Here is a 190,998-nt window from a genome sequence, read left to right as displayed (position 1 = left end):
TTCACGCCAGCCTCATGCTCCCGCAGCACCCCAATGATCTGATCCTCGGTAAATCGGCTTCGCCGCATCGCTCGTCTCCATCTGACGAGCTAACTTACCAATGGCATGAATTCTGGGGAGCAGGTCAGGATGTTTTTGCAGTTGGCGCAAAAGCGATGAGCGCCTGTGAAGAACCATGCGGCAACGCCTGCATCGTCTTTCTGCCCATTCGGACCAACTTTGAGCAGACGCCCTTCCTGCTTACCGCGGTACGTTGATTTGAGACGGGGAGTAGGTGAAGCTAGATCAAGCCAGTCCTCCGGATAGTCTTCTGGATCACCGGAGAAATTAGGCCCTTCGCCGATGACCGGCACGATATAGCCATATCTGGTTCCATCATCTTCAACTGCCTCCTTCGGCAGATCGTCGATCTCGCGCGGAATAATCGCGCCATCCGGAAGCATGGTAACGGGGTGATGTTCTTGCCCGCATTCTCGGCAAAAGTAGGTTGAGAACAGCCGCGCATCGGGATCATCGGGGTGGTATTTGTCGCCAGTGATCGACACGAGCCGGTTCGGCGCCGGACGCAACGTCGCGTAGGCGGTACCGGCGCCGGAAATGAATCGGTGCAGTTTGAAGGTGAGGAACGAGCGCTCACCGGTGCCGCCGCGCTCACATTCGGGAAGCCCGATGATGGCCAGCATCCTGGTGAGTCGATCCCTGCATAGCGCCTCGTCAAGGTTAGTGTCCGACGCGAGCAGCTTCGCCGCATCCGTCAACGTGATAGGCGGCCGGCGCTTGCATTTCAGGCCTTCTTCCAAGCCGATTCGCGTTTCAATCCAAACAGCGAGCGGATTGTTGAACAAGTCATCATCGGTAAGTTGGTCTGGGACTTCTTGTTGCAGGAAGCGTGCGAGTTCCGATCCTAGGCCGTCGGCAGTTCGTGACGGATTTGTCGCCCGCTCGAAATCCTCGTTGATGATATCGTGTTCGCTTACGGGAACGCCGAACAGTCGACTGCCTACCTCGGCGACAGCACGGTTCCGTTCGCCGTCATCATCAGCTGACGACATCGTTGCCGAAGTCCCGATACAAATGAGGCTGCCGCCGGAGGAAAGGCGCTGACGGACGCGCCGCACAAGCATGGCAACATCAGCGCCTTGTCGACCGCGATAGGTGTGCAGTTCGTCCAAAGCGAGGAAGCGTAGGCCCTTCGCGTTGTTCATCATCGCTTGATCGATATCGTCCTGCCTCGTCATTAGCAGTTCGAGCATCATGAAGTTCGTGAGGATGATGTCTGGATTTTCCTCAACGATCTGATGGCGACGCGAATCTTTTTCCTGCCCGGTGAATCGTGCAAACGTCGGCTTAAGATGATCGGGCAGGTCGCAATCTCGAATGTAGCCCTGCAACTCCTCCAGCTGGCTGTTGGCCAGGGCATTCATCGGGTAAATGATGATCGCCTTGGTTCCGCGTGCTGCACCTGCTCGTCGTCTCCGCACGATCTCATCGATAATGGGGATGAAAAAGCACAGTGATTTGCCCGAGCCTGTTCCGCTCGTAACCACGTAGCTCTGGCCGGTCTTCGCTTTAGCAATGGCCTGTGCCTGGTGCCGATACAGGCGAATTGGTTCGCGAGGCGTGCCTTTAGCGAAGATAGTCGCAAGTGCAGGATCGAGATCGCCACTAGCAACAAGATCCGTCACCTTCGGCCCGGAAAGGTACCGAGGATTAACTCCGAGCAGGGGCTCCGGCCAGAAAATTCCCTCTTCGTAGATCTTTGACACCTGTGCGAGCAGATCAGGCGCCCTTATGTTTGCGAACGATCGCGAAAAAGATTCGTAGGTTTTAACAACCTCTCTATCTAGATCGAAAACGTTCATTGCTTTCCCCCGTTTTAATCACTCTAAAGCGAAAATATTGAAAACTGCGCTTTATTCAAAATGGTTATAGGACTGCCGAAACTATCTGCCAAATGGCCAGCTATGTATGTATATTGATCTTATTGTACTCATCGTAACCTAAGCACGCCCCGTGGCCGACCACGCCCCAACTGGCGTAACATCAATCTTTGATTCGTGTGATAGAACTTGCGTTCGATGTGCGAGCAGCACGCCCACGGGCAACGGCATCGGTAAGGAAGTCGCTGAGCTCAGCTACGGGCTCCGTTTCCGCCCGATATGTCACGGTACGCCCAACCTTTTCCGATGAAACTAGCCCTGCAGCGGACAAGATCGCGAAGTGCGGGGTCATGCCATTTGGCGACATGCCGACCGCCCGAGCGATATCCCCTGCAGTCATGCCTTCAGGAAGTTTTGCGACCAGCTCCTGATAGACCTTCCAGCGCGTCGCCTGCGAAAGCGCGCTCATCACTCGCATGGCCTGCATCTTTTCCACTCCTATGCCTTACGCGCAGCGCTTCAACGGTCCAAGTCACCAGCACCAATTCCCTTACGCGCCGATAACCATACATTAATTCCGGAACTATTGAAATATGCTTTTGCGTTTTCAATATCGGGGTTGTCCGGAGGCCGTCGCCACTCAGGACATGGCGAACAGGCGACTTGGGAGCGAATTGTGGCCACGATGTTCAGCGAGGACGTTTCGACCAGTTCATCACAAGACGAGACAATATCTCCGGATATTTGCATTCTCGACCCACTGACCGAGGATCAGCCCGACGATGAGATCGTCGTCACAACGCGCCGTGCGATCGGCCGAGTTGCTTATGTGGCGGCTGAAACCGCGGCACGTTTTCAGCGCGATGCTGTGCCTTACGACCCGATGGCGTGGATGTTTGCGCCACGTGAGGTGTTCGATGGGGCGGCTGCGCTCGATGCGTGCCTGCATCGGGACGCATGCATTCGGGGCGTGGTGCTGCACGGCATCGGCCTTGGCCTCGACGTCGACAGAGCGTCTCTCGATATCCTGATGGCCGATGACGACGAGGGTGATGTGCCGCCGTACACTCACTACTATGAGGGGCGATCTCGAGGAGAGCATCGCCCGAAACCACGAAGCACGGGATCGAACGCCCGCTTGAGACTGTATACGGCGACAATCGTGGACACGCGCAACAATGTCATGTTGCAAGCCTTCCATGCTTCGCTAGCGCACAACGTACACGAGGTCCATGCACGCCTCGTTGGGCGCTTCGGACCCGATCTCGCGGATGTCGCTGACATCCGGTTGGGCCTTCATCCATCCTCGCCGCTCGTCATTTCTCTGGTGCCTCGCGCCACGGCGGAGGTGATCGTTCGAATGGGTGATGACGCATCGTCGCCTGCTGCCCGGACCTTTGCGGTCGACATTCAGCAATGCATTCAGGCCTGATGCGACCGCGCCCCTGAAGGGGTGCCTGAAACGTCGAGCCGCGAACGCGAATGCTGCGCGGCTTCAATCTGCCACTACATCGCGGGGACAAACGTCATGACTGCTATCACGGCAGCCGGTCGCGAAGGCGACGCCGGCGCTGAAGTCGTGCGCATCCTGCATCCACTCCGGATACCGGAGGGGGCAACAGGGGAAGGCACAGAACGCGGCCCATATATCGGTGTCGCTGTCGACACCGAAACGACGGGGCTCGATTGGCGCTCGGGGAGGGTAATCGAACTCGCGCTGAGGAGGTTTCGCTACGACCGGAGTGGCGTGATTACGCATATCGATCGCGCGTACGAGTGGCGCGAAGATCCTGGCGAGCCGCTATCACCGGAGGTCTCAGCACTAACTGGGCTCACCGATTCCGACCTAGCCGGCCAGGAAATCGACGTCGACGCCGCCACCCGCTTGCTGAACTCGGCCAGTTTTGTCGTTGCCCATAACAGTGCATTCGATCGGCCCTGGATCGAAGCGCGCCTGGACCGGGTACAAGATCTAGCCTGGGTCTGTTCGATGTCCCAGGTCGACTGGCGAAGCCGGGGCTTCGATGGACGTGTGTTGGGCTATCTGCTGGTCCAGAATGGCTTCTACCACTGCGGCCATAGGGCATCGGCCGACGTCGATGCACTCATCCAGCTGCTAAGACATCGGGATCGTGATGGTCGTACGGCCCTCAACGAACTAATTTCGACGGGTTCGAAACCCGGTTGGATCGTTCGGGCCTGTGGTGCCCACTTCGATTCGAAGGACCTTTTGCGCACGCGTGGGTACCGGTGGGCAGCAGACGCGAAGGTCTGGTGGCGAGAAGTTTCGGATGAAGAACTGCCAGCAGAGCGAAGCTGGCTTGCAGCGAATGTCTATTCCGCAGCGGCTCGGCCCGCAGCGCTCGGGCCCGACCTTGAGCGGGTGACAGCGAATACCCGGTTCCGTTGACCGCCCGCACCTCGATCTTGGAGATGACGATGAAGAAGAATCCTGCGCGCAATCTGCCCGTGTTGAAGGGAAATCCGTCCACCAAAGGTTTGCCTGCTCCGAAGACCGCGGGTGCTGTTGCGAACGCCAAAATCTCAACCAGTCCAGAGACAGAGGTAGTTTTTGAAGGACCCGTGACTCTGATTTCAGCCGCTACGTACCATGCGGACAACGAGTACATAGACAATGTGGACGTCTACTTCGTCGAGGGCACCACTCCACACAGCGACGGCCCTTGGCTTGGCGAAGCGGATAAATTGGCCTGGCGCGATCCCGCGACCGGTTTCGAATGCATCATGCTGCGCGATACGCACGGCGGACACCTCGGCGGTTATGTGGGGATCCCTACGACACACCCGCTTCATGGCTTCGATCACCGGGCTATTCCGGCGTCGTTGGGCATCTCGACGCATGGCGGCCTTTGCTACTCGGCAATCTGCGATGAAGGACCGACGCCAGCCAGACGCCCACTCGCCCGCGAGGCCCGAAGGATCTGTCATGCGCCGCGCACGGCTGAATACGCCAAAACCCGCCACGCGACCTCGTATCGCGTTCAGGATGCTCATGCGTGGTGGTTCGGCTTTGCCTGTAACCAAATCTACGACATCAGCCCCAACGACCAGCGTAGCCGCCGGCAGTTCCTCAAAGAGGAAACCAGAGCCGAATACCGCGACGATGCCTATGTCTTGCGCGAGATCCAGCATCTGGCTGCCCAGCTGAAGGCCATCGCAGACGGTGCTCCTATGCCGCAGCGAACCGGGCCTCCGCTTCCACCGATCGGGCTAAATCCGGCTGGGGGAGATTCATGATGCGAAAATCGCGACGGGATCGGCAGAATCTGCCTTGGGGATGGTGGCTGCGGGCGACCGATTCGGCATTCGAGGACCAAGATGGTCGCCATTGGAAAAGCGTCAGGCAGGCCTTCTGGGGAGGCCGCCTGAACTTTCCTTCTTCGCAGTTTGTACCCGAGCAGCTCGAGCTGCTGCTCCGTGTGCTGCTGCACCTAGATTGCGAGGCGAGCAGTTGGACCGAAGCCGGTTACGACCTGTTTGCCGGAGACTTCATATCTTGGCGATTTTACTGTTGCTGGCTTGCGTCCATCGGCCTCACGAGCACGGTTGATGGTACCGCGCCAACGGAAGCTTCCTTGACGGAAGAAGGGTTCTCTGTGCTCCTGATGCTCCAGGCTACTCGAGATCCCGATTGGGTCGATCTCCCGTTTTCGGAGATCGCCGAACTCGTCCAGGCATCCACGACGATTGGTGCGCCGGACGCACTGATGGCAGCACTTGCTGAATTTGAGCGTGGGGTCGGTCTTCGGCGCAACGTTTTCGCCCGAGAAGTGATAAACGAGGAATATCTCGTGACCCTTACCGGCTTCGAATCGACCGGCCGGATGCCGACCCGTCGGATCATTTGGTCGGCATCGTTTAGCAGCGCGGGACCTCGAGATGCCTTATTCGTCTGGCTGGCGAAGCGTGTTCATCGCTGGGATGATTGGGCCACCGTCGCGTTCGAGCGTGGGGCAGCTGCCCTCACGCAGCATATGTTCACCCTATTCCTGGCTGCAGATTCGCCGACAGCGGCGTGACGCGTAGATTCGAATCGCATTAAACGGTCGAGGTTACCGGCGGCGCCTGGGTACCAGAAGGTAGCTGAGGCGCCAGTAGCTTGCGTGCGAGGGACAAACCGCAATCTTGCGGTGCCTGCGCTTTCGGCAGGAAACCGTCGCTCAATGCAATTTTGAGCGGCTTTTTGTGAAAGCTGACAGCTGTTTGGATGCCCCGTGAGGATTCGAACCTCAATTGACGGAGTCAGAGTCCGTAGTCTTACCTTTAGACGACGGGGCACCGGAGCGCCCCCAATAACGGCGGAAATCTGCGGGTCAAGAGCATTTTCGCGACGCCGTGCGACAAAAGTTTTGTCGCACATGCGACATAGCTCAGCGAATCGCGGCATTCAGAAGCTCCAGCGCCTCGCTCCCACCGATCGCGAGGGCCGCGCCTTCGAAGGCGGCGCTCCAGCGTTTCGCGGTGGTTCCACAGCAGCTGTGGCTGCGCGTACCGACGCGATATTCGGGCACCACCCGATCGGCGATCTGGCAGCACCGACGATTGAGCGCGAGCACATCAGGCGATGCCGATGCTTGCTCGCGCTTGGCGATCTCAGCGGCGGCTGCATCATTCAGGCTCTGCAGGAACATCTCTTCCGCAACCTTGTCCATTCTACTCGTTCCCATTATGTTCCGAAACATGCGCCGAAGAATCGACCATCCCGAATTGCGTTTCCTGGTGAAGCGCGCCCTGCAGACCTTCCGGCCCTCGCTGCTGCGCGACCTGAGCCGGGGCACCCATGTGCGCGAGCGCGCGCTGGACGAAGCCACCGACATCATTCTGGAGCGGCTCGACCATCTGGAATACACCGCGCCGCCGCCGCTGCCGAACCATGGATAGAGTTTCCTAGGACGTCCTCCTCGGCGCGTGTGTTCCATGCTTCGATCGCCTTCCGCTGGGTATACTCGATGCGGTCTGGCATCTTGCTTTCGATGTGGAACCTGGGGCCGGAACAGGCGCACGTAGCGCATTCGATGAAATAGCCGGCGGGGAGATTCGGGCTGGCCATCATGGTGAAGAAGGCTATTTCGCCCTCGCCGCCACAAAACGGGCAGGGCTTAAGCGCAGTCATATCAGACCCTCCCGCCGCGCTCGCGGGCGCGCCACTGGCCGGGCATGCGCACCTCGACGCCGACGACGTTCGCGCACCATTCGGGGTCATCGTTGCGGCCCAAAGCGGGATAGGTCTGCACCAGCTCGCCCGGCGACATCGCCCGGAACTTCATGCCGTCGTCGTAATCTGCGACCTCGATCGATTTCGGCGGCTTGAGCCCGAGCCGGATAAAGGACCGGCGCAGCCGGTGGACCGAGTTGCACAGATCGAGGAAAGCCTCGTCCTTTTCGTTGCTGGTCATCCCAATGCCTCCTGTTCCCTGATGCGCTCCATGTGGCGGAGCCCGGTGGCGACGCATGCGATGGCGGCCGGCGTATTGCCGGGCATGTACACGTCCAGAATCGTCTTCTTGCCGATGACCGCGTGGCCGCTGAGCGCCGTCACCCATTCGGTTTGCGCGCCGGCGTCGCGATAGAACACCATGCCGGTGCGGCGGAGGTCGCGATATTGCACCTCGTCGATCGCCTCGGCCAGCTCGGGCTGCTCGCGCATGATCGCCACGGCCGAGGCCGCGTCCCGGGCCGCGCGGAAGCGGCGCTGGAACATCCATGTGGGCATGGGCTGCTCGGGCTTCTCGGGATGCGGGAAGACCCACCCGAACCCGCCGCGCCGCATCGCTGCTGTCACCTCGGCGTGGAGCATCGGCGGCATCGGCGCGTCGATTTCTGTCCCGGTTTTTTGCTGTATCAGACGGAAGCCCATCATGCGCCCGCGCGCGTCCACCAGCTGGGCAACGTGGCGCGGATCCGCGTCGGGGGGTGGGGTAATCTGCCGCCAGGCCATGCGGCCCATTCCCATCACGTCGCCCTGGCGCTGCAACGTCCAGAAGGCGAGGTCGATCGCCAGCGCAACGTCGAACAGGTCAAGTTCAACCGCAGCCTCGCGGATCGCTTCCCGGATATGCGGCCCCATCATCGTCCGGCGTGCCGGCGGTTCCGGGATGGTGACTTTCGCGGTGGCATTTTGGCTGACGATATTTTCGCTCATCGCCCAATTGAGCAACATGCGGAGAACGCGCAGCACGGCGCCGGTCTTGTAGGTGCTCTGCTTCATCAGTGCGGCGCGCAAATCGCGGACCAGCGCCTTGTCGATGCTGCGAACAGCCAGCATCCCGTCCTGCGCCCAATGCTCCAGCTGGCGCAGCCGGGTGCCGTATTCACGCTGCGTATTCTTCTTGAGGTTCGCCCATTCCTCGCTGCGCTGGTAGCGATCGACCAGCTCGCCGAAGCGGACGATGCGCGGCGGCGCGATCCGGGGCGCCAGCGTGTTCGGCCGATCGTCGCCGCTGCCCTGCCATGCTGCGACCTGGGCATTGAGCTGCACCGCCTGGGCGACCGCCTGCGCGTGATCGTTGCCGAGCTTCTGGTTGGTGAACCCGGCGACGCGGAGCCGCTTCGACGGCTTCCAGTGCCAGACCGAGCGACCGTCGGCGAGCTTCTGCTCGAACAGGAACGGGATTTGGCGCTTCTTAGGCATCGGCCCCGACCTCCGCCGGCTGCGCCGCGGCGCGCAGGTCGATCGCCAGCTGCTTCATGTTGGGCGGCAGCATCGCGGTGGTGTCACCCACATCGATCCAGCCCGCCATTTCCTCCAGCAGCCGGGGCGGTGGCGGCTGCTTCCCACCGAAGATCCGCTGGAGCGTGCGCGGGTTGACGCCGGTTATCTCGGCGGCCTCGGCGATGCCGCCGACTTCGTTGATCCAGATGCGGGCCAGTTTGCAGCGCAGCTTGTCTTTCGGGGTAGCCATGGATTCGGCCTCCTTTTGCCGTTGGGCGCGCGCAGGCTATTCCTGCGCGGGCTGGTTGTCGATTTCAGCGAAGGTGCGGGCGCCATCGAACGCTTCGCGTGACCATCGCCGGATATGATCGCCGTCGAACTGGACGTGGAGCATCTCCGGGGCGCCGCAAATCTCGACGGCCTGCGCCATCACGAAATTGATTGCGGCGGCGAGCGCCTTGGCGAGCGCGCCCGGGGCGATCTTTCGATCGGGATTGCCGCCGAGCAGGAGCTCCAAGATATCGGACGGGATCCGATCCGCCACCAGCGACAGCATCGCCACCGCGAAGACGTCGCGGGCAACGTCGTCCCGCGCCCGCTGGTTCGTATCGTCGTTCATGACTGCACCTCGAACGGCATGAAGGATTGATGGCCAGCGACGTAAAGCGGGTGCCGCGGATGGCCGAGCTTGGTCATGCCGAGGCAAACCAACCGCGCTCCGATGCCGCGAGCCGACGACATGACAGCCCTATCCCGTCCCAAGTGCGAACCGTGCGCGCCCCAGGCCGCCAGAACCGGGAGGCTATATTGCCGTGCATAGTCGATCATGCCGATAAGGTTGCTGTAGCAATCCGGGCCAATCGGGTCGCGGGCGGCAATCATGTCGGCCGGCGACGTGGCGCGGAAGGCGAACAGGTTCATGACCTTGATGCCTCCAAACCCGTCCCGCCGGGCAAAGCCGATGCACCGGCGGATAGTGGGATCGTCAATGCTGGCGTCCGCCGTGCTGGGGTTCAGCATGATGATCGGCAAAAACGGGGCACTCGCATCCCACTGGCGCAACAGCCAATAGCGATACAGGCCGCAATCTGAGATCAGGGCATCCTTCCGCATCGTCGGGGCGGCTTGATCGATTGCATCGAACAACGTCATGACTGCACACTCCGGAGGGCTGCGAGCAGGTGCAACTCGACCGCGTTGGCGATCCGATGGCAATAGAGCTTGCCGCTCTCGCATTCGTCCGCCCATGTCGTTGTAATAGGCCCGTTGAAGCGAGCGTTGTGGATCGCTTCGGCTAAGGCGCCCTTGTTCTCCAGCGCCTCCACCAGCGGCTTTACTGCTTCTGTGCGATGGCGGGCGGCATACAGCGGCGTTTCGGTCCAATCGCGGCCGGGTGCGGTGTTCCACGGCTGGCGTTCGATCTGCAAAGAGCGTCGGCCATTCTTTTCATACAACCATGCCACCGGTTGTAGATCGGCCTGTGTAACTTCAGCCATTGCTTTGCTCCTGATGGGTGGGGAAGAACTGGGCGCGATCAGCCTCGAACTGCGCGTCGTTCTCAGCGCGTTCCTTCGCGCCGATTGATGGGCAACCAGAAGGGTATCCGATCGCCCGGTCGTGCATGCGTTCATGGCGGAATACGCCATCTTCGATCAGCCCGGTCGAGGAGTAACGTTCGCCTGGGGTGATCTCGCCGCCGCAAAGATCGCAGTGGTAATACTTCCGCGCCGTCGATGCTCGATTCCACAACACGCGGATATCCGGGGCATCGCCCCGTTCGTTAGACATCGCTTCATACCAAGCGTCGAAGCGGCTCACCGGCTTTGCTCCTGATGGGTGGAGAGGGTGACGGGCGCGTTTGGGCAGACCGGGCCGAGCGCCAATGCAATTTCCAAGTCTGTCGCATGGCAGTAGACGCACTGCGCATTGCCGTGGTTTACCCGGCTGGGGCCCATCTTGTGGGTGGGTTTTGCGTTCTCGCCCATCACTTACCTCCCGCAATCTGCATGATCCGATCAATCATCGACGAATTCATAGGTTACGCTCCGCCCAGCAGTCGGCGCATTCTTCGCCAGCGTCGGGCCCGAGGTGTGGACACCCGATCGCGCGGCAGGCCCAAGCCTTGCGGCGCTTCTGCGCGCGGCGGCGGATACGGTGCGCCTGCACCTGAATGGTGACGAAAACCGCGACCAGCGCGACGCTGAGCGCGAGGCACAAAAGCATGAGAATTTCCATCGGGCTTCTCTCCGGGTCCGCGACCGGCAGCGCGGTGCTATTCGGCCGGCTCGATCTCTGCCCGCTCACCCATCATGGCGGCGGTGCGGTAATAGGCGGCGCGGGCATCGCCGGCGGCGCGTGCAGGCTTGCGGCCGAGCGACTTGACGATGTTCTGGCCTATCTGCCGCGCCAGCGCGGGCAGGCCGCGTTCCCGCGCCTGGCGCAATCCGTCGCGCAGGGTTTGCGGCACCTCCTGCCAGCAGCCGCTGCAGACGTCCTGCCAGCGTTCGCGCGCCCGATCGCAGCCGCGACGCTTGCAGACGTAGCGGCGCGCGGCCATCAGTTCAGCCGCGCGAGGCGCTGGGATACAATCCGGTCCAGCCGCTCGAACTCGATCCGCTCGGCGACGCCGAGGTGCTTGGCGTGCGGGCGCTTCGCATCCAGCTCGCGATAGCGCTTCATGATATCGGGGCGTGGCGTGGGCATCAGCTGCGCTCCCGTGCCAGCTGATCGGCGATTGCGTCGACGCTGTAGGCATGCAGCAACGCCTGGATGAGCGCCGGAACGTCGCGCAGTGGGACGTCCAGGCTGTGCAAGTGGGTGCCGGTGTCCTGCAGGACGCGAACGTCCCCCATGCCGCGGCGATAGGTGGCGTTGTAGACGGGCTTGCTCATCGGAACAGCTCCCGACGAAGGCGCCGGACAATGGGCGCATAGCTGTGGGCGAGGCTGGGCAGCACGAAAGCCGCCGCCACGACGAAGGGCAGGTGCTGCCACGTCATCGGCCGTAGCCCATGCCGGAGAGCGCCTTGCTCACGAGGTTCCACACGTGTTCGCGAAGGCGGGCATGGCCGATGACCTTGCCCTCGCGCTGGGTGCCGGTGGTGTCCATCCTGAGCAGCGCGCGATCAAGCGCGTCCTCGGACCGACCGCGCAGCGTGCGGCATCGATAGTCGCCCACCTGTTCGGTGCCGCCGACATTGTCGATGACCATGCGAGCCAACTCGGTACGGCGCCCGGTGAGGGCGGACCACAGCTCGACCTTGACGACGATCATGCTGCACCGCCTTCCTGGCGCGCGAGCACCATCGCGTCGGCGACCTGATAGGCATAGGCTGCTGCGGCGGCGACGTGCATCGCACGGGCCGGTGCGCTGAGCGCATCGACGATCGGGAGGCCGTCCATGCCGCGGAACGATTTGCCCAGCGCGGTCGCGATCACCTGGCCGGCAAAATAGTCGCGCGGGCCGAGCGGCTGGGCAGCGGGCGGGGCGGGCTGCTCCGGCGCCGATTCCGGCGGGCTTTCCGGCTCGTCGCTCATGCCACCCTCGCCAGTTGCTCGGCGCGGCGGCGCATATCGTCGCGGATCGGCTGCGGAAGCATGGCGGGTGCGCCCGCCGGGCCGGAGGGCAGGCGCCCATCCAGCCAAGCGTCGATCTCGCCCGCGTCCCAGCGGCTTCGCACCGTGATGGAGAGCGGCCCGGTGACGTGCCTTTCGCCCAGGAAGCGCGGCGTGCGCGGCAGTGGCATCCGCTGGGTGCGCGCGAGCAGCCGCAGGCGGGCGATGATGGTGCGGGCGGAAAAGTGGGACATGCCCAGCTCGCGGGCGATGTCTCCCACCGCATATTCGCCGCGCCGACCGCCGGTGGCGGGGGGGGCCTTGGCGGCCGGCGCGGCTGCAACGGCGATCCTGGGGGGCTGGATCGCCGTTGCCGGGGGGACGGTAGAACGCGGGAAGAGGGTTACGGAACCCATTTGCTTGCCTCCATGGGTAAACTGGATGGCGAGCAAAATACCCATAACGGGTAGTTCAGGCAAGCGCGAAAATCTCCGCTGTGGATATCTTCATTTCAGCGCCATTCGCAAACGCAAAAAAAGGCCACCCGGCACGCCGCCGGATGGCCCTGAAATCTTCGCGCGGGAGGGGAGCCGATCAGGCGCTCTTACGCTGATCGGAATCCTGATCGTTCTCCCTGGCGTGGCCAATCAGCCCTTCCGCCACGCGCCGCAGCACGGGGGCGGTGGTATCGTTGCCGACGCGCATCGCCTCCAGCACGGCGCGCTCGTCCTCCGTGCGCGCAGCAAGGGGCACATCTTCCGGGTTGAGCAGCTCGCCGATGCTGACGGATAGCACCCCCCCGATCCGGCGGAGCCAAGCCAGATCCACTTCACGCTCGCCAATCTCGAAACGCGAAATCTGAGCCTGTGTCGTGTTCAGTGCATTCGCCACCTGCAGCAGCGTCATGCGCCGGCGCTTGCGCCACTCGCGGATGCGATTGGGAGGATTTTCGAGCCGTTTCACCATGCCGGTGATGTCAATCAACTTGCCCATTGTTGGCTATACCCTGTTTTGGAGAGATTTTGCGCGACCCGGCTTGCCATAAACTACCCGTTATGGGTAGAACTTTATTCATGACCACGATGGCAGGCAGAAAGCTCCGCACCTATCGGGAGGAGCAGATACCGAAATTGACCCGGCGCGCTTTCGCTGCGTGGCTTACCCGCGTCTCAGCGCGGAAGGTTTCGTCATCCACCGTGCAAGGGTGGGAGGAAGACGGAAAGCGGCCCGACCAAGCTCCCGTCGTCAACGTGCTGGCCGCTGCCCGCATCGTCGATCATGCCGACTGGTATCGCCCCGCCCTGTGCAGCTTGTGCGAGAGGCCCAGCGACGATCCCTGCGTACCCGAATGTGCGCGTCATCAATGCCCCCTCGCGGTCCGCATCCACGGACCGCTCCAAACTGCGGAAACCGCCCCGGCCCCCCGGCCGGTCGAGTCTCCGCATTAATCATACCCAAAATGGTTTTAATTCCGAACGCAACAGGAATCCCCCGTCATGGCCGATATTTGTGACGAAGCCGCCACGATCGAGCAGGAGCATCTTGACCGCGCTGTCAGCGCGGCACGCAATGCGCCGTTCGATCCCGGCGTGCCTGGTGTGTGTGGCGACTGCGGCGACGAATCGCCGCGGCTGGTGAAGGGTAGCTGCGCGCGCTGCCGCGACCTGGCCGAGCGCGAGCCGAGGCGGTGGTGATGGCGACGCCGGAGCAGCTTGCCGCCTTGAAGCGCCTGGACGCGGCCCGCCGCCAGTTCGAGCGCGAGCAGGGACTGGAAGCGGCGCGCGCCTGGCGGCAGCGGCTGTTGCGCGGCGCCGGCCGATCGGGCGGGAGCCCGCGCACGTGAGTGATGCACCCGGACCCGACGCCCGCGAAATCGCGGCGGCGCTGAACGCGCAGGCGGCGCAGCTCGGGCGGCTGATCTTCCCCGCGGCCAAGGAATATGGTGGTTTCCTCCATATCGGATCTATCGAAGGTGAGGCCGGGCGCAGCCTGAAGATCCGCACCAAAGGCAACAAGATCGGCGCCTGGGCGGACTATTCGCGCGATCGGGGCGACCCGGCGGGCACCGGCGACATGCTCAAGCTGGTGCAACTCACCGTCGGGCGCGGCGACATCAAGGAAGCGATCCGCTGGGCGAAGGGCTATTTAGGCCTCGACACCATGGACAGCGCCGCGATCGGCCGCATGCGGGATCGCGCGCGGCTGGCGACCGAGCGCGCCGAACGGGCGGCGGCGACCGAGGGCGAGAAGAAGCGGCTGAACGCTGTGGGTATCTGGAACCATGCGGCGCGCGGGCAAGGATCCCCGGCGCAATCCTATCTGGAAGGGCGCGGCATCGACTTCGCGCGGCTGGGCAAGTTCCCCGGCGCGATCCGCTATCGGCCGGACGTGTGGTGCAGCGAGCTGAGGCGCCCGGTGCCGGCGATGGTGTCGCTGTTCGTGGGCGTGGATGCCAAGCCCAAGGCGGTGCACGTCACCTATCTGGAGCGCGGGCCGCGCGGATGGGTGAAGGCGAAGCTGGAGACGGCCAAGCTGATCCGATCGCCGCTCTATTGGGGCGCGCATATCCCGCTCGCCAAGGGTGCGGTGGGCGACATGCCGCTGCGCGACGTGCCGACCGGCACCATGGTGCATGTGGCCGAGGGCATCGAAGACGGCTTGACGATCGCCATGGTGAAGCCCGCCGAGCGCGTGGTTGCCGCCGGCACCCTGGGCAATATCGGCGCGATGCAGCTGCCGGATGCGGTGGCGGGGCTGGTGATCATCGGCCAGCACGATCGCCCGGGAAGCCCCGCAGATCAGTCGCTGGAGAAGCAGATTGCCGCCCAGCAGAAGCTGGGCCGGCGGGTGGCGTGCCTGTGGCCCGAGCCCGGTTTCAAGGACTTCAACGATCAATTGCGCGGTGTGCGCAAGGAGGGGGTTTAATGGCCGAGAACACGAAAATCGAGTGGGCGCACCACACCTTCAATCCGTGGATCGGATGCACGAAGGTCGGTCCGGGCTGCGACCACTGCTATGCGGAGGCACTGGCAACCGCGCGTCTCGGTGTCATTTGGGGAAATGAGGGCGAGCGCCGCCGGACTGCGCCGTCGACTTGGAAGCAGCCGCGTCGCTGGAATAATCGGGCAGCCGCGCGCGGCGTGCGGGAGCGCGTCTTTTGCGCCAGCCTGGCGGACGTGTTCGACAATCGGGCAGATCCGGCGGTACGCGCCGAGCTGTTCCAGCTGATCCGCGAGACGCCGCAGCTCGACTGGCTGCTGGTGACGAAGCGCATCGGCAACGCCGCGGCGATGGCCGAGGCCGCCGGCGGCATGCCGGAGAACGTCTGGCTGGGCGCGACGATCGTGAACCAGGAGGAGGCGAACCGCGATATCCCGAAGCTCCTGGCGACGCCGGCCAGCGTGCGCTTCCTGTCGATGGAGCCACTGCTCGGGCCGGTCGACCTGCGCATGATCGTTCTTCGCCCGTTCGGTTCTATGCCAACAACCCTTTCGTCAAAGCTGGGCGACTACGTGCAGCCGTTGAGAGGGAATTTCACGGACTCCCCTCGTATCGACTGGATCATCGTCGGCGGCGAGAGCGGGCCGGGCGCACGGCCGATGCATCCGGATTGGGCGCGGAGCCTGCGCGACCAGTGCGCCGGTGCTGGCGTTCCGTTCCTGTTCAAGCAATGGGGGGAATGGAGAGATCGCGGCGGCCATGTCCCGATCGCAAGGCGCAACTTTCGGACGCACATCGCGTACCTTGATGTGGATACCGGCAAGGGAAAGCCGCATCCCAATCGCTGCAGCGATGAGACCATGATCAAGATGGGTAAGGCAGCGGCGGGCCGCTTGCTCGATGGTGTCGAGCACAACGGCTTCCCGCTGATCGTTCAAGGATAACCATGAACGGGGGGAACCTTGAAAGCGTGGCGGCCTCGGCCGCACGCGCGGCGCCGGCGCCGGATCTGCGCTCGCACGACACGCCCGGCGACCTGTTCGACGAACCGGCGCTGCCCAAGCCATGCCCGGTGACGCCGCTGGGCATCCATGGCCTCAAGCTGTGGGTGCTCGATTCCAGCAATCAGCTCCAGTGCATCACGACGGACTGCCGCAAGGGCGAAATGCTGCTGCTGTTCGGCGGCGACACCTATCTGCGCGACAGCTTCCCGCGCTTCTCTCCGCCGAAGAGGGACAAGCCGCCCGAAATCGTGGGCTGGGACCAGACCGAGGCGCAGACGGCGCTGATCCGCGAATGCCATGCGCGCGGGATCTTCGATCCGCAGGGGCGCATCTTCGGGCGCGGCGCGCACCGTGTGGGCGACGACGAGGAAGCGTTGGTGCTCCACATGGGGCGCGAGGTGCTGGCCGTAAACACCACGGACAAAAAGGGCAAGTTGGTCGCCGAGCCCAAGGCGCACCCGGCCGGGCCGATCGGCGATCGGTTCTTTCCGGCGCTGCCGCCGCTGCCCCAACCCGCCAAGAAGGCCAGCACCAAGGCCGACGCGGACCTGCTGCTGGACCTGTTCCGCCAGTGGAATTTCAAGGAAGCGGGCGTCGCGCCGCTGCTGCTGCTCGGCATGTCCGGGCAGATGCATATCTGCGGGGCGCTGAGCTGGCGCTCGCATATGTGGCTGAGCGCCCCGACCGCCGCCGGCAAATCCTCGCTGCAGCGCCTGTTCCGCGCGATCCATGGCGGGTGGTGCCTGCATACCGAGGACGCCAGCGAGGCGGCGATCCGCCAGAAGCTGGGCGACGACACGCTGCCGGTGCTGATCGACGAAGCCGAGGCCGACGACAACCCGGAACGGCAGCGCGCCATCCTGAACCTGCTCAAGAAAAGCTCGAGCGGCGCCAAGATGCACCGCGGCTCCGCCGACCATAAGGCGCAGGAGTTCACGGCGCAGAGCTGCTTCATGCTGTCGTCGGTGCTGCACGGGCTGCAGAAGGGCGAGGAATGGAACCGCGTCGCCATCATCGAGCTGATGCCGGTCGAGAAGTCCGCGACCATGTGGGAGGAACCGGACTATCAGCAATGGCGGATGATCGGCCGCAAGATGCACCGGCGGATGATCGAGCAATGGCCCCGATTCCGGCGGACGCTGACCGACTATAAGCGCGAGATCCACGAGCGCGGCCTGGGCGGGCGCTGGCAGGACACGTTCGGCACGCTGCTCGCCTGCGCGGATTGCCTGCTGTTCGATTGCGCGCCGAGCATGGAGAGCCACGCGAACCCGGAGTTCGGCCGGGAACGCGCGTGGGTGGACATGATCATGCCCATGATGCGGCGCGGGCAAATCCAGGCGCGCAGCGATATCGATCGCTGCCTCTCGTGGCTGATATCCAAGATGCTGCCCGGCGCGCATGGCCAGCCGGCCGAGCCGATCGGCCGCTGGATCGATCGCGCGATGGAAATCGTGATCAACGAACAGGACGGGCCTACCGGCGGGCTCAACACGACCGCGCGGAAGCGGCTGGAATCGTGGGGCCTGCGGCTGCTCAAGCTGAAGGAGAACGGCCGAGGCGGATGGGTGCAGGACGGCGAGCCGCTGCCCGATGCCAGCGGCTGGGAACAGGGCTGGCTGGTGGTCGCCTATCCGAGCTGGGAGCCGCTGCGCGAGCTGTTCCGCGGTTCGGAATGGGCCTCGGGCGCGTGGATCCAGTCCCTCGGCAAGATCGAGGGCGCGATTACCAGCGGCCTCAAGGTGCGGTTCGGCGGCCCGGCGCAGAACGCCATCGCGATCCCGCTGCGCGCGGTGAAGGGGGAGGGGTGAGCATGGCCGTGACAGCCGACGATATCTTGCGGGCACTGGCGGAAACCTGCGACCGATCGATGATCTGGGCAAGCGAGCTGGCCTTGTCGAGCGGTGCGCGCCGGTGCGACTTCTGGACCCTCGCGCCGTGCCAATCGAAGGGATACGCCGCGACGGCATACGAGATCAAAGTCTCGCGAGCGGACTTCCGCCGAGACACCCCGGCGAAGCAGCGCGAGGCCCGGCTGTTCAGCGATCGATTTTACTATGCGACGCCGCCCGGCCTGCTGAAACCCGACGAGGTGCCGGATTGGGCCGGCCTGATCGAAGTCGATCCCGAAGCGGAGCAGTTCAAGCGCCGTCGGATCATCGTGCAGGCGCCGCTGCGCGACAAGGATGCCCCTAGCTGGGAGTTGATCGTCTCGCTGCTTCGATGCAGCGGCACGATTGAGCGCGACAGCGACATGATCCGCGAGCAGCGCAACGCATATCGGCGCATGCTCACCGTCGCGGCTGACAGGCTCAAGGCGGATGGGAAATCGCCGTGGGATTTCGGCATTCACCTGTCATGACCTTCGACCTGTTCGAGGGCGCGCAGCTGGCGCCCGATGCGCCCAAGGGCCTGGGCATCGCCATGGCTGGCGCCGGCGAGAAGTCGGCCCGGCACGCGCTCGACTTCTACCCCACACCCGCCGAGGGCATCGCGCCGTTGCTGATCGCCGAGCGGGCCGCGCTCGATCGCTATCGTGGGCGCTCGCCGGCTTTCTGGGAGCCGTGCGGCCGAGGCGGGGCGATCCAGCGCGTGGGCGCTGCGCTTGGCCTGGCGAGCGTGGGGACGGACATCGTCGCGGATTCGGCCAACGCGGTCGCGCAGCTCGACCTGCGGACGGCCGATCGCGCGCTCGCGCCGTGCGTGCTGTCGAATTTCCCGTGGGCGATCGGGCGCGAGCTGGTGACGCACCTATGGGGCCGGCTGGGCGTGGAATATATGGCGCTGCTGTTCAAGGCGCAGTGGATGCACTGCGACAAGGGCGCCGAGCTCGCCCGCGCGGGGCTGGCGCCGAATCGTCGGTGGGAAATGACGTTCCGGCTCGACTTCGCCGCGAAGGGCAACCCGACGATGAATTGCACCTGGTTCGTTTGGGACCGCATCGACCAGCGCCGCGGCTGGGGCCTGATCGATCGCGCGGGGCCGGTCGATGGAGCGGGCGAGCTGTTCTAGCGCTGCCGTTGCCGTCGCGGGCGGAGCATGGCACGCTTCGCCCATGCGCATCCTGACCGCCCTCACCTCGACCATGATCGCCGCCAGCGCGCCGCCGGCCGCTGCCGCGCCGATCGCCAACAGCCCCGACCCGCCTTGCCGAACAAGCGACGTCACCTGCGGCTATGACCGCGATCCGGCATCGCTGCCGCTGATGCAGGGTCCAGAAGACATGCCAGCGAGGCCCGCCACCTGGCCCTATTGGGCTGGCGGCGGGCTCATTGTAGCGGGCTTGCTGCTTACAGTAGCCTGGGCTCGTCGGCGGCGCTGAATAGCGGGCATTCGCTGGCATCGTGCTGGCGTTCCCGCGACCGCAGCGGCGCGTTCGCGCGCAGCTGCATCCGCTGGCGCATTTCGGCCATGTCCAGACCGAAGGTGCGGATTGCCGCCATGCGTCCGGCCTGTTCGTCTCGCGACCCGTCGACAGGCCCGAACCACTTGCCGATTTCGGCCTCATACCCGCGCATGAACGCGCGCTGTGCCGGCGCGCTCTTGGTGTAGCGGCGGGCCTGTTCGCGCATGCTGCCATGGGTGAAGATCGCCGCCAGGATTGCGTTGGCCTTTTCGGTGCCCAACTGCTCGCCGGATGCGGATAGGTCGGCGCGGGTGAGCTGGATGGTCACAGCGGCAGCTCTTCGGCAGTGGTGAGCATCCAGCCGCGCACCGTGAGAGTCTCGCCGCTGTCCATGCAGGTCGCGCGAAACTCGCCATCGAGATCGGCTCCATCGTCGACCAAGGCGTCAAGGTCGGTGGTGCCATCGCTGAGATAATAGCGCTTCATCGGTTCGGCCTCCTTTTGCCGGTGCGATGCCCTGGCGGCATCCTGAGCGGGCCGAGGCAGTCGCCCCGACCCGCTGGGGATGCGGTCAGCCTCGGCCGGCCATCATGGCCATGATGCTTTGCGGGCCGGTTGCTGGTCGCTCCGGCGCGCCCCACTCGGCCGCGTCGTAGCCGGGAAGCGAGTGGATCGCCTCGGCGCGGATGCTGCGGATGATGTGCGCCGCGTCCGACTGCTCGTAGTCGTCGGTTTCGCAGGCCTGATAGTCGAAGTTGTTGCAGGCCTTCAGAACCTGTACGGCGAGCGCGAGCTTATCGGACGAGTAGGCGCCCTTGTGCTCCTTCCAGCGGTATGCCGGCGCCTCGCTCTCCTCGCGATACCGATGGTTCACGCTGCGGTAGTTCTCGCGCAGCAGCATCGCACCATGCTGGTCGAGCCAGGTTTCGCGCGTGGCGGCGTTCACGATGTCGAGCGAGCAAGGAAATTGGCTGCGCTTGGACGGAACGCACACGGTAGCGCGGCGGCTGAACATGAAGGTCAGCAGGTAGTGGATCAGGTCCTCTTCAACGATGTATGCGGACATGGTTTCGGCCTCCTTTTGCCGGGGTGACGCCGTGGCGGCATCCTGAGCGGGCCGAGCTGGAGCCCGGACCCGCTGGGGATGCAGTCACTTAAGGATGTCGGCGCAGCCTAGGAGGCGGACCAGCTCGCGCGCCCATTGGGCGGCTTCGGCATCCTTGCCGCACTGCTTGTAGGCGATGGCCTTGGCTTGAGCGCGGGCGAGGGCGGAACGGTCGATTTGCATGATGTGCGGCCTCCTTTTGCCGGGGTTGGCGAGCGGGATCCGCTTGCCTATAAATACCCATAACGGGTAGTTTCTAAGTTCGTCAAGCAGAAAAATATCCAGCCTTTTCAGTGTCAATAGAAAATATCTCGCCGCGCAGCGTCGCAACGCGACGCGACCGCGCGCGGCGGCATTATCGCGCCCTCGGGCGCGCAACTCCGCGCCTCGCCTGCAACCCGGACCCGTTTCTATCTAACAAGGTTTCAGCCGAGTTGAGGGCAGGATGCGGGTCGGGGGGAGTGTTCCAGACGTTCGCGACGCGGAACGGCTAAGATATTGATATTGCGTGTGTTCTATCTGTTCCGGGATCGGCGGCGGGTTCGTCGGTGCGCGCCCATGCGCCCGCGCTTCGTATGCGGATGCGTGGAACGCTGGAACATTTGGAACACGGCATAAATCCGTCGACTTTCTGTTCTACGGAAAGAACATTTGGAACGCCATCAAAGGACTCTTGCGGCAAACTGCCCGATATGGGTATTTCTCGCGGCCATGGATTTGCTTCGGCTCGCCATCTCGAATTGTTTAGGGGGCGGATATGCCGCCCACGCTGCCGGACGGGTGTTCGGTGGGCGCGGGTGCGCGGAGCTGGGGGATTTTTTCGGCCTGGCGCTGGCGGCGATCCGCCGGCGGCTCGATGTTGGCGCTGAGGGCGACCAGGCCGAGGCCGCCGGGGGCTGCTTGCCCAGCTCCCGGCGGTTTCGCGAAAGTGACGGTTTTCCGCCGTTTTTCGCGGGTGCCTCGGGCGATGTCGCACGGCGCGATGTCGCACGGCATGGGCAAGGGCCTGTTTCGGCATGGTTTTTTCGTCGTCGTCGTCAGATTGCCAATCTGACGACGCGCGCCGCCGGGCGGATCGCCGAGGCCCCCCGGGGGTCGATCGGCGTCGCCGCCGGCCACCCCCCGTTCCCCCTTCCGGGCCGCGCGCCTCGTCCCCAGCCGGGTAGCGTCCGCGCCGACCGGGGGCGGGAAATCTTTTCAGGCGAGCAGCCGCAAGGCTGCGCACTTGAGCGCCTCCCCTCGGCTGCCAAGGGCCGCGAAATTTCGGTCCCGCAAATGGGGTCGGGGGTGACACCCTCCACGCGGCACGAGGGATCAGTCGCGAAGGGCGCGGAATCCAGTCGGCAGGCAGTGGGTCAGGGTGAAGTGCGGGCGCATGAACCGCTCGATGTTGGCAAGGCGGTGATGCTGCGCCTTCTCGGGAATCCTGTCAACGGGCTGCGCGCATGAGCGCCGCGCCGTGGGATCGCAACGCTGGTCGCTTCGATCGGCCCAGCTCGTCGGTGCCGGCGAAGGCGAGCCCTTCCGATTTCGATCGCGCCGCGCCTCGGGGGTTAAACCTTTCGCGTTCCCGCCCGGCCGGGCTTGACCAGCGTGTCGCCGATGCGCGGCGGCAAGGTGTCAGCCCGGTCAACGCCGACACGATCCTGCAGCGGATCGACGATGCGCTGCAGGCGGCCCGCGCGAAGGGCTATGGTGAAATGCGCTCGGTCTACCTGACCGACGCCGACTTGGTCGCGTTCCGCAAAGCCAGCCCTGGCGCATCCGAGTATCGCGACATGCCGGTGCACAGCGGGGCGGAATCGTTCGTCTATGGCGGGCGCGGCCGGGTGCGGATCTGCAAGCGGCCGAAGGCGGCGGCATGACCGTAAGGCTGGACCAAATTCCCGCCGGCATGCTCGGGAACGCACGGGTGCTCCCGCCGCCCTCGTCGGACATAGCATCGCTCGCACAAGCACAGTGGCCATGTGTCGAGCCTAAAAATAGGCTCACCCCAATTGCCGAGAAGGCCAAGCGCATCCGCCTGCTGCAGAGCGTTGGCGAGATGATCGGCCAGGCAGCGCTTGCGGAGGCGCTCGGGATCGAGCCGCGTTCGCTGCGGGCGAAGCTCGGCGCCGATCGCGGGATCACGGACGCCGAGCTTGCCCTGGCGGCGGCGGCGCTCGATGCGCACGCGCGCGATATGAAAATTCTCGCAGCGCGGATGCGGGGACTGGTCGATGGCGACTGAAACCTCCGCCCTCATGCGCGCCATGGAGGCCGAGGCTGGCACGATTACCGGCGTGAATGCCGATGCCGAGCAGCTGGATCTGCTGCGCGATCCCGATAGCGGGCGGCTCCCCTCCGATATCTTCCGTCGCATGCGGTCGCGCGCTGAGGGGCCTGGTCGCCCGAAGGGCAGCGGGAACAAGCGCACCGAGCAGCTTGCGAAGCTGATCGTCCAGAAGTTCGGCGATCCGGTGGAGGCGATGGCGTCGATCTACGCCATGCCGCTCGACCAGTTGTGTGAGCTGCTGATGATCGCGGACGGCTCGCGGGAGCGCGAGCAGGCGCTGGCGGAAGACCTGGAGAAGTTCCGCCACCATATCCAAGTTTCGCTTACCGAGGGCGTCCGCGCGGGCACGCTGAGCGAGGAGAAGATCGAGCGGCTGGAAAAGCTCCTGATCAAGATCGAGGACGATTTTCGCGTGCTCAAGGCCAAGCCGGGTGAGCTGGCCTTGAAGGCGCTGACCGTGCAGCGCGACGCGGCGCGCGAGGTTGCGCAGTACGTTCACAGCAAGAAGCCGGTCGCCGTCGACCTGACGATGCGCCCCGACGTGATCCTGAACATCCCGGGCCTGACCGATGCCGGCGCGCTGCAGGAGTTCGTCAACGGTGGCGAGTTGACCGCCGAATCGCTGGAAGCGCTGGAATATACGCCGTTCGAGCCGGTCGAGGATGGCGCCAGCGCCGATGATGATGATGGCGAGGGCGGCCAGTGAGGATTCCCGCGCGTCGGCCGCTATCGTCACCCCGGCACGCCGCTGGGCGGGTGGTCGGGCGTGATCGGCGACATGAACGCGCCGGCGGAAGACAACTGGACCTATGACTTCCTGGTCAACAAGAATATCGGGCTGACCCCCGAGCAGATGCGCGGCTACCAGCGCGAGTATGGCGAGAATTTCCGCGTCAACTTCCACGTCCAGCCCGGCGGGCTCGATGCCGGCGCCGAGAACCTCGCGAACCTCCCCAAGGGCTATTACGACCGCATCCAGATCGGCATGTCCGAACCGGACAAGCGCCGGTTCATTCACAACAAGTTCGGCGCCGTGCGCGACGGCAACCCGGTCTACACGCAATATTCCGATCAGCGGCACTGCATCGCAGGCTTGAAGGCCGATCCGCGCGCGGCGATCCACTTCGCGGTCGATGGCGGCAACACGCCCGCCGCGGTGTTCGGCCAGAAGGTCGACGGCCAGGTGCGCGTCGTGGACGAGCTGGTGATTTTCGAGACGAACACCAAGGCGACGCTCAAGAAGCTGGGCGCGAAGGAGTTCGGCAAGGAACTCGGCACCTATTGGAACGAGCACTATGCCGCCACCTTCCAGCTGGGCGACAAGCATTGGGGCGATCCATCGGCCTGGTTCGGCGACAGCGACGACAATGCCGAGGACCGCGCCTGGATCCACAAGTTCGTCGCCGGCTTCAAGGAAGTTACCGGCATCACGTTGAAGATGAAGCCGGCGCCGGTGAAGCGGAACCTGATCGGCCCGCGCCTCGATGCCGTGCGCGACCTGCTTTCGGGCGCGAACGACAACCAGCCCGCCTATGTGATTTCCGACGCCTGCAAGCGCCTGCGCGAAGGGTTCAACCGGGGCTATGTGATCGTCCGCGTCTCCTATTCCACCGGGGGCGGCCGGTGGAAGGATGATCCGCTCAAGAACGACTTTTCCCACGTCCATGATGCCAACCAGTATCTCGTCCTGGGCCTGACCAAATACGAGGGCTGGGAGGATCATTCCGGCAGGAGTGCGCCGAAGCGCCAGCGCGGCAAGGTCAACTATGGCAGCGGATATTTCGCCCATCGGCCCGCCGGTGGCCTTCGCGCCGCGAACGACAATCCGATTCCAGCTGAATACCGGGAGGCGTGCTGATGTCCGGCGTTGCGAAAATCCTTCTGTCTCCGATCGCGGCGGTTGCGGGCGCACTAATGCCCAAGCCGAAGGCGGCGGCGCAACCGCTGCCGCTGCCGACCGTCACGCCGCGCAGCAGCTCGACCGTGAGCGACGCGCTGATGTCTCGCCGGGGCAGCGCCGCCAATCAGGTCACCGGCACCCGAGGGGCCGAATCCACCACCACCGCGAAGAAGACCCTGTTGGGCCAATAGGAGCATCCCATGCCGGATACCGAATATGACATCGCGACGCTGCAGGAAGGCACCGTCGATAGCATCCTCGAAAAGCTGGGCGACCTCTCGCTGCCGCAACTGCGATCGCTCGACCAGTTGGAGCGCGAGCGCAAGGGCGACAAGGCGCGCTCGACCCTGCTCGATCCCATCGCCGACGAAATCACCAAGCGCGAAGCGGCCGGTGAAGGTGCCGGTTTGGCCGGCGACGCGGCCACGGGATCCGCATCGGCGCCGGGTGCCGACGACGCCCGCTCCCAGCCCGCGCCCGACTCTGCCGTCCGAAGCTATTCCCAGGACGAGCTCGACGCGATCGTCTCGGAGAAGGAGCGGCAGTGGGCGGCCGATCGAGCTTCCTTGGAGGCCCGCCTGGCCAGTGCGGCCGAGGAAGTCGCCCGCATCGATGGTGCGCCCACCGATGTGGTGGCCGCTGTCTCGGCTCAGCCGCTCGCGCTCCATGAGATCGGCTTCGACTGGATCGACGACGTTACCAAGCACGGTGCGTTCATCGTGTTCGTCGATGATGCAGACCGCGCGCTGCCCGAAACCGTCCTTCCGATGATGGCTGTTGCCGGGAGCGCGTTCGAGACGATCAGCGGATCGATGATCTACCTCGGCGACATCGAGTTCCCGGTGCATGGCGTGCAGACGGAAGTCGCCGGCGCCTTCCTGCTCGACGACGATGGCGATCCGCTGGCCAAGGCCGAGCTGGCGCCCGTGGTGCGCGTGGGCGGCGGCACGCCGCACAAGCTGCCGGGGCGCTCGCTCTACTTCTCCCGGCCCGCGGGCTGAACCCTTGGGGCGTCGGCCAGACCGGCGCCCCGCATTTTCTTGAGCGGGGTGGGATATGTTCGATCCGAAGCAGATTGAGGCGGCGCAGTCGCGGATGGAAAGCGCGCGCTCGCTTGTCGATGCCGAGTGCCAGGAGGCCGCGGCGATCCTGCTGGATGAAAGCCCCGACTTCAACGTCCGCTATACGCAGGAGGGGCGGAACAACACCCGGTTCGTCTATGACGAATATGGCGCGCAGGCGCTGCAGGACGGGGTGAGCGTTTTCGAGGGCTTCACCATGCCGCGCGGGCAGAAGTGGCAGAAGCTGTCGCTGGTCGATCGCGAGCTGTCCGCCGTGGTGGAGAATGCGCAGTGGCTGGAGAAGGTGGAGGATCGCCTTTTCGCCCTGCGCAACGATCCCGAGAGCGGGTTCGTCACCAACATTCATTCCTTTTCCGAAATGCTGCTCTCGATGTGGGGTGGCTCGATCTATGTCGACAAGCGCTATGACGATTATGGCCGCTTCGCCGGCATCAGCTATCAGGCCGAGGACCCGGCGGGTGTGTGGGTGGAGCGCACCAAAGAGGGCACGATCAAGCGCCTGCATCGGCTGCTGATCCTCACCGCCGAACAGGTGGTGGACACCTGGGGCGACGATGCGCCCAAGTCGGCGCGCGAGGCTATGCAGGGGATGACGCCCCGCCCCGACAAGGAAATCGAGATCCTGCACGTGATCGAGCGCAACGGCCGGCGGATCGAGGGGCGGCTGGACATGGCCGGCAAGCCGTGGATCGGCTGCTATTATTCCCGCCCCGACAAGGCTGTGTTCAAGACCGGCGGCTATGACGCGTTGCCGCGGATCGTGGCGGTGTTCGCGCGGAAAGCGAGCAAGAATTACGGGCGGAGCCCCGGCCTCCGGGTGCTCCCCGCACTGCGCGCCAGCCAGATCATGATGCAGGACCGCGTGTTGGGCGTGGAATATCAGCTCAAGCGGCCGATGCTCGCCGAGGATGACGATCTTGACCAGGGCGTCATCGACCTGGGCCCGTTCGGCATCACCTATGGCGGGATGGAGAATGGGCGGCCGAAGCTGCAGCCGCTGATGGACGCGCCGAACCTGCAGGATGCGGCGGGGCTGCACGCGGAGGTGCACCAGGTGCTCGATCGCGCGTTCTGGCGCGACCTGCTGCAGCTCAATCGCGAGTTGAAGACCCACATTTCCGCCTATCGCACCAAGGCGGAGGAAGGCGAGAAAGGCGTGCTGCTCGCCCCGCTGGCGCGGCAGGAACAGGAGCTGTTCGCACCGATGACCGCGCGCGAGCTGCATATCATGTGGGACGAGGGCATGCTCGAAGACATGCCGCCCCGCCTTCGCGACTATTTCGGGCGCGGCGGCAAGCTCAAGCTGGGCTATGACAACCCGCTAAACCAGATGATGCTCGCCAATGAAGCCGCCGCCTATCTGCAGACGGCCGAGCAGGTGGCGACCATCGCGCCGTTCGACCCTTCGGCCGTGGGCGAGTTCACCCGCGAATATCCGCTGGCGAAGGTGATCCCGGGCCTCGGCCGCGCCAACGGCATCCCGGCGAAGTGGCAGGCAACCGACGACGAAAAGGCGCAGTCCGATGCGCAGGCGGCGCAGCAGCAGCAGCTGCAGCAGCTGATCCAGGTCGCGCCGGCCATCGCCGACGCCAGCAAGAGCGCAGCGGAAGCGGGGGCGATCAGTGGCATTGGAGCATGACATCGAGGCGATGGCCCGCCGTGCCGAGGCGCATGCTCGCGATCGCAGCCTGCCGGCGCGGATGGCGCGACGGATCAAGCTGGTGTTCAAGGCCAAGACGATACGCGCCTATCGCGCGGTGTTCCTTGGCGCTGACGGCCGGATTACGTCGCATGCGGCGCGCGTGATCGCCGATCTTGGCGCGGTGGCCAAGCTGGGCCTGGCCGCAACCCCGGACATGCCCGAGGCCGTGCTGCGCGATCGTGCGGGGCGGCAGACCGTGGTGCTGCACCTTCTAGCGCGGATGGACCTGGACGGCGCCGCGCTCGACGACATCAACAAGAAAATCAGGGAGCTTGACCAATGACGACGGTTACCGAAGCGCTTTCCGGCGGCACGCCTGCCCCGAGCCCGACGCCCACGCCGAGCCCGGCGCCTACGCCAGCCCCGTCCCCCACGGGCGACGGCGGGACACCCGCGCCGATGCCGACCCCGGCACCTTCGGGCGAGAGCTGGCGCGACAAGTTCCTGACCGATGCAGAGCTGCGCGGGAGCGAGCATCTGTCTCGCTATCAGTCGATCGACGATTTGGCGAAGGCGCATATCCAGACCGTCACCTGGGCGCGCGGCCGGGTCGCCATCCCGAAGGCCGACGATGCCGAGGGCTTCGCCGAGTTCGTGGCGAAGGTGCGCCCGGAGAAGGCGGAAGACTATGTGATCGCCGGGCCGGATGGGAAGCCGAGCGAGACGGGCGAAATGTTCCGCCCGATCTTCCATGAGGCCGGGCTCCACCCCCAGCAGGCAAAGGTGCTGACCGATAAGTGGAACCAGCTGCAGGCGGACCTGGCCAGCCGGCAAGTGCAGGCCGGCAAGGACGAGCTGACCGCGATCGAGCTGGAGCTGGGCCCGTCCGCCTATAACCAGCGGCTTGCGGCGACCGAGAATCTGCTCAAGTCCGTAGGGATCGATATCCCCAATGTGGCGAATGCGCTGGAGCAGGTGGCGGGCGCCGGCGCGACCATGCGCGCGCTGTTCGCGCTGGCCGAGAAGACGGGAGAGCTGGCGAAGGTGGACGGCGTGAGCACGTCGATCCGTGGCGGCGCGATGACGGCGGAGCAGGCGAAAGCTGAGCTGGACCGGCAGAACAGCAGCACCGACAAGGCATTCATTGCCAAGCTGGGCGACAAGAGCACGCCAGAATATGCGCAGCGCCAGCAGCTGATCGAAATCGTTGCGAAGGCATCCGCCGGCGCTTGACAAAATATCCACAGTGGATACTTGATGCCGCTGCGCGGTGTCTCGGGGCGGCACCCTCCCAAGGGGTGTCGCCCTAACCGCATCCGGCCTCCCCGCCATCCGGCGGCCCCGGACGCTCCTGGCGAAAGAAGCCACGCCTAGCGGGCGCGTCAGCCCGTCAGACAGCCCGGCGCCCTGCGCGCTGCCTCCCTGTCGCGAGAAACCGAACCCTTTCGATTTTTTGCCGGAGGCCATCATGGCACAGTGGGAACAGACCGCACGCGACATCGCCTATCAACAGAATGTCGAAATGGAGCTTAAGCAGGAGCCTGGCATCCTGTACATGCTCGCCGGAGTCCAGCTCAGCGGCGCCGGCGCGTCCGAAGTCAAGGTAACCGATCGCTTCGGGAACCTGAAGCTCAACAAAAAGACCGTGATGAACGGCGACACCAACTATACCGACGTGAGCAACACCCGCCGTTTCGCTAAGAAGCCGGGTAGCAGCAACGTTGCGACCCTGATCGATCGTGACGCGGCGAATTCTACCTCGGTGGATCCCAAGTCGCCGCTAGTGATGGGCACCGCGGATGCGGTGAAGCAGTATCACGACGACGTGTTCCTCTCGGGCTTCTGGGGCACCGCCTGGGAAGGCGACCAGAGCGCGACCACGGCGGTATCGTTCGCCGCGGGCAACAAGATCGCCGCGAACTTCGGCGGATCGGTGTCGGGGCTGACCCTGCCCAAGCTGATCGAGCTGAAGCGCCAGCTGCGCAAGGCGAACGTCAATTTCAAGAAGGAAGCTCCGATCATCCTGCTGGATGCCGACGGGGAATCGGACCTGTTCAACATCGATAAGTACGTCAACTTCGACTATCAGGGCAACAAGCCGCTGGTCGATGGCGAACTCAAGCCATGGATGGGCTTCCGCTTCCTGCCGGCCAATCTGGGCGATCCGGAAGCATATCCGACCAGCGCCGGCCTCTTCAAGCCGGGCAGCTACAATCGCCTTCCCGTCATCGTGCCTTCGGGCCTCGCGCGCGTCACCTGGGTGGAGTTCTGGGGCAAGGCCGGGGAGCCCATGCCGGACAAGCAATATTCCGAGCAGATCTATGCCGAGGCGGAATCGGCGGTGGTCCGCACCGACGAAAAGAAGTGCTGGTACATCGAAACCAACCCCGTCTCGTGATCGCGGCGGGGCGGCCTGCGCTGCCCCGCTTCCCCTTCCGGCGGACCAGCCCCGCAATTCTGGCTGAGAAGATGGAGTGCAGAAGATGGCGAACAGCCTTGGTACGCTCAACCCGAACGGCCGCCTCTACAAGCATGCGTCGGGCACCGACACGGACGCGGCGGTGCGTCGATTTCGCAATCGCTTCAACCTCGCCACCGACGCGGATGCGGCCGGCGGCACGACGAACGGCCTGTTCGTGGGCACGCTGCAGACCGGCCAGGTGCTTACCGGCGCCGAGATCGCGTCCAGCGTCAGCCTCGCCGCCGTCAACTTCACCCTCGGCACGATCGCCAACCCGACGCTGTACGGCGCCGCCCAGGCCGGGCCGGCGGCGAACGCGGTGGTGCGGTTGACGCTGACCATTGCTGCCTATGCCATGGACGCGGCGACGGCGCCGCAGGACCTGTACCTGTTCCCGAGCGCCAATCTTCCGGCGACGGGCCAGATCGTGGCCGCCTTCCAGGCGAGCCACCGCTAAGCGCGGCGCCCCGGCAACGGGGCGCTTCGTGGGCGGCGGGGGGATTGGCCGGCATGGCCAATACGGAGTGGGAGCACCGATCCCCCCGCCGCTTTCTTCGCTCCCGCCAAGGATCGCGATGGGAACGCCAGCAAGCCAGACGGACATCGTCAACGCCGTGCTCGCGCGCATCGGCTCGACCGAGCGCCTCACCTCGATCGACGATCCCAACAGCAATTCGGGCCGCCGTATCGCCGTGTTGTGGGACATGGCGCGGCGACTGTTGACCGGCATGCATCCGTGGAACCATGCGGTGACGCGCGCGATGCTGAACGCCTCGGCGGAAGCACCGGCTTTCGGCTGGAGCTACAAGTTTCGGCTGCCCAACGACTGCCTCCGCTGGTTGCCCGCGGCGCATGTCGATCCCGATTATTTCGATGCTGAGCGCGAAGGTGCCTTCCTGCTCGCCAACATGCCGGGGCCGCTGCCCATCCGATACATCGCCGATGTGGAGACGGTTCCGGCCTGGTCGCCCGGCTTCGTGGAGGCCATGACGACGTGCCTGGCTGCATGGGTTTCGCTGGGTGTGAGCGAGAGCCTGGGAATTTCCGATCGCATGGCGGACGCGGCCGAGCGAGCGGTGCGCCGCGGAAAGCGAATGGACGGGCTGGAAACTGGCCAGCGCCGCCGCGGCGCCGTCGTATCGCAATCCGCGTGGCTGGGCGGCCGGGGCCGCCCTTATGGCTGGATGGGGCGCTGAAGGATGGCGTTCGAGCCGATCCAGGCCAACTTCAACGCGGGCGAGCTGAGCCGCCGGCTGCATGCGCGGCGCGACCTGAATATCTATGACATCGCCTGCGCCGAAATGACCGGCTGGTTGCCGATGGTGGAGGGCGGCATGGACGCGGCGCCGGGCACGATCCGTGTCGCCGCCGCGCGCGGGCCGCACCGGCTGGTGCCGTTCGTCTATAACCAGACCCAGAGCTACATCGTGGAAATGAGCGCCGGCACCGCGCGCTTTTACACAAACGACGCGCGGATCGAGCCCGGCGGCAACCCGATCGAGCTTGGCCTGCCGTGGTCGATCGAGGAAATCCGCGCGCTTACCTGGGAACAGAGCTATGACGTGCTTTACCTGTTCCATCCCGACCACCAGACGCGACAGCTGGTGCGCACCGCTGCCGACAGCTTCGATCTTCGCCTGCTGGATCTGATCGGTGGACCGTTCGAACCGCGAAATTCGGATGAGGCGGTCAAGGTTCAGGCAAGCGGCGTGACCGGGACGGTGACGCTTACCGCCGGCAAGGATGGTGCCGCCTTCGCGCTGTTCGATGCGGGTGACGTGGGCGGCCTTTTCCAGATGGAAGCGGCCGACTTCGGCGACATCTCCTCGTGGGAACCGGGCATCACTGTGACGCTGGGCCAGCTGCTGACATGGGGCGGCAAGGTGTATCGCGTCGTGGGTGGAAGCGGGAAGACCGGCACCGTGGCGCCGGTGCACGGCAGCGGGGTCGAGTGGGACGGTATCGGCCGGGGCACGGACATCAACACCAAGCCCGCTGGGGGCGCGCAGCTCGAGTATCTGCACGATCGCTACGGCGTGCTTCGGATTACCGGATACACCGACAGTTCCACGGTGACGGCCGAGGTGCTGCGGCGCCTGCCCTTCTCCGCCGCGAATGCCGGCGGCGGTTACGGAGCCTGAGCCATGCCTACCGCCTATCCCACCCTGCCGGACTATTATGATCCCGATTGGGATCCGTACACCCCGCCTTCCGGGGGTGTAAGCTATAGCTACGGCACCTGGCGCTGGCGGTTCGGATCGTTTTCGCCCCGTCGCGGCTGGCCAAGTTGCGGGCGGATCTGGAACGAGCGGCTTGCGCTGTTCAAGGATTCCAGCGCGTACCTGAGCGTCGTCGGCTCGCTGAATGATTTTAGCGAGCGCAACGAGCTTGGCGAAATCACCGCAGACCAGGCATTCAGCTTCACCATCAAGGACGCCAATCCGATTCGGGGCGCGATCGCCGACAAGGATCTGCTGATTGTGACCTCGGCCGGCATGTGGGCGCTGCGCCCGAGTAACGCCGCGCAGGGGGTTGGCCCGAACAACTACAAGGTGGACCCGCAATCGAACGAAGGCATGGCGGACGGCCTGCCGGCGGAAATCGACGGGAGGTTCCTTTATATCGGCAAGAGCCGCCGGAAAGTGGTGGAGGCTGCGCTGGACGTGCAGCGCGATCGGCAAGCGCCGCTGGATCTGAGCCGGTATGCCCGCCACATCGGTTCCAAGAAGGCCAGTTTCCAGGAGCTGGTGCCGCAGAAAGATCCAGCCCGCCTTGTCTGGGCACGTCGCAAGGATGGTAGCCTAGCCGTTGCCGCCTATGTGCCCGAGGAGCAGGTGCTGGGCTGGGCAACCCGGCCTATGGCGCAAGGCGTTTCCGTGCAGACGATCGCCGGCATCGTCGATCCTGCCGGGGAGCAGGACCAGATATGGCTGGGCGTGACCTATGGCGGTCAGTGGCACGTGCTGCGCATGGCGATGGTACGGCAGGAGGGCGACGAAGAAGACCCCGTAATGCTGGACATGGCCGCCGAGTTTGAAGGCGAGCCCGCTGCGACCTGGGGGCCGGTTCCCTGGCTGGCTGGAAAGAGGGTGCAGGTGCAGGCGGGCGGCACCGACGGCATGCCGAGCGTCGCCTATGGCGATATCGAGGTGAACGGCGCCGGGTATTTCACCTTGCCCAATCCCCATGCCCGTGGCGCGGTGGGGCTCGCCTATCCATGCCGGTTCGTGCCGCTGCCGCTGGGCACTGGAGAGGGCAATGTGCCGTTGCTTTCGCAGAAGCGGCGCATCGGGCGTGTGTCGCTGGACGTGCTGGAAGCGCGCGGCCTGTGGCTGGTGCTTTCCGGCCGAACCGAAACGGCGGTGGAGCAGATGCAGGGCGACAGCCCTACCGAGCAAGGATTCCGCCCCGATGTGGGGGTGCGGATCAAGGAAGACTGTGGCGACTATAGCCGCGCGAGCGATATCGCGATCGAGCGCCGCCTGCCCTTCGCGACAACCATCCGCGCGATCCAGACGCGGGTGAGCCCATGATCAACGTCGCGCCCTTCAACCCCCATGATCTGGGGGCGATGGTGCCGCAGCCGGCGCAGGTGGAGCTTGCCCATCTTTCGGCGGACCAGCGCGTTGCCTTTGGCGCCGGGCTTGCCGCCCGTGGGCAGTGCTTCACCATTCGCGAGTGGGCGGAAGGGCCGGTGCTGTTCTGCGGCGGCGTTGCCGAGGTGCATGCGCGCTATGCCTCGCTGTGGAGCGTGTTCGATCAGGATGCAGGCCGCCACTTGCTGGCGATCGAGCGCCGCACGGTGCGCTTTCTGCGCATGCTGCACTATCGCCGGATCGACACGCTGGTGCGCGCCGAGTTCGAGGCCGGGCATCGCTGGGTGCTGCGGCTGGGCTTTGAATTGGAGGGCCATGTGCTGCAGGACTATTTCGAGGATGGCGGCGCGGCCTGCCTGTATCGCATGCGGCCCGCCCGATGACCGCGGCGCTTCCTTTCATCGCAATGGCGGTGACCGCTGGCGGCAAGATCGTCGAAGGCATTGGCGCGCGCGACGCCGCCTATGCGCAGGGGCAGGCGCTGGACGAGAATGCCCGGCTGAGCGTGCTGGCCGGCGAACAGCAAGGTTGGCAGACCCGGCTGCAGGAACGGCGCCAGACCGGCGAGATGCTGTCCGCACAGGGCGGCAGCGGCGTGCAGATGGGCACCGGCACCGCCGCCGACCTGATCGCCGAGAACAGCTACCAGCGCGAGCTGGAAATCCTGGGCATTCGGCAGAAGGCGGTGCGGCAGGCCAACAACTACACGACACAGGCCAACGACACGCGCGCCGCCGGCCGCGCCGCGTTGACCGGCAGCATCTTCAGTGCCGTTTCCGGCGCGCTGAACAGCGTATCCGCCATGCGCGAGCAGCGGAGCGTATCAGCGAGCAACGCCAGCGTGCGGGCCGCGCAGGCCGATCGCGCGCCGCCCATGACGATCGGAGGCTGATAGATGGAGCCGTTTCGTTCGCGGGTAGACACGACCGTCGTTCCCGTCGCCGATCGCAATCCGGGCGCGTTCGGCGGCGGTATCGGGCAGGGCCTGCAGATGCTGGGGCAGGCGGGCGAGCAGGCGATCGCGCGGAACGCTGCCGCGCAGGAGCAAATCGCCGAGGATCAGCACCGGATCGCTATGCTGCAGCGGCAGCGCGCGCTGCAGCAGCAGACCACCGAGGGCTTGAAGGATTTCGAGGCGGTCGAGAGCGACATCAACCAGTACGACCTGCAGCTGCGCAACGGCGCCGGTGGCACGGCTGCACCGGATTACGAGTCCAAGCTCGCCGAGTATCGGACCAAGAAAACCGATGAGTTCCTGGGGAAGTATGGCACCGACCCGGATCTGCGCGAACGCTTCGTGCCGATGGTGGCACGGCTGCGGGCGAACAGCGGCGACCGCGCCGCCGTAGCCGCCATGCAGGGCCGGGTGACCCAGAGCGTGGACGATTCGCAGCAGCTCGCAGACAATTTCTACAATAGCGCCCGAACCGATCGCTCGGCCGGCAATATCGATTTGTTGATCGACAAGGCGGACGCCTTCGTAGCAGCCCTGCCGCCGATGCCGCCCGAGCAGCGCAAGGCGATTGCGCGCAACTTCCACCAGCGCATCGCGCTGGGCGCCGCAGAAAAGGCGATCGACGAGGACCCGAGCGCGACCTTGAAGACGATCGAGGAGGGCGCGTTCAACGACGTGCTGGCGCCGCAGCAGTTGGAAACGCTGCGGACCCATGCCGAAACGGAAATCCGTCGCCGCGAGGCGGACGCGCGGGCCACGGCTGCACTGCAGATGAAGGCAGCGCGCGAGGCACTCGCGACGCGCGAGGCCGAGCTGGAGACGGGCGCCGGTGCACCGGCTGACCTGACCACGCTGGCAAACCAATATGCCGCGATCGGCGACACCTCCAAGGCGGTGCAGCTGCGCGCGAAGGCGGCGCAGCGCCTGGCGGTGGAGGGGAGCCGCGACTGGACGCCCGGCCAGATGCAGCAGAAGATCAGCGAGCTGCAGGCAAAGCAGGTGCGCACCCCGGCGGAGGCTTCGTTGCTGACGGGCCTGCAGGAGCAGTTCCGCCAGACCAGCGAGCGCCTGAACGGAAGCGGCGGCGCCCTGGCGCAATATGCCTATGCCACACGGAAGACGATCGATCCGATCGATCCGGGCAAACCGGAGACGCTGCGCGCGCGGGCGCAACTCGCCGTTGCCGCCTCGGCGCAATATGGGCGGCCCAACGTGGAACCGCTGCTTCCCAGCGAGGTAGATGGATTCCGCCAGCTGGCGCAGGGCGGGCCGGAGCAGCGACTGCAGGCACTGCAGACACTGGCGGCGCTGGGCGACGCGCGTGCCGTGTATGGCGCCGCGCGGCAGATCAGCAACAAGGAAGACGGCGCGTTCCGTATCGCTGCCATGCGCTTCGGCATCCCTGGCGGAAAGCAGCTGGCGAGCGATATTCTTCGTGGGCCAGACGCACAGAAGGTAATCGGCAAGGGTTGGAATCAGGCCGGCGCGCTGCAGGCCTATCAGCAATATGTCGGCGGCTCGCTCGCCGGGCTTGGCCCCGAGTTCGCGGGCGACACCTTCGAGGCCGCGAAGGCCATCTATGCTTCGACCATGCAGGCACAGGGGAAAAGCGAGTGGGATCCGGCGGCGTTCCAGACTTCGATCGAGCGCGCGCTGGGCAGCTATAGCGACGGGCGGTTCAACAAGGGCGGCTCGACCGTGTGGAAGGGCTTCCGTGTCGTCGTGCCGACCGGCTGGACGGCGGATGGAGTGTTCGGCCGCCTTTCCCGCCTCAACGGCGAGGCGCTGGGCAGCGCGCGCGTGAGCGGATCGGGTGTGTGGCCGGATGGTAGCCCGCTTTATACCGGCCAATTGCGCGACGGTTCGCTCGTGCCGGTGCTGATGACAGGCACGACCTATGGGTTCCGCAGTGCCCGCACGGGGCGCCTGCTGGCGTCCCAGGGTGGCGGGCCCTTCCTCCTCGATATGGCAAAGGTCCCCTGGTAATGGGCATCGCACCCAAGCCGCGCGCGCCGCAACAGGACGTTACCAGCCTCTACAGCAACGACCTGTCCGCCCTGCCGCTGATGAAGGGGCCGGAGGATATGCCCCAGCCCGATTGGGGCGACACCTTCAATGCCGGATTCCGCACCGCGCGCGACGACTGGATCGGGCAGGGCGAGCAGGACGTGAACGGGGCATATGCCGCGACGATCGACGCGCTGGCAGCGCGCACGGGCAAGTCGGTAAGCCGCTATATGGTGCTGGGCGGCGGCAACAACCCGCTTGTGCTGGAAGATGCCGTGTTCCGCGACCTGGCCGAGATCCGGCGAACCGACCCAGGTTTTCTTCCTGACGTGGCGCAGGATGCGCAGACCTTCCGCCAGCGCGTTGCCGAGCAGCAGGCGGCCCGGCGCAAGGCGGACCGGCTTACCATCCAGCGTGACAAGGGCTGGGGATCGACCCTAGGCGGCTTCGCCGGCGCCGCGGCGGACCCGGTGAACCTTGCCACGCTGCCGCTGGGTGGTGGTGGTGCGACGGTCGCGCGGCGCGTGCTGAGCGCGGCGCTGGTCAATGCCGCAGTGGAAGGCATCGAGCAGCCGATCATCGCCACCGAGCGCGCGCGGCGCGGCGAGAGTCTGAGCCTGGAAAAATCGGCGATGTACGTCGGTAGCGCCTTTCTGTTGGGCGGCGCGATGCAGGGCGCCATCGTGGAGCCGCTGCACGTGCTGGCCAAGCGCCTGTTGCCCGCCGACCGCATGACGGATGCCGAGCGAGGCGCGGCGGCGCTACTGGAACGCGAGGACGAGATCGCCGCAACCAGCCCGTTCCGCGGCGGCGGCGGCACCGAGGCGCATATGGAGCGGCTGGATGCCGCCATGCGCGCGCTGGACGAGGCGGTGGAGACGGGAACGCCGATGCGGATGGGCGGCCCGGATACCGCCGTCGCACCCGTCGCCACGGCGGGCGATGTCGCGCCGGTTGCCGCGTCGCGCGAGACGGTGAAGGGGCATATCCGGCAGGCGGAAAGCGGCGGCAACGACCTGGCGGCCAACAGCCGATCCAGCGCGTTCGGCCGCTACCAATTCACCGCTCCGACCTGGCTGCGCTATTATCGGCGCCGGTTCGGGGATCAGGGGTTAAGCGAGGAGGCTATCCTCGCCAAGCGGCGCGACCCCGAGCTGCAAGAGCAGCTGATGGACGATATGACCGGCGACCATGCCAAGGCGCTGGCCAAGCTGGGTGAGCGCGAGACGGCGGGTAACCTGTACCTCATGCACTTCCTGGGCGAGGGCGGTGGCAGCGCGGTGCTGCGGGCCGATCGCGGCACGCCCATCGAGCGCATCGTGGGTGAAGGCGTTGTGGAGGCCAACCCGTTCCTGCGCGGCAAGACGGCCGGCGACGTGGTGGAATGGGCGCACGCCAAGATGGGCAGCAAGGTGCCCGGCGGACCGGCGGTGCGGCGCGACCTATTCCCCGACGATGCCGAGGGCGACGCGCTATGGCGCGAAGCGCAGCGCGTGGCAGACGAGGCCGAGGCGCAGGCCGCCGCGGCGCGCAGCGAGGTGGCGGATACGCTGGGCGACAGTGCCGTGCCCGAGGCGCCGCCGGCGATCGATCCGGGCGCTCCTGCGCGGCCGGTGGATATCGCCCCGCTGGTGCCGATCGGCAATCGTGCCTGGAGCATGCCGCAGGTGCTGCCCAAGCGCAGCCGCCCAAGCGACGTGATCGAGTTCCTCGCCGATCGCGGCGGCATTCGGGACAGTGAGGGGCATGCGCTTGTCGGCCGATCGGGCGTTAGTCGTGACATGGGCAAGGTGTTCGTGCCGCGCGCGGGCCCGCTGGTGCGCAAGGCCGGGATGACGATCGACCAGGCCGGCGAGCTGCTGCACGAAGGCGGCTTTTTCCTGAATCGTCCGACCACGGCCGAGGTGCTCGACATGATCGAGCGGGCAGTGAACGGCGACAAGAAAATCTACGCGCTGCGCGATCAGGCCCCGATGGAAGAGCGCGCGCGCACCGCGCAGCAGGACGAGCAGCTAGCGCAGGCGCGCGACCAGCTGGAAGAGACGCTGGGAGGCGTGCTGACGCGCGATGCCGACCCGGAAATGTTCGACGATATCCTGCAGGCGCAGGCGGGCGGCGCAGACCCGTGGGAAGCGTTCGCCCGGCTGGTGAACGAGCGTGTCCAGAACGCAATTGACAGGGCCGCCGAGGAGGCAAAGGATAGCCGCTATGGTTGGGCAGACGACATCACCGACACCGGGCCAGCTGGAGCAGCTCCAGCGGATGGCGCAGGACGATCGGCTGAACCCGGCGCTGCAGCAGGAGGCGAATCAGCTCCTGGCCTGGAGCGACCAGCTGGCCCGCCGGAAGCCTTCGACGCCGATCCCGCCAGCCCCGACGCCCTAGCCCGGTTCGACGATCCTCGGGGCGAAGGCGCGCGCGAACAGGCCGAGAGCCTGGAGCATGATCTGCGCATGCTGGCCGATGCGGCGCCCGACAAGACGTTCCGCGTCGAGGGCGAGGCCGAGCCCCAGACCATCAAGAACATCTTCGCCGATCTGGACGACGACGGCGCCGCGCTGGCGGCGGCGCGGCGCTGCATGATCCCGCCCACCGGAGAATGATCAATGTCGCTAGGTGAATGCATTCCCGGCATGGTGGAGCGCGGCGAGCTGTCCGAGGCTCGCGCGCGCATCATGCAGGCTAAGTATGACAAGCTGCTGGCCTATTATCGCGGCCAGATGGGGGAGGGCGCGGCCAAGGCCGCCGCCTCCTATCGCACGATCGAGCAGCTGGAAGCCGAGGCGGCGCTGCGCAAGCGGCAGACGCTGCTGCAGGTGGCCGCCCAGCAGGGTGCCCAGACCAACATGGAGACGTTCGAGAAGCAGGCCCGCGGCAAGTGGCGATCGGCAGCGCTGGCGCTGTTCGATCACGACTGGCAGGGCCGCGCCCCGTTCGACAACGTCACGGCGCGGCGCCGCGCGATCCTGGGGCAGGCGCATGCCCGCATGAACGACGTGCTGGACAAGCATTCGCGCGGGTTCGTTTCCGGCATGGTGCGCGCCAAGGCTGAGCTGCAGGATCTGGCGCGCGAGGCGTTCGGCGAGGGCAGCGGCAACGCGCTGGCGAAGCAGCTGGCCGATGCCTGGACCGACACGGCCGAATGGCTGCGCCAGCGGTTCAACGCCGCCGGCGGGGACATCGGCAAGCTCGAAAATTGGGGCTTCCCCCAGCATCATGACAGCGCGGCGGTGCGCGCGGTGGCAGATGGCTTGCCGGAATATGCGGCGATGGAGGCGCGGCTGAAAGCCGCCCGCACGGCAGGCGACGCGGCGGAGGAAACGCGCGTCGGCAACGCCATGATGGACATGGCATCCAAGGCGTGGCGCGACTACATCACGCCGTTGCTCGATCGCGACCGGATGATCGACCGCGAGACGGGTTTGCCCTTCACCGACCAGTCGCTGCAAGCGGCACTCGACGGCGTGTTCCGCACCATCCGCAGCGACGGCTGGGAGGGGCGCACGCTGGGCGTGATGGGCGGGGCCAAGATGGCGAACCGCCATGCCGATGCGCGCTTCCTGCACTTCAAGGATGCGGCGAGCTGGCTGGCCTATCACGATCGCTTCGGCACCGGGACGGTGTTCGACGTGATGATCCACCATATCGAGCAGATGAGCCGCGACATCGCGCATCTGGAAATCCTCGGGCCGAACCCGACTGCCACGGTGAAGTGGCTGACCGACTTCGTGGAACAGAAGCGGGCGGAGACGCCGGATACCAAATCGTTCGGCGAGCGCGCCGGCGGGGCGCTGCTGTCGATCGAGCGCATGTACGAGACGACGTCGGGCGCCGTATCGGCCCCGGTCAACCGCGAGCTGGCGCGGACGCTGGGTTCGGTGCGATCGGTGCTGACCGCGGCGCAGCTGGGCAGTGCCGCGATATCGGCGATCACGGACGTGGGCTGGCAGACGATGGCGCGGTTTCATCGCGGCATGCCGATCACGCGAACGGCGCTAGACCTGGCAAAGCAGTTCAGCAAGGGAGAGCGGGCGGAATCGGTGCGTACCGGCCTGATCGCGGAGGAGGCGAGCCGCCTGCTTTCGGCACAGAACCGCTATATCACCGACGAGGTGATCGGCCGCAAGGCAACTTGGCTGGCCGAGCGGGTGCTCAACTTCTCCCTGCTGTCCCCCTGGACGCAGGCGGGCAAATGGTCGTTCGGCCGCGCGATGCAGTCCAGCCTGGGCGGGTTCGCCGATCTCCGGCTGGATGCAGTGCCCTACAAGTTCCAGCGGATGCTGCGCGAATATGGCATCGACGGAGACGCGTGGGACAATATCCGGACGACGCCACTCGACCAGCATGGCTATCTCGATCCGCTCGACATCGCCGACCCCAAGCTGCGCGACCGGGTGCTGGGCATGATCCTCACCGAAACCGACGCGGCAATCCCGAGCGCGACGGCATCGGCGCGGGCGATGGGGAACATGAGCCTGCGGCCGGGGACGTTGGGCGGCGAGCTGATCCGCAGCATGGGGCAATATAAAAGCTTCGGCATTTCGCTGATGCTGACACAGGGCGGGCGGATGATGTCGATCAAGGGCGGGGGCGAACGCCTTGCCTATTTCGCAGGCGTCAATGCCGTGCTCGGCTCGCTGGGGCTGCTGGTGGTGTGGCTGCGCGACGTGCGCAGCGGCGACGAGCCGCGCCCGATATCGCCCACCTCGATCGGGCAGGCGTGGTTACAGGGCGTGGGCTTCGGCCCGTTCGGCGACTTCCTCAATTCGGTCACCAGTGAACGCACCGGCGGCTTCGCCGAGACGGTGGCCGGCCCGACGGTCGGCGCGCTGGATGACTTCGGCAGCTTCACGCTGGGAAATGCGGCCGAAACGGTGAAGTGGGCCAACAATCCGAAGATGAATCGCGACGGCACGCCCAAGAGCTGGAACGAACAGACCAAGGCGGGCCGCGAGGCGGTGAACCTGCTCAAGCGCTACACGCCGGGTTCCAATCTCTGGTACGCGCGTCTCGCGGCCGAGCGGATGATGTTCGACAAGATGCAGATGCTGTTCGATCCCGGCTATGCCGAGAGCTGGCGCGCGATCGAGCGCAAGCATGCCGAGGAAGGCCACCCGACATGGTGGCACCATGGCCAGAACCTGCCCGACTTCGCGCAGGATACGGCGAACGGCACCACGCAATGAAAGACGGTGGAAGCGTGTGCGCGCTTCCACCGTCTATGTCCGTCGCATTTTTTGATTTCTAGCCTCTAGGGCGACGATCATGGCCAAGGCGGGGCGCGAGGTCAATATCCTATAACTGCTTGTCAAATACCCATAGCGGATATATTGGCCATCAAAAGGCCCGGAAGCCTCCCACTCCCCCGGCGCCGATGCACCCCCGCACAGCGGGAGCATCGCGCCGTCTGAACGAGGTGGGACGTGGCGCTAGAAACCCTGATCAGCTCCCACGAATATTTCCCCGGCGCGGCCATGGCGCCGGAGCCGATTCCCTTTCCATTCCTGGCGCCCGATGAGCTGATCATCACCAATGTATCAGCCACAGGGATCGAAACGCCGGCGGTGGCGGCAACCGATTATGTGCTGGGCGGCAACGGTGCCACGGGTGCAGGCACCATCACGGCGCTGCGGGCATTCCCCGCCGGCGCGCGCCTGCTGATCGAGCGGGCGACCATTCCGCGCCAGAAGGCAGTGATCAAGCCGCAGGAGCCCCTGCCCGCCAAGGCGCTTGAAGAGCAGCTGGACCGGCAGGCAATGGTGGTGCAGGACGCGCTGCGCGAGCTGCAGCGTTTGAGCGATCGCGCCTTCACCGTGCCACGCTACGGCGAAGCGGCGGGCCTTTTCCCCGTGGTGCTGCCCGGCGGCATCCCCGGCTTTTCAAGCGGAACCGGCGCGGATGCCGGGCTGCGAACGGATCTCGCAAGCGAGAACGGCATCGCCCATGTGAACGGGCTGCAGGACGCGCTCGATCGCGTGGTCACCCCGATCGACCGGGCGTTCGGCGCCGTGGGTGACGGCGTCACCAACGACCGGCTCGCGCTGAAGGCGGCGCTGGAAAGCGGCAAGAAGGTGGACGGCCTTAACCGTACCTACGCTATCGACGGCACGCTCACCCCGACCAGCCTGGCAGGGCTGCGCAATGCCCGGTTGGTGCAGATCGGCAACCGCACGACGGCCAACGTGCAGACGCTGCGGATCATCGGCCTTTCCGACTGGACGCTGGAGAACGTCGTCATCGACATGGGCGCGACGATCGAGACGCTGTTTTCCGATGACGGCACCTCGGGGCTGTATGTTGGCGGTGTCGATGCCACGAGCTATGTCGAGCGCTTCCAGATTTCGAACGTTCGCGTGACCGGCAACGGATGCGGTGCCGGCATCCAGGTGCGGCATGCAAAGCGGTTCGTCGTCGACAGCTGTATCGTGCACGATCGCATCGCGGGATCCACGCCGGACCCCAACAACGATAGCCAGAACGGCATCGAGCTGGTGAATTGCGCCAATTTCGCGCTCGCCAACTGCGAGATCAACAACCTGCGCACGCGGCTGGGCGGCACGCCGACATCGAAGTGGACGCGGGGCTTCACTTTCGTCGAATGCCGCGACGGCGCGATTACCGGATGCGTGGCGGTAGGCTGCGATCAGAATTATGATTTCTCCGGCGCCTATGTCTCGTCGCTTGGCTGGACCGGCAACCAGCGGCTGGTGGTGAGTGGTTGCGTTTCCGCCAATGCGGGAACCTATGGGTTCAAGTTCGCGAACGTCACCCGCGACTGCCTTGTCACGGGATGCCTGGCGGCCAATTCGGGCAGGATCGGGTTCGTCTTTTCTCCCAGCAACGTCGCGCTGCCTTCGGGCCTGGAGAAGCTGAATACCCAGAACATCGACGTTGTCGGCTGCAAGGTGGTCAACGTGTTGGGAACGAGCTGGGCGGGTGCAGGCGCGGAGGGCTTTCGGCTCATGTCGAACCCCACCTATCCCAACTGGCCGCAGGGCATCCGCCTGAAGGCGTGCCATGTCGCGGATTCGCAGGACGTGGCAACCACCCTAACCGCCTACAGCAGCGACGTCGTGCCGCTGGAATATCCAGCCGCATATGTTCCAAGCTACATCACCGAGTGCACGGCCGATGCCTCGGTGGCCAATTTCACGACCAGCGATTTCGGGAAGAATGCCGCGGTCGCCACGGGATCGGGCGCATTGACGATCGCGAACAGTGCCTGGGCCGATGTGACCTTCGACCTGGACGTCATCGATCCCCAGGCGCTGCACAGTGTGACCAGCAACACCCAACGAATCTATGTGCGGGATACGGGCTGGTACGACGTGCAGGCGCTGATCCGCTTCGCGATGAACGGCACGGGGCTCCGCCAAGCGCGGATAAAGAAAAACAACGTCGTCATTGATCGTACTGCGGTGTCGGTGGCCGGTTCTGCCGTCTCGCCGTCTTCGCTGATCCTTTCCGCTTATGAGTTCGCGCGGATGGGCGACTATTTCTCGGTCGAGGTATTCCAGAATAGCGGCGGCGATTTGAGCCTGCAGGCCAATGAAAGCCGCTTCACGGTGCGTGCGGCATGATGAAGGGAATTCTTGGCATTCCCGGCCTGACGCCTGGCGCCGCGGGTGTGTGGGCGATCTTCGGCATGCTGGCGGCGGCGCTGCTGCGGCACCGCTGGCGCATGCGGCAGCTGGATATCGACGCCGACAAGCTGCAGATCGAGGCCAACAGCGGCCTCCGGCGCGAGTTCATCGACGAGATGCACGCCCTGCGCAGCGAGGTGAAGGCCCTGCGCGAGGAGAACGGGCTGCTGCGGCGCGAGATCAGCGAGCTGCACCGCATCATCGACGGCATGCGGCGGGAAAACCTGTCGGCGCAGATCAGCGGCCAGCGGGTGATCCAGCGAACGCTGATGGACCAGCTGGACGCCCTTCCCGGATCCGGCGCGGACGCGCCGCCCCTTGCAAGCGGAGACTGACATGGCGACGGTGCATATCACCCTGGGCACAGTGACGGCGCGGGCCGGCAACGACGCGCCCCTCTCGATCTTCGATTCCGCCGAGCAGTCCGCGCAGACGATGGACAGCACCGGAGCCAGCGCGCCGTCGACGCTGATCGGCGCGAAGGGGCAGGTTTGGAGCGTCACGGCGCTGGACGCCATCTGGGTCAAATTCGGTGAAAACCCCAGCGCGGCCAGCAACACGGGGCATCTGGTCGGCCCCGGACAGACGCGCAGCTGGAAGGTAATGAAGGACGGCGAGAAGGTCGCCATCAAGGCGGCAAGCTGATGGACGGCGCGCTAACCCTTTCGGGCGCCGGCGGCGGCGGGCAGGGTGTCCGCGTCCGCAACGTGACCGTGCCGGCGGGCGCGACGGGGCGGCAGGTGAACCTGCAGCGCCAGTTCGGCAGCGCCTCGACCTTTTCGCTGCTCTCGGGCACGAACGCCAATCTCCAGCTCGACAACGGCGACGGGCTGGCATTGGTCGCCGGACTTGCTGCCGGTGCCACGCAAACGGCGATCGTACAGGAAACGGTCGGCAGCGCCGCCACCCTTCGGCAGATGGCCTATGCGCTCAACTGCACGGGCGCGGCCCCAACGCCGTCGCCTACCCCCACATTCACGCTGTCCGCGCTCCAGGCCAAGAAGGACGCGAACCAGCGGCAGATCGCCGTCTACCTGGGCGACAGCCTGACGGCCGGATGGGGCAGTGGGGCGCTGGTAGGCACTGCCTCCGGCACTGGTGCGGGATCGGGCGGTAACTTCCTTCGCGCCAATGCGTACCCGCAGCAGGTAGCAGATAAGCTCAACGCCCGCGGCATCCTGGCGCGAGCGGATGCCTTCTGCTCTTCGATGATCAACAACGTCGTTGCGGATCTGTCTGCTTCCAATCCGAACATCACGATGGGCACAGGGTGGACGCTCAAGAACCTGTCGTTCGGTGGCTTCATGGTGTGGTTCACCGGCTCGACGTTCGGCAGCTTCGGCTACACGCCGCAATATCCGGCGGATAAGTTCGACATCGTCTATGCCACGTTCGGCAGCCTTGCCTCCGCGATGACGGTGAGCGACGCGAACGGCCCGCTTTCCCCCAGCCCCGTGGATTGTCGGGCGGTCACCGGATCGAACGTCACCCTCAACGGCAATTCGGGTATGCGCCGTACCACCTTCACCCGATCGGGCGGGCCCTCTCTCGACCCGATCAGCATCGCCTCTGCGGGCGGGGATATCTATATCGCGCTGATCGTGCCGCACGACACGACCAGCCCGCGCCTGGAGATCATCAATATCGGCTGGCCTGGTTCGAAGGCCTATGACACGGCCGGAAACTGGTCCCCCAACACAACGCCAAGCGCGGCAAATGCGTGGGCGGCCTTCTATGCAATCGGTGCGATCGATGCGGATGCCTGGTTCGTGGAGTTGGGGGCCAACGACAAGAACTTGGGCGTGGCGGCAGGCGACTATCAGGCCGCACTGACCAACATCATCAACCGCATCAAAGCGATCACGCCCTCTGCCAACATCGTGCCCGTCAAAACGAACACGGGGGTCTCAGGCAGCAACTATACGCTGACTTCTGACTTCCTGACGGCAATCGACACCGTGGCGGCCTCGCTAAGCCTGTCTCCGGTGTTAGACTATACCACACTATCTCTCGTCACCGCCGACCGATACGATACGATCCATCTGGCCCGGCCCGGGTATGGCAAAAAGGCTGACAAGAACGTCACTTACCTGGTGGGCTCCTGATGGAACGCGCTGCCTTCTTCGATCGCCTTCGGCCGCTGAAGCCCAAGGGCGAGTTCCAGCCCGCCGACGTGGCATTGCTCGACAAGCTGGCGGACGAGCTGGGCATCGCCCGGCCGGCGCCGGCCAAGCCTGCGCCGCCCACCGTACCGTGCACCATGCTGACGCTTCCGATCGTGTTGGAAGTCGCCGAGCATGAAGCGCTGGTGTTGGAATGGTACAAGGACAGCGTCGGCGTGGGCACCTGGGCGATGGGCGTCACCGACGCCAGCGGGCACCGCGTCGGCCGCTACAAGGACAATCCGCAGTCGATCCGCCGCTGCCTGGAGGTGTCGATATGGCTGATGCGCCGCGGCTACCTTCCCGACGTGCTCAAGGCGTTCACCGTGCCGCTGAGCGAGGCGCAGCTCGCCGCGGCGCTGAGCTGGCACTGGAACACCGGCGCTATCCTCAAGAGCGATTGGCCCAAGCTGGTCAACCAGGGGCGGCATGCCGAGGCGCGCGCCTTCCTCGAAAGCCATTACCTCAACGGCGGCGACCTCGCGAAGCGGCGCAAGGCCGAGGCGGCGCTGTTCTGGGATGGCGCCTGGTCTAACGATGGCAAGACGACGATCTACGATGTCGCCAAGCCTTCCTACACCCCGAAATGGTCCAGCGCGCGCCGCGTCGATATCTCGGCCGACGTGGCGGCGGTGCTGGCGCAGGAGGTAGCATGAAGATCCTCGACAGGCTGCATTGCGCGCCCGATCGTTTTTGGCTGTTCACCATCGCGGCCGGCGCGCTGATCGTGCTGGCGGCCATCGTGCTGCCCGTCGTGCTGCGCGGGCACATGCCTGCAGGGGCGGGAGAAATGCTGTCGTCGGCCGTCACGGGCCTGTTGCTGATCGTGCAGAAGGTGGTCGACGCACAGCAGGCGCGCAGGATGGCGGACCAGCTATATCGCTCGGCCCCGCCAGCGGAGCCCGAAGCATGATGGCGCCGCTGATCGCGCTGGCGGCGCGCTGGGGCGTCGTGGAGCGCCTTCGGAAGCCTGTGGCATGGTTGATGGCCCTCGGCCTCACCCTTGCGCTCCTGGCCCTGTTCTGGGGCGGCTGGCGCGCATTCGACTGGTTCAACGATCGGCAGGCGGTGGCGCGCGACGTCGACCACAGCAATGCCGAGGTGCGCGGCCGGCAGGTGCAAGCCGAGCGCAGCGCCGGCGCCGCCCAGCAGCAGCGCGACGACGGGATCCGCAACGAACAGTTCCAGCAAGAGGAAAAGGCACATGAAGCACGTCGCGCTAATCGCTCTGCTCTCGATGCTCTGCACAACGAGCTGTAGCAATCTCTCCCGCTCGATCGCCGTCACGCCCGATCCGGCCAAACTCGATGCTTGCCCGGCGGCCGATTCGCAGTTCCCGGCGCTGCCGCCGCTGGTGCCGATCGTACTGCCCGCGGGCACGGTGGTGACCGCGATGGATGGCACCCGCCGAACGATCGCGGCCCCCTTGGAGGTGGTCGATTACAGCTTGGTGCTCGATCGCGACGAGGCCACGGCGGTGTTCGTCGTGCGCGAGCGCGCCGACAAGAAGCTGTGCCGATCGGCCGTGCAATATGTGCGGGACTGGTCGGCGGGAATGGCGAAAAAGCCCTGATCCGCGCCGTGCGACAAAACCGCCGCTAGACGACTATGTCGCACAAGTTTTTCAGGCTAAGTGCTTGAAAAGCCTATATCGTCTAGAAACTTACCTTTAGACGACGGGGCACCGGACAGGTCGCGCCAGATAGGGGGATGCAGCGGCCCTGTCAACGCGCAATCGCGCGCTCGCCTTGCGCTGCCATCGTTGCTCGTCTAGCCTCGCATCCAAGCACCGGCCGGACCGTTTTGGTTTGGTGACGGAAGAAGATAAGCGAGTTGATGTGATGGGGGATGGCTCCGCCAGAATGCCCCGCGGGAGGCGTGTTTCCGCCGCCCGCCCTGCGCCGCCGCCGGCCGCGAAAGGTCCGGCACCGCGTTGGCCGGAAGCGCGCCATTATGCCGCGCTGGATCTGGGTACCAATAATTGCCGGCTGCTGATCGCCCGTCCGCAAGGTGCGGGCTTCGCGGTGATCGATGCGTTTTCGCGAATCGTCCGGCTCGGCGAGGGGCTGGCGACGACCGGTCGCCTGTCCGATGCCGCGATCGAGCGCACGCTCGCGGCGCTGCGCATCTGTGCCGACAAGCTCAAGCGCCGCAACGTGGCACTCGCCCGCTCGGTCGCGACCCAGGCGTGCCGCCAGGCCGAGAACGGCGCCGAATTCATCGAACGCGCCTATCGCGAGACGGGAATCGCGCTCGACATCATCACCGCCGAGGAAGAGGCGCGGCTGGCGGTGCTCGGCTGCCACGCGCTGCTCGAGCCCGGCGATGGCCCGGCCCTGGTGTTCGACATCGGCGGCGGATCGACCGAGCTGGTGCTGGTCGATTCGCATGCCCCGATCCCGCGCATTCTCGACTGGCACAGCGCGCCCTGGGGCGTCGTGTCGCTCAGCGAGGCGACCGGGCAGAGCAAGGCGGTGGGCGCCGACGCGCGCGCCGCTGCCTATGCCGATATGCGCGCCCGGGTGCGCGAAAGCTTCGCGCCGTTCGTCGCGCGGCTGCGCCCGCCCAAGGGCACGCCGCGGCTGCTCGGCACCAGCGGAACGGTGACGACGCTCGCCAGCGTCCATCTCGGCCTCGCGTCCTATGACCGTTCCGCCGTGGACGGGCTGATCGTGCCAAGTGCGGCGATGCGCGATGTGAGCGCACGAATCGCCGCGATGAGCGTCCAGGAGCGCGCCCAGGTGCCGTGCATCGGCAACGAGCGCGCCGATCTCGTCTCGGCCGGCTGTGCGATCCTCGAGACGATCCTCGACATCTGGCCCGCCGAGCGGCTAGGCATCGCCGATCGCGGCATTCGCGAGGGCATCTTGCGGCGGCTGATCGGCGGCGCGCCCTTATAAGGTTGTGAGGAACTAGCGATGAGCAGGGGCGGTGGCCGCGGCCATGTCCGCGTGCGCACGGCGCGCGGCCGTACGGCACAATCGACGCGCTGGCTGGAGCGCCAGCTGAACGACCCCTATGTCCGGCGCGCCAAGGCCGAGGGCTATCGCAGCCGCGCGGCCTACAAGCTGACCGAACTGAACGAGAAGTTCGGGTTTCTGAAGGGCGCCAAGCGCGTGGTCGATCTCGGCGTGGCGCCGGGCGGCTGGACGCAGGTGGTGCGGCGCGTGCTGCCCAAGGCGGCGGTGGTGGGCATCGACCTGCTGCCCGTCGACCCGATCGAGGGCGCGACCCTGCTCCAGATGGATTTCATGGACGATGCCGCGCCCGATCGGCTGATCGAGGAACTCGGCGGCGCGCCGGACCTGATCCTGTCCGACATGGCGGCGAACACCGTCGGCCACCCGCAGACCGATGCACTGCGCACCATGGCACTGGTCGAGACCGCGTTCGACTTCGCGCTCAAGACGCTGGCGCCGGGCGGCGATTTCGTCGCCAAGGTGTTTGCCGGAGGTGCCGATTCGGCGCTGATCGCGGAGATGAAGCGCGCCTTCGCTACCGTGAAGCACGCCAAGCCGCCGGCCAGCCGCAAAGGCTCGGTGGAATGGTATGTCGTGGCGCAAGGGTTCAAGGGCCGGGCGGAACCGGCGTCCGAGCCAGAGCCCGAGCAGGAACAGCAATAGCGTTTCCTCTCTCCGGCGCGCATGGCAATCGCAGACGCCCAAAATACGTCGTCATCCCCGCGGAGGCGGGGATCCATTGGCGCTGATGCCGAGGTTCTATCTCCGAGCGTTCAGGGCAATGGATTCCCGCCTTCGCGGGAATGACGATGGCTTTTTTACGCCGCCGACCCTTGGCCTCTTATGCGATAGCCCAGGAGGATATAATTGAGGGCAAAATGACGAGGCCAGCGTACATGGAAGCGCTCGTCCAAAGCAGGGCGCTGACCCGGCTCGCCGCATTCGACCCCCACGTCGCAGGCACGCCGCCGCTCGGTCTCGACCTGCCCGACAGCGACATCGACATCCTTTGCCATGCCCCAGACCCGTCCGCCTTCGCGGCGGCGGTGTGGGAATCCTATCGCCACCTGCCCGGTTTCGCGATGTGGCAGTGGCGGGGCAGCGACCGCCCCGTGGTCGCGCGCTTCCATTGCGCGGGCTGGCTGTTCGAGCTGTTCGGCCAAGCCCGCCCGGTCGCCGAGCAGCTCGGCTGGCGGCATTTCGCCCTTGAGCGACGGTTGCTGGGGCTGGGCGGGGAAGCGCTTCGCGCCGCCGTGATGGCGCGCCGGCTTGCGGGCGCCAAGACCGAGCCCGCCTTCGCGCAGGTGCTGGGGCTGGCGGGCGACCCCTATGCCGCGCTGCTCACGCTGGAGGCGCTCGACGACGCTACCCTCCGCGCCCGGATCGGGCCCTAAACAAAAAGGGCCGGCGTCGCCGCCGGCCCCTTGGTCGTTCGTCCGATACGAAGGCCGATCAGCCCTCGTAGTCGCCACCCAGATTCTGGTTGCGCGGCGGGGCCGCCGCGGTGAGGCGGAGCGCCTCGGCCTGGGCCTGGATCGAACCGACTTCGTCCGGCGCATCCTCGTCGTCGACGCGAACGCGCTGCAGGCTCGACACCACGGCCTCCTGCAGATGATCCGGGCGCACGGTCTCTTCCGCGATCTCGCGAAGGGCCACGACCGGGTTCTTGTCGCGATCGCGATCGATCGTCAGATCGGCACCGCCCGAAATCTGCCGCGCGCGCTGGGCTGCGAACAGCACCAGGTCGAACCGGTTGGGAACCTTGTCGACGCAATCCTCGACTGTGACGCGCGCCATATACGCTTCCTTGGGATAGGGGGTGTCCGGGAAAGACCGGCCAGTTAGAGGCCGGCTGCCGAAATGTCAAGGAAATCGGCCCGGGTGGGGGAGCGAACCCATTGCCCGCTCGCTCGTTGTCTGCGCGTCCCAGCAGGAGAACCGAGCCCCATGGCGCCCTATGCCGATGCCGAACCGCTTGTCGCGGGCGCCGAATTGGCCGATGCAACGGCCATGCCGCCGCTCGCCCAGCCCAGCTTCACCGTCGAGGGCAACCGCCTGACGCTGCTGCCCGATGGGCCCGAGCGGATGCGCGCGCTGCTCGCGCTGATCGCCGGTGCCGAGCGGACGCTGCGAGTGCTCTATTACATCTATCTCGACGACGAGGCCGGCGCGGCGGTGCGTGAGGCGCTGATCGACGCGGCCGCGCGCGGCGTCAAAGTCTATCTGATCGTCGACGGGCTCGGCAGCGAACATGCCGAGAGCAACGATTTCTTCGATCCGCTGCACGCCGCCGGCGTCGAGGTCTGCCGCTTCGTGCCGCGCTGGGGGCGGCGCTATCTGCTGCGCAACCACCAGAAGCTGGCGCTGGCCGACGAGGCGCGGGTGATCGTCGGCGGGTTCAACATCGAATCGAGCTATTTCGGCACCATCGCCGAACAGGCCTGGCGCGACATGGGGCTGCTGGTGGAAGGGCCGGCCGCCGAGCGGCTCACCGGCTATTTCGACGCGCTCGCCGCCTGGGCCAAGCGCCCGCGCGCGACGCTGCGGTCGCTGGGACGTACGCTCAAGGCGTGGAGCGAGCCCGACGGCGCCACCCGCTGGCTGCTCGGCGGGCCGATGCGGCGGCTGTCGCCCTGGGCGCGGGTGGTGAAGCACGACATGGAGCGGGCGAACCGGCTGGACCTGATCGCCGCCTATTTCGCGCCGAACCCGGCGATGCTGCGCCGGCTCGACAAGGCGGGGCGGCGCGGGCGGGTGCGGCTGGTGCTGCCGTCGAAGCTCGACCATACCGCCGCGATCTGGGCGGCGCGGTTCACCTATGCGGGGCTGCTGCGCAAGAAGGTGGAGATCTACGAGTATCAGCCGACCAAGCTGCACACGAAGCTCTACGTGATCGACGACGTCGTCCATATCGGCTCGGCCAATTTCGACATCCGCAGCATGTTCCTGAATCTCGAGCTGATGCTGCGCGTGGCGGACCCGGCCTTCGCGGCGCATGTCCGCGGCTATGTCGATGGCGAGGTGGCGCAGTCCGAGCGGATCACCCCCGAACTCTACAAGGCGCGGACCGGCTGGTGGACGCGGGTGAAGCAGTTCGGCGCGTATTTCGTGATGGCGGTGCTCGATTATCGCGTCACCCGGCGGCTGAACTTCGGCGACAGCGGCCCGGTGGAGCCTTAGGTCGCCACCTCGAGCGGCTCCACATCCACCGATACATGCATCGCCTGCGCCCCCGAGCCGAGCACGATGCCATCGATCGGCGCGATATCGGCATAGTCGCGGCCGATCGCCATCACGATATGATCCTCGGCCATCCAGATACCGTTGGTGGGATCGACACCCACCCAGCCGAGATCGGGCCCGCACCACAGAAGCACCCAGGCATGGGTGGCATCCGCCCCCACCAGGCGCGGCTGGCCCGGCGGCGGCAGGGTGCGCAGATAGCCCGAGACATAGGCGGCGGGCAGCCCGGCGGCGCGCAGGCCGGAGAGCATGATCTGCGCGAAATCCTGGCAGACGCCCCCCCGCTTCGCGAACGCTTCGTGGGGTGGCGTGTCGACCAGGGTGGCGGTGGGATCGAAGGCGAACTCGCGCTGGATCCGCCGGGCGAGGGCGATGCCCGCGTCCAGGATGCCGCGATCGGGGTCAAGTTCCTCGGCGCACCACGCGGCAATGTCGCGATCAAGCGGGATCAGTGGCGAGGGAAACAGATAGGCGGCGGGCCCGGCCGGCGTGGGATCGCGGCTGTCGCGCGCCCAGGCGGCGATCTGGACCAGCGAGGGGTCGCCGGGCGCGGGGATCGGGATCTGGCGGTCGACGCGGACCTGCGCGTTGCTCTCGATCGTCAGGCTGCTGGCGGCATGCTCCACCACCAGCCGCACGACATTGGCGAGCCCCGCTTCCGCCCGCGCCGGATAGGTGCGCCCGCCGGGCTGGATGCGCAGCGCATATTCCTCAATCCGCTGGCCCGACCACAGGATCGGCTTCAGCCGCAGGTTGCAGCGCGCGAAGGCGACCGGCTGGGCATAGTCGAACCGTGTCACGTGGCGGATGCGGTACAGCATCATGCGAGGACGAGCCCCGCCGCGCGCAACGGCTCGGCGCCGTGGAGAAAATAGCGGCGCGCGACGGCCTCGGACAGGCTCCACAGTCGCGCCTGGAGATCGGCGAGCCAGCCATCGTCGATCGCGGTGGCGCGCGCGGTCACCAGGGCCGCGGCGATGCTGCGCGCCTGTTCCTGCTGTGCCTCGGCCAGGCCGTCGTCGGAGAGCACGGGCAGCGCGTTGAGGTGCGACGAGATCGCCGCGGCCTGGAACGCCAGCCCGCGCGGGTTGCCGGGATCGAGCGCCAGCAGGTCCAGCACCGGCACGCGGGCGATTCCGGTCAGATAGCGCTGGCGATAGCTGATTTGGCTGTCGGCAAGGTCGAGCAGCGTCGAGAGGTCGTCGGCGGTCGCCTGGGGGCCACCCAGCGCCCGGAGAAAGCCGATCGTCGCCAGCGCGCGCTCCGTGCGGCGGCCGAGATCGTGGAAGCGCCATGCATCGGTGCGCCCCATATGCTCGCCGGCCTGACCCGCCAGCGCCGAATAGCGCCGCTGCAGCGAGCCGGCGCGATCGAGCAGCACGCCGCGTTCGGGAAACGGCGCGTCGAGCAGCCGGATCATGTCGGCCGAGAGCCGATCGCGCGAGACGGCGCCGATCGAGCGCGCCTGGCGGTTGATCGCGCGGACGCTGGTCCAGCCCTCGGTCGATTCGAGCGCGGTTCGGGCGAGCGCGGCCAGATCCTGCCGCTTGAGGCCGCGGGGCGCGGGGGCGGCGTTCGCACCCACCACCAGCTGTGCGAGCCGGTCGACCGTGTCCGCCGCCAGCGCCGCGCCGGTATCCGCGCTGATCGAATGGCCGAGCAGCACGCGCAGCACCGAGAGCAGCGCCTCGCCCCGCTCGAGATAGCGGCCGAGCCAGAACATGTTGTCCGCCACCCGGCTGGGCAGCGTGCCAGGATTGCGGCGCAGCTGGGTCGAATCGCCCGATGGGAGCAGCGACACCGGCGCCACCGGATCGGGACCATGGATGCACACGTCCGCCGACCAGCTGCCCTCGCCCATCACCGCGGCGCGCGTGTCGGCATGTTCGCCGATCCGCGCGAAACCGCCGGGGAGTACCGTCCAGCACCCCGCCGCATCGCGCGCAGCGAAGACGCGCAGCGTAAAGGGGCGGGGCGCCAGCCGGTCCTCGGCGACGAAGGGCATGGTCGAGAGGCAGACGACTTCCTGCCCTACATAATCCTGCGGGCGGCGGGTGAGATCGTTCCGCAGCACCGCGCGCGCGGCGTCATCCAGATGCGCGCCGAGCACTGCCTTGCCCTCGGGCAGGCCGAGCGGCGGGGTGCCGAAGGCGGGCGCGACGACCATCTGGTCGAGATTGGCCGAGACATGCGCCGCCTCGGCGGCCTGGCCGCACCACCAGGTCGCGATATTGGGCAGGCGCAGCGGCTCGCCGAGGAGGATTTCGCTCAGCCGCGGCAGGAAGGCGGCGAAGGCAGGCGCCTCGAGCAGCCCGGCGCCCGGGGCATTGGCGATCACGACATTGCCCGCCACAGTCGCGTCGATCAGCCCGGCAACGCCGATCTTCGAGTGCGAATCGAGCGCCAGCGGATCGAGAAAGCGCGGGTCGAAACGATGCCACAGGGCATCCACCCGCTTGAGCCCGGCAATGGTACGGACATAGACGCGGTCGTCGAGCACGGCGAGATCGGCGCCCTCCACCATCAGGAAGCCGAGATAGCGGGCGAGATGCGCCTGCTCGGCATAGCTGGCGGTGAAGCGGCCGGGGGTGAGCAGCGCCATGCGCGGCTCGGCGCGGCGGCAGGCGGCAGCGATGCCGTCGCGAAAGGCGGCGAAGAAGGGGGCGTGGCGCTCGATGTTGAGCCGGCCTTGCAAGCCCCCCAGCGTGCGCGCCATCGCTAGCCGGTTTTCCAGTGCATAGCCGGCGCCGGCGGGTGCGCGGAGATGGTCGGCGAGGACGCGCCAGTGCCCGTCGGGGCTGCGGCACAGATCGAAGGCGACGAAGTGCAGGTGATGCTCGCCAGGCGGGGTCAAATGGGTCAGCGGGCGAAGGAAGAAGGGGCTGCCGGTGAGCAGCGCCGCGGGGAGATGGCCGTCTGCGATCAGCCGGGTCGGGCCATATAGGTCCTGGAGCAGCCGCTCCATCAGCTCGGCGCGCTGGGCGATGCCCGCCTCGACCCCGCGCCACTCGCGCTGGTCGATCAGCAGCGGTACGGGGGAGAGCGGCCAAGGGCGCTCGTCGCCCTCCTCGCCGATGCGATAGCCGGTGCCGATATCTTCGGCATGGCGATGTGCGCGTTCGCGGGCGAGCGTCAGCCCGTCGCCGGAAAGCCCGGCCAGCTCCTCGAACAGCGCCGACCAGGCATCGCCGGTGCGCGCGCAGAGCACGTCCCCGGCGGGAGCATGGCCGCAATAGTCGGTGATCCAACGATCGGCGATCGTGCCCGCGTCGAACAATCCGGCGTCGGCAAGGCTGGCCACGGCTGCGTTCCCTTCTCGGCCGCGGTGATGGGCGAAACCATGGTGCCATGCAACACGGGAGATGGGCGGGACCTGCTCAGCCGAGCCGGGCGATCGCCTCCTCCAGGGTACATAACCCGGCAACGCCGCGCGCGTTGCAGCCGGGGACCGAAAGGTTTTGATCGTGCGGTCCCTTCGGCCCGAACGGCGCGGCGCGGCGGAGCTGCGCCAGCGTCTGGGCGCGGTAGCGGAGGCGGACGTAGCGCTTGCCCGTACGGTCGTGCAGCCGCTCCAGCACCAGCGCGCCGCCCGGCACGGGATCGTCGGCGGCGAAGCCGGGAACACGCCAGTGCACGTCGAACAGCCCGCCCAGATTGGCGATATTGGTGTCGTGGCCGGAGATCATCGTCACCTGCGGGCCGCTATCGGCCAGTCCTTCGCGAACGATGTCGGCCAGCGCCGCAAAGTTCGCCGCGGCAACCGCGCGCGGGCGGGCGAGGATGCGGAATTCGAGCGCGTGGAATGCACCGAGTGCGGTCACGTCGGCGAGCGTCGCGCGGCCCCAGCCGATCTGCGCCATCGGCATGCCCTCGGCCGTCTCCAGCAGCAGGATCTGCGCGGCGGTGGAGGCGCGGTCGATCGCCCCGGTCAGCTTGGGGCGCTTGTCGGCGCGGGCGGGAGCGAGGCCGGTCGGCGTGGCGGAGACGCCGCAGCCCGGGCGAGGGGTGCCGCACAGGATGGCGTCGAGCCGAGCCAGCAGCGGCTTGTAGCGCGCGTCGAGCGCGGCGAACCCGCCGGGGCCGACGTCCGCCATCACCGCCGCGTCCGCCTTGGCGGGATCGAGGGGAGCCCTGCCCGATTCGATCGCGTTGAAGCGCGGATCGGCCACGTCTTGCGGGCGATGATCGATGGCAAGCGTGCAGCCCGGTGCCAGCGTCGCCGCCCAGGCCCTGGCAGTTGCGATCGTACGCTGGTCGCTATCCGCGACGATGCGGATCGCGGCAGGTGCCGGGCAGCCCCGGGCGGGCAGCAGCCGGTGGCGGCGCAGCGCGGCGCCGTCCGCCGTGCCGAGCCGCGCCACCGCGGTCGCGCCGTGCGGGGTGAGCCAGCCCGGCTGCACCGGCCAGTCCGGCCAGCGCTCGGGCGTCACCTCGGGCGGCATGGCCGGTGCCTTGGTGGGCGGCCGCACGCCGTGCCGCATCAGCAGCACCACCCGGTCCACCACCAGGGGATCGGCGGGGCGGGTGCCGGCGACCGCCGGGGAACCGATGGCGAGGGCCAGCCCCAGACCGATCCGCAGTTTCATCGTAGCGTCTTCCTTCAGAAGTGGATCTGCACGCCGCCGCGCAGCTGGGTGCCATAGCGCTCGCGCTCCACGAGCAGGTTCTTCGTGCCGATGTACCGCCGCCACGGCGCGTCGGTGAGGTTGATCGCGTCCCCGAACAGCGTGAACTGCGGCGTCACCTGATAGCCGAGATGCACGTCGAGCTGGCCGTTGCCGTCGGTATACTGGTCGGCAGCCGCAATCGCTGCGATCGTGTCGAGGTAGGACGAGCGGTAGTTGAACGCGACGCGCGCATTCACCCCATATTTCTCGAAGAAGATCTGCGCATTGCCGACATTGTTCGACTGATAGGCGAGCGGCACGTCCCCGGCGCGGATCACGCTTGCACTGGCATGGCCCCAGACATGGGTGAAGTTGGCCGAGACGCCGAAGCCGCTCAGCACGCCGGGCAGGAAGGTGAACTGCACCTGCACATTGCCCTCGACGCCCGTGACCTGCTCGGAATCGGCGTTGAGCAGGCTGGTGACGTTGGCCGCCGCATAGGTGACGCCCGCGGCGGTGACGTTGGTCTGGCGGTTGGTGTTGCTGTAGATCGGGTTGTCGATCTGCTTGTGGAAGAAGCCTGCCGACAGGATCGAGCCCGGCGCTGGGTAATATTCCAGCGCCGCGTCATAGTTCACCGCGCGATAGGGCTTGAGGCCGGGATTGCCGAGCGAGAGCGCTGCCACCGCCGGATCGCTGGTGTCCACCAGCACATAGGGCGCGAGATTGGCGTAGTTGGGCCGGCCGATCGAGGTGGTCACCGCGCCGCGCAGCATCAGGGTGGGGGTGATCGCGAACTTGGCGTTCACGCCGGGGAAGACATCGGTATAGCGGGTGTGGCCGAAGCTGTTGTAGCCGTCGGCCAGCGTCGAGGCGGCGTTGACCAGCTTCGCCTTTACGTCATCCTCGGTATGTTCGACGCGTACGCCGGGCACCAGGGTGAGGCCGCCGAAGTTCAGCGTCGCCATCACATAGCCCGCGGCGATCTTTTCCTTGACGCCGAAGTCGTTGGCCAGCGTGTCGCTGATCGTGCCGCTCTTGTCGATGGCCACCGCATTGGGATTGGCGTCGAAATAGGCCTTGGCCACGTCATAGTTGATGCGGGTGCCGAAGCCGAACATGCCGTCGTAGAAATCGCTCTCGCCCGGATAGCCGACCGGGTTGGCCAGCGTCCATTTCGCGCTGCCGGTCTTGTAATTGGTCTTGTTCTGATCGTTGACCTTCTCGCGGCTGAGATATTTGCCGCCGAGCTTGATGGTGGAGCCGTCACCGATCGCCACGTCGTGGCTATAGTCGAACCGGCCCTGCCACAGTTCCTCATAGGTGCTACGCTGGTCGAAATTGACCTTGCTGTAGGTGAACAGCGACGGCGTCGCGAAGGCCGGCGTCGTCGGTGCCAGCGTGTAGGGATAGGTCGACGGATCGTAGGCGAGCGTCAGCGCGCCCTTGGCGGTGGTGAAGGTGAATTCGCTGCGTAGCGGATCGTCCTTTTCGGCGCGGGTCCAGTTGCCCGAAGCCTCCAGCGTGCCGCCCGCCACCTCGCCGAATTCGCCGCCCAGCGTCACCGACTTGGTGTTGTCGTTCTCGTTGCGGCGGCGGACGAGGATCGTGCCGGTGCCCTTCAGCGTCGTGCCGAAGCTGGTGATCGCGATCCGGTTCTGGTCACGGGTCTCGTGGTCCTCGAACTTCGAATAGCTGGATCGCAGGTACAGCTTCACCGTGTCACTCGCGTGCCAGTCGAAATTGCCGACCACGCCCAGCCGCTTGCGGGTGAGGTTGTACTCGCGCAGGCCATTGCCGTCGGGCACGCCGGCGGCATTGAAGGCGGTCGAGCCCTGATAATTCTCGCTCTGGATCGGCCGCTCGGAATAATTGACCGAGACCACCGCGCCGAACTGTTCCTGCGCGCCGAAGCGGCCGCCCAGGGTGGCGTCGAGCTCATACGGCACCTTGTGGTTGAGCGAATACCAGCCCTGCGCGGCGCGGGCGTCGAGGAAGAAGGGCTTCGCGCTGTCGAATGCGGTGCGGGTACGGATCGCGACTTCGCCGGCGATCGCATTGGCATCCTGGTTCGGCAGCAGCGACTTGGTGACTGAGACCGACTGGATCATCGCCGAGGGCAGATCGTCCAGCTTCACCTGGCGGCCGGCGGGCTCGGGCGCGGGCAGCGTCTGGCCATTGAGCGTCACGTTGAGCAGGCTTGGGTCGATGCCGCGGACGATCGCATAGCGACCCTCGCCCTGATCATTGGCGACCGACAGGCCCGGCAGGCGCTTGATCGCCTCGGCGACATTCTGGTCGGGCAGCTTGCCCACATCATTGGCATGGAGCGTCTCAACGACGTTGTCGGCGGCGCGCTTCTCGGCCACCGCCTCGCGCTGCGAGGCGCGGAAACCGGTGACGACGATGTCGGCCGGGCCCTCGACCGTGTCCGGCTCGGCCTGGCTGGTCTGGGTGGGCCGCTCTTCCGCGACGATCACGTAGCGGCCGGGGCCGGTGCTGCGCGCGGCGAGGCCGGTATGCGCGAGCATCCGCTGCAGTGCCTCGCCAACCGGCATCTTGCCCGAAACCGCGTTGATCCGCCTGCCCCCGCCGACGCTCCCCGCGACGAGGATCTGCACGCCGCCCTGGCGCGCGAACAGCCGCACCGCGTGCGTCACGTCCTGCGCGGGAATGTTGAAGCTCTGCACCTGCGCCAGCGCCGGCTGGGCGAGCGTGCTCATCGCCACGACAGCCGTCGCGCCGAGCCAGCGATTCTTCGAGATCATGTCTTCCACCCCATCGCGCCGGAATGGCGCGGTTCTCATGGGCCTGACGGTAGGCGCCGCGATTTCCTTAACCGCGGGCTATTTTTTTTCCGGATTGCCGATGAGAATCGCGTCGCTGCCGATCCGCGCGCGGGTGTCGAGGCCAATGGCGACGCTCTGGGCGAAGCCGGCGGGATCGTCGATGCGGAAGGCGCCGTACAGCTTCTCGCCCGCCAGCGCCGGATTGGCGAGGCGGATCTGCAGCTGGTTGTGGCGGTTGAGCTCGGCCACCGCCTCGCCCAATGTCTCGCCGTCGAGATCGAGCCGGCCACTGGTCCAGCCGAGCGCGCGGTCGATGCCGGGCGCATCGACGCGCTCGATCGTCGCCGCCGCGGCACCGTTGAGCGCGAAGCGCGCCCGCTGGCCGGCGCTCAGGCGGAAGCTGCCACCCGGCGCGGCGACGTCGACCACGCCTTCGCTCACCAGCACGTCCACCGTCTCGGCGGCGCGATCGGCATCGACCTGGAACACGGTGCCGATATCGGTGATGGTGACGTCGCCCACCGTCACGCGGAACGGCGCGGCGGCATCGTGGCGGACGCGGAACAGCGCCTTGCCGTCGTGGAGCGCGACGGTGCGCGCCGTGCTGCCGATGCGGGTGACAAGATCGCTGCGCGCATCGACGGCGATCGAGGAACCGTCCTGCAGCGCCACCGATCGCACGTCGCCGATGCCGGTGCGGATCGCCTCGCCGCGCGAGGGCAGCAGCAGCGCGGCGGCGGCCAGCGAGGCGGCGAGCGCCGCGCCCGCGCTGCCGATCCACCAAAGTCGGGCACGCGGCCTGGCGGGCGGTTCCGTGTCGAGCGCCAACGCCTCGGGGGCGGTGCCGCCCAGCATCACCAGCGTCGCCTGCGCGCGCAGCAGCGCGCCGGCATGCGCCGGGTCCGCGCCCAGCCAGCGATCAAGGCCGGGCGGCGCGGTGTCGGGCGATGCATCGATGCGGGCCGCCCAGCGGGCAGCCTCGTCGTCAAGCCGGGATGCGGTGTCGCCGCGGTTCGCCAACGCCCAATTCTTCCTTCTCGAACCCCTCGGTTCGTATCGCGCGCTGGATGCTCCGGAGCGCCTTCTGCACATCGTTCTCGACGATGCTTTCACTTACCCCGAGCCGCCGCGCAATCTCTCTTTGCGGCAGCCCCTCGATCCGCTTGAGCGTGAAGATGGTGCGGCACCGTTCGGGCAGGTTGGCGAGCAGCTTCTCCACCATCCGCACCTGCTCGCGCGCCGCTACCGCCGCTTCCACGCCCAGTTCCTCTGCTTCGACGAGCCACTGGGCGATTTCCGTAACTTCCTCGAACCGCACGACCTGCGAACGGCGCAGCTGATCCCGCCAGAGGTTCTTCACCATCTGCATGAAATAGGCGCCGGGCCGATCGACATGCGCCACGCTGTCCATCGCGGCGAAGCGGCAATAGGCTTCCTGGATCAGGTCGTCGATATCCGCTTCGGTCACGCGGGCGCGGCGCAGCGCCGCCCGTATTTGCGGCTCCTGCGGCACCACGTGCAGCGCCACCCAGCGAATGATCTCGGACGAAGCTGTGCGCACGGACCTGCCTTCCCGTACGCTCCGCTAGGCGGCGCGTGCGAAAGTCTCGTGACGAAGCGGTTACAAATCGGGGATCGTCTGGTCGGCGGTACCCCAACCGCGCAGCGCGCGGCTGGCAGCGCGCTCGATCAGCACGGCAGCGTCGTTGATGGTGAAGGCAGCCGCGCTACTGATGGTCCTGAGCTCGGTCCAGGTAACGGGGGCAGCGACCGGCGCGTTGGCGCGAGCGCGTGCCACATAGGGGAGCACAGCGGTCGATCCGCGCTGGTTGCGCAGATAGTCGATGAAGATGCGCCCCGTCCGGCTCGCCTTCTTCAGGTTGGCCGTGAAGCGCTCGGGCTCGGCCTGGGCGAGCGCGCGGGCGAAGCGTTCGCAGAAGCTCTTGGCGGCCGGCCACTCGGCCTGCGGGACCAGCGGCACGACGACGTGCACGCCCTTGCCGCCCGAGAGCATCGGCCAGCTGGTCAGCCCGATCTCGGCGAGCTGTTCCTTCAGATGCTCGGCTGCTTTCTTGACCACGTCGAAGTCCAGGCCCTCGTCGGGATCGAGATCGAACACCAGGCGATCGGGCTTTTCGACATCGGCGACGCGCGATCCCCAGCCATGGAACTCGATCGTGCCCATCTGCACGCAGGCGAGCATGCCGTCGGCATCGGAGACGTAGAGATAGGGCTCGGTCGAACCGTCCTTCTCGCGGATCTCGACATGATGGACCTGCTCGCCGAAGCTGCCTGCGTCGTGCTTCTGGAAGAAGCACTGCTTTGCGCGGCCCTGCGGGCAGCGGACCAGGCTGATCGGGCGTTCGGCGAGCCAGGGCAGCGCGATCGGCGCGACGGCGGCATAATAGTCGGCGAGGTCGCCCTTGGTGAGCTTCGATTCGGGGAAGATCACCCGGTCGCGGCTGCTGATCTTGATCGAGGAGGGCGCAGTTTCGGGAAGTGCTGCCGGCTCTTCGGCGACCACCGCATCGGCCGGCTTGTCTTCGCGCAAGCCGAGGAAGCTGGCGTGGCGGACGACCTTTTCCGCCGTGAACTCGGCGAACGCGACTTCCGCGACCAGTTCGGGCTTCACCCAATGCGCGCCGCGTGCCTCCGGGCGCGGGACCTTGGCGGCGGGCTTATCGGCGGCGAGCTTGTCGAGGCGCTCGCGTAGCGAGAGCAGCGTCTCGGTATTGAACCCCGTCCCCACCTTGCCGGCATAGACCAGCCCCTCGGGTCCGTTCAGCCCGAGCAGCAGCGACTTGAAGCCGCGGCCCTTGGCGCTGGAGGCGCTCCATCCCAGGATCACGAATTCCTGCCGCTGCGTGCACTTGATCTTGAGCCACGCCTTGCTGCGCGCGCCGCGATAGGGCGCATCGGCGCGCTTCGAGACGACGCCCTCAAAGCCTTCGCGGCACATGCTCTCGAACAGCTTCTCGCCCTGGCCGATGATGTGCTCGGAGAAGCGAATGCGATCGTCGGCGTCGCCCAGCAGCGCGCGCAGCCGTTCCTTGCGCTCGATCTGAGGCTGGGCGGTCATGTCCTCGCCGCGCTCGGCGAGCAGGTCGAAGGCGAAGCAGAGCAGCCCCTCGCCGCCGGCGGAAATCGCGTCTTGCAGCGTGGAGAAATCGGGCTTGTCGCCCTTCATCGCGACGATCTCGCCGTCGATCAGCGCGCCGGGGGGCAGGGTGGCGGCGGCTTCGGCGATGCCGGGGAATTTGTGCGTCCAGTCGAGGCCGGAGCGGGTGTAGATCTTGGGCCCGCCGCTGCCGGTCGCGATCAGCGCGCGATAGCCGTCATATTTGATCTCGTGGAGCCATTGGTTGCCGGTGGGGACGGTGTCGACCAGCGTGGCGAGCTGGGGGGATTGGAAGGGCAGCGCCTTCGATCCTCCCCGGGACGGGGAGGGGGACCGCCGCGAAGCGGTGGTGGAGGGGGGCTTCGGCTGGGCGGTGCCCTTTCCGGACCGGCCTCCCTTGCCGGGCTCCCCCTCCACCAAGCGGCTGCGCGCCTTGGTCCCCCTCCCCGTTCCGGGGAGGATCTTGGGTTTGGCGCCCTCGGCAATCTCCTGCATCGTTCGGCCGGTGGTGACGCTCGTCAGCCCCGTCTCGACCAACTCGTCCGTGGCGCCGGCATGCTCGTCGTTGATCTTGCGGAGCAGCCAGTTCTCGGCCTTCTCCTTGCCCCTGGGTTTTAGCCGGATCAGCAGCCATTCGCCCTGCATCCGCTCGCCGTGCAGCACGAAATGGAGATGGCCCTTCGCCAGATCCTTGGCGCTCTTGCCCGGGATCGGCGCCCAGGTGCCGGTGTCCCACAGCATCACCGTGCCGCCGCCATATTCGCCCTTGGGAATCGTCCCCTCGAAATCGGCATAGGAGAGCGGATGGTCCTCGGTACGAACCGCCAGCCGTTTCTCGTCGGGATCGAGACTGGGCCCGCGCGTCACCGCCCAGCTCTTGAGCACGCCGTCCACTTCCAGCCGGAAGTCCCAATGAAGCCGCGTCGCATCATGCTTCTGGACGATGAAGCGGTTGCCGCCGCTCTTCGCCAGCTTGCCGGCGGGCTCCGCCGTCCTGGCGAAGTCGCGCTTGGCGTTGTAGCGGGCGAGGCTGTCGGCGTCAGGCACGCTTCTTCGCCGCCGGCTTCTTGGGCGCTGCCTTCTTCGCCGGCGCCTTGGCCTTTGCGGCGGGCTTGGCGTCGCCCGTATTCAGCGACTTCTTCAGCGCCGCCATCAGGTCCACCACGTTCGATCCGCGGCTCTCCGGCTTGTCCGGATCCTCCAGGATCTTGGCGCCCTTCGCCTTTTTCTTCTTCTCGATCAGGTCGCGCAGCGCGTCGACATAGCGGTCGTGAAAGCCCTTGGGATCGAACTTGCGCGACTTCTTCGCGATCAGCGTCTCGGCGAGATCGAGCAATTCGGGATCGGGCTCGCTGTCCGGGATCTCGCGAAAATAGCCCTGCGCCTTCTGCACCTCGTCGGCATAGCGCAGCGTTTCCAGGATCATGCCACGCCCGCAGGGCTTGAGGCTGACGATATATTCGCGGCCCCGCATCGCCAGCTGGCCCAGCCCCACCTTGCGGGCGCGCCGGAGGGCCTCGCGCAGCACGATGAACGCCTCCTCGGCGAGATCGTCGGCGGGCACGACGAAATAGGGGCGCTCGTAATACAGCACGTCGATCTCGTCGGCGTCGACGAACTGGGTGAGCTCCAGCGTCTTGCGCGATTCGAGCTTCACCGCGTCGATTTCGTCCTGTTCGAGGAGGACATATTCGCCCTTCTCGACCTCATAGCCCTTCACGATCTCGTCCGGCTCGACCGCGCCGACGCCGGGTGCGACCTTCTCATATTTGATCCGCTGGCCGCTCGGCTCGTGGATCTGGTGGAACGCGATCTGCGCGCCGGATTTGGTCGCGGTGTAGATCTCGACCGGAATCGAAACGAGGGCCAGCCGGATCTGTCCCTGCCAATAGGCGCGCGCGGCCATGCGGAAGTCTCCTCGTTGCAGGCCCGATTCAATTCCCCAAAGTCCGTCCTGTTCCGCCCATCGCAACGGCGGCGTTTAGGCTGTAGAGGCAGACCCCATGAGCACCGATCCCTTCGCGCTATTCCACGACTGGTACTCCGAGGCGCGTACCACCGAGATCAACGATTCCAATGCGGTGGCGTTGGCGACCGCGGACGCGCAGGGGCACCCCTCGGTGCGGATGGTGCTGCTCAAAGGCTATGACGAACGCGGCTTCGTCTTCTACACCAATCGCGAGAGCCGCAAGGCCGGCGATCTCGCCGCCAACCCCCATGTCGCGTTGCTCTTCCACTGGAAGTCGCTGCGCCGCCAGATCCGCATCGAAGGGCCGGTTGCCTTCGCCAGCGACGCGGAATCGGATGCTTATTTCGCCAGCCGCGGCCGCGATTCGCAGCTCGGCGCCTGGGCCTCGGACCAGTCGCGCCCGCTCGACAGCCGCGGGACCTTCGAAGCACGCTTCGCCGAGGTGCAGGCGCGGTTCGAGGGCCAGCCGGTGCCGCGCCCGCCCCATTGGGGCGGCTATCGCGTGACGCCCGAGCGGATCGAATTCTGGCTCGACCGCGAGCATCGCCTGCACGAGCGCCGCATCTTCACCCGGGCGGGCGACGGCTGGCAAGAAGGCATGCTTTACCCGTGAGCAATCTCGCCCGCCGTGCGGCGATCGCCAGCGTGTGCAGCGCGCTCTTCCTGGGCGCGCTCAAATCCTATGCGGCGGTGGAGACGGGGTCGGTGGCGGTGCTCGCCAGCCTCGCCGATTCGGGGCTCGATCTCGTCGCCTCGCTGGTGACGCTGGGCGGGGTCCACTGGGCCTCCCAGCCGGCCGACGACGAACATCGCTTCGGCCATGGCAAGGCCGAGGCGCTGGCGGCGTTGTTCCAGGTGGTGATCATCGCCATTTCCGGCTTCGCCATCCTGCTGCGCGCCGTCCAGCGGCTGCTCGAGAACCAGGTCAGCGCCGATCCCGAAGCGGGCATCGCGGTATCGGTGATCGCGATTCTGGTGACGCTCGCGCTCACCCAATATCAGCGCTGGGTGGTCCGGCAGACCGGCTCGCTCGCGATCACCACCGACAGCATCCATTACAGCTCGGACCTGTTCCTGAACGCCGCGGTGATCGGCGCGCTGGTGCTGGAAAGCTATGCCGGGATTGCCGGGGCGGACCCGGTGTTCGGCATCGCGATCGCGCTCTGGCTGCTCTGGGGGGCGTGGCGCGCCTCGGTGGCCGCGATCGACCAGCTGATGGACCGCGAATGGCCCGAGGAGAAGCGCCGTCGCTTCGTCGAGATCGCGGCGGAGCATCCCGAGCTAAAAAGCCTGCACGATCTGCGCACCCGCACCAGCGGCAACCGCGACTTCGTCCAGTTCCATGTCAGCATGCGCTCCTGCATGACCATCGCCGAGGCGCATGACGTGGTCGAGCGGCTGGAAGGCGCGCTGGGCCAGGCGTTTCCGGATACCGAGATCCTGATCCATGTCGATCCGGACGGCCATGTCGACGAGCCCGACAACGCCATGGCCGAGACCAACCTGCTCGACGAAAGCGGGCCCTAAAGCATCGGCCCCCAAACCATCGGACAGTAACGGCCATACGGTGCGTTCCCCATCTGGGCGCCCGAACGCCCGAGGAGTCGACGCTTTGCACGCACCCCAACCCACCGTCCGGCTTGGCCGCGGCCTGACCTTCGCCATGGCGGCAGCGGCGGGCATCGCGGTCGCCAACATCTATTACAACCAGCCGATGCTGGGCATCATCGAGCGCGACCTGCCCGGCCAGCCCGCCGGGCTGGTGCCGACCGCAACCCAGCTGGGCTATGCCGCGGGGCTGTTCCTGCTCGTGCCGCTCGGGGACCTGCACGAGCGCAAGCGGCTGATCGTGCTCCAGTTCCTGGTGCTGGCGGCGGCGCTTGTCGCCGCGGCGCTGGCGCCCAATGCCTGGATGCTGATCGGCGCCTCGCTGCTGGTGGGGGCGGCGGCGAGCGTCGCGCAGCAGATCGTGCCCTTCGCCGCGCACCTCGCCGATCCGGCGCGGCGCGGGCAGACGGTGGGCACGGTAATGGCCGGGCTGCTCTGCGGCATCCTGCTCAGCCGCACGCTGTCGGGCTTCGTGGGCACGCATCTCGGGTGGCGCGAGATGTTCTGGCTGGGCGTGCCGCTGGCGCTCGGCACCGCGGCGGTGATGGCGTGGCGGCTGCCGCGCAGCGCGCCCGAGGCGACGCTCGGCTATGGTGCGCTGCTCGGCTCGCTCGCGCAACTCTGGCGCGAATTCCCGGCGTTGCGGCTGGCGGCGATCACCCAGGCGCTGCTGTTCGCCGGATTCACCGCCTTCTGGACGATCCTCGCGCTGTACCTGGAGACGCCGCGCTTCCGCCTCGGCGCGGACGTGGCGGGGCTGTTCGGCGTGGTGGGTGCGGCCGGCATTCTCGGCGCCCCGCTGGCCGGTCGAATCGCGGACAGAAGCGGGCCGCACCGCGTCGTGCTGCTCGGTGCGCTGCTGGCGGTGGCGAGCTGGCTGTTGTTCGGGCTGTGGGCCAGCATGGCCGCGCTGGTGATCGGCGTCGTCGTGCTCGATTTCGCGGTGCAGAGCGCGCTCGTCTCCAACCAGCACATCATCTTCGCGCTACGGCCGGAGGCCCGGGCGCGGCTCAACACCGTGCTGATGGGCGCGATGTTCCTCGGCGCTTCGGCCGGATCCGCCACCGCGACGCTCGCCTGGGAAATGGGCGGCTGGACCGGCGTGGCACTCCTCGGCGGCGGTCTGTCGCTGGTCGCGGCGCTGCTGCAGCTGGCGAATTGGCGAAAGCGGTAATCGGGTCGATTTCGCGGGAACGGCGGCGCGCCCGCGTCGTTGGCGGCGCAGGAGGCGCGCTGTTCCATGGAAGAACCCGACCTGGGCACCACCGCGCCTGCGCCACTTTGCCCGGGCACGACGCTGGGGACTCGCGGTGCGCGTCTGCTCCCGCTGCTGCTGCTGCTCGGCGGGTGCAGCGGCGCGAGCATCCTGCGCCCGGGCGGGCCGATCGGCGCGAACAACCGCACGATCCTGCTCGACTCGCTGGCGATCATGCTGGCGATCGTGGTGCCGACCATGGTCGCCATCCTCGCCTTCGCCTGGTGGTTCCGCGCCGGCAACGCCAAGGCGAAATACCGGCCGGGATTCGTCTATTCGGGGCGGATCGAGCTGATCGTCTGGTCGATCCCGCTGCTGACCATCCTGTTCCTCAGCGGGCTGATCTGGATCGGCAGCCACCAGCTCGATCCCGCCAAGCCGATCGCATCCAGGACGCCGCCGCTCGAGGTGCAGGTGGTGTCGCTCGATTGGAAATGGCTGTTCGTCTATCCCGCGCAGGGCATCGCCTCGCTGAACGGAGCGGTGGTGCCGGCGGGCGTCCCGATCCGGTTCCGGCTCACCTCGGCGAGCGTGATGAACAGCTTCTTCGTGCCGCGACTGGGCAGCCAGATCTACACGATGAACGGTATGGCGACGACGCTGCACCTGCAGGCCGACCGGCCCGGCAGCTATTACGGCCAGAGCGCGCATTATAGCGGCGACGGCTTCTCGGACATGCACTTCCGGCTGCAGGCGGTGCCGATGGCGGACTTCACCCGCTGGGTGGCAGGCGTGAAGGCCGCCGGGGGGCTGCTGGACGCCCGCGCCTATCGCGTGCTCGCCCGCCAGAGCCAGCACGCGCCGCCCAAGCATTGGGGCGCGGTGCAGCCTGGGCTTTTCGACATGGTGGTGGCGCAGCATTTGCCCCCGGCCCCTGGCCCCGAACAGGGTCGTGGCGGCCAGCCTGAAGTTTCCCCCGGAACGGCGGAGTGACGATGCTCGGTAAGCTTTCCTGGTCCGCCATACCGTTCAGCCAGCCTATCCCCTTGATTGCCGCGGGGGGCGTCGCGCTGGCGCTGCTTGCCGTGCTCGGCTGGATCACGGTGAAGGGGCATTGGCCCTATCTGTGGAAGGAATGGATCACCTCGGTCGATCACAAGCGGATCGGAGTGATGTATGTGCTGCTCGGCCTCGTCATGCTGCTGCGCGGCTTTGTCGACGCGATCATGATGCGCACCCAGCAGGCGAGCGCGATCGGCCATGCTCAGGGCTATCTGCCACCCGAGCATTACGACCAGATCTTCTCCGCCCACGGCACGATAATGATCTTCTTCGGCGCGATGCCGGTGGTGATCGGGCTGATGAACTTTGTCGTGCCGCTCCAGCTCGGGGTGCGCGACGTCGCCTTCCCGACGCTCAACTCGACCAGCTTCTGGCTCACCGCCTCGGGCGCGCTGCTCGTCAACATGAGCCTCGTCATCGGCGAGTTCGCGCGCACCGGCTGGCTGCCCTATGCGCCCTTGAGCGAGACGACCTACTCTCCGGGCGTCGGTGTCGACTATTATGTCTGGGCGATCCAGATCTCGGGGGTCGGCACGCTGATGTCCGGCATCAACCTCGTGACGACGATCCTCAAGATGCGCGCGCCGGGCATGGGCTATCTGCGGATGCCGATGTTCTGCTGGACGGCGCTCGGCGCCAACATGCTGATCGTCGCGGCCTTCCCGATCCTCACCGCCACGCTCGCGATGCTGACGCTGGACCGCTATCTCGGCTTTCACTTCTTCACCAACGAAGCCGGCGGCAACATGATGATGTTCGTGAACCTCATCTGGGCCTGGGGGCATCCGGAGGTGTACATCCTCATCCTGCCCGCGTTCGGCATCTTCTCGGAAATCTTCTCCACCTTCTCGTCCAAGCCGCTGTTCGGCTATCGTTCGATGGTGGCGGCGACGCTGTTCATCGTCGTGGTGTCGTTCACGGTGTGGCTGCACCATTTCTTCACCATGGGGGCGGGGGCGGACGTCAATGCCGCCTTCGGCATCGCGACGAGCATCATCGCGGTCGGCACCGGCGTGAAGATCTACAACTGGCTGTTCACCATGTATGGCGGCCGCCTGCGCTTCCCCACGCCGATGCTGTGGTCGCTGGCCTTCCTGATGACCTTCATCATCGGCGGCATGACCGGGGTGCTGCTCGCGGTGCCGCCGGCCGACTTCATGCTGCACAATTCGATGTTCCTGGTCGCGCACTTCCACAACGTCATCAACTCGGGCGTGATCTTCGGCGCCTTCGCCGGCATCACCTACTGGTTCCCCAAGGCGTTCGGCTTCCGGCTCGATGAATTCTGGGGGAAGATGGCGTTCTGGTTCACGCTGGCCGGCTTCCTGATCGTGTTCGGCGCGCTCTATGTGCTGGGGCTGGAGGGCATGACCCGGCGGCTGCAGCATATCGATTTCACCGAATGGGCGCCCTGGCTCTATGTTTCGGTGGCGGGGATCGGCGTGATGATTCTCGGCGTCGCCTCGCAGATCCTGCAGATCGTGGTCAGCATCCGCAACCGTGAGGCGCTCCGGGACGAGACCGGCGATCCCTGGGACGGCCGCTCGCTCGAATGGGCGACGACATCGCCGCCGCCCGCCTTCAACTTCGCCGTGCTCCCCAAGGTGCATGGCGAGGAGCCCTATTGGACGATCAAGCGCCAGGCGATCGAAAGCCAGGGCCTCGCCGACGAGCCGAAGTACGAAGCGATCGAGATGCCCCGCAACAGCGCCACCGGCGTCGTCACCGCCTTCTTCGCCACGCTGATCGGCTTCGCGATGATCTGGATGATCTGGTGGCTGGCGGCGCTCGGCTTTGTCGGCGCCTATGCCACCTTCGTGGTCTTCGCCTGGCGCGACGAAGAGGAGAAGGAAATCCCGGCCGAAGAGGTCGCGCGGATCGACCGCGCCCGCCGCGCGGCCCGCCGGAAATGGCTCGAGGCAAACCGGGAGCAGCCGGCATGACTGCCCAGGCGCAGGATCCCTATCGCATCGGTCGCGACGGTGGCGGGGACCAGAATACCGGCCGCGGCGAGGGCGGCCCCGCGAGCAAGCGCACCACCGTGGGCTATGGCTTCTGGATCTACCTGCTCAGCGACATCATCCTCTTCTCGGGCTTCTTCGCCGCCTATGCGGTGCTCGCCAAGCAGACCGCCGGCGGGCCTTCCCCGCACGAGCTGTTCGGCCAGGAGCGCGTTGCGCTGGAAACCGCCGCGCTGCTTCTCTCCAGCTTCACCTGCGGGCTCGCCGGTGTCGCGGCGGAGAAGCGGAAGTTGGTGTCCGCGCAGCTCTGGCTGCTCGCCACAGGGCTGCTCGGCGCGGTGTTCCTCGGCCTGGAGGTGACCGAGTTCGCCGAGATGATCGGCGAGGGCGCCGGGCCGCAGCGCAGCGCGTTCCTCTCCGCCTTTTACGGGCTGGTCGGGCTGCACGGGCTGCATATCGCGGTGGGGCTGCTCTGGCTCGGCACGATGATGGCGCAGCTCTGGGTGAAGGGCTTCCGGCCGCAGATCCAGCGCCGCCTGATGTGCTTCAACCTGTTCTGGCACGCGCTCGACATCGTCTGGGTCGGCATCTTCACCATGGTCTATCTGATGGGAGTGGCGCCATGAGCGAGCGCGAAACCGATCGCGGCGATACCGCGCCGGGCGACGAAGCGGCGGAAGGCGAGGAATTCGCCGGCGGCACCAGCGGTTATATGGTGGGGCTGGGCCTCGCCGCGCTGCTCACTGCCGCGGCGTTCGCGGTGGTCAACCTGCCGCTCGTCTGGCGGCCGGCGGTGCCGATGGCGCTGGTGGTGCTCGCCATCGCGCAGATGGGCGTCCACCTCGTCTTCTTCCTCCACGTCACCACCGGGCCGGACAACACCAACAACGTGCTGGCGCTCGCCTTCGGGACGCTGGTCGTGCTGTTGCTGATCGGCGGATCGGTATGGATCCTGGGCCATCTCGACCACAACATGATGCCGATGGGCCGGCAGATGCATGGTTTCCCGTGATGCTGCCCGATCAGCCCATGATGCCGAGCAGCGCGAGGATCAGCAGGAACAGCGTGGCGATGATGGCGATGAACCACAACAGCACGATCGTGCGCAGGATCGCCGAGCGCCAGCGCAGCTGATACGCCTGTTTCAGCTGCCGGCACAGGTGCACCGGCGGCACCACGAAGGCCAGCGTGCCGAGAACCTCGCCGGGCACCCGCACCGCGCTCGCCAGCGTGATGGCGATGAACAGCAGCGACATCGCCGCGATCGAATAGGTGACGAACACCGCGTGATCGTAGAGCTTGTACTGCCGTTTCCAGAAGAACAGCAGCCACACGAAGGGCAGCGACAGCGGGATCAGCAGCCACGAGAATTTGTAGATGCTCGATTGCAGCTTGTAGAGCATCAGCGCCGGGTTCTTCTGCCACTTCTCGATGCCGTGATCGAGCATGTGCCAGCCGGTGTGGGCGGTGAACCCCTCGTCCTTGTCGACGCCATGGGAAAGATTCGCGGCGGCGGCGTTGAGGCGGGCGAGCTCGCTATTGGCATCGGCAATATCGCGTTGCAATTCGGCACGATCCGGATCGTCCGCCGCTAGCCTGGCAAGCCTGGCCACGTCCTTGTCGCGGCTCTCCGTCTGCTTCTTGATTGATAGCTGGACCGCAGCCGCCGGCTTCGTCAGTGCACTGTCCAGATCGGTCGGCGTCGAGATGCCGAGGATCTGGAAGATTGCGAACATCGTGAAGATCGAGAACAGGAACATCGCCATCGGCGAGACGAATCGCGCGCGCTCGCCGGCGATGTAGCGGCGGGTCAGGTCGCCCGGCCCCCAGGCGAGCAGCGGCAGCGTGCGCCACATCTTGCCCTCGAAATGCGCGACGCCGTGGAGCAGCTCGTGCCCGATCGCCCCCAGCGATCGGTGGACATGGCCCGATTGCCCGCATTCGTGGCAATGCGGGCCGATCAGCGCGGTTCCGCAATTCAGGCAGATCGTGCCGTGCCCGTGGCCACCATGCCCATGGCTCTCCCCGGCATGCGGCTCCACCGCACGGCCGAGCATGCCCCCCATCACCAGTTCGCCGGCTGCGTCGATTTCCCCCATGGCGCCCGAGGCTATCAGCTTCGCGACGCCCATGCTAGCATCTGCGGCATGGCCGATATCGACACGCCCGACACCCAGATGCTGATCGCCGACATGGGCCGCCGCGCCCGTGCCGCCGCCACGGTGCTGGCGGCGCTGCCAAGCCCGGCCAAGGCGGAGGGCTTGCGGTCCGCCGCCGCAGCGATCCGCGCGTCGCAGGACGCGATCCTCGCCGCCAATGCCGAGGACATGGCCGCCGGCAAGGCGAATGGCCTGTCCGATGCGATGCTCGACCGGCTGCTGCTCGATGCCAAACGGATCGAGGGCATGGCGGCCGGCGTCGAGGCCGTCGCCGGGCTGGAGGATCCGGTCGGCAGCGTGCTCGACGAGCGGACCCGCCCCAACGGGCTGGTGCTCAAGCGCGTGCGCGTGCCGATCGGGGTGATCGGCATCATCTACGAGAGCCGCCCCAACGTCACCGCCGACGCCGGCGCGCTGTGCCTGATGTCTGGCAACGCGGCGATCCTGCGCGGCGGATCGGAAGCGATCCGCAGCAACTGCGCGATCCATGCCGCGCTGGTCCAAGGGCTGGTCCAGGCGGGCCTGCCCGCCGATGCGATCCAGCTGGTGCCGGTGACCGATCGCACAGCAGTGGGCGCCATGCTCACGGCCGAGGGGCTGATCGACATGGTCGTGCCGCGCGGCGGCAAGAGCCTGGTCGCGCGGGTGCAGGCGGAGGCGCGCGTGCCGGTGCTCGCCCATCTCGACGGGATCAACCATAGCTATGTCGACCGCGCCGCTGATCCGGCGATGGCGCAGGCGCTGGTGGTCAACGCCAAGATGCGCCGCACCGGCATTTGCGGCGCAACCGAGACGCTGCTGATCGATCGCGGTTTCGCCGATCCCAGGCCGATCCTGGCCGCGCTGGCCGAAGCGGGCTGTGAACTGCGCGGCGATGCCGAGGTGCAGGCGCTCGACGTGCGCGTGCAGCCCGCGAGCGACGAAGACTGGGATACCGAATATCTCGAGGCGATCCTCTCGGTGAAGCTGGTCGACGGGGTGGAAGGTGCAATGGCGCACATCGCTGCGCACAGCTCGCACCATACCGACGCGATCATTACCGAGGATGCCGATGCGGCCGCGCGCTTCCTGAACGGCGTCGACAGCGCGATCGTGATGTGGAACGCCTCGACCCAGTTCGCCGATGGCGGCGAGTTCGGGCTGGGCGCGGAGATCGGCATCTCCACCGGCCGCCTGCATGCGCGGGGACCGGTGGCGCTGGAAGGCCTCACCACTTATAAATGGCTGGTGCTCGGCACGGGCCAGGCGCGGCCTTGAAGGCCGGTGGGGCGGAGCGTAGATTGATCGCATGAACAAGCCGGCGCGCATCACCGCAGAACTCTCCGCCGAGACGCTGGCGATGGTGGAAGAACTCGCCGCCTGGCAGGGCCGTAGCGCCGCCGAGTTCGCCGCCGAGGCGATCCAGCGCGTCGCGGAATCGGAGGCGGATTACCGTGCCTTCATCCAGGAAGGTCTCGACGCGATCGAACGCGGCGACGTGGTCCCACATGCCGAAGTAATGGCAGAACTCGATGCGATGATCGAGCAGCACCGGCAGCGATGCCAGGGCTGATCTGGTCGGCGCCTGCGCGTCAGGATCTGCGGACGATCAATGGCTGGCTTCGTGAAAATCGATCTCCGGACGTCGCCCAGCGTCGACTGGTGTCACTGCGCGCGCGTGCCGATCTCCTGACGCGTTTCCCGCATGCCGGGCGCCCAGTTGGCGATGGGTTCCGCGTCCTGAAAATCTATGACACGCCCTATCTGCTCGTCTATCAGCTCGGCGAACAGGATGTGGAGATCGTTCGCATTCGCCACGAACGGGAAGATTGGCTCGTCACCCCTTGAAACGCATCGGACTTCTCGGGGGCTCGTTCAATCCGGCGCATCGCGGGCATCGGCGGCTGTCGCTGCATGCCCTGCGCGCGCTCGATCTCGACGAAGTGTGGTGGATGGTCTCGCCCGGCAACCCGTTGAAGGACAAGGCCGGCATGGCGCCCTTCCAGGCGCGGATGGCCTCGGCGCGGGCGATGGCACGGCATGCGCCGATCCGGCCGACTGCGATCGAGAAGCGGATGAAGACCCGCTATACCGCCGACACGCTCACCAAACTGCCCCGGCTCTACCCGAATCACCGCTTCATCTGGCTGATGGGCGCGGACAATCTCGCGCAGTTCCACCGCTGGGAACGGTGGCGGCACATCGCCCGTCAGGTTCCGATTGCGGTGATCGCGCGTCCAGGGTATGACAGGGGCGCCCATGCAAGTCCTGCAATGGGTTGGCTGCGGCGCGCTGTGCGGCCCGCAGGCCAGGCGAAACATTGGACGCGATGGAGATTGCCGGCACTTGTGCTGTTGCGCTTCCGCCCCGATCCGACGTCGGCAACAAGCCTTCGGGCTGCCGATCCCGCCTGGCACCGGCGATTCCTCGGCACTTCTCCGAACATGGAAAAGGAAGGGCCGACGCCGTCTCCACTCACATTGCACAGACAGTCGCTAGACTAGGAGCAACCTTGGCCACTTCCCCCAATATGCAGCGTTCGAACGACGCCGACAGCGTCGAAGCGCTGCATAGGCTCGTGCTCACCTCGCTGGAGGACGATCAGGCGGTGGAAACCGTCTCGATCCCGCTCGCCGGCAAGAGCAGCATCGCCGACTATATGGTGATCGCATCGGGCCGCTCGACCCGACAGGTCGCCTCGATGGCGATGAAGCTGGCCGACAAGCTCAAGGCCGAGCAGGGCCGCACGCCCCGCGTCGAAGGCTTGCCGGCCGCCGACTGGGTGCTGATCGACGCGGGCGACGTGATCGTCCACCTGTTCCGCCCGGAAGTGCGCAGCTTCTACAATCTCGAGCGGATGTGGTCGTTCGAGGGCCAGGCCTGATCTGATCCCGAAGGCCCGCGCGCAATGCTGCTGCACATCGTCGCGCGCGGCCGGATCGGACGCAGCCCCGAGGCCGAACTGGTCGACCGCTATCTGAAGCGAGTGACCTGGGGCACGCGCGTCACCGAACTGCCCGATACCGGCGGCAAGATGCCGGTGCTGGCGCCGGGCACCCGCGTGGTGATGCTCGACGAACTCGGCGAAAACCTGCCGTCGAAGACGCTGGCGAGTCGGCTCGGCACCTGGCGCGACGACGGGGTGCGCGAAACGCGCTTTCTGATCGGCGCGGCAGACGGGTTCGACGATGCCGCGCGTGCCGAGGCCGACATGCTGCTCAGCTTCGGCAAGGCGACCTGGCCGCACATGATGGCCCGCGCGATGCTGGCCGAGCAGCTGTGGCGCGCGGTCTCGATCCTCGCCAACCATCCCTATCACCGCGAAGGCTGATGAGTCCGCCCCGCAGCCTTGGCATTGCTGTGGCGCTGGTCGCGATCGCCATGACCGGGGTGCGCGCAAAGCCCGAGCCCGATGCGGCCCAGCAGATTGCCCGCACCGCCACCGAAGCGGGCCAAGCCGCAAAAGCCGCGGAGGCGCGTGCGGCCGAACTCGACAAGGCCGCGGCCTTGGAGCGTGACGGCGAAGCCCGGGCCCGCGCCGAACAGGCGGCGGCGGCACAGCGCATCAAGGCAGCGGAGGCCGAGCAGGCAGCAGCCGAGGCACGGGTGGCGCTGCTCGACCGGTTGCTCGCACGCCAGCGCACCGCCTTCGCCGAGCGGCAGCGGCCGGCCCTCGAGCTGGTCGCGGCACTGCAGGCGATGGCGCGGCGACCGGCGGTGCTGGCGCTCGCCCAGCCGGGCTCGGCGCAGGATCTGGTCCATGTCCGTGCGACGCTCGCGAGCCTGTTGCCTGCGCTCGAAGCGCGCAGTGCCGAGGTGCGCGCCGACCTCGTCCGGTCGCGCGCGCTGCGCATCGCCACCGCGCGGGCCGTGGCCGAGCTGAAGCAGCACCGCTTGGCGCTCGAATCACGGCGTCTGGCGGCGCTCCAGCTCGAATCCGAGCATCGGCTGCGGGCGATGACGCTCGGCCGGGAGGCATTGGTGGAATCGGATCGTGCGCTGGTGCTGGGCGAGAAAGCGCGCGACCTTGTTGCCGATCAGGCGCGGCGCGAAAGCGCGGCGCAGGTCCGATCGGATCTGCTGGGCCTCGCTGGTCCGCTGCCGCGCCCGGGCGCGCGCGCCGAACGGGCGAGCGGCCCGAGCCCCTATCGTCTCCCCGTCACCGGCCGGCTGGTCACCGGCTTCGGCGAAATTTCCCCCGCCGGCGTCCGCGCGCGCGGTCCAGCATTCGCCGTGCAGCAGGGCACCGCCGTTCTTGCGCCCGCGGCCGGCGCCATCGTCTATGCAGCGCCGTTCGCCGGCTATGGGCAGGTGGTGATCGTAGACCATGGCAAGGGCTGGACCAGCCTTCTCTCCGGCCTCGCCATGCTGGCGGTGCGGCCCGGCTCGCGCGTTGCCCGAGGGGAGCGGCTCGGGACTGCCGGCCCGCGTGTCACGGTCGAACTGCGCCGCCGGGGCCAGCCGCTGGACCTGACCCAATTGCTCGACTGACACAGCGTGCAAATCCCGTTATCCTCGCCTACATTGATAAGGTCGCCCTTCCGGAAAGTCTCTTGATGCTGCGTTCGTTTCTTCAGGTTTCCGCCGCCGTTGGCGCACTCGCGATCATTCCCATCACATCCGGTGCCATGGCGGGGGTCGATACCAGCAGCTATCGCGAGCTCGATACCTTCATGGAAGTGTACAACACCGTGAAGGCCAATTACGTCGACAAGGTTGACGACAAGACGCTGGTGAAGGGCGCGATCGAGGGCATGCTGGCGGCGCTGGATCCGCACAGCAGCTATGCCGACGGGCTCGATTTCGACAATCTGAAGATCCAGACCGAGGGCAATTACGGCGGGCTGGGCCTTACCGTCACCCAGCAGGACGGCGCGGTGAAGGTGATCGCGCCGACAGAGGATGGCCCCGCCGCCAAGGCCGGGATCAAGTCGGGCGACTTCATCACGCATCTGGACGGCAAGTTCATCGTCGGCGGCAGCCTGGACGAGGCGATCACCCAGATGCGCGGCAAGCCGGGCACCAAGATCGCGCTGACCATCGTGCGCCCCGGCGCCGACAAGCCGCTGCAGTTCACGCTCATCCGCGAGATCATCACCCAGAAGCCGGTGAAGTGGGAGATCAAGGACGGCGTCGGCATCGTCAACATCAACACCTTCACCGCGCATACCGGCGGCGACACCGCGCTCGCAATCCAGGCGATCGAGAAGAAGCTGGGCCACAAGCCGCTCGGCTATATCGTCGATTTGCGCGAGAATGGCGGCGGCCTGCTGACCGAGGCGATCGCGGTCGCCGACGTGTTCCTGACGCATGGCGAGATCGTCTCCCAGCGCGGCCGCGAGAAGACCGATATCGAGCGCTATTATGCCGAAAGCGTGTTCCCGGGCGATCTCGCCAAGGGTCTGCCGGTGATCGTGCTGACCGACTCCGGCACCGCTTCTGCCTCGGAGATCGTCGCCGGCGCGCTGCAGGACCATCACCGCGCGGTCGTGATGGGCGTGCGCAGCTTCGGCAAGGGATCGGTGCAGACGATCATGCCGATGGGCCAGCGCGCCGCGCTGCGGCTCACCACCGCGCGCTATTTCACGCCATCGGGCCATTCGGTGCAGGAAGGCGGCATCAAGCCCGACATCGTCGTGCCGCAGCTCTCCGACCCCGATTACAAGTCGCGGCCGGTGCTGCGCGAAGCCGATCTGCGCCGCCACCTGATCAACCAGGAGAAGGTGGACGACAGCGTGCTCGAGGAAGATACCGCCACCGATCCCCGCTTCACTGCTACCGCGGACGAGTTGAAGAAGAAGGGCGTCGAGGACTTCCAGCTGAACTATGCGGTGCAGACCATCGCGCGGCTGGGCAAGACCGCAACCGCGAGCACGGGCAAATGAGCCGCATGCCGCGCAACGTGCCGGTGCTGGCGCGCTGGATCGCGCTGCTGCTCCCGCTCACCCTGCTTGGCGGCGCGCTGGGATCGCAATTCATCGGCGGCCTGGTGCCGTGCGAGATGTGCGTGTGGCAGCGCTGGCCGCACCTCGCGGCGATCGTCGTCGCGGCGCTTGCCTTCTTCGCGCGCGGGCGGCGCCAAGTCGCGGCGCTGGTACTGCTCGCCGCGCTGCTGATCGCGCTGAGCGGGGTGATCGGCGTCTATCATGCCGGCACCGAATATCAGTGGTGGCAGGGAATCACCGCCTGCACCGCCGCGCCTACGCACGGCTCGGCGATGGACATGCTCACCGAGGCGCTGCGCCGCCCGATCGTCCGCTGCGACGTGCCCCAATGGACGATGTTCGGAATCAGCCTGGCAGGCTATAACGCGATCGTCTCCCTGGGCGGCGCGGTGCTGATCGCGCTGCTCGCAACGCGGAAGTCGGTACGATGAGTTGGAAGCCGGGCGATCGGCGCGAGTCCCATGACGCGATGGTCCGGGTGGACCAGGCGGGCGAATATGGCGCGACGCGCATCTATGCGGGCCAGCTGGCGGTGATGGGCGATCGCTCGCCGACCGCGCGGCTGATCGCCGGGATGGCCGGCCAGGAAGAGCATCACCGCGCCTTTTTTGACGCGCTGATCGCGAAGCGCGGCGTGCGGCCGACATTGCTTCAGCCCTTCTGGGACGTGGCAGGGTTCGGCCTAGGCGTGGTCACGGCCGCACTGGGGCCGCAGGCGGCCATGGCATGCACCGCGGCGGTCGAAACCGAGATCGATCTCCATTATCAGCAGCAGCTCGCGCAATTGGGCGACGAGGATCCGGAACTGCGCGACGCCGTCGCGCGATTCCGCGATGAGGAGATCGAGCATCGGGATACCGCGATCGCCTCGGGCGCGGAAAGCACGCCTGGCTATCCGGTACTCTCGGCGCTGATCCGCGCCGGATGCCGGTTTGCGATCGGCGTGTCGAAGCGGATCTGACAGCGGCTATTCAGGCGCGCCCCGGCAGGATGGCGCGCACAACAGGAGAAACGCAGGTGCTCAAGAGGATCGCCATCATCACCGCGGCCGCCGCGGCGCCGCTGCTCGCCGCCGCTCCGGCGCAGGCGCAGAATGCCGTGCAGAACGGCGTGCTGATCATCTACGGCAACGACAAGTGCCCGACCAACAAGAACGGCGAGGAAATCGTCGTCTGCCAGCGGCTGGACGAGGGCGAGCGCTTCCGGATCCCGAAGAACATCCGCGAGACCACGCCGACCACGCCGCAGAAGGGCGAGGCCTGGGCGGTCCGCTCGCAGGATTCGCTGACCACCGGCAATTTCGGTACCGGCAGCTGCACCGCAGTGGGCGCGGGCGGCGGTACCGGCTGCTTCGTGCAGCGCGCGACGGCGGCACGTGCCGAGCGCCGGGCGCAGAAGAAGGCCGAGACCGACCTGCCGCTCCCCTGATCGTGGCTCAGCCGCGCGCCCGGGTGATCCACCCGGGCGCCGGCAGGCGAACGGCATCGGCGATCAGCCACAGCATCGCCACGCCGCGCACGCTTGCCGCCAGCAGGATGTCGTGCGTGGTGGCATAAGGCCAGGCATTGGACATGCCGGCGAACCACCAGAATTCGGCAAAATAGGCGGCCACGTCGCCGATCGCGAACAGGGCCAGCGGCCGTAGGCGGGGGCTGGTCATTACCAGCAGCGGATAGAGCCACAGGTCGAACTGGGGCGACCAGACCTTGTTGGTGAGCAGGAACCACGCGAGGATCGGCGTGAACAGCACCCACAGCCGCGCGCGATGCCGTTTCCAGCCCAGTCCCGTAATGGCGGCAGCGCCCAGCAGGAAGGCAAGCGACGCGTAGAAGTTGCGTTCGGCGATTCCGGTTACCCACAGGTTCTGGTTCGACAGGATTTCCCAGGTCGACCCTGCGGTGCCCGCGCGCTGCTGCGAGAAGCGATAGAATTCGGACCAGTTTTCCGGTGCGGCAAGCGCCACCGGCAGGTTCACCGCCGTCCATGTGCCGATCGCGACCAGCGTGCACGCCGCGGCCGTGCGAAACCGCGTCGGCCAGGCCTGGTCCGGCGCGAACAGCGCGGTGAGGCCGATCAGCGGCAGCAGCAGCACCGGGAACAGCTTCGCGGCTGCCCCCAGCGCCGCCAGCGCCGCCGCAAGCACCAGCCGCTGGCGGTGCGCCGCGAGCATCGCCGCCACCGCCAGCGCGGTCGCCCCGAGATCCCAGTTATGGCCGAGATACAGGACCAGCGGCGGCGCCAGCGCCCATAGCCACAGCCGCTGCCGGTCCATGCCAGCCCGCGCGCACATCCACAGGATCAGCCCGGCGAGCAGCGCGTTGACCAGTGTGACGGCGCCCAGGAAGGTCGCAGCGGACGCATCGGTACCGAACAGCCCCCGCGCCAGCGCACCTTCGATCCAGATCTGCAGCCCGGTGAGCACCGGATACTCCATCGGTGTCTCAAGATAGGGAATCAGCCCCTGATCGACGTGCCGCATCCCCCAGAAAGGCACCGCATCGCTGTAGCAGCCGGTGGTGTATTGGATCGCGGCGACCCAGCCATCGGCCATGCAATGCGCCTTGAAGGCCCAGCCGAGCAGGCAGGTGCATGCCATGCCGATTGCCAGCGCCACCACGCGCCCGTCGATCCGCCGAACCATTCTAATTCCCTCCGCTGGCCGCTCGTACAGGGCGGATGGCCCAGCGTCCATCTGGACAACAAGCGGTTGAGAACATAGAAAGAACGGAAATGGCGCAACTCGATACCCGTGCAAAGCTGGCGATCCTCGCCGATGCCGCGAAATATGACGCTTCCTGCGCGTCGTCGGGGACGGCGAAGCGCACCTCGAAGGACGGCAAGGGGCTGGGCTCCACCACCGGCATGGGTATCTGCCACGCCTATGCGCCGGACGGGCGCTGCATCAGCCTGCTCAAGATCCTGCTGACCAACAGCTGTATTTTCGACTGCCATTATTGCATCAACCGCAAGAGCTCGAACGTTCGCCGCGCGCGGTTCACGCCGGCCGAGGTAGTCGAGCTCACGCTCAACTTCTATCGCCGCAATTATATCGAGGGGCTGTTCCTCTCCTCGGGCATCATCCGCTCGTCCGACTATACGATGGAGCAGATGGTCGAGGTGGCGCGGTCCTTGCGCGAAGACCATCACTTCCGCGGCTATATCCACCTCAAGACGATTCCCGATGCCGATCCGGCGCTGATCCACCAGGCCGGGCTTCATGCCGATCGCCTGTCGATCAATGTCGAACTGCCGACGGTGGCCGGGCTCAAGCGGCTCGCGCCCGAGAAGTCCGCGCCGCAGATCGAGGGCGCGATGCTCGGCATGCGCAGCGCGATACTGGACGGGGCGGACGCGCGGAAGCGCTATCGCTCGGCGCCAAAATTCGCACCCGCCGGCCAGTCGACCCAGATGATCGTCGGCGCCGATGCCGCGACCGATGGCGACATCATCGATCGCGCGGCCGGCCTCTATGGCCGCTTCGGCCTGCGCCGCGTCTATTATTCGGCGTTCAGTCCGATCCCCGATGCCAGCGCGGTGCTGCCGCTCCAGCGTCCGCCGCTGATGCGCGAACACCGCCTGTACCAGTCGGACTGGCTGATGCGCTTCTACGAATTCCGGCCCGACGAGGTCGCGCAGGCAGTCGATCCCGCCACCGGCATGCTGCCGCTCGACATGGATCCCAAGCTTGCTTGGGCACTGCGATTTCGGGACCGCTTTCCCGTCGATCTCAACCGTGCCCCGCGCGAGATGCTGCTGCGCGTGCCGGGGCTCGGCACCAAGGCGGTCGCCTCGATTCTCGCCGCGCGCAAGTGGCGGCGGCTGCGGCTGGAGGATGTCGCGCGGCTCACCGTCTCGCTGGCCAAGATCCGTCCGTTCATCGTCACCGCCGATTGGCGCCCGGTGATGCTGACGGACAAGGCCGATCTGCGGGCCTGGGTGGCGCCCAAGAAGGAACAGCTGGAGCTGTTTGCCGCGTGAGCCAAGGCTTGCGAACGACTCGCGGGAGCAACCTAGGGAAGGCCCGCCGGTTGGGGCTGGGAAACCAGGGAGTACCCCATATGGCCGACCAGCCCCGTATCTTCGCCGACCTCATCGCCGATCACGACCGCCAGCGCGACCTGATCGCCAAGATCGACGCCACGTCGGGCGACAGCCCCGAGCGCCGCGACCTGTTCGAGCAGCTTCGCCTCGAACTCCAGTCGCACGCCGCGGCGGAAGAGGAATCGCTCTACGCGACGATGCTCGCCAATCCGGAGCTGCGCGAGGATGCGCGGCATTCGGTGTCCGAGCACAAGGAAGTCGACGACCTGCTCGGCGAGCTGATGGACATCGAGATGTCCTCGTCGTCCTGGCTCTCCAAGTTCCGCGCGATGAAGGATCGCTACCTCCACCATATCGACGAGGAGGAGGAAGAGATGTTCCCGACCGCCGAGAAGCAACTCTCGTCGGAGGAGGAAGAGCGGCTCGGCAAGATCTTCGAGGCGCGCAAGCCCAAGGAACTGGAGCGCGCCGAGGCCCATCCGCCGGGCGACGAGCGCGAGTAAGCGTTGCGCGCCGTAACGCTTGCCGCCGAGGATGATTTCGAGGGCTGGCGCGATGCGGCGCGGGCGCTGGCCCAGGCGCATGTCGCGCCGCCCGAGGTGGTCTGGCGCGTAGGTGACGGCGGCGGCGATCTGTTCGGCGCCGTTGCCGATCCGCCACCGCCACCCGCCGGCGGCGCGCAGCTGCGTGTGCCGAAGGCATTTGTCGAGCTGGCGCAGGCCGTCGTCCTTCATTCGGACCCGCAGCGCTTCTCGCTGCTCTACACCCTGCTCGCGACCGATCCGCACCGGATCGAAGACCGCGCCGATCCACTGGTGCGCCGACTGGAGCTGATGGCCAAGGCGGTGCGCCGCGACATCCACAAGATGCGCGCCTTTGTCCGCTTCCGCGAGCTGGTCGACGAGGGCGGCTCGCGCTTCGTCGCGTGGTTCGAACCCGAGCATCACATCGTCCGCGCCAATGCCCGTTTCTTCGTCGAGCGGTTCGCCAGCATGCGCTGGTCGATCCTCACGCCCGACGTTTCGCTGCATTGGGACGGCACCACGCTCTCCGAAGGCCCTGCCGCCGCCCGCGGCGATGCCCCCGCCGATGATCCGGTCGAGGCGGTGTGGAAAACCTATTATGCCTCCATCTTCAATCCCGCCCGCCTCAAGACCGGCGCGATGCTGAAGGAAATGCCGCGCAAATACTGGAAAAACATGCCCGAAACCGCGTTGGTCAAGGAGCTCGTGGCGGGTGCGCGGGCGCGGGAGACGGCAATGGTGGAAACGTCGCGCAGCGCGGTCGGCGGTAATGTCGAGGGTGCCTGGGAGGCGCTCCGCGACGAGGCGGCGGCGTGCACCCGCTGCCCGCTCTACAGGCCCGCCACCCAGACGGTGTTCGGCGAGGGGCCGCTCGATGCCGACATGATGCTGGTCGGCGAGCAGCCGGGCGACCAGGAGGATCTCGCCGGCCGCGCCTTTGTGGGGCCCGCCGGCCAGATGCTCAACAAGGCGCTGGACGAGGCGGGGATCGATCGCGCCCGCGTCTACGTCACCAACGCGGTCAAGCACTTCAAGTTCGAGCCGCGCGGCAAGCGGCGCATCCACGCCAAGCCCGATGCCGGCGAGATCACCGCCTGCCGCTGGTGGTACGAGCAGGAACTCGCGCTGGTCCGCCCCAAGCTGGTCGTGGCGCTCGGCGCCACCGCCGCCCGCCAGATCACCGGCAAGGCGGCGACCATCTCCAGGCTGCGCGGCCAGCAGCTCGCGCTGCCCGAGGGCGGTACGGGTTGGGTGACGGTGCACCCCAGCTACCTGCTTCGCTTGCCAGATGCCGATGCGGCAGCGCAGGCGTACAGGGACTTCGTCGCCGATCTGCGCGGCGCCTGGGCCCTGCTTCCCTGATCGCGCCCCTTGCGCGAAACGATCCGCACGCCGATGTTTGGGCTTTAACCCCCGTCCTGTAAGGGACGGGCGATCGGCATTGGACGCATTGGGGATTTTGGTGGCAGATCCATACGTAACGCTCGGGGTGGCGCGCAGCGCGAGCGAGGACGAGATCAAGAAGGCCTATCGCAAGCTCGCCAAGGAGCTGCACCCCGATCGCAACAAGGACAATCCCAAGGCATCGGAAAAGTTCAGCCAGGTCACGCAAGCCTATGACCTGCTGACCGACAAGGACAAGCGCGCGCGCTTCGACCGCGGCGAGATCGACGGCGACGGCAATCCGATTGCGCCCTTCGGCTTCGGCGCAGGGGCCGGCACTGCCGGCGGTGCCGGCGGTTTCCGCCCTGGTGGTGGCCAGTTCGATTTCGGGGGCGGCGGCGAGGCCGATATCGGCGACATCTTCGAAGGGCTGTTCGGCGGCGGCAAGCGCGGCGGCGGTGGCGGCTTCAGCGGCGGCTTCGGCGGCTTCGGTCGGCGTCCCCAGCCCAAGGGCGCCAACATCGCCTATCGCCTCGCGGTCTCGTTCGAGGATGCGGCCAGGCTTGCGCCGCAGCGCATCACGCTCAAGGACGGCAAGACGATCGACCTCAAGCTGCCTGCCGGCGTCGAGGAAGGCACCCAGATGCGCCTGGCCGGCAAGGGCGAGGAAGGCCCGGGCGGCGCCGGCGACGCGATCGTCACGATCGAGATCCAGCCGCACCGTTTCTATGTGCGCGACGGCGACGACATCAAGCTGGACCTGCCGATCACGTTGGCCGAGGCAGTGCTGGGCGCGCAGGTCCGCGTGCCGACGCCCGATGGCCCGGTGATGCTGACGGTGCCGAAGGGTTCCAGTTCGGGCAAGGTGCTGCGCCTGAAGAACCGCGGATTCCACAAGCGGGGTGGGGCGCGCGGCGACCTGTTCGTCACGCTGATGGTCGATCTGCCGGTCGACGACGACGCGCTGATCGAATTTGCGCAAGGCTGGAAGACCAAGGGGAACCCGCGGGGACGCATGGGCGTCTGACGCCAGTGGACGATCCGACGCACGCCTCGATCTCGCCCCAGTCTCCCGAAGGTCGGCGGCTGGGAGTCGGCGGGAAGGTTCCGCGTCGGCTCGCCGAGCTGGGCGTGACCGAGCGGATGCTGGAGATCGCCAAGCGCGTCGCGATCGGCACGTTCAACGACGGCTTCACCTATGCCGGCAATCTTGCCTATCTGTCGCTGGTAACGCTGTTCCCTTTCTTCATCGTCGCGACTGCGCTGGCGAGCCTGGTCGGCCGCACCGGCACCGGCGTTCACGCGCTCGAGGCATTTCTCCAGACCGTGCCGCCGGACGTCGCCAAGCTGCTGCGCGATCCGGTGATCGAGGTGCTGCACACCCGCAGCACCGGCGGCCTGCTGTGGTTCGGCGCGCTGGTCGGGCTGTGGACCACGGCGGGTTTCATCGAGACGATCCGCGGCATCGTCCGCCAGGCCTACGGGGTCTCCTCCGACAAGCCCTTCTGGCGCTACCGGCTGGGTGCGATCGGGATGATCGTGGCGGCGGTGCTGATGGTGATGCTGGCGTTCGCCTTCCAGGTGATCCTCACCGGGGTGGAGCAGTTCCTCTACCGAATCCTGCCTTGGGCGACCGAGGCGCAGCGCTTCGCCTCGGCCAGCAAGGCGGTGCCCGGCTTCGCGCTGTTCGGCGCGCTCTATGTGCTGTTCTTCGCGCTCACCCCCTCGCGTTATCGCTCGCGCCGCTACCCCAAATGGCCGGGCGCGCTGTGCACCACCCTTTGGTGGCTGAGCGTGACCGGCGGGCTGCCCTGGGTACTCTCGACGCTGGGCGGTTACGGCGCCACCTATGGCAGCCTCGCGGGCGTGATGGTCTCGCTGATCTTCTTCTTCCTGGTGGGCCTCGGCGTTGTCTTGGGGGCCGAACTCAACGCCGCTCTGGCGGAAGTGCCCGAAGCCGGTCTAGAGGGGGAGCAAGGACAGGAGATTCAGAAGACGTGACCGGATTGATGCAAGGGAAGCGCGGGCTCATCATGGGCCTCGCCAACGACAAGTCGCTGGCATGGGGTATCGCCAAGGCACTGCACGCCCAGGGTGCGGAACTGGCCTTTTCCTATCAGGGCGACGCGCTGCTCAAGCGGGTGAAGCCGCTGGCCGAGCAGGTCGGATCCGATTTCCTGATCGATTGCGACGTTGCCGACATGGCAGCGCTGGACACCACGTTCGAGACGCTGGCAGCGCGCTGGCCGACGATCGACTTCGTCGTCCACGCGATCGGCTTTTCGGACAAGAATCAGCTGCGCGGCCATTATTACGACACCACGCTCGACAACTTCCTGATGACGATGAACATCTCGGTGTACAGCTTCACCGCGGTGGCGCAGCGCGCACAGCGGATGATGCCGAACGGCGGCAGCCTGCTGACGCTCAGCTATTATGGCGCCGAGAAGGTGGTGCCGCACTATAACGTGATGGGCGTCGCCAAGTCGGCGCTGGAAACCTCGGTCAAATATCTCGCGATGGACCTCGGCCCGGAGAACATCCGCGTCAACGCCATTTCGGCGGGACCGATTCAGACGCTGGCGGCGCGCGGCATCGGCGACTTCAACTATATCCTCAAGTGGAACCAGCTGAACTCGCCGCTCCGCCGCAACGTGACGATCGAGGATGTCGGCGGCGCAGGCCTTTATCTGCTGTCCGACCTGTCCTCAGGCGTGACCGGCGAGACGCACCATGTCGACGCCGGTTACAACGTGATCGGCATGAAGGCCGAGGATGCACCGGACATCGCGCTGGCCTGACACAGGCCGGGGCGGTGATGTGCCGCCCCGCTCAGTCCGCGCCGAGCAACCAAAGGCGCGCCTGCTCGACATCCTCGAACAGCCTCGCGCGGGGCCGCGCCTCGACGATGCGGCGGATCTGCAGGCGCGTCAGCATGGTCGAGGCGACGAAGGCGAGCCGGCGCGCGCCGCGCGTCGTCTCCGTGTCGGCGAAATTCTTCAACACGAAATCGGCCGTCGCCTGCGGCAGGACGTGCACGCCGCGCGCATCATAGAGCGTGCAATGCCGCCCGGCACCAGCCCCCAGGCTGAGAACCGCCGCCCCAAGCTCTTCCGCGATCCACCCCACATCTTCGGGCGAGGGAACGCCGGCCAGGGTCACGTGGACCAGGCGAAGGTCACGATCGACATCGATCTTGAAGTCGACAGTGTACGGCGAAGTTACAGCCATCGAAACGATGTCGACGAGTCGCCGCGTCCGGTCAACTGTCCGGCGGGACAGTAGGGGCGTGCGATCGGGGGTACCGCGCGGCAGCCCTTGTCAGACGCGCACAACGCCCAGCTCATGAAACGGCTTCGGCTCCTCCGGCGGGCGCGCAGGCTCGTTGAGCTCGCACTGCCAGATGCCCACGTCGATCCACTGGCCGTGCTTGTACCCGGCCTCACGGAACACGCCGGTGCGGCGGAAGCCCACCGCCTCGTGCAGCGCGATTGAACTGTCGTTGGGCAAGGTGATCATGCCGAAGGCATGGACGAAGCCTTGGGCGCGGAGCGTATCCACCAGCGCCTCGTAGAGCAGCCGCCCGGCGCCGCGGCGCTGCGCGGTATCGGCCATGTAGATCGAGCATTCGACGACATAGCGATAGGCCGGGCGATCGCGGAACTTGCTGGCATAGGCATAGCCGATCACGCCGCCGTCGATACCGTCGCCATTGGTGGCGACCAGCCAGGGATAATAGCCCTCGCTCGCGGTCATGCGCGCCGCCATGGCCGCGGCATCGGGCGGCTCGATCTCGAACGACGCGGTGCCGGTCAGCACGTTGGGCGCATAGATGGCGGCTATCGCGGCGGCGTCTTCGGCCGTGGCGGCGCGGATCCCGATCATTTCGCCGCACCCAGCGCGAACTGGAGCAGCGCGAGATCGCTCGGCTGCGCACTCGGCACGCCGAGCGCCATGCACTCCAGGCAGCGAGCCTGGACCGACCCGCTCGCGGTCAGGCGCTTGGCGTCGCCCAGCGCCTGGGCCAGCAGCGCCCGGCGTTCCTCGGCGATGCGCGCATAGGCGTCGGCGCCGCCCGGCGCATCCGCCCAGTTGCCATCGTCCTCGTCGTCATTGCCGAACGAGCTCAGCGCCGCTTCCAGCGCGGCCGCGGCGGCATTGGGCTTCTTGGCGAGATAGACGGGTCGCACCTTGGCCGGATCGAGCTTCGCGCGCTTCGCGGCCTCGGCGATCGCGTCGTTCAGCCCGCCGAATCGATCGACCAGGCCGATCTGGCGCGCGATGCCGCCGATCCACACCCGACCCTGGCCGATCTCGTCGACCCGCTGCGGCGTCAGCTTGCGCGAGGCTGCGACGAGCCCGACGAAGCGGCCATAGCCCGCCTCGATCGCCGATTGCAGGATCGTGTCCACCGTCGCGTTGGTGCCGCCATAGATGCTCGGCTGGCCGGTGAGCGGCGTGCTCTGCACCCCGTCGGTGGTCACGCCGATCTTCGCGAGGCTGTTCTCGAAGGTGGGGATGATGCCGAAGATGCCGATCGAGCCGGTGATGGTGTTCGGCTCGGCGAAGATCACGTCGCCCGCGGTCGACACCCAATAGCCGCCGCTGGCGGCCAGGCCGCCCATCGAGACGACGACCGGCAGCTTCTGCGCCTTGGCCTGGAGGATCGCCTGGCGCATCTGCTCCGAGGCCATCGCCGAGCCGCCCGGCGAGTCGACGCGGACGACGAGGGCCTTGAGCTTGCCGTCCTTCAGGCCGTCGAGTACCAGCTTGCTGACGGTATCGCCACCGGCACTGCCCGCCGCGCCCTTGCCGTCTACGATCTCGCCCGCGATGGTGATCACGCCGATCGCGTCGCCGCTGGTCGGCAGCGGATTGGCCTGCAGCCAGTCCGCCAGCTTGATGCCGTTGAAATTGCCCGCGCGCGCGCCGCTGGGTGCGCCGACCATCTGGGCGACATGGCGGCCGAAGGCGATGCGGTCGCCGAGCTGGTCGACCAGCCCATAGGCCTTGTTGGCGCTGGCGATGTCGCCCTTGGCGGCGGTGATCGCCACGTCGGGCTTCATCAGGAAATCGGCGATGCGCGCCTTGGGCCGCGCCTTCTGGATGCCCTCGCGCCACTGGTCGAGCAGGCCGCCGTACAGCGCGGTGTTCGCCTCGCGCGCCTCGGGCGACATGTCGGCGCGGATATAGGGCTCCACCGCCGACTTGAACTTGCCGACCTTATACACGTGGACGTTGATGCCGAGCTTCTCGGTCAACCCCTTGTAATAGAGCTGGCGGCCGCCGGGGCCCATGAACAGCGATCCGCCCATCGGGTGGACCCAGATCTCGCTGGCATTGGCCGCGATCTGGTAGCCGCTGTCGGTATAGGCGGTGGCATAGGCGAGCACCGGCTTGCCGGCGGCGCGGACGCGACCGACCGCGGCGGCGACTTCGCTCACCGTGGCTGGATAGCCGCCGAGGAAGCTGTCGAGATCCAGCACCACCGCCTTCACGCGCGAATCGCCCTTGGCGGCGTCCAGCGCGCGGATCACGTCCCGGGCGCTCACTTGGCCGGCGGCACGCGCGCCGGTCACGCCGGCGAAGGGATCGGCATCGCTCGGCTGCTCGACCAGCGCGCCGTCGAACGCCACGATCAGCGCGCCGTCGCGAATCGTCGCCGGCGTCGGACGGTGCGACAGCGCCGCGAACAGCGCGGAGAAGAACAGGAGGAGCAGAACCAGGACGAGCAGGTCCTTGATTCCGACGAGTATCTTCCAGGCGGTACGAACCAGCTTCACCGACGGCTCCTCAAAGCGTATGCAGCATGCGGTGCTACCGGATGCGCGGGGAGGAGTAAACGACCCGTATTAGCGATCCAACACGGCGAAAAAAGTTCCCGCCGACCCCGTTGACGACGCTTGGACCGCTTCACATATGGCGCTTGTTAGCACTCCGGGGGACCGAGTGCTAAACACCGAAATCCACCTGAAAGAGGATCAGGCAATGAACTTCCGTCCGTTGCACGACCGCGTGCTCGTCCGCCGCGTCGAAGCCGAGGAAAAGACCGCCGGCGGGATCATCATCCCCGACACCGCCAAGGAAAAGCCGCAGGAAGGCGAAGTCGTCGCCGTCGGCACCGGCACCAAGGCCGAAGATGGCAAGGTGACCCCGCTCGACGTCAAGTCCGGTGACCGCATCCTGTTCGGCAAGTGGTCCGGCACCGAAGTGAAGGTGAACGGCGAAGACCTGCTGATCATGAAGGAAAGCGACATCCTCGGCATCGTCGGCTGAGCGACCTCGCACTCTCCTAAACTTCCTAAACTTAGCGAAATTTGAAAGGGCAGTCCCATGGCAGCCAAGGACGTAAAGTTTTCGCGCGACGCTCGTGAGCGCATCCTGCGCGGCGTCGACATCCTCGCCGACGCGGTGAAGGTCACGCTGGGCCCGAAGGGCCGCAACGTCGTGATCGAGAAGAGCTTCGGCGCGCCCCGCATCACCAAGGACGGTGTGTCGGTCGCGAAGGAAATCGAGCTCAAGGACAAGTTCGAGAACATGGGCGCGCAGATGGTGCGCGAAGTGGCCTCGAAGACCAACGACATCGCCGGCGACGGCACGACCACCGCGACCGTTCTGGCGCAGGCGATCGTCCGCGAGGGCATGAAGTCGGTGGCCGCCGGCATGAACCCGATGGACCTGAAGCGCGGCATCGATCTCGCCGTCGCCAAGGTCGTCGAGGACGTCAAGGCGCGCTCGAAGCCCGTCTCGGGCAGCCAGGAAGTCGCCCAGGTCGGCATCATCTCGGCGAACGGCGATCGTGAAGTCGGCGAGAAGATCGCCGAGGCGATGGAGAAGGTCGGCAAGGAAGGCGTGATCACCGTCGAAGAGGCGAAGGGTCTCGAATTCGAGCTCGACGTCGTCGAAGGCATGCAGTTCGATCGCGGCTATCTCTCGCCCTACTTCATCACCAACCCGGAGAAGATGGCGGTCGAGCTTGCGGATCCGTACATCCTGATCCACGAGAAGAAGCTGTCGAACCTGCAGTCGATGCTGCCGATCCTCGAGGCGGTCGTGCAGTCGGGTCGCCCGCTGCTGATCATCGCCGAGGACATCGAAGGCGAAGCGCTGGCGACCCTGGTCGTCAACAAGCTGCGCGGCGGCCTGAAGGTCGCAGCGGTCAAGGCACCGGGCTTCGGCGATCGTCGCAAGGCGATGCTGGAAGACATCGCGGTCCTCACCAAGGGTGAAGTCATCAGCGAAGACCTCGGCATCAAGCTCGAGACCGTCACGCTCGGCATGCTCGGCACCGCCAAGCGCGTCACCATCGACAAGGACAACACCACCATCGTCGATGGCGCCGGTGAAGCCGAGTCGATCAAGGCCCGCACCGAGCAGATTCGCCAGCAGATCGAAGTCACCACCAGCGACTACGACCGTGAGAAGCTCCAGGAGCGTCTCGCCAAGCTCGCCGGCGGCGTGGCCGTGATCAAGGTCGGCGGTGCGACCGAGGTTGAGGTCAAGGAGCGCAAGGACCGCGTCGACGACGCGCTGCACGCAACCCGCGCGGCCGTTGAAGAAGGCATCGTCCCCGGCGGCGGCACGGCCCTGCTGTACGCGACCAAGGCCCTGGAAGGCCTGACCGGCGCGAACGAGGACCAGACCCGCGGTATCGACATCGTCCGCAAGTCGCTGACCGCGCTGGTGCGTCAGATCGCGCAGAACGCTGGCCAGGACGGCGCCGTCGTCTCGGGCAAGCTGCTCGACCAGACCGACACCTCGTTCGGCTTCAACGCCGCGACCGACACCTACGAGAACCTCGTGGCTGCCGGCGTGATCGACCCGACCAAGGTGGTGCGCACCGCGCTGCAGAACGCGGCTTCGGTCGCCGGCCTGCTGATCACCACCGAGGCGACCATTGCCGAGCTGCCGGAAGACAAGACCGCTGCTCCGGCGATGCCGGGTGGCATGGGCGGCATGGGCGGCATGGACTTCTAAGTCCGCGCCCGACGTAAAAAGAGGGGCCGGCGGAGCGATCCGCCGGCCCTTTTTTGTGCCTGTCGTCGAACCCGTCGCTCGCGGCGCCTGCCCCCCCGCGGGAGGGAGGGGAATTTGGGTGATCAATCCTTCTTGTCGTCCTTGTCGACCGGCAGGGTCGGCACCGCGGCGCGGGCGGTGGCGGTCGGTGCCGCAGGCGGCTTGCACCCCTTCGACTGGCCCAGCCCCTTCAGATAGGCCCGGCGGATGGTGCCGCCATAGATCGCCGCGGTCACCCGCTTCTCCTGCTTGTCCGCACCGGTGACCATGCGCACCAGTCCGAAGCCCGGGATCAGCGAGCCGACGATCGCACGGCTGCCCGCAGCGGCGATCGCACCGCCATTGCCGCCCTTGGCGCCGGGCGCATCGGCGTCGGTGCCGAGTACGGCATTGAGGTCGGCGATGCCCGCCCGAATCTGCGTGCAGCTCCTGGTGCCCTGCGACGAATAGGGGGCGGAGGCGGCGAGCAGCAACACGTCCGGAATCTTCTTCTCGTTGATCCGCAGGTCGCGCAACGGTGCTTGTGCGCCGTCACCCACGCTCTGCTTCTGCTGCTGCGCGACGGCCGGCGCCGCCAGGAGCATAACGGCCAGCCCGGCCGCGAGAATCGTGCGCATTTCGTATCTCCCAGATCTTTTGCGAAGCTGTCCGGAAAAGTCGCGGGAGCACAACATTGTTCCAGCGAAACGATGTGCGTGATTGACTTTCGGTCCCCCGTCGCTAGGGCCGTCGGCGGGCCACGCGGTCCCAACGCCGCGCGTGCTCTCTGTGAGGAGAGTCTACATGACTGATTTGACTGCCGCCGACGCCACCCTTGCGCCTGCGAAGCCCGCCACCAAACCGGCGCGTCCCTATTTTTCCTCCGGCCCCTGCGCCAAGCCTCCAGGCTGGTCGCCCGAGAAGCTCGCCATCGAGTCGCTCGGCCGCTCGCACCGCTCGAAGCTGGGCAAGACCCGTCTCCAATATTGCATCGACCTTATGCGCGAGCTGCTCCGCCTGCCGGACACGCACCGCATCGGCATCGTGCCGGGCTCGGACACCGGCGCCTTCGAAATGGCGATGTGGACGATGCTGGGCGCTCGCCCCGTCACCACGCTCGCCTGGGAAAGCTTCGGCGAGGGTTGGGTGACCGATGCGGGCAAGCAGCTCAAGCTTGATCCCACCGTGCTGCGCGCCGACTATGGCCAGCTGCCGGACCTCGCGACCGTCGACTGGTCGAACGACGTGCTGTTCACCTGGAACGGCACCACCTCGGGCGTGCGCGTGCCGAACGGCGACTGGATCGCCGACGACCGCGAGGGGCTGAGCTTCGCCGATGCCACTTCGGCGGTGTTCGCCTACGACCTGCCCTGGGACAAGATCGACGTCGCCACTTTCTCCTGGCAGAAGGTGCTGGGCGGCGAGGGCGCGCACGGCGTGCTGATCCTCGGGCCCCGCGCGGTTGAGCGCCTCGAAACCTACACCCCCGTCTGGCCGCTGCCCAAGGTGTTCCGCCTTGTCTCCAAGGGCAAGCTCGCCGAGGGCGTGTTCAAGGGCGAGACGATCAACACGCCTTCGATGCTGGCGGTCGAGGACGCGATCTTCGCGCTCGAATGGGGCAAGGACCTGGGCGGCGCCGAGGGGCTGATCGCCCGTTCGGATGCCAATGCCGCAGCACTCGACAAGATCGTGGCGGAGCGCGACTGGCTGGGTCATCTCGCCGCGGATCCGGCGATCCGCTCGCGCACCAGCGTGTGCCTCACCGTCGAGGGCGCCGATGCCGACTTCATCAAGACGTTCGCCGGCCTGCTCGAAAAGGAAGGCGCGGCCTATGACGTGGCAGGCTATCGCGACGCGCCGGCAGGCCTGCGCATCTGGTGCGGCGCGACCGTCGACACCGCCGATATCGAGGCGCTCGGCCCCTGGCTCGACTGGGCCTACGCCACCGCCAGGGCGGGCTGATCCGGCCGTGCTCCTGCGAAAGCAGGAGCCCAGCGCCACACGCGATTCCCTTACGAAATTCCGGGCGCCTGCCGTCGCAGGCGCACCGTTGTGCACAGGAGCATTCCATGCCCAAGGTACTGATTTCCGACAAGATGGACCCCAAGGCCGCGCAGATCTTCCGCGAGCGCGGCGTCGAAGTGGACGAGATCACCGGCAAGACGCCCGAAGAGCTCAAGGCGATCATCGGGGAGTATGACGGCCTCGCCATCCGCAGCTCGACCAAGGTCACCAAGGACATTCTCGCGCACGCGACCAACCTCAAGGTGATCGGCCGCGCCGGCATCGGCGTCGACAATGTCGATATCCCCGCTGCCTCGGCGCAGGGCGTGGTGGTGATGAACACCCCGTTCGGCAACTCGATCACCACCGCCGAGCACGCCATCGCGCTGATGTTCGCGCTCGCCCGCCAGCTGCCCGAGGCCGATGTCTCGACCCAGGCCGGCAAGTGGGAGAAGAACCGTTTCATGGGCGTCGAGCTGACCGGCAAGACGCTGGGCCTGATCGGCGCGGGCAATATCGGCTCGATCGTCGCCGATCGTGCGATTGGCCTGCGCATGCGCGTGATCGCCTATGATCCGTTCCTCACGCCCGAGCGCGCGCTGGAAATGGGCGTCGAGAAGATGTCGCTCGACGATCTGCTGCTGCGCGCCGACTTCATCACGCTGCACACGCCGCTGACCGACCAGACCCGCAACATCCTGAGCCGCGAGAATCTCGCCAAGACCAAGAAGGGCGTGCGGATCATCAACTGCGCCCGCGGCGGGCTAATCGACGAGGCGGCGCTGAAGGAGGGGCTCGATTCGGGCCATATCGGCGGCGCCGCACTGGACGTGTTCGTGCAGGAGCCGGCCAAGGAGCATCCGCTGTTCGGCACGCCGAACTTCGTCGCGACGCCGCACCTCGGCGCCTCTACCACGGAAGCGCAGGTCAATGTCGCGATCCAGGTCGCCGAGCAGCTCGCCGACTATCTGGTGACCGGCGGCGTCACCAACGCGCTCAACGTGCCGAGCCTTTCGGCCGAGGAAGCACCGCGGCTGAAGCCGTACATGGCGCTGGCCGAGAAGCTGGGCGGCCTGGTCGGCCAGCTGGCACATGGCGAGCTGACCAGCATCGCGATCGAAGTCGAGGGTGCCGCGGCCGAGCTGAACCAGAAGCCGATCACCAGCGCGGTGCTCGCGGGGCTGATGCGCGTCCATTCGGATACGGTGAACATGGTCAACGCGCCGTTCCTCGCCAAGGAGCGCGGTCTTGATGTGCGCGAGGTTCGTCATGACCGCGAAGGCGACTATCACACGCTGGTGCGCGTCACCGTCGGCACCCAGGCGGGTGACCGTTCGGTCGCCGGCACGCTGTTCGGCAACGCCGCGCCGCGGCTGGTGGAGCTGTTCGGCATCAAGGTCGAGGCCGATCTCGCCGGCCACATGCTCTACATCGTCAACGAGGACGCCCCGGGCTTTATCGGCCGGCTCGGCACCACGCTGGGCGAGGCGGGCGTCAACATCGGCACCTTCCACCTCGGCCGCCGCTCGGCCGGCGGCGAGGCGATCCTGCTGCTCTCGGTCGACGAAGCGGTGGACGACGCGCTGCTCGCCAAGGTCCGCACGCTACCGGGCGTGAAGACCGCCATGGCGCTCGGCTTCTGAAGCCATTAGGGGAGGCGCCCATGACTGGTCTCCTCCCCGAAGGGTTTCACGATCGCCTGCCGCCTGCCGCCGATGCGGCCGCCCGCCTCGAGACACGCGTGCTGGGGCTCGCCCGGCAATATGGCTATGAGCAGGTCGATCCGCCGCTCGCCGAATTCGCCGACGAGCTCGCGACGCGGCTCAAGACCGGCGCGGTGCACAACGCGGTGCGCTTCGTCGATCCCGTGTCGCAGCGCAGCCTCGCCATCCGCCCAGACCTGACCGCGCAAGTCGGCCGCATCGCCGCGACGCGCATGGGCCACCATCCGCGGCCGGTGCGGCTCTGCTATGCGGGGCAGGTGCTCAAGCTGAAGGCCCCGGCGCTTGATCCGCGGCGCGCGATGCGCCAGATCGGCTGCGAACTGATCGGGCGCGACAGCGTGGCGGCGGTGATGGAGATCGTCCGCGTCGCGATCGAGGCGTTGCAATCGGCGGGGGTCGAGGGACTCGCCATCGATTTCACGCTGCCCGATCTGGTCGACACGCTGGCGAGCGGCACGTTGCCGCCGGAGAAGCTCACGACCTTGCGCGAGCGGCTGGACGCCAAGGATGCCGGCGGCGTTGCGGCGATCGATCCGAAGTACCTGCCGCTGATCGAGGCCGCCGGTCCCTTCGAAGGCGCGATGGCGAAGCTGCGCGCGACCGATGCCGGTACCGCGCTCGCCAGCCGGATCGACGGGCTCGCCACGATTGCTGCCAGCATCCCCGAGGGCGTCGCGCTGACGCTGGATCCCACCGAGCGGCACGGCTTTGAATATCAGACCTGGCTCGGCTTCTCGATCTTCGCCCGCGGCGTGCGCGGCGAGATCGGGCGCGGCGGCACCTACATGGTGGTGCATGACGGCGGCCGGGAGGAGCCGGCGGTGGGATTCTCGCTCTATGCCGATCCGATTCTCGACGCGGGCATGGGCGGCGACGCGCGACGGCGGCTGTTCCTGCCCTTCGGCACCGGTGCCGCCACCGGCGCAGCGCTCCGCGCGCAGGGCTGGGTGACGGTCGCGGCGCTGGAGGCAGAGGATACGCCCCAGGCGCAGCTGTGCAGCCACGAGTTGCGCGACGGGATGCCGGTCGCGCTGTAAGCCATGGCCGTCGCCCCGCGCAGGGGCGACGGCGTGGACTTCACTCCATCTGGTCGATCAGCGCCTGGATCGGGGCGAAGGCGAACGCGACCGAGCTGTCCGCCACGCCATAGGGGATGAACAGGCAGTCGCCGTGGCGGATCGCGCCGCAGGTATAGACGACGTTGGGGACATAGCCTTCGCGGTCCTGGTCTGCCGCCGCGAGCAGGGGCGCGCGCGAGCGGGCCAGCACCTTGGACGGATCGTCCTTGTCGAGCAGCGCGGCGCCGATCGAATATTTACGCATCGCGCCGACGCCGTGGGTCAGCACCAGCCAGCCGTCGTCGGTCTCGATCGGCGGGCCGCAATTGCCCATCTGCACCAGCTCCCAGGGGAAGCGCGGCTTGATGATCAGCTCGCCGCCTTCCCAATGGGTGATGTCGTCCGAGCTGTGCAGGAAGATATTCTCGCCGTCCTGGCGGCCGAGCATCATGTACTTGCCGCGTACCTTGCGCGGGAACAGCGCCATGCCCTTGTTGCGCGCGGCGCTGCCGGTCATCGGCACCAGGTCGATGCCGCGCCAGTCATGGGTGCGCAGCAGCTCGGACTGGATGCCCGAGCCGTTATAGGCGGTGTAGGTGCCGATCCATTCGGGGGTGCCGTCGTCATGGGTGAAGTGGCAGATCCGCAGATCCTCCAGCCCGTTGGACTGCGCCTTGGTGATCGGAAAGATCACCGTGCCCGACAGCGTCGAGTCGCGGTGGCGATAGATGCGGACCGGCCCTTCCATCGCCCGCTCGTCGGGCTCGCGCGCGTCGGCGGCGGTGGCGAAGGGCGGCTCGGGGGCGAGCGTGAGTTCGTTGCCGTCGGTGATGATGCCTTCGCGAAACGCGACCGACGAGATGTGCCCCTCGCCCACCGCGCGCAGCGACATCAGGATGCGCATGCTGCCCGGCGGCATGCCGGTCTGGTCGTAATGCGGCACCGCGCTCGGGTTCATCAGCGCGGCGGCGGCATAGCTGTATTCGTGGCAGAAATAGGCGCCGAGCAGCTGGCGCTTCTCGTCCCCGATCGCCGCGCCGTCGAGGCCGAGCATCGCCTCGATCTCGTCATAGCGGGTCATGAACACCCGCCGCGTCTGCCAGTGCCGCGCCTCGAAGTCCTTGAGGACCAACTCGAGCTCGGCCCGCGCCTGGACGGGCGACAGCGCCAGCACTTCGCTGACGATCCGCTCGGTACGGCTGGGCGCGCCGCCATTGGTGGACGCCCAGGCGATGTGGAACGGACGCACGACGACGCGCGACGGATCGGCACGAAGCCGCAAGGGATGGTGAAACAGTTCCGGCATTTGGCAACCCCCGGGGAACGCGCTCGTTACGGCGCCGTCCCCCGGTATCGCTTCAGGCGACGGCGAGTTCCGGTCCTGCCACGCTTTTGTTGCCCTTTGAAAGGGCCGAGATTGCACAATTCGCCAGTTGGAGTGCGAGAATCGACTCGGCGCCTTGATTTCGATTAAGGCCGGTGGGCATCAGCCCGTCGAAGCAGCCGCCATCGGCGACGCTGGCGAGCGGCGTGTCGAGATCGTTGGCACCCAGATACCAGCGATAGGCGCGCATCGCCTCCTCGGACCAGCGCACATCGCCGGTTGCTTCATGGGCGGCAAGACAGGCGTCGATGGTCGCTTGCGCCTCGAGCGGCTGCTGGTCGAACGGCAACGGCTCGGCATATTCGCGGCCGAAGCTTTCGGTGCCGACGGCGCGGAAGCGGCCTTCGGGCGACGTCTGACGCTCGACGATCCAGGCCAGCGTCTCCAGACCGGTATCGACGAAGTCCCGCCGACCCAGCACCTGGCCCGCGCGCAGCAGCGCTTCGGGCAGGCGAGCATTGTCGTACGCCAGCACGATCTCGAACCAGCTCCATTCGGGCCGGCGGGCGGATTCGAGCAGCGCGACCAGCTCGTCGCCGAAGCGGGTGAGGATCTCGCGCGACAGGGCGTGGCCCGGATGCGCCTCCGCCATCGCCGCGGCGCCGAGCATCGCGAAGGCATGCGCGCGCGGGCTGCCCAGGTCGAAGGCGATCGACGCGGTCTCGTCGAACAGCACCGAGGCCCAGTCGCGATGCTTCTGCGCGCGGGCATCGCGGGCGGTGACGCCCAGCGCCCAGATCGCGCGGCCGTTCGAATCCTCCGAGCCCTCGTCCTCGCACCAGCTGCGGTCGAAGTTCATGAAGTTACGAAACTTGCGCTTATCGGGATTCCACGCGTGCTGGACGAAGCCGCCATAAATGGCGGTCCAGCGATCGCGCACCGCCTCGTCGACCTCGTCGATCTTGCTCATCAGGATCAGCGCGCGGGCATTGTCGTCGATGCAATAGCCGTGGCGGCGATCGGGCACCGAATAGATCGAGTGCTGGAGCATGCCCGTCGCGTCGCTCATCCGCTCCACCGCCGTCAGTATCGGGCTGAGGGTCGGCAGTTCGGCCGAAGTCGTGCGGATACGGTGCGGCTTCTCGTCGAGGATGGCGTCGAACGCGGCGATCGCACGCTCGGCGAGGCGGGCCCAGAGCATGGTGCGGCCGCGGTCATAGGCGCGCTTGGCCAGCGCGAGGCGCGCGTCCTTGTCGCCGAGCAGGCGGTTGATCTCGCGCGAGAAGGCCGCACTGTCGCCGAAATCGACCAGCACGCCGTGATCCTGGTCGAGGATCTCGGTCGCGTGGACATAAGGCGTGGAGATCACCGGCTTGCCCATGCTGACCGCATAGGAGAGGGTGCCCGAGGTGATCTGCGCCGGGTTGGGATAAGGCGTCGCATAGATGTCGGCCGCCTGGAGATAGTCGAGCAGGTCGCTCTGCTCGACGAAGCGGTTGACGAAGGCGACATTGTTCTGAAGCCCCAGCGCGACGATCTGCGCCTGCAGGCGATCACGATAGGTCTCGCCCTCATGCGCAACGAGATGCGGGTGGGTGGCGCCCAGGATCACGTAGAGCGCGCTCGGATGCGCGGCGGCGACCGCCGGCATCGCCTCGATCATCGTCTCGATGCCCTTGCTCGGCGCGAGCAGGCCGAAGGTGAGGATGACGTCGCGGCCTTCCCAGCCGAAATTCGGCTTGAACTCGGCGGTGTCGGCAAAGACGCGATCGGGCACGCCGTGCGGGATGACCGCGATCTTGCCGTCCTCGACACCGTGGACGCGCTTGAGGATCTCGCGGCCTTTCTCGGCCATCACGATCAGCGTCGAGGCGCGGCGGATCAGTGCCTCCATCACACGGCGCTCATCGGCGCTCGGCCGCTCGAGCACGGTGTGGAGCGTGACGATCACCGGGATCGAGATGCGATCGGTCAGCGCCAGCAGCAGTTCGCCCGCCGCGCCGCCGTAGATGCCATATTCGTGCTGGATCCACAGCGCCTCGGCGCCGCTCGCCTCGATCTTGCGCGCGGTTTCCAGATAGGCGCCGCGATCGTTCTGCGCGATCGAACCCGTCACCTGCGGCGGATAGGCGTAATGCCCGGGCAGGTCGTCCATCGCATAGACGTCGACCTGAATCTCCGGATAGCGCTCGGCGAGCGCCGTGTAGGTGTCGGCAGTAAAAGTGGCGATGCCGCACTTACGCGGCAGGAAGTTGCCGATCAGGGCAAGATGCCGGATCCTGGGACCCATAGGAGACCGTGCCATGGCGGACCTTTCGCTACTGCATGATGGACTCGGCCCAAATCTGGACCGTAATGTCCTGTTAAACTCCCGTTTTTCAAATAGGTTGCAGTCTCGCTGCAGCGCACAACCCTACACCGGACGACTCGTGTCGTAAATCTGCCGTTCAGCCGCGGCCGCGATATCCGGGAACCCCCTGATCGGGGATCCAGACATCCTCGGGCGGCCTGCCCGACTGCCAGAACACGTCGATCGGAATGCCGCCGCGCGGATACCAATAGCCGCCGATCCGCAGCCAGATCGGCTGCATCTCGCGGAACAGCCGCTCGCCGATGCCGACGGTGCAATCCTCGTGAAACGCGCCATGGTTGCGGAAGCTGCCGAGGAACAGCTTGAGGGATTTTGACTCGACGATCTTCTCGCCCGGCACATAGTCGATCACCAGATGCGCGAAATCGGGCGCGCCGGTGATCGGGCAGAGCGAGGTGAATTCGGGTGCGGCGAAGCGCACCAGATAGCGTGTGCCCGCGCGCGGATTGGGCACATAGTCGAGTTCCGCTTCCTCCGGCGTGGCGGGCAGGGCGGATTGCTTACCGAGATGCTTGGCGTCCATGGCCGCCATGTAGGCGTTTGCCGTGTGGTTTCCATAGGGCTAGGACCTACCCGCATGGACGGATTGATCACCACCGACGCGCTGGCCGGCCTGCTCGGCGCCCCCGACCTGCTGGTCCTCGACGCGACCTACACCTCCACCATTCCCGGCGCGGCGAAGCAGGATCCGCGCGCGGAATTCGAGGCGGGGCACATCCCCGGCGCGCGGCTGCTCGATCTCGACACGCTGGTGGATGCCGAGAACCCGCTGCCCTCGATGCTGCCCAAGCGCAGCCTGCTCGAGGAACGGATGGCGCAATTGGGGGTGACGGGGACGACGCGCATCATCCTCTACGACAACAGCCCGCACCACACCGCCTGCCGCGCCTGGTGGGTGCTGCGGATGTTCGGCGTGCATGCCGAGATCCTCGACGGGAACATGGGGCATTGGCATGCCGAGGGGCGGCCGGTGGAGACCGGGCCGCACCAGGCCACGCCGTCCAGCTTCAGCGCCGGCGAACCTGCCGCGCAGCTGCGGACGCTCGACGACATGCGCACCACCACCGAGCAGATCGTCGATGCGCGCTCGGCGGCGCGCTTCACCGGCGAGGAGCCCGATCCGCGCCCCGAATGCGCCGCCGGGCACATGCCGGGCGCCAGGAACATCCCCTATGGCCGCTTCTTCGAGAGCGACGGGCACTGGAAATCTCCCGAGGGCGTCCGGGCAGTGTTCGATGCCGCCGGGCTGGACCTGACCCGGCCGCTGGTCGCCACCTGCGGTTCGGGCATCACCGCCTCGGTGATCGTCTTCGCCGCGCATCTGCTCGGCCACGGAATCGCGCTGTACGACGGCAGCTGGACCGAATGGGGCGCGCAGCCTGACACGGCGAAGGCGCTCGGCGCATGAGCGGGCACGACGACACCCATGACGACAAGGACGCGACCAGGGTCGTTCATGCCGGCCGTCGCCCGGAATGGACGGGAGGAATCGTCAACCCGCCAGTGTGGCGGGCCTCGACGATCCTCTACGACAACATCGCCGAAATGCGCGAACGCGGCAGCGCCGATACGCATCACAAGCTCTATTATGGCCGCCGCGGCACGCCGACCCAGTGGTCGCTCGCCGATGCGCTGACTGCGCTGGAGCCCGGCGCGCAGGCGACCTTGCTCTATCCGTCGGGCGTCGCGGCGATCACCACCGCGCTGCTGGCGGTGCTGTCGCCCGGCGACGAGGTGCTATTGCCTGACAGCAGCTATGAGCCGACGCGGGCGTTCGGCAACGGCATGCTCAAGCGGCTGGGCATCACCGCCACCTATTACGACCCGCGGATCGGCGACGGCATCGCGGCACTGTGCACCGCGCGGACCAAGGCGATCCTGATGGAAAGCCCCGGCAGCCTCACCTTCGAGGTGCAGGACGTGCCGGCGATCGTCGCGGTCGCCAAGGCGCGCGGGATCGTGACGCTGCTCGACAATACCTGGGCGGGGCCGCTGCTGTTTCCGGCGATCGAGAAGGGCATCGACTATACGATCCTGTCCTGCTCCAAATATGTCGTCGGCCATTCGGACGTGATGCTGGGTTCGGTCACCGCCGCGCCGGGCCACTATGAGAAGCTGCGCGCGACGACCTATCAGCTCGGCCTCTGCGCCAGCCCGGACGACGCCTATCTCGCATCGCGCGGATTGCGGACGATGGAAGTGCGGCTGCGCCAGTCGGGCGCGAGCGGGCTTCGCATCGCGCAGTGGCTCATGACCCGACCCGAAGTGGCGCGGGTGCTTCACCCGGCGCTGCCCGACTGCCCGGGGCATGAGTTGTTCGTGCGCGACTTCAAGGGAAGTGCCGGCCTGTTCTCCTTCGTGCTCAACGGCGGCGACGATGCCGCGCGGACCGCGCTGATCGACGGGCTGCGCCATTTCGGCATCGGCTTCAGCTGGGGCGGCTATGAGAGCCTCGCCATCCCCGCCGATCCGCAGCGCATCCGCACCGCGTCGCGCTGGGAGGCCGAGGGGCCGCTGATCCGGCTCTATGTCGGGCTGGAAGACACCGACGACCTGATCGCCGATCTCGAAGCAGGCCTCGCCCGCTTCGCCGCCGCGCGCGGATGATCGGCGACCTGCTCGACCGGTTCGCCGGCATGGGGATGCGTATGCCCTCGCCGGCCGAGCTGGGCGAACTGGCGGTGGCGCTGGGCCTCGTCGCGTGCGCGCTGGCGATCGGCGTGCTGGCGGGGCAGCGCCTCGGCGCACAAGTGGCCGGGCTGTGGCACCGCATCGCCGGCGAGCATGTCAACGGCATCCAGGCAAGGCTGTGCAGGATCACCCGCTACCTGACGGTGGCGCTGCTGCTCTCGCCGATAGCGGGCGGTTATGGCTGGCACCCGCCTGCGACGCTGCTGCTCGGCATCGCGCTCGGGCTGGCGATGGCGCTGGCAGTAGTGGAGGTGCTGCGCGGGCTGGGCCTGCCGCGGCTCGCCACCTGGCCGATGGGGGCGATCGCCTTCACCTCGCTGCTCAGCAAGACGATGGGCGGGCTGGGCGTGATCGAGGCGCTGCTCGCCCGGATCGGTTTCGACATCGGTACGCGGCGGCTGTCGCTGCTGTCGCTGCTCACTTTCCTGGTCACCGTCACGATCATCTATGCGCTGGTCCGCGTGGCGAACCGGCTGCTCGCCCAGTGGATCGGGCGGGCCAAGGGGCTCGATCCCACCCAGCAGCTGCTCGGGCAGAAGCTGGCGAGCATCGCCATCGTCACCGCGGCCTTCTTCGTCGGCATCGACCTGCTCGGCATCGACCTGACGACCTTCGCGGTGTTCTCGGGCGCGTTCGGCCTCGCCATTGGCTTCGGCATGCAGAAGACCGTCGGCAATCTGATCGCCGGCATCATCCTGCTGATGGACCGCTCGATCAAGCCGGGCGACGTGATCGTGGTGGGGGACAGCTTCGGCTGGGTGAACAAGATCGGCGTGCGTGCCGTCTCCGTCGTCACGCGCGACGGCAAGGAGCATCTGATTCCGAACGAGAATCTGATGACCCAGGAAGTCGAGAACTGGTCCTATACCGATCGCAACGTGCGCGTGCGGATTGCGGTGACGGTCGCCTATGGCTGTGACCTGGACCTCGCGCAGGACCTGATGCTGCGCGCCGCCACCGAAAGCCCGCGCGTGCTCGACACGCCGCCGCCCAATGTCTGGCTCACCGCGCTGGGGGAGAATGGCGCGGCGCACGACATCCTGGTGTGGATCAGCGATCCGGAAAGCGGGGTCGGCAATGTACGGAGCGACGTGCTCAACCGGCTATGGAAGCTGTTCGGCGAGCACGGCATCACCGTGCCGGCGCCGCGGCGGGATGTGCGGATGCGGGGGGTGGGGGAGTAGGGCGGGTCACCCTCACCCTCCCCACCGCCTGCGGCGGCGGGTCCCTCCCTCTCCCAAAGGGAGAGGGCGATTATTCCCTCTCCCTTTGGGAGAGGGAGGGAGCCGCGAAGCGGCGGAAGGGTGAGGGTGATCCTCCTCAGCGCGCCGGGCAGCGCGCCGTCACGCTGTTGCAGATCACCGTGCTCTTCCCCAGCGACACCGCCCAGTCGAGCCCGCGCGGATCGGGCGCGCCCTCATAATAGTCCGTACTGATCAGCTGTGCGCCCGAGGCGATCGCGGTATCGAGCCGGCGACGATCGTGGTTGCGCGCCTCCAGCGTCTCGGCATCGGCGCGGGTGCGGACCATGAAGCCGGCCTTGACGCGGCGGGTGATCGTGGCGGTGTCCGCGGTCGGGCTCTGGGTGTTGAAGAACGACGCTTCGGGCGCGTCCTCGGGATACCAGCCGAACATCATCCGGCCCTTGAGACTCGGATGGCCGGTGCGGTAGCGCTCCTCGTTGGCATCCGAGGTATCGAGCACGAACAGGAACTTGCCGCGCGCGGCGCCGATCGTCGGCCAGCGATGCGCGGTCACCGCGTCGCGCAGCGTGGGGAGCGCGCCGCGGACGTCATCCGGCGCGATCACCCGCGCGCGGCCGATCGTCGCGGCAATGTCGGCGTCGAGCGCGTCGAGCGTGGCGGCGTCGAAGCCGATATCGGTGGTGCGTACGCCCGGGATCGGGCGGACATCGCTGGCATTGACCAGGATCATCACCGGCAGATGGCCGGGATGCGCATCCGACCAGCGGCGGAACAGCGCCATGCAGGCGCGGAAGACGCGGCAATGTGTCTGCCAGTCGATGCCGGGGATGTGGATGGTCTTGGCGCCCGGCGCGGCCATCTCGGCCCGTATCTCCGCGGTGCCATTGGCATAGGGCGCGGCATAGGCGCCGCCTTGCGGATCGGGCGCGACGTCGATCTCGAGCTGGCGCAGGCCGAGCGCGAGCTGGCTCTCGAGCGGCGGGTGGCCATAGGCCAGGCCTTCCCAGCTGTTCGGCAGCAAGGTGCGGATGCGCGCTTCCACCTCCGGCAGCGGGTAGGGCCGGTAGCTGTTGTGCGAGCCGAGCACGCGCACCTGGTCCAGGCGGAGCGAGTCGAGGCTCTTGTCGGCGTCCGGCGTGGTGCTGCCCGGTGCCATCGCCATCAGCAGCGCCGCCGCAGCGACCATCAACCCGTTGCGCATTCCGTCCTATCCCTTGCGAAGCGAACCCAAGGCGGTGGCTTTGGCGGGCTTTCGTTCCGGATCCATGACAGTCGCGCGCACAAAAACGGCGGAGGTCCGCTGGGAACCGCCGCCGCCTGAGGGAGCTAACCGATTAGTTGCCGCCGGTCGGGCTGGCCGGCGCGGTCGCCTGGGCCGACTGGCCGCTGGTCTGCGCCTGGGCCGCGGCTGCCTGGATGCGCTGGTTGAGCGCGGTGTCCGAGGCCATTGCCTGGCTGATCTCGTTGAAGCGCTGCGGCTGCAGGCCCGAGGCGGTGATAGCGGCGACGAACTTGGTGTTCTTTTCCGCTGCCGGGATGGCGGCGTCGGCGTTGATCTTGTTCACCTCGAGTGCCGCCTTGGCATATTGCTGGACCTCGGTGTCGGTAAAGGTCGATGCGCCCGCCGTCGCGGTTGCCGCCGTGCCTGCACCCATGGTGCCCTGATCGGGGGTCGCGGGTGTGGTCTGCGCGGGGGCGGCGTCTGCCGGCGTCGTCTGTGCAGGGGGCGACGGGGCCGGGGTCGTGGTCTGGGCGAAGGCGCTCGACGCCATCAGCGTGCCGGCAATGGCCAGGCTGGAAAACATCATTTTCATCATCAACTCCTCGCAATAATGAAACTCTTTTGCACCCCTGTAACGTAACAGTGGGGCTTGAGTTTTCCGCTGCACACCTGATTCACGATAGATCGTTGCCATGGCGGGATGGCATGACCCGTGCAGGGACGGTCGCTTGCGGAATCACGCCGCTGGAAAACCCCGCGATTTTCGCCTATATGCACGCGATGCAGACAGTGTCGGCCGCCCCCATGCCCATCCCCGGGCACATCGATCCCGTGCCCGTGCCGCGTGCCCCCGCCGCGCGCGAGGACGGGCGTACCGACCTGATCGGTCTCTCCCGCGACGGCATCCGCGAGGCACTCGCCAATGCGGGCCTTGAGCCCAAACAGGCCAAGCTGCGCGCCAAGCAGCTGTGGCACTGGATCTACAATCGCGGTGCCACCGACTTCTCGGCGATGACGGACATCGCCAAGGCGCAGCATCCCTGGCTGGCCGAGCGCTTCGTGATCGGCCGCCCCGACGTGGTCGAGGCGCAGGTGTCGAACGACGGCACCCGCAAGTGGCTGCTCCGCTCGCCCGACGGGCAGGATTATGAGATGGTGTTCATCCCCGATGCCGATCGGGGCACCCTGTGCGTCTCCAGCCAGGTGGGCTGCACGCTCAACTGCCGCTTCTGCCACACCGGCACGATGCGGCTGGTCCGCAACCTCACCGCGGGCGAGATCGTCGGCCAGGTGATGCTCGCGCGCGATTCGCTCGGCGAATGGCCGAGCCAGCCCGAGGGGCGCCTGCTCACCAACATCGTGATGATGGGCATGGGCGAGCCGCTGTACAATTTCGACGAGGTGAAGGCCGGCCTCCAGATCGTGATGGACGGCGACGGCCTCGCGCTTTCCAAGCGCCGCATTACCCTCTCCACCTCGGGCGTGGTGCCGATCATGGCGCGGGCGGGCGAGGAGATCGGCGTCAACCTGGCAGTGTCGCTCCACGCGGTCACCAAGGAGGTGCGCGACGAGATCGTGCCGCTGAACAAGAAATACGGCATCGAGGAGCTGCTCCAGGCCTGTGCCGATTATCCGGGTGCCAACAATGCCCGCCGCATCACGTTCGAATATGTGATGCTCAAGGACAAGAACGACAGCGACGCCGATGCGCACGAGCTGGTCCGCCTGCTCCGCAAGTACAAGCTGCCCGCCAAGGTGAACCTGATCCCGTTCAACCCCTGGCCCGGCGCGCCGTACGAATGCTCGACGCCCGAGCGGATCCGGTCCTTCTCGAACATCGTGTTCGAAGGCGGCATCTCGGCGCCGGTGCGCACCCCGCGCGGGCGCGACATCGATGCGGCGTGCGGCCAGCTCAAGACCGCGTCGGAGAAGAAGAGCCGGGCGCAGCTCGACCGCGAGGCCGAAGAGAAGTTCGCAGCACTCGGTTGAGCCCTGCACGATTCTGCCTGTAGGATGCGGCCATGCCGCTGCTCCTGTTCACCCTCGCGCTCGCCGATCCTTGTGCCGATGCCAAGACGACGGTGGAGATGAACACCTGCCTCGCCCGTTCCAGCAACGCGGCGGAGGTGGAAATGAACCGCTATCTCGGCGCCGCGCGCAAGCGTGCGACGGCAGACGGCGCGGCGGTGGCCAGGGCGTTCGATGAGGCGCAGGCGCGCTGGCTCGCCTTTCGCAAGGGCGAGTGCGACGCGGTCTATGCGCATTGGCAGGGCGGCACGATCCGCGGCACGATGCTGCTCACCTGCCGGATTGCGCTCACGCAGGTGCGCACCCATTGGTTGTGGAAGACCTGGCTGACCTATCCCGATTCGACGCCGCCCATCCTGCCCGAGCCGGGCGTCAGCGCGGACGAGACATCCTGAACAGCGCCTCCTCGCCGATCTCGAAATAATCGGCCGGGCCGCCGCCGCGCAGGATCGGGCGGGCGCGCGCGGTCTGGTAGACGCCGTTCTCCAGCATCGCCCGGTCGATATGAACGCCGACTGCTTCCCCCAGCACCAGCCAGCTATCCACTTCCGCCCCCTCCTTGGTCTGCAGCCGGATCAGCTGGGTGAGGCGGCATTCGAATTGTGCCGGGCTCGCGGCCACGCGATCGGGCCGCACGGTGCGGGAGGGCAGGGTGTCGATCCCGGCGAACGTGAACTCGTCCACCTCCGGGTCGACCATGGCGGCGCTGGCGTTCATCACCTCCGCCAGCGGTCGCGTGGCGAGGTTCCAGACGAATTCCCTTGTCGCGGCGATGTTGGCGACGCTGTCCTTCCAGCCGGTGGACGCGAAACCGACAATCGGCGGACGATAGTTGAACAGGTTGAAGAAGCTGTAGGGTGCGAGGTTGCGCACGCCGGCGCCCGAGACGGTGCTCACCCAGCCGATCGGGCGAGGGCCGACGATCGCATTGAGCGGATCATGCGCGAGGCCGTGGCCGGAGACGGGTTCGTAGAAGTGGAAGTCGATCGGCATGCGGCGCTCCGGGATCTTTGCGGCGGAGATGAAACCGATTCCGCTCGGCCTGCGAATATCCTATCGTCGATGACGTCGGAAGCGACTGCCGTTGCGCCCTTGCGATCCTCCCCTGGAAGGGGAGGCAGACCGTCCACAGGGCGGTGGAGGGATGTGCCGGCTGCAATGGCGAGCTCCGCCATGCCTTCGGCATGCCACCTCCCTTGCAGGGGAGGATCTGAACGGGCGAAGGAAGAGGCGCACCAATGGCCGAGCAATCCCCTTTGATCTACCGCCACCGGCTGGTTACCCGGCTGTGGCACTGGGTCAACGCGATCGCGCTGCTGATCATGGTCGGCAGCGGGCTGATGATCTTCAACGCGCATCCCCGGCTCTATTGGGGGCAATATGGCGCGAATTTCGATCATGCCTGGCTGGCGCTGCCGCGCTTCCCCGGCTGGGTGACGATCCCCTCCTATTACAGCCTTGCCGGCGCACGGCACTGGCACTTTTTCTTCGCGCTGGTGCTGGCCTTCGGCCTGCTGATCTACCTGCTTTGGAGCCTGGCGAACGGCCATATCCTGCGCGACCTGCGTATCCGCGCGCGCGAACTCGGCCCGGGCCATCTGTGGAGAGATTTCAAGGACCATCTCGCGCTGCGCTTCCACGACCCTAAGGATCCGCGCGCCTACAACATCTTCCAGAAGCTCGCCTATGTCGGCACGCTGTTCGTGTTGCTGCCGGCGGTGATCTTCTCCGGCCTTGCCCTGTCGCCCGGCATGGACGCGGCCTGGCCCTGGCTGACGCAATTGTTCGGCGGACGGCAGTCGGCGCGCTCGGTGCACTTCCTCGCCATGGGCGCGATTCTCGCCTTTCTGCTCGTCCACCTGACCCTGGTGCTGCTTGCCGGCCCGCTCAACGAACTGCGTTCGATGATCACCGGCTGGTGGCGCGTGCCTGCGGAGAAGCAGCCATGATCCTCACGCGCCGCAACCTGCTGATCGGAGGCGCCGCCGGGCTGCTCACCGGCTGCGACCGCTTTACCGACAGCCCGGTGCTGGCCAGCGCGGAGGAGGCGCACCGCTTTCTCCAGCGCTCGATCGGCAGGGGAGCGCTCGCCACCGAATTCAGGCCCGAGCAGCGCAGCCCGATCTTCCGCGTCAACGGCACCCACCATCCGAACACGCCCGAGTACAACATCTGGGCCGGCACGCGATTCGCCGACTGGCGGCTGAAAGTAGGCGGGATGGTGGAAAGGCCGATGCAGCTGACGCTCGACCAGCTCCAGCACATGCCCCAGCGCGCGCAGATCACCCGGCATGACTGCGTCGAGGGGTGGAGCGCGATCGGCAAATGGCAGGGGCCGCAGCTCGCCACCATCCTGAATGCTGCCGGGCTGCATTCGCAAGCGCGCTACATCGTCTTCCACTGCGCGGATCGCTATGGCGCTGGCGGCTATTATGAGTCGATCGACCTGATCGACGCCTTCCACCCCCAGACGATCCTTGCCTGGGCGCTCAACGACCATCTGCTCGATGTCGGGCACGGTGCGCCGCTTCGGCTGCGCGTGGAGCGGCAGCTCGGCTACAAACAGGCCAAATATCTCGTCGGCATCGAGGCCGTCGCCTCGCTCGCGGGGATCGGCAAGGGCAAGGGCGGCACCTGGGAAGATATGAGCGGCTACCAATGGTATGCTGGAATCTGATTCCGTTGCGGCTTCGGGCGCGCGGCAGGGACGTTTGCGCATGCCGAAACGCACGACGCGTATTCCCGACACAATCTCTGCCTAGTGGAGCGCCATGGCCCTGATTGACCGCTTCCTCGACCGTGCCGTGAAGCGCGGCGAGCTCACCCTGATCCGACCCGACGGCACCACCCGCACCTTTGGCAGCCCCGATCCCGCCCTCAAGCCCGTCACCATGCGCCTGTCCAAGGGCGCCGAGGGCCGCATCGTCCGCGATCCCGCGCTGGGTACCGCCGAGACCTATATGGACGGCAGCCTGAACCTCGAGCGCGGCGACATCCTCGACCTGCTCAACCTAGTGACCGCGAACAACGCATGGGAAAAGAGCAACGCGGCGCTCAACCCGTCCGCGCTGAACCGAGCGACCGGCAGGATCGCCCATTGGCTCGGCCGCAAGAACATGGCGCGCAAGTCGAAGCAGAACGTCGCGCACCATTATGATCTCTCGGCGCGGCTCTACGATCTCTTCCTCGATGCCGACCGGCAATATAGCTGCGCCTATTATACCGATCCGGGCAACAGCCTGGAGCAGGCCCAGGCCGACAAGAAGGCGCATATCGTCGCCAAGCTGGCGATCGAGCCGGGCATGCGCGTGCTCGATATCGGCTGCGGCTGGGGCGGCATGGCGCTCTACATCCACCGGAAGACCGGCGCCGAGGTGCTGGGCATCACGCTGTCCGAAGAGCAGCTCAAGATCGCGCGGGAGCGTGCCGAGGCGGCGGGTGTCGCCGACAAAGTGAAGTTCGAGCTGATCGACTATCGCGCGCTCACCGGGCAGTTCGACCGGATCGTCTCGGTCGGCATGTTCGAACATGTCGGCACGCCGCAATATCGCACTTTCTTCACCAAGTGCCGCGAGCTGATGACGCCCGAGGGCGTGATGCTTCTCCACACGATCGGCCGCGCGGGCGCGCCGGGCTATACCGATGCGTTCACGCTGAAGTACATTTTCCCTGGCGGTTACATCCCGGCGCTGTCGGAGATCGCGCAGGGCTATGAGGGCGTGCGGTATTTCCTTACCGACGTGGAAGTGCTGCGGATGCACTACGGCCATACGCTGAAGGCCTGGTACGACCGCACCGTCGCCGCGCATGACGCGATCGTCGATCTCTATGACGAGCGCTTCTACCGGATGTGGACCTTCTATCTGGCCGGGTGTTACGTCAGCTTCATGAACGGCGGCCTGGTCAACTACCAGCTGCAATTCTCGCGCTCGCGCACCGCGCTGCCGCTCACCCGCGACTATATGGCCGAAGCCGAAGCGAAGCTGCGTCAGGACTGAACCGTCCCACGCCGGGGAAAAGGCGGATATTGCGTGCAGGACGCGGGGACCCTAGAGGCCCCGCGTTTCCCTTTCCCTTTTTTCCCCGGAGTCGCTGCCCCATGTCGGATAAGATCCATCGCGTCGTCCTCGCCTATTCGGGCGGCCTGGACACGAGCGTGATCCTGAAATGGCTGCAGCAGACCTATAATTGCGAGGTGGTGACCTTCACCGCCGATCTCGGCCAGGGCGAGGAGCTGGAGCCCGCGCGCAAGAAGGCCGAGATGGCCGGCGTGAAGCCCGAGCACATCTTCATCGAGGACGTGCGCGAGGAATTCGTGAAGGACTATGTGTTCCCGATGATGCGCGCCAACGCGCTCTACGAGGGGCTGTACCTGCTCGGCACCTCGATCGCGCGGCCGCTGATCGCCAAGCGCCAGATCGAGATCGCCAAGCTGGTGGGTGCCGATGCGGTGAGCCACGGCGCCACCGGCAAGGGCAACGACCAGGTCCGTTTCGAGCTCGGCTATTATGCGCTGAACCCCGACATCAAGGTGATCGCGCCGTGGCGCGAATGGGACCTGACCAGCCGCACCAAGCTGATCGAGTTCGCCGAATCGCACCAGATCCCGGTGACCAAGGACAAGCGCGGCGAGTCGCCCTTCTCGACCGACGCGAACCTTCTCCACACCTCGTCCGAGGGCAAGGTGCTTGAGGATCCGTGGGAGGAAGTGCCCGACTACGTCTATTCGCGCACGGTGAACCCGGAGGATGCGCCGGACACGCCCGAGACGATCACGATCGATTTCGAGCGGGGCGACGGCGTGGCGCTCAACGGCCAGGCGATGTCGCCGGCGACGCTGCTCACCGCGCTCAATGAACTCGGCCGCAAGCACGGCATCGGCCGGCTCGACCTGGTCGAGAACCGCTTCGTCGGCATGAAGTCGCGCGGCATGTACGAGACCCCGGGCGGCACCATCTATCACCTCGCGCATCGCGGCATCGAGCAGATCACGCTCGATCGCGGCGCCGCGCACCTCAAGGACGAGCTGGCCCCGCGCTATGCCGAGCTGATCTACAACGGCTTCTGGTTCTCGCCCGAGCGCGAGATGCTGCAGGCCGCCGTCGACTACAGCCAGGAGAAGGTCACCGGCACCGTGCGGCTCAAGCTGTACAAGGGCAGCGTGATCGTCACCGGCCGCAAGTCGCCCTATTCGCTGTACAGCGAGAAGGTGGTGACGTTCGAGGACGACCAGGGTGCGTACGACCAGCGCGATGCCGCGGGCTTCATCAAGCTCAACGCGCTGCGCCTGCGCCTGCTCGGCCGCCGCGAGGGGTAAACGAACTGCCGTCTCCTCCCTCGGCGCAGCCGGGGGAGGGGGACCGCGCCGCACCAGCGGCGTGGTGGAGGGGGCGCCGCGCGGTGCGGCGTCCTTTTTTAGGAGTGCGCGGGATGCCCCCTCCACCACCGCCTGCGGCGGCGGTCCCCCTCCCCCGGGCTGCGCCCGAGGGAGGAAACGCTTACGTTCGGGACACCCGGTACGCCCGCAGGCTGTCCCAGGCATACAGCGCGCAGCCCGACCAGATCAGCGCGAAGGTCGCGAGGTGCACCGGCAGCACCGGTTCGCCGAACAGCCACACCGCCTCCAGGAACTGCAGCGTCGGCGCGATGTACTGGAGCAGCCCCATGGTCGCATAGGGAAGCCGCTTGGCGGCCGCGGCGAACAGCAGCAGCGGCGTCGCGGTCACGACGCCCGCCGCGATCAGCAGCAGGTCGACCCGCGTCGAGCCGCCGAACGCCGCCGTACCGGTGTGGTCCGCCCAGAGCAGCACCGCCAAGGCAGGCGGCCCGAGCAAGAGCGTCTCCACCGTGAGACCGCCCAGCGCATCGATCGCCGCCACCTTGCGGAGCAGGCCATAGCCGCCGAAGCTCAGCGCCAGCGCGAGCGGGATCCACAGCGCGCCGCCGCCATGCAGCGTCAGCAGCAGCACTCCGAGCCCTGCCAGCCCAATCGCTACGCCCTGCCAGCGCCGCAGCCGTTCGCCGAGCACCAGCATGCCCAGTGCGACATTAACCAGCGGGTTGATGAAATAGCCCAGGCTCGCGTCGAGCACATGTTCGTGCTGGACCGCCCAGATATAGACCAGCCAGTTGATCCCGATCAGCGCCGCGCTGCCGACGAGGAACAGCAGGGTCCGCCCCTTGGCAGCGGCGGCAATGCTCCGCACCCGGCGCAGCGCCACCACAATCACGGCGAGGAGCAGCAGCGACCAGAGCACCCGGTGCGACAGCACCTGCAGCGCCGGCACCGATTGCAGCAGGTGCAGGTAGAGCGGCAGCACCCCCCACAGGCTGTAGGCGGCAATGCCGAGAAAAAGGCCGGCGCGATCGGCGCCTTGAGTTTTGGACATGTCGCCCTGTTGCGCCGTGTTGCGGTGCAACGCAACACGCGGCGGGGTCAGGCAGGGCGGATCGGGGTCGCTGCTTCGGCGCCGACGACGGTGGTCCAGGGAACGACATCCCAGTGCGTGACGATACCCTCCGTCACATAGGGATCCTGCTCGGCAAAAGCCCGCGCCGCATCCGCCTTGCCGAACAGCAGCAGTGCGCTCTCGGGCGGATCGCCGACCGCGCCGCCGAGCAGCAGCGTGCCCGCATCCGCCGCCGCCCAGGCGAGCGCGAGATGCGCCTCGCGGAGGGCACCCCGGCGCGCCAGATAGTCGGGCGCCAGGGTGTAGCGGAGCAGGACATGCGCCATGCTCAGTCGGCGAACAGCAGGACCGGCGTTTCCAGCAGCTTCTTCACCGCCTGGACGAAGCTCGCCGCATCCCAGCCATCGACGACGCGGTGGTCGCAGCTGATCGACAGGTTCATCAGCTTGGCGCGGACGATGTCGTCGCCGTGGAAGACCGGGCGTTCGACGATCTTGTTCGGGCCGATGATCGCCACTTCCGGCCGGTTGATCACCGGCGTCGTCGCAATGCCGCCGAGCGGGCCGAGCGAGGTGACGGTGAGCGTCGAGCCGCTCAGCTCCTGCGAGGTCGCCTTGCCGGTGCGCGCGGCCTCGGCGAGGCGGGTGATCTCGCTCGCCAGCTGCCAGACATTCTTGTCCTGCGCATCGCGGATCACCGGCACCATCAGCCCGGCATCGGTCTGGGTCGCCATGCCGAGATGGACGCGGCCATGGCGGGTGACCACCCCGGCCTCGTCGTCATAGCGGGCGTTGAGCATCGGGAAGTCGGGCAGCGTGCGACACAGGGCGACGATGAGGAACGGCAGCATGGTCAGCTTGGGGCGCTGGCCGCGATGTTCGTTGAGGTCGCCGCGCATCGCTTCCAGCGCGGTGACGTCGATCTCGTCGACATAGGTGAAATGGGGGATGGCGCGCTTGGACGCGGCCATGTTCTCGGCGATGCGGCGGCGCATGCCGATCACCTTCACCGGCTTATCCTCGCGGGCGTGCGACGCTTGCGGCGCGTGATAGCCCTGCGCGCTGCCATAGCGGAGAAACGCATCGAGATCGGCGTGGCGGACGCGGTCGCCCTCGGCGGGCTTTACCTGTGCGAGGTCGATGCCGAGGTCCGCCGCGCGGGCGCGCACGGCGGGCGAGGCGAGGACGTGCACTTTCTCCCTCTCCCCTTCAGGGGAGAGGGGCGGGGTGTGGGGCATGGCTTCCACGGGCGATGGTGCTGGTGGAGAGTCCCCCACCCCAACCCCTCCCCTGAAGGGGAGGGGCTTTTCCTCGGTCGCCTCTTCAACGCCTGGATTCTCGGCCTCTACCTGCTCCTCGACGGCGGTCTCCGCCTCGGCCGGCGCCGCTGCCTGGCTTTCGACCTCGATCACCATCAGCGCCGAACCGATCGGCACCTGGTCGCCCACGTCGCCGGCGAGCTCGACCACCACGCCGGAGACGGGCGATTCCATCTCCACCGTGGCCTTGTCGGTCATCATGTCGGCGACCTGCTGGTCTTCCTCGACGCGGTCGCCGATCTTCACGTGCCAGGCCACGATCTCGGCCTCGGCAATGCCTTCGCCGATGTCCGGCAGACGAAAGGTAAAACGAGCCATGGGCGTCAGTCCTTGAGGAGTTTGTTGAGCGCCTCGCGGATCCGCACCGGACCCGGGAAATAGGCCCATTCGAGGCTGTGGGGATAAGGCGTGTCGAAGCCGGTGACGCGGGCGATCGGCGCTTCGAGATGGTAGAAGCAGCGCTCCTGCACCAAGGCCGAGAGCTCGGCGCCGAAGCCCGAGGTGCGCGTCGCCTCGTGGACGATCATGCAGCGGCCGGTCTTCTTGACCGAGGCTTCGATCGCCGCGATGTCGAGCGGCACCAGCGTGCGCAGATCGATGATCTCGGCATCGACGCCCAGCTCCTCGATCGTGGCTGCAACCACATGCACCATCGTGCCGTAGCAGAGGATCGTCACCGCCTCGCCCGCGCGGACCGTGGCAGCCTTGCCGAGTTCGACGCGGTAATAGCCCTCGGGAACTTCGCTCGCGGGATGCGCGGTCCAGTTCTTGGCCGGGCGATCATAATGGCCGTCGAACGGGCCGTTATAGATGCGCTTCGGCTCAAGGAAGAGGACGGGGTCGTTGTCCTCGATCGCGGCAATCAGCAGGCCCTTGGCGTCATAGGGCGTCGACGGGATCACCGTCTTGATGCCCGAAACGTGCGTGAAGATGCCCTCGGGCGACTGGCTGTGCGTCTGCCCGCCGAAGATGCCGCCGCCATAGGGCGAGCGCACCGTGATCGGCGCGGTGAAGTCGCCGTTCGAGCGGTAGCGCAGCCGCGCCGCCTCGGAAACGAGCTGGTCGAGCGCCGGGTAGATGTAATCGGCGAACTGGATCTCGGGCACGGGGCGCAGGCCATAGGCGCCCATGCCGATCGCCACGCCGATGATGCCGATCTCGGTGATCGGCGTGTCGAAGGCGCGGGTCTTGCCATATTTGGCCTGGAGCCCGGCAGTCGCGCGGAACACGCCACCGAAATAGCCGACATCCTCGCCCATCACGACGACCTGGTCGTCGCGTTCCATCATCACGTCCATGGCCGAGTTGATCGCCTGGATCATGTTCATCCGGGGGGTGTCGCTCATATGCCGGCCGCCTTGCGCTCGGCGATCATCTGGTCGCTCTGTTCCTTCAGGTGCCAGGGCATCTCCTCGAACACGCCCTCGAACATGGTCTCGAACGGCTGGTGCATGCCGTGGCCGAGGATGCCGTTCTTCTCGGCTTCCTTCTGCGCGCGCTTCACCGTCTCGGCGAGCTCGAGGTCCATCGCCGCGTGGCGTTCCTCGTCCCATTCGCCAAGGCCGATCAGATGGTCCTTGAGCCGCCGGATCGGATCGCCGAGCGGCCAGGCATTGGGCTCGCCGGCCGAGCGATAGGCGCTGGGATCGTCCGAGGTCGAATGGCCCTCGGCGCGGTAGGTGAAATGCTCGATCAGCGTTGGCCCCTGGTTGGTCCGCGCGCGCTCTGCGGCCCACTGTGTAGCGGCATAGACCGCCAGCGCATCATTGCCGTCGATGCGCAGGCCCGCGATGCCATAGCCGATCGCGCGCGCCGCGAAGGTGGTCGCCTCGGCACCCGCGAAGCCCGAGAAGCTCGAGATCGCCCATTGGTTGTTGACGACGTTGAAGATCACCGGCGCGCGGTAGACGGTCGCGAAGGTCAGCGCCGAGTGGAAGTCGCCTTCGGCGGTCGAGCCTTCGCCGCACCAGGTGGCGGCGATGCGGGTATCGCCGCGCGCCGCGCTCGCCATCGCCCAGCCCACCGCCTGCGGGTACTGGGTGGCGAGGTTGCCCGAGATCGAGAAGAAGCCGGTCTCCTTCGACGAATACATGATCGGCAGCTGCCGGCCCTGCAGCGGATCGCTCCGGTTCGAATAGATCTGGTTCATCATCTCGACCAGCGGGTAGCCGCGGGTGATCAGGATGCCCTGCTGGCGATAGCTGGGGAAGCACATGTCGTCGCCGGCCATGGCAAGGGCTGCCGAGACCGACACCGCCTCCTCGCCGGTCGACTTCATGTAGAAGCTGGTCTTGCCCTGGCGCTGGGCGCGGAACATGCGCTCGTCAAACGCGCGGGTGAGCGCCATGCTGCGCAGCATTTTGCGCTTGGCCTCGGCATCGAGCCGGGGATCCCAGGGGCCGACGGCATTGCCGTCGTCATCGAGGACGCGGACCAGGCCATAGGCGAGTTCGTGGAATCGATCGGCCGGCTCGGCGGTGTCCGGGCGGCGCGCGGCGCCGGCGGGCGGGATCGACAGATCGCTGAAATCGGCCTCGTCGCCGGGGCGAAAGCGCGGCTCGGGCACATGCAGCGATAGGGGCGGCAGGTTGGCGCGCGGGGCGTCCACCGTCATGGTCTCTCCATAAATTCGGCCGTGTCGCCACGGACAACGCACGGAACTCGATTTCACGCGCTTGTTATAAAATTTCAACGGGCCTGTCGAGATGGGGCAGCAGCGCTGGCCTAAAAATTTGGGACGCGGACTCCGATTGACTCCGCACCGGATTAGAACAAAATAGGAACGAACGAGTCGGACCTGTCATCAACCCCCAAGCGAGTCGCCGTGCCCGATCCTGCCACTCTCGACCAGTTGCGCGCAATGCTCAGCGCCATCGACGGCACCGGATTCCGTCGGCGCCCGGTGCTGCCCTTCGGGCTGGAGCGGCTCGATGCGAAGCTGGCGGACGGGGGCCTGCGGCTCGATGCGCTGCACGAGATTTCCGGCGCCACGCCCGACCTGACCGACGATTGTGCGGCCACGACCTTTATCGGCGGAATCGCTGCGCGCTGCTGGGGACCGGTGCTGTGGGTGGTGCGCAGGCGGGATCTGTTCGCCCCTGGCCTGGCGCAGGTGGGGCTCGATCCCAAGCGCGTCATCTATGCCGAGGCGCGCGACGACGACGAGTTGCTCGCGATCATGGAGGAAGGGCTGCGCCATCGCGGGCTCGGCGCGGTGATCGGCGAGGTGAAGCGGCTGGCGATGCCGGCCACGCGGCGGCTGCAGCTGGTGGCCGAGGGGGGCCGCACGATCGCCTTGCTGCTCAAGCGCCATGCCCGCGAGGGGAGCGATCCCTTGGGGGCGCCCTCGGCCGCAGTGACGCGCTGGCGGATCGGCTGTGCACCCTCGGCGCCGCTGCCGGTGGAGGGGGTCGGCCGGCCGCGCTGGGAACTGTCGCTGGCGCGGCAACGTGGGGGGGAATCGTTCCAACTTTTGGTGGAGGCCTGCGATGCAACGGGTCGCTGCGCTCTTCCTGCCCCACTGGTCGCTCGACCGCGTGCGGCGGGCCGAGCGGCGCGCGCCGCCGCCTGAGCGGGCGCACCAAGAAACTGCTTCTTCTATTCCGCGCTCGCCTGACGCCAAGGATGTGGATGCCGCCACCACCTGCGCTCCCCTTCCGCTTGCGGGAGGGGTCGGGGGAGGGGCTGAAACCTCGCAGCGCTTCTTCCACGTCGCCCCCTCCTCCAACCCCTCCCGCAAGCGGGAGGGGAGCGAAGATTTGGATGGCCTCGCTCAGGCACAGGCCCTCGCCGCCGCCGAACAGGAAGCGGCCTGCTCGGTCCAGCGGGGCGGTGGCTGGCGGCCGGGCGCGCGCTGGGCGCGGGCCGCGCGCGACGCCGCCATCGCCGCGCTGCCGCCGCACCAGCGGCCGCCGATGCGCGAGCTCGGCCGGCGCAGCGAGGCGGCGGACCATGCCTTCAAGCGGATGCGGCCCGACGAGGGTGGCGCGATGGCGGGCGGGGTGGTGCGGCTGCCGGTGGCGGCGCGTGCGGCTGTGCCGACCGTTGCTGCTCCCACCCCCGCCACCCATACACCGTCATCCCCGCGAAGGCGGGCATCCATTGACTCATCGGTTGCAGAGGGAGCCGCGACGGCACCGCGAATGGATCCCCGCCTCCGCGGGGATGACGATGGGGGGCGGGGGGAGCGCCGGAGCCAAACGCAGGCGACTTTGGCGGATGCGGTGGACCTCCCCCGCATCCTTTCCCGCCGCACCGGCAGCCGCAGCGAAGTCGCCGCGGCCTGTCCGGCTGCGCTCGCCATGGGCATCCGCATCGGCATGGCGCTCACCCAGGCGCGCGCGCTGGTGCCCGAGCTGCGCGTCGACCCCGTCGATCCGCATGGCGACCGCACCGATCTCGAACGGCTGGCGCACAGCCTCGCCCGGCGCTGGTCGCCGAGCGCCACCATCGCCGGCGAGGACCTGCTGTTCCTCGACCTGACCGGCGTCGCCCATCTCCATGGCGGCGAGGCACGGATGCTCCGCCGGCTGCACGCGCTGCTCGCCCGGCTGGGCTTTGCGAGCAAGATCGCCGTCGCCGACACCCCCGGCGCGGCTTGGGCCTTTGCGCGCTTCCGCCCGGAGACGTTGCTCCTCTGCCCGTCCGGTGAACAGGGCGCCTGGCTCGCCCCGCTCCCGGTCGAGGCGCTCCGGCTTGAGACGGACGCGCTCGATCTGCTCCACCGTCTCGGCGTCGACAGCATCGGCCAGCTCGCGGCGCTCCCCCGCGCGCCGTTGGTCCGCCGCTTCGGCACCACGATCGCCGCGCGGCTCGACCAGGCGCTGGGCCGCATCCCGGAGCCGGTCACCCCGGTCACCCCGCCCGAGCCGATCGCGGTCACCCAGCGCTTCGCCGAGCCGATCGCCACCCCCGAGGCGATCGCGCACTGGCTGGGCGACCTCGTCCACCGTCTCGCCGAAGCGCTGGCCGAAGCGGGGCAGGGCGCGCGCCGGATCGGGCTGGTCGCCGACCGGGTCGATGGCGTGCCCCAGCGGATCGGCATCGGCCTTGCTCGCGCCAGCCGCGATCCGGCGCACCTGCTCCGCCTGCTCGCACGGCGTATCGACCAGATCGAGCCTGGCTATGGTCTCGACGCGATGACGCTGCATCTGCTGCGCAGCGAACCGCTGGGCGCGCTGCCGGTCGACGAGCGGCTGGATGCCGAGACGGTCCCCGATCTCGCGCCCTTGATCGACACGCTGGCGACCCGCATCGGCATGGCCCGGCTGTGGCGGATGCGGGCCGTGGAAAGCGACGTGCCCGAACGTTCGGCCGCAGCACTTCCGCCCCTCGACCCGCCCGAGCGTGCGGCGCCGCCGCTGAAGGCCGACGATGTCCGGCAGCTCGACCGCAACGCGCCGCTGCCGCCCTGGCATCCGGACTGGCCGCGCCCGATCCGCCTGCTCCGGCGCCCGGAGCGGCTGGACTTCGTGGTCGCCGAACTGCCCGACCAGCCGCCGCGTCGCTTCACCTGGCGGGGCGAGCGGCACGAGGTGGTCCGCGCCGACGGCCCCGAGCGGATCCATGGCGAATGGTGGAAGCGCGCCGCCGAGACGCACGCCACGCGCGACTATTTCCGCGTCGAGGACGAGCGCGGCCGCCGCTACTGGCTGTTCCGCCAGGGCGATGGCGAGCGTAGCGTGACCGGCGATCTCAGCTGGTACCTGCACGGCCTGTTCGGGTGACCGCCATGTATTCCGAGCTCCAGGTCACCAGCCATTATTCCTTCCTGCGCGGCGCCTCCGCACCCTCCGAGCTGTTCGAGGCCGCGGCGGCGTACGGCATGCCTGCACTCGGCATCACCGATCACAACAGCGTCGGCGGAATCGTCCGCGGGCTGGTCGCGGCGGAGGAGACCGGCGTGCGGCTGGTCACCGGCTGCCGGCTGGACCTGACCGACGGCAGCGGCGTGCTGGTCTGGCCCGAAGATCTCGCCGCCTGGTCGCGGCTCACCCGGCTGCTCAGCATCGGCAAGGCGCGCGCGGACGCCCAGCATGGCGAGAAGGGGCAGTGCTTCCTCCATTGGGAGGATGTTGCGGGCCATGCGGACGGCCTCGTCGCCGCGCTGGTGCCCGGCATGGCGGACAGCGGGGACCCGGCGGCATTGCGCTGGATGGCGGATGTGTTCGGGGATCGCGGCCATGTCGCGCTCACCCGCCATCGCCGCCCGCAGGAGGCAGTGCGGCTGCACGGGCTGGCGCAGGCGGCCGCCGCGCATGGCCTGACTCCGCTCGCCACCGGCGATGTGCTCTACCATCACCCGGACCGGCGGATGCTGCACGACGTGATGACCGCGATCCGTCACACCACCACGGTCGACGATCTCGGCTTCCGTCGCGCCCGCAGCGCCGACCGGCACCTCAAGCCCCCGCACGAAATGGCACGCCGCTTCGCTGCCTGGCCCGAGGCGCTGCGGGCAGTCGAGGCGGTGGTCGAGCGCTGCGCCTTCAATCCGCGCGAGCTCGGCACGCTCTATCGCTATCCGGACGAAGTGGTGATGTCCGGCCGCAGTCCGCAGGAGGCGCTGGCCAAGCTCGCCCGCGATGCGCTCGCGGCGAAGTTTCCGGAGGGGCCGCCGCCCGCCTATGCCGAGCTGCTCGAGAAGGAGCTGCGGCTGGTCGAGAAGTTCGGCTACGCGCCCTATTTCCTTACCGTCCATTCGATCGTCCGCTTCGCCCGCGCGCAGGAGATTCTCTGCCAGGGGCGCGGCAGTGCGGCCAATTCGCTGATCTGCTTCCTGCTTGGCGTCACCTCGATCGATCCGGTTTATCACAAGCTGCTGTTCGAACGCTTCCTCTCCGAAGACCGCAACGAGCCCCCCGATATCGACGTCGATTTCGAGCATGAGCGGCGCGAGGAAGTGATCCAGTGGATCTACGAGACCTATGGCGCGCGCCACGCCGCGCTCACCGCCGTGGTCAGTCGCTACCGGACGCGCGGGGCGGTGCGCGAGGTCGGCAAGGCGCTGGGGCTGTCCGAGGACGTCACCGCCGGGCTCGCCGGGCAGGTCTGGGGCTGGTCCAACGAAGGGGTGAGCGAGGCCGATGCCGCAGCGCTCAACCTCGACGCCAGCGAGCCGCGGCTGGCGCTGACGCTCGACCTTGCCCGCCAGCTGATCGGCACGCCCCGCCACCGCTCGCAGCATCCGGGCGGCTTCGTGCTCGCCCAGGCGAACCTGGACGAGATCGTGCCGATCGAGCCCGCTGCGATGGTCGACCGGCGGGTGATCGAATGGGAGAAGGACGATATCGAGACGCTCGGCCTGATGAAGGTCGACATTCTCGGGCTCGGCATGCTCGGCTGTATGCGGCGCGCGTTCGATCTGCTCGAGCAGCACAAGGGCGTGAAGCTGACGCTTGCCTCGGACGCGATGCAGGAGGACGATCCCGCCACCTTTGCGATGATCCAGAAGGCCGACACGCTCGGCACCTTCCAGATCGAGAGCCGCGCGCAGATGTCGATGTTGCCGCGGCTGAAGCCGAAGGTGTTCTACGATCTCGTCATCCAGGTCGCGATCGTGCGGCCCGGGCCGATCCAGGGTGACATGGTCCATCCTTATCTGCGGCGGCGCGAGGGCAAGGAGCAGGTCGAGTATCCGAGCGAGGAACTGCGCGACGTGCTGGAGAAGACCTTCGGCGTGCCGCTGTTCCAGGAACAGGCGATGAAGGTCGCGATCGTCGGTGCGGGCTTCAAGCCGGCCGAGGCCGATGCGCTGCGCCGTGCAATGGCGACGTTCAAGTCGACCGGCGGCGTCACCCATTTCCGCGAGAAGATGATCAGCGGGATGCTGGAGAAGGGCTACAAGCAGGACTTTGCCGAACGCACCTTCAAGCAGATCGAGGGGTTCGGCAGCTACGGCTTTCCCGAGAGCCATGCGGCCAGTTTCGCCAAGATCGCCTATGCATCCAGCTGGATGAAGTGCCACCATCCGGACATCTTCTGCGCGGCGCTGCTCAACGCCCAGCCAATGGGGTTCTATGCGCCGGCGCAGATCGTGCGGGATGCGCGCGAGCACGGGGTCGAGGTGCGCGCGGTGTGCGTGAACGATAGCGACTGGGATACGCGGGTGTTGGGGGTGCCCTGCCGGGAAGGGAAGCCGCACGCAAACCCTCCCCCCTTGCGGGGGAGGGAGGGGCCCATCGCGCAGCGATGGGAGGGAGAGGGGGGCGATTTGCAGAGCAAATCGCGCGGTTGCTGCGCAACCGCTCACCCTCTCCAAGCTGCGCTAGGCGCTAAAGCGCCAAGCTCCGCTATCCTCCCCCGTCAAGGGGGAGGAATGGCAAGCTATGCCGGGGAGGATCTTGGGCTCCTCCCCCTTCGCCTAGGCATGCGCGTCGTGCAGGGGCTGTCCGAGCGCGATGCCGATTCCATCCTCGCCGCCCGGGCCGAGCGGCCCTTCACCTCGATCGAGGATGTCTGGCGCCGCGCCCGCGTATCCCCCGCCGCGCTGGAGAAGCTCGCGCGCGCCGATGGCTTTCGCGCCTTCGGGCAGGATCGGCGCCAGGCGCTGTGGGCAATCAAGGCGCTCGACCAGGCACCGCTGCCGCTGTTCGCCGGCATTGAAGGACCGATCCAGGCCGCCGAGCCCGCAGTCACGCTCACCCCGCTTACCGCCGGCCGCGAGGTGGTGGAGGATTACCGCGCCACCCAGCTGAGCCTGCGCGCGCACCCGCTGCACTTCCTGCGCGGCACGCTGGCGGCGCGGCGCATCCGCCCGTGCGGCGACCTCAAGACGCTCAAGGACGGTGCGCGGGTGGAGGTGGCGGGGATCGTGCTCGTCCGCCAGAAGCCGGGCAGCGCCAAGAGCATCTTCCTAACGCTGGAGGACGAGACCGGCATCGCCAATGCGATCGTCTGGCCGGCGCGGTTCGCGCTCTACCGCCCGATCATCCTCGCCGCGCCGATGATCTCGGTCCGTGGACGCCTCCAGCGCGAAGGCGAGGTGCTGCACCTGATCGCCGAGACGATCACCGACCTGACCGACCTGCTGCGCAGCGTCGGCGCGCAGGATCTGCCGCGGATGACGATGCCCGGCGATGGTGCCACGCATGGCGGCACAATCGATTCGCGCGACCGCAAGGTCACCCGCGCCACCGATCCCGCCCATGCCTATCCCAAGCAGCGCACGCCCGAGAGCTGGCCCTCGCGGCGCGAGGATATCATCCCGATCAAGTCACACGATTTCCACTGATGGCGGGAACGGCGCCCGCGTTGGACGCCGCTCCCGCGCGGATCAGCCCGCCACCACCGTCTGCTCGATCGTGCCGAAGATCGGGTGGTGCCTGTCGTCCTCCGCCCAGATGCGGATGGTGTCCCCGGCCTTGAGGAAGGGGGTTTCGGGGCTCCCTCGCAGGATCGTCTCGACGGTGCGGACCTCGGCGAGGCAGCAATAGCCCTTGCCGCCCTCGCCGATCGGCTTGCCGGGGCCGCCATCCTCGTCGCGGTTGGAGACCGTGCCCGATCCGATGATCGTGCCGGCACCCAGCGCGCGCGTCTTCGCCGCATGCGCGATCAGCGTGCCGAAATCAAAGGTCATGTCCTCGCCGGCCTCTACACGGCCGAAGGGCTTGCCATTGAGGTCGACCATCAGCGTGCGGTGGAGCTTGCCGTCCTGCCACCAATCGCCCAGCGCGTCGGGGGTGACGAACACCGGCGAGAAGGCACTGGCCGGCTTGGACTGGAAGAAGCCGAAGCCCTTGGCGAGTTCGCCCGGGATCAGGTTGCGCAGCGACACGTCATTGGTCAGGCCCACCAGCCGCACCGCCGTCAGCGCCTCTTCGCGGCTGGCACCGAGCGGCACATCGCCCGTCACGACAACCACTTCGGCCTCAAGGTCGCAGCCCCAGCTTTCGTCCTTGAGCGGGATCGAATCGCGCGGGCCCAGGAACCCGTCCGATCCGCCCTGGTACATCAGCGGATCCTGCCAGAAGCTCTCGGGCAGTTCGGCGCCGCGTGCCTGCCGCACCAGCGCGACATGGTTCACATAGGCCGAGCCGTCCGCCCATTGATAGGCGCGCGGCAGGGGTGCCGCCGCCTGGCGCTCGTGAAAGCGCATCATTGGGATGGTCTCATGCTCGAGATCGGTGGCAAGGTTGCGAAGGTCCCCCTCCACCCGCTCCCAATTGTCGAGCGCCGCCTGCAGCGTCGGCGCGATATGGCTGGCATCGGCGCACCAGGCGAGATCGTTCGAGACGACGACGAGCTTGCCGTCGCGGCCCTGCTTGAGGCTGGCTAGTTTCATTTGACACCATCTCCTTCGGCGGTCGCCATAGGGCAACTTCGCTCGCCACGGAACCGTAACCCGTTGCTACGTATTTTGCCCAGTCGCATTGACTTCGAGGCGGGCCATGATCAACGAATTGCACATGGCCGCCCCGCTTCGTTTTCTGGACCATGGCGGTGAGATGGCCGAACGCATCCGCGCGTTCGACTGGGCCGGCCATCCGTTCGGCACGCCGGCGACCTGGTGTGAGCCGCTGCGGATCACCGTCGACATGTTGCTGGCCTCGCGTTTCCCCAAAGCACTCTATTGGGGCCCGGAGTTTCGGCTGCTGTACAATGATGCATGGGCGCCGATCCCGGCCGAACGGCATCCGCATGCGCTCGGCCGGCCAGGCAGCGAGGTTTGGGCCGATATCTGGGACGTGGTCGGGCCGCAGATGGAAGAGGTGGTCGCCACCGGTCGCGGTTTCGCCGTCTATGACCAGCTGCTGCGGATCGAACGCGACGGCGTGCCGCGCGACAGTTGGTGGAACTACAGCTTCACACCCATCCGAGATGCGGAGGGGCGCGTCCTCGGCATCCTCAACCAGGGCAATGAGACGACGCGCACCGTGATGGCGGAACGTGCGAAGCAGGCCGAGCTGGAGCGTCTGCGGGAGTATTTCCAGCAGGCGCCGGGCGCTGTTGCCCTGCTGGAAGGCCCGGAGCATCGCTTCGTGCTGGCGAATCCCGCCTATCTGCAGCTGGTCGGCCGGGAAGCGCTGGTGGGGCAATCGGTTGCGGACGCGCTGCCGGAAGTGGTCGAGCAGGGCTATATCGACGTGCTCGATCAGGTCTATCGCAGCGGTACCCCCTATCGCGCCATCAACCGCGACGTGATGCTGCAACGTCGCCCCAACGCCGAACGCGAGCGGCGCGTTCTCGATTTCGCCTTTCAGCCGATCAAGGACGGGCGGGGCGTTTCAACGGGCATCTTCATTTCCGCGACCGATATCACCGAACGGGCCATCGTCGAGGAGGCGCTGCGCCGGAGCGAGGAGCGGCTGCAGCTTGCGCTCAACGCCTCGACCGGCATCGGCACCTGGGATTGGTCGTCCGAAAGCGGACGCATCACGGGCGATGACCGATTTGCCGCGCTGTTCGGCATCGATCCGCAGCGCGTTGCTACCGGCGGCGCCTTCGACGCGGTGCTCAACTTCATCCATCCGGACGATCGAGCGCGCATCGTCGTCGAGGTGCGCCGCGCCATTGCCGAGCGCGCGCCGCTGAAGCTGGAGTTCCGGGTGGTGCGTGCGGACGGCGAGGTTCGCTGGCTGCTCACACAGGGACGTTGCACCTTCGATGCGCAGGGCCGCCCAATCCGCTTCCCCGGCGTGAGCTTCGACATCACCGATCGCAAGCTGGCCGAGGAGGCCGCGCAGGAAGCCGCCGAGGATCTGCGCTCGGCAACCGAGGCGCAGTCCTTCCTCCACGGTCTTGCAGAACGCCAGCGCACGCTGGAAACGCCCGATGCGATCATGGGGAGTACCGCGGCGGAGCTTGGCGCGAAGCTGGGCCTTGCGCGCGTCGGCTTCTACCGTGTTGCCGGCGAGACGATCCATCTAGGCCCCTGCTGGACCGACGGAAGCTTGCCGATATTTTCCGGCCAGTGGAGGCTGGACGCAGTTGCGCCGCTGGTCGAGCGCTACCGGCAGGGCCGCACGGTCACCTTCGACGATAGCAGTACCGAATTTCCCCATACCGAGCTGAGCAAGCTTTCGCCCTCGGCGATCGGCGTGCCGCTGCTGCGCGGCGGGCAGTGGGTCGCGACCTTCTACGCCAATGGCGCCGGGCCGCGCCATTGGCGGGCGGAAGAGATCGCCTTTGTCGAGACGGTGGTGGAAACGACGTGGGACGCCGTGGAGCGCGCCGATGCGGTGCTGGCGCTGCGCGAAAGCGAAGCGCAATTCCGCGCGATCACCAATTCGATCGATCACATGGTCTGGTCCGCCGATGCAGAAGGCGCGGTCGATTATTATAACGACCGTTGGTACGATTATACCGGCGTCGAGCGCGGCAAGACGGACGGGAACGCCTGGAGCGAGGTGCTGCACCCTGGGGACCAGCGGCGCGCCGCCGCCGTCTGGGAGCATTGCGTACGTACCGGCGCGTTGTATCGCATCGAATATCGGCTGCGGCACCATAGCGGCATCTACCGTTGGGCGCTGGGACGCGCGCAACCGCTGCGGGATGCGCAGGGCCGCATATTGCGCTGGTTCGGCACCTGCACCGACATTCAGGACATCGTTGATGCGCGCGAAGTGCTCGCCCGTTCGCGCGAGGAGCTGGAAGCCGCGGTGCGCGAACGGACCGAGCGGCTGATGGCCGCCGAGGCGCAACTTCGCCAAGCGCAGAAGATGGAAGCGGTGGGCCAGCTGACCGGCGGCATCGCGCATGACTTCAACAACATGCTGGCGGTGGTGATCGGCGCGCTGGACCTGATGGAGCGGCGCGTCGCGCAGGGGCGCACCGATATCGACCGCTATTTGGTCGCGGCGCGTGACGGGGCAAGCCGCGCTGCGGCGCTGACGCAGCGGCTGCTTGCCTTCTCGCGTCGCCAGCCGCTGGCACCGACCGCGCTAGACGTGAACGACATGCTGGCCGGGATGATCGAACTGCTGGTGCGCACGCTTGGCGAGGGCGTGGTGATCGAGACCCAGTTCGCGCGGCGGCTGGAGCCGGTGATCGCCGATCGCAATCAGCTCGAAAACGTCGTGCTGAACCTTGCGGTCAACGGCCGCGATGCGATGCCCGACGGCGGCACGCTGACGATCGAGACCGACCGGGTCGCGATCGGGGCCGAGCAGGCGGCACGCTACGAGATCGACGCCGGCGACTATGTTGAGATCCGCCTTCGAGACACCGGCGTCGGCATGCCGCCTGAGGTCGCGGCGCGCGCCTTCGATCCCTTCTTCACCACCAAGGGCGTCGGCAAAGGCACCGGGCTGGGGCTGAGCCAGGTGTTCGGCTTTGTCCGGCAGTCCGGCGGCCATGTCCTGATCGAGAGCACGCCGGGCCAGGGCACGTGCGTGCACGTGCTGCTGCCCGCCAAGCCGGAGGCGGTGCCGACGCCGGCCGGCGCGGGTGTTCAGGGCGACCTGCCGCGCGGGCGCCCCGGCGAGGTGATCCTGGTCGTCGAGGATGAAGACCGCGTGCGGACCTATTCGGTCGAGGCCCTGCGTGAACTCGGCTATGGCGTGGTGTTCGCTCGGGATGGAATCGAAGCGCTGCGGCTGCTAGAGCGCGGGCAGAAGATCGCGCTGCTGTTCAGCGACGTGGTCATGCCCGAGATGAGCGGGCGCGAGTTGGCGGCTCGGGTCCGCGAGCGAATGCCGGATCTGAAGGTGCTGCTCACCAGCGGCTATGCGCCCGATGCGCCGCTTTCGGGTGCCGATGAAGCCATTCTTTCCAAGCCGTTCGACATCGCGACGCTGGCTGCCGCGATCCGGGCCGCACTGGACGCCTGACGAAAGGAAAGGCTTGACCTTCGGGCGTGCGTTCGCCATTCGCCCCGCGGCTTCGGGCGATGCGTCCGGTTGACCAGTCCCTGCCGCCGAGTCCTGTCGAAGGGCGGCCAGGGTCCGCCCGGCAGGCGGAGGACGTGTATCCATGGCAAATGTGGCAGTGATCGGCGCCCAATGGGGTGACGAAGGCAAGGGCAAGATCGTCGACTGGCTCGCCGAGCGCGCCGATGTGGTGGTTCGCTTCCAGGGCGGGCACAATGCCGGCCACACGCTGGTGATCGGCGACAAGGTCTACAAGCTCTCGCTGCTCCCCTCGGGCATCGTCCGCGGCACGCCGAGCGTGATCGGCAACGGCGTGGTGCTCGATCCCTGGGCGCTCAAGGCCGAGGTGGAGAAGCTGCGCGACCAGGGCGTCGACGTGACCCCGGACACGCTCAAGATCGCCGATACCTGCCCGCTGATCCTGCCCTTCCACCGCGATCTCGACGCGTTGCGCGAGGATGCTAGCGGCGCCGGCAAGATCGGCACCACCCGCCGCGGGATCGGCCCGGCCTATGAGGACAAGGTCGGCCGCCGGGCGATCCGGGTGTGCGATCTCGCCAATCTCGACGCGATCGGGCCGCAGGTCGATCGCCTCGCCGCGCACCATGATGCGCTGCGCGCCGGCTTCGGCCAGCCGCCGATCGACCGCGAGGGACTGCTGAACGAGCTGCGCGACATCGCCGGCTTCGTCCTGCCCTTCGTCCAGCCGGTGTGGAAGATGCTCAACGAGGCGCGCTCGCGCGGCCGGCGCATCCTGTTCGAAGGCGCGCAGGGCGTGCTGCTCGACATCGATCATGGCACCTATCCGTTCGTCACCTCGTCCAACACCGTGTCGGGTACGGCGGCGAGCGGCAGCGGCATGGGGCCGGGCGCGGTCGGCTTCGTGCTCGGCATCGCCAAGGCCTATACCACCCGTGTCGGCTCGGGCCCGTTCCCGAGCGAGCAGGAGAACGAGATCGGCGAGCGGCTCGGCACGCGCGGCCATGAGTTCGGCACCGTCACCGGGCGCAAGCGCCGCTGCGGCTGGCTCGACGCGGTGCTGCTGCGCCAGTCGGTCGCGGTCTCGGGCATCACCGGCATCGCGCTGACCAAGCTGGACGTGCTCGACGGGTTCGACGAGATTCAGGTCTGCACCGGCTATCGCCTGCGCGGCGAGGTGCTCGACTATTACCCTGCCAGCGCGCCCGACCAGGCGGCGGTGGAGCCGATGTACGAGACGATGGAAGGCTGGTCGGAATCGACCTTCGGCGCGCGCAGCTGGGCCGAGCTGCCGGCGCAGGCGATCAAATATATTCGCCGCGTCGAAGAGCTGATCCAATGTCCCGTGGCGCTGGTCTCGACCAGCCCCGAGCGCGAGGACACCATTCTCGTGCGCGATCCGTTTGCGGACTGATACAAAAACGCCCGGCCCTGGGGGAGGGCCGGGCGGTTCGCGGTTCGAGGCGAGGAACCGAAAGGGGGGAAAGGTTCCTCAGCTTCGCCTGGCGCTTAACGAGGACGCTTGCGCTTCGGCTTGTCACCAGTCTGGTCACCCATGGTCGAGTCGGTCGTGGACGCGCTCGGATCCGTCGGCGTGGTCGTGGTGGTGGACGAATCCGGCATCGTCGTCATCGTCCCGGAACCCGTGGTCCCGCCGGGCGTGGTGGTGGTGGACGGGTTCATCGACGGATCGGTCGGCGATGTCGTCTGGCCCGGGCTCGTCTGTCCGGGGACGGTGCTCTGATCCATGGTGCCGCCCGGCGTCGTCTGGCCGGGCGTGGTCTGCTGCGCGAAGGCGGCCGGCGCTGCGATCAGCGTGGCGGCGGCGAGAATCGTCTTGATGTACATTACTCGGCATCCTTCTGTTGATCATGCCAACGGAAGATTAACCATCAAGCTGACAAGAAGTCTCACCAACTGATTTCGATTAGTCGATAAAAGTAAACGGACCAGGGCCGAGTCGAGCGCAAGATCAGCCGACTTGCGCCCGATGCAGCAATTTCTGATCGGCCAGTACCAACGCGACCATTGCTTCGACGACGGGCACGCCGCGAATCCCCACGCACGGGTCGTGGCGCCCTTTGGTGCGGATCTCGCTGGCCTCGCCGTCGCGGGTGACGGTCTCGACCGGGATCAGGATCGAGCTGGTCGGCTTGAACGCGACGCGCATCCGCACCGGCTGGCCGGTCGCGATGCCGCCCGCGATGCCGCCCGCATGATTGGCGAGGAAATCGACGCCGCCGTCGCTGGTGGGGCGCATCGCGTCGGCATTCTCCTCGCCGCGCAGGGCGGCGGCCGCAAAGCCGTCGCCGATCTCGAAGCCCTTCACTGCGTTGATCGACATGCACGCCGCCGCCAGTTCGCTGTCGAGCTTGGCGTAGAGCGGCGCCCCCCAGCCGGCAGGCACGCCGGTCGCTTCGCAGGCGACGACCGCGCCGAGCGAGGAACCGTCCTTGCGCGCGGCGTCAACCAGCGTCTCCCAGCGCGCGGCCGCGTCCGGGTCGGGGCAGAAGAAAGGATTGTTGCCGATTTCGGCCGCGTCGAACCTGGCATAGTCGATCGTGTCGCCACCGATCGCCTCGACCCAGGCGGTGATCGTCACCTCCGGGATCACGGCCCGGGCGACCGCACCCGCCGCCACCCGCGCCGCCGTCTCGCGCGCCGAGGAGCGGCCGCCGCCGCGATAGTCGCGGAAGCCGTATTTCTGGTCGTACGCGTAATCGGCATGGCCGGGACGATAGGACTTGGCGACGTCCGAATAATCCTTGGAGCGCTGATCGACATTGTCGATGTGCAGCGCGATCGGCGTACCCGTCGTGCGCCCCTCGAACACGCCGGAGAGGATGCGGACCTGGTCCGGCTCCTGCCGCTGGGTGGTGAAGCGCGACTGGCCCGGGCGGCGGCGATCGAGGAAGGGCTGGATGTCGGCTTCGCTCAGCGTCAGCCCCGGCGGGCAGCCATCGACCACCGCGCCGAGCGCGGGGCCATGGCTCTCGCCCCAGGTGGTGAAGCGGAACACGCGACCGAAGCTGTTGAACGACACCGGCGCACGCCCTCCGTCTGGATCAAAACCGCCGGCCGTTTCGCAGGTGTCGCGCGGCGCTGCAACCCGTTCGGGTTTTTGTGGTCGGCGCCGGCGGCTGCCGGCTCTCAGGGAATCTCGAAGAGTCCCGCCGCGCCCATACCGCCGGCGGTACACATCGACACGACGACAAACCGCGCCCCACGCCGCCGCCCCTCGATCAGCGCATGGCCGACCAGCCGGCTGCCGGTCATGCCGAAGGGATGGCCGATCGCGATCGCGCCGCCGCTGACGTTGAGTTTCTCGGGATCGATGCCCAGCGTGTCTCGGCAGTAGAGGCACTGACTGGCGAAGGCCTCGTTTATCTCCCAAAGGTCGATATCCTCGACCTTCAACCCGGCCCGGGCGAGCAGCTTGGGCACGGCGAAGATCGGGCCGATGCCCATTTCGTCCGGCTCGCAGCCCGCCACCTGAAAGCCGCGATAGATACCGAGAATCGGGCGACCCTCCGCCTCGGCGGTCTTGCGGTCCATCAGGATCTGCGCGGCGGCGCCGTCGGAGAGCTGGCTGGCATTGCCGGCGGTGACATGGCGGCCCTCGGCGACGAAGGCGCCGTCCTTCCACACCGGCTTGAGGCCGGCGAGCACCTCGGCGGTCGTGCCCGGCCGGATGCCCTCATCCTGGGTGACCGTCACCGTCTCGTCGCCGCTACGGGTTCCCGCCTTGTCGAACACTGCCTTGGTGACGGTGATCGGCGCGATCTCCTCCGCGAACGCCCCGCGGGCAAGCGCCTCGGCCGCGCGTCGCTGGCTGGCGGCGGCAAAAGCGTCCTGCGCCTCGCGCGAAATGCCATAGCGATCCGCGACGATCTCCGCGGTCTCGATCATCGGGATATAGGCAGCCGGCACCTGCTCGGCGACCGAGCGATTGGCGTAGCGGGTCGCATTGGCCATGGTCAGGCTGATCGACTCCATCCCGCCGGCGAGCGCAACGTCGATCTCGTCGGTCATGATCGAACGGGCGGCGAGCGCGATGGCAGTGAGGCCCGATCCGCATTTCCGGTCGAGGCTGAACGCCGGTACGCTGTGCGGGATACCCGCCGCGAACAGCGCCATGCGCGCCATGTTGGCGCCTTGCGTGCCCCATTGGTTGCCCATGCCGTAGAACACGTCGTCGATCCGCACGGGATCGATGCCGGCGCGCTCGATCGCCGCGTTCATGACATGCGCGGCGAGCACCGGCGCTTCGGTATCGTTGAAATAGCCCCGGCCCGCCTTGCCGATGCCGGTGCGGGCGGTGGAGACGATCGCGGCTTCGCGCATGGCACCCTCTCGTGTTTCGAGTTTCGGGTACGCTTCCGCCATCGGGGAGCGGAATGCAACCGCCTCAGTCGCGGAACTGGGGCGCGCGCTTCTGCATGTTGGCCATCACCGCCTCGATCTGGTTGGGCGAGCGGAGCAGTGCGGCTTGCTCGACGCTCTCGGCCAGCAGCACCGCGGCGGCATCGCCTTCATGGCTGGCGAGGCGCTTTGCGGCGCGGATCGCGTCGGGGTTGCGACCGGCGATGGCATGCGCGAGCGCCATCGCCTCCGCATGGGGATCGTCGGCCAGCCGGGTGACGAAGCCCAAGCCTTGCGCCTCCGCCGCGTCGAACTCGCGGGCGGTGTAGGTAAGCTCACGCAGCACGTCGTCACGCACCGTGCCGCGCCAGAGGACGAAGCCGGCCATGTCGGGGACGATGCCCCATTTGAGCTCCATTACCGAAAGTCGCGTGGCGGGCGCGGCGATCCGCACATCGGCGCCGCTGGCGATCTGCAGCCCGCCCCCAAAGGCCACGCCGTGGACGGCGGCGATCACCGGCACCGGCAGCGTTCGCCAGCCCCAGGCGACCTGCTGGAAGCTGTTGGCGAGCCCATGCGTCCGCGCCGCGATGTCGACCCCCGCGCCGACGCCCGCCATGCTCGCCATGTCGAGCCCGGCGCAGAAGGCGCGACCTTCGCCGGAAAGCACCACGGCGCGCAGCCCTGCGGACTGGCCGAGCGTGTCGATCGCCGCCAACAGCCCTTCGATCATGGCGGGATCGAGCGCGTTCATCTTGTCCGGCCGGGAGAGCCGCACATCGGCCACGCCCTGCTCGATCGTCCACGTCACGCGCTCGCTCATTCCGCATCCTCTCTCATTCTCTGCCAATGTGCGGCGAAGCATTTGCGCGGGCAAGACGGTGGCGCTAGAAAAGTGGGTATGTCCCAGTCCAGCGATCCCGCGGCGGCGCCCCGGTTCGATCCGCGCATGTTCTTTGCGCTCCGCTTTCCCAACCATGGCAGCCGCCTGGGCGTCGCTCATCGCGATCACGGCGAGGATTGGTCCGAGCTGGAGCTGCCTTGGCGCGCGGATCTGGTGGGGCAGGAGGAGACCGGCGTGCTCGCCTCGGGGCCAATCCTGGCGCTGATGGACATGGCGAGCAGCGTCGCGGTGTGGCTGAAGGTGGGCAGGTTCCTGCCGCACGCCACGCTCGACCTGCGGATCGATTATCTGCGCCCGGCGCGCGCGCGACAGACGGTGATCGGGCGCGCCGAATGCTATCGGCTGACGCGGTCGATCGCGTTCGTGCGCGGACAGGCGCATGACGGCGATCCCGCGGATCCGATCGCGCATGTCGCGGGCACCTTCATGGCGGCGGAGGGATACCGGTGAAACTGCCTCCCTATGCCGAGCTGCTGGGACTCACCGTCGAGCCGGGCGCCGATGCGCCGGTGCTGGTGATGCCTTTCGCCGGAGACGTGGTCGGCCGGCCGGGCTTTCTGCATGGCGGCGCGATCGGTGGACTGCTCGAAATGGCGGCGGTCGGCGCCCTGCTTCAGGCGCTCGAAGCCGAAGGCGCGGCGCAGATGAAGCCGGTCAGCGTCACGGTGGACTATATGCGCGGCGGGCGCGAGAAGGAGACGCGCGCCAAGGGCACGGTGACGCGGCTGGGCAACCGCGTGGCGAATGTCAGCGCCGTGGCGTGGCAGGACGAGGAAGACCGGCCGATCGCCGCAGCGCGGATGAACTTCCTGATCGTCAGATAGGGGAGTGTTCCCTCCACACCCCACCGTCATTCCCGCGAAGGCGGGAATCCATTAGCCTGTGCGCCTCGGGACGAGCCTATCCACCTGCGGCAATGGATCCCCGCCTTCGCGGGAATGACGAAGGATGTTGGGGAGGCGTGCACCTCCCCAATCCCTCACTTCTTCGGGCTCACCCGCATCAGCCAGCCGCCATCGCCCTTGGCGCCGTCCTGCAGCAGCCACAGCGAGCCGTCGGGACCCTGCGCCACGTCGCGGATGCGCATGTCGAGGTTCCACTGATCGGCCTTGCGGGCATTGGTGCCGTCGAGCGCGATGCGGAGCAGTGCCTGGCCGGACATCGCACCCATCAGCAGCGAGCCCTTCCACTGCGGGAACTCGCTGCCGCTGTAATAGATCAGCCCCGAGGGCGAGATCGACGGCACCCAATGGAGCTTGGGCAGCTCATAGCCGTCGCCGGCCTTGGGCTTGGGAATCGGCTTGTTGTTGTAATTCTCGCCGAACGACACATTGGGCCAGCCATAGTTGCGGCCCTTGACGATCAGGTTGAGCTCGTCGCCGCCCTGCGGGCCCATTTCGTGCTCCCAGAGATTGCCGGATGCGTCGAAGGCGAGGCCATAGGGATTGCGATGGCCGCTGCTCCAGATCGCGGCGGGTGCGGGGTTGGGGCCGTCGAACGCAAAGGGGCGGCCCTTGGCGGTCTTGGCGGCTTCGGTATCCGCAGGCGGATCGATGACCTGCACGCTGGTCGCGCCGACCTTGCCCGCATCCGGATTGTCCGAGGCCGGCTTGCCGTCGAGCGTCAGGTGCAGGATCTTGCCGATCGCCTGGTTGGGATCCTGCGCGGGGGTGAAACGCTGGCGCTCGCCCGAGGACAGGAACAGCGACTTGCTATCGGGCGCAAAGGCGATCACCGCGCCGAACTGTCCGCCATCGCCGTCCGCGCCGCTGCGGAACAGCACCTCCACATTGTCGAGTCGCGGCGCCATCGCCTTGCCGCGGGTGAGCTTGGCGCGCGCGAGTGCCAGCGCGCTGCCGTTGGCGCGGGGCTCGGAATAGGTGAAGTAGATCATGTCGCTGCTGGCGAAGTCCGGCGCCGGCGCCACGTCGAGCAGGCCGCCCTGGTTCACGGTAGCGACCTTTGGCACGCCGGTTACCGCCTGGACCTTCTGGTTGACCTCCCAGAGCTGCAGCTGCCCGCCCTTTTCGGTGACCAGCGCCGCGCCGTCGGGGAGGAACGCGAGCGCGAAGGGCGAGTCGAACTCGGCGACGCGCGTCGCGGTGAAGGGCACGTCTGCGGGCAGCGGCGCGGGGGTGCCGCTGGGTACCGGCAACGGTGTCGGCGTGCCCGCGGTGCCTGCCGGCTGCTGGGCATTGGAGCCCGGCGACGAGCAGGCAGCGGCGAACAACATGGGTATCAGCAGCAGCGAACGGGGCATGGGAATCCTCTCCGGCGATGGTTCGGCTGAGAACCCAGCCGGTTTTGCAACGCGTTGCAACGCCTTTCCTGCCCGAAAAGATGCAAGGCCCCTGGCCTCCCCCTTGCTCCGCGGTACACGATTGCGTATATCGCGGATGCTTTCTCGGACATCGTCAAACATGATCGAGGTCGGGGCCACCAGGCTCCGGCGCCGAAGCTGCTTGATTACAACCGGAGACATGTGTGGCGAATCTCGCCGAACTGGCCAAGATGATCGAAACCGAAGCGCAGACGCTGGGCTTTGCCCTGGTGCGCGTGAAGCTGTTCGGCGGCCAGAGCGATCCCACGCTGCAGATCATGGCCGAGCGCCCGGATACGCGCCAGCTGACGATCGACGATTGCGCCGATCTGTCGCGCCGAGTCTCGGACCTGCTCGACCGGCTGGAGGCCGAGGGCCGCGATCCGATCGACCATGCCTATCGGCTGGAAGTCAGCTCGCCGGGCATCGACCGGCCGCTCACCCGGCTGCAGGATTTTGCCGACTGGCAGGGCCACGAGGCCCGCATCACGCTCGCCGAGAAGCTGGACGGGCGCAAGCAGTTCAAGGGCGACCTCGCCGGCATCGACAAGGACGCGGGCACCATCACGATCGTGACGCAGGATGAGACGCAGCATGTGCTGCCGTTCGCGGGCGTTGAGGATGCCAAGCTGACGATGACCGACCGGCTGATCGCCGCCACCGCGCCGCTCTCTGCCGAGGGCGCCGACAAGATTATCGAAGTAGAAGGATAAGCCCGGATGGCCACCGCCATTTCTGCCAACAAGGCCGAGCTGCTCGCGATCGCCGATTCGGTCGCGAAGGAAAAGCTGATCGACAAGGCCATCGTCATCGAGGCGATGGAAGACGCGATCCAGCGCGCCGCGAAGAACCGCTACGGCGTCGAGAACGACATCCGCGCGAAGCTAGATCCGGTTTCGGGTGACCTCCGCCTGTGGCGCGTCGTCGAAGTGGTCGAGCAGGTCGACGACTATTTCAAGCAGGTCGACCTGAAGGGCGCCGAGAAGCTCCAGAAGGGTGCGAAGGTCGGCGACTTCATCGTCGATCCGCTGCCCCCGATCGAGTTCGGCCGCATCCAGGCGCAGGCGTCCAAGCAGATCATCTTCCAGAAGGTCCGCGACGCCGAGCGCGAGCGCCAGTATGACGAGTTCAAGGACCGGGTGAACGAGATCATCACCGGCGTGGTGAAGCGCGTCGAGTTCGGCCATGTCGTCGTCGACCTCGGCCGCGCCGAAGGCGTGATCCGCCGCGACCAGCAGATCCCGCGCGAAGTGGTGCGCGTCGGCGATCGTGTCCGCTCGGTGGTGCTCAACGTCCGCCGCGAAAATCGCGGGCCGCAGATCTTCCTGAGCCGGGCCCACCCCGAGTTCATGAAGAAGCTGTTCGCGCAGGAAGTGCCCGAAATCTACGACGGCATTATCGAGATCAAGGCTGCCGCCCGCGATCCGGGCAGCCGCGCCAAGATCGGCGTGATCAGCCATGACGGCTCGATCGATCCGGTCGGCGCCTGCGTCGGCATGAAGGGCAGCCGCGTGCAGGCCGTCGTGCAGGAAATGCAGGGCGAGAAGATCGACATCATCCCCTGGTCGCCGGACACGGCAACCTTCGTCGTCAACGCGCTCCAGCCGGCGAATGTCAGCCGCGTCGTGATCGACGAGGAAGAGGATCGCATCGAAGTGGTCGTCCCCGACGATCAGCTCAGCCTCGCCATCGGCCGTCGCGGCCAGAATGTGCGCCTGGCCTCGCAGCTGACCGGCAAGGCGATCGACATCCTCACCGAGGCGGATGCGAGCGAGAAGCGCCAGAAGGAATTCGTCGAGCGTTCGGAGATGTTCCAGAACGAGCTCGACGTCGACGAGACGCTGGCCCAGCTGCTGGTCGCCGAAGGCTTCGGCGCGCTGGAAGAAGTCGCCTATGTCGAGATCGAGGAACTGGCGACGATCGAGGGCTTCGACGAGGACCTGGCGCAGGAGCTGCAGAATCGCGCCCAGGAAGCGCTGGAGCGCCGCGAGGAAGCCAATCGCGAGGAGCGCCGCGCGCTCGGCGTCGAGGACGACCTGACCACCATGCCGTACCTCACCGAAGCGATGCTGGTCACGCTCGGCAAGGCGGGCATCAAGACGCTCGACGACCTCGCCGATCTGGCGACCGACGAGCTGGTCGAGAAGAAGCGCGCCGAACCGCGTCGCCGCGGCGACGATACCCCCCGCAAGGAGCCCAAGGGCGGCATCCTGGCGGAATATGGCCTGAGCGACGAACAGGGCAACGAGATCATCATGGCGGCCCGCGCCCATTGGTTCGCCGATGAAGAACCTGCGCAGGCAGGCGAGGAGGACGCAATTGCGGACTCCGAACAATGATACGCGCCGACTGACATTGGCATTGGTCGTCCCCCCTCTAGGCAACGGGAGGGGACGATGACCGACGCGGTTCGCACCTGCATCCTGTCGCGCGAGGAATCGCCGCGGGAAGGGCTGATCCGACTCGTGCTTTCGCCCGAGGGCGAGGTGCTGCCCGACATTCGTGCCAAGGCCCCCGGCCGCGGCGCCTGGATCTCCGTCGACAAGGCGGGGCTGGCGGCGTCGCGCGACAAGGGCAGGCTGAAGGGCGCCCTCTCTCGCAGCTTCCGCACCGGCGACCTGCGCATTCCCGACGATCTGGAGGACCGGATCGCCGCCCAGCTGCAGCGCGCCGCGCTCGACCGGCTGGGACTGGAGGCGAAGGCGGGCTATGTGGTGATCGGTGCCGAGCGGATCGAAAAGGCCGCGCGCAGCGGCCGACTTCATCTGCTGCTGCACGCATCCGACGCCCGCGACGACGGCAGCCGCAAACTGGCGCAGGCGTGGCGGGTTGGCTCGGATCGGGAAGGTTCTGCCCTGAAGGGCTTAACATTGCCGGTCTCGCGCACCATATTGTCCTTGGCGTTAGGCCGCGAAAATGTGGTACACGCCGGATTTATCGACGCCCGGGCGGCGCAACGGACGAGCGAAGCGCTCGATCGCTGGCTGCACTTTATCGGACCCGAACCTGATCCCGTGTCTTGCGATTCCGAATCGCAAGGCGCATCGGCTTTGCCGTCCGCCGTGCCATTGACGACGAACATTATCGAGGAACTTGAGTAGCCGCATGAGCGACACCGAAAACGACAAGCCGAAACTGGGCATGCGCGCACCGCTGGGTCTGAAGCGCACGGTGGAAACCGGCAAGGTGAAGCAGAGCTTCAGCCATGGCCGTTCCAACACCGTGGTCGTGGAGGTCAAGCGTCGCCGTGTTCTCGGCCCGCAGGGTGCGCCGATCGACGAGTCGACGCCGGCCCCTGCCGCTGCGCCCGAGGCTCCGGCTGCTCAGGCTCCCCGCGCCGCTGCCCCGCAGCAGGCGCCCCGCCCGGCTGCCCAGCCGCCGCGCCGGCCGATGGACAATCTCTCGCCGCAGGAGCGCCAGGCCAAGCTGCTCCGCGAGGCCGAGGAACAGCGCATGCAGGCGCTGGAGGAAGCGCGTCGTCGCGACGAGCGCCTCCGTGCCGAGGCACAGGAAGAAGAGCGCCGCCGCGCCGAAGAGCGTACGCGTGCCCAGACCGAGGCGGCTGCCGCCCCGGTGGAAGCCGCGGCGCCCGAGCCGACGCCAGCTCCAGCGCCCGCCCCGGAACCGAAGCCGGAAGTGGTAGTGGAGGCTCCGGCCGCTGCGCCCGCTCCGACGCCGGAGCCGACTCCTGCGCCGGCACCCGCGCCCGCTCCCGCGGCACCGCAGGCCGCTGCCCCGCAGCCGGCGGCGCCCAAGCCTGCCCAGCCGCAGGCCGCCGCCAAGCCCGCCGCACCGGCACAGCCGCCGCGTCGTCCGGTGCCGCAGGGCCCGATCACGTTGCAGCTCGATGCGTCGCTGCCCGCGCCGCGTCGCTTCACGCCGGTCGTGCGTCCGGAAATTCCGAAGCCGCAGCCCAAGCCAGAGCCGCAGCAGGCAGCCCCTGCCGCGGCCCAGCAGACGCAGCAGCAGCCCGCGCAGAACCAGACGCAGCAGCGTGCCCCTGCGGGCGCCGGTGCCGCGCGTCCTGCGCCCTCGGGTCCCGGCGCCGCGCCGCGTCGCCCGGGTGCCGATCCGGCCAAGCCGTCGCGCGACCGCAAGGGCGACGATCGCCGCCAGTCGGGCAAGCTCACCGTCACGCGTGCGCTCGGCGGCGACGACGGCGCGCGTGCCCGCAGCCTCGCGGCGCTGAAGCGCGCCCGTGAGAAGGAGCATCGCCGCTCCTATGGCGGCCCGCGCGAGCCGCAGGTCAAGCAGGTCCGCGACGTGGTGGTGCCCGAGGCGATCACCGTGCAGGAACTCGCCAACCGCATGGCCGAAAAGGGCGCGGATCTGGTGAAGGCCCTGTTCAAGATGGGCATGATGGTCACGGTCAATCAGTCGATCGACCAGGATACCGCCGAACTGCTCGTCACCGATTTCGGCCATAACGTGCAGCGCGTCAGCGAGAGCGACATCGATCTCCAGATCGATACCGAACTCGATCCCGAGGACAAGCTGCAGCCGCGTCCGCCGGTCGTCACGATCATGGGTCACGTCGATCACGGCAAGACCTCGCTGCTCGACGCGCTGCGCGGTACCGATGTGGTGCGCGGCGAAGCCGGCGGCATCACCCAGCATATCGGCGCCTATCAGGTGACGCTCAAGGACAAGTCGAAGATCACCTTCCTCGACACGCCGGGCCACGAAGCGTTCAGCGACATGCGCGCGCGCGGTGCCAATGTCACCGACATCGTGGTGCTGGTGGTGGCCGCGAACGACGGGCTGATGCCGCAGACGATCGAGGCTATCAATCACACCAAGGCGGCCGGCGTGCCGATGATTGTGGCGATCAACAAGGTCGACCTCGACAGCGCCAACCCGCAGCGCGTGCGCGAGCGTCTGCTCGAGCATGAGGTGATCGTCGAAGAAATGGGCGGCGACGTCCAGAATGTCGAAGTCTCGGCGCTGAAGAAGATCGGCCTCGATGAACTGATCGAGAAGATCCAGCTCCAGGCCGAACTGCTCGAACTGCGCGCCAACCCCGATCGCGAGGCCGAGGGCACCGTGATCGAGGCGAAGCTGGACAAGGGCCGCGGCCCGGTCGCGACGATCCTGGTCAACCGCGGCACGCTGCGCGTGGGCGACGTGTTCGTCGTCGGCGCGGAGAGCGGCAAGGTCCGTGCGATGATCGACGACAAGGGTCGCCAGATCAAGGAAGCGGGCCCGGCGATGCCGGTCGAGGTGCTCGGCATCTCGGGCGTGCCGTCGGCCGGTGATCCGATGCAGGTGGTCGAGAGCGAGGCGCGTGCCCGCGAGGTCGCCGAATATCGCCAGGGCGTGCTGCTCCAGAAGCGCACGACGCAGGCGCCGGCGAGCCTCGAGAGCATGTTCTCCGCGCTCAAGGACAAGCAGGCGATCGAGTATCCGGTGGTGGTCAAGGCCGACACGCAAGGCTCGACCGAGGCGATCGTGGGTGCGCTCAGCAAGCTCGGCAACGACGACATCCGCGTGCGCATCCTGCACTCGGGCGTGGGCGGCATCACCGAAAGCGACGTGTCGCTGGCAGCCGCCAGCGGCGCGCCGATCATCGGCTTCAACGTCCGTGCAAATGCCAAGGCCCGCGAGATCGCCGAGCGGAACAAGGTGGCGCTGAAGTATTACGACGTCATCTATGACCTGACCGACGAGATCCGCGCCGGCATGGCGGGCGAGCTGGGTCCGGAAGCCTTCGAAACGGTCGTCGGCCGCGCCGAGATCAAGGAAGTCTTCTCGGCAGGCAAGCACGGCAAGGCGGCTGGTCTGCTGGTCGTCGACGGCTTCATCCGCAAGGCACTCAAGGCACGCATCACGCGCAACGACGTCATCATCTACACCGGCGAGATCGCCTCGCTGCGTAGGTTCAAGGACGATGTCGCCGAAGTGCGCGCAGGTCTCGAATGCGGTGTGACGTTCACGCAGAACTTCGTGGACATCAAGGCCGGCGACTATCTCGAAACCTACGAAGTCGAGCTGCGCGAACGTACGCTGTAATCGGGCAGGGCCGCCGATGGACACCTTTTGTTCCTCGGCAGCTTCGCCTGTGATACGCTTCCTTTTCGGCTGCACCTGCGGCCGAAAAGGAGGTGGTTCATGTGCCAATAGAAGCAGTTGCAGGTCTGGTTCTGGGTTTCGCGACGTTCATCGTCGCGTTGCTCGGATTGGTGGCGAAGCTCATTGAGCTGAGCCGCAGGTAACCCAGTGCGGGCTCCCGGTGCTGGAACGCCGGGAGCCCAAAATGATTTGAGCCCGGGCGCTGGAACACCCGGGCTCAGGTGGTGACGTCTTGCCAACAGTCACAGTTGCAGTGTCTCTCAAATAGCGAAAACCGGTCAAAATCACAAGATGCGCCAGAACGACACCGATGAAACCCGCTCTGTCCGCGTGCTGCGCGTGGGCGAACAGGTGCGCCATATCCTCAGCGAGATCCTCCAGCGCGGCGACGTGCATGATGAGGTGTTGGCCAAGCACCTGGTCTCGGTGACCGAGGTGCGCATGTCCCCGGACCTGCGCCATGCGACGGTGTTCGTGAAGCCGCTGCTCGGCAAGGACGAGGAAGCGGTGCTCAAGGCGCTGCGGACCAACACCGCCTTCCTCCAGCGCGAAGTCGCGCACCGGGTGAAGATGAAATATGCCGCCAAGCTCAAGTTCCTGGCGGACGAAAGCTTCGATGAGGGCAGCCATATCGACAAGCTACTCCGCGCGCCGAATGTGGCGCGGGATCTGGGCGAGAGCGAAGATTGACTTCGCAGGCGGTAAGACGCATCTTACCACTATGAACGCCACGACGACGCTCTCCGCGAAAGGTCAGGTCGTGATTCCGAAAGAGGTTCGGGATGCGCTGGGGTTTCTGCCGGGTCAGCAATTGGAAGTCATTCGCAGCGGCGCATCGATCGTGCTGCGTCCGATCGCGGCAAAGTCCGGCCGCTCGTTCGACGAGATCACCGCCTCGCTTCGTGCGACGCTGCGGTACGATGGTCCGCCGGTCACCATCGAAGAAATGAACCACGCGATCGGGCAGTCCGCTGCGGACAGGGCAGCTGCGCGGGACGATCGTGCGCGCGGTTGATACCAACGTTCTTGCCCGGTTTCTGATAGGCGACGATCCGGCACAGGCTGCCATCGCAGCCGAGATTCTGCGCGGCGATGTGTACATATCGAACAGCGTGCTGCTGGAGCTGGAGTGGCTGCTGCGGTCCCGCTACCGGCAGCCCGTCCATGCGGTCGCGCACGCGCTCCGGGATCTGATCGACCTCCCCACCGTCCAGGTTGGAGACAGCGCCGCGCTCACTTGGGCCCTCGACCGGTTCGGCCAAGGCGCGGACCTCGCCGACATGCTCCATCTGCTCGCGGCGGGCCCGGCCAGCAGCTTCGCGACCTTCGATCGCGGAATCGAGCGCGCCGCCGGTGCCAATCCTCCCGTGCCGATCGAGACCCTTGCCTGATGGCCAAGCTCTATTTCTACTATGCGTCGATGAATGCGGGGAAATCGACCACGCTGCTGCAGGCCGATTTCAACTATCGCGAGCGCGGCATGCGGACGCTGCTGTTCACCGCCGGCGTGCATGATCGCGGCGGGCACGGCGTGATCGACTCCCGCCTTGGCATCCATGCCGATGCTACGCCCTTTTACGCCGGCACCGACCTGCGTACGATCGTGCAGGACGCGCATTTCTCGGCGCCGCTGGCCTGTGTGCTGGTGGACGAGGCGCAGTTCCTCTCTGCGGCGCAGGTGCGCCAGCTGGCCGCCGTGTGCGACGAGGACGAGGTGCCGGTGCTCTGCTACGGGCTGCGCACCGATTTCCGGGGGGTGCTGTTCGAAGGCGCGGCGGCGCTGCTGGCGATCGCGGACTCGCTGGTCGAGATCAAGTCGGTCTGCGAATGCGGGCGGAAGGCCACGATGAACCTGCGCGTCGATGCCGATGGGCGGGCCGTCCGCGAGGGCGAACAGCGCGAGATTGGCGGCAACGATCGCTATGTCGCGCTCTGCCGCCGCCACTTCGTCGAGCGGCGCGGCGCGATCGGCTGATACGAAAAGGGCGCCGCGAAGGTCTCCCCCGCGACGCCCTTCCCGCTATGAAGCGCGCGGGGAAGCCCCCGCGCCTCCGATCAGAAGTGGAACCGGATCTCGCCGCCGATGATGCGCGGCTCGTTGATCATGCCGGTCAGGTTGTTGAAGTCGATCGCGCTCTGCGCCCGGATCTGGTTGAGGATGTTGCGGGCGAACGCCGCCACCTCATAGCCTTCCGGCGCGCGATAGCCGATGCGCAGCCCGCCCTCGATCAGCGAACGCCCGCGGAACTCCTTGGCCTCGTAGAGGAAGTAGTTGATCTCGCTGCGATAGGCCCAGTCGGTATAGGCATAGACCTCGCCACCGTTCGCCAGCGGCACGCCGTAGCGCGCGGTGGCGTTCAGTACGAAGCGCGGCGCCTGGGGCAGGCGGTTGCCGTCGATCCGGGCGAAGGTGTTGGTCCCATTCGTGAAGGTCGGGTCGGTCATGGTGCACAGCGAACCGCACGCCGCTACGACCAGATTGGGATCGCGGATCTGGGTGAAGTTGTAGCTGCCGCTGGCGGTGAGATCGAGCCCGCGCACCGGACGGTAGCTGAACTCCGCCTCGACGCCGTATCCGTTGACGTGATCGGCCGAGAGCAGCTGGTTGGCATTGTTTGCGCCGCCCACTGCGGTCAGCTGCAGGTCGTCGGTGCGGAACCAGTAGCCGGTCAGCGCATAGTTCAGGCCCTTGGCGGGGAGCGCGCCCTTGACGCCTGCTTCGGCCGACTTGGTGAACTGCTTGCCCGCCGTGGTCGGCACCGAGCCGAAGGTCACGCGGTCCTGGATCGCCGGGCCGAGATAGCCGGTAGCGAAGCGCGCATAGACGTTGACGTCGGGGGTCAGCGCATAGGTGGCGCTGGCGTCCCAGGTCACCGCTTCGCCGGTTACCTTGGTCTGCAGCGGCAGGGTGACGCCGCCGGTCAGCGGACCGAAGCCGGTGATCACGTCGTTCTTGCGGTCGTGCGAATAGCGCACGCCGGCGCGCAACGTGAGCGCGTCCGTCGCCTTGAACTCGCCCGAGGCGAAGATGCCGTAATTCTCGTTGATATTCACATGGCCGATATTCTGGTTCTGGGCGCCGCCGCCCAGATCATAGCCATATTCGCTGTAATCGAGATTCTGGTCGAAATAATAGAGGCCGGCCTGGCCGCGGAACGCGCCGAACTGGTCGGTGGCGAAGCGCAGTTCCTGGCTGAACTCCTTCGGGCTGGTGATGCCGCCGGTGTTCGACGGGAACAGCGCCTTGTTCAGTCCCAGCGCCGGAAAGCCATAGGTGTCGCCGCCATCGATGTCGCCGGTGCTCTGCACCTTGGCGCGCTCATAGGCGGTGATGGAGTAGAGCGTGCCGAGGCCGTCGAAATGATAGTCGAGCTGGACGCTGCCGCCCCACTGCTCCAGCCACTGGCTGGTATAGCCGTCGAGCTTGACGTGCTTGGGGTCGAAGCCCGGCGAGAAGTCGTTCGAGCCCTGCTGGAACAGGCCGGCGCGGAACACGCGCGGCGTGCCTTCGAGATCGCGGCCATGGACGTTGATCAGCGCGTTGAAATCGCCGCTGGTGTAGGACAGCTGCACGCGGCCGGCCCGATCGGTATAGCCTTCGAGCTTGCGGTTGGCGACGCTGAGCGGGCTGGTGCTGTCGTTCACCACCCAATTGTCACGGTGCTGGACGAGGCCCGAGACGCGCAGCGCGAAGCCGTTGCCGAGCGGGGCGTTGAGCGCGAGATCGGCGTTGATCGTGTTGTAGGTCGCCCAGCTGACGCTGCCCTTGGCTTCATACTGGTCGGTCGGGCGCTGCGATTCGAGCTTCACCACGCCGGCCGGGGTGTTGCGGCCGAACAGCGTGCCCTGCGGACCGCGCAGCACTTCGACGCGCGCCAGGTCGAACGCCGGGAAGGCCTTGAGCATCGGGTTTTCAAGCGCGACATTGTCGTACACCACCGAAACCGGCTGCGCGGCATTGGGATCGAAATCGGTGTTGCCGAGGCCGCGGATGTAGAACCGCGGGAAGGTGCGGCCGAACGAGCTTTCGATCTGCAGGCTGGGCGTGCGCGCCGACAGGAAGCGGATGTCGAGGCCCGAGGAATTGAGCACGTCGAGCTTCTCGCCGCCGATCGCGGTGACGGCCACCGGCACGTCCTTGGCGGCTTCGGTGCGGCGCTGGGCGGTGACGACGATCTCGCCGGTCTGCTGCGGCGCGGCCTCGTCTGGCTGCGCACCCTGGACCGGGGCAGGCGTTTCGTTGCTGTGGACGGCGGCGAGCGCCGAAGGCGTGGTGAGCGCAGCGCTGGCGAGCAGCAGGCCGCGAAGAAGGGCGGAAGTGGTCATGGTTGCGTCGAGTCCCCGTGCATGATGGCTCGTCCTCTCCGGCGCGATGTCGCGATCATTTCTTGTTGGTGTCGCCGATTTTTCGCGCGCCTGTAGCGGAATTGTCACGTGCTTCAAGCGTCGAGGTGGGGCGGGCGGACGGTTGTTCGAAAGCTGTGGCATTTATGTCGTGATCAAAAGCTTCCGACACGCACGCGCCGGGTTGGCACAAATTGTGCCGAATACCGATTGACACAATATGTGCCATATGGGAAACGGCGCTACCGGTTCCTCGGCGAGACTGTGCCCGCAATCCTCGATTTGCGGAACGGCCTCCTGCGTCCCGGTTCAACCAGGGAGGTTATCATGAAGCGACTATCGATTCTTCTCGCCTGTGCCGTGCTCGGCGGCATCGGCTATGGCCCCACCGCGCAGGCGGCGACGATCTACGGCAATCACATCAAGGCGAATTGGGCGCTGCCGGCGCCGAAGTCACCCTATACAGGGTTCAAGTTCGCGCAGAATGGCAGCTGGACCTACAGCTTCTACGCCGGGAACGGGGTCGAAGCGTCGGGCAAGCTCGACAGCACCGACGGAATCCTGATCGACTTCACGCAGCATGGCCTGGCCATCACCTTCACCAATGCCGGCGCGTTCGCCGGCCATGCCTTCAACGGCCTCGTCTTCGAACAATTGGACGGCGACATATTCGCAGAGGTGATCGGGGTGACCGGGTTCGGCAGCGAACGCGTCGTCAACACCGGCAACAAGCTGACGGTGAACTTTAGCGGCCTGCGCCCGAGCGCGGGCCAGCGCTATGCGATCCAGTTCGCCAGCGGTGTGCCGGAGCCGGCGACCTGGGGGATGCTGCTGGCCGGTGCGGGGATGGCGGGTGCGGCGATGCGCCGCCGCCGCGCGGTGACGGCACGCTTGCTGCGTGCTTGAGCCGCGGGCCGGGCGCCGCTTTCCCACCCCCAGCGGCGGCGCCCGGCTTCTGGTGCATCGGGCAGAATGCCCCTAAGGCCGCGCGATGCACGGCTGGATCCTTCTCGACAAACCTCTGGGCCTCGGTTCGACGCAAGGCGTGAGCGCGGTGAAGCGCGCGCTGCGCGAGGGCGGCTATGCCAAGGTGAAGGTGGGCCATGGCGGCACGCTCGATCCGTTGGCCACCGGCGTGCTGCCGATCGCGCTGGGCGAGGCGACCAAACTCGCGGGCCGCATGCTCGACAGCGACAAGGTGTATGACTTCACCATCCGGTTCGGGGTGGAGACGGATACGCTGGATGCCGAGGGGAAGGGCGTCGCCGAGTCCGAGGTGCGGCCGACGGGGGCGCAGCTGGAGGCGGTGCTGCCGCGCTTCACCGGGCCGATCGAGCAGGTGCCGCCGGCCTACTCCGCGCTGAAGGTGGATGGGGAGCGAGCGTATGATCTAGCGCGCGCGGGCGAGACGGTGGTGCTCAAGAGCCGGGCGGTGACGATTTACGAGCTGGAGGTGGTCGCGGCTTCAGAGATCGGTCGCCCTCACCCTTCCGCGGCTTCGCCGCTCCCTCCCTCTCCCGATGGGAGAGGGAAGGGGCCCGCCGCCGGAGGCGGTGGGAAGGGTGAGGGTGACGAGCATCTCCAGCAAATTACCCTCCGCGCCCATGTCTCCAAGGGCACCTACATCCGCAGCCTCGCTCGGGACGTCGCCCGCGCTCTTGGAACGGTCGGCCATGTCAGCTATCTCCGGCGCATCAAGGCGGGGCCCTTCACGCTGGACCAGGCGATTTCACTGGACTCTTTGGCGGATGCCGCTAAGGAGCGGCGCCTTGAAGACATTTGCCTGCCGCTGAGGGCGGGGCTGGACGACATCCCGGCTCTACCCCTCACCCCCGATCAGGCAGGGCTGCTCCGCCAGGGGCGGGTCTTAATCGGGATTGCCGTTCACGATGGCCTCCATTTCGCGCTGCTCGGGGATCTCCCTGTGGCGCTGGTGGAAGCCGAGGCCGGAAGCATCCGGGTCGTGCGCGGCTTCAACCTATAGCCTTGATGTCGAAGGAAACGCCATGTCGATCACGCAGGAGCGCAAGGAAGCGCTCGTCAAGGAACACGCTCGCAACGAGGGTGACACCGGCAGCCCCGAAGTGCAGGTCGCGATCCTCTCGGAGCGCATCGCCAACCTCACCGAGCACTTCAAGACCCACGCGAAGGACAACCATTCGCGCCGCGGTCTGCTGATGCTGGTCAACAAGCGCCGCAGCCTGCTGGACTATCTGAAGAAGAAGGACCAGGCGCGCTACGCAGATCTCATCGCGAAGCTCGGTCTTCGCAAGTAACAACGGAAAGGCGACCTTCGGGTCGCCTTTTTGTCATTCCGGTGCGATAACGCATCGGCGGCTCCCCGCGACAAGGCAGGGAGCGAACGGGGGATCGGCAATACGGTCGGTCCCACGAGCCACATACGGCTCACGCATAGGCCCCCCGCGTGATTGGCACCGGGGAGTGAAGGAAACGACATGTTCGACAAGAAGACTGTATCGATCGAGTGGGGCGGCAAGACGCTGACTCTCGAAACGGGCAAGGTTGCCCGCCAGGCCGACGGCGCGGTGATCGCGACCCTCGGCGAAACCGTGGTGCTGTGCGCGGTCACGGCCGCCAAGTCGGTGAAGGAAGGCCAGGACTTCTTCCCGCTGACCGTCCACTATCAGGAAAAATTCTCGGCCGCCGGTCGCATCCCGGGTGGCTTCTTCAAGCGCGAGCGCGGCGCCACCGAGAAGGAGACTTTGGTCTCCCGCCTCATCGACCGCCCGATCCGCCCGCTGTTCCCGGAAGGCTTCTACAACGAGATCAACGCCATCGCTCAGGTGCTGAGCTATGACGGCGAGAACGAGCCCGACATCCTCTCGATGATCGCCGCCTCGGCAGCGCTCACGCTCTCGGGCGTGCCCTTCATGGGCCCGATCGGCGCGGCGCGCGTCGGCTACATCAACGGCGAGTACATCCTCAACCCGACCGACGCGCAGGTTGCCGAGGGCGAGCTCGATCTCGTCGTCGCCGCCACCTATGACGCGGTGATGATGGTCGAATCCGAAGCCAAGGAGCTTTCGGAAGAGGTCATGCTCGGCGCCGTGCTGTTCGCGCACGATGCCTGCCGCGACATCGTCAAGGCGATCGTCAAGCTCGCCGAGCAGGCCGCCAAGGATCCGTGGGAAATCGCGTCGCAGGACGACAATGCGAAGCTCAAGGACAAGCTCAAGAAGCTGATCGGCAAGGACATTGCCGCCGCCTACAAGCTGACCGACAAGTCGGCCCGCTCGAACGCGCTCAACGAGGCGCGGGCGAAGGCGAAGGCGCAGTTCACCGAGGACGGCCTGAGCCCGCAGGACGTCATGGCCGGCATCAAGCTGACCAAGAAGCTGGAAGCCGAGATCGTCCGCTCCGCCATCCTCAAGGACGGCAAGCGCATCGACGGCCGCACCACCACGCAGATCCGCCCGATCGAGGCGGAAACGCACTTCCTGCCGCGTGCACACGGCTCCGCGCTGTTCACCCGCGGCGAGACCCAGACCATCGCCACCTGTACCCTCGGCACCAAGGATGCCGAGCAGATGATCGATGGCCTGAACGGCCTCAGCTACCAGAACTTCATGCTGCACTATAACTTCCCGCCCTATTCGGTCGGCGAAGTGGGCCGCTTCGGCGCGCCGGGCCGTCGTGAAGTCGGGCATGGCAAGCTGGCATGGCGCGCGCTGCACCCGGTGCTGCCGTCGAAGGAAGACTTCCCCTACACGATCCGCCTGACCAGCGACATCACCGAGTCGAACGGCTCGTCGTCGATGGCGTCGGTGTGCGGCGGCAGTCTCGCGATGATGGACGCCGGCGTGCCGATCAAGCGTCCGGTCTCGGGCATCGCCATGGGCCTGATCCTCGAGGGCAAGGACTATGCGATCCTGTCCGACATCCTGGGTGACGAAGATCACCTGGGCGACATGGACTTCAAGGTCGCCGGCACGTCCGAGGGCATCACCACGATGCAGATGGACATCAAGATCGCCGGCATCACCAAGGAGATCTTCGAGGCGGCGCTCAACCAGGCGAAGGCCGGTCGCGCGCACATCCTGGGCGAGATGAACAAGGCGCTGGGCGAAGTCCGCGCCGAGCTCTCCGCGCATGCACCGCGCATCGAGACCTTCACCATCGACAAGTCGAAGATCCGCGAAGTGATCGGCACCGGCGGCAAGGTGATCCGCGAGATCGTCGCCACGACCGGCGCCAAGGTCGACATCGACGACGAGGGCGTGATCAAGGTCAGCTCGTCGGATCCGGCGCAGATCGAAGCCGCGATCAAGTGGATCAAGGGCCTCGTCGAGGAAGCCGAAGTCGGCAAGATCTACAACGGCAAGGTCGTCAACCTCGTCGATTTCGGTGCGTTCGTGAACTTCATGGGCGGCAAGGACGGTCTCGTCCACGTCTCGGAGATCAAGAACGAGCGCGTCGAGAAGGTCTCGGACGTCCTGAGCGAAGGCCAGGAAGTCAAGGTCAAGGTCCTCGAGATCGATCCGCGCGGCAAGGTCCGCCTGTCGATGCGTGTCGTCGACCAGGAAACCGGTGCCGAGCTCGAAGACTCGCGCCCGGCCCGCGAACCGCGCGAGCCCCGCGGCGATCGCGGTGACCGCGGCGACCGTGGCGGCGACCGCCGTCGCGAGGGCGGCCGTGGCGGCGAGCGCGGCGAGCGTGGCCCCCGCCGCGACCGTGGCGACAAGCCCCGCGGCGGCCGTGACGGCGGCAAGGACGAAGGCGGCAAGGACGATGGCGGCGATATCGGCCTGCCCGCGTTCCTGACCGGCGATCGCGACTGATCACCGGCGTTTCGCGCAAGAAATGAAGGGGTCCGGCGGTGCCGGGCCCCTTTTTTCATTAACCCATTCCATCGTTCCACTTTGCGTTGAACCGCGCTATGCAAGCGGTGGGGGGAACGAACGGAGCAGATTACGTTTAGGGGTGAGGGCCGACCGATGATGGCAACGACGACGATCGCCGAACTGCGGCACGATCACGAGATGATCGACATTCTCGCACGACGCCTGTCTGGCCTCCTCGAAAGCGAAGCGACTCCGGTCGAGCTTTCGACGGCGCTTGACCATTTGATCCACTGCGTCGCCGAGCATCTCGCCCGCGAAGATACCACCATCTACACGCTGACGCTCTCCGCCAAGCCGGGCATCTCGCGCAGCAAGGTCGATCAGGTTCGCGAGGATTTCGAGCGGCTGAAGGCGAACTGGCAGGACTATCTGCTGTTCTGGACCCCCGAGCAGATCGCCGCCGATCGCAAGGGCTTCGCCGAGGCCAGCCGCGCAATGCTGCCGCGCCTGCGCAACCGGGTGAAGCTGGAGGAAAGCCTGCTGGTCGCCGCCGCGCTGCAGGGCGAGCCGGGGTTCCCGACGAAGCACTAGGGCGGCTTGCACTAGGTCCGCTATCGCCCAATTGCGGACATGATCGAAACCGTGCACCTTGTCAGACATGAAGCCAGATTGGAACGAAGCGCCCTGGGATGAGCCGCTAACGAAGGTGACGGGCCACAAGCTAGCTTCAGAGGCGGAACCAGAGTGATGGTCCGCTACCTCAAGCTTATCCTCATACCTGCGCTCGCCGCGATAGCGGTCATGCTTATAACCGCGCTTATTGCGCACATTCCGAACTCGCTTGAACATGCCGACACGATTTGGCGCGTCGGCTTTTCCGCTGCGATGCTCTGCTACTGCGCAGTCTCGTTCGTCATTTTCGAGGACCGGAAGCGGGGCAAGCGATAACGCTTGCCACTTTGCAATCTATATAATCGACCAAAGATTTAGCTCCTTTCCTACGACTGCTACCCACCATCTGCAGATGAAAGGAATTCACGATGGCCTTCGAACCATTTGGACATGGCGATCGCTGGTACGATCGCATCGGCGGCCGCAATCTCAGGCCAGCCGAATTTGCGATGGCATTGCTCGTCGTGGTGATCATATCGATTTTGTGGCAGCTGTTCGCCTGATCAACTCCAAGTCGATAGTCCGCTTCCCACCAAACTCCGCCATCCGTGAATCTGTTTGAACGGGTCCGTCCCCGGGCGGCGGCCCCCGCTACTCCGCCGCCAGCAGGCTCGTCGCGCCGCCCAGATCCACCGACACCAGCCGGCTGACCCCGCGCTCGACCATTGTCACCCCGAACAGCCGGTGCATCCGCGCCATCGTCGCGGCATTGTGGGTGACGATCAGGTAGCGCGTCGCGGTCTCGCGGGTCATCGCTTCCAGCAGGTCGCAGAATCGATCCACATTGGCGTCGTCGAGCGGGGCGTCGACTTCGTCGAGCACGCAGATCGGCGAGGGCTTGGTGAGGAACAGCGCGAAGATCAGCGCGACCGCGGTCAGCGCCTGCTCGCCGCCAGAGAGCAGGGTGAGCGACTGCAGCTTCTTGCCCGGCGGCTGCGCCAGGATCTCAAGCCCCGCCTCCAGCGGATCGTCTGAATCAATCAGCGCGAGATGCGCCTGGCCGCCGTTGAACAGGGTGGTGAACAGCCGCCGGAAATGCTGGTCGACCGCCTCGAACGCCGCGAGCAGCCGTTGCCGCCCCTCGCGGTTGAGCGTGCCGATCGAGCCGCGCAGCCGGTTGACCGCCTGGAGCAGCTCGTCGCGCTCCTTGGCATTGGTGCCGAACGCGGCCTCGATCTCGGCAAGCTCGGTCTCGGCGACGAGGTTGACTGGGCCCAGCCGCTCGCGATCGGTGCTGAGCTTGTCCAGCGCGGCGGATTCGTCCTGCGGGCTGCGCACGCTGGCGGGCTCGAAGTGGAGCCGCACCGGGAGCAAGGGCGGCGGGCATTCGAAGCGCTCGCCCGAAACGCGGCCCATCTCCACCCGGCGCAGATCCTGGTTCTCGGCACGCGCGGCGGCGCCCGCGCGGCGCTCGCGCGCTTCGGAGAGCGACTCGCTCGCCTTGCGCAATGCCGCCTCGGTCGCGCGCAGCCGGACATCGGCTTCGCGCTCGGCGACCTGGGCGGCGGCGGATTCCTGCTGCATCCACGCATCGGCCGCCTCGGCATCGGCGAGTTGCGCGGCGATCTGCGCGGGGCGGCCGGCGATCGCTTCACGCTCCTGCGCCAGCGTGGCGGCGCGTTCGTTCATTTCGGCGGAGCGGCGGGTGGCGTCGGCGGCGCGGGCGGACCAGCTCTTCGCCTCTCCACCGGCGGCGGCGAGGCGTTCGCGGGCCTGGGCGAGGTCGCGGTCGAGGCTGGCGCGTTCGGCGCGGGCGCTGGCCACCGCGGCGCGCGCATGGTCGGCCTCGCGGGAGAGGGCCGCGACCTTGGCGCGGGTCTCCGCGCCGTCCGGCAGCGCAGCCTTTTTTGTCTCGGCGCGGGCGAGTTCGGCGGCGGCTTCGTCGAATTCGGCGGCGATGCGGGCGCGGCGGGTTTCGAGGTCGGCGCGCTGCGCCTCCAGCCGTTCGATCTGGTTGGCGGCGCGATCCTCGGCACGGGTCGCCTCGCGCGCGGCGAGATCGGCCTGGTCGAGCCGCTTGCGGTTCTCGGCGGCGCTACGGCGCGCTTCGGCGATGCTGGCCTCGATGCGGCTTAGCTCGGCTGCCGCCGCTTCGAGCGCCGCCTGTGCGGCCGGACGCGCCTGCTCCAGCGCGGCGAGCCGGTTGACCCGCTTCAGCCGCTCGGCCGCCGCGGCACCACCCGAGCGCGCGCGATAGCCGTCCCAGCGGCGCAGCACGCCCTGCAGCGTCACCAGGCGCTGGCCGACCGCGAGGGGGTCGCCGCCATCGATCTCGCACACCAGCACCTGCGCCAGCCGCCGGGCGAGCGCGGGCGGGGCGGTGACATGCTCGCTCAGCGGAGTCGTGCCGGGCGGCGGTGCGGGATCGGTCGGCAGCGCGTCGGCGCCGCCCCAATGACGTTCGGCGGCCGCATCGAGCCCGGCTTCGAGATCGTCCCCCAGCGCGGCGGCGAGCGCGCGCTCATAGCCGGCGGCAACGGTCACCCGGTCGAGCAGCCGGTCCTTGCCCGATGGCCTGGTCGCCTTGGCGAGCGCCGTCGCCTCGCTATCGATCTGGGCGAGTTCGGCATGTGCCGCCGCCCGCGCCGCCTGGCCGCCGTTGCGTGCGTCGATCGCGGCGCGCTCTTCGGCATCGGCGCGGGTGAGCGCGTCGCGCGCGGCCTCGGCCTGGCGCTGCGCGTCGGCGCGCGCCGCGCTCGCCCGTTGGCGCTCGGCATGGAGGGGGGCGGCGTCGCCGAGCGCGCGCGCCTCGGCCTCGATCCGCGCCTCATCGCGCTGGCCGCGTTCCACCCGGCCGCGCGCGGCGGATAGCGCGGCATCGGCGACGCGCACCTCGGCCGCTTCGCTCGCCTGCTGCGCCAGCGCCTGCGACAACGCGACCTCGGCGTCGCGAGCAGCGCGTTCGGCATCGGCCAGTGCCGCGTCGAGCAGCGGCACGCGTGCCGCGGTCTCGGCGATCCGCGCCTCCAGCGTCGTCTGTTCGATGGTCAGCCGCGCGATCGCCTCGGCGGCATCGCGTGCCAGTGAGGCTTCGCGCGCCCGATCGCTCTCCAGCCTGCGGCTCGCCTCGGCCAGCTCGGCGATGCGCCGCTCGACCCCATGGCGTGCGCTGCGCAGCGTCTGCAGCCGATGTTGGGCGTCGCTGGCGGCATCGCGCAGCCGCAGCGACTCGGCGCGCAGCGTGGCGACCGCCTCGGCCGCCGCCATCTGCGCCGCCTCGGCCTGGGCCTGCGCGGCGGTGCGCTCGGCAACCAGCGACTCGGCTTCGGCCGCTTCCTTGCGGGCGACATCGGCGGCCATCGCCGCGTCGCGCCAGCGGGCGAAGATCATCCGCGCTTCCGCCACGCGAATGCGGTCGGACAGCTCGCGATAGCGCTCGGCCTGGCGGGCCTGGCGCTTGAGCGCGGCGGCGCGCTGCTCCTGCTCGCCGATCAGCTCGTCGAGCCTTGTGAGGTTGGTTTCGGTGGCGCGCAGCTTCTGCTCGGCGTCGCGGCGGCGGACATGGAGGCCGGCGATCCCCGCGGCTTCCTCCAGCATCGCGCGCCGTTCGCCCGGCTTGGCGGCGATGATCGCGCCGATCCGCCCCTGGCTGACCAAAGCGGGCGAATGCGCGCCGGTCGCGGCGTCGGCAAAGGCGAGCGCCACGTCCTTGGCGCGCACGTCGCGACCGTTGATGCGATAGGCGGATCCGGCGCCGCGCTCGATGCGGCGGATGATCTCCAGCTCGTCCTGCTGTTCGGGCAGGTCGGCGACCACCGCCACTTCGGCGAAGTCGCGCGCCGGCCGCGTCGCGGTGCCGGCGAAGATCACGTCTTCCATGCCGGCGCCGCGCATCGACTTGGCGCTGGTCTCGCCCATCACCCAGCGCAGCGCTTCGAGCAGGTTGGACTTGCCGCAGCCATTGGGGCCGACGATGCCCGTCAGCCCCGGTTCGATCCGCAGATCGGCCGGGTCGACGAAGCTCTTGAAGCCCGTCAGCCGCAGCCGCTTTATCTGCATGGCGGTTGGTCGATCAGCGCGCGCCGGCCTTCTGGAGCAACGGCTCCAGATCGGCCCAGGTGTTCACGTCGGTCTTCTGGCCGTTGATGAAGAAGGTCGGCGTCGAGTTCACGCCATAGACATTGGCGCCATCGGCATTGACCTTGGCGATCGTCTCGATCTGCTTCTGGTCGGCGAGGCACGCCTTGGCCTGCGCCTCGGGCAGGCCGCGCTGCTTCATGAAATCGACCATGCTCAGCGCCTGGGCGAAGCCGGCCGCGGCCTGGGGCGGCGGCATCTGCTGGATCTGCTCCAGCACCTGCGGGTTGGTCTGCTGCAGGCCCATGATCTTCTCGTTGAACGCGTCCGTGCCGGCATAGATCTGGTCGAGCGTCGGGAAGAAGGCATCGGCGGGCACGCACTGGTTGAGCAGCGCGAGCGCGAGATCGGGCGCGCCGTGGATCAGGAAGTCGCGATATTCATAGCTGACCTTGCCGGTGGAGATATATTTCTCGCGCAGCGGCCCGACGCCGGTGGTGCCGAACTGGGCGCAGAACGGGCACATGCGCGAGCCATATTCGACCAGCTTGATCGGCGCGTTCGGGTTGCCCTGGCGGAAGCCATTGTCCTTGGTCTTCTCGACGACATCGGTCCATTGCTTGCCAGCGGGGGCGGGCACGCCGGCGACCGGCGCGGCCGAGGAGACCGGCGCGCTGGCATTGCCGGTGCCGCCGGCGGATTTGTCGCCGCCGTTGCAGGCGGCGAGCGCCAGGATGGGAAGGAGCGCGAGGGCGAAACGCATGGGGTTCTCCGGGTTACGAAAGGGTCAGGCGCCGGCGGCGCGCAGTTCGGGCTCGAGATAGGGCCAGCTATAGGCGCGGACCTTGCGGCCGTTGACGAAGAAGCTCGGCGTGCCGTCCACCTTGTACAGGTTCGCGCCGTCCGCCTGGGTCTTGGCGATGCGCGCGATCGCCTTGGGGTCGGCGAGGCACTGGCGGGCCTTGGCTTCGGGCAGGCCCTGCGTCTTGAGGAAGGCGATCATGCCCATGCCCTCGGCGAAGCGCGTCGCCATTTGCGGCGGGGGCAGCTTCTGCCAGGCCTCCAGCGTGGCGGGGGTCTTGCTCAGTGCGGTCAGCTTCTCTTCGAATTTGGGCTGGTTGGCGTAGATCGCATCGAGCACGGGGAAGAAGCGCTGGGTGCCGACGCACTGGTTGAGCAGCGCCAGCGCCAGATCGGGCGCGCCGTGCACCAGATAGTCGCGATATTCATAGCTCACCTTGCCGGTGGCGATGAACTGGTCGCGCAGCGGCTTCATGCCTTCTTCGGCGAAGCGATAGCAGGTCGGGCAGGTGCGCGAGCCATATTCGACCAGCTTCACGGCCGCGTTCGGATTGCCCTGGCGATAGCCGCCCTCGGGCGTGGCGACGACGGTGGCGAGCCAGTTGGCTTGCGGGGCAGGGGCGGCGCCGAGCCCGAACAGCGGCACCAAGGCTAGGAGAAGGGTGAGGAGTCGCCGCATCATCTCAATCGATCTTGCCAAACACCGGGGTTTCGTCCTGCGCCGCGACGCCGGCGGCGAGCGATTCGAGCACCGCGCGCAGCTCCGGATCGGCGATGCCGCGCAAGGAATCGCCCATCGCCTGCGGGATCGGCTTGAGGCTGGGGGGCGGGGCGGGCCTGGCCTTGGCCGGGCGCAGGTCGCCATGGCGGATCGTCAGCTTGGCGACGGCGGGATAGCCGAAGAAGCGGTTGACCCGCTCGATGATCTCGGGCGCGATATGCTGCATCATCGGCGCGAAGGCGCCCGAGACGGTGAGCGCCAGCACGCCCTCCTCGCGCTTGCCGCGCGGGAAGCGAATCGATTCGGGGGCGGAGACGCGGGCATAGCGCTCGCCGACGATCTCGCTCCAGCGGCTGACCACGGCGGACTGGACGAAGCCGAACTTGCGGAACGCGGCGCCGCCTACGTCCGGCAGCAGCTCGGACACCGCGCGCACGCGGTTCGAGCGCTGCGGCTCGGGGCGCGGCTGGCGGGTGGTGGCACGGGGGGGCTTCGTCATATCGGGTCTCCCATGCCATAGGCGGGGCGTGCCCGACAACGCTCCTGAATCGATCGCCCCCGCGCTTCTCGCCTGGTACGACGCAAACGCCCGCCGCCTGCCCTGGCGCGCGCCGCCCGGCACCGATGCGACGGAGCCGTACAAGGTATGGCTGTCCGAGGTGATGCTGCAGCAGACGCAGGTCGCCACGGTGATCCCGTATTTCGAGAAATTCACCGCGTGCTGGCCGAGCTTCGCGGCGATGGCGGCGGCGGAGGATGCCGATGTGATGGCCGCCTGGGCGGGGCTCGGCTATTATGCGCGTGCCCGCAACATGCTCGCCTGCGCGCGGGAGGTGGCGCGGCTGGGCGACCTGCCCGATACCGAGGCCGGCTTGCGTGCGCTCCCCGGCATCGGGGACTATACCGCCGCCGCGATCGCGGCGATCGCCTTCGGGCGGCGCGCAGTGGTGGTCGATGCCAATGTCGAGCGGGTGGTGACGCGGCTGTTCGCTCTGGCCGATCCGCTGCCGGGATCGCGACCGACGATCCGGCGGCGGACCGACACGATCACGCCCGATGCCCGCGCCGGCGATTTCGCGCAGGCGATGATGGACCTCGGCAGCGGCATCTGCACCGCCCGCGCGCCGAAATGCCTGCTCTGCCCGATCGCCTTTGGCTGCAAGGCGCGAGCGGAAGGGAATCCGGAGGCCTATCCGGTCAAGGCCAGGAAGGCGCCCAAGCCGCAGCGCCACGGCACGATGTTCTGGCTGGAGCGCGACGACGCGGTGCTGCTCGTCCGCCGCCCGGACAAGGGGCTGCTTGGCGGCATGCGTGCGCTGCCCACCGGGCCGTGGGGCGATTCGCCGCCGGGGGTCGCCGACGCGCCTGCCGCCACGCACTGGCGCATGTTGAACGAAACCGTCCGTCACGGTTTCACCCATTTCGACCTCGAGGTGGCGCTTGCGACTGCAACAATCCCTCGCCATGCAAGCGCACCCCCCGGCGAATGGTGGCCGATCGCCGACATCGAGTCGGCAGGGCTCCCCACCGTCTTCGCCAAGGCGGCAAAAGCGATACGGAGACTGCGATGACGGCCAAGCGAATGTTCGGACTGATCGGGGCAATGGCGCTGCTGCAGGCGCCGCTGGTGCAGGCCCAAACCGCGCCCAGCCAAGTCCAGAGCTTCGCGCGCCAGACCGTCGCCTCGGGCAAGGTGCCCGGCATCGTCGTCGCTTATGCCAAGGGCCAGGCGCCGACGACGATCGTCGCCGACGGCCGCATGTCCGAGGAGCCCACCTCGCCCAAGGTCAACGCCGATACGCTGTGGCGGGTCTATTCGATGACCAAGCCGATCACCGGCATCGCCGCGATGATCCTGATCGAGGAAGGCAAGCTCAAGCTCGACCAGCCGATCAGCGACCTCATCCCGGCGTTCAAGGACATGAAGGTGCTGGTCGATCCCGCCAAGGACCTGACCAGCCGCCCGGCGACCAGGCCAATCACGGTGCGTAACCTGCTCACCCACACGGCGGGGCTCGGCTACAACATCATCACCAAGGGGCCGCTGCTCAACGAGTATAACCGCCTCGGCATCAACCCGGCGCAGGTGAGCGATTCGTTCGAAGCGACGGCGCGGCCCGCGCGCCCGGCTACGCTGGAGGAATTCGCCAACCGCACCGCGACGCTGCCGCTGATCGCCGAGCCGGGCGCCAAGTTCAGCTATTCGATCGGGCTCGATGTGCTCGGCCGAGTGATCGAGGTGGCCAGCGGCATGCCGTTCGACAGCTTCGTCAACACCCGCATCCTCGCACCCCTCAAGATGACCTCCAGCTACTGGACGGTGCCGGCGGGCGAGGCGGGGCGCCTGGCGACCGAATATGCGGTGGCGGGCAGCAATCGCTTCCCGATCGATCCTGGCGCGACCTCGGTATACCTGAAGAAGCCGAGCTTCCCCTATGGCGGCGCGGGTCTGGCGATGTCGGCGCGCGACTATGATCGCTTCCTCCACATGCTGCAGAATGGCGGCACGCTCGACGGCGTGCGGATCCTGAAACCCGAGACGGCGGCGCTCGCCATGTCCGATCTCCTGCCGGCGGGTGTCGACAAGACCAACCTCGCGGTGATGGCGCGCGACACCGGCGTGCCGATGGGCTTCGGCGCCGGGGGTGCGGTGTTCCTCGCCGACCAGCCGGGCGGCGCGGGCAAGGGGACGTTCGGCTGGTCGGGTGCTGCCGGCACCACCGCCTGGGTGGATCCCAAGAACCAGGTCCGCGCGACGATGATGGTCAACATCCTGCTCGCCGAGCTCGGCCTCAAGGTGCCGGTGCGCACCGCCGTCTACGCCGATCTGGCCAAGTGATCGCGCCGGGCTTTACCGGCGGCACGCTGGGGCGGGACGACCCCGTCCGCCACGAGCCCGAATTGCTGGCGGCGGCACTTGCGGATCCGCGCGCGCGGCTGCTGGTGATGGACGGGCTGGTGCCGCAGCTGGACGAGGCGGGCCGGCTGACATGGACCGGGCTGGACGCCGCGCGCCAGCCGCTGCTGTTCCTCGGCTTTATCGAGGGCGTGCCGCATTTCGTGGAGACGCTGCCGCCCGGCGCGCCGCTGCCCCCCGGCCGCCCGCCCGAATTGTCGGCGATCCTCGACGCGTTTCGGGCCGAGGATGCCGCCAACTATGCCGCCGCGCGCAGCCTGATCGACTGGCATGCGCGCAGCGGCTTCTGCGCGCGCTGCGGCACGCCGACCGAGATCTTCCGCGCCGGCTGGGGGCGGCTCTGCCCCAATTGCGGGACGGAGCATTATCCGCGCGTCGACCCGGTGGTGATCATGCTCGCCGAACATGGCGACCGGGTGCTGCTCGGCCGCCAGCCGAGCTGGCCGCCGCACCGCTATTCGGCGCTCGCCGGGTTCCTGGAGGTGGGCGAGAGCATCGAGGACGCGGTGCGGCGCGAGACGCTGGAGGAATCGGGGGTGCATGTCGGCGCGGTGCGCTATGTCGCCAGCCAGCCCTGGCCGTTCCCGTCGCAGCTGATGATCGCCTGTATCGGCGAGGCGCTCGACGAGGCGATCACGATCGACCCGCACGAGCTGGAACATGCCGCCTGGTTCGATCGGGCGCAGGTGCGGCAGGCGCTGGCGCGCGATCCGGAGGCGCCGTTCCTGGCGCCGCCGGGCTATGCGATCGCCTATACGCTGCTCAAGGCCTGGGCCGAGGGGGAATAGCCGCACCCACATCCTCCCCTGAAAGGGGAGGTGGCGCGCGGAGCGCGACGGAGGGGTGTAACCGCTGCAACGGCGGGACCCTGCTTCGAACGGGACACCCCTCCACCACCGCCTTCGGCGGCGGTCCCCCTCCCCCTCCGGGGGAGGATCTTGGATTTTATGGCCGCGCGCGTGCCTGCGGATAGGTCCCCAGCAGGCGCACCCATTTGGAGTGGAAGCCCAGTTCCTCCAGCGCGCGGAGCACGCCGGCATCGTCGGGGCTGCCGACGATGTCCGCGTAGAACTCGGTCGCCGAGAAGCTCGCCTCGCGCTGGTAGCTTTCCAGCTTGGTCATGTTGACGCCGTTGGTCGCGAAGCCGCCCAGCGCCTTGTAGAGCGCGGCGGGGATGTTCTTCACCTCGAAGATCAGCGAGGTCATGAACGGGCCCTCGCCGGTGACCCCCGGCGCATCGCGCGACAGCACCACGAAGCGCGTCATGTTGTGCGCGGCATCGGCAATGTCGCTGGCCAGCACGTTTAGCCCGTACAGCTCCGCCGCATGGGCCGGTGCCAGCGCGGCAACCTTGGGATCGGCCAGCTCCGCCACCATCGCCGCCGCCCCCGCGGTATCGGGATAGGCGACCTGGGCGATGCCGTGCGCCTTCAGCCAATGGCGGCACTGGCCGAGCGCCTGGGGATGGCTCATCGCCTCGCGCACGTCGTCGATGCCGCCGGTGCCCATCAGCGTGTGGCGGATGGCGAGGAAATGCTCGCCGATGATCGACAGCCCGGATTCGGGCAGCAGGAAGTGGATGTCGGCGACGCGGCCATGGAGCGAATTCTCGATCGGGATCATCGCCCGGTCGGCACGGCCTTCCTTCACGGCGTCGATCGCGTCGTCGAAGGAGAAGCAGGGCAGCGGCAGCGCGTCGGGAAAGGCTTCGCGCACCGCGACGTGCGAATTGGCGCCCGGCGCGCCCTGGAATGCCACCGCGCGCGCCGGTGCCGCCTCGGCCTCGGCGAGCATGCGGGCGACGATCGGGCGGGCAGGGGCGGCGAAATTCTCCATGGGCGGCGGCGCTAGCCTCCGTAGAACTCCGCCGCAAGTGTGCTTGCCTTCCGGCGCGAGCGCGCTCTAAAGATGAATTAAAGCACAGGTGGGAGCGGATGGATGCAGGATCGCTTCAATACGATCGCAGGTTGGGCGCTGGCGGGGGGTATCGCCGCCCTGGGACTTTCGATCGCGAGCGCGAAATTCTTCCATTCCGAAAAGCCTGAACGCCCCGGCTATGTCGTCGAGGCGGTAGAAGATGCGGCCGGCGGCGCCGCGGCGGCCGAGCCGCTGCCGGTGCGGCTCGCCAAGGGCGACGCCGCCAAGGGCGAGAGCGGCTTCAAGCAGTGCGCCTCGTGCCACACCATCACCCAGGGCGGCGCCAACGGCATCGGCCCCAACCTCTATGCCACGCTCGGCGAAGGCATCGCGCAGGGCAAGGGCGGCTTCGCCTTTTCGGACGCGCTGAAGGGCGTCGGCGGCAGCTGGGACCTCGACAAGATGGATGCCTGGCTCACCAACCCGCGCAAGTTCGCGCCGGGCACCAAGATGACCTTCGCCGGCATCTCGGATCCGCAGCTGCGCGCCGACGTGATCCTGTACCTCAACAAGCAGGGCTCGAACCTGCCGCTGCCCGCCGCGCCCGCCGCAGGGTCCGAGCCCGACAATGCCGGGGTGCAGAGCAACGGCGCGGTCGAAGGCGCCGACGTTTCGGTCAACGTCCAGCAGGCGACGCCGGCCGAAGGCACGCCGGCGAAGGACCCGCAGGCGGCGGTGCAGGCCGAGAAGCGGAAGTAAGCTTCGTTTCCTGACCTCCTGCCGCTCCAAATCCCCCTCCCGCAAGCGGGGGGGGGAGTAAGGGGATCACCCCTGCAGGTCGTACGCCTTCAGCAGATCATACAGTGTCGGCCGGCTGATCCCGAGCATCCGCGCGGCCGCTGACACATTGCCATCGCTCCGCGCCAGCGCATGCCGGATCGCCTGGCGGTCCGCCGCCTCGCGCACCGCGCGCAGGTTGATCGCAGCAGCGTCGCCCGGCGCGAGGTCGAGGTCCTCGGCGTGGACCGTCTTGCCTTCGGCCATGATCACCGCGCGCTTGATGCGGTTTTCCAGCTCCCGGACATTGCCCGGCCAGCCCCAGGCGTCGATCGCTGCGAGCGCATCGGGGGCGAAGCTCTTGCTGCCGGCCTTCATCTGCTCGGCATAGCGGGCGAGAAAATGGCGGGCGAGCAGCCCGGCATCGCCCGGTCTTTCGGCCAGCGAGGGAATGCGCACCACGATCTCGGCGAGCCGATAATAGAGATCCTCGCGGAACCGCCCTTCCGCCACCATCGCGTCCAAATCGCGGTGCGTCGCGCAAACGATGCGCGTGTCGACCGGAATCGCCTTGCGCCCGCCGATCCGCTCAATCACCCGCTCCTGCAGGAAGCGGAGCAGCTTGACCTGGAGCGGCAGCGGGATGTCGCCCACCTCGTCGAGGAACAAGGTACCGCCCTGGGCGAGCTCGATCTTGCCTTCGGTGGTCTTCACCGCGCCGGTGAACGCGCCCTTCTCATGGCCGAAAAGCTCGGATTCGAGCAAGGTCTCGGGGATCGCCGCGCAGTTGATCGCGACGAAGGCGCCGGTATTGCGCGGGCTCGCCTCGTGCAGGCCCCGCGCCAGCAATTCCTTGCCGGTGCCGCTCGCGCCGAGCAGCATCACCGAGACGTCGGCGCCCGCCACGCGCTCGATCGTGCGGGTCACCTTGAGCATCTCCGGCGCGGCGGTGATCATGCCGCCTAGCACTTCGCGGGCCTCCGCCTTCTCGGCAAGGCGGCGATTCTCCGCTTCCAGCGCATGGACGTGGAAGGCGCGCGCGACGATGAGCCCCAGCGCGTCGATGTCGATCGGCTTCTGGTAGAAATCCCAGGCGCCGAGCTCGATGGCGCGGCGCATCGACTCGCGCTCGAAATGGCCGGAGGCGACGATCACCTTGGTGGCGGGCGACAGCTTCAGAATCGCTTCCAGCGTGGCGAAGCCTTCGCTGGTGCCGTCGGGGTCGGGCGGCAGGCCAAGGTCGAGCGTGACGACCGGCGGCTCCTCGGCGCGCAGCATGGTGATAGCCTCGTCGCGCGTGGTGGCGGCGAGCACGGCATAACCCTCATAGGCCCAGCGCAGCTGGCGCTGCAGCCCGGCATCGTCCTCGACGATCAGCAGCTTGGGCAGCGGCTTGGCCGGTGTTTCGCTCATGCGGCCTGCTCCACTGCGGGGGCGAGGCGCAGCGCCACGCGAAACCGCGTGCCTTCGCCCTCCCGCGAGCGGACCTCGATGCGCCCGCCCATGCCTTGGGCCAGCTGCTGCGCCTCGAAGGTGCCCAGGCCGAATCCGCCGGGCTTAGAGGAGGTGAACGGCTTGAACAGGCGGTTGCGGACGAAGCCGGGCGACATGCCGCAGCCGCGATCGATCACGTCAATGATGGCGCTTTCCTTGTCGGTGGCGAGAGCGAGCATCACCGGTGCGTCGGCCGGGCTCGCTTCGATCGCGTTCTGGATAAGGTGGACGAGCAGTTGCTCGAGCGCGCCGGGCTCGGCGAGGGCGAGGACGGGTTCAGCCCCTGATACCAGCTTCACCTGGGCCGGCTGGCGCGCGGCCAGGCGCTGGACCAGCGGGAGCAGCGGGGTCGGGCGGGGCGGCTCGCTGCGGCCCCGGTGATGCTGGCCCAGCCGGGCGAGCAGCGCGTTGAGCCGGTCCGACGAGTCGCGCAGCGTCGCGATCATGTCGGCGCGGAAGGCGGGATTGTCGGCATGGCGCTCGGCATTGCGCGCGGTGAGCGCGAGCTGGCTGACCAGATTTTTGATGTCGTGCAGCAGGAAGGCAAAGCGGCGGTTGAACTCGTCGAAGCGCTGTGCCTCGGCGAGCGCTTCCTGCGCGCGCGCCTCGGCGAGATAGCTCGCCACCTGGCGGCCGGCGGCCTTGAGCAGATCGAAATCCTCCCAGTCGAGCCGCCGCGCCAGTACCGGCCGGCCCAGCAGGATCGCGCCGACCAGCGTGCCACGGTGAAGCAGCGGCACCACCACCCAGGCCGCGGGGGTGTCGCGCATCCAGTCGGGCGTGGCCCCGGCATCCGCAGCGTCCGCCTGGTCCAGCCGAACGGCATCGACCTCGATGATCCGGCCGGTCGTCTCCAGATGCGTCGCCAGTGCGGCGTCTCCGGTCAGGGGCAGGGCGGCGCGATCCCAGTGCCAGCCCGCCCCGGCGACGAGCGCGCCGTCCTCTGCGACGAGCAGCAAGCCCGAGGGCGAGTCGGTCAGGTCCGCCAGCGCGCGGACGATGCGCTGATCGAGCGGCGCGGCGCCGGGTGCGCCCAGCGTCTCGGTGAAACGCAGCCATTCGGCGCGATAATCATAGCGGTGGCGGAAAAGATGCTTGGCTAGCTTCACCTTCACCCAGCCGCGCACTGCGCTGTTCGACACCAGCGTGAGGATGGCGGCGGTGGCGCCGAACACGAAGGCGGTCTGGAGCAGCCGTGCCTGGCTGCCGCCCAGCGTCGCCAGCGCGCTGGTGGCGAGCGCGAGCAGGACAAAATAGGCGCCGACGGCGACCAGCGTCAGCGACTGATAGGCGACGGTGCGGGACATGCGGACGCGCCAGTCGCCCCGCCGCTGCAGTCCCAAACCCATCGCCGCCGCCGTACAGACCAGCGCGGTGCCGCGCGCAACGAGCAGGAGACCGGTGAGGGGGACCCCCAGATAGGCGAGGGTGAGGATGGCGAACTCGGTGAGCCAGAAGCCGCCCAGCGCGGCGACCGTCCAGCGCAGTCCGCCGCCGGCGGTATGGGCGAGCGCGGAATGCAGCGCCTGCACCATCACCAGCGCGCCTACGGAGACCAGCAGGTGCAGCAGCAGCGCCACCGATGCCGCATTGCCGGCAATCGCGGACGGCTGCGCCGCGATCATGTCCAGCGCGGTGGCGGCGATCGTCACCAGTGCCACCACGCCGTATACCGTATCGAGCGCGAGCGGCGGGCGGGGCTCGCCGGCGCGGCGATGGAGCAGCAGCAGGAAGGCCAGCCAGGCGAGCGTGCGCAACGCCTCGGCAAGTCGGGTGACGACGTCCTCCGCGCCGATGCCGGCGGTGGCGAGCGCCGCGAGAGCGGTCAGCGCCAGGGCGGCGGCCAGCACCCGGCGCGGCAGCGGGGCGCCGCCGGTGCGCAGTGCCGCGAAGGGGAGCAGCGCGAAGAGCAGCGCCGCCAAGGCATGCAGCCACAGGCTCAGCGCCGCGGCGAGCATCAGCGCGCCCCGCTGGGGAACAGGATGACCCGCGCGGTCTGCAGCAGGATCAGCAGGTCGAGAAAGGGCGAATAATTCTTGGCGTAGAACAGGTCGTATTCGAGCTTCTGGCGCGCATCGTCGATCGAGGCGCCATAGGGATAGTTGATCTGCGCCCAGCCGGTGATGCCGGGCTTCACCATGTGCCGCTCGGCATAATAGGGCAGCACCTGTTCGAGATCCTCGACAAATTTCGGCCGCTCGGGACGGGGCCCGACAAAGCTCATCTCGCCCTTCAGCACGCTCCAGCACTGCGGCAGCTCGTCGACACGGATCTTTCGGATGATGCGCCCGATGCGAGTGATGCGGGGATCATTCTCCTCCGCCCACACGGCCTCGCCCGGTGCCTCGGCATCCTGCCGCATCGAGCGCAGCTTGAGCACGTCGAAAGCCTGCCCGTACAGGCCGACACGCTGCTGGCGGTAGAGCGCGGGGCCACGGCTCTCCAGCTTGATCAGGATCGCCGTGACGATCACCAGCGGGAAGGCGAGCACCAGCAGTACCAGGCTGGCGACAATGTCGAACAGCCGCTTGAACAGACCGGACAGCCGGCGGCCCGAGGAAAAGCCGTCGGAGAAGATCAGCCAACTGGGATTGACGCTGTCGAGATCGACGCGGCCGGTCACGCGCTCCACGAATGTCGAGAATTCGTTGACATGAACGCCGGTGGTCTTGATCCGCAGCAGGTCCTTCAGCGGCAGCGCGTTGCGGCGTTCCTCCAGCGCCAGCACCACTTCGCTGGCGTTGAGCAGCACGACGTGGTCGGCGAGATTGTAGATCGCGTCGCGCGCGATTGCCTCCGGGATCACGCGATTGGCCTCGCTCATCGCGACATAGCCGACCACCGCGAAGCTGGCGCCGGGCGTGCGGGCGAGCTGCTTCAGCCGCGCCGCGCGGGGGCCGGCGCCGAGCACGACGATGCGGCGCTTGAAGGCCTGGCTGCCCAGCGCCTTGCCGAGCAGTACGCGCATCATCAGCAGCAGCACGAACGCGGCGATCGCCGCGTACAGCAGATTCGAACGCCAGAAGCCGATCGGCGGCAGCAGGAAATAGAGGACGCTGAGGCCCGCCACGCCCATGCCGATCGAGACCAGCAGCCGCACCAGCGCCTGGCGCAGCGACTGCAACGCCTCGGCGCTGTAGATGCCCAGCGCAACCAGCGCCGTTTCGAGGACCAGCGTGAAGCTGGCCAGCTGCGGCACGCGCTCGTGGATCGCGCCGACGTCGAGCCCGGCCTGGTGCGCGCGCAGCTGCCAGCCTAGTTCGCCTGCGGTGACCAGCAGGAGCATGTCCAGCAGGCCGAGCAGCAGCACGGTGTTCGGTACATAATGCTTGAACAGGCGGGTCATGGCGCCACCCTGATAGCGCGGAAGGGTAAACGAACGGCCAAGCCCCGAACACCGCATCAAATTTGCGCCGTGTCGCAACCGTTTCGCCATCCCCTTGTTTCAATCGCGCACACCGCCCAGCTACTTCCTACAGCACCGAACCAGGGAGCCCTTTCCGCATGCCGGATACCAAGCCGATCACGCCTGTCATCCTTTCGGGCGGTTCGGGCACCCGCCTCTGGCCGATGTCGCGGCCGGAGCGCCCGAAGCAGCTTCTCTCGCTCACTGCCGAGGAAACCATGCTCCAGCTGACCGCGCGGCGTGCCTCGGGGACGCGTTTCACGGCACCGATCGTCGTCGCCAATGCGTTTCATGCCGATCTCGTCGAGGAACAGCTTGCCCAAGTCGATCTCGCGGTGCGCGCGCTGATCCTGGAGCCGATTGGCCGCAACACCGCGCCCGCGATCGCGCTCGCCGCGATGGCGGCCGGGAGCGGCAGCGAGCCGATCCTGGTCATGCCGTCGGATCACGTCATTTCCGACGTCGATGCTTTCCACGCGGCGATCGATTCGGCGCTCCCGCTGGTCAACGAAGGCTGGTTGGTCACGTTCGGGATCACGCCGGATTCGCCCGAGACCGGCTATGGCTGGATCAAGATCGGCGAGGAGGAACTCGCCCCCGGCGTCCACCGTGTCGACCGTTTCGTGGAAAAGCCGCCGCGCGATCGCGCCGAGGCGATGCTCGCCTCCGGCGACCATGCTTGGAACGGCGGCATCTTCCTGTTTCGCGCCGACATGTATCTCGGCGCCCTCAGCGTGTTCGGGCCGGAAATGCTGGTCGCCGCGCAGCAGGCGATGGACAAGGGGCGGCGCGAAGGCGCGCGGATCTTCCCCGATGCGGAGAGCTTCGCTGCCTGCCCGTCGGATTCGATCGACTATGCGGTGATGGAAAAGGCGCCGCGTGTCGCGGTGGTACCGGTGGCGATGGGCTGGAGCGACGTGGGCAGCTGGGATGCGCTCCACGCGATCAGCAACCCCGATGCGGGCGGCAATGTCGTGCGCGGCGACGTCGTGGCGATCGAGGCGACCAACTGCCTGGTGCAGAGCGAGCCGGGCAAGCGCGTGGCGCTGGTCGGCGTGCAGGACCTGATCGTGGTCGTCTCCGGCGCCGATGTGCTGGTGTTGCCGCGCGGCCGCAGCCAGGAAGTCAAGAAGCTGATCGACGCGATGAAGGACTGACACGGCACGCGAAACCGCCGCCGACCCTTTCGGGCCGGCGGCGGCGCGATCGTGTCAGCCGCTGTAGCGGACCCGCACGGTCATGTTCCGGCGGCGACGGATCACCGCACCTAGCGCGCCGAAGCCCGTCAGCATCAGCGCCCAGCCCGTCGGCTCGGGAACCGCCGAGATCGTGACGCTGTAGCCCGGCGCCAGGGCGAAGGTGCCCAGTTTGAAGGTCGGCGTTTCCTCGGCGCCGGTGTAAAGGCTGACACCGGTCGAGAAAATTTCCAGGCCGGCGCTGCTGTTGAACAGGCCGAAGTTGAAGAAATAGGTGGAGCTGCCGAAACCTAGATCGAACGTCGCGGCGGCGCCGTTGATCGTGCCGCTGGCGCCGTCGATGCGGAAATAATTTCCCAGATCGTATGACGACGGCACCGGCGAGGAATCCAGAACAAACTGGATCGTCTCGCTGCCCGTAATTGCAAAATTATACGGTGCGGCATGGGCCGGTGCAGCCACTGCCAGTGCAGCAGCGCAGCACGATGCCAAGAAAAACGTCCCCTTCATGTAAGCCTCCGCTAAGGATAGGATAAAATCGAAATCTTACGCGGTACAAGCATGATGCGGCGGGGGCGTATCAGATTCGCACAGCTATTCACAGGCTGCTGGCATGGTGCTGTCTCAAAGTGGGGTGTATATGGTTGATACTTGACAATTTTCGCGTGCGACGGACGTTGTCTGCACAACGGATGATGCAAGCCGCGCCGCCCGAGCGGCACGCCGCCCCGCGCGGAAGGGCCGCAGCGGCAGCGCTGAAATGCGAGGCGGAAGTGGGGCAGCCTGGCGTCGGAACCGCCTGGTCGCATGTCAGCCGCCGATGCGCGGACGATCGGCGGCGATCATGTCGCAAAGGGCGGGCGTTCAGCGGTTGACGCGCACCCGCACCCTGGTCTGCCGGTGGCGGCGCATGACAAGCCCCAGCGCGCCGAAACCCGCCAGCAGCATCGCCCAGCCAGCCGGTTCCGGGATTGCCGAAATAGCCAGCATGTCGCCGGTCGAAAGGCTGAAGCTGCCCAGCTTGAAGCTGGGCGCAGACTCGCTCCCGGTGTAGAGTTGCGTGCCGGTCGACAGGAGGAAGGGCGGCGCAGCGCCCTGATATACCCCGATGTTGAAGCCGAAGGACGCGCTGCCGAACCCGAGGTCGAACAGTTCCGGCGTGCCGTTGCGCGTCCCGGACACGGCGGCGAGGGTGAAGAAGCTGCCCGGGACCGAAACCGTGGGGGTGGGGGGACGATTCGAGCACGAACCGGATCGTCTGGGTGCCGGTGATCGCGAAGCTATAGGGGCTCGCCGTCACGGGCGCAGACATAAGTGCCCCACCGACGCAACAGGTCGTCAAGAAAAATGCCCTTTTCATGTTGATCCTCTCCGCAGCGATTATTTGGATTAACGATGTCGCCATCGGCGTCGCTTGCACGAGGCGCGCAAGGACATCGTGATTTTATCGGCCGGTCGGCGATGGATTCAAGACGAGCTGCGCCTTGGTTGAGGTCAGATCGGACCTATTTCTTTGCGGCTCTGGTACGGCTTTCAGCCTTTGCCGCCGCGATAGGCGGGCAGGCCCCATTTCCAGACCATCGCCGCGCCCCGCAGGGCGAAGCCCGCCGCGGCGGAAGCCAGGCCGGCGGCATAGGGCGGCAGCCCGAGCTGGCTGAGCAGCACGTACAGCGAGGCGGTGAGCGCCGCGGCGGTCACATAGAGTTCGGGTCGCATCAGGATCGACGGTTCGCCCGCCAGCACGTCGCGGATGATGCCGCCGACGCAGGCAGTCACCACGCCCATCACCGCCGCCGGCACCGGCGGGATGCCGAAGCCGAGCGACTTGGCCGCGCCGAACGCGGCATAGGCGGCCAGCCCGAGGGCATCGAGCCAGGCGAAGGTGCGATCGCTCCACCAATGCTGGGGCGTAATCCACACGATCGCCGACATGCCCAGGCACAGCGACGCGACCGAGGCATCGTGCACCCAGAAGACCGGCGCGCCGATCAGCAGATCGCGCACCGTGCCGCCGCCGACGCCGGTGATCAGGGCGAAGAAGGTCGCGGTGACGATCGTCTGCTGGTGGCGGGTGGCGGCCAGCGCGCCGGTGGCGGCGAACACCGCGATGCCCAGCAGGTCGAGCCAAGGGAGGATGGGGCCGATCTGGGCCGCGACCGAACTTTCCATGCCCTCGCTTTGCCGCGCGCGCCGTCACCAAGTCAAACGCAGGCCCTTGGCGGAGGCTGGTCGCTTGGGGCAGAGAGGGGGCATGCAACGTACCGAGTCCCCGCTGATCGCGCTCGCGATCCTTCTGGCGGCGCTCGCCGGCTTCGTCGATGCGCTCGCCTTCACCAGCCTGGGCGGTTTCTTCGCCTCGTTCATGAGCGGCAATTCGACGCGGCTGGGCGTCGGCCTGGGCAGCGGATCATCGCATGATGCCGCGCTCGCCGCGTCGCTGGTGATGAGCTTCGTTGCCGGCGTCATCCTGTCCAGCGTCCTTGGCCGCGCCCGGCCGCACCGGCACCAGCCGGTGGTGATGGCGGCGGTGACGCTGCTGCTCGCGCTCGCCGCCATCGTCGCGATGCTGATGCCCGGCCCCGTCGTGCTGCTGCTGCTCGCCGCGGCGATGGGCACCGAGAACGGCGTGTTCCAGCGCGACGGCGAAGTCACGATCGGGCTGACCTACATGACCGGATCTTTGGTCAAGATGGGGCAGAAGCTGGCCGGCGCGCTGATGGGCGATGCCGATCGGTTCGGCTGGCTGCGCTATCTGGCGCTGTGGCTGGGCTTCGTCAGCGGCGTGGTGATCGGCGCCGAAAGCCAGTTCCGCTGGGGGTGGAACGCGCTGTGGCTGGCGCCGATATTCGCGGCCGTGCTGACGCTGTTGCTCGCCAGCATGACTCGGCCGCGCGCGCGGCCGGACTTCACGATGGTGCGGTGAGCCTTCAGCGGAAAGCCCAGCGCAGCGTCTCCGCCACGCCGCGAGTGCCCAGCCGCACGGCAGGTGCGGCGAGCGGCGGAGTGACGAGGTGGTGCATCTGCCGCGCCCAGCCCGGCAGCAGGTCGATCGCGGCGGCGAAGGTCATCGCCTGGAAGGGCTTGGTCGCCAGATTGGGTGCCGGCTGTTCGAGGAGCAGCCTGGCCACCTCGCGGGTGCGCGCATCGTAGCGGAGTTCGCCTCGCAGTTCCGCGATCAATGATGCCGCCTCGGCGCGGCTGCGCGGTACCGGATCGGCCCCGAGCGCCTCGGCGATCGTCGCGAACTCGGCGAAATAGCGGTCCTGGTCCGCGCGCGACATGGCCGGTTCGGCATAGCGGATCCAGGCCTCGAGAAAACTCACCGCCTCGGTCACGTGCACCCAGGCGAGCAGCCGGGGGTCGTCGGCGCTGTACGGTGTGCCGTCGGGCAGGGTGCCGCGGATGCGGCGGTGGATCTGGCGCACCCGCGCGATTGCCGCTTCAGCCTCTTCGCGCGCGCCATAGCTGGTCTGGGCGATGAACCGCGCGGTGCCGCGCAGCCGGCCGAGCATGTCGTGTCGGAACTTCGAATGGTCCCAAACGCCGGCCAGCACCGCCGGATGCAGCATCTGGAGCAGCAGCGCGGCGACGCCGCCCACCATCATCGTCGTCACGTCGCCATGCACCCGCCACAACACCGAATCGCGGGCAAAAAGCGCGTCGTCGCTCGGCTGCACCGGCGTCTCGCCGCGCGCGGCATCGTTGAAAACGGCGCGAACCTGGCCGATCATCGCGCGCCGCACGCTGTGGGTTGCAATTGCAACTAAATTCATGCCGTTAAGCTAGGTACTCTGGTAGCGCGAACAAGTTGACCGCGTTCGCTTTGCGGTGCAGCAAATGCCGCCATGGCCAGCATCGCAATCACCAACAATCCCGATATCCGCTTTCTAGGGCGGCTTCTGGGGGACGTCATCCGTGCCTATGGCGGCGAGGCGCTGTTCAAGCGGATCGAATATATCCGCGCGACCTCGGTCGATCGGCATCGCGGCGTGGCAGGGGCGGGCGCGATCGATTCCGGGCTCGATCGGCTGAGCCTGGACGAGACGCTGGATTTCGTGCGCGGTTTCATGCTGTTCTCGATGCTCGCCAACCTCGCGGAAGACCGCCAGGGTGTCGCGACCGAAAAGGATGCCGATGTCGCCGCCGCGCTGGAGCGGCTGGCCAAGGCCGGCATCGGTCGCGAGCCGGTGATGGCGCTGCTTGGCTCTGCGCTGGTCAGCCCGGTGCTTACCGCCCACCCCACCGAGGTGCGGCGCAAGTCGATGATCGATCACAAGAACCGCATCGCCGAACTAATGCGGCTGCGCGACCAGGGCGTCACCGAGACCCCCGATGGCGACCAGGTGGAGGAGGCCATTCTCCGCCAGATCGCGCTGCTCTGGCAGACGCGCGTGCTGCGCCGGGAGAAGCTGGGCGTGCCCGACGAGGTGGAGACCGCGCTCTCCTATTTCCGCGACGTGTTCCTGCCGGTGCTGCCCGCGCTCTATGCGCGCTGGGACCGCGCGCTGGGGGACCGCGCCCCGAGCTTCCTCCGGCCCGGCAGCTGGATCGGCGGCGATCGCGACGGCAATCCCTTCGTGACCGCCGATTCGATGCGCTTCGCCCTCGCCCGCGCGGCGGAGACGGTGATCGATCATTATCTTGAATCCGTCCATGCGCTTGGTGCCGAGCTGTCGATCTCGACCGAGCACAGCGAAGTGCCCGAAGCGGTGCTCAAGCTCGCCGAAGCCAGCGGCGACACCGGCAAGAGCCGCAGCGACGAACCCTATCGCCGCGCGCTGACCGGCATCTATGCCCGGCTTTCCGCAACGCATGAACAGCTGGTCGGCAAGAAGCCCGGCCGCCCGTCGCCGATCGCCGGCACCCCCTATCGCCATCCCGCCGAGTTCCGCGAGGACCTGGTCGCCATTGCACATGGCCTCGCCGACGGCGGCCCGCTCGCGACCGGCGGTGCGCTCGGTCGGCTGATCCGCGCGGTGGAAACCTTCGGCTTCCATCTCGCGACGCTCGACATGCGGCAGAACAGCGCGATCCACGAGCGGGTGGTCGGCGAGCTGCTCAAGTCGGTGGGCGTCTGCGCCGACTATGCCGCGCTGGACGAGCCGGCGCGCATCGAACTGCTGCGCCGTGAACTCGCCAATGCACGGCCGCTGACCAGCCCCTATGCCGCCTATTCGGAGGAAACCGCCACCGAACTCGCCATCGTCCGAGAGGCGGCGGCGGCGCATGCGCGCTACGGCCGCGACTGCATCCGGCACTATATCGTCTCGATGGCGCAGTCGGTGTCCGATCTGCTCGAGGTCCATGTCCTTCTGAAGGAAGCCGGGCTCTACGTGCCGGGCGAGACGCCGCAGGCGCACATCATGGCGATCCCGCTGTTCGAGACGATCGCCGATCTCGAGGCCGCGCCGCCGATCATGCAGGCCTGGCTCGGCCTGCCCGAAGTCGCCGCGATCGCCGCCGCGCGCGGGCACCAGGAAGTGATGATCGGCTATTCCGATTCGAACAAGGACGGCGGCTATCTCACCTCGACCTGGCAGCTCAGCCGCGGCTCGACCGCGCTCAAGCCCGTTTTCGAGGAAGCGGGCGTCGCCATGCAGTTGTTCCATGGCCGCGGCGGCGCGGTGGGGCGTGGCGGCGGTTCCAGCTTTTCGGCCATCCTGGCCCAGCCGCCGGGCACCGTTCAGGGCCGTATCCGCATCACCGAGCAGGGCGAGGTGATCGCCGCCAAATATGGCAGCCTCGAAAGCGCGATGACCAATCTGGAGGCGATGACCTCGGCCACGCTGCTCGCCAGCCTGGAGCCCGAGCAGCTCGCCCCGGCCGATGCGGAGCGCTTCGCAGCGGCGATGGACCGGCTCTCCGACAGCGCCTTCCGCGCCTATCGCGGGCTGGTCTACGAGACGCCGGGCTTCACCACCTTCTTCCGCCAGATGACGCCGATCGCCGAGATCGCCGGCCTCAAGATCGGCTCTCGCCCCGCCAGCCGCAAGAAGAGCGATGCGATCGAGGATCTGCGCGCGATTCCCTGGGTGTTCAGCTGGGCGCAGGCCCGCGTGATGCTGCCGGGCTGGTACGGCGTCGGCGCCGCGCTCGATGCGTTCGAGGACAAGGGGCTGCTGCGCGAGATGGCGAGCGCCTGGCCGCTGTTCCGCGCGACGCTCGACAATATGGAGCAGGTGCTCGCCAAGTCGGACATGGGCATCGCCAGCCACTATGCGGCGCTGGTCGAGGACGCCACGCTGCGCGACGGGATCTTTGGGCGCATCCGCGACGGCTGGCAGCAGACGGAGGAAGGATTGCTCCAGGTCACGCGCCAGACCCGGCTGCTGGAAAAGCATCCGCCGCTGGAGACCTCGATCCGGCTGCGGCTGCCCTATATTGAGCCGCTCAACCTGCTCCAGATCGAGCTGATGAAACGCCACCGCGCCGGCGAGGCGGACGCCCGGATCGGCGAGGGCATCCTGCTGTCGATCAACGCCATCGCGACGGCGCTGCGCAACAGCGGGTAGGGCCCGTAGCCCCGGCCTAACCCGGGGTTAACCATGTGGGCCTAGCGCGGTGGCATGGGACCGGGGCCTCTCCGCAGCGTGCGTCGCGATTCGCTTCTGGCGATCGGCCTGGCGGTGCTGCTGGGGATCGCGTGGACTGTGCGCGATCATGTGGCGCTCGGCGCGCTGCGGCTGCCCGATACCGACGATCTGATGCGCCTTCAGCAGATCCGCGACTGGCTGGCCGGCCAGCCCTTTGCCGACCTCGCCCAGCACCGGCTGGGGCCGGCGCCGGGGCTGGAGATGCACTGGTCGCGACTTGCCGATCTGGTGCCGGCGGCGCTGATCTTCCTGCTCACGCCGCCGCTCGGCCCCCATGCCGCGAGCGTGGCCGCCATTACGCTCGCGCCGCTGCTGCTGTTCGCGGCGATGTTGGTCGTCATCGCCGCGATCGCCCGGCGCCTTGGCCAATCCGGACGCGTGGCGATCATTCTCGGCGCGCTGGCGTTTCCCGCGATCACCTTGTTCGCCCCCGGGCGAATCGATCACCATGCGTTGCAGGCCGTGCTGGTGCTCGCGCTGCTTCATGCCTGTATCGGACGGGGCACGCTGGGGCAGGGTGCGATCGCCGGCGCGGCGACGGTGCTGTCGCTGGTCGTCGGCATGGAGGCGGTGCCGCTGCTCGCCGCCGGTGGTGCTGCCATTGCGCTGCGCTGGCGCCTCGATGCCGCCGCAGGTCAGGCGCGGATGGCCGGCTATGCGACCGTGCTGCTGCTGGGCCTGAGCGCCGCGGCGGTGATCTTCCGGTCGAGCGGGTGGAACGTCGCCGCGTGCGACGGTTTCACCGCGACGCTGTGGCGCGCGGCGATGCTGGCGGCGATGGCTCCGGCGGCCATGGCGGTGGCGGGTTTCGCCACCCAATCGGTTGTCGGGCGTACCGCGGTGCTGGTTGCTGCCGGAGCGCTCGCGCTGGCGGGTGCCGCGCTGAACGCCCCTGCCTGCCTGCATCCCTATGGCCAGGTCGATCCCCTGCTCGCCCGGCTCTGGCTTGCGCATGTCAACGAGGCGCAGCCGCTCGCCGCACTGCCGATCGGCAAGGCGATTGCGGCCGGGGGCATGGCGCTGGTCGGGCTTGGCGCCGGTCTCTGGCTCGCCTGGACCACGCGGACCGCGGCGGCATGGATCGTGCTGGGATTCCAGGTGACGGCGGTCGCGATTCTGCTGGTGCAGGTGCGGGGGGCGCCGCTGGCGGCGCTGGCCGCCGTGCCGGCGCTGGCCGCGATGATCAGCGCCGCCCGGCTACGCGGGCCGCTGGCGCTGGTGCTTGCCTGGCTCGCCGCCAGCGGCATCGCGCATGCGGGGCTCGGCGATCGGCTGAGCCCGGCCGCCGCGCCCTCTCGCCATGGCTGTACGCCTGCCGTCGCTGCGGCGCGCCTCGCGGCGCTGCCGCCCGGCCTTGTCGCCGCGCCGATCGACTTCGGCCCGGCGCTGCTCGCCACGACCCGACACCGTGTTCTAGCCGGTCCCTATCACCGCGATACGCAAGGAATTCGTGCCATGTACGACCTGTTCCTCAGCCCCTCCACACAGGCGGAAGCGCTCGCGCGGCGATGGGGTGTCGACTATGTCGCGCTCTGCAAGGACGGCTTTGCCGAAGTCGGCGACCGTGCCCGCGACCACCGGTTGCTGGCCGGCAGCCTGGTGGCGGGGCAGGTCCCGCCCTGGCTGCGGCCGCTATCACCTGCCGGGGCGAGCACCCGCGTCTACACCCTTACCCAGCCCGCGCGACGCACCACCCAGTGAGCGATACGCGCAAGGGGGATGCGCGCTGGTGGGAGCGGCGCTGGTTCGCGCTGGCAGCGGTGCTGCTCAGTGCGGTGCCGCTGCTCTGGCCCGCGGTGCCGCCGCTCACCGATCTGCCCGGCCATATCGGCCGCTACCATATTGCCGCGCGGCTGGCGGACTCGGCGCTGCTCCAGCAGCACTGGGACTATCGCTGGCAGCTGATCGGCAATCTTGGCGTCGACCTTGCCGTGCTGCCGCTGGCGCGGGTGTTCGGCGCCGTGCCGGCGGCCAAGCTGGTGGTGCTGATGATTCCGCCGCTCACCGTGGCGGGCTTCATCCTCCTGTCGCGTACTGCGGGCGGCGGGCGGCTCGCCCCTGCCGCGCCCTTCGCCTTCCCGCTCGCCTATGGCTTTCCCTTCCAGTTCGGCTTCGTGAATTTCGCGCTGTCGGCGGCGCTCGCGCTGCTCGCGCTGGCGCTGTGGATGCGCATGCAGCGGGTGGTCGCGGGGCGCGCGCTGCTGTTCGTGCCGATCGCGCTGCTGCTGTGGGTGGCGCATTGCTTCGGCTGGGCGCTGTTCTGCCTGTTCGCCTTCGGCACCGATCTGGCGTGGCTGCGCGGGGAGGGGCGCGCCCTGGGCAAGGCGATCCTGCGCGCTGGCTTGCGCTGCTTGCCGCTGGCGGTACCGTTGATCCCGATGCTCGCCGGCGGCGGCTCGGGCGACGGCAGCCTCGGGGCGAGCTGGGAATGGCTGGCCAAGCTGCAATGGCTGGCGTCGCTGCTGCGCGAGCAATGGCAGCGCTATGACCTGATGTGCGCACTGCTCCTTCTCGCGCTCGCCTGGCTCGGCTTGCGCAGCGCGGCGATGCGCGTCGATCGGCCGCTTGCCTGGGCGGCGGCAATCGGCGCGATGGCATGGCTGGTGCTGCCCTATCGCCTCCTCGGCGGCGCCTATGTCGACATGCGGATGACGCCGTATGTCGTCGCCCTGCTGATCGTCGGGATTCGCGCGCGGGATCGGCGAATCGCCAGCGCGCTGGCATGGCTGGGCACCTTCTTCTTCCTGCTGCGCATCGCGACGACGACCTGGGTGTTTCTGGGCGCCGCGGCGGCGCAGGAGCAGGCCGCGGCGGTCGCGGAGCGGCTTCCCCGCGGCGCCGCCGTCCTGGTGGCGGTGCGCGAGCCGTGCCGGTCCTGGAGCGTCGCGCGGCTGTCGCACGTCACCGGGCTGGCGATCGTGCGGCGGGACGCGTTCGACAATGGCGAATGGACGCTGGCAGGCCAGCAGCTGCTGCGGGACCGGCATCCCCGGGCCGGAGCCTATCGCGCGGATCCCTCGCAGATGATCTTCGACGCTGCGTGCGCGTGGAACGGCCAGGATTTGCCGACGATGCTTCGAAGCTTCGATCGCGGCACCTTCGACTATGTGTGGACGATCGACCTGCCGACGCCGCCGCTACCGCCCGATCTGGTGCCGGTCGCGCGTTCCGGCCCGTCGCTGCTGTTGCGCGTCTCCCCTGCGCCCGACAAGCGCTTGCCGGACGGGCCGCTCGCGCACTAAAGCGGCGCGATGGATAAAGGGGTTCCGCTGCGCTGGTGGCAGACACGCTGGTTCGTACTGTTCGCCACGCTGATGGCGGCTGTGCCGCTGCTATGGCCGGAGATCCCGCCGCTGGTCGACCTGCCCGGCCATATGGGCCGTTACCGGGTGCAGCTGGTCTATGACCAGGTGCCGTGGCTGCGCGAATGGTATGATTTCCGCTGGCAGCTGATGGGCAATCTGGGGGTCGACCTGCTGGTCTTCCCGATGGCCAAGCTCTTCGGGCTCGAGCTGGGCGTGAAGCTGATCGTTATCGCGATTCCGATGATGACGGTGGCCGGTTTCCTGATGATCGCGCGCGAGGTGCATGGGCGCATCCCGGCGACGGCGCTGTTCGCACTGCCGCTCGCCTATGCCTTCCCGTTCCACTTCGGCTTCGTCAATTTCGCGCTGTCCATGGGCATGGCGATGCTGGCCTTTGGCTGGTGGCTGCGGCTGGCGCGGCTGGGCAAGCTGCAGTTCCGCTCGCTGGTGTTCGTGCCGCTGTCGGTGATCCTGTGGATCACCCATACCTTCGGGTGGGGCGTGCTAGGCGTGCTCGCCTTCTCGGCCGAGCTGATCCGCCAGCACGACCTGCGCCGCGACCGCGCGCTGCCCTGGCATAAGGATCTGGTCGGCGGCTGGGTCGCGCCGATCTTCTTCGCCGGGTTGCAATGCGCGGTGATGGCGCTGCCGGCGGTGCTGATGGTGATCTGGCGCGGTGGCGAGCATGTCTCGGGCCAGACCTTCGACTGGTTCAACTGGCGCGCCAAGACCCTGTGGGTCACGCAGGTGTTCCGCGACCGCTGGCAGCTGTTCGACCTTGCCAGCGTCGGCGTCATCTTCCTGCTGATGCTCAAGGCGGTGCGCGATCCCAATATCCAATATTCGCGCAATCTCGGCCTCTCGGCGCTGCTGCTGCTGCTCGTCTATCTCCTGCTGCCGCGCGTGGTGTTCGGCTCCGCCTATGCCGACATGCGCATGGTGCCGTTCCTGATCGCGATCGCGATCCTGGCGATCCGGCCCAAGCCCGGCCTGTCGATGCGCGGTGCGACGCTGGTGGCGGTGCTCGGCCTCGCCTTTTTCCTCGCCCGCATCGGCGCGACCACGGCGAGCTTCTACCTCTACGACAAGGCCTATGACCGCGAGCTCAAGGCGCTGGCGCATGTGCCGGTCGGTGCGCGGCTGGTGAGCTTCGTCGGCGAGACCTGCTACAACGAATGGGCGATGACCCGGCTGCAGCACGTCCCCGGCCTCGCGCTGGAGCGGCGGCTGGCCTATACCAACGACCAATGGTCGATGGCCGGCGGCCAGCTGATGACGGTGCGGTACCGTGCGGCCAAGCGTTTCGCCCACGACCCGTCCGAGCTGGTGACCAACGTCCAGTGCCCGCGCGAATGGTGGCGGCCGATCGCGCGCAGCCTGGCGCTCTTCCCGCGCGACGCGTTCGACTATGTCTGGCTGATCCGCCCGCCCGCCTACGACCAGCGCTACGAGCAGGGGCTGATACCGGTGTGGCGCGACGGGCCGAGCGTGCTCTACCGAGTCGATCACAATGTGCCCGGGCCCGGCCTCAATCCCGGCGACCTGCCGATCCCGCGCCCCGAAGCCGTGCTGATCCGCGAGGCCGAGGCGGCGGGGGAACTGCCGGGCAACGGGACCGCGCCGCCTTCTTAAACGTCCGGCTGCTCCGCCTTCCTGAATGGCGTAAGCTCTTCCAGATATTCCTGCTCGCGCTCCACTGCCTGCTGCTCGCGCACCAGAAAATCGGCAACGGCACGGCGGAAGCCGGAGTCCGGGAGGTAGTGGGCCGAGTAGGTCGTCACCGGCACATAGCCGCGCGCGAGCTTGTGTTCGCCCTGCGCGCCCGCCTCGACGCGGGGCAGGCCGCGTTCGATCGCGGCGTCGATCGCCTGATAATAGCAGAGCTCGAAATGGAGGAAGGGCACGTCCTCCACACAGCCCCAATAGCGGCCGTAGAGCGCATCGGTCCCGATCAGGTTGAGCGCGCCGGCGATCGGCCGGCCGTTCCGCTCGGCGAGCATCAGCAGCACCTTGTCACCCAGCGCTTCGCCCAGCATCGAGAAGAAGGGGCGCGTAAGATAGGGGCGGCCCCATTTCCGGCTGCCGGTATCCTGGTAGAAGGCCCAGAAGGCGTCCCAATGCGCCTCGGTAATCTCGGCGCCGGTCAGGTGGCGGATGGTCAGTCCATCGACGGCGGCGGCGCGCTCCTTGCGGATTGCCTTGCGCTTGCGGCTGGCGAGCGCGCCCAGAAAGTCGTCGAAGCTGGCATAGCCGTCATTCTGCCAGTGGAACTGGGTGCCGGTGCGGATCAGCCAGCCCGCCGCCTCGAACAGCGGGATCTGGGCTTCCTCGACGAAGGTGGCATGCGCCGAGGAGAGGCCGTGCTGGTTCACCACCGCTTCGATCGCGGCGATCAGTGCGGGGGCGTGGGTGGGGTCGCGCAGCAGCAGCCGGGGGCCGGGCACCGGCGTGAACGGCGCAGCGATCTGCAGCTTGGGGTAATAGCGCCCGCCGGCCCGCTCCCATGCGTCGGCCCAGCTATGGTCGAACACATATTCGCCCTGACTGTGGCTCTTTCCATAGGCGGGTGCGATCGCGGCGGGCGTGCCGTCCGGCCCGTCGACGACGATCGGCAGCGGCTGCCAGCCGGTCTGCGCGGTCGCCGAGCCCGATGCTTCGAGGATCGACAGGAAGGCGTGGCTGAGGAACGGATTGTCGGGGCCCGCACAGGCATCCCACTCCGCCGCCGGGATCGAGGCGACGCCGTCGGCGAGGCGGGCGGTGACGGAAGGGGATCGCACGCGGCACAAGATAGTGCGTTGCGCGGGCGGTGCCAGCCCCTTCTGACCTTAGAGGCAGGCCAGCGTCGCGGCGTCGATCGCGCTGGCTGCGCCCTGCAGCGCATAGCCGTCGACGAAGGGCACGCCGCCGATATCGACGCTTTCCACGCTGAGCGCCCGGCCGTCGCGCATCGCCGCGACGATCGCCGCGTCCGTCCGTGCATCGGGCGCCCAGGCGTCGTGGCGGCTGGCGGTAAGTTCGAAGCGCCATTCGCCCGCGACCAGCATCACCCGCGCGTGATCCGCGCGCGCGCGGCTGAGCCGGACATAGAGCTGGTGCCGCACGCCCTGCCCGGGCCAGCTCGCGATGCTGACATAGGCTTCGCCGCGGCGTGCCGTGTCCGCCGGCCGCGCGATCGCGAAGCAGCGCGTCGGCCCGGTGTCGCGAAAGGCGCCCCAGCGCGCGAAAATGCCGATCGTCTCGCGCGGGCCCGCCAGCGCGAGCAGCGCCAGCGCGAGGATCATGCCGGCGCCGCGCCGCGTCCGGTGCCGAGATGAACGGTCGTCTCCACGCCGCCTTCGATCCGGACGATCGATCCCTGCGGCAGGTCCGGTGCGACGGGCGCATCGAATTGCGGCAGCACGTCGCGCCCGGTCATCACCCCGCGCAAAATGCGGCTCGACATGCCGTGCATGATCACCAGCCGGTCGCCGGGGTCGTCATCGGTATCGGCCAGCCAGCTGGAGACCCGCGCGGCGATCGCATCATACCATTCGCCGCCCTCCGGAGGACGTGTGTAGAGCCCATGCTCGCGATCCAAGAACGTCCCCACCTCGCGCTCCAGATCGGCATAATAGCGACCGCTCCAGGCCCCCATGCCGATTTCCACCAGCCGGTCGTCGGTGCGCGTCTGGTGCCAGTCGAGCTCGAGATGCTCGGCGATGATCGCCAGCGTCTGCAGCGCGCGGCCGGCGCTGGAGGCCCAGAGCGTCAGCTCGGGCTTCGGTCCCAGCAGTCTCCGCAGCGCCGCGCCCATCGCATCGGCCTGGGCGAAGCCGGCGCGGGTCAGCGGGGTGTGGGGATGGTCGCCCTGCATCCGCCGGGCGATGTTGAACACGGTCTCGCCGTGCCGCGCGATGAAGTCGCGGCCTTTCCGGGTGCTGGCCATGGGTCATGTCTCTCGGTCGAAACCGGGGGAAACGCAATGCCCCGTTTCGGCCCTGATTCGTTCATGTCCGCGACAGGGCAGCGGGTGCATCCGTCGTTTCGCTCGCGGAGCACGCCGGGAGCGAACGGGAGGAAGAACAGGTCGCGGCGCCCGCGTTGGGCCGCCCCTTCCCCTCGTTACCGAGCGTCCGGCCGAAGCCCCGGCTTGCGGCCGAAGTCAGGCCGTACCCTGTCGGTGCGGTTTCAGTGAGGAGTAACGTTATGCGTACCAAGCTTTCCATCGCCGCCCTGATCGCCACCACCGCCTTCGCGGTGCCGGCCTTCGCCCAGTCGCAGGACCAGAGCTTCGCCGGATCGCATGCCGAAGTGATCGCCGGCTGGGATCGGGTGAACGACAAGTCTTCCTACGACGCGTCGCGCGACGGCGTCACCTATGGCGGCAATATCGGCTATGACATCCAGCGCGGCGGCACGGTGTTCGGTGTCGAGGGCGAAGTGACCGGCTCGACGATCAGCGATCGCAGCAGCAACGTGCTGAACGCCGGCGACCGTCTGCGCGTGAAGGCCGGCCGCGACCTCTATGTCGGCGGTCGCCTGGGCTTCGTCGCGGGCCCGCGCACGCTGATCTACGCCAAGGCCGGCTACACCAACGCGCAGTTCATCACCGACTATGATTCGCCGGCGACCACGCCGGCGCTCTCCTTCCGCCAGCGCGACAATTATGACGGTTGGCGCCTGGGTGCGGGTGCCGAGTTCAAGCTGACCGACAAGGTCTTCGCCAAGGCGGAATATCGCTATTCCAACTATGGCTCGCAGACCAATGGCGTCGATCCGGAACGGCACCAGATCGTCACCGGTCTCGGCGTCCGCTTCTGATCGTCGAAAAGCCGTTTTGACGGTGAAAAGGGGGCCGGAGCGGCTTGCTCCGGCCCTTTTTCGCGTTAAGGGTACGTCATGGCGCATTGCCACCGGCCGGGTCGCGCCGGGTAGGAAGTAGGGCGACGGCCCGGGGGTTTGAGGTACATGAAGGCGACGATCGAACGCGCAACTCTGTTGAGGGGCTTGAGCCACGTCCAGTCCGTGGTCGAGCGGCGCAACACGATTCCGATCCTGTCCAACGTGCTGATCGATGCGCAGCTGGGCGGCACGATCCGGCTGATGGCGACCGATCTCGATCTGCAGATCGACGAGACGATCCCCGCCGCGGTCGACCAGGTGGGTGCTACGACGGTCTCGGCGCACACGCTGTTCGACATCGTCCGCAAGCTGCCCGAGGGTTCGCAGGTGGTGCTCACCGCGGCCGAGGGCAAGCTGACGGTGGTCGCCGGCCGCGCCCGCTTCCAGCTCGGCACGCTGCCGCGCGACGATTTCCCGATGATCGCAGAGGGCGAGCTGCCGACGACGTTCGAGCTGCCGGCCGAGACGCTCAAGCAGATCATCGACAAGACCCGATTCGCGATCTCCACCGAGGAGACGCGCTATTATCTGAACGGCATCTTCTTCCACGTGACCGACGACGCCACCCGCATGCTGCGCGCGGCGGCGACCGACGGCCACCGGCTGGCGCGCGTCACCGTGCCGTGCCCGGACGGGGCGGACGCGATGCCGGGCGTGATCGTGCCGCGCAAGTGCGTGGCCGAGCTGCGCAAGCTGCTCGACGAGGTCGATGGTTCGGTGGGCGTGTCGCTCTCGCCGTCGAAGATCCGCTTCGATCTGGGCCAGGCGATCCTCACCTCCAAGCTGATCGACGGCACCTTCCCCGATTACAGCCGCGTTATCCCGACCGCGAACGACAAGCTGCTGAAGCTCGATCCGAAGAGCCTGATGCAGGGCGTAGACCGCGTCTCGACGATCGCGACCGAGAAGACCCGCGCGGTGAAGATGGCGCTGGAGCGCGACAAGGTCGTGCTGTCGGTGACCAGCCCCGAGAACGGCGTCGCGGCCGAGGAAGTCCCCGGCGAATATGCCGCGATGGGTTTCGAGATCGGCTTCAACAGCCGCTACCTGATGGACATTCTCGGCCAGATCGAAGGCGATCTCGTCGAAGTACATCTGGCGGATGCGGCGGCGCCGACGCTGATCCGCGAGAATGATTCGTCGCCCGCGCTTTACGTATTGATGCCGATGCGGGTCTGATCCCGCACGGGTTTCTCTTGTGCGAACAGCGGCTTGTCGATGGTTGACGGCCGCTTTCCAACGCCCCCCGCGCTTTCCCCGGCTGTGTTGGACGGCGCCTTGCGGCCATAAGCAGGGCCAAGCCCCGAGGGTCGCACTTACGGGACTTGGGGTCGGGCGGCGGATCTCCCTGGATTCGTCGTCCGCCTCAACCAAATCCATGCCCGCGTTGAAACCGGCGCGCGGCTCTGCTATTTACATGCCTGTCAGTATTACGGATCGGACTGCATGGCGACCAAGGCACCGCAACCGCTGATCAACCCGGGCGTCCCCCTCAAGCGCGAATGGGGCACTGCCCTGTCGGCGCTGCGGAAGCTGCTCGCCAATGGCGATGATACCGAACAGGTCTTCAAGATCATGCGCGCGCTGAACGGTGATGTCAGCCAGCGCAATTACCGCAAGCTGCTCAGCGTCCCCGGCGGCGGCAGGCTCGCCTATCGCCGGCTGGAGCTCTCGCAGCGCCTCACCGATCGCAGCTGGATCGACGGGTTTGCGCCCGGGACCTTGGGCGCGGCGTATCGCGAGTTTCTCGATTCGACCGGCTATTCGGCGGACGGATTGGTCCAGGTCAGCATGGTCGAGGGCGGCTTTCAGGGCATCGAGGTGGAGCATCCCTATGCCTGGATGGGCCGCCGGGAGCGCGACATTCACGATCTCTGGCACGTGCTGACCGGCTATCAGGCCGACGAACATCTCGGCGAATTGTGCCTGGTCGCCTTCTCCTATGCGCAGACCGGCGGCACTGGCTGGGGCTTCATTGCGATCGGCGGCGCGCTGAAGAGCATCCGCACGACGGGGCGGCTCGATTGCGTCAAGGCGATCTGGGAAGGGTATCGCAGCGGAAAGCGTGCCGGTTGGCTGCACGCCGAGGATTACGAGAAGCTGCTCGAGGAGCCGCTGGCGGCTGCGCGGGCACGGCTCGGGATCGAAGAACCCAGGCGGTATCGGGTAGCGCAGGCCAGGCTGGCAGCGGCGGGAATCGGCGCGCTTTAGACGGTCGCATGATCGTCGCAGGCAAGAAAAAGGGGCGCCGGGCAAAGGCCGCGGCGCCCCTCTTCGTTTCGGCAGCCGTTACTTCGCGGCCGGAGTCGCCTCCGGCGCCGGCGCGGCAGGCGCGTCGGTCGCGGGCGCCGCACCGGCCTTGTCGCCGGCAGCCTTGGCGGCTTCGAGCGCCTTGTTGGCCTGATCCTCGATGCGCTTGCGCAGCGCGGCGCGGTCCAGAACCTTGGGCAGTGCGAACTCGCTGGCGGGGATCGCGCCCGGCTTGACGCTCTGCAGCGTCAGCGCTTCGCCGAGGCGGAGCACGGCGCCCTTGGCGATCACGTCTTCCAGCACCTTCTCGGCCTTGGGCACGCTGGTGAACACGGTCGCCATGCGCGCGCCGGTCAGCTTGGTCTGCATGCTGATCGCGGCGGCGATGTTCTTCAGGCGGCTGTCGTCGCTGACGACGATGCGGATCGAATCGCCCTGCGGGTTGCCCTTGGGCTGGACGCTCCAGATCGTGCCCTTCTGGTCGCCGACCTTCTCCTCGCCGACCTGGACCGCCTCATAGTCCGGATCCTGCGGCAGCGGCTGGGGCTTCATGCCCTTGGCCTTGGCGATATCCTGCGTCGCGCCGACGAAATCGGCGAAGCTGGCGGCGAACTTGTCGGTGCCGTCGGTGATCACGACATAATCGGTGCCGCCCTTGTGGATCAGCGTCTGCGGGCCGGCTTCCACCTTGGCATCGCCGTTGGCGGCAGCCTTGACGGTGATCGTGCCCCGGCCGCCGGCGGCGGCGTAGGTGGCGGTCACGTCCTCGGGTGCCTTGGAGCAGGCCGCGACCAGCGCGAGCGCGGCAATCGTAACAGTCTTGCGGAGCATGTGTTTCTATCCCTTCGCCCTGATCTATCGGCCAAGCGGTGTTCGTGGGCAAGGTGCTGCGCTACAGCCCCTTTCATGGCCGTCAAGCGTCTCCTGCTCACCGACTTCCGCAATCACGAGGATGCCCTGCTGACGCCCGGCGCGGACTTCGTCGTGCTGAGCGGCGAGAACGGTGCGGGCAAGACCAATATTCTCGAGGCGGTGTCGCTGCTTGCCCCCGGCCGGGGCCTCCGCAGCGCGCCGTTGAGCGAGATGGCGCGGCAGGGCGGGGCGGGGGGCTTCGGCATCGCCGCGACGCTCGACGCGGCGGAGATCGGCACCGGCACCCGCGTCGAGGCCCCCGAACGCCGCATCGTCCGCGTCAACGGCGCGACCGCCGCGGCGACCAGCCTCGCACAGTGGCTGGTGGTGCTGTGGCTGACCCCAGCGATGGACCGGCTGTTCCTCGAGGCGCCCGGCGACCGCCGCCGTTTCCTCGACCGGCTGACGCTGGCGCTCAACCCTCGCCACGCGCACGAGGCGACGCGGTACGAGGCGGCGATGCGGGAGCGTAACCGGCTGCTCGCCGACGAACTCCCGCCCGACCCCGCCTGGCTGGAGGCATTGGAAGCCCGGATGGCCGAGCATGGCGCGGCGATGGACGCGGCGCGACGCGATGCAGTGGCGGCGTTGGGCGCGCGTCTGGCCGACCAGCTACCGGGCCCGTTTGCGCGTGCCGGGCTGGCGCTGGAAGGGTGGCGGGGGGATGCGCCCGCACTCGCTGCCGCCCTTCGGGACGGCCGCCGTCGCGATGCCGCGGCCGGGCGCACGCTCACGGGCCCCCACCGCGCCGATCTGCAGGTCACGCATCTCGACAAGGCCCAGCCCGCCCATCTCTGCTCGACCGGCGAGCAGAAGGCGCTGCTGCTCGGCATCGTGCTGGCCCATGCCGAACTGGTCGCCGACCGGGTCGGCACGCCGCCGATCCTGCTGCTGGACGAGGTTGCAGCCCATCTCGATCCGGGTCGCCGCGCCGCGCTGTTCGAGCGGCTGGCCGGGCGCGGGCAGGTGTGGATGACCGGCACCGAGCCTGCGCTGTTCGAAGCCGTCCCCGCCACCGCCACGCGCTACCGGGTGGCCGAGGGCGGGGTGGAGCTCGCGTGATTCGCGGCGCCTCCCCAGACGCTTGTCCGCTTCCTACATAGCATTCGTGCCCGCCGATCTCCCCGCACCTCTGGCCGACTGGTTCACCGCGCGCGGATGGGCGCCGCGGCGGCACCAGTGGGACATGCTCGCCGCCGCGCGGGCGGGGCGGCATGCGCTGCTCGTCGCACCTACGGGTGCGGGCAAGACGCTGTCGGGTTTCCTGCCGACGCTGGCCGAACTGATCGAGGCGCCGGCCGAGGGGCTGCAGACGCTCTATATCTCGCCGCTCAAGGCGCTGGCGGTGGACGTGCGGCGCAACCTCCTCACCCCGATCGAGCAGATGGGCCTGCCGATCCGCGTCGAGACGCGTACCGGCGACACGCCCCACGAGAAGAAGGTCCGCCAGCGCGCCAGGCCCCCGCAGGTGCTGATGACCACGCCCGAATCGCTCAGCCTGCTGCTCTCCTATGAGGACAGCCTGACGATGTTCTCCGGGCTGAAGACGGTGGTGATCGACGAGATCCACGCCTTCGCCACCGGCAAGCGCGGCGACCTGCTGGCGCTGGCGCTTGCCCGGCTGGAGCGGCTGGCGCCGGGCTTCCGCCGCGTCGGGCTCTCCGCCACCGTCGCCGATCCGGACGGCTATCGCGCCTGGCTCGCGCCCTATGGCGACATCGATGCGGTGACGCTGGTGCAGGGCGAGAAGGGGGCCGATCCCGACATCGCGATCCTGCTGCCTGAGGGGCGCGTGCCCTGGGCCGGGCATTCGGGGATCTATGCCATTCCGCAGGTGATGGCGGAGATCGAGACGCACAAGACAACCATCGTCTTCTGCAACACGCGCGGCCTCGCCGAACTCGTCTTCCAGCAGCTGTGGAAGGTCAACGATCTCAAGCTGCCGATCGGCGTCCACCATGGCAGCCTCAGCCTGGAAGCGCGGCAAAAGGCCGAGCAGGCGATGGCGGACGGGCGGCTCCGCGCGCTGGTCGCCACGGCCAGCCTCGACCTCGGGGTCGACTGGGGCGATGTCGATTGCGTGATCCAGATGGGCGCACCCAAGGGCTCGTCGCGGCTGCTCCAGCGGATCGGCCGCGCCAATCACCGGCTCGACGAGGCCAGCGAGGCCGTGCTGATCCCGGGCAATCGCTTCGAATATCTGGAGGCGCGCGCGGCGCTGGATGCGGTCGAGGCGGGCGAGCTCGATCCGGACCTCTTCCGCTCTGGCGCGCTCGACGTGCTGGCGCAGCACATCATGGGCTGCGCCTGCGCGGCACCCTTCCAGGCCGCAGACATGCTGCAGGAAGTGCGTGCAGCATTGCCCTACTCCGCACTTACCGAGGAGGTGTTCGATCGCGTCCTCCACTTCATCGCCGATGGCGGCTACAGCTTGCGCGCCTATGACAAGTTCAAGCGTCTGACGCAGGGAAAGGATGGCGTCTGGCGGGT

Annotated in this window: 192 protein-coding genes and 1 tRNA gene (1 of these 193 cut by a window edge); 120 read left to right on the top strand and 73 right to left on the bottom strand. The window is 67.3% G+C overall.

The window, feature by feature from the left end; translation table 11 throughout:
* Positions 1-89 precede the first annotated feature (89 nt).
* Together S2M10_RS15155 and S2M10_RS15150 are read right to left on the bottom strand one after the other, a co-directional pair.
* The gene (locus S2M10_RS15155) at positions 90-1,862 is read right to left on the bottom strand and encodes a DEAD/DEAH box helicase (protein WP_168846813.1); all 1,773 of its coding nucleotides are present in this window, start codon (positions 1,860-1,862) and stop codon (positions 90-92) included.
* A 181-nt stretch (positions 1,863-2,043) separates the two neighbouring features.
* Positions 2,044-2,367: a metalloregulator ArsR/SmtB family transcription factor gene (locus S2M10_RS15150; protein ID WP_247650838.1), complete on the bottom strand. Its 324-nt coding sequence runs from the start codon at positions 2,365-2,367 to the stop codon at positions 2,044-2,046.
* Positions 2,368-2,565: 198 nt separating this feature from the next.
* On the opposite strand from S2M10_RS15150, the gene S2M10_RS15145 reads away from it, so the two are divergent.
* The 4 genes from S2M10_RS15145 (at position 2,566) to S2M10_RS15130 (ending at position 5,920) form a co-directional block, all read left to right on the top strand.
* The gene (locus tag S2M10_RS15145; RefSeq protein WP_247650837.1) at positions 2,566-3,312 is read left to right on the top strand and encodes a hypothetical protein; all 747 of its coding nucleotides are present in this window, start codon (positions 2,566-2,568) and stop codon (positions 3,310-3,312) included.
* A 96-nt stretch (positions 3,313-3,408) separates the two neighbouring features.
* The gene (locus tag S2M10_RS15140; RefSeq protein ID WP_168846811.1) at positions 3,409-4,290 is read left to right on the top strand and encodes a 3'-5' exonuclease; all 882 of its coding nucleotides are present in this window, start codon (positions 3,409-3,411) and stop codon (positions 4,288-4,290) included.
* 29 nt (positions 4,291-4,319) lie between these two features.
* Entirely contained in the window at positions 4,320-5,138 is an 819-nt protein-coding gene (locus S2M10_RS15135) for a hypothetical protein (RefSeq protein WP_168846810.1), read from the top strand.
* A complete protein-coding gene (locus S2M10_RS15130; protein WP_247650822.1) occupies positions 5,135-5,920 on the top strand; it encodes a hypothetical protein in 786 nt (261 codons plus the stop codon). Before S2M10_RS15135 ends, S2M10_RS15130 begins: the two co-directional genes overlap by 4 nt.
* A gap of 185 nt (positions 5,921-6,105) precedes the next feature.
* Here S2M10_RS15130 and S2M10_RS15125 read toward each other — a convergent pair.
* Positions 6,106-6,179 (bottom strand) — tRNA-Gln (locus tag S2M10_RS15125).
* Positions 6,180-6,271: 92 nt separating this feature from the next.
* Positions 6,272-6,553: a hypothetical protein gene (locus S2M10_RS15120; RefSeq protein WP_168846809.1), complete on the bottom strand. Its 282-nt coding sequence runs from the start codon at positions 6,551-6,553 to the stop codon at positions 6,272-6,274.
* 28 nt (positions 6,554-6,581) lie between these two features.
* On the opposite strand from S2M10_RS15120, the gene S2M10_RS15115 reads away from it, so the two are divergent.
* Positions 6,582-6,782 (top strand): hypothetical protein, encoded by a 201-nt coding sequence (locus S2M10_RS15115; RefSeq protein ID WP_168846808.1) that lies wholly within the window; start codon positions 6,582-6,584, stop codon positions 6,780-6,782.
* Between the two features lie 233 nt (positions 6,783-7,015).
* Here the strand turns inward: S2M10_RS15115 and S2M10_RS15105 are convergent, their stop codons facing one another.
* From S2M10_RS15105 to S2M10_RS15030, 16 genes are all read right to left on the bottom strand, one after another.
* Positions 7,016-7,297, bottom strand: coding sequence for a hypothetical protein (locus tag S2M10_RS15105; protein WP_168846806.1), 282 nt, complete (start codon positions 7,295-7,297; stop codon positions 7,016-7,018).
* Positions 7,294-8,532 (bottom strand): phage integrase SAM-like domain-containing protein, encoded by a 1,239-nt coding sequence (locus tag S2M10_RS15100; RefSeq protein WP_168846805.1) that lies wholly within the window; start codon positions 8,530-8,532, stop codon positions 7,294-7,296. The genes S2M10_RS15105 and S2M10_RS15100 overlap by 4 nt, the downstream gene beginning before the upstream one ends.
* On the bottom strand, positions 8,525-8,803 hold the full coding sequence (locus S2M10_RS15095; protein WP_168846804.1) for a helix-turn-helix transcriptional regulator: 279 nt from the start codon (positions 8,801-8,803) through the stop codon (positions 8,525-8,527). The genes S2M10_RS15100 and S2M10_RS15095 overlap by 8 nt, the downstream gene beginning before the upstream one ends.
* A gap of 36 nt (positions 8,804-8,839) precedes the next feature.
* Positions 8,840-9,172, bottom strand: coding sequence for a hypothetical protein (locus tag S2M10_RS15090; RefSeq protein ID WP_168846803.1), 333 nt, complete (start codon positions 9,170-9,172; stop codon positions 8,840-8,842).
* Positions 9,169-9,705 carry a DUF1643 domain-containing protein gene (locus S2M10_RS15085; protein ID WP_211091050.1) on the bottom strand — a complete coding sequence of 179 codons (537 nt, stop codon included), beginning with the start codon at positions 9,703-9,705 and terminating at the stop codon, positions 9,169-9,171. The genes S2M10_RS15090 and S2M10_RS15085 overlap by 4 nt, the downstream gene beginning before the upstream one ends.
* A complete protein-coding gene (locus S2M10_RS15080) occupies positions 9,702-10,049 on the bottom strand; it encodes a hypothetical protein (protein ID WP_168846802.1) in 348 nt (115 codons plus the stop codon). The genes S2M10_RS15085 and S2M10_RS15080 overlap by 4 nt, the downstream gene beginning before the upstream one ends.
* Positions 10,042-10,371 carry a hypothetical protein gene (locus S2M10_RS15075; RefSeq protein ID WP_168846801.1) on the bottom strand — a complete coding sequence of 110 codons (330 nt, stop codon included), beginning with the start codon at positions 10,369-10,371 and terminating at the stop codon, positions 10,042-10,044. The genes S2M10_RS15080 and S2M10_RS15075 overlap by 8 nt, the downstream gene beginning before the upstream one ends.
* Positions 10,368-10,538: a hypothetical protein gene (locus S2M10_RS15070; RefSeq protein ID WP_168846800.1), complete on the bottom strand. Its 171-nt coding sequence runs from the start codon at positions 10,536-10,538 to the stop codon at positions 10,368-10,370. Before S2M10_RS15070 ends, S2M10_RS15075 begins: the two co-directional genes overlap by 4 nt.
* Positions 10,539-10,584: 46 nt before the next feature.
* Entirely contained in the window at positions 10,585-10,788 is a 204-nt protein-coding gene (locus tag S2M10_RS15065; RefSeq protein WP_168846799.1) for a hypothetical protein, read from the bottom strand.
* A gap of 37 nt (positions 10,789-10,825) precedes the next feature.
* Positions 10,826-11,110: a hypothetical protein gene (locus S2M10_RS15060; RefSeq protein WP_168846798.1), complete on the bottom strand. Its 285-nt coding sequence runs from the start codon at positions 11,108-11,110 to the stop codon at positions 10,826-10,828.
* Complete coding sequence (locus S2M10_RS15055) at positions 11,110-11,256, bottom strand: hypothetical protein (protein WP_168846797.1); 147 nt, start codon at positions 11,254-11,256, stop codon at positions 11,110-11,112. Before S2M10_RS15055 ends, S2M10_RS15060 begins: the two co-directional genes overlap by 1 nt.
* Entirely contained in the window at positions 11,256-11,444 is a 189-nt protein-coding gene (locus S2M10_RS15050; RefSeq protein ID WP_168846796.1) for a hypothetical protein, read from the bottom strand. The genes S2M10_RS15055 and S2M10_RS15050 overlap by 1 nt, the downstream gene beginning before the upstream one ends.
* 103 nt (positions 11,445-11,547) lie before the next feature.
* Positions 11,548-11,826: a hypothetical protein gene (locus S2M10_RS15045; protein ID WP_168846795.1), complete on the bottom strand. Its 279-nt coding sequence runs from the start codon at positions 11,824-11,826 to the stop codon at positions 11,548-11,550.
* Positions 11,823-12,089 carry a hypothetical protein gene (locus S2M10_RS15040; RefSeq protein ID WP_168846794.1) on the bottom strand — a complete coding sequence of 89 codons (267 nt, stop codon included), beginning with the start codon at positions 12,087-12,089 and terminating at the stop codon, positions 11,823-11,825. Before S2M10_RS15040 ends, S2M10_RS15045 begins: the two co-directional genes overlap by 4 nt.
* Positions 12,086-12,523: a hypothetical protein gene (locus S2M10_RS15035; protein WP_168846793.1), complete on the bottom strand. Its 438-nt coding sequence runs from the start codon at positions 12,521-12,523 to the stop codon at positions 12,086-12,088. The genes S2M10_RS15040 and S2M10_RS15035 overlap by 4 nt, the downstream gene beginning before the upstream one ends.
* Before the next feature lie 178 nt (positions 12,524-12,701).
* The gene (locus tag S2M10_RS15030) at positions 12,702-13,100 is read right to left on the bottom strand and encodes a helix-turn-helix transcriptional regulator (RefSeq protein ID WP_168846792.1); all 399 of its coding nucleotides are present in this window, start codon (positions 13,098-13,100) and stop codon (positions 12,702-12,704) included.
* A gap of 503 nt (positions 13,101-13,603) precedes the next feature.
* Here S2M10_RS15030 and S2M10_RS15025 point away from each other — a divergent pair.
* Genes S2M10_RS15025 through S2M10_RS14990 form a run of 8 tightly spaced genes read left to right on the top strand, consistent with a single transcriptional unit; the run spans position 13,604 to position 19,373 of the window.
* Positions 13,604-13,801: a conjugal transfer protein TraR gene (locus S2M10_RS15025; protein ID WP_168846791.1), complete on the top strand. Its 198-nt coding sequence runs from the start codon at positions 13,604-13,606 to the stop codon at positions 13,799-13,801.
* Positions 13,801-13,950 (top strand): hypothetical protein, encoded by a 150-nt coding sequence (locus S2M10_RS15020; protein ID WP_168846790.1) that lies wholly within the window; start codon positions 13,801-13,803, stop codon positions 13,948-13,950. The genes S2M10_RS15025 and S2M10_RS15020 overlap by 1 nt, the downstream gene beginning before the upstream one ends.
* Positions 13,947-15,032: a toprim domain-containing protein gene (locus S2M10_RS23140; protein ID WP_168846789.1), complete on the top strand. Its 1,086-nt coding sequence runs from the start codon at positions 13,947-13,949 to the stop codon at positions 15,030-15,032. Before S2M10_RS15020 ends, S2M10_RS23140 begins: the two co-directional genes overlap by 4 nt.
* Positions 15,032-15,991 carry a phage Gp37/Gp68 family protein gene (locus tag S2M10_RS15010; protein ID WP_168846788.1) on the top strand — a complete coding sequence of 320 codons (960 nt, stop codon included), beginning with the start codon at positions 15,032-15,034 and terminating at the stop codon, positions 15,989-15,991. Before S2M10_RS23140 ends, S2M10_RS15010 begins: the two co-directional genes overlap by 1 nt.
* Positions 15,992-15,993: 2 nt before the next feature.
* Positions 15,994-17,862, top strand: coding sequence for a hypothetical protein (locus S2M10_RS15005; RefSeq protein WP_168846787.1), 1,869 nt, complete (start codon positions 15,994-15,996; stop codon positions 17,860-17,862).
* A 2-nt stretch (positions 17,863-17,864) separates the two neighbouring features.
* Entirely contained in the window at positions 17,865-18,413 is a 549-nt protein-coding gene (locus S2M10_RS15000) for an MmcB family DNA repair protein (RefSeq protein WP_168846786.1), read from the top strand.
* Positions 18,410-19,063, top strand: coding sequence for a hypothetical protein (locus tag S2M10_RS14995; protein ID WP_168846785.1), 654 nt, complete (start codon positions 18,410-18,412; stop codon positions 19,061-19,063). Before S2M10_RS15000 ends, S2M10_RS14995 begins: the two co-directional genes overlap by 4 nt.
* A gap of 43 nt (positions 19,064-19,106) precedes the next feature.
* Complete coding sequence (locus S2M10_RS14990) at positions 19,107-19,373, top strand: hypothetical protein (protein WP_168846784.1); 267 nt, start codon at positions 19,107-19,109, stop codon at positions 19,371-19,373.
* Here the strand turns inward: S2M10_RS14990 and S2M10_RS14985 are convergent.
* From S2M10_RS14985 to S2M10_RS14970, 4 genes are all read right to left on the bottom strand, one after another.
* On the bottom strand, positions 19,342-19,725 hold the full coding sequence (locus S2M10_RS14985) for a hypothetical protein (RefSeq protein ID WP_168846783.1): 384 nt from the start codon (positions 19,723-19,725) through the stop codon (positions 19,342-19,344). The genes S2M10_RS14990 and S2M10_RS14985 overlap by 32 nt on opposite strands.
* A complete protein-coding gene (locus S2M10_RS14980; RefSeq protein WP_168846782.1) occupies positions 19,722-19,883 on the bottom strand; it encodes a hypothetical protein in 162 nt (53 codons plus the stop codon). Before S2M10_RS14980 ends, S2M10_RS14985 begins: the two co-directional genes overlap by 4 nt.
* A gap of 85 nt (positions 19,884-19,968) precedes the next feature.
* Positions 19,969-20,463: a hypothetical protein gene (locus S2M10_RS14975; protein ID WP_168846781.1), complete on the bottom strand. Its 495-nt coding sequence runs from the start codon at positions 20,461-20,463 to the stop codon at positions 19,969-19,971.
* 84 nt (positions 20,464-20,547) lie between these two features.
* Positions 20,548-20,685, bottom strand: a complete 138-nt coding sequence (locus tag S2M10_RS14970; RefSeq protein ID WP_168846780.1) for a hypothetical protein — start codon at positions 20,683-20,685, stop codon at positions 20,548-20,550.
* Between the two features lie 528 nt (positions 20,686-21,213).
* Between S2M10_RS14970 and S2M10_RS14965 the strand changes: the two genes are divergently transcribed.
* From S2M10_RS14965 to S2M10_RS14815, 31 genes are all read left to right on the top strand, one after another.
* On the top strand, positions 21,214-21,951 hold the full coding sequence (locus S2M10_RS14965; RefSeq protein ID WP_168846779.1) for a hypothetical protein: 738 nt from the start codon (positions 21,214-21,216) through the stop codon (positions 21,949-21,951).
* Positions 21,948-22,367, top strand: a complete 420-nt coding sequence (locus S2M10_RS14960; RefSeq protein ID WP_168846778.1) for a hypothetical protein — start codon at positions 21,948-21,950, stop codon at positions 22,365-22,367. The genes S2M10_RS14965 and S2M10_RS14960 overlap by 4 nt, the downstream gene beginning before the upstream one ends.
* The gene (locus S2M10_RS14955) at positions 22,364-22,732 is read left to right on the top strand and encodes a hypothetical protein (RefSeq protein ID WP_168846777.1); all 369 of its coding nucleotides are present in this window, start codon (positions 22,364-22,366) and stop codon (positions 22,730-22,732) included. Before S2M10_RS14960 ends, S2M10_RS14955 begins: the two co-directional genes overlap by 4 nt.
* Positions 22,722-23,483, top strand: coding sequence for a hypothetical protein (locus S2M10_RS14950; protein ID WP_168846776.1), 762 nt, complete (start codon positions 22,722-22,724; stop codon positions 23,481-23,483). Before S2M10_RS14955 ends, S2M10_RS14950 begins: the two co-directional genes overlap by 11 nt.
* 60 nt (positions 23,484-23,543) lie before the next feature.
* Positions 23,544-24,635 carry a hypothetical protein gene (locus S2M10_RS14945; RefSeq protein WP_168846775.1) on the top strand — a complete coding sequence of 364 codons (1,092 nt, stop codon included), beginning with the start codon at positions 23,544-23,546 and terminating at the stop codon, positions 24,633-24,635.
* Entirely contained in the window at positions 24,635-24,868 is a 234-nt protein-coding gene (locus tag S2M10_RS14940; protein WP_168846774.1) for a hypothetical protein, read from the top strand. Before S2M10_RS14945 ends, S2M10_RS14940 begins: the two co-directional genes overlap by 1 nt.
* A 9-nt stretch (positions 24,869-24,877) precedes the next feature.
* Positions 24,878-25,678, top strand: coding sequence for a hypothetical protein (locus S2M10_RS14935; RefSeq protein ID WP_168846773.1), 801 nt, complete (start codon positions 24,878-24,880; stop codon positions 25,676-25,678).
* 55 nt (positions 25,679-25,733) lie between these two features.
* Positions 25,734-27,398: a portal protein gene (locus tag S2M10_RS14930; RefSeq protein WP_168846772.1), complete on the top strand. Its 1,665-nt coding sequence runs from the start codon at positions 25,734-25,736 to the stop codon at positions 27,396-27,398.
* Positions 27,382-27,744, top strand: a complete 363-nt coding sequence (locus tag S2M10_RS14925) for a hypothetical protein (RefSeq protein WP_168846771.1) — start codon at positions 27,382-27,384, stop codon at positions 27,742-27,744. Before S2M10_RS14930 ends, S2M10_RS14925 begins: the two co-directional genes overlap by 17 nt.
* On the top strand, positions 27,741-28,634 hold the full coding sequence (locus tag S2M10_RS23000) for a hypothetical protein (RefSeq protein WP_168846565.1): 894 nt from the start codon (positions 27,741-27,743) through the stop codon (positions 28,632-28,634). The genes S2M10_RS14925 and S2M10_RS23000 overlap by 4 nt, the downstream gene beginning before the upstream one ends.
* A 235-nt stretch (positions 28,635-28,869) precedes the next feature.
* Complete coding sequence (locus S2M10_RS14915; RefSeq protein WP_168846770.1) at positions 28,870-29,799, top strand: phage capsid protein; 930 nt, start codon at positions 28,870-28,872, stop codon at positions 29,797-29,799.
* 85 nt (positions 29,800-29,884) lie between these two features.
* Complete coding sequence (locus S2M10_RS14910) at positions 29,885-30,319, top strand: hypothetical protein (RefSeq protein ID WP_168846769.1); 435 nt, start codon at positions 29,885-29,887, stop codon at positions 30,317-30,319.
* 118 nt (positions 30,320-30,437) lie between these two features.
* The gene (locus S2M10_RS14905; RefSeq protein ID WP_168846768.1) at positions 30,438-31,058 is read left to right on the top strand and encodes a hypothetical protein; all 621 of its coding nucleotides are present in this window, start codon (positions 30,438-30,440) and stop codon (positions 31,056-31,058) included.
* A gap of 3 nt (positions 31,059-31,061) precedes the next feature.
* Positions 31,062-32,003, top strand: coding sequence for a hypothetical protein (locus tag S2M10_RS14900; RefSeq protein WP_168846767.1), 942 nt, complete (start codon positions 31,062-31,064; stop codon positions 32,001-32,003).
* A gap of 3 nt (positions 32,004-32,006) precedes the next feature.
* Positions 32,007-33,395, top strand: coding sequence for a hypothetical protein (locus S2M10_RS14895; RefSeq protein ID WP_168846766.1), 1,389 nt, complete (start codon positions 32,007-32,009; stop codon positions 33,393-33,395).
* A complete protein-coding gene (locus tag S2M10_RS14890) occupies positions 33,392-33,841 on the top strand; it encodes a hypothetical protein (RefSeq protein WP_168846765.1) in 450 nt (149 codons plus the stop codon). Before S2M10_RS14895 ends, S2M10_RS14890 begins: the two co-directional genes overlap by 4 nt.
* Entirely contained in the window at positions 33,838-34,350 is a 513-nt protein-coding gene (locus S2M10_RS14885; protein ID WP_168846764.1) for a hypothetical protein, read from the top strand. Before S2M10_RS14890 ends, S2M10_RS14885 begins: the two co-directional genes overlap by 4 nt.
* 3 nt (positions 34,351-34,353) lie before the next feature.
* Complete coding sequence (locus S2M10_RS14880; protein WP_168846763.1) at positions 34,354-36,399, top strand: hypothetical protein; 2,046 nt, start codon at positions 34,354-34,356, stop codon at positions 36,397-36,399.
* Entirely contained in the window at positions 36,399-39,023 is a 2,625-nt protein-coding gene (locus S2M10_RS14875; RefSeq protein ID WP_168846762.1) for a hypothetical protein, read from the top strand. The genes S2M10_RS14880 and S2M10_RS14875 overlap by 1 nt, the downstream gene beginning before the upstream one ends.
* A 3-nt stretch (positions 39,024-39,026) precedes the next feature.
* Complete coding sequence (locus S2M10_RS14870) at positions 39,027-41,606, top strand: hypothetical protein (protein WP_168846761.1); 2,580 nt, start codon at positions 39,027-39,029, stop codon at positions 41,604-41,606.
* A gap of 237 nt (positions 41,607-41,843) precedes the next feature.
* Positions 41,844-44,000 carry a right-handed parallel beta-helix repeat-containing protein gene (locus S2M10_RS23135; protein WP_168846760.1) on the top strand — a complete coding sequence of 719 codons (2,157 nt, stop codon included), beginning with the start codon at positions 41,844-41,846 and terminating at the stop codon, positions 43,998-44,000.
* Complete coding sequence (locus tag S2M10_RS14860) at positions 43,997-44,398, top strand: hypothetical protein (protein WP_168846759.1); 402 nt, start codon at positions 43,997-43,999, stop codon at positions 44,396-44,398. The genes S2M10_RS23135 and S2M10_RS14860 overlap by 4 nt, the downstream gene beginning before the upstream one ends.
* 1 nt (position 44,399) lies before the next feature.
* Positions 44,400-44,708, top strand: a complete 309-nt coding sequence (locus tag S2M10_RS14855) for a hypothetical protein (RefSeq protein ID WP_168846758.1) — start codon at positions 44,400-44,402, stop codon at positions 44,706-44,708.
* The gene (locus tag S2M10_RS14850; RefSeq protein WP_168846757.1) at positions 44,708-46,168 is read left to right on the top strand and encodes an SGNH/GDSL hydrolase family protein; all 1,461 of its coding nucleotides are present in this window, start codon (positions 44,708-44,710) and stop codon (positions 46,166-46,168) included. Before S2M10_RS14855 ends, S2M10_RS14850 begins: the two co-directional genes overlap by 1 nt.
* Entirely contained in the window at positions 46,168-46,881 is a 714-nt protein-coding gene (locus tag S2M10_RS14845) for a lysozyme (protein ID WP_168846756.1), read from the top strand. The genes S2M10_RS14850 and S2M10_RS14845 overlap by 1 nt, the downstream gene beginning before the upstream one ends.
* Positions 46,878-47,138, top strand: a complete 261-nt coding sequence (locus tag S2M10_RS14840) for a hypothetical protein (RefSeq protein WP_168846755.1) — start codon at positions 46,878-46,880, stop codon at positions 47,136-47,138. Before S2M10_RS14845 ends, S2M10_RS14840 begins: the two co-directional genes overlap by 4 nt.
* Positions 47,135-47,485, top strand: a complete 351-nt coding sequence (locus S2M10_RS14835; protein ID WP_168846754.1) for a hypothetical protein — start codon at positions 47,135-47,137, stop codon at positions 47,483-47,485. The genes S2M10_RS14840 and S2M10_RS14835 overlap by 4 nt, the downstream gene beginning before the upstream one ends.
* Positions 47,463-47,798 carry a hypothetical protein gene (locus S2M10_RS14830; RefSeq protein WP_168846753.1) on the top strand — a complete coding sequence of 112 codons (336 nt, stop codon included), beginning with the start codon at positions 47,463-47,465 and terminating at the stop codon, positions 47,796-47,798. Before S2M10_RS14835 ends, S2M10_RS14830 begins: the two co-directional genes overlap by 23 nt.
* A 289-nt stretch (positions 47,799-48,087) precedes the next feature.
* Positions 48,088-49,125, top strand: coding sequence for a Ppx/GppA phosphatase family protein (locus S2M10_RS14825; protein ID WP_168846752.1), 1,038 nt, complete (start codon positions 48,088-48,090; stop codon positions 49,123-49,125).
* A gap of 18 nt (positions 49,126-49,143) precedes the next feature.
* Positions 49,144-49,848, top strand: coding sequence for an RlmE family RNA methyltransferase (locus S2M10_RS14820; RefSeq protein WP_168846751.1), 705 nt, complete (start codon positions 49,144-49,146; stop codon positions 49,846-49,848).
* A 215-nt stretch (positions 49,849-50,063) separates the two neighbouring features.
* Entirely contained in the window at positions 50,064-50,579 is a 516-nt protein-coding gene (locus tag S2M10_RS14815) for a DUF4269 domain-containing protein (protein ID WP_168846750.1), read from the top strand.
* A 58-nt stretch (positions 50,580-50,637) separates the two neighbouring features.
* On the opposite strand, the gene rpoZ is transcribed toward S2M10_RS14815, so the two are convergent.
* Complete coding sequence (rpoZ, locus tag S2M10_RS14810) at positions 50,638-50,982, bottom strand: DNA-directed RNA polymerase subunit omega (RefSeq protein WP_168846749.1); 345 nt, start codon at positions 50,980-50,982, stop codon at positions 50,638-50,640.
* Between the two features lie 150 nt (positions 50,983-51,132).
* On the opposite strand from rpoZ, the gene S2M10_RS14805 reads away from it, so the two are divergent.
* On the top strand, positions 51,133-52,365 hold the full coding sequence (locus S2M10_RS14805; RefSeq protein WP_211091049.1) for a phosphatidylserine/phosphatidylglycerophosphate/cardiolipin synthase family protein: 1,233 nt from the start codon (positions 51,133-51,135) through the stop codon (positions 52,363-52,365).
* On the opposite strand, the gene S2M10_RS14800 is transcribed toward S2M10_RS14805, so the two are convergent.
* From S2M10_RS14800 to S2M10_RS14765, 8 genes are all read right to left on the bottom strand, one after another.
* Positions 52,362-53,249 (bottom strand): transglutaminase family protein, encoded by an 888-nt coding sequence (locus S2M10_RS14800; protein WP_168846836.1) that lies wholly within the window; start codon positions 53,247-53,249, stop codon positions 52,362-52,364. The two genes, S2M10_RS14805 and S2M10_RS14800, sit on opposite strands and share 4 nt — an antisense overlap.
* Positions 53,249-55,729 (bottom strand): circularly permuted type 2 ATP-grasp protein, encoded by a 2,481-nt coding sequence (locus tag S2M10_RS14795; RefSeq protein ID WP_168846748.1) that lies wholly within the window; start codon positions 55,727-55,729, stop codon positions 53,249-53,251. The genes S2M10_RS14800 and S2M10_RS14795 overlap by 1 nt, the downstream gene beginning before the upstream one ends.
* 76 nt (positions 55,730-55,805) lie before the next feature.
* Entirely contained in the window at positions 55,806-57,014 is a 1,209-nt protein-coding gene (locus S2M10_RS14790; RefSeq protein ID WP_168846747.1) for a histidine-type phosphatase, read from the bottom strand.
* A gap of 14 nt (positions 57,015-57,028) precedes the next feature.
* Positions 57,029-59,803 (bottom strand): TonB-dependent receptor, encoded by a 2,775-nt coding sequence (locus tag S2M10_RS14785; RefSeq protein ID WP_168846746.1) that lies wholly within the window; start codon positions 59,801-59,803, stop codon positions 57,029-57,031.
* Positions 59,804-59,881: 78 nt separating this feature from the next.
* The gene (locus S2M10_RS14780) at positions 59,882-60,844 is read right to left on the bottom strand and encodes a FecR domain-containing protein (RefSeq protein WP_247650821.1); all 963 of its coding nucleotides are present in this window, start codon (positions 60,842-60,844) and stop codon (positions 59,882-59,884) included.
* On the bottom strand, positions 60,810-61,385 hold the full coding sequence (locus S2M10_RS14775) for a sigma-70 family RNA polymerase sigma factor (RefSeq protein ID WP_348770612.1): 576 nt from the start codon (positions 61,383-61,385) through the stop codon (positions 60,810-60,812). The genes S2M10_RS14780 and S2M10_RS14775 overlap by 35 nt, the downstream gene beginning before the upstream one ends.
* A gap of 60 nt (positions 61,386-61,445) precedes the next feature.
* Entirely contained in the window at positions 61,446-63,989 is a 2,544-nt protein-coding gene (ligD, locus tag S2M10_RS14770; protein WP_168846744.1) for a DNA ligase D, read from the bottom strand.
* Entirely contained in the window at positions 63,982-64,848 is an 867-nt protein-coding gene (locus tag S2M10_RS14765) for a Ku protein (protein WP_168846743.1), read from the bottom strand. Before S2M10_RS14765 ends, ligD begins: the two co-directional genes overlap by 8 nt.
* Before the next feature lie 97 nt (positions 64,849-64,945).
* On the opposite strand from S2M10_RS14765, the gene pdxH reads away from it, so the two are divergent.
* The 7 genes from pdxH (at position 64,946) to cyoD (ending at position 71,749) form a co-directional block, all read left to right on the top strand.
* Entirely contained in the window at positions 64,946-65,524 is a 579-nt protein-coding gene (gene pdxH / locus S2M10_RS14760; protein WP_168846742.1) for a pyridoxamine 5'-phosphate oxidase, read from the top strand.
* Positions 65,521-66,438 (top strand): cation diffusion facilitator family transporter, encoded by a 918-nt coding sequence (locus S2M10_RS14755; RefSeq protein ID WP_168846741.1) that lies wholly within the window; start codon positions 65,521-65,523, stop codon positions 66,436-66,438. The genes pdxH and S2M10_RS14755 overlap by 4 nt, the downstream gene beginning before the upstream one ends.
* Positions 66,439-66,574: 136 nt before the next feature.
* On the top strand, positions 66,575-67,693 hold the full coding sequence (locus S2M10_RS14750) for an MFS transporter (protein ID WP_247650833.1): 1,119 nt from the start codon (positions 66,575-66,577) through the stop codon (positions 67,691-67,693).
* A gap of 66 nt (positions 67,694-67,759) precedes the next feature.
* Complete coding sequence (cyoA, locus tag S2M10_RS14745; protein WP_168846739.1) at positions 67,760-68,707, top strand: ubiquinol oxidase subunit II; 948 nt, start codon at positions 67,760-67,762, stop codon at positions 68,705-68,707.
* Positions 68,708-68,709: 2 nt separating this feature from the next.
* Positions 68,710-70,719: a cytochrome o ubiquinol oxidase subunit I gene (cyoB, locus tag S2M10_RS14740; protein WP_168846834.1), complete on the top strand. Its 2,010-nt coding sequence runs from the start codon at positions 68,710-68,712 to the stop codon at positions 70,717-70,719.
* Positions 70,716-71,363, top strand: coding sequence for a cytochrome o ubiquinol oxidase subunit III (gene cyoC / locus S2M10_RS14735; protein ID WP_168846738.1), 648 nt, complete (start codon positions 70,716-70,718; stop codon positions 71,361-71,363). Before cyoB ends, cyoC begins: the two co-directional genes overlap by 4 nt.
* Complete coding sequence (gene cyoD, locus S2M10_RS14730; protein ID WP_168846737.1) at positions 71,360-71,749, top strand: cytochrome o ubiquinol oxidase subunit IV; 390 nt, start codon at positions 71,360-71,362, stop codon at positions 71,747-71,749. The genes cyoC and cyoD overlap by 4 nt, the downstream gene beginning before the upstream one ends.
* Positions 71,750-71,759: 10 nt before the next feature.
* On the opposite strand, the gene S2M10_RS14725 is transcribed toward cyoD, so the two are convergent.
* Positions 71,760-72,836 carry a DUF3667 domain-containing protein gene (locus tag S2M10_RS14725; RefSeq protein WP_168846736.1) on the bottom strand — a complete coding sequence of 359 codons (1,077 nt, stop codon included), beginning with the start codon at positions 72,834-72,836 and terminating at the stop codon, positions 71,760-71,762.
* Between the two features lie 48 nt (positions 72,837-72,884).
* Between S2M10_RS14725 and S2M10_RS14720 the strand changes: the two genes are divergently transcribed.
* The 11 genes from S2M10_RS14720 (at position 72,885) to S2M10_RS14670 (ending at position 80,248) form a co-directional block, all read left to right on the top strand.
* Entirely contained in the window at positions 72,885-74,153 is a 1,269-nt protein-coding gene (locus tag S2M10_RS14720) for a glutamate-5-semialdehyde dehydrogenase (RefSeq protein ID WP_168846735.1), read from the top strand.
* Positions 74,154-74,184: 31 nt separating this feature from the next.
* On the top strand, positions 74,185-74,448 hold the full coding sequence (locus S2M10_RS14715) for a ribbon-helix-helix protein, CopG family (protein WP_168846734.1): 264 nt from the start codon (positions 74,185-74,187) through the stop codon (positions 74,446-74,448).
* Positions 74,436-74,723 carry a type II toxin-antitoxin system RelE/ParE family toxin gene (locus tag S2M10_RS14710; RefSeq protein ID WP_168846733.1) on the top strand — a complete coding sequence of 96 codons (288 nt, stop codon included), beginning with the start codon at positions 74,436-74,438 and terminating at the stop codon, positions 74,721-74,723. The genes S2M10_RS14715 and S2M10_RS14710 overlap by 13 nt, the downstream gene beginning before the upstream one ends.
* Positions 74,720-75,379, top strand: coding sequence for a nicotinate-nucleotide adenylyltransferase (locus S2M10_RS14705; protein ID WP_168846732.1), 660 nt, complete (start codon positions 74,720-74,722; stop codon positions 75,377-75,379). The genes S2M10_RS14710 and S2M10_RS14705 overlap by 4 nt, the downstream gene beginning before the upstream one ends.
* Before the next feature lie 26 nt (positions 75,380-75,405).
* Positions 75,406-75,759 carry a ribosome silencing factor gene (rsfS, locus tag S2M10_RS14700; RefSeq protein WP_064310574.1) on the top strand — a complete coding sequence of 118 codons (354 nt, stop codon included), beginning with the start codon at positions 75,406-75,408 and terminating at the stop codon, positions 75,757-75,759.
* 24 nt (positions 75,760-75,783) lie between these two features.
* A complete protein-coding gene (locus S2M10_RS14695) occupies positions 75,784-76,206 on the top strand; it encodes a 23S rRNA (pseudouridine(1915)-N(3))-methyltransferase RlmH (protein ID WP_168846731.1) in 423 nt (140 codons plus the stop codon).
* A complete protein-coding gene (locus S2M10_RS14690; RefSeq protein ID WP_168846730.1) occupies positions 76,206-77,366 on the top strand; it encodes a peptidoglycan DD-metalloendopeptidase family protein in 1,161 nt (386 codons plus the stop codon). Before S2M10_RS14695 ends, S2M10_RS14690 begins: the two co-directional genes overlap by 1 nt.
* A gap of 65 nt (positions 77,367-77,431) precedes the next feature.
* Positions 77,432-78,760 (top strand): S41 family peptidase, encoded by a 1,329-nt coding sequence (locus S2M10_RS14685; RefSeq protein WP_168846729.1) that lies wholly within the window; start codon positions 77,432-77,434, stop codon positions 78,758-78,760.
* A complete protein-coding gene (locus tag S2M10_RS14680; protein ID WP_168846728.1) occupies positions 78,757-79,251 on the top strand; it encodes a disulfide bond formation protein B in 495 nt (164 codons plus the stop codon). The genes S2M10_RS14685 and S2M10_RS14680 overlap by 4 nt, the downstream gene beginning before the upstream one ends.
* On the top strand, positions 79,248-79,781 hold the full coding sequence (locus tag S2M10_RS14675; RefSeq protein ID WP_168846727.1) for a demethoxyubiquinone hydroxylase family protein: 534 nt from the start codon (positions 79,248-79,250) through the stop codon (positions 79,779-79,781). Before S2M10_RS14680 ends, S2M10_RS14675 begins: the two co-directional genes overlap by 4 nt.
* A gap of 56 nt (positions 79,782-79,837) precedes the next feature.
* The gene (locus tag S2M10_RS14670) at positions 79,838-80,248 is read left to right on the top strand and encodes a hypothetical protein (RefSeq protein ID WP_348770611.1); all 411 of its coding nucleotides are present in this window, start codon (positions 79,838-79,840) and stop codon (positions 80,246-80,248) included.
* A 7-nt stretch (positions 80,249-80,255) separates the two neighbouring features.
* Here the strand turns inward: S2M10_RS14670 and S2M10_RS14665 are convergent, their stop codons facing one another.
* Positions 80,256-81,461, bottom strand: coding sequence for a hypothetical protein (locus tag S2M10_RS14665; RefSeq protein WP_168846725.1), 1,206 nt, complete (start codon positions 81,459-81,461; stop codon positions 80,256-80,258).
* Between the two features lie 89 nt (positions 81,462-81,550).
* Here S2M10_RS14665 and S2M10_RS14660 point away from each other — a divergent pair, with 89 nt between their 5' ends.
* From S2M10_RS14660 to fabI, 6 genes are all read left to right on the top strand, one after another.
* Positions 81,551-82,798, top strand: coding sequence for a putative DNA modification/repair radical SAM protein (locus S2M10_RS14660; RefSeq protein WP_168846724.1), 1,248 nt, complete (start codon positions 81,551-81,553; stop codon positions 82,796-82,798).
* An 80-nt stretch (positions 82,799-82,878) separates the two neighbouring features.
* The gene (locus S2M10_RS14655; protein ID WP_168846723.1) at positions 82,879-83,364 is read left to right on the top strand and encodes a hemerythrin domain-containing protein; all 486 of its coding nucleotides are present in this window, start codon (positions 82,879-82,881) and stop codon (positions 83,362-83,364) included.
* 3 nt (positions 83,365-83,367) lie between these two features.
* Positions 83,368-84,747, top strand: coding sequence for a UdgX family uracil-DNA binding protein (locus tag S2M10_RS14650; protein ID WP_168846722.1), 1,380 nt, complete (start codon positions 83,368-83,370; stop codon positions 84,745-84,747).
* Between the two features lie 100 nt (positions 84,748-84,847).
* Positions 84,848-85,795 carry a J domain-containing protein gene (locus S2M10_RS14645; RefSeq protein ID WP_168846721.1) on the top strand — a complete coding sequence of 316 codons (948 nt, stop codon included), beginning with the start codon at positions 84,848-84,850 and terminating at the stop codon, positions 85,793-85,795.
* Between the two features lie 5 nt (positions 85,796-85,800).
* Complete coding sequence (locus tag S2M10_RS14640) at positions 85,801-86,769, top strand: YihY/virulence factor BrkB family protein (protein ID WP_168846720.1); 969 nt, start codon at positions 85,801-85,803, stop codon at positions 86,767-86,769.
* Positions 86,766-87,569 carry an enoyl-ACP reductase FabI gene (gene fabI / locus S2M10_RS14635; RefSeq protein WP_168846719.1) on the top strand — a complete coding sequence of 268 codons (804 nt, stop codon included), beginning with the start codon at positions 86,766-86,768 and terminating at the stop codon, positions 87,567-87,569. Before S2M10_RS14640 ends, fabI begins: the two co-directional genes overlap by 4 nt.
* A gap of 31 nt (positions 87,570-87,600) precedes the next feature.
* Here the strand turns inward: fabI and S2M10_RS14630 are convergent, their stop codons facing one another.
* From S2M10_RS14630 to sppA, 3 genes are all read right to left on the bottom strand, one after another.
* Entirely contained in the window at positions 87,601-87,999 is a 399-nt protein-coding gene (locus S2M10_RS14630) for a hypothetical protein (protein WP_168846718.1), read from the bottom strand.
* A gap of 90 nt (positions 88,000-88,089) precedes the next feature.
* Positions 88,090-88,653 carry a GNAT family N-acetyltransferase gene (locus S2M10_RS14625; RefSeq protein WP_168846717.1) on the bottom strand — a complete coding sequence of 188 codons (564 nt, stop codon included), beginning with the start codon at positions 88,651-88,653 and terminating at the stop codon, positions 88,090-88,092.
* A complete protein-coding gene (sppA, locus tag S2M10_RS14620) occupies positions 88,650-90,551 on the bottom strand; it encodes a signal peptide peptidase SppA (RefSeq protein WP_168846716.1) in 1,902 nt (633 codons plus the stop codon). The genes S2M10_RS14625 and sppA overlap by 4 nt, the downstream gene beginning before the upstream one ends.
* 205 nt (positions 90,552-90,756) lie before the next feature.
* Between sppA and groES the strand changes: the two genes are divergently transcribed.
* Together groES and groL are read left to right on the top strand one after the other, a co-directional pair.
* Positions 90,757-91,044, top strand: coding sequence for a co-chaperone GroES (groES, locus tag S2M10_RS14615; protein ID WP_010544804.1), 288 nt, complete (start codon positions 90,757-90,759; stop codon positions 91,042-91,044).
* A 57-nt stretch (positions 91,045-91,101) separates the two neighbouring features.
* Complete coding sequence (gene groL / locus S2M10_RS14610; RefSeq protein ID WP_168846715.1) at positions 91,102-92,745, top strand: chaperonin GroEL; 1,644 nt, start codon at positions 91,102-91,104, stop codon at positions 92,743-92,745.
* A gap of 122 nt (positions 92,746-92,867) precedes the next feature.
* Here the strand turns inward: groL and S2M10_RS14605 are convergent, their stop codons facing one another.
* Entirely contained in the window at positions 92,868-93,401 is a 534-nt protein-coding gene (locus S2M10_RS14605; RefSeq protein WP_168846714.1) for a hypothetical protein, read from the bottom strand.
* Between the two features lie 166 nt (positions 93,402-93,567).
* Here S2M10_RS14605 and S2M10_RS14600 point away from each other — a divergent pair, with 166 nt between their 5' ends.
* The 3 genes from S2M10_RS14600 to S2M10_RS14590 all read left to right on the top strand — a co-directional run bounded on the left by S2M10_RS14600 (position 93,568) and on the right by S2M10_RS14590 (position 97,528).
* Positions 93,568-94,725 (top strand): phosphoserine transaminase, encoded by a 1,158-nt coding sequence (locus S2M10_RS14600; protein WP_168846713.1) that lies wholly within the window; start codon positions 93,568-93,570, stop codon positions 94,723-94,725.
* Between the two features lie 107 nt (positions 94,726-94,832).
* Complete coding sequence (gene serA, locus S2M10_RS14595; RefSeq protein WP_168846712.1) at positions 94,833-96,410, top strand: phosphoglycerate dehydrogenase; 1,578 nt, start codon at positions 94,833-94,835, stop codon at positions 96,408-96,410.
* 20 nt (positions 96,411-96,430) lie between these two features.
* A complete protein-coding gene (locus S2M10_RS14590) occupies positions 96,431-97,528 on the top strand; it encodes an ATP phosphoribosyltransferase regulatory subunit (RefSeq protein ID WP_168846711.1) in 1,098 nt (365 codons plus the stop codon).
* Positions 97,529-97,568: 40 nt separating this feature from the next.
* On the opposite strand, the gene S2M10_RS14585 is transcribed toward S2M10_RS14590, so the two are convergent.
* The 3 genes from S2M10_RS14585 to queF all read right to left on the bottom strand — a co-directional run bounded on the left by S2M10_RS14585 (position 97,569) and on the right by queF (position 101,767).
* Complete coding sequence (locus S2M10_RS14585) at positions 97,569-98,855, bottom strand: glycoside hydrolase family 130 protein (RefSeq protein ID WP_168846710.1); 1,287 nt, start codon at positions 98,853-98,855, stop codon at positions 97,569-97,571.
* Between the two features lie 52 nt (positions 98,856-98,907).
* A complete protein-coding gene (locus tag S2M10_RS14580) occupies positions 98,908-101,178 on the bottom strand; it encodes a glycosyltransferase family 4 protein (RefSeq protein ID WP_168846709.1) in 2,271 nt (756 codons plus the stop codon).
* Between the two features lie 142 nt (positions 101,179-101,320).
* Complete coding sequence (gene queF, locus S2M10_RS14575; RefSeq protein ID WP_168846708.1) at positions 101,321-101,767, bottom strand: preQ(1) synthase; 447 nt, start codon at positions 101,765-101,767, stop codon at positions 101,321-101,323.
* Between the two features lie 54 nt (positions 101,768-101,821).
* Here queF and S2M10_RS14570 point away from each other — a divergent pair, with 54 nt between their 5' ends.
* Genes S2M10_RS14570 through S2M10_RS14560 form a run of 3 tightly spaced genes read left to right on the top strand, consistent with a single transcriptional unit; the run spans position 101,822 to position 105,119 of the window.
* The gene (locus S2M10_RS14570) at positions 101,822-102,652 is read left to right on the top strand and encodes a sulfurtransferase (RefSeq protein ID WP_168846707.1); all 831 of its coding nucleotides are present in this window, start codon (positions 101,822-101,824) and stop codon (positions 102,650-102,652) included.
* Positions 102,649-103,851, top strand: coding sequence for a cystathionine beta-lyase (metC, locus tag S2M10_RS14565; protein ID WP_168846706.1), 1,203 nt, complete (start codon positions 102,649-102,651; stop codon positions 103,849-103,851). The genes S2M10_RS14570 and metC overlap by 4 nt, the downstream gene beginning before the upstream one ends.
* Entirely contained in the window at positions 103,848-105,119 is a 1,272-nt protein-coding gene (locus S2M10_RS14560) for a mechanosensitive ion channel domain-containing protein (protein ID WP_168846705.1), read from the top strand. Before metC ends, S2M10_RS14560 begins: the two co-directional genes overlap by 4 nt.
* Before the next feature lie 136 nt (positions 105,120-105,255).
* Here S2M10_RS14560 and S2M10_RS14555 read toward each other — a convergent pair whose 3' ends face one another.
* Both S2M10_RS14555 and S2M10_RS14550 read right to left on the bottom strand, forming a co-directional pair.
* Positions 105,256-106,341: a Ca2+-dependent phosphoinositide-specific phospholipase C gene (locus tag S2M10_RS14555; RefSeq protein WP_211091047.1), complete on the bottom strand. Its 1,086-nt coding sequence runs from the start codon at positions 106,339-106,341 to the stop codon at positions 105,256-105,258.
* Between the two features lie 133 nt (positions 106,342-106,474).
* Positions 106,475-106,954: a DUF4168 domain-containing protein gene (locus S2M10_RS14550; RefSeq protein ID WP_168846704.1), complete on the bottom strand. Its 480-nt coding sequence runs from the start codon at positions 106,952-106,954 to the stop codon at positions 106,475-106,477.
* Between the two features lie 188 nt (positions 106,955-107,142).
* Here S2M10_RS14550 and rlmN point away from each other — a divergent pair, with 188 nt between their 5' ends.
* A complete protein-coding gene (gene rlmN / locus S2M10_RS14545; protein ID WP_168846832.1) occupies positions 107,143-108,351 on the top strand; it encodes a 23S rRNA (adenine(2503)-C(2))-methyltransferase RlmN in 1,209 nt (402 codons plus the stop codon).
* Positions 108,352-108,383: 32 nt separating this feature from the next.
* Positions 108,384-108,785: a lysozyme inhibitor LprI family protein gene (locus S2M10_RS14540; RefSeq protein ID WP_168846703.1), complete on the top strand. Its 402-nt coding sequence runs from the start codon at positions 108,384-108,386 to the stop codon at positions 108,783-108,785.
* Here S2M10_RS14540 and S2M10_RS14535 read toward each other — a convergent pair.
* On the bottom strand, positions 108,763-109,383 hold the full coding sequence (locus tag S2M10_RS14535) for a flavin reductase family protein (protein WP_168846702.1): 621 nt from the start codon (positions 109,381-109,383) through the stop codon (positions 108,763-108,765). The two genes, S2M10_RS14540 and S2M10_RS14535, sit on opposite strands and share 23 nt — an antisense overlap.
* A gap of 245 nt (positions 109,384-109,628) precedes the next feature.
* Between S2M10_RS14535 and S2M10_RS14530 the strand changes: the two genes are divergently transcribed.
* The 4 genes from S2M10_RS14530 (at position 109,629) to S2M10_RS14515 (ending at position 113,707) form a co-directional block, all read left to right on the top strand.
* The gene (locus tag S2M10_RS14530; RefSeq protein WP_168846701.1) at positions 109,629-110,339 is read left to right on the top strand and encodes a cytochrome b/b6 domain-containing protein; all 711 of its coding nucleotides are present in this window, start codon (positions 109,629-109,631) and stop codon (positions 110,337-110,339) included.
* Positions 110,336-111,067: a molybdopterin-dependent oxidoreductase gene (locus S2M10_RS14525; protein ID WP_168846700.1), complete on the top strand. Its 732-nt coding sequence runs from the start codon at positions 110,336-110,338 to the stop codon at positions 111,065-111,067. The genes S2M10_RS14530 and S2M10_RS14525 overlap by 4 nt, the downstream gene beginning before the upstream one ends.
* A 94-nt stretch (positions 111,068-111,161) precedes the next feature.
* The gene (locus S2M10_RS14520; protein WP_168846699.1) at positions 111,162-112,388 is read left to right on the top strand and encodes a cyclopropane-fatty-acyl-phospholipid synthase family protein; all 1,227 of its coding nucleotides are present in this window, start codon (positions 111,162-111,164) and stop codon (positions 112,386-112,388) included.
* A gap of 101 nt (positions 112,389-112,489) precedes the next feature.
* A complete protein-coding gene (locus S2M10_RS14515; RefSeq protein ID WP_168846698.1) occupies positions 112,490-113,707 on the top strand; it encodes an argininosuccinate synthase in 1,218 nt (405 codons plus the stop codon).
* 181 nt (positions 113,708-113,888) lie between these two features.
* Here the strand turns inward: S2M10_RS14515 and rarD are convergent, their stop codons facing one another.
* Genes rarD through S2M10_RS14490 form a run of 5 tightly spaced genes read right to left on the bottom strand, consistent with a single transcriptional unit; the run spans position 113,889 to position 118,732 of the window.
* A complete protein-coding gene (rarD, locus tag S2M10_RS14510; RefSeq protein ID WP_168846697.1) occupies positions 113,889-114,779 on the bottom strand; it encodes an EamA family transporter RarD in 891 nt (296 codons plus the stop codon).
* Between the two features lie 47 nt (positions 114,780-114,826).
* On the bottom strand, positions 114,827-115,126 hold the full coding sequence (locus S2M10_RS14505; RefSeq protein ID WP_168846696.1) for a YciI-like protein: 300 nt from the start codon (positions 115,124-115,126) through the stop codon (positions 114,827-114,829).
* A gap of 2 nt (positions 115,127-115,128) precedes the next feature.
* Entirely contained in the window at positions 115,129-116,436 is a 1,308-nt protein-coding gene (locus S2M10_RS14500) for a dihydrolipoamide acetyltransferase family protein (protein ID WP_168846695.1), read from the bottom strand.
* 5 nt (positions 116,437-116,441) lie between these two features.
* Positions 116,442-117,446, bottom strand: a complete 1,005-nt coding sequence (locus S2M10_RS14495; RefSeq protein WP_168846831.1) for an alpha-ketoacid dehydrogenase subunit beta — start codon at positions 117,444-117,446, stop codon at positions 116,442-116,444.
* Positions 117,447-117,460: 14 nt separating this feature from the next.
* Positions 117,461-118,732, bottom strand: a complete 1,272-nt coding sequence (locus S2M10_RS14490) for a 3-methyl-2-oxobutanoate dehydrogenase (2-methylpropanoyl-transferring) subunit alpha (RefSeq protein ID WP_168846694.1) — start codon at positions 118,730-118,732, stop codon at positions 117,461-117,463.
* 246 nt (positions 118,733-118,978) lie between these two features.
* On the opposite strand from S2M10_RS14490, the gene S2M10_RS14485 reads away from it, so the two are divergent.
* The 3 genes from S2M10_RS14485 (at position 118,979) to S2M10_RS14475 (ending at position 125,350) form a co-directional block, all read left to right on the top strand.
* Positions 118,979-119,689, top strand: a complete 711-nt coding sequence (locus tag S2M10_RS14485; protein ID WP_168846830.1) for a protein ImuA — start codon at positions 118,979-118,981, stop codon at positions 119,687-119,689.
* Positions 119,690-119,876: 187 nt separating this feature from the next.
* Entirely contained in the window at positions 119,877-121,844 is a 1,968-nt protein-coding gene (locus tag S2M10_RS14480; protein ID WP_247650820.1) for a DNA polymerase Y family protein, read from the top strand.
* Between the two features lie 5 nt (positions 121,845-121,849).
* Positions 121,850-125,350, top strand: a complete 3,501-nt coding sequence (locus S2M10_RS14475; RefSeq protein ID WP_168846693.1) for an error-prone DNA polymerase — start codon at positions 121,850-121,852, stop codon at positions 125,348-125,350.
* Between the two features lie 42 nt (positions 125,351-125,392).
* On the opposite strand, the gene S2M10_RS14470 is transcribed toward S2M10_RS14475, so the two are convergent.
* On the bottom strand, positions 125,393-126,400 hold the full coding sequence (locus S2M10_RS14470; protein WP_168846692.1) for a fumarylacetoacetate hydrolase family protein: 1,008 nt from the start codon (positions 126,398-126,400) through the stop codon (positions 125,393-125,395).
* Between the two features lie 124 nt (positions 126,401-126,524).
* On the opposite strand from S2M10_RS14470, the gene S2M10_RS14465 reads away from it, so the two are divergent.
* Together S2M10_RS14465 and S2M10_RS14460 are read left to right on the top strand one after the other, a co-directional pair.
* Positions 126,525-129,887 carry a PAS domain-containing protein gene (locus S2M10_RS14465; protein ID WP_247650819.1) on the top strand — a complete coding sequence of 1,121 codons (3,363 nt, stop codon included), beginning with the start codon at positions 126,525-126,527 and terminating at the stop codon, positions 129,885-129,887.
* A gap of 142 nt (positions 129,888-130,029) precedes the next feature.
* Positions 130,030-131,319 carry an adenylosuccinate synthase gene (locus tag S2M10_RS14460; protein ID WP_168846691.1) on the top strand — a complete coding sequence of 430 codons (1,290 nt, stop codon included), beginning with the start codon at positions 130,030-130,032 and terminating at the stop codon, positions 131,317-131,319.
* A 95-nt stretch (positions 131,320-131,414) separates the two neighbouring features.
* On the opposite strand, the gene S2M10_RS14455 is transcribed toward S2M10_RS14460, so the two are convergent.
* The 4 genes from S2M10_RS14455 to S2M10_RS14440 form a co-directional block, all read right to left on the bottom strand.
* Positions 131,415-131,753: a hypothetical protein gene (locus S2M10_RS14455; RefSeq protein WP_168846690.1), complete on the bottom strand. Its 339-nt coding sequence runs from the start codon at positions 131,751-131,753 to the stop codon at positions 131,415-131,417.
* A gap of 124 nt (positions 131,754-131,877) precedes the next feature.
* Positions 131,878-132,948 (bottom strand): chorismate synthase, encoded by a 1,071-nt coding sequence (gene aroC / locus S2M10_RS14450; RefSeq protein WP_168846689.1) that lies wholly within the window; start codon positions 132,946-132,948, stop codon positions 131,878-131,880.
* A gap of 107 nt (positions 132,949-133,055) precedes the next feature.
* The gene (locus tag S2M10_RS14445; RefSeq protein WP_168846688.1) at positions 133,056-134,249 is read right to left on the bottom strand and encodes an acetyl-CoA C-acyltransferase; all 1,194 of its coding nucleotides are present in this window, start codon (positions 134,247-134,249) and stop codon (positions 133,056-133,058) included.
* Positions 134,250-134,313: 64 nt separating this feature from the next.
* The gene (locus S2M10_RS14440; RefSeq protein WP_168846687.1) at positions 134,314-135,090 is read right to left on the bottom strand and encodes a crotonase/enoyl-CoA hydratase family protein; all 777 of its coding nucleotides are present in this window, start codon (positions 135,088-135,090) and stop codon (positions 134,314-134,316) included.
* A 78-nt stretch (positions 135,091-135,168) separates the two neighbouring features.
* Between S2M10_RS14440 and S2M10_RS14435 the strand changes: the two genes are divergently transcribed.
* Entirely contained in the window at positions 135,169-135,621 is a 453-nt protein-coding gene (locus S2M10_RS14435; RefSeq protein ID WP_168846686.1) for a PaaI family thioesterase, read from the top strand.
* Positions 135,618-135,995 (top strand): PaaI family thioesterase, encoded by a 378-nt coding sequence (locus S2M10_RS14430; RefSeq protein WP_168846685.1) that lies wholly within the window; start codon positions 135,618-135,620, stop codon positions 135,993-135,995. The genes S2M10_RS14435 and S2M10_RS14430 overlap by 4 nt, the downstream gene beginning before the upstream one ends.
* Positions 135,996-136,150: 155 nt before the next feature.
* Here S2M10_RS14430 and S2M10_RS14425 read toward each other — a convergent pair whose 3' ends face one another.
* Positions 136,151-137,431 carry a PQQ-dependent sugar dehydrogenase gene (locus S2M10_RS14425; RefSeq protein WP_168846684.1) on the bottom strand — a complete coding sequence of 427 codons (1,281 nt, stop codon included), beginning with the start codon at positions 137,429-137,431 and terminating at the stop codon, positions 136,151-136,153.
* A gap of 224 nt (positions 137,432-137,655) precedes the next feature.
* Between S2M10_RS14425 and rimP the strand changes: the two genes are divergently transcribed.
* The 8 genes from rimP (at position 137,656) to S2M10_RS14385 (ending at position 145,535) form a co-directional block, all read left to right on the top strand.
* The gene (rimP, locus tag S2M10_RS14420) at positions 137,656-138,204 is read left to right on the top strand and encodes a ribosome maturation protein RimP (protein WP_168846683.1); all 549 of its coding nucleotides are present in this window, start codon (positions 137,656-137,658) and stop codon (positions 138,202-138,204) included.
* Positions 138,205-138,210: 6 nt separating this feature from the next.
* A complete protein-coding gene (gene nusA, locus S2M10_RS14415) occupies positions 138,211-139,830 on the top strand; it encodes a transcription termination factor NusA (RefSeq protein WP_168846682.1) in 1,620 nt (539 codons plus the stop codon).
* A 57-nt stretch (positions 139,831-139,887) separates the two neighbouring features.
* Positions 139,888-140,592, top strand: a complete 705-nt coding sequence (locus S2M10_RS14410; RefSeq protein WP_168846681.1) for a DUF448 domain-containing protein — start codon at positions 139,888-139,890, stop codon at positions 140,590-140,592.
* A 4-nt stretch (positions 140,593-140,596) separates the two neighbouring features.
* Entirely contained in the window at positions 140,597-143,500 is a 2,904-nt protein-coding gene (gene infB / locus S2M10_RS14405) for a translation initiation factor IF-2 (RefSeq protein ID WP_168846680.1), read from the top strand.
* Positions 143,501-143,851: 351 nt separating this feature from the next.
* Positions 143,852-144,250, top strand: a complete 399-nt coding sequence (gene rbfA / locus S2M10_RS14400) for a 30S ribosome-binding factor RbfA (RefSeq protein WP_168846679.1) — start codon at positions 143,852-143,854, stop codon at positions 144,248-144,250.
* Between the two features lie 31 nt (positions 144,251-144,281).
* Positions 144,282-144,575 (top strand): AbrB/MazE/SpoVT family DNA-binding domain-containing protein, encoded by a 294-nt coding sequence (locus S2M10_RS14395; protein ID WP_168846678.1) that lies wholly within the window; start codon positions 144,282-144,284, stop codon positions 144,573-144,575.
* Positions 144,562-144,951 (top strand): type II toxin-antitoxin system VapC family toxin, encoded by a 390-nt coding sequence (locus S2M10_RS14390; protein ID WP_348770609.1) that lies wholly within the window; start codon positions 144,562-144,564, stop codon positions 144,949-144,951. The genes S2M10_RS14395 and S2M10_RS14390 overlap by 14 nt, the downstream gene beginning before the upstream one ends.
* Complete coding sequence (locus tag S2M10_RS14385) at positions 144,951-145,535, top strand: thymidine kinase (protein ID WP_168846677.1); 585 nt, start codon at positions 144,951-144,953, stop codon at positions 145,533-145,535. Before S2M10_RS14390 ends, S2M10_RS14385 begins: the two co-directional genes overlap by 1 nt.
* 80 nt (positions 145,536-145,615) lie before the next feature.
* Here S2M10_RS14385 and S2M10_RS14380 read toward each other — a convergent pair whose 3' ends face one another.
* Complete coding sequence (locus S2M10_RS14380) at positions 145,616-147,886, bottom strand: TonB-dependent receptor (protein WP_168846676.1); 2,271 nt, start codon at positions 147,884-147,886, stop codon at positions 145,616-145,618.
* A gap of 345 nt (positions 147,887-148,231) precedes the next feature.
* On the opposite strand from S2M10_RS14380, the gene S2M10_RS14375 reads away from it, so the two are divergent.
* The 7 genes from S2M10_RS14375 to S2M10_RS22995 all read left to right on the top strand — a co-directional run bounded on the left by S2M10_RS14375 (position 148,232) and on the right by S2M10_RS22995 (position 153,881).
* Entirely contained in the window at positions 148,232-148,810 is a 579-nt protein-coding gene (locus tag S2M10_RS14375) for a PEPxxWA-CTERM sorting domain-containing protein (RefSeq protein WP_168846675.1), read from the top strand.
* Positions 148,811-148,895: 85 nt separating this feature from the next.
* Positions 148,896-149,888, top strand: coding sequence for a tRNA pseudouridine(55) synthase TruB (truB, locus tag S2M10_RS14370; protein ID WP_168846674.1), 993 nt, complete (start codon positions 148,896-148,898; stop codon positions 149,886-149,888).
* A 22-nt stretch (positions 149,889-149,910) separates the two neighbouring features.
* On the top strand, positions 149,911-150,180 hold the full coding sequence (gene rpsO / locus S2M10_RS14365; RefSeq protein ID WP_010544825.1) for a 30S ribosomal protein S15: 270 nt from the start codon (positions 149,911-149,913) through the stop codon (positions 150,178-150,180).
* A gap of 180 nt (positions 150,181-150,360) precedes the next feature.
* Entirely contained in the window at positions 150,361-152,703 is a 2,343-nt protein-coding gene (pnp, locus tag S2M10_RS14360) for a polyribonucleotide nucleotidyltransferase (RefSeq protein WP_168846673.1), read from the top strand.
* A 156-nt stretch (positions 152,704-152,859) separates the two neighbouring features.
* Positions 152,860-153,297, top strand: a complete 438-nt coding sequence (locus S2M10_RS14355; RefSeq protein WP_168846672.1) for a hemerythrin domain-containing protein — start codon at positions 152,860-152,862, stop codon at positions 153,295-153,297.
* Between the two features lie 156 nt (positions 153,298-153,453).
* Complete coding sequence (locus S2M10_RS14350) at positions 153,454-153,654, top strand: hypothetical protein (RefSeq protein WP_168846671.1); 201 nt, start codon at positions 153,454-153,456, stop codon at positions 153,652-153,654.
* Between the two features lie 92 nt (positions 153,655-153,746).
* The gene (locus S2M10_RS22995) at positions 153,747-153,881 is read left to right on the top strand and encodes a hypothetical protein (protein WP_282098055.1); all 135 of its coding nucleotides are present in this window, start codon (positions 153,747-153,749) and stop codon (positions 153,879-153,881) included.
* Between the two features lie 88 nt (positions 153,882-153,969).
* On the opposite strand, the gene smc is transcribed toward S2M10_RS22995, so the two are convergent.
* From smc to S2M10_RS14330, 4 genes are read right to left on the bottom strand one after another with little or no spacing between them, the layout of a single operon-like run.
* A complete protein-coding gene (smc, locus tag S2M10_RS14345; RefSeq protein WP_168846670.1) occupies positions 153,970-157,377 on the bottom strand; it encodes a chromosome segregation protein SMC in 3,408 nt (1,135 codons plus the stop codon).
* 13 nt (positions 157,378-157,390) lie between these two features.
* Entirely contained in the window at positions 157,391-158,158 is a 768-nt protein-coding gene (locus S2M10_RS14340; protein WP_168846669.1) for a thioredoxin domain-containing protein, read from the bottom strand.
* A 24-nt stretch (positions 158,159-158,182) separates the two neighbouring features.
* The gene (locus S2M10_RS14335; protein ID WP_168846668.1) at positions 158,183-158,878 is read right to left on the bottom strand and encodes a thioredoxin domain-containing protein; all 696 of its coding nucleotides are present in this window, start codon (positions 158,876-158,878) and stop codon (positions 158,183-158,185) included.
* 1 nt (position 158,879) lies between these two features.
* Positions 158,880-159,416, bottom strand: coding sequence for a DciA family protein (locus S2M10_RS14330; protein ID WP_168846667.1), 537 nt, complete (start codon positions 159,414-159,416; stop codon positions 158,880-158,882).
* Positions 159,417-159,444: 28 nt separating this feature from the next.
* Here S2M10_RS14330 and S2M10_RS14325 point away from each other — a divergent pair, with 28 nt between their 5' ends.
* Genes S2M10_RS14325 through nudC form a run of 3 tightly spaced genes read left to right on the top strand, consistent with a single transcriptional unit; the run spans position 159,445 to position 162,622 of the window.
* Positions 159,445-160,488, top strand: a complete 1,044-nt coding sequence (locus tag S2M10_RS14325; RefSeq protein WP_168846666.1) for an A/G-specific adenine glycosylase — start codon at positions 159,445-159,447, stop codon at positions 160,486-160,488.
* Positions 160,485-161,756 (top strand): serine hydrolase domain-containing protein, encoded by a 1,272-nt coding sequence (locus S2M10_RS14320; protein ID WP_168846665.1) that lies wholly within the window; start codon positions 160,485-160,487, stop codon positions 161,754-161,756. The genes S2M10_RS14325 and S2M10_RS14320 overlap by 4 nt, the downstream gene beginning before the upstream one ends.
* Positions 161,753-162,622: an NAD(+) diphosphatase gene (gene nudC, locus S2M10_RS14315; protein ID WP_168846664.1), complete on the top strand. Its 870-nt coding sequence runs from the start codon at positions 161,753-161,755 to the stop codon at positions 162,620-162,622. The genes S2M10_RS14320 and nudC overlap by 4 nt, the downstream gene beginning before the upstream one ends.
* Before the next feature lie 157 nt (positions 162,623-162,779).
* On the opposite strand, the gene S2M10_RS14310 is transcribed toward nudC, so the two are convergent.
* Positions 162,780-163,670, bottom strand: a complete 891-nt coding sequence (locus S2M10_RS14310; RefSeq protein WP_168846663.1) for a prephenate dehydratase — start codon at positions 163,668-163,670, stop codon at positions 162,780-162,782.
* A gap of 102 nt (positions 163,671-163,772) precedes the next feature.
* On the opposite strand from S2M10_RS14310, the gene S2M10_RS14305 reads away from it, so the two are divergent.
* Positions 163,773-164,450: a cytochrome c family protein gene (locus S2M10_RS14305; protein WP_168846662.1), complete on the top strand. Its 678-nt coding sequence runs from the start codon at positions 163,773-163,775 to the stop codon at positions 164,448-164,450.
* Positions 164,451-164,516: 66 nt separating this feature from the next.
* Here the strand turns inward: S2M10_RS14305 and prsR are convergent, their stop codons facing one another.
* The 3 genes from prsR to S2M10_RS14290 are packed head-to-tail and all read right to left on the bottom strand — an operon-like array spanning position 164,517 to position 169,308.
* Positions 164,517-165,881, bottom strand: coding sequence for a PEP-CTERM-box response regulator transcription factor (gene prsR / locus S2M10_RS14300; RefSeq protein WP_168846661.1), 1,365 nt, complete (start codon positions 165,879-165,881; stop codon positions 164,517-164,519).
* Positions 165,878-167,920: an XrtA/PEP-CTERM system histidine kinase PrsK gene (gene prsK / locus S2M10_RS14295; RefSeq protein WP_168846660.1), complete on the bottom strand. Its 2,043-nt coding sequence runs from the start codon at positions 167,918-167,920 to the stop codon at positions 165,878-165,880. Before prsK ends, prsR begins: the two co-directional genes overlap by 4 nt.
* Positions 167,920-169,308: a TIGR03013 family XrtA/PEP-CTERM system glycosyltransferase gene (locus S2M10_RS14290; RefSeq protein ID WP_168846659.1), complete on the bottom strand. Its 1,389-nt coding sequence runs from the start codon at positions 169,306-169,308 to the stop codon at positions 167,920-167,922. The genes prsK and S2M10_RS14290 overlap by 1 nt, the downstream gene beginning before the upstream one ends.
* Before the next feature lie 158 nt (positions 169,309-169,466).
* On the opposite strand from S2M10_RS14290, the gene S2M10_RS14285 reads away from it, so the two are divergent.
* Positions 169,467-170,525, top strand: coding sequence for a mannose-1-phosphate guanylyltransferase/mannose-6-phosphate isomerase (locus S2M10_RS14285; RefSeq protein ID WP_211091045.1), 1,059 nt, complete (start codon positions 169,467-169,469; stop codon positions 170,523-170,525).
* Between the two features lie 54 nt (positions 170,526-170,579).
* Here S2M10_RS14285 and S2M10_RS14280 read toward each other — a convergent pair whose 3' ends face one another.
* The 3 genes from S2M10_RS14280 to S2M10_RS14270 all read right to left on the bottom strand — a co-directional run bounded on the left by S2M10_RS14280 (position 170,580) and on the right by S2M10_RS14270 (position 172,733).
* Positions 170,580-171,074 carry a PEPxxWA-CTERM sorting domain-containing protein gene (locus S2M10_RS14280; RefSeq protein WP_168846658.1) on the bottom strand — a complete coding sequence of 165 codons (495 nt, stop codon included), beginning with the start codon at positions 171,072-171,074 and terminating at the stop codon, positions 170,580-170,582.
* A gap of 354 nt (positions 171,075-171,428) precedes the next feature.
* Positions 171,429-171,746 (bottom strand): PEPxxWA-CTERM sorting domain-containing protein, encoded by a 318-nt coding sequence (locus tag S2M10_RS23130; protein WP_168846657.1) that lies wholly within the window; start codon positions 171,744-171,746, stop codon positions 171,429-171,431.
* A 351-nt stretch (positions 171,747-172,097) separates the two neighbouring features.
* A complete protein-coding gene (locus S2M10_RS14270) occupies positions 172,098-172,733 on the bottom strand; it encodes a trimeric intracellular cation channel family protein (RefSeq protein WP_168846656.1) in 636 nt (211 codons plus the stop codon).
* A gap of 82 nt (positions 172,734-172,815) precedes the next feature.
* Here S2M10_RS14270 and S2M10_RS14265 point away from each other — a divergent pair, with 82 nt between their 5' ends.
* Positions 172,816-173,487, top strand: coding sequence for a YoaK family protein (locus S2M10_RS14265; RefSeq protein ID WP_168846655.1), 672 nt, complete (start codon positions 172,816-172,818; stop codon positions 173,485-173,487).
* Positions 173,488-173,491: 4 nt separating this feature from the next.
* Here the strand turns inward: S2M10_RS14265 and S2M10_RS14260 are convergent, their stop codons facing one another.
* Entirely contained in the window at positions 173,492-174,295 is an 804-nt protein-coding gene (locus tag S2M10_RS14260) for an oxygenase MpaB family protein (protein ID WP_247650818.1), read from the bottom strand.
* A gap of 114 nt (positions 174,296-174,409) precedes the next feature.
* Between S2M10_RS14260 and ppc the strand changes: the two genes are divergently transcribed.
* The 4 genes from ppc to S2M10_RS14240 all read left to right on the top strand — a co-directional run bounded on the left by ppc (position 174,410) and on the right by S2M10_RS14240 (position 182,094).
* Entirely contained in the window at positions 174,410-177,076 is a 2,667-nt protein-coding gene (ppc, locus tag S2M10_RS14255) for a phosphoenolpyruvate carboxylase (RefSeq protein ID WP_168846653.1), read from the top strand.
* Between the two features lie 78 nt (positions 177,077-177,154).
* Positions 177,155-178,858, top strand: a complete 1,704-nt coding sequence (locus S2M10_RS14250) for a hypothetical protein (protein ID WP_348770608.1) — start codon at positions 177,155-177,157, stop codon at positions 178,856-178,858.
* The gene (locus tag S2M10_RS14245; RefSeq protein ID WP_168846651.1) at positions 178,855-180,399 is read left to right on the top strand and encodes a hypothetical protein; all 1,545 of its coding nucleotides are present in this window, start codon (positions 178,855-178,857) and stop codon (positions 180,397-180,399) included. Before S2M10_RS14250 ends, S2M10_RS14245 begins: the two co-directional genes overlap by 4 nt.
* Positions 180,400-180,408: 9 nt before the next feature.
* Positions 180,409-182,094, top strand: coding sequence for a hypothetical protein (locus S2M10_RS14240; RefSeq protein ID WP_168846650.1), 1,686 nt, complete (start codon positions 180,409-180,411; stop codon positions 182,092-182,094).
* Here S2M10_RS14240 and S2M10_RS14235 read toward each other — a convergent pair.
* The 3 genes from S2M10_RS14235 to S2M10_RS14225 are packed head-to-tail and all read right to left on the bottom strand — an operon-like array spanning position 182,091 to position 184,390.
* Entirely contained in the window at positions 182,091-183,242 is a 1,152-nt protein-coding gene (locus S2M10_RS14235) for a GNAT family N-acetyltransferase (RefSeq protein WP_168846649.1), read from the bottom strand. The two genes, S2M10_RS14240 and S2M10_RS14235, sit on opposite strands and share 4 nt — an antisense overlap.
* Before the next feature lie 48 nt (positions 183,243-183,290).
* Positions 183,291-183,746 (bottom strand): hypothetical protein, encoded by a 456-nt coding sequence (locus tag S2M10_RS14230; RefSeq protein ID WP_168846648.1) that lies wholly within the window; start codon positions 183,744-183,746, stop codon positions 183,291-183,293.
* A complete protein-coding gene (locus tag S2M10_RS14225; RefSeq protein WP_168846647.1) occupies positions 183,743-184,390 on the bottom strand; it encodes a histidine phosphatase family protein in 648 nt (215 codons plus the stop codon). Before S2M10_RS14225 ends, S2M10_RS14230 begins: the two co-directional genes overlap by 4 nt.
* A 260-nt stretch (positions 184,391-184,650) precedes the next feature.
* On the opposite strand from S2M10_RS14225, the gene S2M10_RS14220 reads away from it, so the two are divergent.
* The 3 genes from S2M10_RS14220 to S2M10_RS14210 all read left to right on the top strand — a co-directional run bounded on the left by S2M10_RS14220 (position 184,651) and on the right by S2M10_RS14210 (position 187,557).
* On the top strand, positions 184,651-185,265 hold the full coding sequence (locus tag S2M10_RS14220; protein WP_168846646.1) for a porin family protein: 615 nt from the start codon (positions 184,651-184,653) through the stop codon (positions 185,263-185,265).
* A gap of 147 nt (positions 185,266-185,412) precedes the next feature.
* Entirely contained in the window at positions 185,413-186,525 is a 1,113-nt protein-coding gene (gene dnaN, locus S2M10_RS14215) for a DNA polymerase III subunit beta (RefSeq protein ID WP_093296005.1), read from the top strand.
* Between the two features lie 267 nt (positions 186,526-186,792).
* Positions 186,793-187,557, top strand: a complete 765-nt coding sequence (locus tag S2M10_RS14210) for a Coq4 family protein (RefSeq protein WP_168846645.1) — start codon at positions 186,793-186,795, stop codon at positions 187,555-187,557.
* A gap of 78 nt (positions 187,558-187,635) precedes the next feature.
* Here S2M10_RS14210 and S2M10_RS14205 read toward each other — a convergent pair whose 3' ends face one another.
* A complete protein-coding gene (locus S2M10_RS14205; RefSeq protein ID WP_168846644.1) occupies positions 187,636-188,427 on the bottom strand; it encodes a hypothetical protein in 792 nt (263 codons plus the stop codon).
* Between the two features lie 75 nt (positions 188,428-188,502).
* Between S2M10_RS14205 and recF the strand changes: the two genes are divergently transcribed.
* The gene (gene recF, locus S2M10_RS14200) at positions 188,503-189,570 is read left to right on the top strand and encodes a DNA replication/repair protein RecF (RefSeq protein ID WP_168846643.1); all 1,068 of its coding nucleotides are present in this window, start codon (positions 188,503-188,505) and stop codon (positions 189,568-189,570) included.
* A gap of 46 nt (positions 189,571-189,616) precedes the next feature.
* Positions 189,617-190,998, top strand: partial view of a ligase-associated DNA damage response DEXH box helicase gene (locus tag S2M10_RS14195; protein WP_168846642.1) — the 5' portion only. The gene runs 1,030 nt beyond the window's last position; the window shows 1,382 of its 2,412 coding nt (coding positions 1-1,382); its start codon is at positions 189,617-189,619; its stop codon lies beyond the right edge, outside the window.

The sequence above is a fragment of the Sphingomonas sp. S2M10 genome, assembly GCF_012650175.1.
Taxonomy (GTDB): Bacteria; Pseudomonadota; Alphaproteobacteria; order Sphingomonadales; family Sphingomonadaceae; genus Sphingomonas.
Note: the sequence above shows the minus strand (reverse complement) of the source record. Positions and strands in the feature narration are given on the sequence as shown.

Bases quoted from the DNA above. Each gene is read 5' to 3' on its own strand.
- S2M10_RS15155 (WP_168846813.1), bottom strand. From the start codon at position 1,862: ATGAACGTTTTCGATCTAGATAGAGAGGTTGTTAAAACCTACGAATCT.
- S2M10_RS15150 (WP_247650838.1), bottom strand. From the start codon at position 2,367: ATGCAGGCCATGCGAGTGATGAGCGCGCTTTCGCAGGCGACGCGCTGG.
- S2M10_RS15145 (WP_247650837.1), top strand. From the start codon at position 2,566: ATGTTCAGCGAGGACGTTTCGACCAGTTCATCACAAGACGAGACAATA.
- S2M10_RS15140 (WP_168846811.1), top strand. From the start codon at position 3,409: ATGACTGCTATCACGGCAGCCGGTCGCGAAGGCGACGCCGGCGCTGAA.
- S2M10_RS15135 (WP_168846810.1), top strand. From the start codon at position 4,320: ATGAAGAAGAATCCTGCGCGCAATCTGCCCGTGTTGAAGGGAAATCCG.
- S2M10_RS15130 (WP_247650822.1), top strand. From the start codon at position 5,135: ATGATGCGAAAATCGCGACGGGATCGGCAGAATCTGCCTTGGGGATGG.
- S2M10_RS15120 (WP_168846809.1), bottom strand. From the start codon at position 6,553: ATGGACAAGGTTGCGGAAGAGATGTTCCTGCAGAGCCTGAATGATGCA.
- S2M10_RS15115 (WP_168846808.1), top strand. From the start codon at position 6,582: ATGCGCCGAAGAATCGACCATCCCGAATTGCGTTTCCTGGTGAAGCGC.
- S2M10_RS15105 (WP_168846806.1), bottom strand. From the start codon at position 7,297: ATGACCAGCAACGAAAAGGACGAGGCTTTCCTCGATCTGTGCAACTCG.
- S2M10_RS15100 (WP_168846805.1), bottom strand. From the start codon at position 8,532: ATGCCTAAGAAGCGCCAAATCCCGTTCCTGTTCGAGCAGAAGCTCGCC.
- S2M10_RS15095 (WP_168846804.1), bottom strand. From the start codon at position 8,803: ATGGCTACCCCGAAAGACAAGCTGCGCTGCAAACTGGCCCGCATCTGG.
- S2M10_RS15090 (WP_168846803.1), bottom strand. From the start codon at position 9,172: ATGAACGACGATACGAACCAGCGGGCGCGGGACGACGTTGCCCGCGAC.
- S2M10_RS15085 (WP_211091050.1), bottom strand. From the start codon at position 9,705: ATGACGTTGTTCGATGCAATCGATCAAGCCGCCCCGACGATGCGGAAG.
- S2M10_RS15080 (WP_168846802.1), bottom strand. From the start codon at position 10,049: ATGGCTGAAGTTACACAGGCCGATCTACAACCGGTGGCATGGTTGTAT.
- S2M10_RS15070 (WP_168846800.1), bottom strand. From the start codon at position 10,538: ATGGGCGAGAACGCAAAACCCACCCACAAGATGGGCCCCAGCCGGGTA.
- S2M10_RS15065 (WP_168846799.1), bottom strand. From the start codon at position 10,788: ATGGAAATTCTCATGCTTTTGTGCCTCGCGCTCAGCGTCGCGCTGGTC.
- S2M10_RS15060 (WP_168846798.1), bottom strand. From the start codon at position 11,110: ATGGCCGCGCGCCGCTACGTCTGCAAGCGTCGCGGCTGCGATCGGGCG.
- S2M10_RS15055 (WP_168846797.1), bottom strand. From the start codon at position 11,256: ATGCCCACGCCACGCCCCGATATCATGAAGCGCTATCGCGAGCTGGAT.
- S2M10_RS15050 (WP_168846796.1), bottom strand. From the start codon at position 11,444: ATGAGCAAGCCCGTCTACAACGCCACCTATCGCCGCGGCATGGGGGAC.
- S2M10_RS15045 (WP_168846795.1), bottom strand. From the start codon at position 11,826: ATGATCGTCGTCAAGGTCGAGCTGTGGTCCGCCCTCACCGGGCGCCGT.
- S2M10_RS15040 (WP_168846794.1), bottom strand. From the start codon at position 12,089: ATGAGCGACGAGCCGGAAAGCCCGCCGGAATCGGCGCCGGAGCAGCCC.
- S2M10_RS15035 (WP_168846793.1), bottom strand. From the start codon at position 12,523: ATGGGTTCCGTAACCCTCTTCCCGCGTTCTACCGTCCCCCCGGCAACG.
- S2M10_RS15030 (WP_168846792.1), bottom strand. From the start codon at position 13,100: ATGGGCAAGTTGATTGACATCACCGGCATGGTGAAACGGCTCGAAAAT.
- S2M10_RS15025 (WP_168846791.1), top strand. From the start codon at position 13,604: ATGGCCGATATTTGTGACGAAGCCGCCACGATCGAGCAGGAGCATCTT.
- S2M10_RS15020 (WP_168846790.1), top strand. From the start codon at position 13,801: ATGGCGACGCCGGAGCAGCTTGCCGCCTTGAAGCGCCTGGACGCGGCC.
- S2M10_RS15010 (WP_168846788.1), top strand. From the start codon at position 15,032: ATGGCCGAGAACACGAAAATCGAGTGGGCGCACCACACCTTCAATCCG.
- S2M10_RS15005 (WP_168846787.1), top strand. From the start codon at position 15,994: ATGAACGGGGGGAACCTTGAAAGCGTGGCGGCCTCGGCCGCACGCGCG.
- S2M10_RS15000 (WP_168846786.1), top strand. From the start codon at position 17,865: ATGGCCGTGACAGCCGACGATATCTTGCGGGCACTGGCGGAAACCTGC.
- S2M10_RS14995 (WP_168846785.1), top strand. From the start codon at position 18,410: ATGACCTTCGACCTGTTCGAGGGCGCGCAGCTGGCGCCCGATGCGCCC.
- S2M10_RS14990 (WP_168846784.1), top strand. From the start codon at position 19,107: ATGCGCATCCTGACCGCCCTCACCTCGACCATGATCGCCGCCAGCGCG.
- S2M10_RS14980 (WP_168846782.1), bottom strand. From the start codon at position 19,883: ATGAAGCGCTATTATCTCAGCGATGGCACCACCGACCTTGACGCCTTG.
- S2M10_RS14975 (WP_168846781.1), bottom strand. From the start codon at position 20,463: ATGTCCGCATACATCGTTGAAGAGGACCTGATCCACTACCTGCTGACC.
- S2M10_RS14970 (WP_168846780.1), bottom strand. From the start codon at position 20,685: ATGCAAATCGACCGTTCCGCCCTCGCCCGCGCTCAAGCCAAGGCCATC.
- S2M10_RS14965 (WP_168846779.1), top strand. From the start codon at position 21,214: ATGGATTTGCTTCGGCTCGCCATCTCGAATTGTTTAGGGGGCGGATAT.
- S2M10_RS14960 (WP_168846778.1), top strand. From the start codon at position 21,948: ATGAGCGCCGCGCCGTGGGATCGCAACGCTGGTCGCTTCGATCGGCCC.
- S2M10_RS14955 (WP_168846777.1), top strand. From the start codon at position 22,364: ATGACCGTAAGGCTGGACCAAATTCCCGCCGGCATGCTCGGGAACGCA.
- S2M10_RS14950 (WP_168846776.1), top strand. From the start codon at position 22,722: ATGGCGACTGAAACCTCCGCCCTCATGCGCGCCATGGAGGCCGAGGCT.
- S2M10_RS14940 (WP_168846774.1), top strand. From the start codon at position 24,635: ATGTCCGGCGTTGCGAAAATCCTTCTGTCTCCGATCGCGGCGGTTGCG.
- S2M10_RS14935 (WP_168846773.1), top strand. From the start codon at position 24,878: ATGCCGGATACCGAATATGACATCGCGACGCTGCAGGAAGGCACCGTC.
- S2M10_RS14930 (WP_168846772.1), top strand. From the start codon at position 25,734: ATGTTCGATCCGAAGCAGATTGAGGCGGCGCAGTCGCGGATGGAAAGC.
- S2M10_RS23000 (WP_168846565.1), top strand. From the start codon at position 27,741: ATGACGACGGTTACCGAAGCGCTTTCCGGCGGCACGCCTGCCCCGAGC.
- S2M10_RS14915 (WP_168846770.1), top strand. From the start codon at position 28,870: ATGGCACAGTGGGAACAGACCGCACGCGACATCGCCTATCAACAGAAT.
- S2M10_RS14910 (WP_168846769.1), top strand. From the start codon at position 29,885: ATGGCGAACAGCCTTGGTACGCTCAACCCGAACGGCCGCCTCTACAAG.
- S2M10_RS14905 (WP_168846768.1), top strand. From the start codon at position 30,438: ATGGGAACGCCAGCAAGCCAGACGGACATCGTCAACGCCGTGCTCGCG.
- S2M10_RS14900 (WP_168846767.1), top strand. From the start codon at position 31,062: ATGGCGTTCGAGCCGATCCAGGCCAACTTCAACGCGGGCGAGCTGAGC.
- S2M10_RS14895 (WP_168846766.1), top strand. From the start codon at position 32,007: ATGCCTACCGCCTATCCCACCCTGCCGGACTATTATGATCCCGATTGG.
- S2M10_RS14890 (WP_168846765.1), top strand. From the start codon at position 33,392: ATGATCAACGTCGCGCCCTTCAACCCCCATGATCTGGGGGCGATGGTG.
- S2M10_RS14885 (WP_168846764.1), top strand. From the start codon at position 33,838: ATGACCGCGGCGCTTCCTTTCATCGCAATGGCGGTGACCGCTGGCGGC.
- S2M10_RS14880 (WP_168846763.1), top strand. From the start codon at position 34,354: ATGGAGCCGTTTCGTTCGCGGGTAGACACGACCGTCGTTCCCGTCGCC.
- S2M10_RS14875 (WP_168846762.1), top strand. From the start codon at position 36,399: ATGGGCATCGCACCCAAGCCGCGCGCGCCGCAACAGGACGTTACCAGC.
- S2M10_RS14870 (WP_168846761.1), top strand. From the start codon at position 39,027: ATGTCGCTAGGTGAATGCATTCCCGGCATGGTGGAGCGCGGCGAGCTG.
- S2M10_RS14860 (WP_168846759.1), top strand. From the start codon at position 43,997: ATGATGAAGGGAATTCTTGGCATTCCCGGCCTGACGCCTGGCGCCGCG.
- S2M10_RS14855 (WP_168846758.1), top strand. From the start codon at position 44,400: ATGGCGACGGTGCATATCACCCTGGGCACAGTGACGGCGCGGGCCGGC.
- S2M10_RS14850 (WP_168846757.1), top strand. From the start codon at position 44,708: ATGGACGGCGCGCTAACCCTTTCGGGCGCCGGCGGCGGCGGGCAGGGT.
- S2M10_RS14845 (WP_168846756.1), top strand. From the start codon at position 46,168: ATGGAACGCGCTGCCTTCTTCGATCGCCTTCGGCCGCTGAAGCCCAAG.
- S2M10_RS14840 (WP_168846755.1), top strand. From the start codon at position 46,878: ATGAAGATCCTCGACAGGCTGCATTGCGCGCCCGATCGTTTTTGGCTG.
- S2M10_RS14835 (WP_168846754.1), top strand. From the start codon at position 47,135: ATGATGGCGCCGCTGATCGCGCTGGCGGCGCGCTGGGGCGTCGTGGAG.
- S2M10_RS14830 (WP_168846753.1), top strand. From the start codon at position 47,463: ATGCTCTGCACAACGAGCTGTAGCAATCTCTCCCGCTCGATCGCCGTC.
- S2M10_RS14825 (WP_168846752.1), top strand. From the start codon at position 48,088: ATGCCCCGCGGGAGGCGTGTTTCCGCCGCCCGCCCTGCGCCGCCGCCG.
- S2M10_RS14820 (WP_168846751.1), top strand. From the start codon at position 49,144: ATGAGCAGGGGCGGTGGCCGCGGCCATGTCCGCGTGCGCACGGCGCGC.
- S2M10_RS14815 (WP_168846750.1), top strand. From the start codon at position 50,064: ATGACGAGGCCAGCGTACATGGAAGCGCTCGTCCAAAGCAGGGCGCTG.
- rpoZ (WP_168846749.1), bottom strand. From the start codon at position 50,982: ATGGCGCGCGTCACAGTCGAGGATTGCGTCGACAAGGTTCCCAACCGG.
- S2M10_RS14805 (WP_211091049.1), top strand. From the start codon at position 51,133: ATGGCGCCCTATGCCGATGCCGAACCGCTTGTCGCGGGCGCCGAATTG.
- S2M10_RS14800 (WP_168846836.1), bottom strand. From the start codon at position 53,249: ATGCTGTACCGCATCCGCCACGTGACACGGTTCGACTATGCCCAGCCG.
- S2M10_RS14790 (WP_168846747.1), bottom strand. From the start codon at position 57,014: ATGAAACTGCGGATCGGTCTGGGGCTGGCCCTCGCCATCGGTTCCCCG.
- S2M10_RS14785 (WP_168846746.1), bottom strand. From the start codon at position 59,803: ATGATCTCGAAGAATCGCTGGCTCGGCGCGACGGCTGTCGTGGCGATG.
- S2M10_RS14765 (WP_168846743.1), bottom strand. From the start codon at position 64,848: ATGGCCGCGCGCGCCTATTGGCAGGGACAGATCCGGCTGGCCCTCGTT.
- pdxH (WP_168846742.1), top strand. From the start codon at position 64,946: ATGAGCACCGATCCCTTCGCGCTATTCCACGACTGGTACTCCGAGGCG.
- S2M10_RS14750 (WP_247650833.1), top strand. From the start codon at position 66,575: ATGGCGGCAGCGGCGGGCATCGCGGTCGCCAACATCTATTACAACCAG.
- cyoA (WP_168846739.1), top strand. From the start codon at position 67,760: ATGGAAGAACCCGACCTGGGCACCACCGCGCCTGCGCCACTTTGCCCG.
- cyoB (WP_168846834.1), top strand. From the start codon at position 68,710: ATGCTCGGTAAGCTTTCCTGGTCCGCCATACCGTTCAGCCAGCCTATC.
- cyoC (WP_168846738.1), top strand. From the start codon at position 70,716: ATGACTGCCCAGGCGCAGGATCCCTATCGCATCGGTCGCGACGGTGGC.
- cyoD (WP_168846737.1), top strand. From the start codon at position 71,360: ATGAGCGAGCGCGAAACCGATCGCGGCGATACCGCGCCGGGCGACGAA.
- S2M10_RS14725 (WP_168846736.1), bottom strand. From the start codon at position 72,836: ATGGGGGAAATCGACGCAGCCGGCGAACTGGTGATGGGGGGCATGCTC.
- S2M10_RS14720 (WP_168846735.1), top strand. From the start codon at position 72,885: ATGGCCGATATCGACACGCCCGACACCCAGATGCTGATCGCCGACATG.
- S2M10_RS14715 (WP_168846734.1), top strand. From the start codon at position 74,185: ATGAACAAGCCGGCGCGCATCACCGCAGAACTCTCCGCCGAGACGCTG.
- S2M10_RS14710 (WP_168846733.1), top strand. From the start codon at position 74,436: ATGCCAGGGCTGATCTGGTCGGCGCCTGCGCGTCAGGATCTGCGGACG.
- rsfS (WP_064310574.1), top strand. From the start codon at position 75,406: ATGCAGCGTTCGAACGACGCCGACAGCGTCGAAGCGCTGCATAGGCTC.
- S2M10_RS14695 (WP_168846731.1), top strand. From the start codon at position 75,784: ATGCTGCTGCACATCGTCGCGCGCGGCCGGATCGGACGCAGCCCCGAG.
- S2M10_RS14690 (WP_168846730.1), top strand. From the start codon at position 76,206: ATGAGTCCGCCCCGCAGCCTTGGCATTGCTGTGGCGCTGGTCGCGATC.
- S2M10_RS14685 (WP_168846729.1), top strand. From the start codon at position 77,432: ATGCTGCGTTCGTTTCTTCAGGTTTCCGCCGCCGTTGGCGCACTCGCG.
- S2M10_RS14680 (WP_168846728.1), top strand. From the start codon at position 78,757: ATGAGCCGCATGCCGCGCAACGTGCCGGTGCTGGCGCGCTGGATCGCG.
- S2M10_RS14675 (WP_168846727.1), top strand. From the start codon at position 79,248: ATGAGTTGGAAGCCGGGCGATCGGCGCGAGTCCCATGACGCGATGGTC.
- S2M10_RS14665 (WP_168846725.1), bottom strand. From the start codon at position 81,461: ATGGTTCGGCGGATCGACGGGCGCGTGGTGGCGCTGGCAATCGGCATG.
- S2M10_RS14660 (WP_168846724.1), top strand. From the start codon at position 81,551: ATGGCGCAACTCGATACCCGTGCAAAGCTGGCGATCCTCGCCGATGCC.
- S2M10_RS14655 (WP_168846723.1), top strand. From the start codon at position 82,879: ATGGCCGACCAGCCCCGTATCTTCGCCGACCTCATCGCCGATCACGAC.
- S2M10_RS14630 (WP_168846718.1), bottom strand. From the start codon at position 87,999: ATGGCTGTAACTTCGCCGTACACTGTCGACTTCAAGATCGATGTCGAT.
- S2M10_RS14625 (WP_168846717.1), bottom strand. From the start codon at position 88,653: ATGATCGGGATCCGCGCCGCCACGGCCGAAGACGCCGCCGCGATAGCC.
- groES (WP_010544804.1), top strand. From the start codon at position 90,757: ATGAACTTCCGTCCGTTGCACGACCGCGTGCTCGTCCGCCGCGTCGAA.
- groL (WP_168846715.1), top strand. From the start codon at position 91,102: ATGGCAGCCAAGGACGTAAAGTTTTCGCGCGACGCTCGTGAGCGCATC.
- S2M10_RS14605 (WP_168846714.1), bottom strand. From the start codon at position 93,401: ATGCGCACGATTCTCGCGGCCGGGCTGGCCGTTATGCTCCTGGCGGCG.
- S2M10_RS14600 (WP_168846713.1), top strand. From the start codon at position 93,568: ATGACTGATTTGACTGCCGCCGACGCCACCCTTGCGCCTGCGAAGCCC.
- serA (WP_168846712.1), top strand. From the start codon at position 94,833: ATGCCCAAGGTACTGATTTCCGACAAGATGGACCCCAAGGCCGCGCAG.
- S2M10_RS14590 (WP_168846711.1), top strand. From the start codon at position 96,431: ATGACTGGTCTCCTCCCCGAAGGGTTTCACGATCGCCTGCCGCCTGCC.
- S2M10_RS14585 (WP_168846710.1), bottom strand. From the start codon at position 98,855: ATGCCGGAACTGTTTCACCATCCCTTGCGGCTTCGTGCCGATCCGTCG.
- S2M10_RS14580 (WP_168846709.1), bottom strand. From the start codon at position 101,178: ATGGCACGGTCTCCTATGGGTCCCAGGATCCGGCATCTTGCCCTGATC.
- queF (WP_168846708.1), bottom strand. From the start codon at position 101,767: ATGGACGCCAAGCATCTCGGTAAGCAATCCGCCCTGCCCGCCACGCCG.
- S2M10_RS14570 (WP_168846707.1), top strand. From the start codon at position 101,822: ATGGACGGATTGATCACCACCGACGCGCTGGCCGGCCTGCTCGGCGCC.
- metC (WP_168846706.1), top strand. From the start codon at position 102,649: ATGAGCGGGCACGACGACACCCATGACGACAAGGACGCGACCAGGGTC.
- S2M10_RS14560 (WP_168846705.1), top strand. From the start codon at position 103,848: ATGATCGGCGACCTGCTCGACCGGTTCGCCGGCATGGGGATGCGTATG.
- S2M10_RS14555 (WP_211091047.1), bottom strand. From the start codon at position 106,341: ATGCGCAACGGGTTGATGGTCGCTGCGGCGGCGCTGCTGATGGCGATG.
- S2M10_RS14550 (WP_168846704.1), bottom strand. From the start codon at position 106,954: ATGAAAATGATGTTTTCCAGCCTGGCCATTGCCGGCACGCTGATGGCG.
- rlmN (WP_168846832.1), top strand. From the start codon at position 107,143: ATGCAGACAGTGTCGGCCGCCCCCATGCCCATCCCCGGGCACATCGAT.
- S2M10_RS14540 (WP_168846703.1), top strand. From the start codon at position 108,384: ATGCCGCTGCTCCTGTTCACCCTCGCGCTCGCCGATCCTTGTGCCGAT.
- S2M10_RS14535 (WP_168846702.1), bottom strand. From the start codon at position 109,383: ATGCCGATCGACTTCCACTTCTACGAACCCGTCTCCGGCCACGGCCTC.
- S2M10_RS14530 (WP_168846701.1), top strand. From the start codon at position 109,629: ATGGCCGAGCAATCCCCTTTGATCTACCGCCACCGGCTGGTTACCCGG.
- S2M10_RS14525 (WP_168846700.1), top strand. From the start codon at position 110,336: ATGATCCTCACGCGCCGCAACCTGCTGATCGGAGGCGCCGCCGGGCTG.
- S2M10_RS14520 (WP_168846699.1), top strand. From the start codon at position 111,162: ATGGCCCTGATTGACCGCTTCCTCGACCGTGCCGTGAAGCGCGGCGAG.
- S2M10_RS14515 (WP_168846698.1), top strand. From the start codon at position 112,490: ATGTCGGATAAGATCCATCGCGTCGTCCTCGCCTATTCGGGCGGCCTG.
- rarD (WP_168846697.1), bottom strand. From the start codon at position 114,779: ATGTCCAAAACTCAAGGCGCCGATCGCGCCGGCCTTTTTCTCGGCATT.
- S2M10_RS14505 (WP_168846696.1), bottom strand. From the start codon at position 115,126: ATGGCGCATGTCCTGCTCCGCTACACCCTGGCGCCCGACTATCTGGCG.
- S2M10_RS14500 (WP_168846695.1), bottom strand. From the start codon at position 116,436: ATGGCTCGTTTTACCTTTCGTCTGCCGGACATCGGCGAAGGCATTGCC.
- S2M10_RS14495 (WP_168846831.1), bottom strand. From the start codon at position 117,446: ATGAACATGATCCAGGCGATCAACTCGGCCATGGACGTGATGATGGAA.
- S2M10_RS14490 (WP_168846694.1), bottom strand. From the start codon at position 118,732: ATGACGGTGGACGCCCCGCGCGCCAACCTGCCGCCCCTATCGCTGCAT.
- S2M10_RS14485 (WP_168846830.1), top strand. From the start codon at position 118,979: ATGCTCAGCGCCATCGACGGCACCGGATTCCGTCGGCGCCCGGTGCTG.
- S2M10_RS14475 (WP_168846693.1), top strand. From the start codon at position 121,850: ATGTATTCCGAGCTCCAGGTCACCAGCCATTATTCCTTCCTGCGCGGC.
- S2M10_RS14470 (WP_168846692.1), bottom strand. From the start codon at position 126,400: ATGAAACTAGCCAGCCTCAAGCAGGGCCGCGACGGCAAGCTCGTCGTC.
- S2M10_RS14465 (WP_247650819.1), top strand. From the start codon at position 126,525: ATGGCCGCCCCGCTTCGTTTTCTGGACCATGGCGGTGAGATGGCCGAA.
- S2M10_RS14460 (WP_168846691.1), top strand. From the start codon at position 130,030: ATGGCAAATGTGGCAGTGATCGGCGCCCAATGGGGTGACGAAGGCAAG.
- S2M10_RS14455 (WP_168846690.1), bottom strand. From the start codon at position 131,753: ATGTACATCAAGACGATTCTCGCCGCCGCCACGCTGATCGCAGCGCCG.
- S2M10_RS14445 (WP_168846688.1), bottom strand. From the start codon at position 134,249: ATGCGCGAAGCCGCGATCGTCTCCACCGCCCGCACCGGCATCGGCAAG.
- S2M10_RS14440 (WP_168846687.1), bottom strand. From the start codon at position 135,090: ATGAGCGAGCGCGTGACGTGGACGATCGAGCAGGGCGTGGCCGATGTG.
- S2M10_RS14435 (WP_168846686.1), top strand. From the start codon at position 135,169: ATGTCCCAGTCCAGCGATCCCGCGGCGGCGCCCCGGTTCGATCCGCGC.
- S2M10_RS14425 (WP_168846684.1), bottom strand. From the start codon at position 137,431: ATGCCCCGTTCGCTGCTGCTGATACCCATGTTGTTCGCCGCTGCCTGC.
- nusA (WP_168846682.1), top strand. From the start codon at position 138,211: ATGGCCACCGCCATTTCTGCCAACAAGGCCGAGCTGCTCGCGATCGCC.
- S2M10_RS14410 (WP_168846681.1), top strand. From the start codon at position 139,888: ATGACCGACGCGGTTCGCACCTGCATCCTGTCGCGCGAGGAATCGCCG.
- infB (WP_168846680.1), top strand. From the start codon at position 140,597: ATGAGCGACACCGAAAACGACAAGCCGAAACTGGGCATGCGCGCACCG.
- rbfA (WP_168846679.1), top strand. From the start codon at position 143,852: ATGCGCCAGAACGACACCGATGAAACCCGCTCTGTCCGCGTGCTGCGC.
- S2M10_RS14395 (WP_168846678.1), top strand. From the start codon at position 144,282: ATGAACGCCACGACGACGCTCTCCGCGAAAGGTCAGGTCGTGATTCCG.
- S2M10_RS14385 (WP_168846677.1), top strand. From the start codon at position 144,951: ATGGCCAAGCTCTATTTCTACTATGCGTCGATGAATGCGGGGAAATCG.
- S2M10_RS14380 (WP_168846676.1), bottom strand. From the start codon at position 147,886: ATGACCACTTCCGCCCTTCTTCGCGGCCTGCTGCTCGCCAGCGCTGCG.
- S2M10_RS14375 (WP_168846675.1), top strand. From the start codon at position 148,232: ATGAAGCGACTATCGATTCTTCTCGCCTGTGCCGTGCTCGGCGGCATC.
- truB (WP_168846674.1), top strand. From the start codon at position 148,896: ATGCACGGCTGGATCCTTCTCGACAAACCTCTGGGCCTCGGTTCGACG.
- rpsO (WP_010544825.1), top strand. From the start codon at position 149,911: ATGTCGATCACGCAGGAGCGCAAGGAAGCGCTCGTCAAGGAACACGCT.
- pnp (WP_168846673.1), top strand. From the start codon at position 150,361: ATGTTCGACAAGAAGACTGTATCGATCGAGTGGGGCGGCAAGACGCTG.
- S2M10_RS14355 (WP_168846672.1), top strand. From the start codon at position 152,860: ATGATGGCAACGACGACGATCGCCGAACTGCGGCACGATCACGAGATG.
- S2M10_RS14350 (WP_168846671.1), top strand. From the start codon at position 153,454: ATGGTCCGCTACCTCAAGCTTATCCTCATACCTGCGCTCGCCGCGATA.
- S2M10_RS22995 (WP_282098055.1), top strand. From the start codon at position 153,747: ATGGCCTTCGAACCATTTGGACATGGCGATCGCTGGTACGATCGCATC.
- smc (WP_168846670.1), bottom strand. From the start codon at position 157,377: ATGCAGATAAAGCGGCTGCGGCTGACGGGCTTCAAGAGCTTCGTCGAC.
- S2M10_RS14340 (WP_168846669.1), bottom strand. From the start codon at position 158,158: ATGCGTTTCGCCCTCGCGCTCCTTCCCATCCTGGCGCTCGCCGCCTGC.
- S2M10_RS14335 (WP_168846668.1), bottom strand. From the start codon at position 158,878: ATGATGCGGCGACTCCTCACCCTTCTCCTAGCCTTGGTGCCGCTGTTC.
- S2M10_RS14330 (WP_168846667.1), bottom strand. From the start codon at position 159,416: ATGACGAAGCCCCCCCGTGCCACCACCCGCCAGCCGCGCCCCGAGCCG.
- S2M10_RS14320 (WP_168846665.1), top strand. From the start codon at position 160,485: ATGACGGCCAAGCGAATGTTCGGACTGATCGGGGCAATGGCGCTGCTG.
- S2M10_RS14310 (WP_168846663.1), bottom strand. From the start codon at position 163,670: ATGGAGAATTTCGCCGCCCCTGCCCGCCCGATCGTCGCCCGCATGCTC.
- S2M10_RS14305 (WP_168846662.1), top strand. From the start codon at position 163,773: ATGCAGGATCGCTTCAATACGATCGCAGGTTGGGCGCTGGCGGGGGGT.
- prsR (WP_168846661.1), bottom strand. From the start codon at position 165,881: ATGAGCGAAACACCGGCCAAGCCGCTGCCCAAGCTGCTGATCGTCGAG.
- prsK (WP_168846660.1), bottom strand. From the start codon at position 167,920: ATGCTCGCCGCGGCGCTGAGCCTGTGGCTGCATGCCTTGGCGGCGCTG.
- S2M10_RS14290 (WP_168846659.1), bottom strand. From the start codon at position 169,308: ATGACCCGCCTGTTCAAGCATTATGTACCGAACACCGTGCTGCTGCTC.
- S2M10_RS14285 (WP_211091045.1), top strand. From the start codon at position 169,467: ATGCCGGATACCAAGCCGATCACGCCTGTCATCCTTTCGGGCGGTTCG.
- S2M10_RS14280 (WP_168846658.1), bottom strand. From the start codon at position 171,074: ATGAAGGGGACGTTTTTCTTGGCATCGTGCTGCGCTGCTGCACTGGCA.
- S2M10_RS14270 (WP_168846656.1), bottom strand. From the start codon at position 172,733: ATGGAAAGTTCGGTCGCGGCCCAGATCGGCCCCATCCTCCCTTGGCTC.
- S2M10_RS14265 (WP_168846655.1), top strand. From the start codon at position 172,816: ATGCAACGTACCGAGTCCCCGCTGATCGCGCTCGCGATCCTTCTGGCG.
- S2M10_RS14260 (WP_247650818.1), bottom strand. From the start codon at position 174,295: ATGATCGGCCAGGTTCGCGCCGTTTTCAACGATGCCGCGCGCGGCGAG.
- ppc (WP_168846653.1), top strand. From the start codon at position 174,410: ATGGCCAGCATCGCAATCACCAACAATCCCGATATCCGCTTTCTAGGG.
- S2M10_RS14240 (WP_168846650.1), top strand. From the start codon at position 180,409: ATGGATAAAGGGGTTCCGCTGCGCTGGTGGCAGACACGCTGGTTCGTA.
- S2M10_RS14230 (WP_168846648.1), bottom strand. From the start codon at position 183,746: ATGATCCTCGCGCTGGCGCTGCTCGCGCTGGCGGGCCCGCGCGAGACG.
- S2M10_RS14225 (WP_168846647.1), bottom strand. From the start codon at position 184,390: ATGGCCAGCACCCGGAAAGGCCGCGACTTCATCGCGCGGCACGGCGAG.
- S2M10_RS14220 (WP_168846646.1), top strand. From the start codon at position 184,651: ATGCGTACCAAGCTTTCCATCGCCGCCCTGATCGCCACCACCGCCTTC.
- dnaN (WP_093296005.1), top strand. From the start codon at position 185,413: ATGAAGGCGACGATCGAACGCGCAACTCTGTTGAGGGGCTTGAGCCAC.
- S2M10_RS14210 (WP_168846645.1), top strand. From the start codon at position 186,793: ATGGCGACCAAGGCACCGCAACCGCTGATCAACCCGGGCGTCCCCCTC.
- S2M10_RS14205 (WP_168846644.1), bottom strand. From the start codon at position 188,427: ATGCTCCGCAAGACTGTTACGATTGCCGCGCTCGCGCTGGTCGCGGCC.
- recF (WP_168846643.1), top strand. From the start codon at position 188,503: ATGGCCGTCAAGCGTCTCCTGCTCACCGACTTCCGCAATCACGAGGAT.